This is a genomic window from Halosimplex carlsbadense 2-9-1 (genome assembly GCF_000337455.1).
Taxonomy (GTDB): domain Archaea; phylum Halobacteriota; class Halobacteria; order Halobacteriales; family Haloarculaceae; genus Halosimplex; species Halosimplex carlsbadense.
Genome location: NZ_AOIU01000018.1, coordinates 1 through 226,037 on the forward strand (window position 1 = coordinate 1; position 226,037 = coordinate 226,037).

A 226,037-nucleotide genomic window follows, 5' to 3' on the forward strand; every position below is an offset into this window, starting at 1 on the left:
CCTACACGACGCTCTTCCGATCTGGAGTCTCCAGCAGCGCGACGAACACCCCGTAGACTGTGAATACTGCCCCGGGGATCGCGAAGTCCTCGTTCGCGCCGACGTTCATCCCCTCGTCCAGGGTGACGGCCCCGTCGACCACGGCACCGTCAGCACGCACGAGGTCGCCGTCGTAGGTCAGATCGCCGCCGATCCGGGCGTCGTCACCGAGACGGATCGTGTCGGCGCCGAGGCGCGCGTCGCCCAGCACCGTCCCGTCGACGGCGATGCTCCCGGCGCCGGCTTCGAGTGCGCCGTCGATCTGCGCGCCGTCGCCGATATCGACGGCGCCGCCCGCGGCGGTCACGTCGCCGCCGACCTCGCCCAGGATCTGGACGCTCCCGGCGGTGGCTTCCACGTCGCCGGTCACGGTGCCCTCGACGACGACCGACCCGCCGAACGCCTGCAGGTCGCCGTTCACCGTCCCCCGCACGACGACGGTCCCGCCGAACGCCTGCAGGTCCTCGTCGACGGTCTCGCCCGCCCCGACGACGACGGTCCCACCCGTTCGCGTCGCGGCGGCCGCCACCCCGGGTAGCACCGACAGGACGACGATCAGTACCACGACGGCCGTTGCTATTCGCTTCATCGCCCGATTCTACGCCCGACGAGGCGATAAAGATGTCAGCCAGATAATTGCTAGGCGCTTTCACGCGGTCGCCGGTCGGGGGCCACTCGGTAGGTTTACGGGCGGCGGTCGCTACCCTCCGGGCATGAGCGAGGCCGACACGGACTCGGGGTCGCGGGCGGGACGTGAAGAGGTCTGGATCGAGAAGTACCGCCCCCAGACCCTCGACGAGATCGTCGGACAGGAGGACATCGTCGAGCGCCTCCAGAGCTACGTCGACCGCAACGACCTCAGCCACTTCATGTTCTCGGGCCCGGCCGGTATCGGGAAGACGACCAGCGCGACGGCCATCGCACGCGAACTGTACGGCGACGACTGGCGGGACAACTTCCTCGAACTCAACGCCTCCGACGAGCGCGGCATCGACGTGGTGCGCGACCGCATCAAGAACTTCGCGCGGACTTCCTTCGGCGGCTACGAGTACCGGATCATCTTTCTCGACGAGGCCGACGCGCTCACCTCCGACGCGCAGGGAGCGCTCCGTCGGACGATGGAACAGTTCTCGAACAACGTCCGCTTCATCCTCTCGTGTAACTACTCCAGCCAGATCATCGACCCGATCCAGTCCCGGTGTGCGGTCTTTCGCTTCGCACCGCTGTCGGACGAGGCGGTCGCCGAGGAGATGCGCCACATCGCGGGCGAGGAGGGTATCGAGTTCACCGACGACGGCCTCGACGCGCTGGTCTACGCCGCCGACGGCGACATGCGCAAGGCGATCAACGCACTGCAGGCCGCCTCCGTGACGGGCGACGTGGTCGACGAGGAGGCCGTCTACGCGCTCACTTCGACCGCCAAGCCCGAGGAGATCAAGGAGATGGTCGACCAGGCGCTGGCCGGCGACTTCACCGCCGCGCGGTCGACGCTCGACCGCCTGCTGACCGAGGAGGGCATCGCCGGCGGCGACGTGATCGACCAGCTGCACCGCTCGGTGTGGGAGTTCGACCTCGACGACGAGGCCGCCGTTCGCCTGCTCGACCGCATCGGCGAGACGGAGTACCGGATCACGACCGGCGCCAACGAGCGCATCCAGCTCGAAGCGCTGCTCGCGTCGGTCGCGCTCGACGACTGACCGGTCCCGTCTGCGAAACGTCCGCTCTTCTCAGGCCGACGCCTCGTAGCCGGCGTCTTCGACCGCGGCGAGGAGGTCGTCGGTGTCCGCGTCGCCCTCGACGGTCGCCGTCTCGGTCTCCCGGTTGGCCGTCGCCGACTCGACGCCCCCGATAGCTTCCAGCGCGTCCTCGACCGACTGTTCGCAGCCGCCGCAACTCATGCCAGTGACGGTGATCTGCCGTGCCATATTCGACCGTTGGCCCGCGACGCCCTTGGGTGCCACGGAGGCGGATCGATCCTGTCGAACGCGCTACTTTTTTGCCTCGGACGCCCGAAGCGCCGCCATGCGACGTGCCCTCCGCACCGTGGCCCTCCCGGCCGGCCTGTCGGCGCTCGCGTTCGCCGTGCTGTACGCGCCGTCGGCCGTCCTCGCCGGCGGGGTCCCCGACTGGCTCCCGAGCCTCGGACCGCCCGAGTTCACCGCGACCGTCTACCTGCAGGCCGGGAGCGTCGTCGGTACGACCGCGGTGCTGGCCGGCGCGCTCGCGCTCGGCTACCGGGAGGCCGGTCACCGCGACGTGTTCGAATCGTATCTCCGCTACGTCGGCGCGGTGCTGGCCGGCGGCGCGGGCGCGGTCGTCCTGACCGTCCTGGTGCTGGTCGCCGGCGATGGCGGGAATCCGTTCGATACGGTCCTGACCGCCGCGACGGCGCTGGTCGGTGTCCCGGGCTTCGTCGCGGTGAGCGCGCTCGCCGGGGCGGGGCTGGCGTCGCTCGGCCGGCCCGACCCCGCCAGCGCGCCGTCGGTTCGGCGGTCGCTTTCGCTCGGTCCGGCCGCGGCGGTCGTGACCGGGCTCGGCGTCGCGCTGGACGCGGCGGTCGACGTGTTGGTGGCGACGACCGAGGGCGTCGGACTCCCGGCGTTCCTCCCGCAGAGCTGGTCGATCGGGTCGACACTCGTCACCTACCTCCAGCTCACCCGACTCGCCTCGGACCTCGTCCTCCTCGCGGGCGGCCTGGCACTCGGCTATCTCGCGGTCCGCCGCCTCGGCGTCGAGGCCCCCTCGCGGCGGTTCGCCGCCGTCGTCGTGCTCGGCGGTTTCGCGGGCTTCTGGGTCGCCTGGCTGCCGGCGACGGCGGTCCTCGCGGCGACTCCGTCCGGGTCGAGCCTCGCCGCGCTCGCCGTCGCGGTCCCGGGGCGACTCCTCTCGACGGCCGCGGTCGCGACGGTGGCGGCGGTCGCGGGCGTCGCCGTCGCGCGCTTCGGGACCGACCGTCCGGACGCGGCCGACGGCGAGGGGGTCGATTCGACGGGCGGCGACCCCGCCGCGAGGCCGCGGTGAACGGGAACACAGTTTTGTGGCCGGACGTGGTACCGTACCTCATGAAGTTCGTCATCGTCGGATTCGGTCGCGTCGGGATGCGGACCGCTCGCATCCTCCAGAGCGAGGGCCACGACCTCGTGATCGTCGACAACGACCCGAACAAGGTCGAACGCGCCCGCGAGGAGGGGTTCACCGTCGTCGAGGGGGACGGCGCCGACGAGTCCACGCTGATGGAGGCCGGTATCGCCGACGCCGACGCGGTCGGCGCGCTGACGGGCGATCTCAACACCAACTTCTCGGCGTGCATGCTCGGCAAACACCACGGACTGCGGACGGCCCTGCGCATCGACGAGGACTACCGCCAGGAGATCTACGAGAAGTACGCCGAGGACGTCGACGAGATCATCTACCCCGAGCGACTGGGCGCCGCCGGCGCCAAGACCGCGCTGCTGGGCGGCGACTTCAACGTCCTCGCCGACCTGACGGAGGAACTCTCCGTGGCGACGGTTACCATCCCCGAGGGGTCGCCGCTGATCGGCCGCCGCGTCGTCGAGGTGGACCTGCAGGGCGACGCACACATCTACGCGCACGGCCGGGCGGACGCCCCGATGGAGATCCCGCTGCCCCAGACCGCCATCGAGGCGGGGGACGACGTGGCGCTGATGGCCGCGCCCGCCGACCTTCCCGAGATCCGGGCGTTCCTCCGCGGCGACGAGGCGGCCGCCGCCTGAGAGGACCGTCGCTGGCGGTCATACTATCGATGTCGTCACTGTCCGACAGCGCCGGGGCTCGGCGTCGCGGAAACGATGCGACCGCGTGGCCGCGGTCGCCGGGCGCCTTGGAATGGATAGGTGGGCGCGCCGTGGGGAGGATGGGAAACGAGGCCGTCGCTGCGCGCCCGCCTGACCATCCGCCACCGGTCGACGTAAAGCCCCGTCAGACGAGCGGCTGACGCCGGGTTGTGTGGTCGACCGACGCCAGTCGCGGGGACGACCCACACGTTTTACCCGCCCGAGACCCGTCGACTCGGGCATGACGTGGGACGACCTCTTCGACCGCGCCGCCGGCTACGAAGTGACGAGCGAGGCGGTACGGTCGGCGCTTCGGGACCGTCGAGCGGAGTCGGGTGAGGTGCCGTGACAGAGTCGAGTCCCGCCCGGATCGTCGCCGACGCCGACGTGCTCGCGGCGGACCTGCTCGTCGGCGGCGACGCCCGCGACGCGCTCGACGCCGTCCGAGTCCACTCGTGGGTCACGCTCGTCGCCAGCGACCCGTTACTCGACGACGCCGAGGCGGTGATCGCCGACCTGGCCGACCCCGAAATCGCAGTCGACTGGCGCGAGCGAGTCGAGGCGCTCCGGGAGCCAGTCGACCATCCCGAGGGGGACCATCCGGCGCTGGCCTCGGCGCTGCACGGCGGCGCGATGCACGTCCTCAGCTTCGACGACTCTCTCGGGTCGGCCGCCGCGGGCGCGGCGATCCGCGGTCGCGTCGAGACGAGCGTCAGGTCCCCGCGGGCCTTCGCGACCGTCTTCGACGCCGAATCGTTGTACGAAGCGGTCGAAGGCGGAGAATATCCCGGTCCCGACCGGGACCCGCGGGCGTAGCCGGCGGCGGCGCGGAGCCGGGCGGCCCGGCCGCCGCTCACTCCGTCGTGTCGCGCTCGGCGAGCCAGTCGGCGAACTTCGCCAGCGCCCGGCCGCGGTGGGAGACGGCGTTCTTCTCGTCGGGGTCCATCTCGGCGAAGGTGCGGTCGTCGTACTCGAAGATGGGGTCGTAGCCGAAGCCGCCGTCGCCGCGCGGCGCGACGATCTCGCCCGGGACGACGCCGTAGAAGAGTTTGACGGGGGGCGCCTCGCCGTCCCCCTCGTCCGTCCGGACCTGCTCGTCGGTCGTCGCCGCGGCGCGCTCGTCGGCCGAGAGGTCCTGGCCGCGGCGGTCATCGCGGTCGACCGGTTCGGGCGTCGCTTCGAAGTCCTCGCCGTCGCAGTAGGCAACGACGCCGCGGAAACTGGCGGCGCGGTCGTCCTCCTCGCTGGTGAGTCGCCAGACGCGCTCGACGCCGACGGTGTCGTGGACGTACGAGGAGTAGGGGCCGGGGAACCCGTCGAAGGCGTCGACGAACAGGCCGGCGTCGTCGACGAACACCGGCTCGTCGGTGTGCTCGTATGCCGCCCGCGCTTTGTGGGCGGCGATAGCGCCCAGGTCGGCGTGCTGGATCTCCGGCGTGTCGAAATCGAGCTGTTCGACCGGTTCGGCGAGGTACTCCCGGGCCTCGTTGACCTTCCCCGGATTCGTGGTGACGAACGTGACGGTCATACCCGAAGGCTACGCTCGGGCGGGCAAAGTCGCGTCGATCGGGACGCGGTTGTCCGTCGGTCGCGGACGCGAACGAACCGCAGAAGGGCGTCAGTCCTCGACGACGACTTCGACCGGGTCCTCGTCGGCTTCGTCGTCGAACTCCGCCTCGCCGGCGCTCTGGTTTTGCTGCCACCACAGCGCCCCGGCGACGGCGAGGACGACCCACGAACGCCAGGAGGCGAGGTTGAGCGTGTAGCCGACGCCGAAGGGCTTCTCGACGAGCATTCCCTCGCCGGGCTGCCAGTACGTCGAGAGCATCCGCTTGAGACTGGGCTGCTCGAAGTTGTACGGAATGCCGAACAGCGAACCCGAAGTGGGCTTGTCGACCATGTGCCAGGATACGGGCGGCCCCGTTAAGTCGTTTTCCACCGCAAGCGGCGGGACCGCGCCGGGGTCGCGGCGCAATCGGTCCGGAACGTCGATCGATCCTGCCAGATCGGGATTCCGACCGCGACCGGCCGCCCCGCCGTCAGTCGTCCGCGTCCGGTCCGGCCTCGGGGCTCCCGGCCCGCACCCGACGCCAGGCGCCGAGGCCCAGCCCGGTCAGCGCGCCGACGGCGCCGAAGCCGGGGCCGTCACCGGACGTAGTCCCGTCGGGGCCGTCGGTCCCGGACGGCGATCCGTCGCTCCCGCCGGGCGGGGTCGCGCTCACGGACTCGCCGCCGGACGGGTCGCCGAGGGCGTAGACGAAGCTGTCACTGCTACCGACGAAGACGGCGCCGGCGGTCACCGCGGGCGAGGAGAGCACGTCGCCGTCGGTCTCGACGGCGAACCGCTCCTGCCCGCTCTCGCGGTCGATCGCGTAGAGGCTCGCGTCCTGGCTGCCGACGTAGACGGTGTCGTCGGTCACTGCGGGCGAGCTGTAGATCCGGCCGCCCGTCGCGTAGGACCACTCGATGTCGCCGTTGGCGGCGTCGAGCGCCCAGAAGCTCTCGCCGAAGCTCCCCACGTAGACGGTTCCCTCGACGGCGACCGGCGAGGAGAGCACCGGCCCGCCGAGCTGGCGGCCCCAGACGAGCTCGGCCGTGCCGGTGTCGACGGCGTAGATCACGCCGGTGTAATCGCCGAAGTAGACGACGCCATCGCGGACCGTCGGCGAGCAGGCGACCTCGCCGCGGGCCGCGTAGGTCCGGATTTCCTCCCCGCTGGCGGCGTCGAGCGCGACGACGCTGCCGGTGCGGTCGCCGTTCCAGCGACCGACGTACACCGTCCCGTCGATGACGGCCGCCGTCGAGTCGACGCGGTCGGCGACCGACGCGCTCCAGACCTCCTCGCCGGCCGTGTCGACCGCGTACATCGTCCCCGCCTGGCTGCCCACGTAGAGCGTCCCGTCGCGGTAGGTCGGCGAGGCGAAGACGGCACCGTCGGTCTCGAACGTCCACTCCGCTTCGCCGCTGTCGGCGTCGACGGCGTGAAGCCGGGAATCGTGGCTCCCGACGTAGACGGTGCCGTCGACGACCGCGGGCGAGGACATCACTTCCTCCCTGGAGTCGGGACCCGACCCGGTCCCGTAGGCCCACTCCTCCTCGCCGCTCGCGGCGTCGATGGCGTAGAGGTGGCCGTCGTTGCTGCCGACGTAGACGGTGCCGTCGGCGACCGCGGGCGAGGAGACGACGTTGTCGGTCGGGTCGTCGGAGACGCCGCCGGCGGGCGTCCCCGTCGCCGCCGTCGCCGTGACCGTCGCCCGACCGGTCGAACCGGTGTCGAACGTCCAGGCGGTCGACGCCTCGGCGGGGCCGAGCGCGTCCGTGAACCCGCTGTTGACCGGGTCCGCCTGGAACTGCGGCCACCGCGTCGGCCCGGCCGACCCGGTCGATTGCAGGGCAAGCGCGGCCGAAGGGCCGGAATCAGCGCCGGCGCGGCCGCTCTGGTCGTCCGAGCGGTCGCCGGGCGCGCCGCTCTCGGGGACTGTCGATGCGGCGCCGGTGCCGGCGGCGCCGAGCGTCGCCAGTGCGAGCGCACTCGTCCCGGCGTGCCGGAGGAGGGTCCGCCGCCGCCAGGGCTGCTGGTCGTCCATCGTGTCCGGCCAGCGTGCCGGACGGAGTAAGTCTTCCGTTAGCCGAGCAGGCTCCCGCCTGTCAGGCGAGCAGGCTCGTCACCGGACCGTCGAAGTTGAGAATGATCGACTGGACGCGGTCGCCGAAGACAGCCTTCCCGGTCGGCGAGCGCTTCTGACCCGTGATGAACACGTGGTCGACCCCGTTGTCGTCGGCGACTTCGAGGATGCGGTCGGCCTCGCTCTCGCCGTCGCCGATCCGCGCCCCGATGACGCGGTAGTCGACATCGTCGTCGAACATGTCCTTGGCCGTCTCGCGGGCCTGTTTCTTGGCCGCGTCGATGACGACGCTGTCGTCGTATGCGGTGTGTTCCTCCTGGGCGACCACGTCGAGCGCCTCGCGGGCCTCCCTGAACTCGTCCGCGGTCATCAGCGAGAGGACGATCAGCTTGGCGTCGACGCCCGACGCGATCTCCCCTGCCTCCTCGAGCAGTTCCGTGTTCTCGTCGTCGTAGACCACCAGTGGTCGGTCCATAGTGTTCGTATGTTCGCCGACGACTATTTAAAACTCATTGGTGTCGGACAACAGGAACGCGGTCGGTCGGGGTAAACGCCCGCCCACACGACCCGGCGTGACCCCGTCAGTCACTGGTACCGGCCCCGTCCCTCGATCGCCCGGAGGCGGTCGAGTACAGTCCCGTCGCGCTCGCTGGTCGCGCGGTAGGCCTCCTCGGCGGCCGCCTGCAACCGATCGGCGTCGTCGGCCGTCCCGGCGAGGCTCTGGGCGAAGACGTGCAGGTCCATCGCGTGGTCCTCCTCGTGGCCCGTGTGGTAGCCGAGGCCGAAGTCGATGAGGAAGACGCGGTCCGCGTCTCCGTCGCCCGAGCCGACGCGGACGTTCCGCGTCGTCGGGTCGCCGTGGACGAACCCGGCGTCGTGGATCGTCGCGAGGTATCGCCCGACCGCCCGGGCCCGGTCGACGGTCAGTTCGGCGTCGAGGTCGCGGTCGCCGACGCGCTGGAAGCCGATCGTCGACTCGGCGGTGTCCACGTCGAGCACGAGCGGCGTCGGGACGCCACAGCGGCGCGCCTCGCTGGTGAGCCGCGCCTCGATCCGCGTCCGCTCGCGGCGCAGTCGCTCGTCCAGCGCGGGGTGGCGATAGGAGCGGGGCACTCGCCGTTTGACGACCCGGTCGCCCTCGATCGAGACGGTCGCCTCGGCGCCCCGTTGTTCGGCCGCGTCACCGGCGTCGACGCGCGTCGCAGGCGCGGGCGCCGGCTCGGACTCGTCGGCCCGCCAGCTCACCGCCACCTCGTCGGGCCGGAAGTCCGAGTCGATGGCCGACTCCGCCACCGCGAGCGTGTCGCCCGCGGCGGCCATCTTCGCGCCCAGCACCGCGATCATGCCGGCGTTGTCCCGCAGGAACCGGTCCTCGGGAACGTACAGCTCGGCGCCGCGTTGCTCGCACATCTCCCGGAGCATTCCCTGGAGGCGGTCGTTCTGGCCGACGCCGCCGCCCAGGACGAGTTCCTCGCGGCCGGTCAGCGACAGCGCCCGCTCGCTCACTTCCGTCAGCATCGCGAAGACGGTCTCCTCCAGGCCGCGACACACGTCCTCGACCGGCGTTCCCGAGTCGTACTCGTCTTTCGCCGCGCTCATGATCCCCGAGAAGGAGAAGTCCATCCCCTTGACGACGTACGGTAGGTCGACGTACTCGCCGTCTCTCGCGTGTGATTCGACCTTCGGCCCGCCGGGGTGAGACCAGCCGACGTGGCGCGTGAACTTGTCCAGGGCGTTGCCGACGCCGGTGTCCATCGTCTCGCCCAGCACGCGATAGCGACCGTTCCGATAGGCGAGGACGTGGGCGTTAGCGCCGCTGGCGTTGAGACACACCGGTCGGTCGAAGCCCGAGTAGTGGCGACCGACCTCCAGGTGGGCGACCATGTGGTTGACCCCGACCAGCGGCACGTCGAAGCGCTGGGCGACCGCCCGGGCCGCCGTCCCGACGATCCGCAGGCACGGGCCGAGACCGGGACCGCGGGAGAAGGCCACGGCGTCGATGGGCGCGGCGTCGGCGTTGCGACCCTCCTCGGCCGCCCGCTCGCGGGCCTCGGCGAGTGCCGTCTCGACGACGCTCGGGACGGCCTCGCTCATGTGCTCGGCGGCCTCGCGGGGGTGGATGCCGCCGCTCTCCGGCTGGTAGGGGTTGCTCTCGATGAACACGTCGTCGGTCTCGACCTCGTAGACGGCGGCGCTGGCCGCCCAGGCGGTCCCCTCGATGCCGAGGACGCGCCGGATATCGTCGGACTCCGATGCGGTCGAGACCATCGCTCGTTCCCGGGTCGGCCGGCCAGCGAAAAGACCACTTCGGTCTGGGCCGACCGCACCGGTCCGTCCGGGACGGCCGGCGGCTACTGACTCGTGTATCCGCCGTCGACCGTCATCGCCTCGCCGGTGACGAACGACGCGTCCTCGGAACAGAGCCAGACGGCGGCGTCGCCGATCTCTTCGGGTTCGCCGAGCCGTCCGACCGGCGTCGCGGCGGTGGCCTGCTCGATGGACTCGGGATCGTCCTCGCGCGACTGTGCGACCATCGGCGTGTCGATGACGCCCGGACACACCGCGTTGACGCGGACGCCCTCGCCGCTGTACTCCAGCGCCGCGGTCTTGGTCAGTCCGATCACGCCGAACTTGCTGGCGGCGTAGGGGCTGATCTCCGGGAACCCGACCTGTCCGGCGATCGACGACGTGTTGACGACCGCCCCGCCTCCGTCTTCGAGCATGACCGGGATCTCCGCGCGCATCCCGAGGAACACGCCCTTCAGGTTCACGCCGATCACTCGCTCGAAGTTGTCGACCGGCTGGTCGCTCGTCGCCGCGCGCTCGCCCTCGATACCGGCGTTGTTGAACGCGAAGTCCAGCCCGCCGTACTCGTCGACCGCAGCGTCGACCATCGCGCCGGCGTCGGCGGGGTCGCTCACGTCCGTCTCGACGAACGTCGCCTCCCCGCCCGCGTCCTCGATGTCCGCGACGGTCGCCTCTCCCTCCTCGATCTTCAGGTCCGCGACGACCACCGACGCGCCTTCCTCGGCGAACCGTTTCGCCGCCGCCTCGCCGATGCCGCCGCTCGCCCCCGTCACTATCGCTGTCTTACCGTCGAAGTTTGCCATTGGGTGTCTCCCCGTTCGACCTTGGAGTGCCGGCGTGATGAATGTGTCACTCAAAGGTACGGTGTCGACGCCGCTCCGGTGGTCCCGATCAATGTCCGACGCCCCGAACCGTCGAGCCGCCGCCGGACGCTCGCTCTCGCGTGGATGGACCGGTCATTCGAACGGAACGTCCGGCGTCTCGGCTATCAATTTTCTGTCGAGCGCCGACCGGCAGGAGAGCGGCTCCGAGACGAACGAACGGGGCGCTACGCGGCGGTGAAAACGGCGGAGAAGTCGGGGCCTACTCCCACTCGGTGTAGCCGCACTTTCCACAGTGCTTGCGGTCGCCGTGGTCGGCGAGGAAGGTGTCGCCACAGCGGGGACACTGCTCGCGGTCGGTGGTGCCGTCCTCGTCGTAGAACTCGTGGCGGGGCATCTAGGCCTCCTCGGCCTCTTCGGCCTCGTCGGCGACGATCTTGTTGCGTTCGAGCATGTGGTCCTGCTCGACGTCGCGGGCGTAGTCGGCGTCGTCGTAGACCTTCGCGTAGCCGACGGTCTTGCGCATGCCGAACTTGGTGTCCAGCTCGTGGACGACGACTTCCTCGGCGTCCTTGTTGAGCTTGGCCGCCAGCGAGTCGCGCACGGAGAGCCGCGAGGGCGTCGCCTCGTCGTGGGTCATCTCGAAGCGCACGTCCGTCCGATGCAACATCGGGTTCTCGTCTTCCTCGATGATGTCGATGTCCATGGTTCGTTGCCCAATACTCCCCCCGAAGCGGGTAAAAGGATTTCGAACCCGCCAGTAGCGGCCGCGCCCGCCGCGGACCGAGTACACGGCCCGAACCGTCACCGATCGACGCCCGAACCGACGCCCTGACCCGAACGAGTACGGATACGGGGTCGAGACGACGGCCGAATTGACACTCGTTTATCACGTCCGGCCGAGAGTTCGAGCGTGCCCGACCGACGGCACTCACGACTGATAGCGGGGCTGCTCGCGGCGTTCGCCGCCGCGCTCGGCGCGTACGACACGCTCTTTCTCGGCGGTGTCACCGACGCCGGCGGCTGGGGTCCGGTCGCGCTCTACAGCGCCACGGCGCTCCTGCTGCTGGTCCCGTACGTTTCGGACCGGGCCCGGGAATTCTTCCACCGGATCGCCCGAACCCGGCCAGTACTGGCCGGGTTAGTGCTGTTCAGCGTGGGCGCGCTCGCGCTCGCCGTGTGGCTGGTCGTCGACGTCGCTCGTGCGCCGCCGGGCGAGTTCGAGGCCGTCGTCGCGGTCGCGTTCTGGGTCCTGATACTCGGCGGCTCCGGCGTGAGCGTCCTCCGGAGCGTCCGCCACGGGTTAGAACGGGACCGCTCGTGAGTCGACCGGACCGCCGCGGCGGTCCGGTTACTCGGTATCAGGATCCGAAATGTGCGCGGTAGGTTGATACGGGCACGGTCGAATACGCTTCCAATGACTGCAGACGTTCCTTCACTCGCGCGGGTGACAACCGGGGTGTCCGGCCTCGACGAAGTGCTAGAGGGGGGGCTGATCGAGGGACGGAGCTACCTCGTCCGCGGGCAGCCGGGGTCGGGCAAGACCATCCTCGGTTTCCACTTCGTCTCGGCGGGCGCCGCGGCCGGCGAGCGGAGCCTGTTCATCAACCTCGAAGAGGACGAGGCCGACGTGCGCGCCAACGCCGCGTCGCTGGGCTTCTCGCTCGACGGTGTGGACGTGCTCGACCTGTCGCCCTCCTCGGACTTTTTCGCCGAGGACCAGTCCTACAGCGTCTTCGGGGCGGACGAAGTCGAGGGCGACGACCTCACCGAGCAGATCGCCGAGCGCGTCGCCGAGCGCGACCCCGACCGGGTGTTCGTCGACCCGGTCACGCAGTTTCGCTACCTGACCGGCGACGACTACCAGTTCCGCAAGCAGATCATCTCCTTTACCCGATTCCTCGAAGAGCACGACGCGACGGTCCTCTTCACCTCCCAGACGACTCCCGACGCCCCGGACGACGACCTGCAGTTCATGAGCGACGGCATCGTCGAGCTCGCCTACGAGAACGACCGCCGCCGGCTGACCGTCCCGAAGTTCCGCGCGTCGGACAAGCGGGCCGGTCCCCACGGGATGGCCATCCACGGCGACGGCGTCCACGTCTACCCGCAACTGGTCCCGTCGGCTCACGGCGTCGGCTTCGACACCGAACCCATCCCCTCGGGCATCCCCGCGTTCGACGAGCTGCTCGGCGGCGGCATCGAGCGCGGGACGATCACCGTCGTCAGCGGTCCCACTGGGGTCGGCAAGACGACCACGGGCACCCAGTTCCTCCGCGAGGCGGCCGACCGCGGCGAGCGTTCGGCGGTCTTCCTGCTGGAGGAGTCGGTCGACACCTTCGAACACCGCTCGGAGGCCGTCGGCATGCCGATATCGTCGCTGCGCGAGGAGGGGGCCCTCGTCGTCGAGGCGGTCGAACCGCTGACGACCTCGCCCCAGGAGTTCGCCCAGCGAGTCCGTCGCGAGGTCGAGGAGCACGAGACGCGCGTCGTCATGATCGACGGCGCCCGGGGCTACAAGCTCTCGATGCAGGGCGAGGACGACGACCTGGTCCGCGAACTCCACGCGCTGGGGCGGTACCTGAAGAACATGGGCGTCACGGTGATCCTGGTCGACGAGATCGACACCGTCACCGGCGATTTCCAGGCGACCAACTCCGGTATCAGCTACCTCGCCGACAACGTCGTCTTCCTCTCCTATCTGGAGATGGAGGGGGAACTCCGGAAGGTCGCGGGCGTCCTGAAAAAGCGCGTCGGCGACTTCGAACGCACGCTCCGGGAGTTCCGGATCACCGAGGACGGCATCGCGGTCGGCGACCCGCTGACCGGGTTGCGCGGGGTCCTCCGCGGTGCGCCGGAGTTCGTCGACGCGGAGGAGTGACGGTGTCGAGTACCGACGGCCCGCCCGACCGCGTCCGCGTGCTCGTGGCCCACGACCGAAACCGCGAGCTGCTCGCCGAGTGGCTCGGCGACACCTACGAGGTCCTGAGCGGTCTCGACGACGAGGGAACCGCCGGGGGCGGCGACGGCGAGGGACCGTTCGCCGCCACGGACCTCTGTCTGGTCGACCCGGAGGGGTTCGCCGCCAACCGCGAGCGACTGCGGACGTGGAAGGACCGCGCCGACCCGGTGTTCGCGCCGGTCGTGCTGGTGACCGAGGAGCCGCTGAGCGAGGGGCTCGACCCCGAGAGCTGGGAGAGCATCGACGGGCTGTACGTCGTCGACGACGTGGTCCAGATCCCCGTCGAGAAGGCCGTCCTCTTCCGGCGGCTGGAGAACCTCCTCTCGCGGCGGTCGCTGTCGACGGATCTGGCCCGCTCGTATGAGCGCGCCGAGGAGCGGTTCGCCTCGCTCTTTCACGCGACGCCCGACCCGGCGCTGGTGCTCTCGGAGGGGCACATCATCTACGTCAACGACGCCCTCTGCGAGGAGTTCGGCGTCGACCGCGACGATATCCACTGGCGACACATCGCCGAACTCGACGCGCTCCCCCCGGCGACCAGAGACCAGATCGAGTCACAGATCGAACGGGTACTCGCGGCGGAGAGCGAGACCGACGCCGCCGACTGGACCGGCGGCGACGACCCGCCGGAGGACCTCCGCGAGGCGGCGGTCGACGACGGGACCGACGACGCGGTCGAGACCGGACCGAACGCGACCCTCGACGACGCGGTGACCGACGAAGCGCTGGACGAACGGACGGAGACGGTCGTCGTCGAGCGGCCCGACGGCGAGCGGCGCTACGCCGAGACGAACGTCAAGCCGATGATCCTCGACGAGCGACGCAACGTCGCGGTGGTGATGCGCGACGTGACCGAGCGCCGCCGGCGCAAGCGCGAACTCGAGCGGAAGAACGAACGGCTCGAAGAGTTCGCGAGCATCGTCAGCCACGACCTGCGGAACCCGATCCAGGTGCTCGACGGGCGACTGAGCCATCTCGAAGAGAGCGCCGTCGACGACGGTGCGTTGGCCGACGGGGAGTCGCTGGCCGACCAGGTCGAGCCGATGCGGCGGTCGGTCGACCGCATGTCGGACCTCGTCGACGACATGCTCACGCTCGCGCGCGAGGGCACGGCCGTCGAGGAGACCGAAGTCGTCGACCTCGCCGCCGTCGCCGAGGAGGCGTGGACGACGACCGACGCGCCGGCGGCGACGTTCGCCGTCGACGGCGACCTCGCGCTCGCGGCCGACCCCTCGCGGCTCCGCCAGCTGTTCGAGAACTGCTTCCGGAACGCGGTCGACCACGGCCCGTCAGACGTGACCGTCCGCGTCGGCGACCTGCCCGACGGACGGGGCTTTTTCGTCGAGGACGACGGCCCTGGCATCCCCGAATCCGAGCGCGACGAGATATTCGAGCTGGGCCACACCACGAGCGACGACGGAACCGGGCTCGGGCTCGGCATCGTTTCGGAGATCGTCGACGCCCACGGCTGGACGGTCTCGGTGACCGAGAGCGAAGGCGGCGGCGCCCGCTTCGAGATCGTGGTCGAGTGAGGGCCGCCCGCTTCGAAAACTGGCCCGCTACGTGTGCATCTCGCCGAGTTCGGCAAGCAGATGCGAGACGTGGATGCGGTCGTTCGTGCCCTCGTGCAGGTCGACGTCGATCTCGCCGGCCAGCCGGTGGACTCGCGCCAGGGCGGCACCGGAGTACCGCGAACGGGCGACGGTCAACACGTCCTCCAGCACCTCCTCGCCGCTGTGGCCCTCGTCGACGAGCAGGTCGTCCAGCGTCTTCCGGGCGTCGGTGAACTCGCCGGCTTCGGCGGCGGTGACCATCTCCTGGACCCGCTCGTCGGCGCCCAGCGACCCCAGCACCTCGTAGGCGGTGTTCATCGTGATCTCGCCCTCCTGTTCGTGGGTGGTCTGGGCGGCCAGGATCGCCTCCCGGAGGTCACCGTCGGCGTAGCCCGCGACGTACTCGATGCCCTCGTCGTCGTAGTCGGCGCCCTCCGCGTCGACGATGTCCTCCAGCACGGCGACGGTCTCGTCGTGGGTCGGCTTGCGGACGGCGACGGGGAAACACCGCGAGCGGATCGGCGGGATCAGTGCCGAGGGCTGGCGGGTCGCGATGACGAACTGCGTCGCCTCGTAGTACTGCTCCATCACCCGACGGAGCGCCTGTTGGAAGTCCTCGCGGACGCCCTCGGCGTTGTCCAGCAGGACCGTCTTGTAGTTGCCCGAAACCGGCTGGTAGCTCGCCGACTCCTTGAGGACGTGGTTGATGAGGTCCGCCTTCGAGGACTCCCGGCGGCGCTTGCTGTCGATGAACCGTGAGAACCGGTCGTCCTCGCTGACCTCCTTTTTCGTCATGTCGAAGAAGTCGGCGACGTTGATCTCCACGAGATCGGCCTCGGGGTCGTCGTGGAGTTCGGCGGCCAGCGCGCGGACCGCAGCGGTCTTGCCGGCGCCCTTCGGCCCGTGGACGAGCAGGTTCATCGGCTCGGAGACGACGCTCTGGAGGTGTTCGCGGACGTTCGGCTGTGGCAGGTCGCCGAGCGCCGGGGCGTGCGTCTCGGTCCAGAGCGGGCCCTCGACCGCTGCCGTCCCGTCGTCGCTGTCCTCGTCGGCCATTGCCCGCCGGTAGGTCACCCCCGCGTATCAATCCACCTCTCTCCGGTCGAGGCGCGCGGTCGGTCTCCCCCCGGCGCAGAAGACTTATCGCCGCGCAGTTATGTCGTAGTCGTATGGACGGAACCGGCGGCGAAGATACCGGCGACAGGGGGACCGGATCGAAGGCCACCGGCGCGAGTGCCCCAGACGCGGTGGCCAAGAGCGAAGCGGCCAGCCGGACCGAGGAGGCGGAGGAAGTGTCGGGGTTCACCGGGTCGTCAGTCGTCAGGACGGTCGTCGCGTTCCTCGCTGGCCTCGGCGTGTTCTTCGCGTTGCTGTACGCCCTCTCGATCGTGTTGAACTCGTACTGAGCGGTGTCCGACTGTTCGACGGCCACGGCTACGCCCGAACGCGGGCCTCTCCTCGGCAGCCGCCGCGGGCCCAGGGCGGATCAGTTCACGTTCACGTAGTCCTCGTGCCCGCTGGCGACGAGGTACTCGCGCAACAGCGCCGGGAAGTTCCGGCCCGGGAGGTATCGCAGGCCGAAGTCGTCGGCCCAGCCGACGATGCCCTGGTCCTCGGTGACGACGCCCGCCTCCAGCTCGCGCGCCAAGATGAGGAGGTCGAAGTCCTCGCGGGAGTCGAGCACGCCCTGGCGGAGCGCGCGGCGGTACTCGTCGCGCAGGTCCGAGATGACCCTGTCGACCTCGGTCATGTGGTCGTGGTCGTCGACGGTGTCGGTCGAGGACTGTTCGGCCTCGCGGACGGCCTTCTCGGCGACGCGCAGGCCGCGGTTGACCCGGTCGGACATCTCGTCGACGAACTGGTAGACGATGTGAGCCGGGACCTGCACCTCGTAGCGCGCGGGCGCCTTCGTGATGATCCAGGTGTCCAGTTTGGCGAACACCTCCTCGTCCACGTCCCGGTCGCGAAGCATCTGGGTCAGCTCCTCGTCGATCGTCGGCGGCATGTAACAGGAGATGTTCAGCGCGAGCTTCGCGTCGGCGACGAGTTCCAGCAGTTCGAGACACGCCCCTTCCAGGCCCTGGCCGTCGTCGCGAATCGCCTCGGTGATGAACACGGACGTGTCGAGCACGAACCGCTGTTTGAGCGGCGAGTCCGCCATGATCGGGGCCTACGCGTCGACCCCTCAAGAGTTGCGTGGCCACTCGGACGCAGCGGTCGATCCGCGTGCGAGTGTAGCAGTGGTTTCTGGTTGTGCTGGGGCGAAAGGAAGTTGAGGGACAGCGACCGCAGTCAACAACAAGCGTTGAAAGCCTTCGGTGCGCTCGCGGTCGCTGAGCTACGGACGGCGAAACCGCGGAGAAACGTGTTCAGGCGACGTTACGCTGGGGACCAGCCGCATACCGAGCAGTCTGTGGCGGCCGAGTCGTGGAGTCCTCCACAGTCGGGGCACTGCTTCTTGTTGTAGTTCTCTTCCCAGCCCGCTTCCTCGACGTCGTGTCCACGATCGGTTAGGAACTCGTCGAACATGTCGTCGGTGCTCGGTGCGGACGCCATACATGCTATGCTATACCACACCTGCATATAGGTCTATTGGTATGCGAAACCTTTGCACACAAAATCGGGGCGCCGAGCGGTGCGGTCGGCTCGGCGGGGAGCCGACGGCGGCGGGTCGGGATCGAACGAACCCAAGGACATATGCCGCAGTTTACCGATAGCCCGGCCATGGCACGGAATCGGGCGAGTCGTCGTCAGTTCCTGGCGACCGTGCTGGGCGCGTCGGCCGCCGGGCTGAGCGGCTGTGGCTCGGACGGCGACGCGACGACGACACCGGGGGACGCGGGCACAGAGACGCCGACGGACACGCCGACCGACGCGCCGACCGCGGCGACACCGACCGACACGGCGGAACCGACCGACACACCGACGGCCACGCCGACGGACACGCCGGAGCCGACGGCGACAGCGACGCCGGACGCGTCGTCGCTCGCGTCGTGGCCGACCGTCATGCGCAACGACGAACGCTGGGGTCACCACTCGGCGGCGATCGGTCCACACGAGAGCGTCACCGTCGACTGGCGCACGGAGTTCGACCAGGACGCGGTGAACGCGACGCCGGTCCTGGCCGACGGGACGCTGTACATCGGCGCGGGCGGCTCCGGCGACGACGACGGGTCGTTCCACGCGCTGAACCCCGTCACCGGCGAGACGAAGTGGTCGAAGGACACGACCGCGCCGGTTACCAGCGCGGCGGCGGTCGACCGCGGGTTCGTCTACGTCGGGACGACCAACGGCGTGTTCTACGCGCTGAACACCGACGACGGTTCGGTGTTCTGGGAGTGGGACCCTGGATCGACCGAGGACTACACGGCGCCCGCCGTCGTCGACCGGGGCGTCTACGTCGGGTCGACCAGCAGCCGCTTCTACAAGTTCGACGCCCTCGACGGCGGCCTGGAGTGGGACCAGAACACCTACGGCGCGATCACCGCCCCGCCAGTCTACGCCGACGGCACGGTCTACGCGACGAGCGCCGACCACGAACTGTACGCCGTCTCCGCCTCGGGGGGTCTCGAGTGGACGACCGACCTCGGCGCCAGCGCAAACGGCGTCGCCCACCGGGACCGGCGCCTGTTCGTCACCAGCGAGAACAACAGGATCACGCAGGTCAACGTCCGCGGTAGCACCGGCTGGGAGGTCTCCCGAGGGGATGCGTTCGCGGCGACGCCGGCCGTCACCGAGAACCGCGTGTTCGCCGGCACTCGCGGCGGGACGCTGTTCGCCTTCGATGTCAGCGACGGCCGGGAACTGTGGCGGGTCACCGAACCCAGCGGCGGCGTCACCGCCCCGCCGGTCGTCGCCGACGGCACCGTCTACGTCGGCGCCCGCGACGGCACTGTCTACGCCGTCACCGCCGACACCGGCGACCTGGAGTGGTCGTTCGCCACGAGCAACAACATCGAGGAGGCCGCACCCATCCTCGCCGGCGGTCGCGTCTACATCGGCAGCCAGGACGGCACACTCTACGCGCTCAGCGAGTAGCCCGACCGGTCGACGGCCACGTTCGGTCGCCGTGCCGTCCCGTTTTCGCCGGTCACCACACCGCCGACGCGAGCGTCGACCCCACCCAGACGGCCGCCAGCGCGCCGACCAGGTTGACCGCCGCGTTGCCCAGCGCTCGGCGGCGCTGGCCGGTTTCGAACAGCCGGACCGTCTCGAAGGCGAACGTCGAGAACGTCGTGAACGCGCCGCAGAACCCGGTCCCGAGCGCGAGCACCGCGGCGTCCCCGACCGGCGCCGCCAGGAGCGCCCCGAGCGCGAAGCTCCCCAGAACGTTCACCGCCAGCGTGTCGCCGGTACGGGCGTCGATGCGCTCGCCGAGGAGGTGTCGGGCGAGCGCGCCCGCGACGCCGCCGAGGCCGACGAGGACGACCGGGTTCACGACGCCCACCTCGCGAGCCAGCGGCCACAGAGGACGCCCGCCAGACCCACCGCGTAGTTCGCGGCGACGTTGGCGGCCGCCAGCGTCGGTCCGGCCGATCCCGCCAGAGCCGGTCCCGCCGATCCCGCCAGTTGCGTCGTCTCGACGGCGAACGTGCTGTAGGTCGTGAACGAAGAGAGGAACCCGGTGCCGACGACCAGCCGCGTCTCCGCGCTGAGGGCGTCGGCGAAGTGGCGCTCGTACAGGACGACCCCGAGCGCGAAGCTCCCGAGGCCGTTGGCGGCGAGCGTCCCCCACGGGAACGCGCCGGGGAGCGCGAGCGCCACCGCGTGCCGCAACGCCGCACCCGCGAATCCGCCCACGGCGATGAGGACGAGCGGTTCCAGACGGGTCAACGCGTGGTCGTCGGCCATTCGCCCCGACCGACTGTCGGCCGCTACTCGTGTGTTTCCATTCGACGCTCGCGGACCGCCGTTCGACCGACCGGGGATCGACGGCCGCGAAGTTGGCCGCCCGCTCCGTGGAAAACCTTCGCACGAGCGTTTATGACCGGAAACGGGACCAGAGCCGCCCATGGAGCCAAGAGCGCTCGCGGGAGACGAACGCGCCATCGAGGGACTGCCCATCAGACTCGTCATCGCCCTGGTCGTCGGGGTCGCCAGCCTGAGCGTGATGATGAACACGCTCGGCGGCATCCAGACGCTCGGCGTCACCGAACTCGACGTGAAACCGACGCCAGAGGTGATCGACGAGGCCAGCACCGACGTCACCGTCGAGGTCGTCGGCCCGCAGGGCGACCGCGTCGCCAACGCGACCGTCGTCGCCACCGGCGGAACGGCCACGCTCGGCTCCGTCACCACGGCGCGGACGGATACGAACGGGACCGCGACGCTGGCGCTGTCGCCGTCGCTCGGTCCGAATCAGGACGAGGGGACGATACAGTTCGACGTGAAGCCGCCCGCGGGCGGACAGTACGCCGACGAACGCGGGAACACCGAGGTGCTGGTCGTGGCGGGCGGATAGCCGTCGCGACTGCTCAGCGCCGGACGGCGTCGTCCCAGTCGATCCACTCCTGCTCCCAGCCGGTGCGACCCTCGGCGTTGCGGCGGGCGAACTCGCGGTCCTCGCGGCGGGTGCGGTTGCGCTCGACCGTGTCGGCCTGTTCGCCCTCGACCAGCATGGGCTGGAAGGCGACGCTGCCGAGTCGCTCGGCGACCTCGCCGTCCTCGACGACCGCGATGTGTTGCTCACCGGCGCCGTGGGGCATGACCAGTCGACCGCCCTCGGCGAGTTGGTCGACCAGCGCCGCAGGCGGGCTGACGGCCGCCGCCTCTAACAGGATGCGGTCGAACGGGGCGTACTCGGGGAGTCCGTCGGCGCCGTCGCGGCGGTCGACGAGTACGCCGCCGTAGCCCGCTTCGGCGAGGTTCCCTCTCGCCTCGATGACCAGCCGGCGCGTGATGTCGATCGCGTGGACGTGTTCGTCGTCAGCGAGCTCGGCCACGACGGCGGCGGTGTAGCCGACGCCGGCGCCGACGACGAGGGTAGAGTCACCCTCGCGCACGTCGAGCGCTTCGAGGAGTCTGGCGACGGTGCTCGGCGCGAGGACGCGGGTCCCCAGCCGCTCGAACGGTCGGTCGGCGTAGGCGCCCCGGTCCTCCGCGACGAACGCCTCGCGGGGCACCTCTCGCATCGCGACGGAGAGGGCCTCGCTCCGGAGACAGCCCTTGCTCTCGTGTTCCAGGCTGTCGACCATGTCGTCGCGCAACACCGCTGGGTCCATGCCGATCGGTCGGGTCTCGACAGTTATGAATCACGCGGACCGATTCGCCTCGTCCGGACGCTCGCACCCGGTGACGGCCTCGCGGACGGCTCGTCGTCGACGCGGCCGGCCGCGTCGAGGCGCTCGGTCAGCCGCTCGCGGCCGGTCGCGAAGTCACGCTACCACGCCGACCAGGCCGACGAGGACTCGTCGCGAGCGTACAGCCGTTTGATGTCCTTCGCGAAGGCGCCGTCGCCGTCGAAGTCGAGCTTGTCGTAGTCGTAACCGACGGCGTCGTCGCGGATGTGGATCCCCTCGATCGTGAACTCCTCGCCGCCGAGCTCGTCGGTCTCGCCGACGACAAACTCGTAGTCGCCGGGCACCTGGACGGTCATCGATTCCGTCTCGTCGTGGGTGCCGTCCTTGGGGTGCAGCGTCAGAGCGACGCTGACGTTACCGACCGCACGCGTCCAGATGGTCTCCACGTCCTCGGCGGTCGTCTCCTCGACGCGGCGCTCGCCGTCGAGTTCGAGGCTGGTGATCCGGGCGGTCACGATCGCCTCCTCGGTGTCGAGGAGGAACTCCTCGCCGACGGCGAGCTGTTCGCCCTCGGGCACGTCGGCGGTGGCGGTGAACGATTCGCCGTCCTGGGAGACCACCACGTCGCGCTCGTACTCGGTGGTCGATTCCAGTTGCTGTTTGTGGGTGTGGCCACACTCTGTACAGCGGATCGTGGCGTGGCCGCCGCCGGTCGTGAGCACCTCGTGCACGGTCTCCAGCGAGGGCGAACACGACGGGCAGGCGACGGCGACCCGCTCTGCGGACTCGGTCATACCCCGTCGTTGCCCCCCAGCGCGTAAAAGTCCGCTGAGTCGGCTCGCGAGCGCGCTCCCGGGGCCGGTCGCCTCGTCCGAGCCCGACGAAGGGGACGGATTCGACCTCGGTGAACTCGGTACGGAGCGAATATTCACGATGGTCCGCGTCGAACGAACGCGACATGGGAACAGAGTCGGGGGACTCGAGCGGCGAGTGGGGGACCGAACCCGGTGCGGGCGGACGGCTCCAGCGACGCCGCCTCGGCGTCTTCCTCGGCGTCACGTTCGCGGTGTCGTGGGCGACGGCGGGCGTCATCTACGCGCTGGGGGGTATCGGCGCCGGACCGACGCTGGCGCTGGGGATCCCGCTGTGGCTGGTCCTGCTGGCCGGTCCGTACATGTGGGGCCCCGCTGTCGGCCACGTCGCGACTCGGTGGCTCACCGACGAGGGGTTCGACCGCGGCGAGATGCTCCTGCGCGTTCGGACGCGCCCGCTCCCCTGGGTTCTTGGCTGGACCGGGCCGCTAGTGTTGATCCTCGCCGGTGCGGCCCTGTACTTCCTCGTCTTCCCGGGTCGGTTCGGCGGGATGGCGGCGGTCGCGGACCTGCTCGCGACGGTCGAGGCCCAGACCGGTCAGGAGATCCCCCTCTCGCCGTCGGCGTTCCTCGCGGTGCAGCTCGTCCAGGCGCTCGTGGCCGCACCGCTGTTGAACAGCGCCGCCACCTTCGGCGAGGAGTTCGGCTGGCGCGCCTACCTGTTACCGAAGCTCGAACCGCTGGGCTGGCGGCGGGCGCTGGTCGTCCACGGCGTCGTCTGGGGCGTCTGGCACTGGCCGGTCATCGCGATGGGGCACAACTACGGCCTGGACTACACCGGCGCGCCGTGGCTCGGGCTGCTCGCCATGACGGTCGCGACGGTTGGATTGGGGGTGTTCCTCGGGTGGATCACGCTCCGGAGCGCGAGCGTCTTCCCCGCGGTCGTCGGCCACGCGATGATAAACGGGAGCGCCGGGCTCGCGACGCTGTTCGCCACCGCGGTCCCCAACCTCGTAGTCGGCCCGACGCCCGTGGGCCTGATCGGTATCCTCCCGTGGTTCGCGGTCGCCGCCGTCCTGTTCGTCCGGACGGACTGGCTCTATCCCGGCGAGACGGGACGGGCGGAAACCGGGGCTGAGAGCGCCTGAGTGGCGTTACTCTGACGACGGCAGTTCGATCGCCTCACCGCCTCACGGGTCGCTACGTTCCTCCTTCGACGGACGGGAGGTCGACGACCTCCCCGTCGGCGTACACCGTCGGTCCGGTGAGTATCCCGTCTAAGTGGATCGGTGCGGTGGTGTCGCCGCCGATGCCGTGGTCGTCGCCGATGGCGATGTGGACGGTGCCGGCGGCCTTCTCGTCCAGCAGGACCGACCCGACGAGGTCCTCGACGGCGAGGTTCGAGCCGATACCCAGCTCCGCGAGGTTGTAGGCGTCGTCGCCCACCTCCTCGGCCGCGGCCTCCACGTCCGCGCGGACGGCGTCGTCAGAGATGTCGGTGACGTAGCCGTCTTCGACCTCGAATTCGAGCGTCTGGCCGTCGTCGAGCTTCCCGTGGGGCATCATCGTCCCGTCGACGACGAAGCGGCCGTTCGCGTCCGTGGGGCTGACGAATATCTCTCCGGCCGGGAGGTTCGACATCTGTCCGGGCTCGTGGACGATGCCGGTGTCGAGTTCCCACTCGCGGTCGCCGAGCTCGAAGGTGATGTCCGTGCCGAGTTCGGTCGTCACGCGAACTTGCTCGCAGCCGGCGACCTGGTCGAGCAGGCGCTCGGACTCGGCTGCGATCGACTCGTAGTCGGCGTCCAGCCCCATCAGGAAGACGCCGTCGGTGATCCCTGGGAGCGTCGCGACTCGGGCGCCGGCGTCGTTAGCGTCGGTCCGGGCCTGGGTGTGGCTCAGGCTCTTCGTGGTCGGTGCGAGTACCACGTCGGCGCCGGCCATCGCGGCCGCGACGGGTTCCGGCGGTTCCGCGCCGTGTTGGTCGCCTGGCGGGTAGCGGACGATCGCGGCGTCGTCGGTGATCTCACTCGCGACGCCGTACAGCGCCTCGCCGATCGCCTGGCGCTTCTCGTCGGTGATCACCGCACAGGACTCCTCGCTCCCGAGATCCATACACTGTCTGACCGCGGTCTCGGCCGGCGCTCGCAGGGACGAATCGTTCATGTTCGCCCCGAAGCGCGGCCGGCTGTTAGGTCTTGTCCTCGCGGGAACCGCCGACGGCGCGGCCGATCCGCGTCCGCGACCGATAGGTACAACGGCTGTTTGAGTCTCGCGAAGGGGTTTATATAGGGGGTGCGTAGCAGGGAGTGCCTTCCGAACCCACCCCTGCCCGCTGTCGGCCCTCCACTCGCTTCCGTCCCCGTCTTCGCCCGCGGCCGGCCTCTCCGGCCGCGATCTCGTTCTCTCTCAGTCCATCGTCTCCGTGTCGGCCGCGAGCCCGTTGAGGACGTACTCGGCGGTCGTCCGCGTCGTCGCCAGCGGCGTGTCGTGTACGTCGCAGATCCGCAACAGGGCGCTGATGTCCGGCTCGTGGGGCTGGGCGGTCAGCGGATCCCGGAGGAAGATGATCCCGTCGAGCCGGTCCTCGGCGACCTCGGCGGCGATCTGGGCGTCGCCGCCGATCGGTCCCGACTCCTTGCGTTCGACCGTCAGGCCGGTCGCCTCGGCGACCCGCTTGCCGGTGGTACCGGTCCCGATGAGGTCGAACGTCGAGAGCAGCGACTCGTAGGTCTCCGCGAGGTCGATCATCTCGGGCTTCTCGTCGTCGTGGGCGATCAGCGCCAGGCGCGTCATACCGACGGGTTCACGCCCCGGCGGGTTAGGCCTGTCCCGCCGCTGTTCGCACTGTCGGACGGGGCCGCGCAGTGGGTCGGCTCGCCTCCCGCCGCTCACTCGGCGTCGACAGTGACGTGGCCCCCGCCGTCGATGGTGACGTCGTGGCTCTCGACCGCGAACGTCAGCGAGTCGTCCTCGCCGTCGCCGTCGAGCAGGGCCGCGATCTCGGCGAGGTCGACGTACGACTCGGCGTCGTCTATCTCGTCCGGATCGGTGTCTGTCGCGTCCGCGACGGCCGCGCGCACGGCCTCGTCGACTGGTCGTGGACTGACCCACCCGTCGCTCTCGTCCTCGCCCTCCCCTGGGGCGAGTACGTACAGGTCCTCGCTGGCTGGCATACCCCGTACGACACCGGAGCGGTATATAGTACTACGACTGCGGTTTCACGCTCTGAAAGAACTGCCCCGTCCCGTCTACCGACTCGGAGCGACGACCCGGACGTCGAGGGAGGCGTTTTTCACGGCCCGGTCGGCGGACTCACCACTGTCCGGATCGGGACCGTACGAACTCGTCGGGGACGAACGGGTCACGGGCGGACGAACGACTTTCGAGAGAAATCGGGGAACGCCCCGATACACCGGTGTTGGAGGCGTCGTCCGGAAGTTGAATGTCAGAGGCACGGTCCGGTTGGCTCCCCCCAACACCGTTTGTACCATTCTCCACAGCTTCGATTAACTTTTCGGCCTGGTTGAACAAGGGCCTTTAAACCAGGGGCGGATACAGTCGGCGTGCCTGCGACCCCGGAAAGTGCCGGACTGCGAGCGAGTCCGCGACCGGACCCGGTCCGAACCGTGCCGCCGGGGCCGACCGGGGGTACAGCGGTCGCGAGGCGAAAGCCCACACGTTCACTCGATGCCTTCGCGCTGATAGGTGCCGTCGTAGCTATCGGCGTGGTTCGCCTCCGCGAGGACTAGCTGGGCGATCCGGGCGCCGGCTTCGAGTTCGACGGGGTGGTACACCTCCAGCAACCCCTCCCCACGGCCCTCGTAGCCGGCGTCCCAGACCGCGGTGTCGAGCATACAGGAGTTGCGCAGCAGCGACGACCGCGGGTAGAGGAAGCCGACGTGACCCTCCGGAATTCGGACGGTGTCGGCGTAGCCGACGACGTAGCCGCCGGCGTCCAGTCGGTAGACCTCGGTCCCGTCCTCCTCGTCGGGGTCGAGTTCGCGGCGGTCGCCGACGGTCTTGCCGTCGGTGCCGATCCGCCCGGGTTCGACCTGTTCGTAGACGCCGCCGAGGCGGAGGTCGACGCCGTTGGGCTGTACCTGCTCGTCGTCCACGTCGCCGAGGGCGTCGGCGACGAACCGCCCGCTCCTGAACATACCGGCCGTGGACACCTCGCGCGCATAGCCGTTTCGCTCCCGCCGTCGCCGCCCGCCCAGCCTCCGAGAGACGGACCCCGCGACTGCCGGGCCAGCGGTCCGTTCACCCAAGCCGAACGGCCGACGGCGACGTTAGTCGTGACAGTGAACGACGATGGTCGAAAACGCAAGACGGCGAAGGGGTGTCAACTGGCAACACTCGAAGCGACTCGCGGGTTTTATATCCGCTCGTGTGCCATTGTGGGACGTTATGGGACAGACACTCACCGAAAAGATCCTCGACGACCACCTCGTCGAGGGCGAACTTGAGCCCGGCGAGGAGATCGGGATCGAGATCGATCAGGTTCTCACACAGGACACCACGGGAACGCTCGTCTGGCTGCAGTTCGACGCGCTCGATCTGGACAACGTCCAGACCGAAGTCGCCGCGCAGTACTGCGACCACCAGACCTACCAGTTCGACTTCAAGAACACGGACGACCACCGCTTCCTGCGTTCGGCGGCGGGCAAGTTCGGCGCGCACTTCTCGCGCCCGGGCAACGGTATCTGCCACAACGTCCACAAGGAGAACTTCGCCGCGCCGGGCAAGACGATGCTCGGTTCGGACTCCCACACGCCGACGCCCGGCGGAATGGGCGAACTCGCCATCGGCGCCGGCGGCCTCGACGTCGCCGTCGCGATGGGCGGGGGCGCCTACTACATCGACATGCCCGAGGTCGTCAACGTTCGCCTGGAGGGTGAGCTCCCCGAGTGGGCCACCGCCAAGGACGTCATCCTCGAGCTGCTGCGACGCCTCTCCGTGAAGGGCGGCGTCGGCAAGATCTTCGAGTACACCGGCCCCGGCGTCGAGAGCCTCTCGGTGCCCGAGCGGACGACCATCACCAACATGGGCACCGAACTGGGCGCCACCTCCTCGATCTTCCCGACCGACGAGAAGACCGAGGAGTACCTCGACGCGGTCGGCCGCCCCGAGGACTACGAGGCGGTCGCGCCCGACGAGGACGCCGAGTACCACGACGAGATCGTGGTCGATCTGTCGGACCTCGAACCGCTCATCGCCGAGCCGTCGATGCCCGACAAGGTCGTCCCCGTCCGCGAGGTCGAGGGGACCGACGTCGACCAGGTGATGATCGGCTCCTGTACGAACGGCGCCTACGAGGACATCCTCCCGGCCGCGAAGATGCTGGAGGACCGGGAGATCAACAAGACGACCGAGATGATCGTCGCGCCCGGCTCCAAGCAGGCTTCGGAGATGCTGGCCCGCGAGGGCTGGACCGCGGAGATGATGGCCGCCGGCGTCAACTTCTCCGAGGCGACCTGCGGCGCGTGTATCGGCAACGGCCACGTGCCCGCTTCGGACTCGGTCTCGCTGCGCACCTTCAACCGCAACTTCGAGGGTCGCTCCGGTATCGAGGACGACTCCGTCTTCCTCTGTTCGCCGGAGGTCGCCACCGCCGCGGCGCTCAAAGGCGAGATCGTCGACCCGCGCGACCTGGCCGACGAGATGGGCGACCTGGAGGACCCCGGCTTCGAACTCGGCGACAACTACGTCGGCGTCAGCAGCTCCGACCTCATCACGCCCGACGAGGCCGTCGACGACGAGCTCATCAAGGGCCCGAACATCGGCGACGTGCCGCTGAAGGACCCGCTCCCGGCCGATCTCTCGGGCGACGTGCTGCTGAAGATGCCCGACAACATCACGACCGACCACATCAGCCCGGCCAACGCGGACGTGCTGATGTACCGGTCGAACATCCCGAAGCTCTCGGAGTTCACGCTCACCCGCGTGGACGAGACGTTCCCCGAGCGCGCGCTCGAGAACGACGGCGGGCTCCTGCTCGCCGGTGAGAACTACGGCCAGGGCTCCTCGCGCGAGCACGCGGCCCTGTGCCCGATGTACCTCGGCATCGACGCCGTCCTCGCCCAGAGCTTCGCCCGCATCCACAAGGCGAACCTCTTCAACTTCGGCATCGTCCCGCTGACGATCGACGAGGACACCTACGAGGAGATCGACCAGGGCGACTCCGTCGAGATCGTCGACGACGTCGCCGAAGCCGTCCGCTCCGGTCAGGAAGACATCACCATCCGGATCGACGACGACTGGGAGGCGACTGCCAACCTCGACGCCTCCGAGCGCGAGCGCGAGATCCTCGCCGACGGCGGCAAGCTCACCCACGTCAAACAGCAGTACGAGTCCGACGACGGCGCCGCGACCGCCGACGACTGATCGGCTCGACACACCTCGAATTTTTTCGCGTGCTATCCGATCAGCGGCTGTGCTACCGAGCCGGAGGTTCAAGTACGGTGGCGAGCAAGTGAGCGTATGAGCCAGGTCGCGAGGCGTATCGTCCGCGAACTCCACGACGAGCCCCATCTCGAAGGGCGACGGACGACCGTCCGGTTCATCAAGACGCAGGTCGAGGACCGCGGGCTCGACCCGCGGACGGTCGCGGACCGCCACGACCTCGACGTGGCGGACGTGTACAGGGCGCTCACGTATTATCACGACAACCGGGAGGAGATGCGAACGGTAGAGCGCGAGCGTGAGGCGGCCGTCGAGGACCACCGGAACCTGACGACGGACCCGGACGACGTTCGCGACTGATGGCGTATCGCCTGCTCGCCGACGAGAACGTCGAGAAGGCCGCGATCCGCTACCTCCGGAAGCTCGGCCACGACGTCGAGTGGGTCGGCGACGTACCGGAGCTGGGGCTGGGAGCAGCGGACGGCGATATCGCGGCCTACGCGGACGAGACGGATCGTCTCGTGCTGACTCAGGACGACGATTTCTTCACCACGATCGATCTCGACCGGGTTCCGGGCGTCCTCTTCCAGCGCGATCAGACGCTTTCGAGCAGCGAAGTCGGCGACGCCGTCCACGAGATGGCCAAGTATCTCGACCGATCGGACGTGACGCTGGAGTACGTGAGTCGGAACTGGCTCTGACGGTTCGGGCGTTCGGTCGGATACGGAAACGGAAAGAGAGTGGGTGGGGTGGGGAGGGTGGGGTGGCACCCGTTTCGGGTGCGTTCCGTGCTGGGTGTGTAGCCAATAAGAATTTTCCGGTCGCACCAGGGTCACGTGGTTTTTCGTGATCGATCGGTCGAGTCCCGGGTGGCTGCGTTCGCCCCGCAGTGCGACGTACCGACCGGGGGTTCGCCCGCCGGCAGTAGACATTTGTAGGCCCACCACCTATCCGGCGACAGTGACGACCGTCCCAGCGGACGAGGGATCGGGCTCGGACGTACACGTTCGGGAAGCCGAACGGGCCGACCTGCTCGCCGTCTTCCACATCGAACAGGAGGCGTTCCCACAGCCGTGGCCGTTCTCGGCGTTCGAGCGCTTCCTCGACGAGCCGGGCTTCCTGGTCGCGCAGGTTCGCGACGACGCCGACTCCCGCGAGACGGCGACGGTCGGCGACGACGGCCGCGTCGTCGGCTACGTCGTCGCCGACGTGGTCCCCAACCACGGCGAGTCGCTCGGACATATCAAGGACATCGCCGTCGCCGAGGCGTGTCGCAGCCAGGGGGTCGGCCGCCGGCTGCTCCAGCAGGCGCTGACCGTCCTCGCGACCGAGAACGTCGGCTCGGTGAAACTCGAAGTGCGGGAGTCCAACGAGACGGCCAAGCGGCTGTACCGCGGGTTCGGCTTCGAACACCACGGGACGCTGCCGCGGTACTACTCCAACGGCGAGGACGCCCTCGTCATGGTCCGGGAGTTCTGAGCGGCGGCGGCCGCCGGGCGGCTACTGCTCGTCGTCCCTGAGCGCTTCCGCGATCGCCTGCAGATCCGCTTTCCTGAAGCTGTCGCCGCCGGCTTCGCTCTCGCCGTCGAGCCCGTCGACGGCTTCGCGGATCGCCGCCCGCATCGCCGGCTTCGACGGGCGACCGTCGGTGTCCACGTCGGCGTCGACGGCGTCGCAGACGGCCGAGAGGGCTTCTTTGGTGAACGAACTCGACACCTCGCGCTCGAAGCGGCCGACCGAGACGCGGATCTCGTTGCGCAGCGCGTGGACCGTCGGTGACATGGTACGTCGGTCGTCGGGGTTCGCCCTGTACGTTGCGGTCGACGAGTCGGAACCGATGACGACGGACACGAGCGACCCGACAGCGAGTCGTTAGCGCCCTCGACCGCTCTCGTGACTGAGACCGTGAACGCGTGAAAGCGCTCGCCCACCGGCCGCTCAGTTCGGCCAGCCGGCGTCGAGGCCGAGCCGGGCGCGGACCGCTCGCGGTGCGACGGCGGCGATCGCGACCCCGACCAGAGCCAGCACCAGTCCGAGACCGAGAAAGAGGAGGCGCCAGTCGGGTTCGTCGACGGCCGCGGCAGTGGGCAGAAACGTCCCGCTCACGAGACAGGCGATACACCCGGTGCGCGCGATCGCCTCGTCCACGTCGCCGCGACCGGTCAGTCGCTGGCGGACCACGAGTCCGCTCGCGGCCACTGCGACGGCGTTCGTGGCACCGAGGCCGACGTACGCGGCGCGCCCGAGTCCCGTCGGGTCGACCGCGACGAGCGCCCAGCCCGCGAGCCCGACGAGCAGCGCCGCACAGGCCGTCGTCACGGCGGCTCCCCAGAACTGGATGCGGTCCGCGTTCATACGGGCGGCTTCGGCCGTCCGCCCAATCAAAGTGATGGTTCGATCACAGGAACGGGGGAGAAGGACGGTGAAACGGCGCGGGTAGTCCGCTCAGTCTGACGCTTCCGCAGCGGCGACAGGAGTGATCGCGATCTCGACTTCGATCCCCTCGACCTCCCAGGTCTTGCGGTGGCCGCCGGCGACCTCGCCGACCTCGGTCGCGCGCACCTCGTCGGCGATGAGATCGGCGTGTTCGGCGACGAGGTCGGCGACGCGGTCGTCGCGAACCTCGTACTCCAGCCGAATACTGGCCTCCATGTCCAGATCGAGTTCCTTGCGCATCTCCTGGACGCGGCGGACGACCTCGCGGGCGTACCCCTCGCTCTCGATACCCTCGGTGAGCGTCGTATCGACGTAGACGACGCCCTCGCTGTCGAGGGCGGCGAACTCGGCGCCGGCGACGCCGTCGGGCGTGTGGCGGACGAACTCCACCATCTCTTCGTCCAGATCCACGGACTCGTCGAGTGCGGCGGCGACGGCCGATTCGAGCGCCTCGACGGTCGGCTCGGCGACGCGGGCGTCGTTGAGCGCGCCCATGACGCGGCCGGCGTCGTCGCCGAACTCGGGGCCGAGGAGGCTCATGTCGGCCTCGGCGGAGTAGGTGAGTTCGCCCCACTCGCCGTCGGGACCCACCACTTCGATCCCGCGGGCGTTGAGCCGGTCGGCCAGGATGTCGGCGCGGAGTTCGACGGTGCCGGCCACGTCGGTGGCGTCGGCCTCGTCGCCCGCGTCGTCCACGTCGACGACGACACGTTTGACCGGCCAGCGCAGTTTCCGCTCGGCCTGCTGGCGGGCGTTCGAGCCCGCTTCCTCGACGGCGCGGACGACCTCGATGTCGCCCTCCAGCCCCACGTCGCGCCAGCGGTCTTCGGGCTCTGGCCAGTCGCACATGTGGACCGTCGGATGACCGGCGTCGCCGGTCAGCGAGCCGTACACTTCCTCGGCGACGAAGGGCGTGAACGGCGCGAACAGCGCGGCGACCTCTTCGAGGACGGTGTAGAGGGTGGCGTAGGCCGCCCGCTTGCTCGGCGAGTCCGCCTCGTCCCACATGCGCTCGCGGACGACCTGGATGTAAAAGCGGGACACGTCCTCGACGACGAAGTCGATCAGCGCGTTGACGGCGCGGTCGTTCTCGAAGTCCTCCATCGCGTCGGTCATCTCGGCCTCGACGGTCTGGAGCCGCGAGAGGACCCACTCGTCGACGAGTTCGAGGTCGTCCTCGACGTCCGCGAGGGCGACCGCGTCGGGGTCGAAGTCGTCGGCGCGCATGTACGGCAGCGGGAACCGGGCGACGTTCCAGAGGATGTTGAGCCGCCGTTGCATCTCCTGCGTCTCGTCCCAGGAGAAGTTCATGTCCTCGCCCTGGGCGGTCACGGAGAGGAGGAACAGCCGCATCGGGTCGACGCCGTACTCCTCGATGACCTCGTGGGGGTCGACGAGGATACCCTTCGATTTGGACATGCCGCGGCCGTCCGGCATGTTGGCGTAGCCGTGCATCAGGACCTGTTTGTACGGAATCTCGCCGGTCGCCGCGGTCGACATGCCCAGCTGGGACCAGAACCACCCGCGGGTCTGGTCGTGGGCCTCCATGATGAGGTCGGCGGGCCACAGCTCGTCGAAGCGGCTGTCGTCCTCGGGGTAGTTCAGCGTCCCCCACGTCGCGACCGAGGAGTCGAGCCACACGTCGAACACGTCGGGGACGCGCTCGTAGGTGACGCCGTCCTCGGTGATGGTGAGGTCGTCGACGGTGTCCTTGTGCAGGTCCACGTCATCGGGGTCGATCGCCTGGTCGACGCGGTCGGCCAGTTCCTCGCGGTCGCCGACGACGACGGCGTCGCTCATTTCGCCGCTCCACTCTTCCGGGATCCAGATCGGGATCGGGATGCCCCAGTAGCGCTGGCGGGAGACGTTCCAGTCCGGTGCGTCCTCGACGAAGTCGCGGAAGCGGTTGTCGCGCGCCCACTGGGGGTGCCACTCCGAGTCCTCGATGTTTTCGAGGAGTTCCTCTTTGATGTCGGTGACCGTGATGAACCACTGGTCGGTGACGATCTGGATGATCCCCGTGTCACAGCGCCAGCAGTGGCCGTAGCTGTGGGTGGTCGTCTCCTCGGCAAGCAGCGCACCGTTCGCGTCGAGGTCGTCGATGATCGCCCGGTCCGCGTCCTTGACGAACTCGCCGGCGTAGGCGCCGGCGGACTCGCCGTAGACGCCGTCGGCGCCGACGGGACAGAAGATGTCCAGCCCGAGTTCCGTGCCTCGGTCGAAGTCCTCTTCACCGTGGCCCGGTGCGGAGTGGACGAGACCGGTGCCGTCGCCCTCGGTGTCGACGTAGTCGCCGGTGTACACCTCCAGGGCGCCCTCGCTGTCGGGCGCCTCGGGGACCTCCTCCCGGAGCGGATGTTCGTAGCTCCACCCCACGAGATCCTCGCCGGTCAGCTCCTCGACGACCTCGTAGTCGTCGTAGCGACCGGTCGAGAGGACGGATTCGACTTTGGGTTTCGCGACGTAGAGCCGTTCGGTCTCCCCGTCGCGCTCGGCGTCGACGCCGACGTACTCGCCCTCGCCGTCGACCGCGACGAACGTGTTGGCGGGGATCGTCCACGGCGTCGTCGTCCAGATGACGAGGCTCCCCTCGCGGCCGCCGCTCGCGGGTCCTCCGTCCCCGCTCGCGCGTTCCGAGGCCTCCCCGTGGTCGGCCTCGCGCAGGTCGAACTTCACGTAGACCGACGGATCCTCGACGTCCTCGTACTCGACCTCGTTGTTGGCGATGGCGGTCTCACAGCGGGGACACTGGGAGATGGAACGCTGGCCCTGCTCGACGAGGCCGCGCTGATGGGCCTGCTCGAAGCCCCACCACGCCGCCTCCATGTACTCTGGCTCGACCGTCTTGTAGGGGTCGTCCCAGTCCATCCAGACGCCAAAGGACTGGAAGTCGCTCTGGAGCCCTTCCAGTTGCTCGTCGGCGTAGGCCTTGCACTCCTCGATGAAGGCGTCCTCGCCGAACGCCTCGATGTCTTTCTTGTTCTCGAAGTCCAGCCGTTCCTCGACGCGGGTCTCGATGGGCAGGCCGTGCATGTCGTAGCCCGGCCGGTCGGTCACGTCGTACCCCTGCATGCGGAGATAGCGGAGGTAACAGTCCTTCAGCGTCTTGTTCCAGGTAGTGCCCATGTGGGCCGACCCCGAGGTGTAGGGCGGGCCGTCGACGAAGAAGTAGTCCTCGCCGTCGGCGCGGTGCTCCACGGTCCGCTCGTAGGCGTCGACGGCGTCCCAGTAGTCGAACACCCGCTCTTCCACCGCGTCGGGGTCGTACTGGTCGGGCACGTCCCCGAACCGTTCCCGGTCCGAGTTCGTGCCGTCTCCGTCGGCGTCGTCCGTGCTCATACTGTGACGGACCCGCCCGACGCTCTTGGAAACTTCGATTACGCGACCGAGGACACCGTAGGATCGTCGGACGTCGATCCCGAGCGTATTTCACCGTCCTGGTCCATTCCCGGGACGTGCGTCTCGTCCAGATCACGATCCCGACGGGCAAGCGCGAGACCGTCACGCGGGCGCTCGACGACGAGGAGGTCGACTACATCGTCACGGACGAGACCAGCGGTCGGGAGTACGCCGCCGTCGCGTACGTCCCGCTACCCACCAACGCCGTCGAGCCGGTACTGGATACGCTCCGGGCCGCCGGTATCGACGAGAGCACGTACACGGTCGTCCTCGACGCGGAGACGGTCGTCTCCGACGACTTCGAGGCGCTGAAGGAGCGCTACGCCGAGGAGGAAAACGGCGACCGCATCGCCCGCGAGGAACTCGTCGCCGCCGCCGAGGACCTAGTGCTGTCGACGCCGATCTACCTGATGATGACGGTCGTCAGCGCCGTCATCGCGACGGCGGGACTGCTGCTCGACTCCCCCGCGGTCATCGTCGGGTCGATGGTGATCGCCCCGCTGATCGGCCCGGCGATGGCCGCCAGCGTCGGGACGGTGGTCGTCGACGACGACCTCTTCGCCACGGGGGTGAAACTGCAGGTCGTCGGCGTCCTCGTCTCGGTCGCCAGCGCCGCCGTCTTCGCCTGGATCGTCAAGACCGTCCACCTCATCCCACCGTTTACCGACGTGACGACGATCCCGCAGGTCCGCAGCCGGCTCTACCCCGACTTCCTCTCGCTAGTCGTCGCCCTCGGTGCGGGGATCGCGGGGTCGCTCTCGCTGACGGCGGGCGTCTCATCGGCGCTGGTCGGCGTGATGATCGCCGTCGCGCTGATCCCGCCGGCGGCGACGGTCGGCATCGGCATCGCGTGGATGAAGCCCGTCGTCTCGCTGGGGTCGGGCGTCCTCGTGCTGGTGAACCTCCTCTCGATCAACCTCGCCGCGCTGGTCGTGTTGCGCTACAGCGGCTACCGCCCGACCAACTGGTTCCAGCTGGAGGAGGCCCGCGGCGCGACGCTCCGCCGCGTCGGTATCCTCGCCGTCGCCATCGTAGCGCTATCGCTGTTCCTCGGCGGCGTCACCTACGACTCCTTTCAGGGCGCCACGACCGAGGAACGGATTCAGGAGGCGACCAACGCCGCGCTCAACGAGTCCGAGGTCTCCGCCGAGGTGCTCTCGATGGAGGTCAACCGCAGCGGCGGCCCGCTCTTTCGCCACCCCGTCGGGATCACCGCGACCGTCGGCGTCGAAGGCCCCGACTACCCACCGCTGGCCGAACGGATCGACCGGCACGTCGAACGGGCCATCGGCCGGGAGGTCGAGACGCAAGTCCGGTACGTCGTCACCGACTCCGCCTGACAGGCCGCTGTCACCGTCCGGCCGGTCGCTCTGACTCGTGAGCCACCGTCTGACGCGTGTCATTCGGTCGATTTCGATCCCTCAAAGGCGCGTTTGAGTTAACGTCGTCGCTATTTGATAGGGGGGCCATTGGACGAGTGCATGAACTCACGACTCACACTCGCCGGCGTGGCCGTCGTCGCGGCGCTGTTGGCGACGGCGGGCGTCGGCGCCGCGTTCGCGGCCGGCGGCTCGCCGGTCGCGGCTCAGCAGTCCGCGCAGGCGAACGGGAACGACACGATCACCGTCGGGGCCTCCGGGCAGGTCCAGGCCGAGGCCGACCGCGCGGTGGTCCGCGTCGGCGTCGTCGCGACGGGCGACGACATCGAGACCGTCCGGTCTGACCTGTCGACCAACGCCAGCTCGATGCGCTCGGCGCTTTCGGAGATCGGTATCGACGACGGTCAGATCCGGACGGCTCACTACGACATCTCGACGAACCGCCGCTACGGCGGCGCCGAGAGCGAGGAGCCGACCTACCGCGCGGTCCACGCCTTCGCCATCACCGTCGACGAGCCCGACACCGTCGGCCAGGTCGTCGACACCGCCGTGACCAACGGCGCCAACGAGGTCGACGGCATCGAGTTCACTCTCTCGGCCGACAGGCGCGAGGACCTGCGCCAGGAGGCCCTGGCCGAGGCGATGGAGTCCGCCCGCGGTGAGGCCAGCACCATCGCCGCCGCCGAGGACCTCTCGATCAGCGGCGTCGACCGCGTCTCGACCACCGAGTACGGCGCGCGACCCTACGCCGTCGAGACGGCCGCGATGGCCGCCGGTGGCGACGCGAGCACCTCGATCAACAGCGGTCCGGTCAGCGTCAGCGCCTCCGTCACCGTCGTCTACGAGAGCGACGGCTGACGCGACCGCCCCTCACCGATCCCCTCTGACACCCACCGCCCGACGCCCCTCCTCGGTCCCACGGCGTCGGGCACTCTCCCCACCCGCTGACGCTTCCGTTCTCCACCGTCGGGCACCGCGCCCGACGAGCCCGCGAGTCCGACCGGACTCGCGGACGCCACCGGTCCTCCCGGTGGCGTTCGTTCACCCCGAAGAAGTTGTATGGTCCACATACCCGTTCTTCGCTCCCTCGATTCGCTCAGTACAGACAAGATACATACCATTCTCTGAACACAGTCCCACTATGTATCGACGCCAGTTAGTCGCCAGCTTCGGGGCGTTGTTTCTCGGGACGCTCTCCGGGTGTAGTACTTTTCAGTCTGATGGCCCGACCAGCCATTTCGTTTTAACGCAAGTGTTGTCAATACAACTCCGACCGCTGACCGACCACCTGTGATACAGATCAAGGTGACAAACACCGGCAATAATCCGCATATCCTCACGATCACGAATGATTCATTTCCATTTGCAACGGCACAAGCGACAACATCTGGAAGTACTCTTGTTCTTAATGAAGAACTCCCCGGTACACGAGAAAATGGATGTTGGAACGGAACTCCCCAAGTATTACCAAGGATTGATGGCCAACAGTTCTCGCCCGGTGAATCCTTGACGGCCAAGTACGCGGTGTTGAACGCAGAGGACAACGAGGAGTGTTGGCCAGCAAAGACGTTCGATTTTATTGAATCCTACTATCTTGACCCAAAAGACCCAAACAGTACCGAGCAAGGAACACAATTTGAATGGGGTTTTGCAGTAGCCGTAAATGAAGACGGCTCCATTACAACTCAGGAGCGGGAGATAACAACCGAAAAATAAGCATACGCACTGAACAGGGCGTTCATCCGCGACAGTCCTGAAAACAGCTACTTGGCGAACTGTTCTATGGCACCTTCTCACGCCGATACCCGTGGTTGGCGGTCTGCGAACGCCGAGACCAGCGACGCGGTCCCGGTGTCGGGACCCGCCGTGAGTAGCTCCGCCGTCAGGACCCGTCGTAGGGCAGTTCCGGCTCGTGGTCGACCGCCTCGACCGCGGCGTCGAGGACGCCGTCGACGTTCTCGTCCTCGGTGACGCTCATGTAGAGGTCGGCCTCCACGTCCCGCGAGCGGTCGGCCTTGTTGCAGACGGTGAGGACGGGCACGTCGAAGCGCGCTTCGAGGTCGTCGCGAAGCGCCAACTGCGTGTCCAGGGGGTAGCCACACTCCCCGCTGGCGTCGACGAGTACCAGGACCCCGTCGGCGAGGTGTTCGAGCGCGCTCGCGGCCTGCGATTCCACGTCGTTGCGCTCCTCGGGCGCCCGGTCGAGCAGTCCCGGCGTGTCGACGATCTGGTAGCGGATGTGGCCGTCGTCGAAGTGGCCCACTCGGATCTCCGTCGTGGTGAACGGGTACGACGCGGTCTCGTTGCGGGCGTTCGTGACGGCGTTGACGAAGGTGGACTTGCCGACGTTGGGGTAGCCGGCGACGACGATGGTCGGCACGTCCGGGCGGATGTCGGGCAGGGTCTTCAGGTCGTCTCGGGCGGCGCCGACGGCGGCGAGGTCGTCCTCTACCTCCTCGACCACGTCGGCGATGCGAGCGAACGCCTGCTTGCGGATCTTCGTCGCGGTGTCGATGTCGCTGTTGGCGAGGCGTTCGGCGTACTCGCGGCGGATGTCGGCGGTCTTGCGGCTCGCCCAGCCGACCTCCGAGAGGTGCTGGCGGACGGCGTCGATGCCGCCGATGTCGGGGGCGTCGTCGCCGGTGGTGTTGGAGGCGATGACGGCGTCGGCGAGTTCGCGGTAGAACGGGTCGAGGTCGTCGAAGTCGGGCCAGCCGGTGACGACGTTCTCCAGGTTGTCGGACGCGATATTGGAAGCGGTCTGGAGCATCGACTGCTGGGCGTCGAGGCCGTCCTTGGCCCGCCCCGCGCGTGCGGCCCGCGAGAACGCCTTGTCCACCAGCTCCTCGGCGGTCGGCGTCGTCTGCAGGTCCTCGAACGGTTGGCTCATTGACCCCCGATACACGGCCGGCGCGTAAAAGGCCGTTTACTCGCCGACGCCCGTGTGAGTCCGCCACAGCCCGCGAGCGCGGCCGACGGCGCTCGCCGCTCGCCACTTGCCGCTCCGACCTGCGGACCCCAGCGGATCGCATATCAACGCCGGACCCCTATGTCATCCATGACCGACTGGAGCGCAGTCGTCTGGGGATTCGTCGCCGGTATCGTCGCGGGACTCGTAGCCTTTCTCGTCCCGGTGATCGGCCACATCGGCGCCGGGCTGATCGCCGGGTTCGTCGCCGGCTACCTCGCCGGTGGCGGCCTCGGCAGCGGCCTCTGGCACGGCCTGCTCGCCGGCGCCCTGGGCGGACTGGTGCTCGTCCTCGTCACCGCCCCCATCGCCGGCCTGCTCGGCGGCGTCCTCGGCGGCCCAATCGGCGGCCTGTTCGGCGGGCTCAGCGTGGTCGTCGCGGGTCTCGTCATCGCGTTCGTCTTCGCCCTCGACAGCGCCGTCGGCGGCGCGATCGGCGCGGTCCTCGCCGACTGAGACCGAGTCCCGGAAGTCACGTTTTTGCCGCTGCCGACCCGAGGGCCGACATGGCCGAGATCGACGCCGGCGAGGTCCTGCCGAACGAGCACGTCCAGAGCATGGCCGCCGCCGGCCGCGTCACCCAGATGCACCGCGGGCACAAGTACGCCGACGAGGGCGACACCTTCGAGATCGACGGAACCACTTTCGAGGTGACCGACGTGACTCACCGCACGCTGGGCGATCTGACCGACGAGGACGCCCAGCGCGAGGGATCGGAGGATATCGAGGCGTATCGGGAGCGGCTGAACAGGGTACACGACGAGTTCGAGTGGGACGACGACAGCGAGGTCGTCCGCCACCGGTTCGAGTCGCGGGAGTAAGAGTTAGCGTCGGACCCCTCCCGAGAAGCGGGTACGGAACCGTCGTGAGGACCGCGACGACCGTGGGATCTGCCACCGCGAACCGCGTGAAAGCCCTCGCCCGTTTCTCCCGAGTGGCCAGCCTGTGCGGGCGGGAGTGCAGACGGTCGGGGCTTTCACGCTGTTCGCGGTCCCGATCGAGCCTGCGGTCGCAGTGGAGACAGTAGATGCGGTCGCGGTGGGTGGCGGTCCACTGTGCGGGCGACTGCTCGGTGAACGACGCCGTTCACTCGATCCTACCGCCGCTCGGACAACTCCTCGCGCAGGTCTTCGAGATCCATGTCCTTCATGGCGAGCAGGACGAGCAGGTGGTAGACGATGTCGGCCGATTCGTGAGCGATCTCCTCGCGGTCGTCGTCCTTGGCGGCCAGCAGCAACTCCGTGGTCTCCTCGCCGAGCTTCTCCAGCACGGCGTTCTCGCCTTTCTCGTGGGTGAACAGCGAGGCGGTGTAGGAGTCGTCGGGCAGTTCGGCCTTCCGGTCCTCGATGACGGCGAACACCTCGTCGAGCACGTCGTCGGTCATTACCCGGGCTGTCGATGCGCTCCGGTAAGTCCCCTCGGGTTCGCGCTCGGAGCCGCGACGATGGTCCCGCTCGCTGGCGACCGCTCCGGCAGCTCGCTCACCGCCGGTCGCGCTCGGCGAGCCGGATCCGGCGTTCTTCGAAGGCTTCGTCGTCGATCTCGCCGCGGGCGTAGCGCCGTTCGAGGGTCGTCATCGGGTCGACGCCCTCGGTCGCGTCGGCCGGTGCCGTCCCGACCGCCCCGTCGACTCGCGTCGCGAGCAGGTACAGGGCGACGGCGAACAGCGCGACCGAGAGGGCGACCCACAGCAGCCCCCAGGGGAGCCCGAATCCCATCCAGCCGCCCCCGCCCGCGGCGCCCATCGACCCCCCGCCCGATCCGTGGTGTGGTCCGTGCTGGAGCAGGTGTGTCGTATCGATCATGGTTCGACCCCTCGTGTGAACCAAGCCGCTCCAGCGATAAACCGCCGGCTGGGATTGTCACGACCTGAGAACGGCTCCGCGCTCGCGGCTCACTTCGTTCGCCGCTCGCTCGCCCGAGGTCGCTCCCTGCGTCTGCTCACGGGCGACTTCGCCGCCCGTTCGCATGGTATGAGGGACCGTCGGTCCCTCACTAGTCGACCTCGCCCTCGAAAAACGCCAGGTCGTGAATCCGCGCGTCGTCGGTCAGTTCGGGGTGGAACGAGGTCGCGACGACGGGGCCGTCCCGGACCGCGACGGCGCGGCCGTCCCACTCGGCCAGCACCTCCACGTCCCCCACCGAATCGATGACGGGCGCGCGGATGAACACCGCCGGGAACGGCTCGTCGAGGCCGGTCACGTCCAGTGGCGCTTCGAAGCTGTCGGCCTGGCGGCCGAAGGCGTTGCGCTCGACGGTCACGTCGACCAGTCCCAGCGAGTCGACGCGGTCGTCGTTGGGGTCCGCGGCGGCGACGATGAGGCCGGCACAGGTCGCCAGCACGGGCTTGCCGTCGGCGACGTGGGCCTCGATCTCGGGGGCGATGCCCTCGCGGTGGAGGTGTCGGGAGATGGCCGTCGACTCGCCGCCCGGGAGGAGGAGGATGTCACAGTCGGGGACGACGCCGGACTGGCGGATCTCGACGACGTCGGCCTCGACGCCGTGGCTGGCGGCGGCTCGTCGGATGGCGTCGGCGTGTTCGCTCACGTCGCCCTGAACGGCAACGACGCCCGCCCTGGTGGTCATACTACCCCTATCGAACGTGCGGCGAAAAAGCTCTCGCTCTCCGCAGGCGTTGCCTGGCGGCGATTCGGCCGGGACGAGCGCGCCCGGTTCAGTCGTCGGCCGACTCCTCGGCTGTCGGTTCCTCGTCGGCGTCTTCGCCCGGCGGCGCGGAGTAGAGCATCCCGCGGCTGGTGCTGACTCGTGTCATTGCCGCTCACTCCCGGATTCGAAGCAATAACCCTACCCCTCAATGACGTATGATGTATTAAACCAAATCTAGGTAATATAAGGGCGGTTGCCGACGGAGAGGGGATCCGGACGCGAGCGGGCGGTGGTCGGCGGGTGCCAAACTGTTAGGGGCGACGGGGCCGACAGTCGACCCATGTCAGAGAGCCGGGACCCGGTCGAGGCGCGCTCCGACGGCGAGCGCGACCTCTACGAGGTGGCGACGTGGGAGCCGCGGTCGGTGCTGGACAAACTGTCGGTGTTCGCGTACACGACCGGGGTGTCGGCACTGCGGCTGTTCGTCGTGGTGCTGGCGCTGGTCATCCTCGGGGCGCAGGTGATCCTCGGCGGGCTCGGAACGGTCACGAACCCGTTCGTCGGCACCTTCACCGTGCTGTCGGCGGTGCCGGCGCTGGGGCTGGCGGCGTACGTCTGGTACGCCGACGTGACGAGTTCCGAGCCGCTGGAGTTGCTCGTCGGCACGTTCCTGCTGGGCGTGCTGTTCGCCGGGTTCGCCGGTGTCGTGAACACCCTCGTCAGCGTCTCGCTGGAGAGTCTGGGACTGCTGTTCTGGGGGACCCAGATCCTCTATTTCTTCCTGATCGTCGGGCCGGTCGAGGAGACGGTGAAGCTGCTGGCGGTCAGGCTGTACGCCTACCGGACGTCGGAGTTCGACGCGGTCGTCGACGGCGCGGTCTACGGCGCGATGGCCGGGCTGGGCTTCGCGACCATCGAGAACGCCATCTACATCGTCGGCCAGACGGAGGGCATCGCGGACACGTTCAACCTCGTCGTCACCGGCAGCGGTATCACGGCCGTCCGCGCGCTGGCGGGGCCGGGTCACGTCATCTACTCCGCGTTCGCCGGCTACTACCTCGGCCTGGCGAAGTTCAACCGCGACCGCGCGGGCCCCATCGTCGTCAAGGGACTGCTGATCGCCACGCTCGTCCACGCGACGTACAACACGCTGTCGAGCTTCCTTCCGGGCGTCATCGCCGGCGTCACGGGGATCCCGTGGTTCGTCGCCTTCTTCGGGTTCATCATCGTCTACGACGGGATCTTCGGCCTCCTGCTGATCCGGAAGATCTCCCGGTATCGGCAGGCCTACCACGAAGCCACCGACGAGGCGCCCGACGGCGAACGCGCCGACATGACCGAGTTCGACGGCTGAGCGGTCGCCGTCCCCGCTCCGCACCGGGACTACCGATACTCGCCGAGCGCTTCTCGCACCGCGGCCACGTCCGCGCCGGCCTCGGCGTCGCGGTCGGCCATCCCGAGCATCCGCTCGACGTACTTGGCGAACACGTCCACCTCGACGTGGACGGGATCGCCCGGTTCCTTCGCCGAGAGCGTCGTCTCGTGGTAGGTCGTCGGGATGATCGCCACCGAGAACGTCCCGCCGGCGTCGTCGAGGGCGGCGACGGTCAGGCTGATCCCGTCGAGGGCGACCGACCCCTTCTCGACGACGTACTGTTCGAGTCCGGGCGGGAGATCGAAGGTGTACGCCCAGTCCTCGCCCACTCGTTCGATGTCGACGATCTCCGTCGTGCCGTCGACGTGACCCTGGACGACGTGGCCGTCGAAGCGCTCGTCGGCCGCCAGCGCTCGCTCCAGGTTGACCGCTTGCCCCTCGGTCGCCGAGTCGAAAGTCGTCCGCTCCAGGGTCTCGGCGGCCAGGAAGACCGAGAACCACTCGCCGTCGGCGTGGTCCTCGACAGTGAGGCAGGCGCCGTCGACGCTGATGCTCTGGCCGCCCGTCAGGTCCTCGAAGCCCGTCGCGATCCGGAGCCGACGACCGGCGTCGCTGTCCTCGATATCGACGATCTCGCCCGTCTCCTCGACGATCCCGGTGAACATACCCGACGCTTAGGCCGATCGTCGCAAAAGGGTTATCGTTCCCGGATGTGAAATGGGACCGTCACCGGATCTGCGTCGGGCGCACGGAGCGCGGGGCTTTTGCCGGTCGGGGCGGTACCGGGGTGCATGGCGCGGAGTATTCTCGGGATGGTCGGGCTGGGGACGACGCTGGTGTTCGCGATCCCGGTCGCGTTGCTGGGGCTGGAGTTCCTGCTGGCGCGGGGTCAGCCGACCGTCGGCGCCGGCCTGCTGGTCGCGGCGGGGCTGATGATCGCCATCGAGGAGCACGTCACGACGCCTGACGACCTGGCCGGCAAGGCGCTCGACAAGACGGTCGGCACGGTCGTGAAGTCGCCCGACGACGAGGAGGAGTGACCCGTTGGAGATCCAAGAGTTAAAATCGTGAGGGGGCGACACGGCGGACATGAGTCGTTCCGATTCCGAGTCCGACGCCGCCGGGTCAGGTGACACGGGGGAGTCCCCTGGGCCCGAGACCGGCGCCGACGGCGACTCGGTCGACCCCGCCCGCGAGCCCGCAGCGACCGACCGCGACCCCCCGGACCCCGCCGACTCGACCGGTCGATTCGACGGCATCGACCGGACGACCCGCTGGGTTCTCGCCGTCGTCGCCGGCGGCCTGCTCGCTCGCCTCGCCCTCCTCGGTGCGCGCGTCGCCCACTACGACGAGGGCCGCGTCGCCTGGTGGTCGAACTACTTCCTCGAGACCGGCCAGTTCGAGTACCGCTACATCATCCACGGGCCGCTCGTCCAGCACGTCAACAAGTTCCTCTTCGACGCGCTCGGCGCCAACGACTTCACGATGCGGCTGTTCGTGGCGCTGGTCGGTGCGTTCCTCCCACTGGCGGCGCTGCTCTTCCGTGAGCACCTCGACGGCGACGAGATCGTCGGGACCGCGTTCTTCCTCGCCTTCAGTCCGCTCCTGCTGTACTACTCTCGCTTTTTCCGGAGCACGCTGATCGCCGCGGCGTTCGCGTTCGTCGCCTTCGGCCTGCTCGTGCGCGCCTACGACGAGCGGTCGGTGTGGTACGTCTACGGGTCGGTCGCCTTCATCGCGCTGGCGTTCACCGCCAAGGAGAACGCCGCGGTGTACCTGCTCGTGTGGGTCGGCGCGAGCGCCCTGTTGCTCGACCAGGCGCTGTTCCGGACCGGCGGCGACCGCTCGGGCTTCGACTGGGCGCGCGAGCGCCTCGACGCCCGCACCCGGTCGCTCGGTGACTACGTCGCCGACTTCCTCTGGCACGGCGCGGTCGCGGTCGTCCTCTTCCTGGCGGTCACGCTGTACTTCTACGCCCCGCGGTCGCCCGACGCGGCCGCGGTGGGCTTCTGGCAGGCGGTCACCAACCCGACGCTGTTCCCCGACCTGTTCGACCGGACGCTCGACGACGTGGTCGAGGGGTACAGCTACTGGTTCGGCGGGACGACCGACGCCGGCTGTCGGCAGGACAACATCATCGACGCCTACCTCTGTTTCCTCGGCCAGGAGGTCCACGCGATCGCCCAGTCGGCGCTCGCGCTGACGATGATGGCGGTCGTCGGCTTCCTCGCCGAGCGGTGGGGCCGCGTCCGCTCCCGGGCCGTCGTCCTCTTCTGTGCCTACTGGGGCTTCGTCTCCATCATCGGCTACCCGCTCGGGACCGACATCGCCAACGCGTGGATCGCCGTCAACGCGCTCGTCCCGCTGGCGATCCCCGCCGGCGTCGGCATCGCGCTGGTCGTCGACCGCGCCCGCGACTCGGTCCACACCGGTTCGGTCAGGTTCGGCGTCACCGCGTTCGCCCTCCTGCTGATCGCCGGCTACATGGCCGGTTCGGCGGGCTGGTACGTCTACATGAACGACACCACCGAGGACAACGAACTCGTCCAGTACGCCCAGCCGGCGGACGACTTCCGCCCCTCGATGGCCGTGCTGCAGGACCACGCGGCCGACCACGAGGGAGTCGACGTGTTGTTCGTCGGGAGCAGCTACGTCCGCGACAGCCCGCGGGACGGCGGGATCGAACCGCTCTGTTCCAGCATCAGCGAGACGCTCCCGCTGCAGTGGTACGTCGACGCCTACGGCGCCGAGGGCGACTGCATCCAGGACGAGGAGACCGCAGTCCAGCAACTCCAGAACGGCGAGGTCGACCCGCTGGTCGTCATCGCGCCGAACTCCCTGGAGGGTGACCTGGCGCCCGCGATGGACGGGTACGACTCCGATGTCTACCGCCTGCGCCACTACGGCAGCGAGACCGTCTTCTTCAGCGACCGCACGCCCGACCGACCGAACGGCAACGCCGCCCTCGAACCGCGTGCGCTCGCCGTCGGCGACTGAGCGGTCGCGAACTCACGTTTCGCCGCGCCGTCGCAGTCCGAACCCCCACCGCACTCCTCGCCCCCCTATCGCAACCCGCGCTCGCGTTCCCACCCTCGAATCAGCGCCGCCAGCGTCTCGTTGACGGGCACTGCCGCGTCGGCGCGGTCGACGACTGCGCCGCTGATCGCGTCGATCTCCGTCCGCTCGCCGGCCTCGACGTCCTGTAGCATCGACGACCGATTGGCGCTCGTCGCCGTCGCCACCCGTTCGACCGCGCCGACGGCCGCGTCGTCGGACAGCTCGATCCCCCGCTCGCGGGCGACTCGCGCGACTTCCGCCGCCGCGCGGCGCGCCGGTTCGCCCGCCGCCCCGTCGACCAGCGCGCCGTTCTCGACGCGTGCCAGCGCGGTCACGGCGTTGATCCCCGCGTTGACCGCCAGCTTCTCCCAGCACCGTCGCGGCATATCCGCGGCGACGGTCGTCTCGATATCCGCGGCGCGCAGGGCCGCGCCGACCGACTCGGCGACCGCCGACTCCCCGCCGTCGGGCGGCCCGAGCGCCACGTCGCCGCGACCGGTACAGTCGACGGTCCCCGGTTCGGTCAGCCGCGCGCCGTACGTGGAGGTGCCCGCGAGTACCTCCGCGTCGAGCGCGCTCGCCAGCGTCCGCTCGTTGTCCAGGCCGTTCTGGACCGAGAGGACCGCGTCCGGGTCCGCCGCGTCGAGCGCCGCGGCCGCGGCCGGTGTGTCGAAGGCCTTGACGGCGACGAGTGCGAGGTCGAACCGCTCGGCGGGCACCGCAGTCGTCGCCGCCGGCTCGACGTGCGCCGTGTACTCACCGGTGACTCGGAGCCCCTCGGCGCGGACCCGTTCGACGTGCGGGTCGCGTCCGACCAGCGTCACGTCGTGGGCGCGCGCGAGCAGCCCGCCGAGGAGGCTCCCGAGGCTGCCGGCGCCGAAGACGAGGACGCGCACGCCCGGCTCAGTCCTCGGTCCAGTAGTAGATGCTCTCGCGCTCGGCGCCGCAGGCCGGGCAGGTCTCGGGGATCGCCTCGATGTCGCCCATCTCGCCGCAGTCCCAGCAGCGCCACATCAGCTCTGCCTCGCCGCTGTCGGCGGTCGTCGCGAGGTGCTGGCCCATCCCGGCGATCCCGTCCTCGGTCGTCACGTAGAAGCCGTGTTCGTCGAACCCGCGGACGGTCCCCAGTCGGTTCCCCTCGTCGTCGAAGACCGCCTGGCCGAAACCCAGGTCGGTCTCCTCGTCTACGTCGCTCATACGTGAACCGACGCCCGACCGGCGCATAAATGTGGGTGTCGACAGCGACCCGCTCCTGTCCCGAACGCCGCCCTCACCGTCCGGAGTGTGGGTCGAACAGCTCGTCGAACACCTTCCGCTGGGCGGCGCGGAGGTGCTGGTGGTAGGTGGGGCGAGAGATGTCCATCGAGCCGGCCAGGTCGTCGCCGTCCACGTCGCGGGGCCACTCGAAGAAGCCGCCGAGGTAGGCGGTGCGGATGGCGGTCTCCTGGCGGTCGGTGAACCGGTCGGTGACGGCCTCGCGGAACTCCTGGCGGGTCCGGACGGGGCGCTCGTGCTCGTGGTACCCCACCAGATCGGTGCCGCGGTAGCGGTCGGAGACGAGTTCGAACACCTCCCGCGCTTCGGCCTCGTAGGGGAGTTCGATCGTGTAGCGGACGAGCCCGTCCTCGGCGACGACCGACCGGGTGACCGCGCCGTGGTCGGCCAGCAACTCGACCAGCGAGTCGTCGACGACCGCCTCGAACAGCACGTCGCCGTCGTGGTCGGCGATGACGCTCGACGCCTCGACGCCGTCGGCGCCCGCGAGCGTGGCCTCGATGTCCTCGGCGTCGGCGCCGCTGGCGGTGACGTACAGCCGGATACTCCCGTCGGCCTCGTGGACCGAGCCCGTGAGTTCGTAGGTCGCCTCGGTCTGTGCGGAGAGGCGGTTGAACAGGAGGTCGGCGTCACGGACGGTGAACTCCAGTTCGACGACCCGGTCCGTCGAGAGGATCCGCCCGCTCTCGATGGCGTTGACGGCGTTTGCGACGGCTCGCCCGAGCGCGTCGATGACGACCTGCTCGCGGTCGGCGACGGCGTCGAGTGCGGGCGCGTAGACGCAGAGGACGCCGTAACTGGCGTCCTTGTAGGTGAGCGGGACGGCGATCATCGACCCGAGGCCGGCCTCGTGGGCGGCCGCGTGGACGCTGCCCTCGGGCGCGTCGGCGAGGTCGCCCACGATGTGGATGGTCTCGTCGTCGAGCGCGAGCGCGGCGGGGTCGGCTGCGTCGCGAGCGGCCGAGCGGTCCAGCGACAGGTCCGCGACGGCGTCGGCGAGGTCGGGTACGTCGCCAGCCCAGGCGGTGGCCTCGATACGCTCGGCGGCCAGGTCGGGCTGGCCGATCCAGGCGAACGCGTATGGGTCGGTCACGACGAGCTGCTCGACGACACCGGCTTCGAGCTCCGCCCGGGTCCCGGCCTGGACGAGCACCTCGACGGTGTTCTGGATGAGGCCGTTGATCCGGTCGACGAGCGTGTCGACCCGCTGGCGGGCCTCGCGGACCTCCTGTTCGCGCTTGGCGCGGTTGGCGGCGGCGGCGGCGCTGGTCGCCAGCAGCTGCACGGCCTGCCGGTCCGTGTTCGAGAAGGCGTCGACCGTCTCGGCGCCGATGCTGATGGTGCCGTGGACGCCCATCGGGATGTGCAGCGCCGAGCGGACGATGTCGTGGGGGTAGTCGTCGTCGAGAGTCGCGGTGTCGGAGACGACGACCATCTCGCCGTCGACGAACGCGCGGCCGGGCCCGCCCTCGTCCACGTCGTAGGTCGGGGTCAGGACGCCCCGGTCGGCGACCGCGTCGGTCGTCCCCGCGGGTTCGAGCCGGTCGGTCTCCCGGTCGAACAGGCGGACGGTGTTCAGCTCGAACCCGAGCACGTCCCGGATCGCCTGGGCGGCCATCTCGGCGACCTCCTCCCGGTCGCGGGCCTGCATGAGCGACCGCGAGGAGGTGACCAGCTCCGAGAGCATCTCCCGATGGGCCTTCTGCTCGGTCACGTCGCGGACGACGCCGACGACGCCGCGGGCCGCGCCCTCGTCGCCGGTCAGGGCCGTCAGGCTGTCCTCGCAGGGCACCGGCGGGCCGCGCTCGCGCTGGACGACCGACTCGACGGTCCGCTCGGTCGCCTCGCCCGCGAGCAGTGCGTCGACGGCCGCTCCCGTCGCGTCGTCGTCCTTGACGACCGAGACGTGTTCGCCGACGAGGTCGTCGGCGTCGTAGCCGGTGATCCGACACATCCCGGGGTTGACGAACGTGAACCGGCCCTCGTCGTCGAGCGCGTAGACGCCGTCGTCGACCGAGCGGACGATGGTCTCGTAGCGGCCCAGGTCCCGCTCGCGGTCGCGCCGTTCGAGCTCGTAGCTGACCCACTCGATGAGCAGTTCGATGAACGTCTCCTCGGCGTCGGTAAAGGGCGCGTCGCGGGCGTCGGTGGCGCCGAAACAGAGGGTCCCGTACAGCTCGCCGCCGACCAGCAGTTTCCCGCCGAGGTAACACTCGACGTCGTGGTGCTCGTAGGCCGGGTCGTCGTCCCACCCCTCCGCGGCGGCGTGTTCGAGCGCGAGCAGCCCGTCGGTATCGACGGTCCGCCGGCAGTAGCTCTCCGCGACGGGCTGGGTGGTCCCGGGCTCGACGTCCGCCTGCCCGTGGGCGGCGACGACCGTCTGGGTGTCGCCGTCGATCCTGGTCATGTACCCCAGCGGCAGGTCGAGTCGCTCGCAGCCGACCGCCAGCGCCCGCTCCAGCTTCTCGTCGAACGACCGGTCCCGCGAGGAGGCCAGCCGCTGGAGGTCCCGCAGCGCCCGCTCGTTGCGCTCCAGCTCCGCTTTCGTCCGCTTCTGCTCGGTCACGTCGCTGACGTACACCGACAACCCGTCCGTGGCGGGGAAGACCGACACGTCCAGCCAGCGGTCCTCCGGCTCGTATCGCGCCTCGAACGTCCGGACCTCCTGGGTCGCGAGCGCCTCGCGGTACTTCCGCTCGAAGACGCTCCCCTCGATCTCCGGGAGCGCCTCCCAGACGATCTCGCCCACGGCGGCGTCGGCCGGCTCGCCCAGCGCCTCGGCCGCCGGGCCGTTCAGATAGGTGATCCGCCAGTCGTCGTCGATCCCCATGACCGCGGCGTCGACGCGTTCGAGGACCCGCTCGGCGTTCGCTCCGGGCGGCGTCGCCCGGAGCGAGTCCGCGCCGTCGCCGCTCCGCTCCGTCGCCGCTCGTTCCCCGCTCCCGTCCGCCGCCGTGGGACCGCCCGCGAGCCCGTCCGCTCCGTCCGCCAGTAGCCGCTCGATCCGCCGCGCCAGGACGGTCCCGTCGCCGTCGCCCGCGCGCACGAAGTCGGCGACACCGGCGTCGAAGGCCGCGCCCGGCCCGAGACGCCCGTCGCCGACGAGTACGACCGGGGTCCCGTCCGGACCGCCCGCCCGTTCCACGAGGGTCGCGAGCCCGTCGGCCGTCGCCGGACCGACCCAGACGACGCAGTCGGCGCCGTCCGGGTCGACCGCGGTCGGGTCCGCCGCGGTCGTCGTGTCGACGGTCGGCCCCTCGACCGCCGCGAGGTCGTCGGCGACCGCCCGGGCGGCGCTGTCCGGCCGACCGACTACCAGAACCTCGTCACGTGCAGCCATTGGAGCGGTCTTTCGTTCGAAACGGCTTAAACCCAAGTGTCGGGGAAGTGGACGTGATCCGTTGTCGAGCGCGGGTACGACCGCTGGGACGGATCATCCGGTGAAAAACGTGGTCGCATGCGCCGTCCGGGAATTGAACCACGCCGAGACGGTCCTGCTCGGTCGCTTCGCTCCCTGTGCGGGCTGCGACTCGTCTACTTCAACTCCCGTGACCGCAGACGCCCGGAGCAGTGGGCGGCGCGATGAAACGCGCCGCTCGCCGTTCGCTCCGGGAAAACTGCGCCGTCCGGGAATTGAACCCGGGCTATTAGCTTGGGAAGCTAATGTCCTACCACTGGACCAACGGCGCTCACGTCGTTCGCCCCGCGGCTCGCAGTCCGGGGGACTGCTCACCAACGGCGCTCCCTTCGCCCGAAAGTGGCAGTCCCGATCACTTGAACGTAGCGCTTCGGTCGAGTGGACGGACGGTCACCGATCCGCGCCGACACGAGGGTATTAGTCGCACTCGTACAAACAATTGGTATGGCTACGACAGAGGAACTCGTTCGAGCGACGAACCAGCTCGACATGTCCCTCTCGACCGAAGAGCTCGACGCGCATCGCGAACACATCACCGACTTCATCGCGGCGCAGTACGAGGCTGCCGGCGCCGACCGCGTGGTGATGGGCCTCTCCGGCGGGATCGACAGCACGCTCACCTCGCATCTGGCCGTCGAGGCCGTGGGCGCCGAGAACGTCCACGCGCTGGTGATGCCCAGCGAGGTCAACCGCGAGTCGAACATGAGCGACGCCGAGCGAGTGGCGAGCGAACTGCTCGACGTGGAGTACGACGTGGTGGAGATCACGCCCATCGCCGACGCCTTCCTCGACGCCTTCCCCGACGCCGACGAGGACCGGATGGCGACCGGCAATCTCTACGTCCGTATTCGGGCGGTGCTGAACTACCTCGTGGCTAACACCGAGGGCGGGCTGGTGGTCGGGACGGGCAACCGGACGGAGGCGCTGGTGGGCTACTTCACGAAGTACGGCGACGGCGCCGTGGACTGTCACCCGATCGCGAACCTCTACAAACAGCAGGTCCGACAGCTCGCCCGTCACGTCGGCGTGCCCGACGACCTGGCCGGGAAGGAGGCCAGCGCCGGCATGTGGGTCGACCAGACCGACGAGGGCGAACTCGGGATGGACTACGACACGCTCGATTCGATCCTCGCGCTGCACGTCGACGGCCCGCTGTCGGTCTCGGCGACGGCAGACCACATCGGCGTGGATGCGGAGACGATCGAGCGGGTCCGCGGGCTCTACGAGGGGAGCGAGCACAAGCGTGCGGCGCCGCCGGGGCCCGAACCGCTGTACTAACTCGGGAAGAACGGTCTCTTTTCGGGTCGAGCGCTACCGCACCGGGTTCTCGGGGCCGCGACCGAGGTACTCGGCGGTGAACGCGCGGACCATCGAGTCGTCGTACTCGTCCATCGTCAGCCGCTTGGTCCACGCGGTGAGGACGTACGCCGACTCGGGGTCCTCGTTCGGGTGCGGGACGGCGATGAAGCTCCGCCAGTTGTCGCTCTGGTTGGTCGCCCAGCCGCGGAGGTTCTCCTCGGCTTCGGGGGTCAGCGCTTCGGAGTCGTAGTAGACCACGACGGCGCCGTGTTCGAGAGAGTGGACGAGCGACTCCAGGGGCACCTGGTCGGTGTAGAAGCCGGCGGTCTCCCACGTACCGCCCCAGTGAGCGCCGCTGGTCGGCGGGACGCGCTCGTAGCCGATCTCGGTCCCCTGTTCGCGGTGGTCGAGGCCGTTCGACTCCTCGGTCTGGACCTGCGAGACGACCGACTGATCGCCGCTGTCGGGCAGGCCGCTCGCGGCGGCGGTCCCACCTGACCCGCCCATGAGGAAGGTGACGTAGACGACCAGTCCGCCCGCGACCGCGAGCAGTCCGACGAGGACGGCGGGGCCGACCCGGAAGCCGCCGTCGTCGTCGGGGTCGCGCTCGGCGACTCGCCGTCTGTCGATCGATCCCAGTTCCCCCTCGTGGTCGGCGGCGAGGTGGTCGAGGTAGGCGTCCTCGCCGTCGAACGTCGCCCCGCAGTAGTCGCAGTCCGGCATTAGCCTCCTATGAGTGGTCAGCGCTTTCGAAGGTTTCGGTTGTAACAGTAGCGCGCGCGTTCCTACTCGACTGCCGCCGGGCCGTCGTTCGACCGCCGGTCGCCGCGACTCGCCTACCGCTCGAAGTCGGCGTGCAGGTCGGCGAACGCCTCGGCCTCGCGGCGCTCCCGGTCGGCGCGGTCGCCGTCGTCGCGCAGGCGTTCCTTGATCGCGCGGAGCGCCGCCGGGTCGTTGGCGGCGATCTCCTCGGCGACCGCCCGCGGGTCGTCGACGACGCGGGAGACGAGTCCCATCCGGTTGGCCTCGTCGGCGTCGAGGACCCGACCCGAAAGCGCGACGTCCATCGCGTCGCCGAGGCCGACGACCTCCGGCAGTCGGACGGTCCCGCCCCAGGCGCCAAGGAGACCGATGGCAGCGCCGGATTCGGCGAACGTCCCCGCGGGCGTCGCGACGCGCACGTCGCAGGCCAGCGCGAGTTCGACGCCGCCGCCGCGGGCCGCGCCGTCGACCCCCGCGACGACGACCGACCCGCTCTCGGCGACGGTCCGCGCGACGCGCTGGCCGCGGCGAGCGAACGCTTCGGCGGCCTCGCGGTCGGGGAGGTCGACGACCGCGTCGAGGTCGGCGCCGGCGCAGAAGGCCGAGCCGGCGCCGCGGAGGAGGACGACGGGCGCGTCGGCGCCGTCGACGGCGGATTCGAGGTCGTCGAGGGCGGCCGGCGTGAGCGCGTTGCGGCGGTCGGGTCGGTCGAACGTGAGGAGGCACACGTCGCCGTCGGTGTCGCTTTCGATCACGGGCGGGCCTCCGTCCCGGTGGCGGATCGCTCCGTGGCCGACGGATCCGCCGTCGCAGGCGTCACCATGGGTGTTCGTCCGTAAGTCGTTTCCAAAGGTCTTTGCCCTTCCCACCGCTAGCTGACGCCAATGGAGGAAGCCGCGGCGGTCCGCGGGGCCGCGCTGGAGGCCGTGGGCGACGTCGAGCCCGACCGCCTCCGCGAGCGGATCCGTGAACGCCTCGAAGACGGGTCGATGGCACCGGGCGTACTGACGGTGTTGAGCGCCCGCGCAGTCGCTGGCGGGGCGACGGACGCCCGGTCGACCGACACCGACGCCGTCGCCGACCGCGGGGCCGGCGTGCAACTCATTTACGAGGGACTACGCCTCACCCGCTCGCTCTCCCGGGACCCGCCGTGGGAGCGCGAAGACGAACTGACCGACGGTATCCCCGAGAGCGAAGCGAGCGGGGGCTCGTCGGGGAGCGACCAGCGGGAACGGACCGACGGTGGCGACGTGGCGGTGACCGACGCCGTTGCGTCCGGTCCGACCGCGAGAGCCGACGCCGACGACGCGGACATGGACATCCTCGTCGCCGACGTGATGGTCGCCCGCGGGTTCTACCTGCTCGCCCGAACGGAGGCCGCCGGCGAAGCCGTCGCCGTCGTTCGCTCGTTCGGCGGCGACCAGACCCGCCGTCGGACCACCGGCGACGACCGCCTCGACGCCAATCTCGAGGGCGACGTGTTCGAACTCGCCGCCGTCGCGGGCACCACCGCCGCCGGCGGGTCGGTCACCGAGTCCCTGCGGAGCCACGTCGGGGCGCTCGGCCGCACGGACGGTCGGCTCCCCCTCGCGGAGTCGCTGTTCTCCGACGGGACGCCGGCGGCGCTCGCCGAACGGATCTGAGCGGCCGCCGCGCCGTCCCCGACTGACCGTGTGGCTCGCCCGCACAGCGGGGGTGAGATCGAAACGCCTAAAGACGAATCGCGGCAACTCGGAAACGCGCCTGGGTAGCTTAGAGGTAAAGCGCGTCCTTGGTAAGGACGAGAGCCCGGGTTCAAATCCCGGCCTAGGCTCTCCCTGTTTCTCTCGAACCAACACCGATATCTTCGCGTGCCTCGATCCGCGAGTCCCGGCTACACCTAGCGCTCGCTGTCGGGATCGGCGTCGAACGGGTCGTTCGAGCGGTTTCTCTGTCGACTCTACAGGACCGTGGGGACCGGTTTCGGTGTCGTTCGAACCTGAGAGTGCCGCGGCTGTCGGCCGGTGAGACGGAACGCGGAGAAGGGTGCCAGCGGCTCAGGCTGTCGCTTCGAGACAGCGCTCGTGGACGGTTTCGCCGTCTTCGTTGGGTGAACGGACCTGGCCGGCAACGATGGGTTCGCCGCAGGCCGCACAGCGGAGGTGGTCGCTCTCGCTCTCGTCGGTCTCGGCGTCGTCGCTCTCCGTCGCGTCGATCTCGAACTCCTCGGCGAGCGGTTCGGTCACGCTACTGTCGTCGCTCGTCGCGCTGTAGCCGAGCGCGACGGCGCCGACGCCCGCGAGGGCGCCGCGGAGGCGTTTCCCCTTCCGGAGCGACCAGAGCGCGGCCGCGCCGAGGCCGGCGGCGAGAACCAGGCGTGCGATACGGCCGTTGCCGTCGTCCGACTGCGTCGAGTCCATACGTTCACAACGCACTCCGCCCCCTTGTACCCGCCGCCTCTCACCCGCGGCGAACGGGCGACGGCTCACCGGCGCGGCGCTCGACTGCGGCTCTTCGATCCCACGGCTCACACGCTGGAGCGTCTGACTCACGTGATCGCCGTTCGACAGCTCCGGACGGGCCGTATCACCGACTGGGGGCCATAGATCGCGGCGACGGGTACCCACGTAAGCCGGTCTTACCCGACACGGCGGCTGCGCGGGCTCGATCGGGAGCGCGCGGCGGACTCGAACCGGCCACCGGTAAGCCGTCGGTACCGAACGCGAGCCGCTGGGGCGACGAAACGGTGCCAACCCGTGGGAGTAAGCGGCCAATTGCTATCGGTGTCCCCCGACAAGTCCGGGCGACAATGGCCGCACAGCCGAACGTCGTCGTCGTCGTGGCCGATACCACGCGAGTCGACGACGCGTACGACTCGCAGGTCGCGCCGACCCTCGCAGAGCTCGCAACGTCGGGGACCAGGGCCACGCAGGCCGTCTCGGCGGCCCCGTGGACGCTCCCCTCCCACGCCTCGCTGCTGACCGGCACGCCGCCCTCGGAACACGGGGCCCACGCCGACCACGAGCGTCTCGACGACCGACTGCCCGTCCTGCCCGAACCGTTCCGCGCCGCCGGCTACGAGACCGTCTGCGTCTCCAACAACACCTGGCTCAGCGCCGAGTCGGGCTTCGACCGCGGCTTCGAGGAGTTCCGTCAGATGTGGCAACTCGTCCAGTCCGACAACGCGCTCTCTGAACTCGTCGACGAGACCGAACGGAACCGCGCCCGGCTCGTCGCTCGGAAACTGTTCGACGGGAACCCTCTCGTCAACGCGGCCAACACGCTGTACCGGCAGTTCGTCCGCGACCGCTCGGACGACGGCGCCGAGCGGTCCACCTCGTGGATCGCCGACTGGTTCGCAGACCGCTCGCGCGAGGACCCCTTCTTCCTGCTGATCAACTACCTCGAACCGCACCTGGAGTACCGACCGCCCCGCGAGACGACGGAACGGCACCTCCCCGAGGGCGCCACTTACGAGGAGGCGATGGACGTACCCCAGAAGCCCTGGGAGTTCATGGCCGGCGATCTGGACCTCTCGGAGCGCGACCTCGGACTCCTCCGGGCGCTGTATCGGGGCGAGATCACCTACTTCGACGAGCAGCTGGCCGCGCTCCGGACCGCCCTGCAGGCCGCCGGCGAGTGGGAGGACACGCTCCTGGTCGTCACCGCCGACCACGGGGAGAACGTCGGCGACCACGGCATGATGGACCACCAGTACTGCCTCTACGACACGCTCGTTCGGGTCCCGCTCGTGCTCCACGGCGGCGCGTTCACCGGCGGGTCGGACCTGACGGACCTCGTGAGCCTGCTGGACCTGCCGCCGACGCTGCTGGACGCCGCCGGTATCGACGCCCCCGAGGCTCGCGAGCGGTTCCACGGCACGTCCTTTCACCCCGACGCCGACGTCCCGGCCCGGGAGTTCGTCGTCAGCGAGTACGTGGCGCCCCAGCCGTCGATGGCCGCCCTGGAGCGCAACCTGGGTCGGGTGCCCGACCATCTCCGGACCTACGACCGGTCGCTCCGGGCCATCCGGACCGACGACCACAAGCTCGTCCGCGGCTCCGACGGCACCGAACGGCTGTACGACCTCGACGCCGACCCGGGCGAGACGAGCGACGTGGCCGACGCGCGCCCCGACCGCGTCGCCGACCTGACCGACGCGCTCGACGACTGGCTCGACTCCGTCGACGCCGCGGGCGACCGCGAATCCGTCTCCATCGGCGCCGAGCGCAAGGCGCGGCTCGAACAGCTTGGATACTTGCAGTAGCGGTCCCGGGAAGGCGCTTCTCGGGCCTGCGGTTCAGAGCGTCCCGTAGCGGTCCCACACATCGTAGACGCTGTCGCCGTCGCGGATGTCCGAGCGGACGTTGTTTTCCTGTTCGAGCTCCTCCTCACCGCGTTCGAGCACCTCGTCGACGATGTCGGGGTCGATGACCGCGATCGACTGGTAGTCGGCGAAGATCACGTCGCCCGGCGCGATGGTCACGTCGTGGACCTCGACGGGCACGTCCCATTCACGAAAACTGACGCGACCGAACGACTCGATGGCGCTGTGACCGTCCGACCAGACGGGGAACTCGTGTTGCTCGATCATCGTCGAGTCCCGCGTCGGGCCGTCGATGAGCGCGCCCGTGGCGCCGTTCTCCTGGACGATCGTACTCAGGAGCTCGCCCCACAGCCCGACCTCGGTGTCTTTGGGCGCGGCCATGACGACGAAGTCGCCCTCGTCGGTGGCCTCGAGATACTGGAAGAAGTCGATGTCCTCGGCGTCGCGGTCGTCCTCGACGGCCTCGTCTTCGCCGTCGTCGTCGTCCTCGGGATCCCACTCGCCCTCGGCGTACCCGATATCGACGCGCTGGGCGGTGTGTGCGGTCCCGACCGTCGGTTCTTTCGACCAGACGGGGCGGATGCGGGTGCCGGGGATGACGTTGTCGTCGATACCCATCTCGTCGGTGATGTCGTTGATCAGGGCGCTGTGGAGGTTCTCCAACCGGTCGCGCTTCTCGGGTGTGAGCGTCATGGCGGTTCTATCCCAGGGACTCGATACGCGGGAAAAAGCGTGTCCGTAGCGGCAGACTGGACCGGAGCAGCCGGGATTCCAGCCGGAGGGCTCCTGGGACGGTGGCCCGCTCGCTCAGAGGCCGGCCAGCACCCCGTCGGCGAACTGGTCGAGCACCGCCCGCACGTCCCGGTCGGGATCGGTCTGGCGGACGTTCACCATGACGTGGTCGACGCCCGCGTCGCGCAGGTCCCGGACGTGCTCGACCAGCCAGTCGGTCCCGGCGGCGTACCCCTGGTGGATGCGCTCCGGTCCGGCGGTCGGGTCCTCGGCGAGCGCGACGTGGAGCACCTGCACGTACGGTTTCTCGCCCGCGACCGCTCGCCAGTCGTCGACCTGCTCGGCCACGTCCTCGGCGGTGCGCTGGTAGTACACCCAGCCGTCGCCGCGCTCGCCGATCCACGACAGCGACTGGCCCGCGTGGCCGGTCACCAGCAGCGGGAGCGTCTCGGTCGTCGGCTTCGGCAGGAGATCCATCGACCCGTCGAGGCTCCCGAACGGCGTTTCGATCTCGGGGTACTCCTCGGCCCAGACCGTTCGTAGCGTCCGGACGGACTCGCGGAACAGTTCGTCGGTCCCCTCCTCGTCGACGCCGAAGGCGGCGTACTCGGGCGGGCGGTCGCCGCTGGCGACGCCGAGGACGAGCCGCCCGTCAGAGAGGCGGTCGACCGACGCCGCGGCCTTCGCGACGTGCAACGGGTGGCGCAGCGGCAGGACGATACTCCCCGTCGCCAGCGCCACGTCGTCGGTGTTGGCGGCGACGTGCGAGAGGAACACCCAGGGGTCGTACACCTGCCCGGCGTCGTCGAACCGCGGCCAGAACAGCGGCACGTCGCGAAACCACAGCGCGTCGAAACCCAGGTCTTCGGCGTAGGCGGCGAGGTCGGTCTGCTCTCCCAGCGGCGGGATCGGCCCGTCGGCCGTCGTGATCGGGAAGAACAGGCCGACGGAGAAGTCGTCGCCGAACATCCGGCGATACCCGCGGTTCGCGTGGTCGGTCATCGCTCGCCGGTTGGGTCGACTCCGTGGAGAAGTTCCCGGTCTCGGTCTCGACGCGCGAGCGACTCGCGGCCACCCTGGCGATGCCGGCCGGTAGCTCTTGCACGGCCGCGTCCGAACCCCAGTGTGACCCGCTCCGACCGGGAAACCGCCGCTGACACGTCCACATCGTCGCCGATATCGACCGCCGTCGCGCTCGCGCTCGCCGCGTCGCTCGCCTGGGCGGGGGTCGCCGCCGCCGGCTTCGCGGGCCCCGGTGAGCCGCCCGCCGACGGCGCCGACTCGGACGCGGCCTCTCCCACTCCGCGAGTCCCGAACGAGAGCGAGACGCCGCGGGCGAACGGGACGGACGCGGTCGCCCTCGACGTGCAGGAGATCCGAAACTGCGGCGACCGCTGTCGCCGGGTGACGGCAAACGTCACGAACAACGGGACCGAGACGCTCCGGAACGTCACCGCGCAGACGCGGATCTACGCGAGCGACAGCCGGATCTGGGGCCGAAACTACAGCTTCGGGAACCTCTCGGCGAACGCGTCGGCCGAGCGGACCGCCAGGATCGAGCTCTCGCTGCCCGAACTGCTCCGCGTCGCTCGAAACGACGGCCGCGTCCGCATCAAGACGACCGTCCGGTGGGACGGCGGAAACGCGACGTTCACCGAACGGCGCCGCGTACTCGACTGATCGGGGTTCGTCGCCCGGGACACACGGTCACCGGGTCGCGCCCTACAGGCCCACGAGGTCGTCGAGTTCGACGTCGTCGACGCGACTGCCGCAGGCCGAACACTCGCTGACGTTCGTCGGCGCCGGACCGCCTTCCATATGCACTACGCCACAGTCCGTACACACTTCGAGTTCTGCCTGGAGCATACACCGGAGGGAGTCCGCTCGGGGACACATGGGCTTTGTGCCGGTCGGCAGTCGGGAGTCAGCCGGCTCGGAGTCGGTCAGGCGGAGCGGTCCCTTCGAGCGGCGGTCAGGAGTCGAACGATTCGATCCGGTCGGCCAGCCCGGCGGTGCGGTCGTCGTCGGCGAGCGCCGCGCGGATCGCGTCGGCGGGGGGAACCAGCCGATAGTTCGGCCGCCCCTTGCCGGTGGCGGAGGTGTCGTCGCGCACGCCCTCGACGACGCCGTCGGCTTCGAGTTCGTTCAGCGTCCGGGCCACCTCGGCCTCGGCGACCGTGCCGAGTACGTCGCCGTCGACGGCGTCCATCGCATCGTTGCACGCCCGTCGAATCTCGCCGGCGTGGGCCGGCGTCTCGTCGCGCACGGACAGTTCGACCACGCCGGCCACCACGACGCGCGACGCCAGCGACTCCGAATCGAGCTCGGCTCGTTCGCTCATGGCAGTCCGTTCGAACGGACCTGTCATAACGATTGTGTGAGATCTGGCGGCTCTCGTCCGGTCGCGCGCATGGCTCGCCTGCCCGCGAGCGCGTTCAGTTCGTCGTCGTTGTCGTGTTGCGCTGGGGTATCTTCGGGATGAGCCACGAGAGGAACGCGTCGGGGCTGCGGGTCTGGGTCCAGACGGTCCCCTCGCCGGAGAACTCGCAGACCAGCCCCTCGCCGCTGAACAGGGTCGATTTCAGCCCGCCGACCTTCCGCACGTCGAACGAGAGGCTCTCCTCGAAGGCGACGATGTGGCCCGTGTCGACGACGAACGACTCGTCGCTCGTCACCTCGTGTTCGTCGATGGCGCCGTAGCTCGACAGGAAGGCTGGGCCCGTTCCCTCCAGCCGCAGCAGAAAGAGACCCTCGCCGCCGAAAAACGTCTTCGCGCCGCCGAACTCGGTGTCCACCTCGACCGTCGGGTCCGAGGCCAGGAACGACGACGACTGGACGTACAGCGTCTCCTCGTCGAGGTCGTGGTGTTGCACGTCGCCCGACAGGGCCGGTGCCAGCTGGATCTGTCCGCCGTCGGGCGCCGAGAAGGTGTTCATGAAGAACGATTCGCCGCCGAACAGCGACCGCGAAATGGACTTGAAGATGCCGCCCTCGGCGTTAGTCTCCACGTCGACCGACGGGGACTTGCTCACCATCGCGCCCGCTTCGGACCGGACGGATTCGCCCGGTCCGAGGTCGAGGGTCAACTGTGCGTACGAGGGCCTGTGGGAGATCTCGTGCTCCATACTCCTCCCGTTGACTCGCCGATACGATATCTCTGTTGGCGGCCCCGTAGGTTTCTCGGCGGCTCAGTTCAGCGCCTCGACCACGTCGGTGAGGTCCTCGGCGCCGCCGACGGGGCCGTTGACGAACAGGCCGTGGCCGATGAGCGCGACGGCGACGAGCCCGGCCGCGAACACCGACGTGGTCGCCGCAACCAGCGTGAGCGCCGCCACCGCGGCGCCCGCGCCCATGCTTGCGACTACCCCGAGCAAGAGCAGGTCGTAGTACTGCCAGGTGTAGTCCATACGACAGATTTGCACGGCGGTTGGAAAAGCGATCGGGACGCCATCCCGGGCGCGACGCGTTGTTCCCCCTCACTCCGCTACGAGCGGGGCGTCGGCCCGGTAGGTGATAGCCATCGGGAGCCCGGCGGCGTCGGTCGGCGGGTCCGCGGGAAGCGTCCGCAGCTCTCCGTCGCCCGGGGCGGCGGTGTAGGCCAGCGCGACCGCGTCGAGCACGTCGGCGACGGCGACTTCGTACCCTTCGGTGGCCGCGGCGGCGGCCTGGACGACGGGCGGCGCGTCGCGGTCGTGCTGCGCGAGCGTCCGCATCCGCTCGGCGTAGCCCGCGGCGTAGGCCGTGTCGTGTTCGAGCGGCTCGCCCGCGAACGCGCGAAAGCAGACCTCCGGGTGCGAAGCCGCGAACGCCGCCCGGGCCTCGGGGACGTTCTGGAGGAGCTCGTCGACGGCGACGATCCCGTCACTCATCGCGAACGCCCGCTCGGAGATGCCCCGGCCGGCCTTGCGCTCGTTGACGCGCTGGGCGGCGGGGTAGCGCCGTTTGCGCGTCGCCTCCCTGACCGGCGGGGTGACGACCGCTCCGCTCATCGCACCCAGCACGCGCCGCGCGAGGTCGTCACAGCGGCGGCCCTCCTCGCCTTCCTCGACGAGTCCGACCGGTACGTCCACGAGGACGCGGTCGGCGCGTTCCTCGTAGCGAACCCACAGGTCCCCGACCTCGTCGAAGACCGCGGCGTGGTCGAACCCCGAGCGGTCGAACGCCACCGCGAACCACGACGACTCCGACCGGGTGGCGCCGACGGACAGCGGTTCGGCGACATCGCTCATCACACGAACCTGCGTGCCCCCGGACTAAAACCCCTCGCCCGCGCCCTTCCGACGGCCGATAGCGGCGGGCTGTCAGCCGTCGAGAACCTCTCACGAACGCGACGTGTCGTGGTAACGACTCTCTCGGAAGTCCTATACGTCCCCCGCTCATCTCTATGTTTGCAATGGCATCCGGTAAGGTTGATTTCTTCAACGACACGGGCGGTTACGGTTTCATCGAGACTGAGGACGCTGACGACGACGTTTTCTTCCACATGGAGGACGTGGGCGGTCCGGACCTCGAAGAGGGACAGGAAGTGGAGTTCGACATTGAGCAGGCCGACAAGGGCCCGCGAGCGACCAACCTGGAGCGCCTCTAATGGCCTCCGGTAAAGTCGACTTCTTCAACGACACTGGCGGCTACGGCTTCATCGACGCCGAGGACGAGGACGACGACGTGTTCTTCCACATGGAAGACGTCGGCGGCCCCGACCTCGAAGAGGGTCAGGAAGTCGAGTTCGACATCGAGCAGGCCGACAAGGGTCCGCGAGCGACCAACCTGGAGCGCCTGTAACAATGGCGAAAGGTAAGGTCGACTTCTTCAACGACACTGGCGGCTACGGCTTCATCGACGCCGAGGACGAGGACGAGGACGTGTTCTTCCACATGGAAGACATCGGCGGCCCCGACCTCGAAGAAGGCGAGGAAGTGGAGTTCGACATCGAGCAGGCCGACAAGGGCCCGCGCGCGTCGAACCTCACCCGACTGTAAGTCGCTGACTCCGACTACGGCGTCAGCGACGGGCTGACTCCGAATTCTACCACTCTCACACCGACGAGCGACGGCGCCGTCGCTCGCGGTGTCCGTCGAAAACGGGAAAACCGACCAGCGACGCCGCTACTGCGGGTCGATGCCGTTCAGCGTCGCCATGTCCTCGTCGGTCAACTCGACCTGCGAGGCGGCGACGTTCGATTCGAGGTGGTCGACGCTGGAGGTGCCCGGGATCGGCAGGGTCACGTCCGAGTGGTGGAGCAGCCACGCGAGCGCGACTTGCCGGCGGGACGCATCGTGGGCCTCGCCGACTTCGTCGAGGACGCCGCCGACCCCGTCGTCGTCGACGGTGTACAGCGGTCCCCAGGGGATGAAGCCCACGTCGTACTCCTCGCAGGCGGCGAGTACGTCCTCGTCGCCGCGGTAGGCGACGTTGTACTGGTTCTGGACCGTCGCGATGTCGACGATGTCGCGGGCCAGATCCAGCTGCTCGACGGAGACGTTCGACAGGCCGACGTGGTCGATCTGGCCGGCGTCTTTCATCTCGGCGAAGGCGTGGACGGAGTCCTCGAAGTCCGTGTCGGGGTCCGGGCGGTGGAACTGATACAGATCGATGGAGTCGACGCCCAGCCGATCGAGGCTCGCGAGGACCTGGTTGTGGAGGAACTGCGGGTCGCCGTGCGTCGGCCACTCGCCCTCGCGGTGGCGCAGGAGGCCGGCCTTCGAGGCGACCACCGGGTCGGCGTCGACCTCGGCCAGCGCCTCGTTCAGGATGCGCTCGCTGACCCCCGGGCCGTAGGAGTCGGCCGTGTCGACGAAGTCGACGCCAAGTTCGGTCGCGCGGTGGACGACCTCCCGGGCCGCTTGCTCGTCGTCCGGTCGGCCGATGATATCCTCGCCTGTCAGGCGCATCGCACCGAAACCCAGCCGGTGGACGGTCAACTCCCCGCCGATGTCGAACGTGTCGCTCTCGTTGTGTACGTCGTCAGTCATACCAGTCCGTTCTGAGGCGTCCGTCCACTAAGGGGTGGGGAAGGCGGAAGGACACGTGGGGTTCGAACCGCCCGTGGCCGGTTGTGCTCCCTCGGTGGTCACTGCAGTTTCTCGCGTGCGACGAACACCGTCTTCAGCTTTCGACCGCAACCGGGACAGCACAACCACTGCCGGTTCGTCGGGTCCGGGTCCGCTATCCTCTCGCTGCGAATCGCCTCGGTGCGGGGCACCGACCGCTCGCAGGTCTCGCAGTGGAGCGTGTCGCTCACGATCGGCGGTACGCGAGCGAGCGCAAAATCGCATCGGACCGGGCGACGGCGGAGAAAACTGGAGCGAAAACCCCGCGGCAGTCAGTCCGTTCGGCGCGGCGTCACTCCAGGTCGAAGCGGTCGGCGCGCATGACCGCGCTCCAGGCGTCGACGAAGTCTTCGACGAGCTCCTCCTCGCCGTCCTCGGAGCCGTACACCTCGGAAACCGCGCGCAGCCGGGAGTTCGACCCGAAGACGAGGTCGAAGCGGGTCCCCTCCCACTCCAGCTCGCCCGTGTCGCGGTCGCGGCCCTCGTAGACCTGGTCGAGGCCGTCGGCGGGCTCCCACTTGGTGCCCATGTCGAGCAGGTTCTCGAAGAAGTCGTTGGTCAGCGTGCCGGGCTCGTCGGTGAACACGCCCAGGTTCGAGTCGTCGTAGGTCGCGCCCAGCGCGCGCATGCCGCCGACCAGCGCCGTCATCTCTTCGACGGTCAGGTCCAGCAGGTCGGCCTTGTCGACCAGCAGCTCCTCGGCCGGGCGGTCGACGCCGTCGCCGATGTAGTTGCGGAATCCGTCGGCCTTCGGCTTGAGCGCCTCGAAGGAGTCGACGTCGGTCTGCTGGGCCGTCGCGTCCACTCGGCCGGGTTCGAACGGTACGTCCACGTCGTAGCCGGCGTCGGCGGCGGCCTGCTCGACGGCCGCGTTGCCACCCAGCACGATGAGGTCAGCCAGCGAGACGCGCGTGTCGTCGTCGCGGTCGTTGAACTCGGCCTGGATCGACTCGTAGGTCTCGAGCGCCGTCTCCAGCTGCTCGGGCTCGTTGACCGCCCAGCTCCGCTGGGGTTCGAGGCGGACGCGGGCGCCGTTGGCGCCGCCGCGCTTGTCGCTATCGCGGTAGGTCGACGCCGAGGCCCAGGCGGTCTTGACGAGCTGGGACCGCGACAGGTCGCTGTCGAGGATCTCGGCCTCGAGCTCGGCGACCTGCTCGTCGTCGACCAGTTCGTAGTCCCGATCCGGCAGCGGGTCCTGCCAGATCTTCGTCTCGTCGGGGACCTCCGGCCCGAGGAGCCGCTCGGGCGGGCCCATGTCGCGGTGCGTCAGCTTGTACCACGCTTCCGCGAAGGCCATCCCGAACTCCATCGGGCTCTCCTGGAAGTCCTCCATGATCTCGCGGTAGTCGGGATCGCGCTTGAGCGCGATGTCCGTCGTGAGCATCATGGGAGTGACCTCCTCGTCGGGGTCCGAGGCGTCCGGGGCCGACTCGACGCCCTCGCCCTCCTTGGGCGTCCACTGCCAGGCGCCGCCGGGGCCTTTCTCCGGTTCCCACTCGTAGTCGAGGAGGTTGTCGACGTAGCCCATGTCCCACCAGGTCGGGTCCTGGGTCCACGGGCCCTCGATACCGCTGGTGATCATCTCGCCGCCCTTCGTGCCGTCGGTCTGCCACCCCAGCCCCATGTTCTCGATGGGGGCGGCTTCGGGCTCCGGTTCGTGGTGCTCGTCGGGGTCGTCGGCGCCGTGGACCTTTCCGAAGGTGTGGCCGCCGGCGATCAGCGCGGCCGTCTGCCTGTCGTCCATCGCCATCCGGGAGAACGTCTGGCGGATGTTCTTCGCGGAGGCCATCGGGTCGGGCTGGCCTTTCGGCCCCTCGGGATTCACGTAGATGAGCCCCATGACGGAGGCGCCCAGGCCCTCCTGGATCTCGCCGGCCTCCTCGAAGCGGTCGTCGGCCTCCCACTCCTGTTCGGGGCCCCAGTCGACGGACTCGTCGGGTTCGAAGTCGTCCTCGCGGCCGCCGCCGAAGCCGAACGTCTTGAAGCCCATCGACTCGATGGCGACGTTGCCCGCCAGGACGATCAGGTCGGCCCACGAGAGGTTACGGCCGTACTTCTGCTTGACCGGCTGGAGCAGGCGCCGCGCCTTGTCGAGGTTCGCGTTGTCGGGCCAGCTGTTGAGCGGGGCGAACCGCTGTTGGCCGCCGGCCGCGCCGCCGCGACCGTCGTACGAGCGGTACGTGCCGGCGCTGTGCCACGCCATCCGGATCATGAACGGCCCGTAGTGACCGTAGTCGGCCGGCCACCAGTCCTCGGAGGTCGTGATGACCTCCTCGATGTCCGATTTCACCTCGTCGAGGTCGAGTTCCTGAAACGCCTCCGCGTAGTCGAAGTCGTCCCCGTAGGGCCCGCTGTCGCGGGCGTTCTGGTCGAGGATGCTCAGATCGAGCGTGTTCGGCCACCAGTCACGGTTGCGCTTCCGTGTCTGCGGGTTCGGCTCCTTGTTGCTCATTAGTCATTGTTCTAGTCGTGTTGTTGTTGCATAAGGCTTCCTTTGGATAGGAGCAACCCACTCCTGTCACCAGAATCGGAACCTGACGCGAACGACTCGCTCACCCCATCGAACGGTCGGAATTCGCGACCCGGCTGCAACGCCGTCGAGCCGGTCGCGGCGTGTCGGCGCGGTCGGCAGCGAGGGGATTTAATGGGACGGTTCCGTAGCGAGTCACATGCTCGCATTTCACGTCGCCTTCCTCGCCCTGCTGGTCGGGACGGAGGCGTTTTTCACCTGGCTGGCGGCGCTGAACGTCCGCTACGGCGCCGAGGCGGTCACCCGCGAAGCCGAGTGGTTCGACGACCGGCTCGACGTCGACGACACCGACGAGCTGCTGGGCTACCAGCGCGCGACGACCGGCGCCTCACAGCTGGAGGCGTGGATCGGCCTCGCGCTACTCTTGGTCGTCCTCTACGCCGGGCTGCTGGCCGACGCCGTCGCCGCCGTCGAGTCGCTGGGGCTCGGCACCGTGCCCTCGGGCGTCGTCTTCTTCCTCGGCGTCGTCGTCGCCCTCCAGATCACCTCGATCCCTTTCGATCTGTTCGACACGTTCGTCGTCGAGGAGATCTTCGGATTCAACGAGCAGTCGCCGCGGCTGTGGCTCCGGGACAAACTCGTCGGGCTCGCAGTCGCGCTGGTGTTCACCGCGGCCATCGCCGCGGCGGTGCTGTGGGTCGTCGAGTCGTTCCAGAACCTGTGGTGGCTGGGTGCCTGGGCGCTGTTCGTCGCGTTCTCGCTCTCGATGATGGTGGTCTACCCCCGGGTGATCGCACCGCTGTTCAACGATTTCGAGCCCGTCGAAGAGGGCGAGTTGCACGACGCCGTCACCGATGTGTTCGACCGCGCGGGCTTCGAGTGCTCGCAGATCTACGTGATGGACGCCAGCCGGCGCAGCGGCCACTCCAACGCCTACTTCGTCGGCTTCGGCGCGACCAAGCGCGTCGTGCTGTTCGACACGCTGGTCGAGCAGATGGAGACCGACGAGCTCCAGGGAGTGCTGGCCCACGAACTCGCCCACTGGAAGAAGGCTCACATCTGGAAGCGCGTCGGGAGTTCGGCCCTCCAGATGGGGGTTCTCCTGTTCGTCGCCTACCAGCTCGTGACGGGGCCGTGGCTGTACGACATGTTCGGCCTGGCGACCGGCGCGGGCAAACCCGTCTACGCCGGGCTCCTGCTGGCCGCGCTCGTCTTACAGCCGCTCTCTCGACTCACGAGCCCGATCGAGAACCGGCTTTCGCTGGCCCACGAGCGCGAGGCCGACGCCTTCGCCGTCGAAGTGATGGGCGACGGCGAACCGATGGTCGGCGCGCTCACTCGCCTCGCCAGCGAGAACCTCTCGAACCCCTTCCCCCACCCCCTCTACGAGACGTTCCACTACACCCACCCCCCGATCCCCGAGCGGGTGCGGAACATCCGTCGTCGGGCCGACGCGGCAGCGAGCGACGCCGACGATACCTCCGCCGCAAAGGCCGACTAGAGAACGCCTACCACCCTCCCGGACCCGGAGACGACGGGTCGTCCACCCGCAGGTGCAAGCCGCGGCCATACCCCCCTGGCGGGGGAAGGTCGGATAGCTCGACATGCCGAACACACACCTGCGTGCGGACCGGGTCGAAGCCGACTTCGACCGGCTCCTGTCGGCGGCGGGCGACGGGCTCGTCGTCGCTTCGAACCGACAACCGTACAGACACGACTACGGCGACGACGGCGAGGTGACGGTCGACCGGCCGGCCGGGGGGCTGACCGCCGGCCTCGACGAGGTCATGCGTCGCGTCGACGGCACCTGGATCGCCTGGGGTGACGGCGAGGCCGACGCCGCGGTCGTCGACGGCGACGACACCGTCGCGGTCCCGCCCGACGGCGACGCCGGCGGGACCTACACCCTCCGTCGGCTGTGGCTCGACGGGGACGAGGTTCAGGGGTACTACTACGAGCTGTCCAACCAGGTGCTGTGGCCGCTGTGTCACGCCGCGCTGGCCACCGTCGAGAGCTGCGGCGACGCCTGGGCGGACTACCGCCGGGTCAACGAGCAGTTCGCCGACGCGATGGCCGCCGCCGCGACCGACGCCGACGGTGACCCGCTCGTCTGGCTCCACGACTACCACCTCGCGCTCGCGCCTCGACAGCTCCGCGAGCGGGCCGGCGCCGGCCCCACGCTCGCCCACACCTGGCACATCCCCTGGCCCAGCTGGGACACGTTCCGGGCCTGTCCGAACCGCGACGCGCTCCTCGACGGCCTGCTCGGCAACGACCTGCTCGTCTTCCACGTCCCGCGCTACTGCGAGAACTTCCTGCGAAGCGCCGACCGCGGGCTCGACGGGGCGGCCGTCGACGTCGACGCCGGAACCGTCGAGTACCGCGGCCGGACCACGACCGTCAGGGCCGCGCCGATGGGCGTCCCGGCCGACCGCATCCGCGAGCAGGCCGGAAGCGCGGAGGCGGCCGGCTTCCGCGCGGCCTTCCGGAAAAACCGCGGCATCGACCGCGACACCCGGCTCGCCGTCGGCGTCGACCGCCTCGACTACACCAAGGGCGTCGTCCAGCGACTCGACGCCTTCGAGCGGCTGTTCGCCGACAACCCACGGTACCGCGGCGAACTCACGTTCGTCCAGATCGGCACCGAGAGCCGCTCGGCCATCCCCGCCTACGCCGACTACCAGGAGCGCGTCGAGGCGGCCGTCGACCGGGTCAACGACCGCTTCGCGACCGACGACTGGCGCCCCGTCGTCTACACGACGGACATGATCTCCAACGAGGGCCTGGCGGGGCTGTACCGCGAGGCCGACCTGGGGGTCGTCAGCCCCGTCCGCGACGGGATGAACCTCGTCGCCCAGGAGTACGTCGCCGCGGGGGCCGACGACCCGGGCGTGCTCGTCCTCAGCGACCAGGCCGGCGTCCACGACACCCTCGGCGAGTGGGCCGTCTCCGTCCGCCCTCACGACACGAACGGCTTCGCCGCCGCGCTCGACGACGCGCTGTCGATGCCCGAGCGCGAGCGCCGCCGTCGCGCCAACGCGCTGGCCGACGGGATCGAGGACGACGACCTCGATTCGTGGCTCGCTGACGTGCTCAGCGCGGTCGCCGGCGTCGCCAGCGCCGACGGGGGTGTGCCCACCCGTGCAGACCACTGACGCGCTGCCGCTGTGGCTCGCCCGCGAGACCGTCGCCGACCGCCTGGCCACCGCGCCGGGCGTCGTCTGCTGCCTCGACTTCGACGGGGTGCTCGCACCCATCGTCGACGACCCCGACGCCGCCGCCATGCCCCCGGCGCTCCGCGAGCGCGTCGTCGCCCTCCGCGACCGCGACTCCGTCCGCGTCGCCGTCGTCAGCGGCCGGGAACTGGCCGACCTGCGCGACCGCATCGCCGTCGACGGGATCGCCTACGCCGGCAACCACGGCCTCGAACGCCGGGTCGACGACCGGCGCTCGGTCGCGCCCGACGCCCGCGAGAGCCGCGACGCCGTCTCGCGGGTCTGCGACCGCCTCGGCGACCGCCTCGCGCACGTCCCCGGCGTCGAGATCGAGGACAAGGGGCTGACCGCGACGGTCCACGTCCGCGGGGTGCCCGACGACCGGACCCCCGAAGTCGAGCGCGTCGTCCGGGACACTGTCGAGGAGACGACCGCTGACGGCCCCGCCATGGAGATCCGCGACGGCAAGGCCATCCGCGAGGTCCGCCCCGCCGTCGAGTGGGACAAGGGCCGCGCCGTCGAGCAGTTGGCCGAGGCGGCGCCCGACGGCTGGCTCCCCCTCTACGTCGGCGACGACGTGACCGACGAGGACGCGTTCGAAGCCCTGCGCGAGCGTGGCGACGGGCTCGGCGTCCTCGTCGGCGAACGCGAGACCGCCGCGGACTATCGGATCGAACGCCAGCGCGACGTGCGGGAGTTGCTCGACCTGGTTGTCGACGCGCAGGGGCAGTGACCGCCGTCGCGCTCCCGCGCCAACAGTAATGTGGCCCGGGACCGAACGAACGGTCCGATGCGCGACCTGCTCGCGGACGCCCTGGCGCCGACGCGGTACAACGTGGCCGCCGCGGTCAGCGCCGTCGCGCTCCTCGTCGTCGCCTACGTCCTCGTCCCCCATCCCTACGTCCAGTACGGGGCGTGGCTCGTCATCTTCACCGTCTGGATGGTGTGGTTCGTCTACCTCGGCGTCGACCACGTCTACGGGATCGACTGACGGCGCCTGCACTCGCTGTGAAACCGCGTTGCCGGCGTCGTCAGTCGTCGTCCGCGGGCTGCTCGTCGCCGCTCTCGGGCTCCTCGGCGGCCTCGATCCGCGGCCCGGCGGCGTGGCCCTCGTGTGCGACCGCCGTCGCGAGCAACTCCTGGGAGACGGCGGGCACGTCGCCCGAGGAAACCGGGCCGAGTTCGTCGATGGCCTCCGTCGAGCGCGGGAACGGCCGGGCGTCCATGTGGATGGCGATGCCGGCCTTGGCGCCCTGACCCATTGCGACGGGGATCTGGTTGTGGCCGGGGGTCACGTCGCCGACGGCGTAGACGCCGTCGACGCTGGTACGACCGTGGTCGTCTACCTCGACGGTGCCGTCGTCGGTGAGTTCACAGCCCAGCGACTCGTGGAGGTCGGTGTTGTACTCCGAGCCGAGCATCGGGAAGCCGCCGCGGTACTCCCGGACCGTGCCGTCGTCGAACTCGAACGATTCCAGCCAGCCGCCGTCGTCGCGATTCGAGGCGGTGATCTCCGCCTCGACCACGTCGACGGGGTGGTTGTCCACCATCTCCGCCGTGTCCGCGCTCCACTCGGGCTCGTCGCCGCGAGTGAGCACGTCCACGTCGTCGGTGAAGTTCAGCATGATCATCGCGACGTAGGCGGCCGAATCGCCCGTACCCATCACGTACACCGGTTCGTCGACGAACATGTAGGCGTCGCAGTGTAGGCAGTAGTGGAGGCCGCGGCCCGTCGGCGGCAGCGGCGGGTCCGGTCGCACGTCCGAGAAGCCCGTCGCCAGGACCACCTGGTCGGCGCCGTATTCCGCGTCGCTGCCGTCGATTCTGAACGACCCGTCGTCGACGCGTTCGACTCCTTCGACGAAGTCCCGGTGTACGTCGGCGCCGTAGGATTCGACCTGCTCCTTGGCGGTTTCGAGGAACTCGACGCCGCCGGTCTCCTCGGTGACGCCGATGACGTTGTGGGTGTCCTGCATCATCGCGGCGCGGCCGCCGCCGCGGTCGACCAGCGCGGTGTCGAGGCCCAGCCGCGTCGTGTAGAGCGCGGCGGTCAGCCCCGCCGGCCCGCCGCCGACCACGACTACGTCGTACTCGCTGTCGCTCATGTACCCGCCGCTAGCGAACGAGCCCGCTTAAACCCCGTTATAGCGGTGACCGCGCACACTCGCCGCGACGGGTCGGTGTTCGGCGGTCCGGCCGTCGACGGTCGGGCGACCGGGCGGAGGAGTCACGTCTCGCAGGGACCGGTCCGCCGGAGGACGACGGTGTACTGGTCGACGCCCATGTCCTGGGGGTCGCCGTACTGCATCGTCCGCGGGCGGACGCTCACCCTGAGGAGCCGCTGGTACATCGGCGCGCGCCCCTTCTCGTCGAGGAACCGCGGTGTTCGACCGTACTCGCCGGCTATCTCGTAGGGGTAGGTGTCCTCGTCGAGCAGGGCGCGGACGTGGCCCTCGACCGCGTCGTTCGACAGGGTTTCGGCCCGCTTGCCCCAGCTGTCGGGGGCGAGATAGAGGATCGAGTTGTGGTAGTTGAGGACGACGTACTCCGGACAGCGAAACTCGAAGGTGTCGGCACTGACGCCGAAGCGGGGGTCGACGCGGTCGGTGTGGGGGACGGCGGCGTCCTGGGGGTCGAAGGTGTAGGTCTCGATAGTGTCGTTCGCGCCCGCCTCGCTCCGCAGGTAGTCGACCGCCTGGTCGCGGGGCTGGGAGGCGTAGGCGAGCGTCCCGGCGCCGGCGTACACCGCGCTGGTGACGAGCAGGACGGCGACGACCGCCCGGCCGACCGCGGGCCGGCGGTCGCGCAGGCGGGCGAGCACCACCGCGAGGACGACGACCAGCAGCGCGACGACCGGGAGGAGGTGGTGGGTGCGGACGTAGCGCCACGAGGAGAACACCGCGAGGTAGACGCCGACGCCGACCAGCGCCAGCCGCAGCCCGTCTGCGGGCAGCGAGTCCTCGCGGACCCGCCGCAGGGCCGCGAGCGCGCCGCCGGCGAGGGCCACGGCCAGCGGGAGGCCGACGCCGTGGAGGTAGCTCCGGAGGATCCACCACCAGCTCGGCTGGACGAGCCAGCCGTGCGGTTGGGACTTCGACCCGAACGCGCGGGCGAGCCGGGCCCCGAACTCCGCCGGGGCGCCGAAGACGAGCGTCGGGTAGCCCGCGACGATGGTCCCCGCCCCGATCAGGGCGCCCGTCGCGAGGAATCGCGGGCGGACGGCTCCGCTCACGAACCCGTCCTCCGAACGGCGGGCGCGCTGGAGGTGGGCGACGCCGAGCATCACCGCGCTCACGCCACCGGAGAGCTTGAACGCGATGGAGACGCCACCGAACAGGGCGCCCCAGTAGAACAGCCGGTCGGCGCCCGTCTCGACGTAGCGGATCGCGAAGTACAGCGACAGCAGGAGGAAAAACAGCGACGGGACGTCCTCGCCGCCCTCGTGGGCGAGGATGAGGACCGCCCAGGTGACAGTCAGCAGGGCCGCGGCCAGCCGGCCGGTCGCGCGGTCGCGGAGCGTCGTTCCGATGCGGTAGACGACGTAGACACAGCCGACAGCCATCGCGACGTTGGCCAGTCGGACGAGCAGGACGCTCCAGGTCCAGATCCACCCGGGCGTCCGAAGCCAGTGGGTCCAGAAGCCCACGTTGAGGTGGCGACCCATGTCCGTGAACGCGGGCAGCGCGTCCGTCGCGAGGGCGACGACCAGCACCGGGATCAGGGCGAGGGCGGCGAGGTACATCGCCGAGCCGTAGGTCCGCCAGTAGCCGACGCCCTCGGAGACCGAGCCGAGCCGTGGGTCGTCGAGGACGGTCGCAAGCACCTCGACCGGGTCGACGACGCGCCACCGCTCGTCCCGCGTCGCGAAGTTGGGCAGCCGGTGCCAGACCCAAAAGGACGACAGCAGGAGGGCGGCCAGCAGGATGTAAGGGAGGTACGGGTCGGCGCGCAGGTCCGCTGTGACCTGGCGCTTCGCCCGCCGGACCGGATCGAGGAGGGCCATCTGTTCGTCCCGATTCGACCGGCGGAAGAGGTAAAAACGGCCCGCCTTCGGTCCGGTAGGTGGCGGCTACCCGTCGGAGGACGGCTCGCTCGACGGAGGCTGGAACGGCGACCCGGTCGGGGAACGGTTCGCCCGCTTGCGTGGTTTTTTGCCCGGTGATCGCGAACCCGCGGGACATGAGCGAGCGCATCGCGATCGCCGGGATCGGCGCGGTCGCGGCGATGCACGCCGAGTCGATCGCCGACATCGACGGCGCGGAACTCGTGGCCGGGTCCTGCCGGACCGAAGACCGCGGCCGCGAGTTCGCCGCGGAGTACGACTGCGCCTGGTACGCCGACACCGAGGCGATGCTCGACGCCGAGACCGTCGACGTGCTCTCGGTCTGCACGCCCAGCGGCGCCCACCTCGAACCCGCGCTGGCCGCCGCCGACCGCGGTGTCGACGTACTCTGCGAGAAGCCCCTCGAAATCACCACCGACCGGATCGACGAGATGGTCGCCGCCGCCGACGAGGCGGGGACCCGGCTGGGCGGGATCTTCAACCAGCGGTACAATCCCGTCGTCCGCCAGTTGCGCGAGGCCGCCAGTGAAGGCCGCTTCGGCGGGCTCTCGGTCGCCAACGCCTACGTCCCGTGGTGGCGCGACGACGACTACTACGACGGCGCCTGGCAGGGCACCGAGGAACTCGACGGCGGCGGCGCGCTGATGAACCAGTCCATCCACGGGGTCGACGCCGTCCAGTGGATCGCGAGCGCGGCGGGCGCCGGCGGTGAGTCGGACGGAAACCCCGTCGAGGAGGTGTTCGCCTACACCGCCCGCCGGGCCCACGACGACGACATCGTCGAGGTCGAGGACTCGGCGGTGGCCGTCCTCCGCTACCGCGACGGCACGCTCGGGCAGATCCTCGGCGCCACCTCGATGTATCCGGGGTCGCTGAAGCGACTCCAGGTCGCCGGTCGGGACGGCACCGCCGAGGTCGTGGAGGACGAACTCGTCACCTGGCGGTTCCGCGAGGAGCGCGACGGCGACGAGGCGGTCCGCGAGGAGTTCGGCGAGACGGAGTCGGGCGGCGGCGCGGCCGACCCGATGAGCATCGACTACGCTAACCACCGGCGCAACATCGCGGACTTCCTCGACGCTCGCGCCAGCGGCGAGCCGTACATGCTCGACGCGAACGAGGCCCGGAAGGCCGTCGCGATCATCGAGGCCATCTACGACTCGGCCGAGCGGGGCGAGCCGGTGCGGATCGAGTAGGGCACTACTGGCACCCCTCTCCGCGGACGCAAGACAGACGGTCCCGCGTACCGATCGGCGAGCCATGTCCGCTCCCCTGCCGATCAGCGGGTTCGCCGACGAGATCGCCGACGACCTCGACGACCAGCTGTCGACGCTCGAATCCCTCGACATCTCCCACCTCGATCTCCGTGGCGTCTGGTCGGAGAACGCGCTGGACCTCTCGGAAAACCGGCTGGACGACCTCGAAGCGACGCTGGACGACCGCGGGTTCTCGGTTACCTCCATCGGGTCGCCGATCGGCAAGATCGGGATCGAAGACGAGTTCGAACCGCATATGGATCGACTGGAGCGGGCGCTCGAACTCGCGAACCGCTTCGACACTGACGGCGTGCGCGTGTTCTCCTACTACGTGCCCGACGGCGACGACCCCGCCGACTACCGCGAGGAGGTCCTGCGCCGGACACGCATCGCCGTCGAGAAGGCCGAGGACGCCGGCGTGACGCTCCTTCTGGAGAACGAGAAGGACATCTACGGCGACACGCCTGGGCGGATGCGTGATCTCCTGACGACCGTCGACTCGCCCTACTTCCGGGCGGTCTTCGACCCGGCGAACTACCTGGAGATCGGCGTGCGACCGTACCCCGACGCGCTGCTGCAGGTCGTCGAGTACGTCGAACAGGTCCATGTCAAGGACGCCGAGTTCGGCGAGCGCGGGGCGATCCGACCGGCCGGCGAGGGCGACGGCCGCATCGGCGAGACCGTGGCGGCGCTGCACGAGCGCGGGTTCGACGGCGCGCTCTCGCTGGAGCCCCATCTGGCGTTCGCCGGGTCGGACTACGGCTACAGCGGCCCGGAGGGCTTCGAGGCCGCGGCGGAGGCGCTGAAAGGGGAACTGGACGGGGCGGGCGTGGCGTACGAGTAGGGCCGGCGGGAACGCCACCGGACTCGTTCACTTCCGCTCCGGACCCGTAGCCTTTTACCCGGGTTCGGACACACCTCCCTGTATGACAGAGGCGACGGGTATCGTCGGGGAGTTCCTCTCGCTCAAGGAGGAGACCGACGCCGACATTCTCGCGATGCAGTGCGGCGACTTCTACGAGTTCTTCGCGGAGGACGCCGAGCTCGTCGCCGACGAGCTGGACCTCAAGGTGTCCCAGAAAGGGTCGCACGGTTCTTCCTATCCGATGGCCGGCGTGCCGCTGGACGACCTGACGCCGTATCTCTCCGCGCTGGTCGAACGCGGCTACCGCGTGGCCGTCGCCGACCAGTACGAGACCGACGACGGCCACGCCCGCGAGATCACCCGGATCGTGACGCCGGGCACCCACCTCGAAACGAGCGACGACGACGCGCAGTACCTCGCGGCGGTGGTCCGCGAAGGCGGCGGCGACGGCGGGTCGGGCGGGAGCGACGACGCGACCTACGGCATCGCCGTCGCGGACGTGACGACGGGACAGTTCCTCGTCACCGAGCAGTCGGGCGCCGACGCGACGAGCGCGGCGCTGACGGAGCTGTACAAGTTCGACCCCGCCGAGGTGCTGCCCGGCCCGGAGATCCGTTCGGACGACGACTTCCTCGACGAGGTGCGCGAGCGCACGGACGCCTCGCTGTCGCTGCACACGACGGAAGCGTTCGCGCCGGGTCGGGCGCGCCACCGCGTGCGCGAGCAGTTCGGCGGCGAAACGCTGGAGAGCGTCGGGATCGCCGACGCGGAAGCGGCGGTCCGGGCGGCGGGCGCCGTGATCTCCTACGTCGACGAGACGGGCGCGGGCGTGCTGGCGTCGATGACCCGGCTCCAGTCGTTCGACGAGTCGGCGTACGTCGACCTCGACGCGACGACCCAGCGCAACCTCGAACTCACGGAGACGATGCAGGGCGAGCGGTCGGGGTCGCTGTTCGATACGGTCGACCACACCGTCACCAGCGCCGGCGGGCGCCTGCTCCGGGAGTGGCTCCAGCGCCCGCGCCGCTCGCGCGAGGAACTGACTCGCCGCCAGTCAGCGGTTGCGGCGTTAGCGAAGGCCGCGATGGCCCGCGACCAGCTGCGCGAGACGCTGGGCGACGCCTACGACCTGGAACGGCTGGCCTCGAAGGCCGCCTCGGGGAGCGCCGACGCTCGCGACCTGCGGGCGGTTCAGGAGACGCTCGCGCTGTTGCCCGCGGTCGCCGAACTGGTCGCCGAGGCCGAGCGCCTCGCCGACTCGCCGCTGGCCGAGGTGCTGGAGCGGCCGGACAGGGACGCGGCGGCCGAACTCGCGGCCGACCTGGACGAGGCGCTCGTCGAAGACCCGCCCGGGACCGTGACCCAGGGCGGACTGATCCGGACGGGGTTCGACCCCGAACTGGACGAGATCGTCGACGACCACGAGGCCGCGCTGGACTGGATCGAGACGTTGCCAGAGCGGGAGAAGCGGCGGACGGGCATCACGCACCTCTCGGTCGACCGCAACAAGACCGACGGCTACTACATCCAGGTCGGCAAGAGCGAGACCGACCAGGTGCCCGCGGAGTACGAGCAGATAAAGACGCTCAAGAACTCCGAGCGGTACGTCATCGACGAACTGGTGGAGCGCGAGCGGGAGATCCTCCGGCTGGAGGAACGTCGCCACGAGATGGAGCGGGCGATCTTCGAGCGGCTGCGCGACCGGGTGGCGGCCCGCGCCCAACTCCTCCAGGAGACGGGACGGGCGCTCGCCGAGTGCGACGCGCTGGCGAGCCTGGCGGCCCACGCCGTCCGCAACGACTGGACGCGGCCGGAACTGTCCGACGGGCGCGAGCTGTCCGTCGACCAGGGCCGGCATCCGGTCGTCGAGCAGACGACGCAGTTCGTCCCGAACGACCTCTCCATGGACGACGAGCGGCAGTTCCTGATCGTCACCGGCCCGAACATGAGCGGGAAGTCGACGTACATGCGCCAGGCGGCGCTGATCACGCTGCTCGCGCAGGTCGGGAGCTTCGTCCCCGCCCGGTCGGCGCGAGTCGGACTGGTCGACGGCATCTACACGCGCGTCGGTGCGCTCGACGAGCTGGCCCAGGGCCGTTCGACGTTCATGGTCGAGATGCAGGAGCTGTCGAACATTCTCCACTCGGCGACCGAGGAGTCGCTGGTGATCCTCGACGAGGTGGGCCGCGGGACCGCCACCTACGACGGCATCTCCATCGCGTGGGCCGCGACTGAGTATCTCGCCAACCGGATCCAGGCCAAGACCCTCTTTGCGACCCACTATCACGAGCTCACCGCGCTCGGCGAAGAGCTCCCGACGGTGGAGAACGTCCACGTCGCGGCCGACGAGCGCGACGGTGACGTGACCTTCCTGCGGACCGTAGAGGACGGCCCGACCAATCGGTCCTACGGGGTCCACGTTGCGGACCTGGCTGGTGTCCCCGAGCCGGTCGTCGACCGCTCGCGGGACGTGCTCGACAGACTCCGCGAGGAGAAAGCGATCGAAGTCCGGGGGAGCGACGTGGCCGACGGCGGCGGGACCGAACAGGTCGTCTTCGACCTCGGGTCGGGTGAGCTCGTCTCCGAGGAGTCCAACAGCTCCCAGCAGGTCGCGACCGACGGGAGCCAGATGGAGGTGCCGGCGACCGATTCGGACGGGCAGTCGCTCGATCCGGAGACCGAAGCCATTCTCGACGAACTCGGTGATATCGACGTCAACGAGACGCCACCCGTCGAACTGATGGCCAAAGTCCAGAACTGGCAGGAGCAACTCGAAGACAGCGACGCTGATGTCAGCTGAACTGCGACACCGAGACGTCTTTCGCCAGCAACACGGGTACGGCGACCTCGAAGTCGCGGACACGAGCTGGCAGAGCAAGCGGTTCGACCACCTGTTCGCCTCGACAGAGTTACCGGCGACACAGTGTTACTACGACCATTCGGGATTCGAGCGGAGCGACCACGCACCGATCATCGCGGACTTCGAACTCGATTCCAACTGAATGGGTTACCTGACTGTGAGAGCGCTCGATAGAGCCCGCACCCGCTCAGGGGCGGAACCAGACGACCGGTGGGACGTTCGTCCGTGTGTTAGCGGCCGATCGTGCCCTGGCGCGTGACCGGGGCGTCCGGGTTGACGGTGAATGCAACGACGGTCGAATCCTCGGTCGCGGTGACAGGGACATCGCCGTCGCCAATCACGAGTGCGCTCTCAGTGTACCCGAGAGAGTCCTCGCCGACATCGACGGCGCCCTCGAAGACGTACAGATAGGTGTGCCAGCCAGACCGAGACGGAAGCGTGGTCGTCGCACCGGCCTCCAGGCGACAGTCATAGAAATCGACATCATTGCGGACGTACAGCGGCGCATCGGTGCCCTCGGGCCCGAATAAGTGGCGCCACTCGTTGGCGACGGGGTCGGGAACCGGCTCGTGCTGGATGCCCGGTTCGAGGTCGAGGCTGTGGGGCCGGACGAAGATCTGAAGCATCCTGAGCGGCGGGTCGTCTGCCAGCGTCTCTTCGGAGTGCCAGAAGCCGCTGCCGGCGTTCATCACCATCAGGTGCTCGGGGCCGGTCACGAGGGTGTTGTCCTGTCGGTCGTCGTGGCGCATTACCCCGTCTGGAACCCAGGAGATGATCTCCTCGTTGCGGTGCTGGTGCATCCGGATCAGCGTGTCGGGGTCCATGAACGACTCGACGACCGTCGCGAGCGGCCCGTAACCGTGGTCGTCGTGGTCGGGAACTGCCCGGCCGGGGAAGTTGAGGTGGATCCGGAACTTGCCCTGATCTTGCGACACGTCCGTTCGCGGCGCTGTGTGGATACGGGGCTGTGTCTGTGCCCCAGGTGAATCGTCCATTACCAACTGCTAGTCTCTCAGCCGTATATGGGTTCTGCGCGAGCCTTCGGCGGTGTTCAGATAAGGACGAAGGGTGAGGCGGTTCGTTTTCTGAGTGTATATGCCCGAAAACGACCGCCTCGGTGGATGCTTGAGCGAGATCGGCTTAGCGTTTGTTGAACGTGAAGCGACACCGCAGCTGCTGATGAAGCTCAGTATTCAACTGGATCTTGCAGAACTTTCGATTTCGGATACTGTTTCGCTTCTTGAGGTATTCGGTGTCGAGAGAGCTCGATCAACCGTTCACAATTAGATTCACAAGGCCGATCTACAGCCAGAATCTGGTCGTTCTCCGCATCACACCGCGGTCGACGAAACCGTGATCCGAATCGACGGCCAACAGTATGGCTGTACGCCGCTGTCGATCCAGAATCAAACCAATTACTCCATACAAAGCTTGAAACGGCGAGAACAAACGCTCTCGCGGAGATATTTTTCGGCGAACTCCGCGAGGAACAGGATGCCGACGACGCCATGTTTCTCGTCGACGATGCTACCCCGCTGAAAGAAGCGTGTCGTCGACACGGTCTCGATTTCACATACGAACACCAGGGAAATCGTAACAGTGCCGAACGTGTCTTTTGCGAGGTAAAACGACAAACAGACTCGTTCTCAAATAGTTACAGTCACGTCGGTCCAGCAACCGCTGACGACTGGCTCAGATCGTTCGCCTTCGCATGGAATCGTCTCATCTGAACACTACCGCTACGACGCCCCCTACTACGAGACCCGACCCGTCCGCGCCGTCGAGAGCATCCTCTCGCCGCTGGAGTGGGGCCGTGACGATATCCACCAGTGGCTTGCCGACACTGCCGACGCGACGCTTGGAGCGCACGCTGAATGAGCGGTACTCTATCGCTGCCATTAGAACTATTCACCCACTTTTGCAGCGAAAACCGGTCGAGAGCAGTCTCGATCGCGGTGGTCAGTTGCTCAAGCGAGTCAAAGAACCGCTGCTGAGAGCGCGTTAACGCTGTTTTTTCGGCATTCTTTGACAGGATCGAGTTCCGCAGATGTGCCGGTAACACGGCGAGGGCGAGGTCGGCATGAGCCGTCTAGCCCGTAACAGCCGACATCTGGAAGTACGGGGCATCATCCAGCACGGTGATCGGAACCTATTTGAATTCTTTTCATAATGTAACGTCTATATTTTGTACAGAATCGGCAGTGACGTACTTAGTGAACCGTGAGAAAAAGCGTTCTCCGTCTTCGATAATCACGCCGAGTAGACACGCCCGTCGCGTTGGCCGGAGAGTTCGGCCCTCGGCCGCGTATCACGCAGAGACCACGCGGCACGCGACTCGAACTGCACGGATTTCCTCGTCCGATCGATACAGACTATTGTGGTGTCTATTTCCACCCGATTTCTACTTTAGTCTCGTCGTGGAACTCTTTCTGGTCAGATTCTTCGGATTTAATGACCGTACGACGGGAGCTTTTGATAACTCCGTTCCACTTCTTTCAATAACCGCCAGCAACTCGGGTAGGAGTACTCGACGCCGTAGGTTTCTTCCAGAAACCCCCCTGGACGAGCGCCGGCGTCCACGCTCACGCGTCGATCCCGACCTCTTTGGGTGGTCCGTGAACCGTGCGCTCGAAATATTTGTATTCCGGTATATTCTAACTCTTTAAGAAATTATGACATTAGGATTGGCTTGCTCAAACGGCTCGTCAGTATCAAGTCACATGAGTCAACTGGAGATCGTTTTTCACCGGTGTCGTGCCACTCTGCGAGTTCGGTTTGCGTTCCGGCGTTCCTGTGCACAAACGATGCTAACAACCGCTGTATCGGCTTTTTCCCTCGGCGCTACGAGGGCGTCTTGGAGTCTTTCGACAGAAATTTCGCTGAGGTGGTCCACTGCATACAGCACCAATTTTCGGGCGGAGAGTTATACCGTTACTATAGAGCGGTTACGACCGATAGAACAGCTCGGAGTTATTCGAGTGCTATAACAACTTCTCCACCGGAGACTGTGATCGAACATCCGTCTATCGTGAGCACAACGGTTACATCAGGATTCTGAGTGACTATCGTATTCAGTGCCTTCTTGTCCACATAATCGTATAATTGGAGGTCGAGCTTTGGTGGTGTAGTGTTCTTGATCTCGGCTAATCCCTCGAGAATGACCCTACTCGGATCCTTGTTCTCCGGATCGAACGATCGGTTTACTGTGACCCCATCTCGGTGAGTCCCCATTTTCCACGACCTTTAATAACATACGTCATGGATTCGGAAAAGCATTATTCAGGCGAGTGTGATTCACTCCTAATTTAGAACAAAGATAAATATCAAAATGTTGTACTAAATACTAGGAAGATCACACACGACCGGTAGTTCCCCTAGAGACTGTTTATACCGGCCGAAACGTCCAGTCGTGAAACTATAGTGCGGACCGAAGAATCCGGTTTCGGTCCCGAAACGGCCTGTCAGTTGGTCAGGGAAACTGTGTACCTGTCGAGTTGGAACAGGGGTGTGGGCCAAGACCCTCTTTGCGACTCACTATCACGAGCTCACCGCGCTCGGCGAGGACGATGCCCAGGACGATTGGCGGTCGGTAGTACTTCTCGCGGCGCGTCCGCGACGTGATCGAGCAGTCGGCGAGACGGTCGGCCGCGAGTCCGATCCCCCTACCGTCCCCGGCGAAATTAGTACAGAGTTTGACCAGAGTTACAATTATTTCGGATCCGAATTTGTTTTAACACTGAAAAATTTTCATCCGACGCTCCACCCCACCGGAGGATGTGGTCCGACCACAGTGATTTCGATGACAGGCACAGACGGAACTTCGAACGAGCGGCAGAGTACGGAAACCGACGGCGTTTCGCGACGGTCGTTCGTCGCGGTGACGGGGGCTACGATGGTCGGCGCGCTCGGGTTCGGAACGACGGCCGCGGCGGACGTTGGGGGGCAGTCCGACCACTACTTCACCGTCCACATGGAGAACCACTCGAACGGAAACACGCTCTCGACCAGCCTCGAGGGGGGCGACGACAGCAAGCCCGTCCCGCTCTCGCCCGTCGTCTACGCGGTCCACCGCGAGGACGAGCCGATCTACTCCCGCGGCGAGCTCGCACGCGACAACGGGCTCGAATCGCTCGCCGAAGACGGCAGTCCCGGGCGACTGGTGTCGAGCCTGCGGGACCGCGACAGCGTCGTCGAAGCGGGGAAACGCGCCGTACCGATCGGTGCCGACGGGCCCGGCCCGCTCCTGCCCGGGGGGACCTACGAGTTCGAGACCGAGTCCTACGACAGCGACCGCTCGCTCTCGCTGTCGCTGGTGACGATGTTCGTCCAGTCGAACGACCTGTTCTACTCGCTCGGGGGGCCGTCGGGGCTGGCGCTGTTCGCCGACGGGCAGCCGACGAACGGCAACGTGAATGACCGTGTCGCCCTGTGGGACGCCGGCACCGAGATCAACCAGGAACCCGGCGTGGGCGACCACCAGGCCCCGCGCCAGCGGGCCAAGGGCGTCGGCGACGTCGAACGCAACACCGTCGTCCCCGTCGCCGACATCAACGGCTACGACTATCCCGACCTCCGCGACGTCCTCATCCTCCGGGTGACCGCCCACTGAGGCCGGGATCGGACGCGGATCCGGCGACCCCGTGACCGGGGCCTCCTGCTCGACCGGACGACCCCTCCGACGGCCGCCACCGACCGGTGGCCGTCACCCGACGCCGCCGAACACGCCGAGGCGGCCGTCTCCGAAGCCGGCGTAGACGCTTTTGTCGAATCCCAACACCGTCATCACCGAGGCGCTCGGCCGGTAGACCGCTCGGGGCTCGCCGGTCGCGGCGTCGACGGCGAACAGGCTGGTGAAGTCGGCCTTTTTGGGGGTGATCGCCTCGGCGACGAGCGTCTCGCTCGTGGCGGCGACCGGCCAGCCGTTGTCGGAGGGGGTGACGAACCGGTACGGGCGGTCGCCACCGGGGAGGGCGTAGGCGTCGACGGCGTTCATCCGGACGTTCGTCCGCGTGTACAGCCGGCTCCCGTCGGGGGCCAGCAGTGGGTCGTGGGCGGGGGCAGGGACGCGCCAGGCGACGGTCCCGTCGGCGGTCACCGCCGCCACGGAGTCGTTTCCGACGTACACTCGGTCGCCGACCGGGAGGGCCCATCGCGTCGACAGCGGGACCGTCCACCGGTTCGCACCGTCGGCCGAGACGCCGACGAGCGAGGAGTCGTCGGCACGCTCGCCGACCGAGCAGACGACGGTGTCGCCGAGGACCGTCGCCAGCCGAACGGTAGCGGGGAGGTCACGCTCCCACCGCAGTTCGCCCCCGGAGCCGTACGCCGACAGCGTTCGGCCGGTGGCGACGTAGACCGCGTCGGACCCGACCGCGAGGGCGTCCATCCCCGCGACCGACGCCGACCACTGCGAGTCGCCGCCACCGGGGTCGACGGCGTACACCGTCGTCTCCAGCGGCTCCTCGGGGGTGTCGTGACTGTGCTCGGGCTCGAAGAACTCCGTGGCCCGGACGACGACAGCGCCGTCGAGGAACCCGGCGACCCCGAGGTACCGCTCGCGCTCGAACGACCAGCGCTGCGTCCCGGTCCCCGGGTCGAGCGCGTGGAGCGCGGTCCACTCGTAGGACTCCGCGCGGCCGTGGACGCTGTAGACCGCTCCGTCGTCGACGGTGACGCCCCAGATGTCGGCGGTGCCGGTCGGGTCGTGGTGTGAGCCCGCCGTGGGCTCACCCGCGAACGACTGCACCCAGTCGAACTCCGGGCCGCCGGGGGACAGCGCGGCGACGGCGGACGGTCCGTCCTCGTCGCCCATCGTGACGTAGAGCCGGCCGTCGCCCGCGTCGATGCCGAGGACCTGCGCGTAGTCGGTGTCGATCCAGCGGTCGGCGGTCCAGTCGGGGAGGTCCTCGGAGACGCGAGTGACGGTCGCCGGCGGGACCGCGGTGACGCGGTCGGCGGTTCGGTTCGGTTCCGCGGTGCCGGCGACGGTCGGCGTCCCCTCGGGCCCCGGCGTGGGCGTCGCGGAGGGTGCGGGTGTCGGCGCCGCGCCGTCCGTCCCGGTCCGCGGGGCGTCACCCGCTGGTGGGTCGGTCCCGTTCGAGCCATCGCCGTCGCCGAGACAGCCCGTCAGCGAGGTGACCAGTCCCGCGGCGAGCGCGAGCGTTCGGCGTCGAGTGGGCATGGTCGGACCCACAGGCGGTATCGGAAAGGGCCTTCTGGAGGGTCAAACGACCGCCGAACGACGGCCGGCCGAGTCAGTCGGCCGGCGCCTGCACCGGTATCTGCCGGGCGGTTTTTTCACAACCGCCCGTCTGGTGACGGCCATGCGGAGACGCCGCGCGCTGTTGCGCTCGCTGGGGGTGGGTGCGGTCGGGTTCGCGGCGGGCTGTGCCCGACTGCGACGGCTCGGCGGCCCGGACGAACTGGCGCGAAACGAGGTCAGTTCCGAGGCCGGCGGCGACGGATCCGTCCCGATGCACCAGCGGGACGCGCGCCACAGCGGGTACGTCTCGGGGACGGTGACCGACGAGTCCGGCACGGACCGGTGGGTGAGCACCGTCGACCCACCGGACATCAGTTCCGCCGTCGTGCTCTCGACGGATTCGGTGTTCGTCCCGAGCGCCGACGGCGTCCACGCGCTGGACCGGGCCGACGGGAGCTACCGGTGGGACCGTCGTCCGGACGCGACGTTCCCGACGGTACCGGTCGTGACCGACGGCGTCGTCGTCGTCGGCGAACTGTTCGACGAGCCCGTCGAAGACGAGGTCGGCGCGGTCGCTTACGACGCGGCGGACGGGACGGAACTGTGGGAGACGACCGACGTGCCGGGGGGATGGGCGCGACCGACGGTTCGCGACGGGGTCGTCTACCTCTCGGGCGGTCCCGTCGACCCGGGCGTCACGGCCGTGGGACTCGCCGACGGAGCCGTCGAGTGGCAGACGCGCCTCGACGCCGAGACGGGTCGAGTCGCCGTCAACGAAACCGGCGTTTACGTCGCCCAACCGACCGGGATCCGAAAGCTCGGTCCCGGAGGAGCGGACCTGTGGCACCGGTCGACCACGGGTGAGCCGCGCGGTCCGCCGACCGTCGCCGACGGGACGGTGTACGCCCAGACGGCCCCGGGGTCCTTCGCCGCGCTGGACGCTGCGACGGGCGAACGACGGTGGGAGACTATCGCACCGCCCGAGACGGAGTTTTCGGCGGCGGTCACCGGCGGGACGGTCTACCTCTCTGGGGGCGACCTCGTCGCGCGCCGAGCGGCCGACGGGACCGAACTGTGGCGTCGCTCTCCGGCGCAAGCGGGCGCGAGCGTCGAAACCGCCACCGACCACTACGGCGAGCGCGGTTTCGGCGACCTCGCAGTGACCGACGACACGGTGTACGTCGGCCACGGCGACGGACTGCTCGCCGTCGCCCGCGCGGACGGCACCCCGCGGTGGCGCCGCCCGTTTCGGAACCGGGTGATGGGCGGCGACATGGTCTTCGGCGGTTCCCCCGGCGCGCCCGCCGTCGCCGGCGACACCGTCTTCACGTTCACGAGCGGCGGCGACTGCTACGCGGTGGCCCGATAGAGGGTCCCGGACGGCAGCGGTCCGAACCGGACCCGTTCCCAGCGACTGAGAGCGCGGTCCCCATTTTACCCCGATGTGGGTGCGACGTTCGTCTATGACCGACGCCGACGGGACGTGTACGTACTGGGCGCCCGAGGAGTGCGAGGGGTCGGCGCACTGCCCGCCGCGCTGTCCGCGCTTCGTCGACCGAACCGGCGAGGCCTGGGTGGTCCGGCCGGCGACGGACGACGACCGCGAGGCGCTGATCGAGATGTACGACGACTTCGCACCGGGCGAGCAGGCCCAGGGACTGCCGCCGCGCCACCGCCCGCGGCTGGAAGACTGGATCGACGACTGCCTCGAAGACGGCTGTAACTTCGTCGTGACGGGCGAGGACGGACCGGTCGGCCACGCGCTGTACACGCCGACCGACGCGGCCGAACCGGAGTTCGCCGTCTTCGTCCACCAGGACTACCAGGACCGCGGGCTCGGGTCCGAGCTGAGCAAACACGTCCTCGCGGCGGCGGCCGTCGCCGACCGCGACGCGCTCTCGCTCGTCGTCCAACCGTCCAACCGCGCCGCCCGGCACGTCTACGACGAACTGGGCTTCGAGACCGAGTCCGACTCCTCCTTCGAGAGCGGCCGACGCATGGGTGCGATCCGGATGCGCCGACCGCTCGACGCGGCGTCGACGGCGGCGTTCCGGCACCCGCCCGTCGTGCGGAACGGCGCGGTCGAACTCAGTGACGGCGGCGGTCCGGAGCCGGCGGCGTCGGACTGACCCACCCCGCGCTGGCGCCGGCCGCGAGGATTTACGACCGGCGCTCCAACGGCGTGATATGAGCCGGGAAGACACGAGCTACGGCACGGCCGAGCGGGAGCGCGACGAGCAATCGAGCCGGTCCGACGGCGAGGGCGAGCGAGCGTCGGGGGTCGCCTCGCGCGTCCGGGAGTACGCGAAGTCGGGGACGCTGGCGGGCGTCCTCGGCGGCGCAGCCGTTCTCCGGGGACTCCGATCGCTTCGCGCCGGCGAACGCGCCCGGGGCGTCGGTCGGGTGGTCGTCGGCGGCGCGCTGCTGGCGGTGGCAGCCGTCCAGCGTCGGGCCGGCCGCGAGCCGACCGGCGAGCGCATCGACATCGACCAGTCAGACGTGGTCGACACCGGCCCCGACATCGACGCCGTGGGAGAGTCGGGAAACGGGACCGACCACGTCGGCGGCGAGGCGGCCTCGGACGTGGTCGACACCGCCCCCGACATCGACGACGCGGTCGATGGGACCGACGAGAGCGAGACGGGGACCGACGCGACACTCGACGCGAGCGAAACCGGTGGCGCGGTCGACGACGTCGAGTCCGACGAGAGCCGAACTGACGACGCCGAGCCCACCGAATCGGTCGCCTCCGACCGGCTTGGCGAGGCCGCGTTCGACGAGCACAGCAGCGAGGTACCGGTCCCGCAGGAGGCGTTCAATCGGGAGTACCTCCCGCTCGGCGGGGAGGTCCACTGGGGCGTTCGCGACGACGGACGGGTGGTCGTCTCGGGACGGTTCGATCCGATCGAGGGCGGCCACGGCGTCACCTACGTCGCCAGCACGGCGGTCGACGACGATCGATTCCTGGCCGTCCCCGACGAAGTCACCGACCACTGGGACGACGTCTCGGGCGGTCCGATGGCGGTCGAGGGCGGCGACGGGATCGTCTTCGCGACGAACGACGACCTGACGGCGGACGACCAGTTGCTCGCCGTCCCGGCAGCGTGGGCCGAGGACGCGCTCGGCGAGGAGTAGCGTCTGCCGCGCCCCGGTCACGTCGCGAGCCGTTCAGTTCCGCCGGAACTCTGCGCCGGTTGCGTCCTCGGGCGGTGAGGCCTCGACCCAGTTACTCTCGTCGAGGGCGATGCGCGCGGCGACGGCCGCGACTCGTCGGGCCGTCCGCTTGCGCTCGAACAGCGAGATATTCCCCAGCGAGTCGCCGACGCTCTTGCTCACCTCGCTCGTCGGGATCGACTCGTCGCCGACGACCGCCTCGAGTTCGCGTGTGAGCCGTTCGTCGAGTTCCTTCCGCGCGGGCTTCGAGAGCTCCCACCCTGCGGGCAGCAGGTCGTAGGTCACGGCGTACCCCTCGTCGTAGCGCTCGACGGCGAAGAAGGGCGTCCCTTCGCGCTCGGCGCGCTCGTAGGCGGCGTCGCGTTCGTCGGCGTCCTCGTAACACGGAATCTCGGAGGGCTCGAATCCCACTGGCACGTACCCACCTACGCTCCCGACGGGTAAAAACGTCGGGCGCCTGGGCGCCGGTGGGCGGGTCGCAGTCGTCCGCCGAGACGAGCGCTCCGCCGTCGCTCGCCCGGGCACCCGGTGCGGGCGTGCGAAGCGGTGACTAAAGGCGCTATTTGAGCAAGCGGTACCTACTCGGTACGTGGGTGAGTCTGTCCGGGCACATGCCTCGCGAACGAACAGCGACAGCCTGCTTGCTGGCCGCACTGGTCGTCGTCGGTACCCTCGTCGCCGTGGTGCCGGCCGGTGTGGCCGCCGCAGGGCCCTCCAGTTCGTCGGCAGCGGCGGACGCGTCCACCGATTCGGATGCGCTCGCGGCCGACACTCAGTCGAACAGCCCGTACGGGGACGTCGTCCCGACGGCGATCGAGAAGACCGACGACGCGACGATCGCGGGCGGCGTGGTGCTGCCCGAGAACTACAGCGTCCGCGCCGTCCCCGAGACGGTCAACGGCTCCATCGTGCGCGTCGAGGACGACCGCACAGTCTGGCAGCGGACGTTCTCGACCGCGAACGCGACGACCCAGATCGCCGAGATCGAAGTCGGCTCCGACGGCGACGTGTACGCGGTCGTCTCGACGCGACCGACGCAGGCCGACTCGTACCCGCCGGAGACGACCACCGAGGTCGTCCACCTCACCGACGACGGTGACCTGACCTGGCGCTACGACCTCGACACGAGCGGCTACGCGAGCGTCGGGTCGACCGGCGAGACGCTCCGCGCGACCGACCAGGGCGTCGCGATCGCCCACGCGCTGCCCGACGGAGAGGGCGTCCGCCTGGCCGAACTGACCGGCGGTGACGCCATCTGGACCGATACCTACGACATCGACGCCGAGCCGACGACGCTCCGCGCGACCGACGACGGGTTCCTCGTCGCCGGGACGACCGGCTACTCGAACCCGTGGGTACTGCGGACCAGCGCCTCGGGCGCGGTCGAACTCAACACGACGGTCCGCGGGAACGTCGACCAGCGCGTCGCCGGCGCGGTCACGACCGACGACGGCGGCGTCCTCCTCGCGGGCACTCAGAGCTCCTTCGGCGGCGAGTTCAGCTCGAACGCCTGGGTCAGCCGCCTCGACGACGACGGGGTCACCCGCTGGAGCCGCGTCTACGGCGTCGACGCCCGCGCGAACGTTCAGGGTGTCGCCGCCCGCGACGGCGGCGTCCTTCTGGTCGAACGAGGCGGGTACTCGCTCGACGACGAGACGGAGGTCCGGCTCCGTGGCGTCGGCGCCGACGGCGCCCAGCGCTTCGTCGAATCCGCCGCGTTCACCGGCTCGGTGACCGCGACCCACTTCGGCGAGGACACCGTCACGCTGGCCGGCATCGGCGACGCGCTCGCCGGGAACTACACGGTGAATACGACGACCGTCGACGTGCCCCGCCGCGACGACGGCGAGTACACCTTCGAGGCCGACGCGGGACCGACCGCCAACGAGACGGTCTACCGCGGGCAGAACCTCCGCTTTGCCGACCCGAGCGCCGGCGACGAGCCCTACGAACTCCTCGCCCTGCCCGGCGAGCGCGACGAGTTCGACCCCCACGTCGTCCGCCGGGTCGACCTCGCGGACGGCGAGGCGGTCCTCGAATCGGCGACGCTCCCCGCCGGGGAGTACGTCCTCCGGAACGCCGACGGCGATCCGGTCGTCCTCGACGACGGGGAGGCCGTCGACACCGGTGACCGGTCGGCCGCCGCGTTCGACCTTCGCAGTCAGGACTTCTTCCGCCTCGAAACCAACCGGACGTTCGTCGACGCGGCCGCCGGCGAGAACGGCGTCTCGATGTCGCTGCACTCCCAGCGCACGAACTACGTCCTCCACGCCTCGGCGACTGACTCGAACGGCGAGTCCGTTTCGACCGGCGAACTCCGCGACGCCTTCGAGACCGTCGACGGCTTCGACGGCGTCGAGACGGTCGACGGCCGCCAGGTCGCCCGCATCGAAGTCGGCGACGTCGACGAACTCCGTCTGAACGTCTCCGCGGCCGCGTTCGATGCCGGTCTCTACGAGGTCACCGTCGCGAGCGTCGACACTCGCGAGGCCGGTGGAGCCGTCTCCGGGCGACTCGTCGTCGCCCAGGACACGGACCGCGAGATCGGTCTCTCGCTCAACCGGAGTTCGCTGACGGTTCCCACCGACGGGACGACGGCGGCGAACGTCACGCTGACCGACGTCGAAAACGGCATCTCCGCGCTCTCGCTGTCGGCCAACCGGACGGGCGATCCGGCTATCCGGCCGCGGCTTGACCTCCGCATCAACGCCTCCAGCATCTCGATAGGTGCCGGTGTCGGCCGCGACGAGGCGAGCACCTCCGCGACCGCCTTCGACGGGTCGACCGCCAACGGGTCGGTCGAGGTCGGGACCCTGCGGATCGAGACCGACCGCTTCGGCGAGGAGACCGTCTCGACGGGCAACAACACCGTCACCTTCCGCGTCGAGTGGGTCGTCGACGAGGACGGCACCCCCTACTCCGTCCCCGACCCGATCACCGTCCCCGTCGAGGTCGTCGAGTCGACGAACGCGACCGACGGCTCCGGTGAACCCGACGAGGGCGGCGTCGTCGGCGGTGGCTCCGACTCCGGCGGGAGCTCCGCGGGCGGCTCGGCCGGTGGCTCCGGTGGCGATTCGAGCGCATCCGGCAGCGAGACCGGAACCGCCGCGGCCGCCGCCGACCGGTAGCGCACGGTAGTCTTCGACCTCCGCGGCTCGATTTCCGCGGCTCGATTTCTCCGACCTCGTTCTCCCAGCGGCCGCTCCGGGCCGCTCGCACGGGCTCGTGACGGCGACTCAGTAGTCCCGCCAGCTGTGCTCGGGTTCCCAGCCGAGCAGCTCCCGGGCCTTGTCCGTCGAGATCAGCGACTCGTGACCGTCGAGCGAGCCGCGGACTTCGGCGTCGGGGTAGCACTCGGCAGCGAGCCGCTCCGAGGGGGCGTCGGCGCAGGTGTCGGCCGCGACGGCCCAGAACGCCTCGTGGCCGTCGAGGTCGGCCTCGACGGCGCGGCGGGCGATCGTCGCCGCGTCGGCGACGTGGAGGTACGAGAAGAGCGTCGAGCGCTCGCTCCTGCGGATCGCCTCCAGCGAGCGGTCGGTCCCGGCGATCCGCTCGCGGAGTCGATCGTCGGTCGCGACCCAGGGGTACCGAAGCGAAGCGACCTGCGGCGCGTCCGGGCGGCGGCCGAAGCCGTCGCCGAGGACCTCGGTGGTGTGCTTGCCGAGCGCGTAGGGGTCCCGCGGCGTGAGCGGGTGGTCCTCGTCGACGGGGAGATAGCGCACGTCCGTTGGGGCGTCCTGGTAGTCGGCGCCCATGACGTTGATGCTGGAGGGGAGGACGACGGCCTCCAGGCCGAGTTCCGTGGCGGCTTCGAGGACGTGGTAGGTCGACATCGCGTTGCTCTCGAAGGTGACGTGTTCGGGGTGGCTGACAGGCGTGGGGAGCGTGCCCATGTGGACGACCGCGTCGGCACCGCTCGCTGCGAGCGAGCCGTAGGTCTCGCCGGCGTCGAGCAGGTCGGTGGTGCGGTAGCTGTCGGCCACGTCCTCGCGACGGTCGCCGCGGGAGAGGTCGGCGGTCTCGTAGCCGGCGTCGGCGAACTCTCGGAGGATGGCCTCGCCGATCGTCCCGTTGCCGCCGGTCACGGCCACGCGGTCGATGCTCATGGCCGGTGGTGGGCGGACCGGCGAAAATAGCTACCGGCCGGGGAAATTCGGTCCGCGAGTCAGTACTCCCGAAGGAGTTCCAGCATCTCCCGATCCAGGTCGTGGCCGTGCCAGTCCTCGTAGTCGACGTCCGACCGCTCGCTGTCGAGGACGCCGAAGGGACCGCGGAAGTTCCACAGCGCCCAGCCCCAGCCGGCTTCCTCCCACAGCGAGAGGGCGTCTTCCATCCACGAGAGGGTCACGTCGTGGGGCGTGTGGTTGTAGACGCCCCACTCGCCGACGTGGACCCCGACGCCCATCGACTCCAGCCGCTCCCACTGGGCGATCCGGGTCGCACGCAGCCACTCGCGGTCGTGGACCTTCCCCGCGCCGTCGAGGTAGGGCCAGGTCGGCGGTTCGTCGAGATTCACGTCGGTCCACTCGGCCTCGTGGTGCGTGAGCGGGAACGGGTCGTACCCGCGGGTCGACTGGGCGCACTCGGTGTCGGCGAGTTCGAACACCGGCTCCCGGCCGTAGCGCATCCCGTCGGCGACGACGAGCCGGTCGGGGTCGACCTCGTGGATCGCTTCGACGGTGTCGCGGACCACGTCGGCGTAGGCGCCGTGGCTCGTCTCGGCGGGCTCGTTGATCAGGTCGAAACTCACCTCCTCGCTGGAGATCCCCTCGTAGCGCTCGGCGAACCGACGCCAGTGCTCGGCGAACACGTCCCGGGTCTCGGAATCGGTCCACAGGTCCGTCTCCTCGGGCGGGTCGGCGACCGTGAATCCCGGCCCGCGATGGAAGTTGAGGTTGACGTGGACGCCGTGTTCGCGCCCGTACTCCACCGCTTCGTCGATCTCTTCGAGGGCGTCCTCGTCGAAGTCGAGCCAGCCGTCGCCCGTCCAGCAGCGGTAGTCCATCGGCAGTCGCGCGAAGTCGAAGCCCCACTCGGCCATCCACTCGAAGTCTTCCTCGCGGAAGCGCTCCTCGTCGTCGGCCATGAACTTCGCCTGGAGATTGAACCCGCGCCACCGCGGCAGCGAACTTCCGTCGGCGTTCATGGCTACCCGCCCGGCCGCCCCCGAGGTAAGTCCGCGGCTCCCGGAAGTTCGCGCCCCGTTCGAGAACGTATAATATTTTTATAATAGGTAAGATCTTGAATATTATAGCTTCGTTCGGTAGATTCAGCGAATGGACGTAGCAATCCACCGTGGCGCGCGCTGTCGCGAGTCTCGTCTTCCTCGTGAGTAGCGAGGGAGCGAAGGTCCCTCGGACGGTTCGCGCGGCGTTGCCGCGCGAAGACGAAGCGAGCGAGGGTCAGCGAGAGCTTCGCTCTCGCCAGACGCGACGGCATCGGGCGAGGGATGAGCATCGAAGCGAACGCCGTGAGCGAGAAGCGCAATCGGCTGGGGAGGTGTGTGGCTGGTTGCGGTTGCTGGCGCGGTGCAGTTCCTGGTGGACTGAAAGGGCGAGGCGCGCTCGCGTTCGCGTGGTCGCCTGAGCGGGCACTATCCGCGCGGGCGGTGCCGAGAGCGCGGATATCCCGTCTCAGCGACCGCGAGCGCGTCGAGGGCTTTCAACGCTCACTGCCGAATGCGGTCAGAACAACTCCAAGCGAGCGCGCCGAGGGCTTTCATCGCTTGCTGTCCCCGGTGAGTGCGGTCGCTGTCGTTCGATTCATTCCATGACTCGTACAATCATAAACTACCGATACGTGAGCAGGTAAACGGATCGGCATTCAAGAGACAACTTCACGATGCGTACATCATTACCTAAAAAATCTTATAGTATTGAATACGATTCGCCGTCGACCGCCGAGTATTAGTTCGCCCGGGTTTTACCAAGCGGTAAATGAGTGTGGACGACGACACGGACGGCGACGTCGAGGTACAGGCTACGACGGACATCACACATCAGGGCGGGATGCGCGGGAATCGGGTGATGCCGACGCCGGTGCGGGACCACCTCGATCCGTTCGTCGTCTTCGAGCGCTTCTTCATCGCGGCCGACCAGGGCTTCGACACCCATCCCCACCGCGGGTTCGAGATCGTCTCGTACATGGTCGAGGGCGGGATGGTCCACGAGGACTCGCTGGGCGAATCCCACACCGCCTATCCGGGCGACGCGATGCGTATCACGACCGGGAGCGGCATCGAGCACTCCGAACTCCCGGCCGACGGCGCGGCCTGCAACGGCCTCCAGCTGTGGGTGAACCTCCCCCGCGACCGGAAAGAGGACGACCCCGGATTCGCGAACGTGAGCGCCGAGGAGTTGCCGACCGAAGACGCCGGGGACGCGACGGTGACGACCGTCGTCGGCGAGGGGTCGCCGATCGAACTCGCGACCGACGTGACCTACCTCGACGTGACGGTCGAGGGGTCGTGGACCTGGGACCCGCCCGCGGGTTGGTCCGGTTTCCTGTACGGGATCGAGGGCTCGGGAACCGTCGACGGCGAGCCGTTCGGCGTCGAGGAGTTCGCGGCGCTGGAGCGGATCGGCGACGGGACGCGCGTCACCGTCGAGAGCGACGATGGCGTTCGCCTGGCTGCCATCGCCGGCGAACCCCACGGCGAGCCGATCGTCCAGCGCGGCCCCTTCGTGGAGTAGTCGACGGACACCGCTGAAAGCCCTCGACCCGCTCGCTAGCTGATGGTACGACCGCACTCACTGTGGACAGCGAGCGATGAAAGCCCTCGACGCGCTCGCGGTCGCTGCGCGGGATATCCTCGGTCGCTTCGCGACCTCGGATAGTGGCCCACTCAGACGACTAAACTGGACGCGAGCGCGTCTCGCCCTTTCAGTCCGCCAGGAACTGCACCGCGACCACCCCGCACGGCACCGCAAACAGCCACGAACCTCCCCAGCCGATTCGCTCGCCTTCGGCTCGCTCATCCCTCGCACGGTGCCGTCGCGCGCACGAGAGCGCGCCAACGTCAGAGCAAGCTCTGACGGCCCTCGGAATCGCAGGCGATTCCGAGACGACAGCGCGCGCCACTACCTCTGATCACCAAGCGTCGTCGAGAACGCCCTCGATGTCCTCTGTCGTAGGATTCAGGCCCTCCGGCGCGGCGTCCATCAGACTGTCCTCGCGGATCTCGGCGGCGATGGCGGGGAAGTCCTCGCGCGAGAGACCGTCGAGTTCGCGGAGCCGGTCGGGCAGTTCCAGGTCGTCGCTGACGGCTGCCACGGCTTCGATCACGCGCTCGGCGAGTTCCTCGCCGGTCGCGCCCTGGCCGTCCACGTCGAAGGCCTCGGCGAGCAGTCCGCGGCGGCCGTCGACCTCGTCGAAGACGTACCGGAGGACGTGCGGTGCGAGGATGCCGTGGACGGTGCCCTGGTGGGCGTCGTAGTCGTGCGAGAAGCCGTGGCCGAAGGCGTGGATCACCGAGGCGCGATAGGCGTCGGGCGTCGAGATGCCGTACTGCGCGAGGACGACGCCCGCGACCGCCTCGTAGAGCTTCTCCTCGTCCATGTCGTCGTCGGGCAGCGTCTCGAAGCCCGAGCTCATGAGCGACAGGGCGCGCATCGCGGTCCCGTCGGTGACGGGCGTGCGATACGGCGAGTAGAGACACTCGACGGCCTTGTCGAAGCCGTTCATCGCGGAAGCGCAGAGGACGCCCTTCGGCGTCGTCTCGAACAGCGCCAGGTCGTAGACCAGTGCGGTCGGCATCAGCCGGCGGTCGCCGACCGAGCCGTTGGGGATTTCGTCGTCGGGAACGCCTCCGGGGTCCAGCGAGAGGCTCACGCCGGCGATGACCGAGAGGTCGGCGCCGGCCAGCGTCGTCGGGACGGCGACGATCGGCACCGGGTCGCGGTCCTCGCCGACTTCGACCCCACCCTCGTCGATCGACTGCTCGGCGACCGTCCGGAGGTCGTCGTGCGACGAGAGCGCGCTGGCGACCTTCGCCACGTCGAGACTGCTGCCGCTCCCGACCGCGACGACGGCGTCGATCCCCGCTTCGCGGACGCGCTCTGCCGCGTCGAGTCCTGTCTTCAGGTACTTCTCGGGCGTCGTCTCGTCGAAGACGCCGGCGAGACGGTCGCCCAGGCCGGCCTCGACGGGGTCCATCACGTCGCGGTTGGCGCCGACGTTCGCACCGGTGACCACGAGCGCGTCGTCGCAGTCGCGGGCACCGAGCAACTCGCTCAGATCCCCGGCCGCACCCCGACGGCACCGGAGTTCACCGGGGGCGTAGTCGAACGCGAACTGCCGGTCTCCCCGCTCGCTTTCGGCCGTCATACCCGCACGTTGTGCGGATCGGCGCTTAAGTCCCCCGTCTCGGCGAGTTCCCCGGTGGCACTCTCGTCACGACAGCGAATTTATGTCTATCGATCGTACAGTCTATCGGTGTGACAACCGATGACGAACGACACCGACGGGACACGCGAATGGACCAGACGCGGGATTCTCCGGCGGACGGGCGCGGTCGGGACGGCCGCGCTGGCGGCCGGCTGTGCCGGCGGAACGGCGTCGAGCGACACGGAGACGGCGACCGAGGCGGCGACACGGACAGTATCGAGCGGGAGTGAGACACCGGCGGAGACGGCCGAGCGCGCGTTCCCGCCGGAGCAGCGGACCGAGTGGGGGAGGGAAGTGGATCTCGGCGAGGGGACGGTGACGACGTTCACGACGGCCGACCCGTCGGGGGGAACGGATTCGCACGGTGTCCTGCTGGAGCGGGACGCGCTCCGTGGGCTTCCGTCGGCAGGGACGCTCGAATCGGCCGGCGAGGGGGAGTTCGACGACAAGTACGGCTCGAAGGGGGGTGCGGCGGCGATCCACACGAAGTGGTCGCTGCAGTTTTTCGTGCCGTTCCCGTCGGCTCCGGACACGCCGATCACCTTCCTCGGGTTCAACTGGAACCCCGGGGGTCACCCACCGGCGGGCGTCTGGACCGTCCCGCACTTCGACGTGCACTTCCACATGCGCCCGCCCGAGGCGGTCGACGAGATCGACGGGCCGCGAGCGCCCGAGTACTCGCTCCCCGAACGGTACGTCCCGGAGGGGTACGTGCGACCGCCCGACGAGTCCGCGCGAGTCATCACTGACATGGGCGAGCACCTGTTCGACCCGAGTGCGCCCGAGCACGACGGCGGGGCGTTCACGAACACGCTCATCTGGGGGGTCGCCGACGGCGGTGACGGCTTTGGCGAACTCTCGTTCGTCGAACCGATGGTCACGCGTGAGTTCCTTCGGAACCACACCGGGACGGTCCGCCGGACGATCGCACAGCCCGACACCTACCGGAGCGCCGGTGCCTACCCGACCGAATACTCGGTCCGCGACGTGCCCGAGCGCGAGGCCGTCGCCGTCGTCGTCGGCGCGTTCGAGCGCTTCGAGGGGGACGACCGATAGCAGACGCGCCCGGTCGGTCGTCCGGTCGCCCGGCGTTCCGAAGGTATTTGCCGGTTCACCCGTACCCTCGCACGTCGTGACCGACACCTCAGAGCCGCCCGTGGACGCCGAGCGATCCGACAGCGTCGTCGGCGTTCAGGGCACCGATCACATCACCATCGAGGGAACGAGCGTCGAAGACACCGTCGAGTTCTACCGCGACATCCTCGGCATGCCCCTCGTGCTCCGACAACCCAATCTCGACCGCAGCGAGTTGACCCACCTCTACTTCGACACCGGGGACGGCCGACTGCTCACGGCGTTCGTCTCCGAGGAGCGCGAGTCGACCGACGACCTCGAGGCCGACCGGGGCGACGTCCACCACGTCGCCTACCGGATCGACCACCGGCGCGTCGCCGACATCCGGGAGGGACTCCGCGACGCCGGCTACCCAGCCGACGAGTACGACCGCGGCGCGTTCCACGCGCTGTACACCGCGGACAACAACGGCCTGACCGTCGAACTGGTCGCCGACAAGTTCGCGATCCCCGACGACCGCCGGGGCGAGGTGCTCGCTCGCGCCCACGCCCACCGCGTCGACGACGGCGCCGAGTTCGTCGCCTCGAAACACATGCGCGCCGCCCTCGACGAAATCGGCATCGACGCCGAGGAACGCGACCTCGACACCGCCGCCGCCGGCCGCGACTACGGCGGCTGATCCACACTGACGCTAGCCGATTTCCTACCGGATTAAAATACATGTCGAATTCATTACTACGAGATCTAGCGAGAGATCCGTGAGCATCCAAAGTTCCCGAATTATACGCTCAAAAGCGTTTTTGGCCTCATAATTCCTATGTGGGCACCAAATGGTCGTAGTGGACGTGGCATCTACTCTTTACTCTTTGAGGCCGTTCAGAAGGTCTAAAGAGGCCGATACGCGTTTTCGTGGCGAAAATACGCCGAAGTGAGTCTAATCTGGATATTTCGAACACTTAACGAACTTATGATAAAAACAGTCGCTGTTCGGAGATAGTAACAAGGAGCGGTTCGGGACCCGGTTCCGCCGTGATCGAGACCGCAGTCGACCGGGTCCGAGTGACGATCCGGCGGTCGCGTGCGACCGGGGATCGGGCGGGTTCGTCGGCGGTGCGCTGTCGGGCCGACCGGAATCCGGTGTCGGGTCGGCGGGGTTCGACGGGGCCGCGAGTTCACTCCGGCGGCTGGAACCCGGTGTCGTAGCTGGCCTCGACGAGGCCGCCGAGGATCATGGCGGTGCTGATGCCGAAGCCGCGCTCGAAGTCGAAGCCGCGGTGGCCGGGGTCGGGCCACTCGAAGTCCCGGACGTTGCCCCAGGCGCCCCAGTTGTACTGGTGGAACACGAAGTGCGGGAGGTAGTAGTTGTAGTACCGGGCGCACTTGCGGTACAGCTCCTGGATCTCCGCTTCGGATTTGCCGGGCTCGCGGATCTCGCGGACGATGCCGGCGAGGTTGATCTCCTCGCCGTCCGAGAGGTCGGGGTCGATCCCCGCCTCGTCGGGCGCCTCGATGGCGCCGACTTCCGAGGGAATCTCGACTTGCAGGGGCTTGCCCTGGGCGTCCACCTCCGTATCGGGGTCGACCCGCTGGGCCGGGGCGCCGGCCTTGCCCATCACGAGGGACCCGGAGACCCAGCCGGCGCTGGAGTTGTAGTAGCCGAACGGCTCGCCGTAGCCGTGCCAGAAGATGGAGCTGTCGTAGTTGAGGCCGTTGTCGGCCCTGAGGTTGTTCGACCAGGTCGACCACCCCTGACTGGAGAAGTTGATGCCGAACCCGATCTCGGCCAGGTTCGCCCGGATCGTCTGGGCGGCGCCGGCGTAGTCGGCGATAGCGGAGGGGAAGATGACGTCGATCGCCGCGGGGTTCCCGTTGGGATCGACCCACTGGTCGCCCTGCTTGCTGTAGCCGCCCCGTCGGAGGTACTCGGCGGCCGCCTCGGTGTCGGACTCCATCGGCCACGAGTGGAGGCTATCGAGGAACTCGCCGGAGAACACCGACTGCGACTGGGCGTCGAGCATGTACGTGTGGTTCTCGATGGGGACCGACCGCGCGTCGCCCCAGCCGTTCGCGCCGGCCGCCGTCCAGTCGACGGCGGCGACCAGCGCCCGACGCACCCAGAGGTTCTGGAGGTGCGGGTTGTTCCAGTTGAGCCGCCACTTGTCGCCGCCCTCCGAGCGGAGCCACCGGGTCAACTCCTGCATGTGGTCGGGCAGCGTCTCCCGCGAGTAGAGGCCGTTCGGCGCGACGATGTTGCCGTTGAGGTCGATCGCGCCGTTGCTCGCCAGCGTCTGGCGGCGTTCGCCGTCCCCCCACTGGATCGCCAGTTTCGGGACGTTCGTGTTCGCGGCGTTGGGATGGGCGACGACCGTGTCGCCCGCCTCGGCGGCGGCCTCGTCGCGCAGATGCAACGTGAGCTCCGCCGACCCGATGCCGTCCTCGGAGCGGATCTCGTAGGGACCGCTGCCCCAGCCGTTCTCCAGCAGCCGCTGCAGCGAGATGCGGTCGCTCACCAGGTCGTCGGTCACCGCCGAGACGGCGTCCGCGGTCCCGGCGTCCCGATACTGTTCGAGGTACGGCTGCGTGAAGTCGGGGTGGATCGGCATGTCGCCGTCGTTGGGCGCGGCCTGCGACGCCAGGATGTGCTGGGCCTGGGCGTCGTCCGGGAGCCCGTCGCTCCCGTCGGTGTTCCACCAGTGGTACTCCCACTGGCTGGCCGCCTCCTGCGTGAAGGCGGTGTCCTCGGTGAACTTGTTGCCCGCCTGGAAGTAGTCGACGTGGAAGTGCGTCTCCCGAGCGTCGGCGTCGAGCGGGTCGCCGTTCCAGTAGGTCGCCCGGTCGTCATGGGACTCGTAGACGTCGTAGGGCGCGTCGACTTCGTACCCGCTGTACCAGGTCATGACCGAGACGCTGTCGGTCCGGGGCTTCCAGGGCGTCTCGAACTCGACGCCGCTGTAGGCCATCTGGCGGGTGTGGACGTTCCGCACCGCCTGGAGGTCCGTCATGAACGCGACCCCGGTCGTGTTGTCCTGGGGCGCCCAGACGTTCGCGTCGAATACGTCGGGGGAGTTGGCCTGAAATACCCGGACCACGTCGGTTGCGGGCTCGCCCAGCGGCGTCGGGCTGTCGGTGTCGGCGTCGGTGTCGGGCGGGGCCTCCGTCTCACCGGTCGGCGTCGCGGTCGGTGTCACCGCGGCGTCGTCCGTCTCCCCCGGCTCGTCCGTCGAATCCGTTCCGCCTCCCGACGGACACCCGGCCAGGCCCACCGTCCCAATTCCGGCCAGCAACTGTGCGTACTGACGACGTGACAGCTGATCGCGCAGGTTGGTACTATCCCGCATACGTCTCACCGTTCCACGGATAGTACATAAATTTTTGCACACAACAGTGTGCGGGTCGGTCGCTCTCACCCGTCCGGCCCGCCGGACGACACGGTCCGTTTCACACTGTGAAATAAGCGCGGGAAACCACCCGTCCCGATCCAGTCCAGACGGACCGCGTGCGCGCCCCGAAACCAGCACAGCGGCGATCCCTTCCGATTCTATCGCTGTAATTTCTCGACATCCGACCCTCACGATCTCGCGCTCGCGACGCAAATCGTTTCAGGGTATGAAACGGACGGGGTAGTCGTCGCTGTTCGGAGCGCTATTCGACCCCGGACCACACTTGACCGATATAATCGGAAGGACGTTTCGAAGGCTCGATACGCGACGGTTCGAGCCGCTCGGGCGTACGCTGGTCCCTGCACGTACCGTCGCCGGACGTGTTGGCCGCCGATGGATCGGCCGGACGACGCCGGAAGAGCGCCACCCGGGAGCTATGAATGGGGGTTCACGCCCGTGTTCGTCCGTACCGGTCCGAGACGGTACCGAAATTACGGTTCTATCTGTGTAATCTCGGAACCAGCCTCACGGGCGCTGGAACAGAGCAGTCCGATATAACCGGACGGGGCGGGACGGACGACCGGAGGAGCGAGGAGAGACACAGTTATGTCCACTCGCGGCGGAGGCTCGTACGTCATGTCGAGTTCGCTCTTCGACTACGAGCCGAGAGACTGGCGAACGGATACGGACGACCGGCTGCGATTCGCGCTCGTCGGCGTCGGGTGGTGGACGACGGAGTTCGTCCTGCCCGCGATCGAGACGACAGAGCACTGCGTGACGACGACCGTCGTCAGTGGTTCGACCGAGAAGACCGACCGCGTTCGCCGCGAGTACGAAACCGTCGAACACGGGCTGACGTACGACGAGTTCGCCGACGGCGAGGCTTCCGACGGCTACGACGCCGTCTACGTCTGCACGCCCAACGCGACCCACCTCGAACACGTCGAGGCGGCCGCCGAACACGGGAAAGCCGTGCTCTGCGAGAAACCGATGGAGGCGACGGTCGAGCGCGCCGAGCGCCTCGTCGCCGCCTGCGAGGAGGCGGACGTACCGCTGATGGTCGCCTACCGGATGCACACCGAGCCCGCGGTCCGGCGGGCGCGCGAGTTGATCCGCGACGGTGCCATCGGCGAGCCCGTCCTCGTCAACGGGGAGAACTCCCAGCCGCTCCTGGAGATGATCGACGACCCCGACCAGTGGCGGCTGAACCCCGATCTGACGGGCTACGGCACCTCCGTGATGGACCTGGGGATCTACCCGCTCAACACCGCGCGATTCCTCCTCGACGCCGACCCCGTCCGCGTTCAATCGACGATGGATTCCCCCCACGAGGCGTTCAGCGAGGTGCCCGACCAGGTGGCGACGTTCTCGGTCGTCTTCGACGACGGCACCCACGCCGCCTGTTCCTCCTCTCAGCGCGGCGCCGACCACACGCGCCTGGAGGTCGTCGGCACCGATGGCCGGGTCGTCCTCGAACCCGCCTTCCACATGGAGACGCAGCTGACGGTCGAGCGAGACGGGGAGACGGTCGAATTCGACACGGAGGGCGTCGACCAGATGGCCGAGGAGTTCGAGTACTTCGCCCAGCGAGTGCTCGCTGCGGAACCTCTCCACGCCGACGGCGAGCACGGGCTCGTGGACATGGAGACGATCGCCGCGATCCACGAGGCTGCCGAATCGGGCGAGACGGTGAACGTCGAGTAAAAGCGAGTGTCGCAGTTTGCTACGGAATCGGGACGGACGGCCGATGTATCCGAGAGCGAGCCGGAGAACCGCGAGTTACCGCAGTTCGTCGGCGCGCTTCTCCCAGTCGTCCTCCCAGAGGTCGATGGTGTGGACCGCGTCCTCGGTGTACTCGTGCTCCTCGACGACGTCCATGTCGAGTTCGATACCGAAGCCGGGTCCTTCGGGGACCTGGACGTAGCCGTCCTCGACCTTCAGCGGGTCCTCCAGCAGTTCGTCGACCCAGTCCTCGTCGTAGGTCTGGAACATCTCCTGGATGCGGAAGTTCGGGATGGAGGTGCAGAAATGGGAGTAGATGGCGCCGGCGACCGGTCCCTGCGGGTTGTGCGGCGCGATGTCGACGTGGTCGGCCTCGGCGAGGCCCGCGATCTTTTTGCCCTCGGTGATGCCGCCGGTGTTCATCAGGTCGGGCTGGAACACGTCGATGTCGGTGCGGGTGACCAGCTCGTAGAAGTCGTACTTGGTCATGTGGCGCTCGCCGGTGACGACCGGGATGGGGGATTTCCGGGCGACCTCGGCGAGGCTGTTGATCGAGTCCGGCGGGCACGGCTCCTCGTACCAGGCCGGGTCGAACTGGTCGAGCTTCTTCGCGATGTCGACCGCCTGCGCCGCCGAAAAGCGACCGTGACACTCGATGAGCAGCTCGACGTCCGGACCGACGGCCTCGCGGACGGCGCCGACGATGTCGACGGCGTGATTTTTCTCCTCGGTGGTCATCGACTGCCAGGCGGTCCCGAACGGGTCGAACTTCATCGCGTCGTAGCCGTCGTCGACGACGCGCTCGGCGGCCCGGGCGAAGCCCTCCGGCTCGCCGTCGGCGTCGGTGTACCAGCCGTTGGCGTAGGCGCGCAGCTCTTTGCCGTGGACCGGCCCGCCCAGCAGGTCGTAGACCGGCGTGTCCAGCACTTTGCCCTTGATGTCCCAGCAGGCCATGTCGACCGCCGAGACGACGGTGGTGTTGATGACGTTCTTCGAGAACCACTCGTCGCGGTACATCTCCAGCCAGAGCGACTCCGTGTCGAAGGGGTCCCGGCCGACGAAGAAATCGGACATCTCCTCGATGGCCGCCGCGACCGTGCGGGGCTTGTCGTGTGTCGTCGCCTCGGCCAGCCCCGTCACGCCCGCGTCGGTGTGCAGGCGGACGAAGACCCAGGGCTTCCACGGGTTGGCTACCAGGTGCGTCTCGACGTCGGTGATTTCTACGTCCGACATAGTTGGGTAGCCCCCGAGCAATATATTAAATCCACCGGTCCGTGATGCGTCACCACGACGCGCGGACTATCCGACGATGCCGGATAATTAATGAGGTCTCGGTTCCGTAGGATCGGTATGCACGCCGAACGCGACCCGCCCATCAAATCGACCGCGACGAGTCTCGATATCGTCGAAGCGGTCCACGGCATGGGCGGCGCGACGCTCTCGGAGGTCGTCGAGCAGTTCGAGAAGCCCCAGAGCACGGTCCACGACCACCTGAAGACGCTCGCGGACGCGGGCTATCTCGTCAAGGACGGACGGGAGTTCCGCGTGAGCGTCCGCTTTCTCAACCTCGGGGGTCGGGCACGCGCGCGCTCGCAGCTGTTTCAGGTGGCCGAAGCCGAAGTCAGGGAGCTGGCGAGCGACACCGGCGAGCACGCGAACCTGATGGTCGAGGAGAACGGACGGGGCATCTTCCTCTACAAGGTCAAGGGCTCCCAATCGGTGTATCTGGACACCTACGAGGGGATGGAGGTCGACCTGCACACGACGGCGATGGGTAAAGCGATCCTCGCAGAGCTATCGCCGGAGAAGCGCGACGCCATCGTCGAGGAGCACGGCCTCGAACCGGTGACCGCCGAGACGATCACCGACCGCGACACGCTGGAGGCGGAACTTGAGGGTATCCGCGAGCGCGGTTACGCGATCGACGACGAGGAGCGCGTCGACGGTGTCCGCTGCGTCGCCGCGCCCATCACGACCGACGATAGCGTCGTCGGCGGTGTCAGCGTCTCCGCGCCGAAAAGTCGGATGAACGGCCAGCGCTTCGAGGAGGCGATCCCCTCCGAGGTGCTCAGCACCGCGAACATCATCGAAGTCAACCTCCAGCACACCTGAGCGACTCGCCTCGCCGTCCCGTATCACTTCGTCCGATATCGTCGGACGGCGCGGCCGGATCGACCGACCACCCAGCGGGCCGACGTATCGTGCCCGGCCGCCGATCCGCCGAAAGTGAAACCGATTCGATAACAAGGTTTATAATCTAGAACTCACGATGGGGGAGTATGCGTTACTATCGTAGCGATGGGGGCGGCTCCGTCTCACTGATCGCAGCGGACGACTCGGCTGCGTACGATCTCTCGGAGACCGAAGCCGAGCCGACGTCGTTTCTCGAACTCGCGTCGGCCGCGTCGCTGACCGACAGGACGGTCGACGACGTGGCCCGCGGGCTGATAGGGGAAGCGCCGACGATCGAACTCGAGTCGGTCGAGGACGACCTCGTTCGCCCGATCGACCCCGACGAAGTCTGGGCGGCCGGCGTCACATACTCCATCAGCCAGGAGGCCCGCCAGGAGGAGGGCGGGCTCGCCGAGTCCTACCTGGAGGCTTACGAGGGCGACCGGCCGGAGGTGTACTTCAAGGCGACTCCGAGCCGGACCGTCGGCCCGAACGACCGCGTCGGGATCCGCGGCGACTCCGAGTGGGACGCCCCCGAGCCGGAGATGACGATCGTCCTCTACGACGAGGAGATCGTCGGGTTCACCGTCGGCAACGACATGTGTAGCCGCTCGATCGAGCGGGAGAACCTCCTGTACCTGCCCCAGAGCAAGATCTACGCCAAGAACTGCGCCATCGGCCCCTGCATCGCCACCGGCGAGACGGTCGGCGACCCGCTCGACCTGGAGATGCACATGTCGATCGAGCGCGACGGCGAGACGGTCTTCGAGGAGGAAACCTCGACCGCCGAGCTGGTCCGGAGCTGCGAGGAACTGGTCGACTACTACACTCGCTACAACGAGGTCCCCGAGGCGAGCGTCCTGCTGACGGGCACGTCGATCATGGTTCCCGACGACGTGTCCCTCGAGGAAGACGACGTGATCAGCATCGAGATCGAGGACATCGGCGTCCTCACCAACACCGTCGAGCAGCTGTAAGCGGCCGGCCCGATTCCACCTGCGACCCGGGAGACACGCAACGTCGGGGCAGGAGCCACCGACCCGGACGGAGACGCCCCGGCCCGAACGGTGACGCTTCGGCCCGGACGGAGACCCATCTCCGACCGCCGCGGGCGCCCTCTCGGCTCCATCGACCGATCGTTTTATGCTACCGCTATCGAATATCATACGCCTGTATGGCAAACGCCCACGTGACAGTCCACACAGAGGCTGGTATCGACCGTATCGAACCCGAACTGCACGGGCACTTCGCCGAACACCTCGGTCGGTGTATCTACGACGGCATCTACACGGACGACTCCGTCGAGGCCGAGGGGTTCCGCGAGGACGTAGTGGACCTGCTCGAGGACCTGGAGATGCCCGTCCTCCGCTGGCCCGGCGGCTGTTTCGCCGACGACTACCAGTGGGAAGACGGCGTCGGCCCCGTCGAGGAGCGCCCCCGGCGGCGCAACCTCTTCTGGGGGCAGGGCCGCGAGATGGTCCCCGAGGAGTCCAATCGCTTCGGCACCGACGAGTTCCTGGGGCTCTGCGAGCGCCTCGGCACCGACCCGTATCTGGCCGTGAACGTCGGGTCCGGTGATCCGCAGGAAGCCACCGACTGGGTCGAGTACTGCAACTACGACGGCGACACCGAACTCGCCGACCGCCGCCGCGAGAACGGCCACGAAGACCCCTACGGCGTGCGTTACTGGGGCATCGGCAACGAGAACTGGGGCTGTGGCGGCAACATGGGGCCCGAACAGTACGCCGGCGAGTACCGTCAGTTCGCCACCTACATCGGCTCGATGGACGGGCAGTTGCTCGACGACGGCCTCGAACTCATCGGCTGTGGCTTCTCGAATCATGAGTGGAACCGCCGGTTCATGGAGGACATGGTCGACGGTATCTGGCTGTCCGACCTGCAGATGGACCATCTCACCCTGCATCACTACTACGGACGGACGATGTCGATCCTCGACGGTGACGACGACGACTACGACCAGTTCCTCGCCGGCGCGCTCGCGCTGGACGACCACGTCGAGCGCATCGCCGGGACCATCGAGGCGACCGCCTCGACCGAAAACGTGGGCGTCATCGTCGACGAGTGGGGCGCCTGGCACACCGAGGCCGACCCCGCAACCGGCCTCGAACAGCCCGGCACGGTGCTGGACGCGCTGTCGGCCGCCGCGGTACTCGACATCTTCAACGACCACGCCGACGTGATGACGATGTCCAACATCGCCCAGACGGTCAACGTCCTCCAGTGTCTCGTCGAGACGCAGGGCGACGACGCCTTCGCGCGCCCGACCTACCGCGTCTACGACCTGTACGCCCCCCACAAGGGCAACGAGGCCGTCACCACCTCCATCGACACCCCGACCCGCGAAGTCGACGACGGGGAGCTTCCCCTCGTCGGAGCGTCGGCCTCCGTCGACGACGACGGCGAGGTGTACGTCACCGCGACGAACCTCGACACCCGCGCCGCCCACACCGTCGAGTTCACCGTCGAGGACACCACCGCCGACGACGTCGAGGCGTCGGTGCTCTTCGAGGGCCAGGACGCCGACCTGGTCGTCGACGCGGACAACGCCGAGGAGTTCACCGCCGACGACCTCGACGTGAGCGTCGACGGCGACGGCACCGTCACCGCCGAGCTCGAACCCGGGACCGTCGCCGGAATCGCCGTCGAGTGAGGGCACTGGCGGTTCGGACGTCTCTGTGCCCGGTCGTCGCCGTCGACCACGTCGATCTCGATCCCGTCGACGCCACACTCGGCCCAGATCGACCAGTAGAATTATTCCGCCCGGTGACGCATCCTCCGGTACCTGTATGCCGAGCCAGTACACCGTCGGCGTCGACGAGGTCGCCATCGACGACGACTTCTGGTCGCCGTGGATCGACCGCAACCGCGACGTGACCGTCGAGTACCAGTACGAGCAGCTAAAGGAGTCGGGGACCCTGGAGAACTTCCGCCGAGCCATCGACGGGGAGTCGGGCGGCTTCCAGGGGATGTGGTTCCAGGACACGGACGCCTACAAGTGGATCGAGGCGGCCAGCTACGAACTCGCGAAGGCCGACGACCCCGATTTGCGCGAGCGGGTCGACGAGGTGATCGACCTGGTCGCCGGCGCTCAGGAGGTGTCGGGCTACCTCGACACCTACTTTCAGCTCGTCGAGCCCGAACACAAGTGGACGAACCTCAACATCATGCACGAGCTGTACTGCGCCGGCCACCTGATCGAGGCCGCGGTCGCCCACCACGAGGCCACCGGCGAGGAGTCCCTGCTCGACGTGGCCGTCGACTTCGCCGACCACGTCGACGAGGTCTTCGGCGACGAGATCGACGGCGTGCCGGGTCACGAGGGGATCGAACTCGCCCTCGTACGACTGTACCGCGTCACGGGCGAGGAGCGATATCTCGACCTCGCTCGGTATTTCGTCGACCTCCGAGGTCACGACGACCGGCTGGCGTGGGAACTCGACCATTCCGAGGAGATCGGCGGCGCGTCGTGGGACGACGGGGCGCTCGTCCCCGCCGAGGGCGGCGGGAGCCTCCTTCTCGACGAGGACGGCGAGTACGTCGGCACGTACGCCCAGGCCCAGGCGCCCGTGCGCGAGCAGGAGGCCGTCGAGGGCCACTCGGTGCGCGCGATGTATCTCTACGCCGGCGTCGCCGACCTGGTCGCCGAGCGCGGCGACGCGGAGCTGCGCGCCGCGCTCGACCGACTGTGGGCGAACATGACCGACAAGCGCACGTACGTCACCGGCGGGATCGGTTCCGCGCACAGACACGAGGGGTTCACCGAGGACTACGACCTCCCGAACGAGTCGGCCTACGCCGAGACCTGTGCGGCCGTCGGGAGCGTCTTCTGGAACCAGCGCCTGTTCGAGCTGGAGCCCGACCCCGCCTACGCCGACCTGATCGAGCGAACCCTCTACAACGGCTTTCTCGCCGGCGTCGGGATGGACGGCGAGGAGTTCTTCTACGTCAATCCCCTCGCCAGCGACGGCGACCACCACCGCAGCGGCTGGTTCACCTGCGCGTGCTGTCCGCCCAACGCCGCCCGGCTGTTCGCCTCGCTCGGCCAGTACGTCTACTCGACGACCGGCGGCGAGCTGTACGTCACCCAGTACGTCGGCAGCGACCTCTCGACGACGGTCGAAGGGACCGCTGTCGAACTCGACCAGGAGAGCGCCCTCCCGTGGGACGGCGAAGTGGCCATCGAGGTCGACGCCGACGGGGCCGTCCCGGTCAACCTCCGGATCCCCGAATGGGCGGACGAGGCGACGGTCACCGTCGACGGCGACGAGGTGTCCCACGACGGGAGCGGCTTCGTCCGCGTCGAGCGCGAGTGGAACGGCCAGTGGGTCGAACTGACGTTCGAGATGCAATCCGAGTTGGTGGCGGCTCACCCCGCGGTCGAGGCCGACGCGGGTCGGGTGGCCGTCCGGCGCGGCCCGCTCGTCTACTGCGCCGAGGCGGTCGACAACGAGCGGCCGCTGCACGACTACGCGCTGGACGACGACGCGACGCTCCGCACGGCCGGCGAGGCGGACGCGCTGGACGGTGCGACGGTCCTCGAAGCCGACGCGACGGTGTCGGACCGCGACGGCTGGGACGGGGAGCTGTATCGCCCGGTCGAGGACACCGAGCGGGAAGAAACCGACCTCGAACTGGTCCCGTACTACGCCTGGGACAACCGCGACCCGGGCGCGATGGCGGTCTGGCACCGCCGGGCCTGACTCGCGCCCCGGGACCGCGAACTGACGACGCGACGTCGCCCATTCGGTCGCGATAGTGACGTATTTGAATTATATACCCAAATATGACATATCTGCCCTCAGCATGCCCGTCGATCCGTGCCCGCGCGGGTCGCCCTCAGCACCTCGACCAGGGTGACAGGCGACCGCATCGAGGGCGTCGGCTGGGGCTACGCGGGGCTGGGGGTGTCGTGTCGGGGATGGGGCAGCCGAGTCTGGGGGGGTAGATGAGGGGGCAAGCGGGGCGCCGGGCAGGGCAGTCGAGCGGGGGCGGACGGAGCTACAGCGCGTCGGACCACTCGGAGTAGGTGGTGTTGAACTCGACGACGCCGACGACGTTGCGGAGTCGGGACGGGATCTCCGAGCGGAACCGGTCGTCGGGCATCCGGTCGAGGGGGGCGGAGACGCTGATGGCGCCGAGCAGTTCGCCCGAGCGGTCCGAGACGGCCGAGGCGACGCACCGGACGCCCTCGTCGCGTTCCTCGTCGTCGAAGGCGACGCCGCGGTCGCGGACGGCCGAGAGGGCGGCGCGAAGCTCGTCCGGGTCGGTGACGGTGTTCGCGGTCCGCCGGGGCAGCGGGTGGTCCGCGAGGAACTCGTCGAGGCGCTCGTCGGGCAGTTCGGCGAGGTACGCCTTCCCCGCCGCCGTGCAGTGGAGGTCTTCGACGGTGCCGGCGTAGGTCGGCGGGTCGTCGACCGCGTCGCCGGTCGCCTGATAGAGGGTGATCGCGCGGCCGTCGCGGACGACGACGAGGCGCGCCTGCTCGCCCGTCGCTTCGGCCAGTCGGTCGACGTTCGGCTTGGCCACGTGGAACAGCCGCTCGCCCGTCCGCGCGGTCGCGCCGAGCGTGAACAGTCCGAGTCCGAGCCGATAGCGGCCGTCTTCGGCGGCGAGATAGCCGCCGTCGGCCAGCGTCGCGAGGTAGTGGTGGACGGTGCTCTTCGGGAGGTCCAGCGCCTCCGCGAGTTCGGTCACGCCGACGCTGTCGCGCTCGCGCACCGCTTCGAGGACCCGGAACGCCGTCCCGACCGAGGCGATCCGGTCGCCGCCCCTTCCGGTGTCACCGTCGCTCATGTGTGTCGCTGTCGCGGCCGGCACTTAACCGTGTCCCGCCGACTCAGACCCGCCCGCGGCCGGCGGCCTCGTAGATCCGGTCGACGACGCGCTGGACGGCCAGCGCCTCCTCGGCGGTGCAGCGGTCGGGCGACTCGCCGGTCTCGACGGCCGCGAGGAACGTCGCGAGTTCGTCGCGGAACGGGTCGTTGGCGGGCGGGACGAGTTCGCTGTCGACGTAGTGGTCGACCACGTCGCTGCGGGCCTCGTACAGCCGGAACTCGCGGTGGTTGCGCCCCAGCGGGTCGACCGACTCCAGCGGCGTCGTCACGTCCAGCGAGACCCCGGCCTCGGTGCCGCGGATGTTGTACTCGTGGCGGCGACGGGCGTTGGCCGCCCACGCGACTTCGAGGTGGGCGGTCCTGCCGCCCTCGAACTCGCAGAAGGCCGTCACCGAGTCCTCCACGTCGTACATCTTCGCCTCGTCGTCCTCGCCCCACATCTCGAGGTAGGCGTAGTCCTCGCGGTCGCCGAAGTCCGAGCGGGTGGTCGCGATCACCTGTTCCAGCTCCGGCCAGTCGTAGAAGTCGAGCACGAGGTCGACGACGAACGACCCCACGTCGATGAGCGCGCCGCCGCCGGCGATCTCCCGGGAGGTGTACCACGTCCCGCGCCCCGGAACCCCGCGTCTGCGCATGTAGCGGGCGTCGACGTGCGTGACCTCGCCGAGGCGCCCGCTCTCGACGTAGGCCTTCGCCAGCCGACAGCGATTGCGAAAGCGGTGGAAGTAGCCGCACATGCAGATGTTCTCGGTCTCCTCGGCCCGCTCGACGATGCGCTCGGCGCTGGCGAGGTCGTGGGCCAGCGGCTTCTCGATCAGCACGTCCAGCCCGGCGTCGAAGGCCTTCAGCGCCGCGGTCTCGTGGAACTTGTTGGGCGTCGAGATGATCGCCGCGTCCATCCCGGCGCCGAACAGCTCGTCCAGGCCCTCGTACATCGTCGCGTCGTAGCGGTCCCGAAAGCGCTCTTTCGCCCGCGGGTCCAGGTCCACCGCGTGGACGGTGTGGCCCAGCTCCTCCAGAAACTCCGCGTGGGTCTCCCCGTGCTCGCCCAGCCCGACGAGTCCGATGTCCATGCGGGCGGCGTCGTCGTCCATAGCCGACCCTCCGAGCGAACCGACGTATGGGTTTTGGTCATACCTCTTCCACCGGAGCGACGTCCGCCCGAGATAGTACAGAATCCGTACCTTTTGAGTGAATGGTCGTTATTATTATGAGACCTCGGAAGGCGACGTTCGACACCGGTGGCGGCCGCGACCGAGCGGCGGTCCGCCTCGGCGATGGTCCGGAGGGAAACGTTGACGGTGGTACGACGAAATCCCCATACCATGGGCGAATCGTACTTCAGAGGACACGTGACCCAGCGGGGGATCGTCTTCGGCCCGGGCGGTGACGTGTTGCTCGTGACGAGCGGGCTGCGTCCGTGGACGTTTCCGGGGGGACGGATCGAGGCGGAGGCGGACCCGGAAGCGGCGCTCCGGCGGACGCTCTACGAGCGGGTGGGTCTCCACGCGACCGTCGAGGAGCCGATCAAGACGGTGACCGACATCTGGGGAAGCGGCGACGAGCCGGTGTACGCGGTCCTCTACCGCGTCCAGGCTCGCAGCCGCGACGTGGAACTGGGCGAGAAACACGACGACTTCTGCTGGTACACTCCCGACGGCGCCGTCGAGGAGATGCACTTCAGGTCGCTGGAATCGGCCGTCGAGCGCGCGGTCGCGAACCACGAGGCCGCCGAGTGGACCGGCGAGACCGAAGACGGCGACGGCGAGTGATCGGTCGAGCGGTCGGGTCCGTACCCGACTGCGGTCCGGCCCGCGCTCCGGGACTGTTTTGAGGGGTCCGCACGGACGGGGTGGTGATGGTCGATATACGCCGGCTCGACGAGGCGACCGTCGAGCGCATCGCCGCCGGCGAGGTGGTCGAGCGCCCCTCGTCGGTCGTGAAGGAACTCGTCGAGAACAGCCTCGACGCCGACGCCACCCGCGTCGAGGTGACCGTCGAGCGCGGCGGCAAGGACGGCGTCACCGTCGCCGACGACGGCATCGGCATGACCGAGACCGAAGTCCGTCGCGCCGTCGAGGAACACACTACATCCAAGATCCGCGACATCGACGACCTCGAATCGGGCGTCGGGACGCTGGGCTTCCGCGGCGAGGCGCTGCACGCGGTCGGCGCCGTCTCGCGGCTGACGATCACGACCCGCCCACGGAGCGACCGCGACGTCGACAGCCGTCGCGGGACGGAACTTACCGTCGAAGGTGGCGAGGTGACGAGCGTCGAGCCCGCGGGCTGCCCGGAGGGCACGACGATCGAGGTCGACGACCTCTTTTTCAACGTTCCCGCCCGCCGGAAGTACCTCAAGCAGGACGGCACCGAGTTCGCCCACGTCAACACCGTCGTCACGAGTTACGCGCTCGCCAACCCGGATATCGCCGTCTCGCTGACCCACGACGGCCGCGAGACGTTCGCGACCACGGGACAGAACGACCGCCGCGAGGCCGTCATGTCCGTCTACGGCCGCGAGGTCGCCGAGTCGATGGTCGAGGTCTCGGCCGGCGGTGAGGGCGGTGGCGAGAGCGGCGACGACGGAGACGCCGCCCTGCCCGACGGCCCGCTCGGCGGGGTGTCCGGGCTGGTGAGCCACCCCGAAACCACCCGGAGCACCCGGGAGTACCTGTCGACGTACGTCAACGGCCGGTACGTCACCGCCGGCGCGGTCCGCGACGCCGTCATCGAGGCCTACGGCCACCAGCTCGCGCCCGACCGCTACCCCTTCGCCGTCCTCTTCCTCGACGTACCCGCCGGCGACGTGGACGTGAACGTCCACCCGCGGAAGCTGGAGGTCCGCTTCGCCGACGAGGAAGGCGTTCGCGAACAGATCGAGGCCGCCGTCGAGTCCGCGCTGCTCGAGGATGGCTTGCTCCGTAGCGGCGCCCCTCGCGGCAAGTCCGCCCCCGAGCAGGCCGAGATCGCCCCCGAAAGCAGTGAACCCGACGACGGAGCGGGCGGCGGTCCCACCGACGAGCCGGCCAGCCCGGAGGGGTCGTCGGGTACGACGGAACCGGCCGACGCGACTACGTCGGCGGGCGACGGCGAAGCGACCGCCGAAGCGCACGAACCGGACGCCGACGGGACGGTCGACTCGGCCGCCCCCTCCACGACGGGACCGACGTTCTCCTCGGACCCGTCCGCGCCCTCGCCCCGCTCGACGCCCCCCGCAGAGACCGATCCCTCGACGGAATCCAGTCCCGAAGGCGGCGAAGTCGGAAGCGATGCGGACGCGGCTTCGAGCCCAGAGGCCGTGACGGACGAACGCCGGGCGACCACCGACGTGATCGACGACGAAGCGGCTTCGGAGCCCGTCGCCGACGCGGGACCGACACCGGCCTCGTCCGACGACGGGGGTTCGGCGGATCCGACGCCGCCGACCGACGGTGAGGACCGCGCCCGCAAGTTCGCCGGTGGGCACGACCAGGCGCGACTCGGCGACGGGGAGCCGGTCGAGGCCGCCGCGGACGAGGCGTCGGCGTTCGACTCGTTGCCGTCGATGCGGGTGCTCGGTCAGCTCCACGGGACGTACGTCCTCGCCGAGACCGAGGAGGGGCTGGTCATGGTCGACCAGCACGCCGCCGACGAGCGGATCAACTACGAGCGGCTGCGCGAGCGCTTCGCCGGCGAGACGACGACGCAGGCGCTCGCCCAGCCCGTCGAACTCTCGCTGACGGCGCGGGAGGCGGAGCTGTTCGAGACTTACGGCGAGGCGCTCTCGACGCTCGGATTCCGCGCCGAGCGCGTCGGCGACCGGACGGTGGAAGTGCGGACCGTCCCCTCGCTGGTTGCCGACACGGCCGATCCCGACCTGCTGCGGGACGCGCTGGCCGCGTTCGTCGAGGGCGAGGGGTCGGCCGCTGAAACCGTCGAGGCCGCCGCCGACGAGTTGCTGTCGGATCTCGCCTGTTACCCCTCGATCACCGGCAACACCTCGCTGACGGAGGGGTCGGTGACGGATCTCCTCGAACGGCTCGACGACTGCGAGAACCCGTGGGCTTGCCCCCACGGCCGCCCCGTCGTCGTCGAGTTCGACCGCGACGAGATCGAGGCCCGCTTCGAGCGGGACTACCCCGGTCACGGCGGTCGACGGGACTGAGCGTCTGTTTTTGCGGCGATCTGCGGCGATGCGACACTCGCTCTGGCGACCGCTCTCCGCGACCGCAACCACTCATTCGTTCGCGGTCACGGTCGAGTCGGCGGTCACGGTCGCTCTCGCACACGATAGAGGGGCCGACGACCCGCTTCGATCACACGGACACGATCGCCAGCGAACGCCAAATGAACTAAACCGGATGCTACCGATCGGAGGGGTATGACAGAGCTGGTAACGTTCGGGGAGACCTCGCTGCGGCTGTCGCCGGCCGGCGAGGAGCGGCTGGAGACGGCGGAGGACGTGCGGATGCGGGTATCGGGCACGGAGAGCAACGTCGCCGTCGCGGCGAGCGCCATGGGGGCCGACGCGACCTGGCTGTCGAAGCTGCCGGACTCGCCGCTGGGCCGGCGGGTCGAACGGTCGCTGCACGCCCACGGCGTCGACACCGAGATCGCGTGGGCCGAGAAGGGTCGGCAGGGACTCCAGTTCGACGAGCAGGCGCCGGCGCCGCGGACCGACCGACTGGTCCAGGACCGCGACCGGGCCGCCGCGGCGTCGGTGACGCCCGGCGAGTTGCCGATGGACCGGATCCAGCGGGCCGACGCCACCTTCGTCGCCGGCAGCACGCTCTCGCTGTCGGGCGACATCGTCGAGACCGCCGAGGCGGTCCTCCGGGCGGCGGGCAACGGCCTGGTCGCGATGGATCTGGACTTCCAGCCCGGGCTCTGGTCTGTCGAGGCGGCCCGCGAGACGCTCGACGGCGTGTTCGACGCCGTCGACGTGCTGATCGCCAACGAGGACCAGGCCCGGACGATCTTCGACCGGACCGACGAACCGCGGACGTTCGCCCACGCGCTCGCCTCGAAGCGGTCGTTCGACACGGTCGTGATCACGCGCAGCGACCGCGGGGCGCTGGTCTGTAGCGACGGCGTGATCCACGAGCAAGACGGGATCGAGGTCGACGCGGTCGACCCGGCCGGCCAGCACGAGGCGTTTGCGGGCGCCTTCCTCGAACGGGTCCTCTCCGGCGCGGGCGCGAGCGAGGCGCTGACCCACGGCGTGGCGAGCGCGACGCTGGCCCGGACGATCCCGGGGTCGATGACGACCGCGAGTCGCGAGGAGGTCGAGGCGCTGGTCGACCAGCTCGGGGACGGCCGCTGACCGCTGTTTCGCCGCCGAACGGGGTACCCGGTGGGAACGCCGGGGAGCTGCGGGCCCGCGGATGCGCGGGACGGGACGACGGTGAGATGCCGACAGAGATATGAGGTGGCCAGCCGAGGGTCCAGCCATGCCACGGGCACACACGAGGGCGGCCACGATCGCGTTCGCGGTGTTCGTCGCCAGCGCGTCGTTCGTCGGGGGCGTCGGCGCGCAGTCGTCTGACAGCGTCACACTCACCGTCACCGTCGTCGACGAGGGCGGAAACCCACTGAGTGACGCGCAGCTGTCGGCCACGTGGGACGGCGGCGGCCCGGTCAACCGCACTACCGCCGGCAACGGTAAGGCGTTCGTCGACGTGGACGAAGGAGCCGACGTGGCTATCCGGGTGGACCACCCGAACTACGTCCGCAACCAGCCGTACGTCGTCGAAAACGCCAGCGAAGGCGACGTGACGATCGAAGTCGCTCGGGACGGTCGAGCGACGGTCACCGTCGAAGGGGCCGAGGGGCCGCTCGACAACGCTATCGTGCGCATGTTCCACGACGGCCAGCCGGTGATCAACGAGCGGACGGCCGCCGACGGGACGTTCACGACGCCCGAGATCGAGCAGGGCAACTACACGCTCATCACGTTCAAGGAGGGGTATCTGCGCAACCGGACGACGCTGACCGTCGACGGGCAGGTCGAGCAGACGATGGGGATCCGCCAGGAGTCGGTGCTGGTCACCTTCGACGTCAGCGACGACCACTTCGACCCGCCGCGGGCGGTGACGAACGCGAACGTCACGGTCCCGGGCGTCGCCGACGTGACCACCCAGGGGACCGGCACCGTCAGCGTGAGCATGCCCGTCAACGACGCCTACGAGGTCACGGTCACCAAGCCCGGCTACGAGTCGGTCACCGAGCGGCTCAGCGTCCGCGAGTCCGAGACCGCGCTCAACGCGACCATCCAGCGGACTCCCGCCGTCAGCCTCCGCGCCGACAACGACCGCGTCGTCGTCGGCGAGACGGTCCGTGTGACCGTCACCGACGAGTACGGCAACCCCGTCCCCGGTGCGGCCGTCAGCCGGGCCGGCACGTCCGTCGGCGAGACCGACGCCGACGGCGTCCGTAGCGTCCCCGTCGAGAGCGCCGGGAACGTCACTATTTCCGCCGAGGCCGACGGACGAACGGCCGAGATAACCGTCGAGGGCGTCGGGTCGGGCGGCGCGTCGACCGCGACGGCCACTGCGACCGCCTCCGCCACGGCCACCGGGACGCCGACCGAAACCTCCGGCGGCTTGGGTCCGGGCTTCGGCGTCGCGGGCGCGCTCGTCGCGCTCCTCGTCGGCGCACTGGCCGCCCGGCGCCGCGGCGAGTGATCGCCGAAGTTCGCCCGACCGCGACCGGCGTCGGACCGCCGCCGACTCACCTCGACGAACTATATAGCCGATCGGTCGAGAACGTCACGCAGGGGAGCGTATACCGGAAATCGTCGCCGCGTCGCCGGGGTTTAGGTCCGGTGGAGTGAACCTCGGACCATGGCAACGGAGTCGCCGAGCGTCCGGTCGACGGTGCGGCAGTTCTTCTCGCTGGAGCGGGACGTACTGGTCCTCTCGCTGGCGATGTTCGCCTTCAGCCTCGGCTTTCAGATGACCGGCCGCTACCTCTCGGAGTACCTGGTCGTCCTCGGCGCCTCCCCGTTCGTCGTCGGCCTCTACGGCTCCTTTGGCAATATCATCAGCGCGGTCTACCCCTACGCGGGCGGCGTCTTCTCCGACCGCGTCGGGTCCCGCTACGCCCTGACGCTGTTCGGCCTCCTCTCGACGCTGGGGTTCCTGTTCTGGCTGGTCGCGCCGCTCGTCGGACCGCTCGACCTCGGAGCCCTCGTCCTCGAACCGTGGCTGTGGATCTTCGTCGGCCTCGTCCTCGCCCAGGCGTGGAAGTCGTTCGGGCTGGGGGCGACCTTCGCCATCGTCAAGCAGAGCGTCCCCGACGACCGGCTGGCCCGCGGGTTCGCCAGCACGGAGACGTTCCGCCGGAGCGCCTTCCTGATCGGCCCGCTGCTGGCGGCCGGCCTCCTCTTTCTCGTCGGCGGGGGGAGCGAGTCGGACATCCTCCCGGGCTTCCTGTACGTCCTCGGCGTCGCGGTCGTCTTCGGCGTCGTCGCCACGGCGATCCAGCACGTCAGTTACGAGTCCGACGCCGACTCGTTCGGAACGGAGTTCGAAGGCGTCTCCCAGATCCGGAGCGACCTGGCCGATCTGCCCGCGGTGCTCCGGCCGCTGCTCGTCGCCGACACGCTCGTCCGCTTCGCCAACGGCATGGTGTACGGCTTCTTCATCCTCGTGATCACCCGCATCTGGGAACTCGACGTGACCCTGTTCGGGGTCTACCTCAACCCGGCCGTGTTCTTCGGCGTCTTGCTGGGCGTCGAGATGGTCGTCGCGCTGGTCTCGATGGCGCCCACGGCCATCGCCGCCGAGCGCGTCGGCCTCAAGCCCGTCGTCGCGCTCGGGTTCACCGTCTACGCGGTCTTCCCGGTGCTGTTGATATTCGCCCCGGCCGACCCGCTGGTCGTCACCGCCCTGTTCGCGTTCTCCGGGCTGCGCTTCGCGGGGCTCCCCTCCCACAAGGCGCTCATCGTCGGTCCCGCCGAGCGCGACGCCGGCGGCCGCGTCACCGGCGCCTACTACCTCCTCCGGAACGCGATCGTCATCCCCAGTGCCGCCCTGGGGGGCTACCTCTACGACAGCGACTGGACGGTCGACCTGCCCGCCGGCCCGCTGGAGGTGCTGACCGCCGGACCGGAACTCGCCTTCTCCGTCGCCACCGTCGTCGGCGTCGTCGGGGTCGCGTACTTCGTCGTCTTCGGCGAGGAGTTCGCCGCCTACGCCTGACGACTGCCGGCAACAGGCCTTTCTCCGCGCGATCGGTATGGTACAACATGGCAACCGACGGCGACCGGCCGGGCGACGACCTGACCGAGCGGGAAGTCGACGCACTGCACGAGATCGAACTCGGGGTGGAGTGGCTCCGCCGGGCCCACGGCAAGCTCGTCGCGTTCCACCACAACACCGGCCACGCGATGGAGCACCTCGCCGAGGCCGAACAGCTGCTCCGCGAGAGCGGCCACGATGAGTTCGCGGACGAGATCCGCGACGACCACCTCCCCCGTGGCGTCGTCGACGAGGACCGCTGGTCCTACGACGTGCTGTCGTCGTTCGAGCGCGATTTCATGGCCGACGTGAGCGGCCTGGCCGACCGCGCGCGCACCGACCTCGCCGACGGCCGCCACCACGTCGCCGAGCGCCGGCAGGAACAGGAGTGGAAGCGCGACGCCGACGGGGAGTGACCGCTCGCGATCACGACGGCTCCGTCGCTCCGCGGTGTCCTCTGGCGCGCCCCGCCCGACGCGACGACCCCGAACCCCGCATCCGTGCGGGGAGACCGGGCGTCAGTTACCCTGGATCGCGTCGATGACCATCGCCGCAGCGATGATCGGTTCTTTCGGGACGTTGCTGGCGTCGTCGATGGTGATCTCGTAGCGGTCCTTCAGCGAGAACTGCCCCTCGATGGAGCCGACGTGGTCGCCGTCGAGGTCGGTGATCTCGTACTTGTGCGGGATGATCTCGCCGAACGGCAGGAGGTTCCGAGCGAGCGTGACCAGCGCGCCCCGGGAGTTGATCTCGGCGATCTTCGACTCGTCGCGCGCGTCGCGGATCTTCCAGGTGTCCTGCAGGAGCGAGTAGTCGTTGTCGAGGACGACCAGATCCTCGCCCGTCTGGGCGTCCGAGAGGACGTAGTTGCCGGCCACGTCGATGATGCCGCCGGCCTTGACGGTGAACACATCGTTGTCGTTCCCGTCCGTGAACGGGAACTCCTCTTTCATCTTCAGCATCTTCTGCTTGCCGCGCAGGACGACGTTGCCCGCCGCGTCCGTCGCCTTGTACTTGTTCCGGATCAGCGACTGTTCGACCGTGTAGCTGTCGTCTCTCAGTTCGATCCCCGCGATATCGTAGCTCCCAGCCATGTGTGCCCTAACTGTTCTACCCCTGGTATTTAAACATCGGTGTCAGTAGGTCGCCGCCGGCCCGTCCGGCCGCCGTGCTCGCCGGGTCAGAAGAAAAACAGCCGTTCGCGGCGCTCGTCGGTCAACGGGGCGCCGTACTCGGAGACTTCGACGGCCTCGGCGTGGTCGACCGCCGTGCCCCGCTCGTCGCCGTATCGCTCCTTTAGTTCCGCCCGGAAGCGGTCGGCGACGTTCACCTCGGTGTTCGCCGAGAAGTGGTCGAGTCCCGCCTCGGCGAGCCACTCGCGTCGGGCGGCGTCGCCGTCGGGCACCTCCTCGAGGACGCCGAAGGTGTAGGGGAGCCACTCGTACATCTGCGACTCGTGGCAGTCGAGCGCGTCGAGCTTCCGGTCGGCCACGTCGGACACGTCCAGCACTACGTCCGGTTCGAACGGCGCGGGCTTGCGGAAGCCGTCGGCGACGTAGCCGAACACGGGGTTGTCGTCCATCGGCGGCGTGTCGGGACAGACGTTCGGGACGATCAGCATGTAGGCCGTGTCGCGGAGCAACTCGGCGGCGTAGCGGTGGTCCGGGTGGTAGTCGTTCGGACGGGGACCGAGTACGAGGTCGGGGTCGACCTCGCGGACGAAGCGGGTCAGCCGGTTGCGGTGTTCGAGCGCGGGTTCGAGTTCCCCGTCGGGGACGTCGAACACCTCGTAGTCGATCCCGAGCGTCTCGGCGACGGCTTCGGTCTCGCGCTTGCGGCGGGCGGCGACGGTCTCGCGGTCGTCCTCGTGATGGCCCGCGCTCCCGTCGGTCACGGAGAGGAAAGTCACGTCGCGGTCGGCCTCGACGTACGTCGCGGCGATGCCGCCGGCTTTGATCGCGCAGTCGTCGGGGTGGGCGCCGACGACGAGGAGACTGGGGTCGGTCACGTCCGCAGGTCGCTCCGTGAGCGGGAAACGGTTGCGAACCTCCACGTTCGTTCCGCGACCGGACTGCGAACCGCTGTCCGCGACTTTAACCGGGACAGCCGCGAACCCGATACCATGACAGACGGCTCCGTCTACGAGGAACTGGGCGTCTCGACGGTCGTCAACGCCGCGGGGACCAAGACGCGGATCGGCGGCAGTCGCATCCGCCCCGAAGCCCGCGAGGCGATGGACCGGGCCGCCGAGGCGTTCGTCCGCCTCTCGGATCTGCAGGCGGCCGCGAGCGACCGCATCGCCGAGGTGACCGGCGCCGAAGCCGGGTACGTCACCAACGGCGCGGCGGGCGCGCTCCTGCTGGCCGCCGCCGCGAGCATCGCCGGCACGGACCCGGGGACGATGGCTCGCCTGCCCGACACCGAGGGCGTCGCCGACGAGATCGTGATGCCCCGCACCCACCGCACCGGCTACGACCACGCGCTCCGTACGGCAGGGGCGACCATCGTCGACGTCGGGACCAACGACGCGACCCTCGGCACCGGCGCCCGCAACGTCGAGCCCTGGGAGTACACCGACGCCATCGGCGAGGACACCGCCGCCGTCGCCCACGTCTACAAGGCCTACGAGGGACCGCCGCTGGCCGAAATCTGTGAGATCGCCCACGACCACGGCGTGCCCGTGATCGTCGACGCCGCGGCGGAACTCCCGCCGAAGTCGAACCTCTCGTGGTTCACCGACCAGGGCGCGGATCTGGTCGCGTTCAGCGGCGGCAAGGGGATCCGCGGGCCCCAGACCACCGGTATCCTTGCCGGCCGCGCCGACCTGATCGAGTCGGTCGCCGCACAGCACCTCGACACCCACGCCACCGCGTCGGTCTGGGACCCGCCCGAGCGCCTGCTCGACGCCGACCGGTTCGACGGGGTGCCCAGACAGGGCGTCGGCCGCCCGCTCAAGGTCGGCAAAGAGGAACTCGTCGGCCTGCTGGCCGCCCTGGACGCCTTCCTGGCGGAGGACCACGAGGCGCTCGGCCGGGAGTGGCGCGAGCGCGCCGAGCGAGTCGCCGCGGATCTCGACGGCCTCGACGGCCTCTCGACGACGATCGAGGACGGCGCGAAGTCGGTCGCACCGACGGTGAGCGTGACCGTCGACGCGGAGACGGCCGGTCGCTCGGCCGCCGCCCTCGTCCTCGCGCTCAGACGGGAGGACCCGCGCGTGTTCGTCGGCGCCGACGGAGTCGACGGCGGGGTCTTCACCGTGAGTCCGATCTGTCTGACCGACGGCGAGGCCGACCACGTCGTCGCACGCATCCGGTCGAACCTGGGAAGCGAGTCCGGGAACTGAGCGGGCGGTTCGACCGCCCGGGAAACCGGCGACTCGGCGGACCGCGAAACCGACAGCGTTTCACACCACCGAGCCTTGGCGAAGGATAGATGAGCAAAGACGTCATCGAGGTCCGCGGGGCAGAGGAACACAACCTCAAGGACGTCGACGTAACGATCCCACGGGAGGAACTGACGGTCGTCACGGGGCTGTCGGGGTCGGGGAAGTCCTCGCTCGCGTTCGACACCGTCTACGCGGAAGGGCAACGGCGCTACATCGAGTCGCTGTCGGCCTACGCCCGGAACTTCCTCGGCCAGATGGACAAGCCGAAAGTCGAGAACGTCGAGGGGCTGTCGCCGGCAATCTCTATCGACCAGAAGAACGCCGCCAACAACCCCCGCTCGACCGTCGGCACCGTCACCGAACTCCACGACTACCTGCGCCTGCTGTACGCCCGCGTCGGCGTCCCCCACTGCCCGGAGTGTGGGCGCGAAGTGGGCGAGCAGTCCGCCCAGCACATGGTCGACCGCGTGCTCGAACTCCCGGAGGGCACCCGCGCGAAGGTCCTCGCACCGGTCGTCCGCGACCAGAAGGGCGCCTTCGAGGACCTCTTCGACGACCTCGTCGCCGAGGGGTACGCTCGCGTCGAGGTCGACGGCGAACAGCACGACCTCTCGCTCGACCGGCCGGACCTGGACGAGAACTACGACCACACCATCGACGTGGTCGTCGACCGCGTGAAGGTGAGTCCGGAGGCCCGCTCCCGGATCACCGACTCCGTCGAGACGGCGCTGGAAGAGAGCGACGGCATCATCAAGGTCGCCGTCCCCGACCCGCCCGAGGACGTGGAACTGGGCGGCGCCGAGTCGCGGTCGGTCGGTGACCTGGGCGACGCCGGCGAGGACGCCAGCGGTGACGGGGACGACGGCGACGCCGACCGCCTCGTCGTCGAGTTCTCCGAGGATCTGGCGTGTACGCACTGCAACGTCGACATCAGCGAGATCGAGACCCGGTCGTTCTCGTTCAACAGCCCCTACGGCGCCTGTCCGGAGTGCGAGGGCCTCGGCGAAACCAAGGAAGTCAGCGAGGACCTGGTGATCCAGGACCCCTCGAAACCCCTGAAGCACGTCTTCGAGCCCTGGAGCTACGACCGGACCTACTACTCGCGACAGCTCGACAACGTCGCCGAGCACTTCGGCGTCTCGCTGTCGACGCCCTTCGAGGAGCTGGACGAGTCGATCCGCCGGCAGTTCCTCTACGGCACCGACTCGCGCGTCCACTTCGAGTGGCGGACCAAGAACGGGACTCGCGAGAAGACCGAGCGCTTCGAGGGCGTCATCCCCAACCTCGAACGGCGCCACGTCGAGACCGACTCGGACCGGGCCCGCGAGCACATCGAGGAGTACATGGCGACCACGAGGTGCCCCGCCTGTGACGGGACTCGCCTGAAAGCCGAGTCGAGGGCCGTCCTCGTCGACGGCACCGCCGTCACCGAGGTGAATCGACTCTCCATCGGCGACGCCCTGGAGCACTTCGAGAACCTCGAACGCACGCTCGGCCCCCGCGACACGAAGATCGCCGAGGAGATCTTGAAGGAGATCCGCGCCCGGCTCGGGTTCATGTGCGAGGTCGGCCTCGACTACCTCACGCTCGACCGGGAGGCCGCCACGCTCTCGGGCGGCGAGAGCCAGCGCATCCGCCTGGCGACCCAGATCGGCAGCGGGCTCGTGGGCGTGCTGTACGTCCTCGACGAGCCCTCTATCGGGCTGCACCAGCGCGACAACGACCGCCTGCTGAACACGCTCGCCGAACTGCGCGACCTCGGGAACACCCTGCTCGTCGTCGAACACGACACCGAGACGATGCGGCGGGCGGACACCATCGTCGACATGGGGCCCGGCCCCGGCAAGCGCGGCGGCGAGGTCGTCGTCAACGGCGACTTCGACGAGGTGATCGACACCGACGAGTCCACGACCGGCGACTACCTCTCCGGCGAGAAGGCCATCCCGGTCCCCGCGGAACGGCGCGACCCAGACGGCCACCTCACCATCGAGGGCGCCCGCCAGCACAACCTGAAGGACCTGGACGTGGACCTCCCGATCGGCTGTTTCACCGCCATCACGGGCGTCTCGGGCTCCGGCAAGTCCACGCTGATGCACGACGTGCTGTACAAGGCGCTGGCCCGCGAGATGCACGGCAACTCCGACGTGAACCCCGGCGAGCACGACGGCCTCTCCGGCCTCGACGCCATCGAGACGGTGCGGCTGATCGACCAGTCGCCCATCGGCCGCACCCCGCGGTCGAACCCCGCGACCTACACGAACGTTTTCGACCACATCCGCGAGCTGTTCGCCGAGACGAACCTCGCCAAGCAGCGGGGCTACGAGAAGGGCCGGTTCTCGTTCAACGTCAAGGGCGGCCGCTGCGAGGAGTGTGGTGGCCAGGGCACCGTCACCATCGAGATGAACTTCCTGTCGGACGTGCAGGTGCCATGCGAGGAGTGTGGCGGCGCCCGCTACAACCGCGAGACGCTGGACGTGACCTACAAGGACGCCACCATCGCGGACGTGCTCGACATGAGCATCGACGAGGCCTACGACTTCTTCGAGGGCCACAGCCAGATCCGGCGCCGGCTGAAACTCCTGAAGGACGTCGGCCTGGACTACATGCAACTGGGCCAGCCCTCGACGACGCTGTCGGGCGGGGAGGCGCAACGGGTGAAGCTCGCCGAGGAGCTGGGGAAGAAAGACTCCGGCGAGACGCTGTATCTCCTCGACGAGCCGACCACGGGGCTGCACCCCCACGACGAGCGCAAGCTCATCGACGTGCTCCACCGCCTGACCGACGACGGCAACACCGTCGTCGTCATCGAGCACGAACTCGACCTCGTGAAGAACGCCGACCACATCGTCGACCTCGGTCCCGAAGGCGGCGAAGCGGGCGGCCAGCTCGTCGGCGAAGGGACGCCGGAGGACGTGGCCCGCACCGACGAATCCTACACCGGGAAGTACCTCCGTGACCTGCTGCCCGACGTGGACCTAGAGGGGCCCCGGGGCGACCGCGTCGTCACTGCCGACGCCGACGGCGAGGTCGAGCAGGCGCCGCGAGCCGACGACGACTGAAACTCGCTGCGGCCCGCGTTTTACGCGATAGCGCTCTCGCTCGGCTCGGAACGGTTCGATCGCCGCTCCGTTCCCGCCACATCGACGTTCCTGAACTCGATTTCAGCGATCGTTCAAGAGCCTCCCGGCCCTCCGTTCGAACATGCCCGACACCACCGCCTACGCCGCGCTCGACGACCGCCTGCTCGTCGTCCGCGGTGACGGCGACGACTGGACCGCCCGCGAGGCGCTCGCGGGACGCGATCTCCAATCGGTCGCCGCGAACCCGGAGCGACCGGACCGCGCGTTCGTCGGCACCGTCGGGTCCGGGATCCGCCGGACGACCGACGCGGGAGCGACCTGGGAACGCGTCGCACCCGATATCGACGACCGCGTGACCGCGGTGGCTGTCAGCCCCCATGATCCCGACACCGTGTGGGCCGGCACCGAACCGTCGGCCGTCTACCGATCCACCGACGGCGGTGACGCCTGGACGGCCCTGCCGCCGCTGACCGACCTCCCCTCGGAGTCCGAGTGGTCGTTCCCGCCGCGGCCCCACACCCACCACGTCCGCTGGCTGGAACCGGACCCGCACGACCCCGAGCGTCTGTACGTCGCCATCGAGGCCGGTGCGCTCGTGGTGACAGCGGACGCGCTGGCGAGTCTCGACGGCGAAACCGACGGCGCCGACTTCTGGCGGGACCGCCCCGAGGGCGCCCGCTACGACAACCACACGCTCGCCACTCACCCCGACGCCGAGGGTCGGGTCTACACCGCCGCCGGCGACGGCTACGCACAGTCCGAGGACGGCGGCGACACCTGGGCGTACCCGCAGGAGGGGCTCGACCACGGCTACGTCTGGGGACTGGCCGTCCCGCGCGCCGACCCCGACACCGTCGTGGTCTCCGCCGCCAGCGGCGCCCGGAGCGCACACAGCGTCTCGGCCGCCGAGGCGTCCGTCTACCGTACCACGAACGCGGGCGGAGACGAACCGACTGAGTGGCACCTCGCGATGAACGGCCTCCCCGAGCCCGAGGGCACCGTCCGGTCGCTCCTCGCCGCGAGCGGGGGGTCGGTCCTGTTCGCACTGAACAACCGCGGGCTGTACCGCTCGGTCGACGCCGGCGCCTCGTGGGGGCGCGTCCCTCTGGAGTGGCCCGACGCCTACGAGGCCCAGACGCCCCACGGGCTGGCCGTGGTGTGAGCGGGCGCGGACGGGCGCGACCGCTCGTTCGCGCCGCTTACAGCGCCGCGCCCACGCCGTAGACGACCATCGTCGTCACGACGGCCGCGGCCGCCGCGACGGCGATCACCTGGAACGCCTTGATCCGGTCCTGTTTGACGGCTTCGGCCTCGGCGACCGACCCGGCGCTACCGCCCGACCCCGAGAGGTCGTAGCGGGCCAGCGCGCCGAAGCCCGCGCAGAAGCCCATCCGGTCCTGGACGACGCCCATGAACCCGCCGAACAGCAGCGGGAACGACCCCAGCAGGAGCCCGGCGGGCCGGCCCGTCCCGAGGACGACACCGGCGTACGCCGCCGCCGCGAGAAAGGAGGCCGCACCCAGCGTCCGCCGCTTGCGCCGCTCGTCGCGCCCGATGTTGCAGACGCCCGGTTGATACTCGCTCATGACCGTGTCTGTGGACCGGTCCGATATAAGCCCACCAGCAAACAGCGTCGGTACCGCCGGCAAACAGGGTCGACGCCGGCCCCGCGGACGGGCACTCGCACCCGCTCACGCGTGCGAGCCGGGAGGTGGTCACTCGGTCTCGACGCTGAATCCCTCGAAGGTGGTCCGGAACCCGTCGCCTTTCGGTGCGGCCGCCATCGGTCCGACCCGGAGCCGCTCGGCCTCGCTCAGGGACGCCTGACGGATCATCACGTAGTCGTCGCCGTCGCGGGAGAACGACACCTCGACGGTCGAACCGGTGCGCTCGACCCGGACCCACACCGACTCGGGGTCGTCGTTCAGGGGCGACTTCGACCAGTCGGAGACGCCTCTGGTCACGACGGCGCCGACCTGCTGGACGCCGTCGACGTACTCGACGCCGCATTTCAGCCAGGTCTCGGCGTCCTCACGGACCATCAGTCCCGCCTGGTCGTACAGCGTCCCGTACTCGCCGGCGACTTCGACCGTCGCGGTGAAGTCCCCGGCCACGTCGCGGTGGAAGAAGTGCCCGTCGTCCGCGACGAAGCCGTGTTTCGTGACCCGCCAGAAGTCGGTCTCTCCGTCCGCCTCGACGGTGAGCCGGTCCGCCGAGTGGTCCCAGGACGCCGGTTCGTTGAGCCACTCCATGACGGCGATAGGCGGACCGCGGCGATAAACCCACGCGTGGGGGAGAACGAGACCGGTGGCGGACCCCCGTGGGCGGGACGGCGCCGGTCGGACTGAAAGATACTTTATCACGACGCGCCACAGGGGTCGTATGCACGATTTCGTCGTCGTGGGCTGTGGTCCCGCGGGCTCGCGGTTCGCCCGCCGCGCCGCCGAGGCGGGGTACGACGTGCTCGCCTTCGAACAGGGCGAGGTCGGCGAGCCTCTGGCCTGCTCGGGCCACGTCTCCACCGACGTCTGGGAGTTCACACCGGACGGCGCCCGCGAGCGGCTCCTGCAGAACGTCGTCCACGGCGCCCGCTTCCACCTCGGCGGCCCACGCGGCGACCCGCCGGGAGACCCCCGTTCGAACGGTCACGCCCCCCGCCACCGCCTCGCGGACCGCGACGAGTCGAACGGTGCCGACCGCGCCGGCGAGTTCCCGGCCACGTCCTACCCCTTCTACAAGGACGAACAGGTGTCGAACGTCATCGACCGCGTCGGTCTCGACCGGGAACTCGCCGACGCCGCGCGGGAAGCGGGCGTCGACCTCCGGGAGCACCACACCGTCGTCGGCGTCTCCGAGTTCCGCGACCGCGTCGAAGTCGAGGTGCGTGGCCCGGACGGCGTCGAGACCCACGAGGCGCGGATGGTCGCCGGCTGTGACGGGCCGAAATCCCGGGTCCGGCGCGAACTCGACATGGCCGAACCCGACGAGTTGCTCCACGGCGTCCTCGGGTTCAGCGACGAGGACGACGACACCGACTTCGTCGACGTCCACCTCACCGTTCCGGAGTTTTTCGCCTGGCGGATCCCGCGGGGAGAGGCGGGCGTCGAGTACGGGCTCGCGACCCCGCCGAGCGCGGACGTACGCGAGCGGTTCGACCGGTTCACTGCCGACTACGGCGTCGAAACCGACCGCCGGTGTTCGGGGCTCATCCCCGTCGGCCCGCCCGATTCGGTGACGAGCCGCCGGGCGTTCCTGATCGGTGACGCCGCCGCCCAGACCAAGCCGTTCACCGGCGGCGGCATCCGCTACGGGATGACCGCCGCCGACCACGCCGCCCGGCAGATCGACCCGCGCGACCCGGCCACGCTGTCCGGCTACGAGCGCGCCTGGCGCGACGACCTCGAACGCGAGATCGAACTCGGCCACTGGATCCGGCGGGCGTACTCGCTGCCCGAACCCGTCCAGCGAGTCGGCCTCCGGGCGTTCTCCGGCGAGATCGGCGTCCACATGGACCGCCCGACCAGCGTCTTCTCGGTCGAACAGCTCAAGTCGATGCTGCGCGGGTGAGGTCGGTCGACCGGCGTTCGGGTCCCGCGTGACCGGTGAGAATCCCCGTAACGCTGATTGAGAGCGGTTCCTAACCCCCTGCCATGGAACTCGACCTGCCGAAGACGGCCGCGGTGTTCGTCGTCCTGATCGCCGTCGGCATCGGCGGACTGATCGGCGCGCCGATCCCGATGGGTACCGACACGATCCTGATGATGGTCGCCCCCTCGATGATCGTCTTCGGGCTGATCTGTCTGGCGATCGGCGTCGCCCACGGGCAGTACCGCGCCGGCGCGACGCGGTGATCTAAGCGGCGCCGTCCTCGACGGCGTCGACACCGTTCCCCGCTCCGCAAGACGTAACCCGACACCGCTCCCAAATCGGGGCAATGACGGTCATCGAGTCGGTCCACGCGGACCACGGCGCGACGTTCGAGGAACGCGGCGACCGCCGGGTAGTGGCCCACTACGGCCGGCCCGCCCGGACCCACGCCGCCGTTCGCAACGTCGTCGGCGTCACCGAACGGGGCCACGGCGTTCTCACGGTCGAGGGCGACGACCGCGTCGCGTTCGTCGACAACGCCGTCTCGAACCGCGTCCCGCGCGAGGACGGCGAGGGCTGCTACGCTCTCCTGCTGGACCCTCAGGGGGGAATCGAGACGGACATGTACGTCTACAACGCGGCCGCCGGCGACCGCTTGCTCGTCTTCCTCCCGCCTTCCGAGCACGAACGGGTCGCCGAGGACTGGCGCTCGAAGACGTTCATCCAGGACGTCGAAATCACCGACGCCTCCGACGACTTCGGCGTCTTCGGCGTCTACGGCCCGCAGGCTACCGAGAAGATCGCGAGCGTCCTCAACAAGGCCCCCTCGCCCGACCGCCCCCTTTCGTTCGTCCGCGGAACGATGGCCGACGCCGGCGTCACCGTGATCCGCGACGACGGCCTGGCCGGCGAGGAGGGCTACGAGGTAGTCTGTGCCGCGAGCGAGGCCGCAGACGTGTTCGACACCCTCGAAAACCGCGGGCAAGCCGCCGCGCCCTTCGGATACCACACCTGGGAGACGCTGACGCTCGAAGCCGGCACGCCGCTGTTCGAGACCGAGTTGTCGGGCCGGATCCCCAACGTCTGCGGCGTCCGCAACGCCTTGGACTTCGAAAAGGGGTGTTACGTCGGCCAGGAGGTCGTCTCCCGCGTCGAGAACCGCGGGCGGCCGAGCAAGCGACTCGTCGGACTGGTCGTCGACGCGGGCGGCGACGCAGAGGACGCCGACGGCGAGAGCGACGTGCAACGCGTTCCGGCGGCCGGCGCGGCGGTGTTCGACGGCGACGCCGCCGTCGGCGAGGTGACCCGCGCCGCCGACAGTCCGACCCGGACCGAACCGGTCGCACTCGCCGCCGTCGACAGCGACGCGACGGCGGGCGACGCGGCCAGCGACCTGACGGTCCGCGTCGACGGCGCGGAACGGCCGGCCGCCCGCGTCGCGCTCCCGTTCGTCGGGGGGAGCGACGAGTCGGCCCGCCGGCCGCAGTACCCCGACGCCGACTGACTCCCGCCGACGCTGGTTCCCCGCCGCTCCGACACCGCACACCTCCCATGCCGTTCACACCCTTCCACCTCGGCCCGGCGCTGCTCCTGAGCGGGCTCGCACCCCGCCGGCTGGACCTCCCGACGCTGTTGGTCGCCAGCGTCGTGATCGACGTGCGGGCGGCGCTGGTCGTCTTCGGCCCGCTCGGCGGACCGGTCCATGGCCCCCTCACGACGTTCCTCGGCGCGACCGTCGTCGCGACGCTGGTGGCCGGCGCCGCGCTGTCGCTACCGGCTCGCCTCGGTGGACTGGCCGACCGCGTACGTCCGGACGCGACGGTCGGGACGGCCGCCGTCGCCGCGGGGGCGCTCGCCGGCGCGTGGTCGCACGTCCTCCTCGACGCCGCGCTGTACCACGACGTTGCTCCGTTCTTCCCGCTTGCGGGCAACCCGTTCCTGGTGGACGCGTTCGGGCTCGTCTACGGCGCCTGCGTCGCGGCCGGACTGGCCGGGGCCGTACTGCTCGCAGCCCGGTACGCCCGCTCGGCCCGCACCGACACCTCGTGAGGTAGTATCCGACCTGTCGAACGACTGGACTCGACCGTTCTCGCCGTTGATACTGGCACGAAACGCTCAATATTCGTGGGGCGAAAGTGACTGCTAACGCCGCCTATGTCGGAATCAGTCATTGCGGATTTCGTCGCTACTTTCAACTCGGAGGCCTCGGCCCGTGCCGAGCCGGTGAAAGGCCGGATCCTCCTCAGCGAGAAGCGGCTCGTCCTCGCCGCCGACGAGGGGAAGGTGACCATCCCGCTGTCCTCGATCTTCGATGTCGCCGTCGGGCAGGTGCCCGACGACCTGGGCGACTTCTTCGACTCGACGGTGACGGTCGCCTTCGAGAAGGGGGGAAACCGCATGGTCGCCGCCGTCGAGGCCGACGACGACAAGATCGAGAAGTTCACCACCGTCCTGTTCAAGGCCGTCTGCAACGGCACCGACGTGACCGTCAAACACCCCGCCCGAGTCGGCGGCCGCGTCACCGGCGAGGAGTTCGTCCCCGCGAAACTGTTCCTCAAGCCGGGGACCGTCCGGTTCCGACGCGCCGACGACACCGTCGACGTCGACCTCTCGACGGTCAGTGACTTCGAGCGAACGTCCCGCGAGATCAACGGCAGCGACCAGGCCGTCCTGGCGGTACGCCACCTCAAGGACGGCCAGGCCGCGCTGTCGCTGGCCGCGATGGACTCCCCGCGGAAGATGTCGATTCTCGGCCGCTATCTCCGCCTGGAGTACAGCGACCTGATGGCCGACCTCGAAGACGTGACCCTCTCGGAGGAACAGGTCGAGCTGCTCGTGGCCGTCTACTCGACCGGGCCGGGCGTCTCGCTGGCGAACGTCCTCGACATGGAGAGCAGCCAGCTGACGATGGTCCTCAACGACCTCCGGTCGGACGAACTCGTCGTTGACGGCGAAGACGGCCCCAAGCTCACTCCCAAGGGGCGCGTCGTGGTCTCGGACCACCTCGAAGACGTGAACTCGTAGCGAGAGACCGCGCTTTCCAGACGACTGGCGCGAGCGGGGGATCGAGTCGGGACTCGACGGCGGCCGCGCCGAGCACCGTTTTAAGTGACTGGCTCTTGATCGGCAGGTACGACCATGCTCTCGCTCTTCGCGGTGGCGGGCGTCCTCGTCGCTGTGTTCGTCGGATTCAACATCGGTGGTTCCTCGACCGGAGTCGCCTTCGGCCCCGCGGTCGGGAGTCGCCTCGTGCGCAAGGCGACGGCGGCGACGCTGTTCACGTCCTTCGCACTCGTCGGCGCGTGGACCGTCGGCCGGAACGTCATCGACACGATGAGCAGCAGCATCGTGCCCGCCTCGCAGTTCTCACCCGTCGCCAGCGTCGGCGTCCTCTTTTTCACCGGCACGGCGCTGCTCGTCTCGAACCTCTACGGCGTGCCCGCGTCGACCTCGATGACGGCCGTCGGCGCCATCGTGGGCCTCGGTCTCGCGACCGGGACGCTCAACGAGGCGCTGATGTTCACCATCCTCTCGGCGTGGATCGTCGCTCCGCTGGTCGGGTTCGGCTGCGGAGCGCTCATCGGTCGCTACCTCTACCCGTACCTCGACCGTCGCATCGCGTTCACGCGGTTCGAGTCGCACCTGGTCCGGCTGGACCGCTCCGGGACCGTCCCGCGACCGCGCTTCAACGAGAACGCGTCGGGCCGCGACATCGTCGGCTCCGCCGCGGTCGTCGTGATCGCCTGTTACATGGGGTTCTCCGCGGGGGCGTCCAACGCCGCCAACGCCGTCGCGCCGCTCGTGGGCGCGCAGGGACCGCTCACCGTCGACCAGGGCGTGCTCCTCGCCGTGTTCGCGTTCGGGCTGGGCGGGTTCACCATCGCGCGGCGGACGCTCGACACCGTCGGCGACGACATCACCGAGCTCCCGATCCTGGCGGCGCTCATCGTCTCCGTCGTCGGCGGGACGCTCATCACGGTGCTGTCGTACCTGGGCATCCCGGCGAGTCTCGCCGTCAGCACGACCTGCTGTATCATCGGCCTCGGCTGGGGTCGCGCGAGCCGCGCCGCGACCGTCGTCGAACTCGCGACGCCCGAACCCCGAGAGGACTCCGACCTCGAAGTCTCGACCGGCGCGCTCGTCGCCTCCCGGGCCGAAGAGGCCCCCACGGGTCCGACGGTCGGCGACATCGCCCGCGGCGAGGGCCCGTCCGACTCGCCCACCGACGAGGTCCCCGACGTCCCGGACATCGGCGAGAAAGAGCCGCCGGAACTGGACCGCAGGAGCCTGTTCGACCCCGCCGCAGTCAAGCGCATCGCGACCATGTGGGTCCTCACGCCGTCGCTCGCGGTGGCGGGGTCGTACCCACTGTTCCTCCTCGTGCTCTGAGGGTCCCGCGAGCGGCCCGCTCGCCGGCCGAACGTCGCGGCCGGGCCACTCCACCGTCACGAACCCCCGGCGAACCCGCCGACCGATCAGGCGTCCCAGGCCTCGCCGCTCGCCAGGTCCACGTCCGAGTCGCCCTTCGCCGACGGGCAGATATCCGCCAAGACGCACTCGCTACAGTCGGGGTTGCGCGCCGTACACACCGCCCGCCCGTGGCTGATCAGCAGGTGCGTGTACCACTTCCACTCGTCTTCCGGGACGACCGGCAGCAGGTCCTCCTCGATGGCTTCGGGGCGCTCCTCCTCGGTGATCCCCAGCCGGCGGGAGAGCCGCTGGACGTGCGTGTCGACGACGATGCCCTCGACCAGGTCGTAGCCGTGCTGGAGGATGACGTTCGCCGTCTTCCGGCCGACGCCCTTCAGCTCGGTCAGTTCTTCCATCGTGTCCGGCACCTCGCCGTCGTGTTCGTCGACGATGATCTGCCCGGAGGTCTTGAGGTAGTCCGCCTTGCTGTTGTGATAGGTGATCGAGCCGATGTCCTCGGAGAGTTCCTCGACGTCCGCCTCGGCGTAGTCTTCGGCGGACTGGTACTTCTCGAAGAGGTCCTCGGTCTCCTTGTTCACCCGCTCGTCGGTACACTGCGCCGACAGCATCACCGCGACCAGCAGTTCGAGTCTGTTGGAGAAGTTCAGCGAGATGGTGGCGTCGGGGTACTCCTCCCAGAGCCGTTCGACGACCTCCTCGGTCTGCTCGGCGCGCGAGGGAAGCGGCGTGCCCATTGTGGGCGAATCGTCGGCCGAATCGCGCTTGAGTGGTTCGGTCTCGATCCGGCGGGCGGGCTCACCGTCGACGTGGCTATCACCGCGCGGAACCGGCGGGGAGTCTTTATCAGCGTCGCCGCCGTGGCCCGTCGTATGACCGACGCTCCGGCGGAGGAACTCGACGACATCGAGGACGACCTCGACGACGCCAGCGACGAGGGCAGGGAGATCGTCGACGGGATCCGGGAGAGCGACGAGGGCGCGCTCCGCGCGGCGGTCCGCTACGGCGGCGACGACCACGAGGTCGTCTACCTCCGCGACGACATCGCGGCGCAGTTCAGCGCGGCCGAACTCGACGAGCGCGTCGAGACCCTCGTGATGAAGGGGCTGGGCGACCCCACCGAGGAGGGCGCGCTGTTCGACTTCGGCAGCCTCGACGCCACCGTCCGCTGGTACGACGCCGTCGTCGTCGCCCACTTCCCCGTCCGCGAGTGGTCCGGCCTCGTCTTCACCTTCGACCGCGAGAGCGACTCGCTGGACGCGATCGTGGACGAATACTTCTAGAGACCATCTTTTTCCCGCCCGGGTTTCCTCGGCGCGCGGAGCGCGCCTGCGGGAACCCGGACGGCAAAAACATGGGTGAAAAAGGCCGAACTCGCGCAGAGCGCGAGTTCGGTGAACCGGCGCCTTCGGCGCCGGATGCTCAGTGCAGAACAGCGACTGACCAACCGCAGTGGCGCGCGCTGTCGCGAGTCTCGTCTTCCTCGTGAGTAGCGAGGGACCTCCGGTCCCTCGCTGTCTTCGTGCACGTGTGAACGAAGGTTTGTCAGAGCGTGCTCTGACAGTGGATGACTGAGCGAGCGTAGCGAGTGAAAGAAGCGGCTGGGGAGGTGTGTGGCAGTCTGCGGTGTCGTGCTGTCCTGGTGTCCTCGTGAGCGAGCGCGCCGAGCGCTTCCATCGCGTGCTGTCCCCGGTGAGTGCGGCCGCTGTCGTCCAACTCCATTCCGCGACTCGTGACCCGGACCCACCGATAAGCGAGCAGTGACGACACAACGAACACCAGAGGACACACCATCCACCAACCGAGAACCGATCTAAAACTCAGTCCACGAGCGCGGACCGAAGTCGCCGCCGCGCACGCGGAACTCCGAGCCGTCGTCGCCGGGGCGGACCTCGACCAGGGCGTCGAATAGCTGTTTGAGCGCGTCGTGGGTCGACCCGCCGGGGCTCACGTCGAGGGTGAAGACTCCGACGCCGTCGACGCTGGCGACGCGCGTGGTCACGACGTGGAGGAACTGGTAGACGCGCTTCACGTCCGTGTACATCAGCAGCGTCGACAGCGAGTGCAAGCCGACCCGCGGGTCCGCCACCGCGTCGTGGTGCCACTCGCGGAGGATTCCGGTCAGTTCGATGCCGACGCCGGTGAGGTCGCCGGGGCTGGAGACGACGCGCAGGTCCTCGATCTCCCGCGTCCGGGTCCGACGCTCGCGGCCCGCGCTCCCGGTACAGTCGACGAACGACAGTCGCCACTCGTCGGGGTCGGGCCGCGTCGCGGCGAACCAGGTAGCCATCTTCCGCGCCGGTTTCTTCGTCGTGACGAACGCGCCCGTCCGGCTCTCCGAGCCGCCGACGAGGTCGAACAACACCCGCCGCTTGCCGGTCATCGGCGGCCCGGCGACCAGAACGCTGGTCCCCGGGTCGACGGCCTCTGCGTCGAGGGGATCGACGTCGACCGAATCCGGGTCCAGGTCCGTCTCCGCGGGGTCCACCTCCGGGTCGGTCGGGTCGACCGCGTCGTCCCCCGGGCCGGTGGGCTCGTCGCGGTCCGGAAACAGCCAGTTACTCACGGCTATCCGTTTCGGCCTGACCACTATCAAACTGCGGGGAACCGGGGTCGTCGAGCGCGGCCGACCCCGCCGCCTCTGTCGTTACTCGACGTAGGTGTACTTGCGCTCGCCCATCCGGCCCCAGCCGTCGAAGACGAACTCGGCTTCGGGGGCGGTGAACTGGTCCACGTCGGCGACGCCGGCGTCCTCGTCGTGGTTGTGTACGTCGTGCACGTCCTCGTACTCCTCGAAGGTCAGCTCGTAGCGGGCCGCCAGCTGCTCGTCGACGTCGATGGCTTCGATCTCGTCGGCCCAGCCCGACTGGACGGTCTCGGCGTGGATCTCCGCCTGGGCGCCCGAGCCGTAGGAACCGACGAGCAGTGTCTCGCCGGTCATGTCGATGTCGTCCTCGTAGGCGGCTTTCAGCCCGGAGAGGCGGGCCACGTGGACCGAGCCGGTGTACCAGTTGCCGACCTCGCGGGAGATGGTCAGGGTGGGATCGACGGTCTCGGCGTACCACTCGCGGTAGGTGTCGGTGTCGGTCAGATCGTCGGTGTAGTCGGCGGCGGCCTCGCGGAACGCCTCCTCGCTGTCGAACGCCTCGCGGCGGGGCTGGCGGCCGATCTCGGCGGCGAGTTCCTCCTCGATCTCCGTGTCGCGGCTGACGTGCCGGAACGCGAGCGCGGCGGCCTTGCGGACCATTCCGGGGTACGGCGTGTGGAAGGGGAGCAGCGCCGCGTCGTCGGGGTGGATCTTCCCCGCGACCGACTCGAAGTCGGTGACGGCCTCGCGCATCCGCGCGAGGTACACCTGCACGGATCGCTTGCCGTCGACGCTCGGGAACTGCTGCTGGGGTTTGAGGAAGTCGGTCTCGTCGGCGCTGCCGTAGCCCTGCTCGGTCGAGAGTTCGACCACGTCGGGGTCCTCGCTGACCAGCAGCGCGACCGCGCCCGCACCTTGCGTGGCCTCGCCGGGGTCGTTCCGGGCGTACAGCGCCGTGTCGGTCGTGATCACGAGCGCCGAGCGGCCGCGGTTGCGACCCGCGCGGATCCAGTTGTACGCGTCGTCGAGGCTCTGTGTCCCCGAGATACAGGCGAACTTGCGTTCGCCCTTGTTAGCGTGGTGGAAGTCACCGTCGTAGACCTGTTCGAGACAGCCCGCGATGTAGGTAGAGACGGGCTTGGAGTTGTCGAACGCCGACTCGGTGGCCACGTCGATGCGGCCGATATCCTCGGGTTCGAGGTCTTTGCGCTCCATCAGCGCGTGGGCGGCGTTGGCCCCCATCGTGACGATGTCCTCGTAGACGTCCGGGAACGAACTCGCCGTGAGGCCGAGCCCCTTCGTATAGTAGCCCGGGTCCTTGTCCTGCGCCGGCGCGAACGTCTCCGGCAGGTCCAGCCTGAGCTTCCCCGTCCGGATCTCCACCGCGTCGATACCGACCGATGTCATATCTCGAACTCCGTGAGACTCCTACAAGTGCCTGTCGACTAGGGTATCGACACTCGTCGATACAGGTATCGGGGAGTGTTCGCTCGAACGCGAACGAGGACGACCGACTACGACTCTCGGAAGTAGAAGGTGACATCCTGTCGCCCCTGGAGCTCGAGTACGACCCGAACGTCCCAGCTGTCGGAAGACGTGACTCTCGTCAGACCGGTGAAGTCGTACTGGGTGTGCGAGTTCCCGGAGGTCGTCCCGAACTGTCCGATGAATACCGACGAGCCGGTCGACGGTCCGATCACGGCGGTCTGGTCGAGCGCGATCCGGCTCCCGTCGGCGGTGAGCGAGTTGGCCGTCGGGTTCCCGTCCACGTCTTCGTATCCGTCCGGGGAACCGGGGATGTTGATCTCGTCCGGCTCGTCGTTGTAGACGCGCTGGCCCACACCGTTGCCTGCGGTGACCGAAACGGCCAGGACTCGTGCGTCCGAACTGTCGACGTTCGTAACGTCGAACTGCACGGCGCTGTCACTGGTGGTCGTCGTGAGACCGCCGTCGTACCGGATCCCGCTCTGCACGAGCGGGGGTGAGTTCCCGCCGCCCCCGCCGACGGTGATCGTGTACGACTCCGTCTGGCTCGCTCCCCCGCCGACCGAATACGTTACCTCGACCGTGATCGTCTCGCCATCCATGTCCAGCCTGTTGCCCCCACCGTCGACGAACTCGTACAGATAGACCGAGAACGACGACCCGCCGGAGGTCACAGGGTTGCCGTTGTTGCTGAACCCGTCGGCGTCCATGTCGAACGCGGCCGGCAGATCCACGCCTCCGTCGACGTCGACCCAGCCGTCGCTGGTAGCTCCGGCCACGTATACCTCGGTCCGCTGCGGCTCGTCGTTCGGCGTCACGTCGTCGTTGAGTCGCGCGTTCGCACCCGGGTAGTCGACGGTGACCGACTGGACCTCGACGTCGTCTCCGTACTGGTTGGCGAGCGAGAACTCCACCCCACCGGCGGTCGCGTCGCCGTCCGGTCCGTCGACCGCCTCCGCGTCGTCGTTGTAGGCGAGCGACCCGGAGGCCGACCCGCCGAACGGGCAGTCCCCGCTCGCGGCCACGACGCAGACGTCGTCGACGAACCAGGAGTCCTCAAACCCGTTCGTCGATTCCTGGACGACCCTGACGGCGAAGTTCGAGTGGAGGGCGCCGGCGTCGTCGATCGTGAACGCGTATCGCTGGTAGTCTTCGAGACTGTTCGTGGCCGTCACAGTCTCGCTCGTCACCCAGTTTCCGTTCGCGTCCCGGTACTGGAAGAGCAGGTCCTCGCCCGCGTTCGGCGTGTCGCCGTCCGGGTCGCCCTGCCGCACCGCCGCGCTCACCGTCACGTCCGACAGCGCGGTCGTGTCCAGCGTCTTCGAGACGATCCCGCCGTTCGAGACGATGTCCGCGATGTGGACCGCTCGCGTCCCCGAGTTCGCGGTCCCGGCGTCGTCGTCGACGAAGACCGTGCTCGCATCGGCGTTCACCCGCGACCAGTTGGCGGTGCCCGATAGATCCGCGCTGTCCTCGAAGTCGTCCACGATCCCCTGGAACGCCGAGATCGTGACTGAGTCGCTCTGCCCGGTCGCACCGTCGTTGCCGGCGGCGTCCTCGGCGGTCGTGAGCGTCGCCGTATACGAACCGCCGTCGCTCGCGGTGTACGACGCACTGTAGGTGCCAGCCCCGCTCCCGGCGAAGTCGCTCTCGGTGAGCGTCGCCACCACCGTCCCGTCGCTGTCGGTGATCTCGACGGCGATGGTGTCGAGGTCCTCGTCGGAGTCGAAGGAGACGTCGATCACGTTCCCACCGGTGTTCGCGGCGTCGAAGCCAGTGATCGACGGGACCGTCGTTTCCTTCTCGGTGGCATCGTTGGACACCGAGCCGCCGGTGTTGCCCACGTCGTCTCTGACGTACGCCGTCGGGGTGACCGTGCCGTCGGCCAGCGACGACGCGTCGACGGTGACCGTCGTTTCCGCGCCGGCGCCCGTCGTGATGGGCGCGCTCGCGGTCACCGTCGCGCCGTCCTCGTCTTCGAGCGTGACCACGGCCGTCTCGTCGCCGCGGACCGTGTCCGGATTCACGACAACCACGTCGACGCTGCCATCGTTGCCGGTGTTGATCGTGTCGGGTTCGATCCGCACGCCGTTGGGGTCGCCCGGCGCCTGCGTGTCGATGACGAACGACAGTGCCGTCTCCGCCGCCATCTCGTTGCCCGCGGTGTCCCGAGCGTTCGACACTCCCACGTCGACCGTCTCGTCGACGTCGTTGTCGGAGAACGTCAGCGGGACCTCGTAGGTCGTCGAGTCGACCCACGTCCCGCTCCCGGCGGTCACCGACGAGGCGCCGACGTTCGTGAACGAGACCGCGGGGGCGACGCTCTGGTCCATCGCCTCGTCGAAGGTGAGCGTGAGCGTCCGCTGGACGTTGTTGTTCGCCTCGGTGTCGTCTATCGGTGTCCCCGGGAGCGTCGCCGAGGCGATCGACGGCGCCGTGGTGTCGCCTGGTCCGACCGTGATGTCACGCTCCAGTACGCTCGTCGCGCCGCTGTCGTCGGTGAGCGTCAGCGTCGCCGTGTACGTCCCGGTGCTACCGTAGCTGTGGGTCACGGATTCGCCCGACGCAGTGGACCCGTCTCCGAAGTCCCACTCGTAGCTCGCGATCGACCCGTCGGGGTCGCTGGACCCGCTCGCGTCGAACGTAACCTGTTCGCCGTCCGCGGGGCTGGTCGGAGAGACCGTGAACGCGGCGCTCGGAGGCCGGTTCGGGATCGTGACGTTGAGCGTGTCGCTCGCGCCGCCGGAGACGGCGTAGACGCGGACAGTCCCCGAATCGCCCGCCGTCAGGGTCGTCTCGACCGACCCGGACCCGTCCGAGGTGTCGGACTCGGTCGCCGCCGAGGTGAGCGTCGCGACGCTGCTATCGTTGACCGCGAAGTCCACGTCCGCACCCTCGACGGCAGTGCCGTCGATTGCGTCCGCGACGACCGCCGAGAGATCGAGCGTGTCGTCGCCGTCGCTCCCCACGTCCCACGTGCAGTCGGCGTCGTCGCACGAGGAGAGGTACGTGCCGCCCTCCGAAGCGGTCGGCGAGTCCCACGTCACCGAATACGGTGCCGAGCCGCCGCCCGACGGCCCGGAGCCCTGCGTGTTCTGCACCGAGACGACGGCCTCGATGTCCTCCGGGTCGTCGGGGTCGAACGGCGTAGTCGGGCCGGCCCTGAAGCTGAACTCGACGGGCACGTCCATCGTCGAGCCGACGTTCCCGGGCGCCTCGTAGACGAACGACACCCGCCCGTCGCCGCCGGTCGTCAGTTCGGTCTCTGCGAGGGTGCCGTCCGACGGTGAGCCGGTCACGTCGACGCCCGCGACGGGGTTGTTGTACTCGTCCCGTACTTCGACGGTCAGCCGGACCGAACCATCCTCCGGGACCGTCGACCCGTCCGCGGCCACGTCGGTCATGTACGCGGGGTCCGTTCCGGTCACTCGCGTCCCGACCCCAACCTTCGCCATCCGCAGATCGTAGGTGCCGGGTTTCAGGTCAATCGCCAGCGTCTCGAACTCACCGGGACCTGTTCCCACCGACCGCACGCGGATGAAGTTCGACTCGTCTTCGAGCAGTCCCTCCCACGTCGACCGAGACAGCCGGGTCGAGAACTGGATCGTGAGCGGGCCGTTGGTCTTGTTTTTCACCGACACCGTCGTACTGGACGCGTTCACTGACCGCACGTCGACGGCCGTCGCACCGGACGCCGACCGCTGAAGCGACCCGTTCAGCGCTACCAGCGAGATGGTCGACCCGGAGACGAGCGCCTGTTCGCTCCGCGTGATCGTCGCCTCCTCAAAGGTGAAGTCGTCGTACAGCACCGTCGAATCGTACACCGTCCGCGGCGGCTGACCGTACTCGTTGTAGCTGGGCCGGTAGACGACTGCGCCCGTCGAATACTCGCGGATCGGACCGGTTCCGTTCCAGAAGTCGTCGGTCTCGCTGTCTAGTGCTACGGCGTTGGCTAGCCCGAAGTACACGCTCCCGTCGGCGGTCCCGACCGTCCGAAGCAACCCCGACACCGGCGGTGGGTTCACCGCCAGCACCCGCGAGGGATAGGTCGTCCCCAGCTGGATCGACACCGACCGACTCGCCGACTCGCCGAACATCGACGTGACGGCGTTGCGCAGATCCAGCAGGTCGCCCCGGACCTGCTGGTTGTGGTCGAACTCGACCTGTTCGTTCTGCTGTGGGACGATCGTCGCCTGGTAAAGCGACAACAGGAGGATCAGCGCCGCGAAGATCAGGACGGCCCCGATCTGGATGGACTGTCCTCTGTCGTCCCACGGCTCCATGTCGCCGGACTACCCTCCCACCGTGCAAAAACCTGTGTCCCCGATTTTCCACCCTGATAACGACCGCACGCTCGCGCCGGGGGCTGCCGACGGCGGCCGCGCGGGCCGCGACGGCGGGGACGACACCGCCTGGGGAACGACTACGCGTCTTCCTCTTCGACGACTTCGGGGTCTTTCATCGCGGTCTGGAGGCTATCGAGGCCGTTGACCCACTGGACGACGAGGCCGGGTTCGATCTCCTCGGCCATCGACGGGTCGAACTCGGCGCCGTCGATGACGAGCGTCCCCGCCTGGACGCAGTACGACAGCGCGGTGTCCAGGTCCTCCTCGGCCTCGGCGTCGGCCGCGGCGCCGACGTACTCGCCGATGGGCGCGTCCTCGGCGGTGCCGCCGACGACGAACTCCTCGGCGGCGTAAAAGACGCAGACGAGGGAGGTCTGGACGCTGTCGACGAGCATCAGCGCCTGTTCGTCGTCGAACTCGGGCTCGGCGAGGACGACCTCGCGCATGTCCTCGATCTCCGAGAGGGCCTCCTCCTCGTCGAGGACGCCCTCCTCGAAGTCGGAGACGACCTTGACGACGGCGATGGCCGTGTCGTCCTGCATGTTCCAGAGCAGTTGCGCCGTGTCGTCGTCCTCCGGTTCGAGGTCCTCCTCGTCGATCCTGTCCAGCCAGTTCTGCCAGCGTTCGGGCGTGTAGTACTCCCCCGGCTGATTGCTCATACAACGTCGTTCGTCGCTCCGGTCATATGGCTTTCGACCCACCTTTTTTCGCCGGGGGCGTCCTCGCGCGCCAAAGGCGCGCTGCGGGCACCCCCGGCCAAAAAACGTGGGCGAAAAAAGCCGAACGACTCGCTCACTCCGTTCGCTCGCGTTCGGTGAACCGGCGCCGCTGGCGCCGGATAGAGGCGAATCCACCGCTTCGGCGAGCCTGCCCTTCCCCGGCTCGCGCGGCCCGCGCCGTCGCGCGGGCACGCGCTCCCGGCCGCCGCAACCACACCGCGGTCACACGGCCACGAAACCGTGATCACACCGCCGCGACACCGCGATCACACCGCCACTGCTCCGGAGTCCTCTCAGTAGCTCTCCGTCTCGTCCTCGATGTCGGCGTAGAACCGCAACAGGCCGCACTCGGGACACAGCAGTGTCGTCACGTCCTCGGTCTCGCCCATGCCGAGCTTCCCGAGCAACCCCTTGCGCTTCTCGCCGGTCCTGATGTGGGGGTTCCAGGCGTCGCTCATACCGAACTCGACTTCCTCCATCGACACGCCGCAGTCGGGACAGCGCTGGTCCATACCGGCTGTTTCGCCCCGGGAACCGTAAATGTCGACTCCAACCGGTCCCTCGCGAACCCGATGCAGTTATCGTGTCAGCGGCGGAGCGTAACGTATGCGACAGCGAATCTGTCGGTCCACGGGTGAGCGTCCGCGGACTCGGGAGTCGACCGGACGGCGAAACGAACCGGTGCCCGGATGACTGTCGCCGCGGCGGCCAGCGCCACGCTGGTCGGTGCCGTACTCTTCGCGGTCGGCCTGTTCGGCGTACTCCAGCCGTACACGGTCGCGCTGTGGCGCGAGCGCCTCGACGCCGTCGGGAGCACCCGGTCGTGGAACGACGTCGAACCGACCGACTGGCGGGTGACCATTGCCCGATACACGTTCGCGATATTCCTCGCGGGCGGCGCTCTCTTCCTGTGGATGGCGGGCCAGCAGTGGCTGAACCTGCTGTGAGACGGTCCGCCTACTCCAGCGTCGCTTCGGTGTCGATGCCGTAGACCGCCGCGGGCGTGTCGACGTGCGCGCGCTCGATCGCCTCGTCGTACCCCTGTTCGCGCAGCCAGCGCACCCGCGAGGGGACCGTCCCGACGCCCAGCACCGCGCCCGGCCGCTCGGGGTCGTCGATGAAGTCCGTCTCCATCATGAACGGTTCGTCCTCGTCGACCGCGAGCTCCAGCTCGTCCTTGTGCGAGATGACGCTCTTGGTGATACCCTCCAGCCGACCGCCCGAGTAGTGCTTGACGACGCGCTCCGGGTCGAGCCCCCGAGTTTCGGCCCACTCGGCGACCTCTGTGAAGTCCTCGCTACTTTCGGCGTGCAACTGGATGGCACAGCCCGTCTCGGCGGCCAGCTCGAACCCGCGTTTCATCACGTCGTTGGAGGCCGCCCAGACGGCGTCGGACACGTCGTAGTGGGGACGGCCGGACTTCAGCGCCAGCGCCGGCCCGTCGGCGACGTACTCCGCGGCGGTGTCGAGCCCCGTCTGCATCAGGTCCCGGGCGGAGTCGGGGTCCATCCCGTCGTCGACCAGTTGCGAGACCAGGCCGGGGTGGACGCCCAGCACCGGCCAGGCCCGCCCCGGGAGTTCGTCGCTCGCTCGCTCGACGACGTCGACGGTGAGGTCGAACATCTCGCGGAAGTCGTCGGCGTCCTCGGGCAGCGAATCGAGGAGGTGCCAGGACGGTTTGTTGACGACGAGCAGGTGCGTGCCGCCGCTGTCGGCGAACTCCCGGGCGGCCTCGACGCCGCGGCCGTGGACGGGGTCTAGGTGCATGTGGTCGTCGAGGACGGGGCCGTCGATCTCGGCGTTCATATCCGTGTCTCCGGCGCGCGCTCGAAAAAACCGATCGCTGTCGTCGCGTCGGCGGTCCGCGGTCGCCGCCGCGTCAGTCCGCGGGCGCCGCGCCGTCAGTCCGACCCGTAGACCCCGCAGACGTTGCCGGTCACGTACACCTCGTTGTCCTCGGTAGTCTCGATACCGATGCCGATCCGGGTGGCGTTGGCGTAGGCGAGGCGCTCGCGGAACACCGAGTTGGTCCGCCAGTTCTCGAAGACGGCGCGGGCGACCGCCGACTCGTCTTCGTTGTAGCGGGTGCCGTTCGGCCCGCGGTAGGTCGTCCCGGCGTAGGTCTTGCCCAGGACCTCCAGGCGGTTGCGGGTCGGCGTCACGATGTACTGGGCGCCGCGCTTCTTGAACTGGCAGGTCTCGAAGAGCTCGGCGGCGCGATAGCGCTGCGCGCTGGAGCGGTCGTCGATCCGGTGGATCGTCTCGCCGACGTCGGCCATGTCGACGCTGTGGGCCGCGGCCATCCGGTCGAGTTTCCGCACGACTGTCCCGTCGGGATTGGCGAACGGGTCGAGCCCCCGGTCGTCGCGCCAGTCGTTGATCAGTCGCCGGAGTTCGTTCTCGATCGCCTCTGTGTCGAATCGGCGGATCAGCATCGGCGTCCGCGTCTGGACGGGCGTCGGCTCGGGCGGTGGGGTCGGAGCGGCGGTCGCCGTCGGCCTCGGAACCGCCGCCGTCCGAGTAGCTGTCTGCGTGGGCGTCAGCGTCCCGAACTCGGTCCCCGCGGGCGCCGGCGTGCCGGTCGCGGTGAGCGTCGCCGTCGGAACGGGCGAGGGCGTGGGGGTCGGAGTCGGCGCGGCACCCGGGCGGGCGTCGGTAGGCGTCGCCGGGCCACCTGGCGTGCCGCTCCCGCCGCCGACGACGAACCCGAGGAGGGCGCCGACGAGGAACACGCCGAGCACGGACGCGGCGATCACCCGCCCGTCGATCCGGAGCATGTCCGACGATTCCCGTTCGCCCGGTTAAAGACTCGCCCCCGATTATCACGGGCTGAACGCGCGGCGGCCGCCCGCCTCAGAGCACTACCGCGAGGCCGTATCCCAGGAGGAGTCCGACCAGTAGCGCCACGACCAACCCGACCGCGAGCTTCCGACCGTCGATCCTGCGCATACCGACCGATCCGTGCCGGCGGAGTTAACTCTTGACCGTGCCACCGGCGGCCGCGGAGCGGGGACAGTCGGGCGGGACCAGGTCGGGTCGCACCGGGCGAGGCCCTACTCCAGCGTGATCGACTCGTGGGCGGTGTTGCGGAGCGCGTCCGAGCGACCGTGCTCGCCGGGCGCGACGGCGATGGTCGCCAGCCCGCGCTCGGCAGCCGCCTCCAGCACCGGCTTGAAGTCCGTGTCGCGGGAGGCGACGACGAGCACGTCGATGGCCTCCTCGACGGTCGCCGCCGTCGCGTCGACGCCGAGTTTCACGTCCACGTCACCGCTGGTCGAGACGACCTCGAACCCCCGCGCCTCGGCGGCCTGGATCAGCCCCGCCGGCGCGTTCTCGTTGAGATAGAGTCTGCCGAATGCGAGGTGGCCGTAGCGCTCGGCGGCGGCCCGCACGTCGTCGAGGTCGACGTCGAACTCGTCGCGCAGGACGTTCGGCCCGTCGACGAACAGCCCCACCCGCGGCTGGTCGTGCCCGCGAGCGTCGCGGGCGGTCCCGGTCGGGCCCGCGCCGTTCCCGTCGCTCGGATCGTCCCCGCTGGCCGACTCGTCGCCGCCGAACAGCCGCCCCAGCCTGCACATACCCGCGATTCCCCACCGTCGAGTATAGGCGTGACGCTTCGAGGAACTGCCGGAAGCCATAGATGGCAGAGACCCGAACGTCGCGCCACGATGGCCACCCCGCCAGTCGACGCGCCCCGCGACGACCCGGACGACTCGGTCCTCACCGTCGAACGCCTCTCGGTCGCGTACGGGAGCGACGAGGTACTCGACCGACTCGACCTCTCGGTCGCACGGGGCGAGCGACTGGCGGTCCTCGGCGAGGGCGCGAGCGGGAAGACGACGCTGGCGCGGTCGCTGGTCGCCGGGCTCTCGGCCCCCGCGCAGGTCTCCGGGTCGGTCAGCTACCGCCCCGTCGACGGCGACCCCGTCTCGGTCTTCGACCTCGCCGACGACGAGCGCGAGCGGTTCCGCCGCGAAACGGTCGCGGTCGCCACCGGCGACGCCGGCGGGTTCGACTCCACGTCGACGGACCGCGGGCAGTTCCAGCCGGCCCTCCGGGCGACCGGAACGGACGAAGCCCGGGCGGAGCGACTGCTCTCGGCGCTCGGGCTGGACGCCGACCGCGTGCTCGACGCGCGCCCCCGGCAGCTCAACGCCGCCGCGACTCAACTCGCGGCCCTCGCCCGCGCGGCGCTGGCCGGCCCCGCAGTGCTGGTCGTCGACGACTGTCGGGCCGCGGTCGGCCACCTCGTTCGCGGCGACCGCCTCGACAGGTTCGAATCGGCGGTCGGACTCGGCACCGACACGGGCGGTGCCGACGGGGACGGACCCGAGTCTCCGACGGTCGTCGCGCTCGGGGCCGAACTGCCGGCGCTGGCGGCGCTCGCGGACCGGCTGGCGGTGCTGCACGACGGCCACGTCGTCGAAGCCGGACCGACCGAGCGGCTGCTCGACGAGCCGAGTCATCCGCACACGCGACGGCTGGTCGAGTTCTACGGTGGGTCGCGGTAACGGTATCGAGGCCGCCGCAGCGGTGGCGCGGACCGCCGTAGCGGTACCGCGGGTCACCGTCGGTGGCGGTCCGCCAGGAGTCGTAACCGAGTTAACGGCCTCGGTCGATACTCGTGGCAGATGCGCAGAACCGTCCTCTCTATCCTGTTGGTCGCGCTCCTGTTGGCGGTCCCGGTCGCCGGCGCCACGGGCGGCGTCGCGGGCACCGGCGACCGTTTCGGCGCGGGCGCCGCGCCCGGCGTCGCCGTCGGGGCGACCGACCTCCAGCAGGCGTCGAACCCCTGTGTCGGCACGATGGAACGAACGCCCGACCGCACGACCCTGTTCTCGATCCAGGGCGCCCGCGGCGGCGACAAGACCTCGGCGATGGTCGTCGGCGCCCGACCGAACGGGTCGATCGTCGGCGTCCACAACGACAGCGACGCCGGCCGCTGGTGGAGCTACGACATCGACGTGCTCGACAACGGCAACGTCCTCCAGTCGACGACCGACAACCGCGACACGCTGATCGAAGAGATCGACCCCGCGACGGGCGAACACCGCTCCGAGCGCCGCTTCGAGAACGCCTTCGACACCCACGACGTCGACCTGATCAACGGCGACGAACTGCTCATGAACGACATGAGCCAGGACGGCGAGGACCGCGTCCTGATCTACAACCTCACCCAGGAGGCGGTCACCTGGGAGTACTACTTCGCCAACGACAGCGAGCACTACCCGCAGTCGGGCGGCGGCGAGTTCGGCGGCGACTGGACTCACAACAACGACGTCGAGCAGATCCGCGACGGCGTGATCATGGTCTCGGTCCGCAACTTCGACAAGGTGGTCGCCATCGACCGCGAGACGAAGGACGTCGTCTGGGAACTCGGCGAGGACGACAACACGACGATCCTCCACGAGCAACACAACCCCGACTACCTCGAAAGCGAGGACGGGTCGGCGACTGTCCTCGTCGCCGACAGCCTCAACGACCGCGTCGTCGAGTACGAGCGCGAGGGCGACTCGTGGAACCGGACGTGGGTCCTGCGGGGCGGGCGGCTGAACGAGCCCCGCGACGCCGACCGACTGCCCAACGGCAACACGCTGATCGCCGACCGGCGGGCCCACCGTATCGTCGAGGTGACGCCCGACGGCGAGGTGGTCTGGGAAGTGTACTCGCCGTACCAGCCCTACGACGTGGAGCGGGTCGGCACGGGCGACGAGTCGAGCGGGCCGACGATGGCCGACGCCGGCGCGGGCGGGGCCGTCCAATCGACCGGCGGTGCCGACTTCGACACCGCCGACATCGAGGCCTGCTACGACTACCTCACCGGGTTCGAGAGCACGCGGCTGATCCCCGAGGAGGACATGGACGCCGTCGCCGCGTCGCCGACCGCGACCGAGGCCGACGGCGCTGACGGCGCGTCGCCCGGCGGCGATGGGGCCGACGGCACCGACGGTGACGATACCGACGGCAGCGACGGCGCCGACACCGAATCGGGCTCGAACGGCGACAGCGTACTCGGGACGCCCACCTCGGGCTCCGGGCCGTCGCCGCTCAGAACCGTCCTCGCAGCCGGCGCAGTGGCCGCGCTGGTCGCCGGTGCGGTCGCGCGCCTGCGCCGGGACTGAACGGGAGCGAACGGCCCGATAGTCCGGGAAGGCGCCCGGTCAGTCCTGCGCCATCGCCCCCCCCGTGTGCGGCCGACTCGCTGCGGACGGCGTCGACGCTGCCGTAGTCGGCCCACACCAGCAGCAGGCTGGGCAGAACGAACACGGCGACGACGAACGACAGCGAGAGGGCGACGACGACGAGCGCCCCGAAGCTCGTGATCTGCGGGTGCGGGTGGAGCAGGAGCGCGCTGAAGGCCCCGACGGAGGTGAGCGTGCTACCCAACAGCGCGCCGCCGGTGCCGGTGACCGCCGTCCGCAGCGCGCCCGTCACGGTCTGGCCGCGTTCCAGTTCCTGGGCGAACCGGTCGCTGACGTGGATGTTGTAGTCGATGCCGAGCCCGATGACGAGGCTGAGCAACAGCGAAGTCAGCAGCGTCAGCGGGATCGCGAGCAGGTACATCGCGCCGACGACCAGCGCGGTCACGAGGACGATGGGGACAGCCGTGACCGCGCCGAGGGTCGCGCTCCCGGTGGCGACCCGGTAGACGAGCGTCAGCAGGACGCCGACGGCCGCGAGCGCGACGAGCAGCGTCGTCAGGATGCTGTCGGTGGTCTGGGACAGCTCGGCCTCGTTGAGCGTCCCGGTGCCGACCGCGATGGCGTCGACACCGTCGGCGCTCACGTCGCCGGCGACGGCCCCCATGGCGTCGGCCTGCTCGGCGATGGTCGCGCTCCCGGCGATCGGGACCACGACGCGCAGCGAGCGGTACTCACCATCAGTCCGTTCGACCACTCGACTCGCCTGCTCCGGCGCGGCGGCGTACAGCGCGTCGTAGACGCCGGCGACGTTCCGGTCCGGGACGCCGTCGCCGTCGGTGTCGGCCTCGGCGAGCGTCGCCCCGAACTCGTCGTCCCCGGCAGCGACCGACTCCATGACCGACAGCGGCGACCGCAGCGGGACCGAACCCGACCGCTGGAAGACGGCGCGCTCCTCGCCCGCGCGGTCGTGGACTGTCTCCACCGCGGCGAGTGCGGCCGGCGAGGTCACGTCTCCCTCCAGCAGCACCTGTGAGCGGCTCCGCGCGTCCTCGTCGGCGGCGCGGTAGTTGTCGTCGACGTAGTCGGCGAGGCTATCGAACTCGCTCGTCTCCCAGCCCAGCGGGCCGGGCAGATCCTGCTTCCAGTCGGCGATGTCGTCCTGGTTCTGCTGGACCGATTGGCGGTCCAGGTCCGTCCAGGCGACGGCGCCGGCGGACCCGGCGACCAGCGCGAGGACGATCACGACGGGCGCGGCCCGTTTGGCGATGCGGACGCCGCTCCCGAGGAACGGTTCGAGCAGGCGCGTCTCGCCGAGGGGCTGCTTGCGGCGGTCGAGACCGACGCGCTCGAGCAGGCGGTCGGCAGTCACCTTCAGCGCCGGGACGAGCGTCAGCGAGACGACGAACGTCGAGACGACGCCCAGCGTGATCCCGACCGAGAGGTCCCTGATGAGCGCGAACTCGTTGGTGACGTTCGACATGAACCCGACCGCGGCGGTCAGCGTCACCAGCCCGAGCGCGACCGCGACCGAGGAGAGCCCGCGGGCCATCGGCTCGCGGATATCGTCGGCCTCGCCGCGCTCCTCACGGTAGCGCATGAACACGTGCAGCCCGTAGTCGACGCTGAGGCCGACGATGAGGACGGGACCGATAATGAGCGTGAACCCGGCGGGGATCCCCATCCAGCCGAGGATGCCGAACATCCACAGCACAGACAGGACGACGCCGGTGAACCCGACTATCACGTCCACCAGGTCACGGTAGGAGAAGGCGAGCACGCCGAGGATGGCCAACAGTGCGACCGGGAGGATCAGCTCGATCATCTGCTGGCTGTAGTTGGCGTTGGACTCGGCGACCGCGTGCTCGCCGAGCGTGAAGTACTCCGGACCCGAGCGGTCCTGGGTCGCCTCGTACAGCGCCGCGGTCGCGGCGGTGCGCCGCTCGGCCGCGGTGTCGCCGGCGTCGGCGCTCTCGAATCTGAACAGCATCCGCCGGCTCTCGGCGGTCGCCGTCCCCGGCCCGTAGTCCCTGGGGAGCAACGCGACCGCCGAGGCGCCCTCGGTGAGCGTCGCCTCGACGGCCCGTTCGACCTCGCTCGCGCTCGCCGATTCGAGCGCGGCGACCTGGTCGGCGAGGCTCGCGTCGGAACTCCCCGCCAGTCGCGCGGCGACCAGGTTCGAGACGCCGAACGGCTCGCGGTCGCCGAGGGCCGCGGCGACCGATTCGTTGTCGAGCGCGCGCTGCTGGAACGACAGCGAGTCCAGCAGTGCGGCCTTCGAGAGGGCGTTGTCGTCGCTGCGGACGTAGACGGGCGCGGGACTGACTGTCGTGGCGTTCGACTCGCTGTCGTTCGTCCCGTAGTTCGCCCGGATGTAGTCGAGTTTCTGTGCGACCTCCGTGTCGCCCACCGCGCTGGAGCCGTTCATCTGGCTCTGGGTCTCCAACTGACTGATTCCGGCGACGACGCCGCCGGTCACCAGCAGCATGAGCAGGAGCACGACCAGGTTGTGTTCGGTGACGAACCGGAAGGGGCGGTCGAAGCGGCTCACGGCGTCACCCCCGGGACCGCGCGCGGTGCGCCGCCCGGTGGTTCACCGGGCGGGAGGGCGTTCTCTCGTGGAAGCGGTTCGAGGACCATCGCGTTCGACACGACAGCCGGAACGGTCATATAAAAGGGATCACAGTTTCCGGGTCGGAAACTGTGCGAAACCGACCGGCAACCGACCGTTCGCCGCGAGTCGCCCCCGACGACAACCGTCGCGAGCGTCCGAACGCGCGGCTCGGTATTCATTCTATATAGCGCTATTCGGTTGAAGGCGTCAGACGCCGCGGACACCGCCGTCGAGGTCGTGGCTCGCGAGCGCGCACGCGGGCGACGACAACGTTACGTCGCTGGCGGGCGGAAATCGGGATATGACGCTCAGACAGCCGCCGCTCGCGGACGCTCACGAGGCGAGTGGCGCGACGCTGACCGAGTTCGGTGGGTGGGAGATGCCCGTCGAGTTCGACTCCATCCGGGCGGAACACGAGGCGGTCCGCGAATCGGTGGGGCGCTTCGACGTGTCTCACATGGGCCAACTGACCGTTACCGGCCCGGACGCCCGCCGGCTCACCAACCGGCTGGTGACCAACGATATCGCCGATCTGGACCCCGGCGAGTCGAACTACGCCGCGATCACCGACGACCGCGGCGCGATGCTCGACGACACCGTCGTCTACCGCCCGCCCGAGGCGTGGTCGGTCGACGCCGACTACCTCGTCGTCCCCAACGCCGGCCACGACGACGAGATGACCGAGCGCTGGATCGACCACCGCGACGCCTGGGAACTCGACGCGACGGTCCGGAACCGCACGGAGTCGTTCGCGATGGTCGCGCTCCAGGGTCGAGACGCCCGAAACCTGCTCGCCGGTGAGACGGACGCCGACCTCGGTGAGCTGGGCCGGTTCGAGTCGACGGTCGGGGCGGTCGCGGGCGTCGAGACGCTGGTCTCCCGGACCGGTTACACCGGCGAGTCCGGCTACGAGTTGATCTACCCCTGGGACGAGGCCGAAACGGTCTGGTCGGCCCTGGAGTGTCAGCCCTGCGGCCTGGGCGCCCGAGACACCCTTCGCCTGGAGATGGGGTTTCTGCTCTCGGGACAGGACTTCGACCCCGAGGAGAACCCCCGCAACCCCTACGAAGCAGGTATCGGCTTCGCCGTCGACCTGGACAGCGAGTTCGTCGGCCGGGACGCGCTGGAAGGGGCCGACGTGGAGGGCGTCGACGAGAAGCTCCGGGGGATCGAACTGGTCGACCGCGGCGTTCCCCGGTCGGGCTACGCCGTCGAGTCGACCGACGGCGACTCCCTGGGCGAGATTACGAGCGGAACGATGAGCCCGACGCTCGGCCGGGGGATCGGGCTGGCCTATCTCCCCGTCGAGGTCGGACTCGACGAATCGATCCGCGTCTCGGTGCGGGGCGAACCGAAGAAAGCACGTACCACCGCGACCCCATTCCTCGATAGATGAGCTTCGACGTTCCCGACGACCTGCGCTATCTCGACTCCCACGAGTGGGCGCGGGTCGACGACGCTACGGCACGGATCGGCATCTCCGATTTCGCCCAGGACGAACTCGGCGACGTTGTCTTCGTCGACCCCCCGAGCGAGGGCGAGGAACTCACCGCGGGCGAGGACTTCGGCGTCGTCGAGTCGATCAAGGCCGTCTCCGACATCTACGCCCCCGTCTCCGGCACCGTCACCGCCGTCAACGACGACCTGGTCGACCGGCCGGAACTGATCAACGAAGACCCCTACGGCGACGGCTGGCTGGTCGAGGTCGAACTGAGCGACGAGTCCGACCTCGACGACCTGCTGTCGGCCGACGAGTACCGCGACCAGATCGCCTGAAGCTTCCCCGACACGCTTTCTGCCATGTTCGCCGCTGAGAGCCACAGACACACGCCCACAGCGACGGCCCTCTCTACCGGGCCGCCCCATCCATACACCGCGTGACGCTATACGAAACGTCGGCGGCTCCGCGAACCACCGACCGGCTCTGATGCGACCGAGCGATTCCGGTCGCCCGCCCTCCATCTATCCGAATGTGTTTAGGCCTGCCTAAATTTCGACGCCCTTATCACACTTTAGGTAGGCCTAAATAACGATGCAACAGCGAAGACGCGACGTACTGGCAACAGGAGCGGCGCTCGCGACGCTCGGGCTCGCGGGATGCGACGGGCTCTCGGGCGGCGACGAGACGGACGCGCCGGCGGAGACGGAATCGGACGGAGAGAACGAGTTCGACGAGGCGGCCGGCGAGGGCGATTCACCGACCGACGACAGTGACGGATCGGGGGGGTCGGTGGACGTGGCCGTCGCCGCCGAGTGGAACGCTATGCGCGCTCGGGTCTGGGACGCCCAGGCGCTGGGCCTCGCCGGCGCACACGACGCGGGCGCCTCGGTCGCGCAGTCGACGTTCGGTCGCTTCGAAGGGGCCAGCGGCGAGTACGGCGCCCACGAGACCCTCGAATCGACCAGCGAGTCGAGCTACGAGGGCTTCGAAGAGGCGCTGGGCGAGCTACGGAGCGCCGGGCTGGAGGCCGGCGACGTCGAACGGACTCGCGAGGAGGCGGGACTCGCCAGCGAACACCTCGCCACCGCACAGCGCGAACTGGTCGGCGAGTCGGCTGCCCGCGCCTTCGATCTGCAGCTGCTCGGGGCCGCGACGCTCGACGCCGCGGCGCTCGCGGGGGCCGGTCACTTCGGTGGCGCGCAGGCCGCCGCCGAGTCCGTTCTCGGGCGCTTCGAGGAAACCGCGGTCCACGACGCGCTCGAATCCGTCGACGCCGACTCGTACGAGGCGTTCGAGGGGAGCCTCGAGGCCGTCGCGAGTTCGGCCGGCAGCGAGGACGCCGAGTCGGTCCGCGCGGAGGCCGAAGCCGCCTACCAGGCCACGGTCGACGGCAGCTACGCGCTCGCGGACAGCGAGGCGGTCGCCGGCACCGGCCACGTCGCCGCCATCCAGGCCCGCGGCTGGGACGGCGCCGCCCTGGCCGCGGCGGGCGGCCCCTCGACAGACTACGCCCACGCCGCGGCGCTGACGCTCTATCGCGCTCGGGCCGCCGACGCCCACCGGCTGGCCGCCCGCGGCGAGACCGACCGCGCCGCGACGATGGCCGGCGACATCTTCGCCCACTTCGAAGGCGCCCGCGCCCACGAGGCGCTGGAGGAAGCCGACGACGAGGCTTACGAGGGCTTCGAGTCCGGGCTCGCCGCGCTCCGGTCGGCCATCGAGAACGGGAACTCCTCGGAAATCGACGACGCCGCCGCGACTGTCGACGAGAACCTCGTCACTGGGGTCGACGCGCTCGCCGGCTCGAACGCACCCCTGCTGGCGGCCGCGTTCTCCCGCGCCCGCTTCGCGGACGCCCGAGAGCTGTACCGCCTGGGGCAGAACGACGTCGCCGCGACCCTCGCTCAGGGCCTGTTCGAGCGCTTCGAGGCCGACGAACTCGGCCTCCACGAGGCCCTGGAGTCGACCAGCGAGGAGCTGTACCACAGCTTCGAGGAGGAGCATCTCTCGGGGCTGATCACCGCCTTCGAGAACACCGACGACGACGCCGTCTCGACCCACTACGAGGGCGTCCAGTCCGCGCTACTGGCGTTCGAGATACAGGCCGGCTCGACCGCCACCGCCAGCGGCGCCGAGGCCGCGTACGTGGGCGCCCGCGGGTTCGACGCCGCCGTCCTCGACGCCCTCGGGAACGACGGCCGTGCGGAGGCCATCGCACAGGGCGCCTTCGAACACTTCGAGGCCGGCGCCGGCGGCTATCACGAGGCGCTGGAGGACGCCGACGAATCGGTGTACGAGTCCTTCGAGGAGCGCCTCGGCGTGGTGTCCTCGGCCGCGGGCGACGGCGAGGACGTGTACCCGGCGAGCAAGTCCTTCGGCGCCGAGGCGCTGAAATCAGCCTACGCCATCGTCGAGCACGCCGGCGGCTCGACCGGCGGCGCCGGCGCGACGGTCCTGCAGGACGCCTTCGCGCACTTCGAGAACGCGCGCGTCCACGAGTTACTGGAGGAGGCCAGCACCTCCGCCTACGAGACCTTCGAGGCGGAACTCGACGCCTACATCGCCGCGTTCGAAGAGGGCGGCGACGTGGCGGCCGCAGCCGACGCGTTCGCCGACGCCGCACTCTACGCCCAGTTCGCGCTCGTCGACAGCGTCGAGGAACTCCCGCTGGACCTGCGGCTCGCGGGGTCAACTAGCGGCGGTCACGGCGGCGGGAGCGAGAGCGGCGGCGAGTCGAGTCTCCAGGGCGGGCCGAACGTCGTCGAGGGCGTCCCCGACGACGCCGACTACGTCGTCGACATGACCGCCGTCGCCTTCGAACCGGCGGCGCTGACCGTCTCCCAGGGCGACACCGTGGCCTGGACCCACACCGGCGGCGAGGCCCACAGCGTCACTGCCGCCGAAGGGTCGCTCCCCGATGGGGCGGAGTACTGGGCCTCCGGCGGCTTCGACTCCGAGCCGGCCGCGCGTGAGGGCTGGGGAGCCGGCGACGGCGCCGTCCAGTCCGGCCAGTCGTACGTCCACACCTTCGAGACGACCGGGACTCACGAGTACGCCTGTATCCCCCACGAAGCAGCGGGCATGGTCGGGTCGGTCACCGTCGAGTAACCGGATCGGTCGCAGAGATACCGTTAGTACCGCCTGACGCCCATCTACCGCAGGATTGGATCGCAAGGGGACGATCGGGTGTCACGGGATCGCGGCGACGGGCTCGACCATCCGCTCGCTCGGCTGGTCGTCCGCACGCTCCTCGAACGGTCGGATGGGGAGCGAGGCATGGTGTTGCTGGTCAACGAAGCCGCCCGCTTCGAAGCCGCCAGCGACGGCGAGACCCCCGACGCGATCACCCTCGACACGGTCCGGGCCGAGCTCGCAAAGGAACACGTCCCCCCGCTGGAATCCGCGGGGGTCGTCACCTACGACGAGGACGACGACACCCTGTCGCTCGCCGACTCCGAACGCGGGGCCCGGATCCGGCTGGCGGAAGCCGCCGCGGAGGCGCCCGGGGAGTCATACAAGTGATCTCGGCCGGATGCGGCGGTCGAAAGAGATCGGAGGCGGCCGCGTTCTCTCGAAGCTGAGGAGGCCCGCCCGGATTGTGAACCACACCCTGACGTGCTCGCTCCGCTGCGCACGTCAGGTCTCGTTCAAATCCGTGCGCGGACACGATTCGCTCGTCGCGTCCGCTCCTCGCAGAATCGATGGGCCCGCCCGGATTTGAACCAGGGACGAAGCGGTTATGAGCCGCTCTCTCTAACCAGACTGAGATACAGGCCCTCGCGTCTAGCGGTTCCGGATGACAGCCCTTTAGCCTACCGGGTTCGCACGCCCCACGGCTCGGGAACGCCTTTTAGCCGCTCGCGCTCGGACCGTCGCGTATGGAGTTCGACACCGTTCGGGGCGATATCGCCGCCCAGTCGGCCGACGCGCTGGTCAACGCGGCGGGGACGAGCCTGCGGATGGGCAGCGGCGTCGCGGGCGCGCTCCGCCGGGCCGCGGGCGGGCCGATCAACGAGGAAGCGATCTCGAAGGGGCCGGTCGACCTGGGCGAGGCGGCCGTGACGGACGCCTACGAACTCGACGCCGACCACGTGATCCACGCCGCCGCGATGCCCCACTCCGGCGACGGCCGCGCGACCGAGACGTCGATCACCGACGCGACCCGGAACGCGCTCGCCGCCGCCGACGAGATCGACTGTGAGTCGGTCGTGATACCGGTCCTCGGTACCGGGGTCGCCGACTTCGGGTTCGCCGAGGGGGCGCGGATCGTCTGCGAGACCGTCGCCGACTACGACCCCGAGACGCTCTCGGACGTGCGCGTCATCGCCTACTCCGACGAGGAGTTCGCCGAGCTGGAGCGGGTCGCCGATGAGCTCCGGAGCGAACGCTGATTAGGCGTCGGCCGTCCTGCGGACCAGGTCGGCCAGGTCGTCCCAGAACCCGTCGGCGTACTTGTCGGCGTCGTCGATAGTGGGACGGGCGTTGGTCTCGTTGACGACCGCCCGCTCGTCGGTCACGAGCAGGTCGACGCCGAGGAAGGGGATGTCCAGTACGTCGGCGGTCCGCTCGGCCAACTCCCGGAGTTCGGGGTCCAGGTCGACGCGGCTGGCCTCGGCGCCGCGGTGGACGTTGTGCTTCCACTGGCCGGCGGCGAGCGCGTCGTCGGGGAGCCGGCGCTCGACCGCGCCGACGTACTCGCCGTCCAGCACCATCACGCGGTAGTCGGTCGCGCCGTCGAGGTACTCCTGAACGAGAAAGGACTTGTCGCCGGTCGCCCGGAAGTCGTGAACCAGGTCGAGGTAGTCGACGACGCCGAGCAGCGAGTCCAGGTCGCCCGCTTTCGCGACGCCCACGCCGCGGGTCGTGGAGTTGGGCTTGACGACGACCGGGGGATCGAGGCGCTCGACGGCGTCGACCAGCTCCGATTCGTCGACGGGGTTCGACACCATGACCGTCTCGGGGACCGGCACGTCGGCGGCGGCGAGACGGGCGATGGCGCCCGCTTTGTTGCGCGAGCGGAGGATCGCCTCGCGGTCGTTGACCCACGGGACGCCCAGGGCGGCGTCGGCGACGCCGCCCTCCATCAGTCGCGGCGGGAAGACGAAGCCGGCGTCGAACTCACCCCAGGGCGGGTCGGTGAGCGCGACCGTCCGCTCGCGCGAGCGGACGTGCTCGACCCCGATACCGCGGTCGGCGAGGGGCGCCCGCATCCGCTCGTACGTCTCCGCGTTCGTCGCGACCGCCAGCCTGCGCATACCTGCCAGTCGGGATGTCCCGACAAAAACCCGCCGACCGCTGACTGCCGGCCTGCCGAACGATGGCGACAGAACCGCTTCCGCGATGGCAGACGTTCGATCAGATGTCGGTCCTGTGTCGGAAGATTGTCGAAAATAATTCGGCATAAGCGTTTATTCGGCCCCATATGAGCGGGAAAGTGGGCAACCGGGAGGACCCTCCGGGACGAACCTGCTCGTGTGTACGACGAGATACTCTACCCGACGGACGGGAGCGACGGGGCGGACGCGGCGCTGGAGCACGCGCTGACGCTGGCGACGGCGATGGACGCGACGCTGCGCGTCCTGTACGTCGTCGACACGACGTACCTCGGCAGCGGGGCGGCGGAGGGGACGACGGTCGAGTCGCTGCGGGCCGCGAGCGAGGAGGTCGTCGCGGAGACGGTCGAGACGGTCGTCGACCGCGGCGTCGAGGCGACCGGCGAGGTGCGCGAAGGGGAACCGTACAGGGAGATACTGGCGGACGCCGAGGAGGCGGGCGTCGACGCGGTCGTGATGGGCACGCACGGACGGCGCGGACTGGACCGGTACCTGCTGGGGAGCGTCACCGAGAAAGTCGTCCGTACCGCCGACGTACCGGTGTTGACCGTCAGACTCGCCGAGGAGGGGTGACGGGACGACGGAGAGACCCGCCGGTCGCTGACGGGGAAAACCGAGAGGAAACCGCGTTACCGGATCAGCAGCTCGTCGCCGCGTTCGACCTTGATGCGGCACGGCGGGGTGATCTTGTTGTACGCGCGGCGGTAGGCTTCCTTGACTTCCTCGGCCTGGTCGACGTCGCAGTAGGCGGTGAACAGGCGCTCGCCGGCCTGGATGCGCGCGGCGGTGCCGACGATCTTGCCGAACGCCTGGCGCATGCCGTCGGAGACGCGGTCCGCACCCGCGCCGGTCGCCTGCTTGTTCTCCCGGATGACCTGGTGGGGGAACTTCCGGAGGACCATCTTGTAGTTGCCCTCGCCGAGCTCCTTGATCAGGTGGCGGTTGGCCGAGAGGCGAGAGGCCTCCATCGAGCCGTGGCGCAACTGGACCGACTCCTCGACGATGAGGCTGATCTGGACCGGGTAGTCGTCGCCTTGGGTGTTCTTGTCGCCCATCTGGTGCTGTGCGATCTTCGAACCGGGAATACCCGTGATGTACTCTCGTCGGGTGTACGCGGGCTTGTCGATGTCCCGGTACATCGAGGCAGGTTTGTCCGACATAGTCTTGCCGTAAACGAGTCCGAGCGGGTGGATAAAGCCTTCGAACCCACCCGACCTCGTGCGAACGCCTGGCACTCTGCGCCCCGCTCGTCGGGGGACCTCACCGCTCGGCCCCGTCGTCGGGGACCGAGACGTCGTGTCCGTCGAGTTCGTCGACCAGCGCGTCGGGGCTGACCACCGTCACGCCGGCTTCGTCGGCACGCTCGCGCGATTCCGTGGGGAGTGCCGCGCCGGCGACAACCACCGCCGCGTCGAGGTCCGCGTCGCGTTCGACCGCGGCGGCGAACCGCTCGACCACCGACCCGTCGACCGTCACCGCGGCGTCCGCGTGAACGGTCAGTACGCCCGCGCGCACGTCCGCAGGCCCCGGGGCCGTCGCGCGCAGGTCCACCGCGCCGCCGTCGGCGGCGTCCGCCGTCCACCCGGTCGCGCCGAAGCAGTCCGCGACGAGCCGCCTGAACCCGTCGGCGTCGAGCGCTCCCAGCGTCGCGGGCGTCCACTCGTCGGCCGCGTCGCCCTCGCCATCGTCGAACGCGCCGCCCGTATCGCGGTCGGCCGCGCCGCCCCTGGCGTCGCCACCGTCTACGTCATCGACTCTCTCGGCGTCGGTCGGCGTCGCGGCTCGCTCGGCGGTCAGCCATTCGTCGTCCGTCTCGTCGCCGGCGAGCGTCCACCCGCCGTCCGCAGGGTCGGTCCCGCCGCCGACCTCGGTATCGTCGGCCGCCGACTCGCCGTCGGGTTCGGCGCTCGCGTCGGCCTCGCCGCCCTCGCCCGATCCGCCGTCGGTCTCCTCGGGCGGGACGACCACGGTCTCGGCGTCGGTATCGGCGGTGCCGTCGCGCTCGGTCGCGGACGATTCGGCCCGACGGTCGGCGAGCCGTCCGTCGAGTTCCTCGACGGTATCGAGCGCGTCGGGGACCCGTTCGCGGGCGACCGCGCGGGCGTCGTCGAGCGACGACTCGGCGCGGTCGCAGGCGGCCGCGGCCGCGGCGGGCGGCGCCCCGTCGGCGGCGTCGAGCGCCCGCCGAGCCCGCTCACAGCGCGCCTCGATCAGCCGCTCGGCGACGGTCGCGAGCCGCTCGCGGACCGCCTCGCGGTCGCCGTCGAAACGGGGGTCGTCGCGCCCCCAGTCGAGCGCGCGGAGCCGTTCGTACCGCTCCAGCGCTCGCTCCCACCACGTGACGACGGTCTCGATGTCGTCGGTCGACCGAGCGACTTCGACCGCCTGCTCGGCGCGTTCGAGCGGCGAGGCGGCCAGTCGCTCGCGCTCGGCGTCGAGGTTCGCCCGCCGCTGCTCGATCAGCTCGTCGCTCGGCCGGTCAGCGTCGACCGACAGCGCCGCCGCGTAGCTGTCGGCCGCTCGCCCGAAGTGGTCGGCCGCCGTCTCGTAGGCCTCGTCGTCCCAGCGGGTGTGACCCCGCTCGCGAGCCTGCTCGGCCTGCTCGACGTAGGCGCGGCGCTCGAACAGCCGCAACCGGCCGCCATACCCTTCGATGCGGTCGTCGACCGACGCCGCGGCACCGTCGAGCGACGCGGCCGCCTCGCGGGCGTCGTCGAGCGTCCCACGAACGTCGCCGACCGCCGCCAGCACCACGTCGGCGTCGCCGGACTCGAAGGCCCGTTCGACCCGTTCGAGCGTCTCCTCGGCGGCTTCGAGGTGGCGCTCGGCGCGCGACCAGACGCCCGCGGCGGCGTCGACGAACTCCCGGACCGCCTCCAGGTCACCCCGCGTCGGGAACCGGTACTGCGCCCCGCCGACGGTGTCGAGCACGAGCGCTCCGTTTCGCAGGCCCGCCTCCGTGCGGGCGTCGACTACGTCGCCCAGCGCCACCGACCGCGTGCGGTCCCCCTCGGCGCGGCCGACGGCGAACAGCACCCGAACGTCCGTCACCAGCGCCGCCGCGGTGTGGTCGCGGTCGGGCGCGACCTGCCCCGCCTCGACCCCGGCGTCGCTCGCCGTGCTGTCGGTCTCTTTGACGGTGAACCCCCGTTTCTTGTTCCGGACGACGAACCTCGGGGTCTCGGTCGGCTCGACGTACTCGGCGAGCGGGCGGTCGTGCAAGAGCCCCCGACCGATCAGGCCGCCGCTCCCCGTCTCCGTGAGCACCTGTGCGTCCCCGTTCTCGACTTCGATTACGTGTTTCATTCCCCCGCCCCGCGCGTGACTGGCGTAACCATCGATTGGGTGATACTAAACGCTTGCGTCGGTCCGCCGCGCGTCCGGGGTCCGTACGGATCCGACGACCGTTTCCGGACGAACCGGTGACGGACCACCGCGCCGTCGGGGTCGGTCGCGGGACTCGCATCCGGCCGGTCCCGTGGGCCGGACGACCGTCCGGTTACCCGGGTGTCACTGGGACCCTTTTCCCGCTCGCGACCCAAGGGATCGGTAGCCATGAACAAACTCGTCGACGGCGAGTGGCGGACGGACATCGACGAATACACGAACGAGGACGGGGAGTTCGAGCGCGGCGAGACGACCTTCCGCGACCGCGTCGCGGACGACCCCGACGCGCGGTTCCAGCCCGAGGCCGGCCGGTACCACCTCTACGTCTCTTACGCCTGCCCCTGGGCCCACCGGACCCTGTTGATCCGGTCGCTGAAGGGGCTCGAAGACGCCATCTCGGTCGACATCGTCGACCCCTACCGCGACGACGGCGGCTGGCAGTTCACCCCGGACAAAGAGGGCTGCACCCCCGACACCCTCAACGGCAGCGACTACCTCCGGGAAGTCTACCAGGAGGCCGACCCGGACGCGACCTGCCGCGTGACGGTGCCCGTCCTCTGGGACAAACGGGAGGAGACCATCGTCAACAACGAGTCCGAGGAGATCCTGCGCATGCTCGACACCGAGTTCGACGAGGTGGCCGAGCGCGACGTGGATCTGTACCCCGAAGGGTACCGGGAAGAAGTGGACGAGATCATCGAGGGCATCTACGAGCCGATCAACAACGGCGTCTATCGGGCGGGCTTCGCCGGGTCGCAGGCGGCCTACGACGAGGCCGTCGACGAGCTGTTCGCGGCGTTAGACCACTGGGACGAGGTGCTGGCCGACCAGCGCTACCTCGCCGGCGACCGGCTGACGGAGGCGGACATCTGCATGTTCACGACGCTGGTCCGCTTCGACGAGGTGTACCACACTCACTTCAAGTGCAACGTCAAGGCGATCCACGAGTACGACAACCTCTGGCCGTACCTTCGGGACCTCTACCAGACGCCGGGAGTCGCCGAGACGGTGAACATGGACCACATCAAGGAGCACTACTACACGACCCACCCGGACGTCAACCCCAAGCGGCTGATCGCCCGCGGGCCGGACCTGCACTTCGACGGCGAACACGACCGCGACGACCTGCCCGGCAGTCTCCCCACGGAACTGCTGCCGCTCGCCTGAGCCGGTCGAGGGTCGCTCTCTTACCGGCCGAACGGCTCGTTCAGTCGTCCCCGGCAGTCGTCGAAGGCTTCGACAGGTCGCCGACGCGGGCCGCGAGTTCGCGGTCCAGCGGCGAGTCGGGGCGGGTGCGGAGGGCGAGGACGGTGCCGTCGTCGAACGTCGCGGTGACCGTCCGCCGGCGACGTCGGACCGCCTCCATCCCGTCGAACTCGTCGCCGTTGCGGACGGCGTAGACGACCAGCGCGAAGCTCGCGACGGTCGCCAGCGCGAACAGCGGCGGGAGAACGGTGCCTTCGAGCGCGACCAGCGCCGCGAACGGTCCGAGGGCGAGCGCGGCCACCCCCCAGCGACTGAGCGGGTCGTCGCTCGCGCGACCGCGAGCCCGTCGTTCGAGTCCCGCGAGCGCGTCGGCGAGGGAGGCGAGCGGGCCGAACCGACGGAGTCGGTCGGTCAGCGTCTCCCCGTCCGGGGCGATGCCCTCCCGGCGGACGTGGTCGGCGGCGAGCGCGCCCCCGACGGCGGCCAGGGTGAACGACGGCGTCAGCGGGTCGGCGGCCGTCCCGAGGACGCCGAGGAACGCCACCACCGAGCAGAGATAGCCGGCGCCACCGAGCAGTCGGGCGTCGCGGCCGCGCAGACCTACCGTCGCGTCGACGGAGCTGCGGACCGCCGACAGCCGGTCGAGACCGACGCTCAGCAGGCCGTCGTCGGTGACGGCCAGGAGCCGATCGTCGCTGAGACCGACCGCCGCTCGGCCGCCGCGGTCGCCGAGCAGTCTGGCGGCGTCGACGGCCTGCAGCGACTCGTCGCGCCGGAGGTGCCGGCGGACGGTCGCGGTCTCCTGACCTCTCGGCGACGAGGGCGCCCACGGTTCGACGGTCGTCGCGCCTTCGAGGGCGGCCGCCAGCCGGCCGGCGTCGCGCTCGTCGCCCTCGTCGCTGGCTGCGTTCTCGCGGTCACCGCTGTCGGTTCCGGACGGCGAACTCCGGGGGGTCAGCGGCGACTCGCGGCCGGCGGTCGTCGCCTCGGTCACGGACAGATCGGTGTCGTCACCGCCCCCGGCCGTCGGCGACGCCGACTCCCCGCGGTTGTCGCGAACGGACTCGTCCCGGCCGTCGCCGGGCGGTCGCTGCTCACTCATGCCCACGTCTACGACGGCCGTACCGGATTGTAAATGGCGGCTTATCGACCGGATACCGCCGTTCGCGGCGGCTCGGCGACACCGGTTCGCCCCGGGAGTCCCGAGGATGTCGGTGCCACCGACACCGGTGGCGCCGTCGGCGTCAGCGACACCAGCGGGGCCGTCACGGGCTCCGGCGACGACGGCCGCTGTCGAAAGGCCGTAGGAGCGGGGCGACTTCAGTGAGGGTATGACCCGGGTCACGGTCGGCGGGCGCATCCACGTCGGCTTTCAGAACCTCTCGCTGGCACACGAACGCCTCTACGGCGGCGTCGGCCTCGCGCTCGCCGAACCGCGACTCGACCTGCGCGCCGAACGGGCCGAGGCCGTCGACTGCGACGACGACGCGGCGCGGCCGTACGTCGAGCGGGTCGTCGACCACCTCGACGTGCCCGGGGCGGCCGTCAGCGTCGACGAGCGCCTGCCCCGCCACGCCGGCCTGGGCAGCGGGACCCAGTTCGCGCTCGCCGCGCTCGTCGCCGTCGCCGGGGCCTACGACCGCGACGTCGACCCGCGCGAGCGCGCCCCGGCGCTGGGCCGCGGCGGCCGCAGCGGCATCGGCGTCGCGACCTTCGAATCCGGCGGGTTCGTCGTCGACGGCGGTCACCCGACAGAGCGGTTCACCACGGCGCCGCCGGCGGAGGGCGAGTGGGCCGTCCCGCCGGTCGTCGCGCGCCACGACCTGCCCGAGTCCTGGCGGTTCGTCCTCGCGATCCCGGACGCGGGACCCGGCCGGAGCGGCGACGAGGAGGACGAGAGCATGCGTTCGGTCGTCGAGCGGGCAGACCCCGGCATCGCCGAGGACATCGCGCTGGTGGTCACCCAGCAGTTGCTCCCGGCGGCCGCGACGGGCGACCGGGCGGCGTTCGGCGACGCCGTCGCCCGGCTCGGCCGGCTCAACGGCGCGTGGTACGCCGACGAACAGGGCGGCGTCTACCGGCCGCCCGCGGGGGCGATCATCGACGCCCTCTCGACCCACCCGGCGGTCGCCGGCGCGGGCCAGTCCTCGTGGGGACCGACCGTCTACGCGCTGACCGACGCCGACTACGCCGAGGACGTGGCCGACGCGGCCCGAGCGGCGCTGTCCGACGCGGCGGGCGGGGGCCGCGTCGTCGTCGCCCGCCCGCGGGCCGACGGTGCGACGGTCGCGGACGCCTGACGGCTGTCGGAGGCGCCGAGCCGCCGTTTCAGCGAGCGAGAATGGCGGGGCAACTGGTAAACGGGCGGGGCCGAGTAGTGGTCGCATGGACCGGATACCGTTCGGGGTCCGCCAGCTCGACACGACCCTCGGCGGCGGGGCGCCGACGGGCAGCGTCGTCCTCGTGGCGGGCGAGGGCGGCGCGGGGTCGCGGGAGTTCCTCCAGACGAGCACGCTGTTGAACGCTCTCGCCGAGACCGACCCGGAGTTACACGACCTCTACTACGGCGACCTGGCCGCCGAGGCGAACCCGCCCGAAGAGGTCCACTTCATCTCCTTCACCGCCGGCGAACGGCGGTTCGCCCGGGAGGTCGGGGCCACGATGGAGCCGGAGATCGTCGACGCCGGCATGGAGGCGGTCCGCTATCACGACCTCTCCGAGCAGTACTTTCACCAGAGCCCGGTCCCCCGGGACTGGTACGCCGACGCGACCGCCGACATCCGCGACATGCGGGCCCGTCAGGAGCGAGACGACATCCTCGGCGAACTGGGGAGCCGGCTGAGCGAACACGCGCCCGGAAACCTGGTCGTCATCGACTCGATCAGCGACCTCGTCAGCACCGCCGGCCGCGACCAGAACCTCGACTGGACGGACGTGGCCTTCCTCGTCAAGGGGCTCCAGAAGGGCGCCGACCAGTGGAACGGCGTCATCCTCGTCCACGTCAACCAGGAGACCGTCTCGCAGACCGAGTACGGCCAGCTCGTCGACGGCGTCGACGGCACCCTGGAGTTCCAGTGGGCCAGCGGCGGCTCCACCCGCGCGCGAACGCTCGTAGTCAAGCAGTTCCGGGGCGTCCTCTCGGCGCTCGACAGCGAGAACATCGTCCAATTCGAGACGGAGGTCGGCGACGGCGGCTTCGACATCAGCGACGTACGCAAGATCCGATAACCGGAACCCGTCCGCGTTTTTCGCGATATCAGCCACGAACGACGGTCTCGACCGCTCATCTCAGTTCGATTTTCGAGAATCGGTGGCAAACCCTTAACTTCCTACTCGCGCCAGAGGAACGTAATGGCGAGCGAGTCGTCGGACGACGCCGGCGTGTCCGTGGCCCTGCCCGCGGACGTAGAGGCCTGGCTGGACCGCAAGGCCGCCGACCTGGGCGTCGACCGGGAGGCCGTCGTCGTCCAGTTACTCGCATCTTACCGCGCCGCCGAGGAGTTCGGCGACGAGGACGTGGCCGCCGCGGTGGGCGCCGACGTCGAGGACGACGTACGGGACGTGATCGCCGAGCGACTGCCCGACATCGCCGACGCCGTCGCCGACCGCGTCGACGACGGGAGCGAGGACCTCGACGCCGTCGAGGAGGGGCTGTCGGCGGAGATCGACCGCGTCGAGGCGGAGTTCACCGACAAGATACAGGACGTGCGCGACCGGGTCGTTCAGGTGAAACGGGAGGCCGACGACAAGGCCGACGGCGACCACACCCACCCGGAGTTCGGCGAACTCGCGACGCTCTCGACGGCCGTCGACGACCTGGAATCGTCGCTCTCGGCCCTCGAATCGCGGGTCGACGAGGCCACCGACGCGGCCGACGACGCCGAACGGCGCGTCGACGCGCTCGACGACCGCGTGAGCGAGATCGAGCGGGCGACCGACCGGCTCGACGAGGTCGAGGAGCGCCTGCAGACGGTGGCCTGGGTCGTCAGCGACCTCCGGGAGGCCGAGCAGGCCCGCTCGACCGGCACCGACGCCATCGACCGGTTGAAAGCCACCGCCGCGGAACTCGACGTGGACCGGGCGGTCTGCGAGAACTGCTCGCAGGCCGTCGACATCGCGCTGTTGCACGAGCCCAGATGCCCCCACTGCGACGCGACCGTCAGCGACGTGGCGCTGCCGGGCGGCCTGTTCGGCAAGCCGAAGCTGACCGTCGCGCGCAAGCTCGAGGCCGGCGACGACACCGACCGTACGAACGTCCCCGACGCGGCCGACGGGAGCTGATAGCGTGAGCGACGACCCCGATACCGGCGAGCCGGACGGCGACGACGCCCGCGGCGACCCGTTCGATTCGTTCGACGAGTACCGCGACCGCGAGGGCGACCCGTTCGGATCGCTGGGCGACGACCCGGCCGGGGACGTTGCGACGGGAAGCGACGACGGCGGGACCGGGGACGCCGACGCGTCCCCGACACCGGCGTCGGCCGACGACTCCGCGGCGTCGGAGTCGACCGACGCGGCCGACCCCGACCCCTTCGAGTACATGGGCGACCGCGGCGGCGGAAGCGAGCGGGAAGACCGGGGCGACGAGCGCGGCGATGGCCCGCTCGCGGACGTGACCGTGTCCGACGAGGACCCCTTCGAGTCGTCGGCGAGCGCCTTCGAGCGCTCCGGCGCCGAGGGGATCGACCCCGACGAGGTGTGGGACCGACTCACCGCCGAGCCCGACGCAAGCGAGGGCGCCGACGCCGTCGGCGACCGCTCGGACAGCGACGAGGACGACGATATCGTCACGGTGTCGAAACACGGCTACTGCGAGGGCTGTGAGCACTTCTCGGCGCCGCCCGACGTGGCCTGCGGCCACGAGGGAACCGACATCCTCGAGTTCGTCGGCGTCGACAGCGTCCGGGTGAGCAACTGTCCCGTCGTCGACGAGCGGCGGGAGCTCGAAGACGACGCCTGACGGGTGGCGACGAGGCGGGCGGTGACGGGCGGAGCGGTCCGAACGATCCGGCCGGTGAGAGCGAGGTATACTTACGCCCGGACCGTCAACGGGTGTGGTACCATGCAGTTCTGCGACGACTGCGGTTCGATGATGCACGCCGACGGCGACGAGATGGTCTGCAAGAGCTGCGGCGCCACCGTCGGGAAGGACGACGACCTGGCCGACCAGTTCGTCAGCACCGCCGAGCAGTCGGGCGAAGAGGTCGTCGAGACCGAGGAGGGCGCGAACTTCGAGGGCAAGCCAAAGGACAAGAGCGTCAACTGCGACGACTGCGGCAACGGCGTCGCCTGGTACACCATCAAACAGACCGGCTCCGCCGACGAGCCGCCGACGCGCTTCTTCAAATGCACGGAGTGTGGCCACCGCTGGCGGGAGTACAACTAAGGCCGCCGAAGACCGACACTTTCGACGGGCATTGGTCTCGAGACGGTCGACAGACCGTCCCGATCGAGGCCACGGAAGGAGGGCCCTGGATCACATAGCTTCGTCTCGATCGGATCGGTAAAGGTCGAGTTTCAGAAACCGATACCGCTACAGGCGGTGCGAGATCGAACGGAATTGCCCGCATAACCAGCCAAACGGCCAACAGCTACGGGATCACTGGGAACTATATTATCATAGACTATTTATCTAGTAATGAATAAATGGGCAGTGGGCCGACGTGAGTTCATTTCGACTACCTCGTTAGCCGCACTGGGCGGGTTAGCGGGCTGTGGCTCGAACGATTCGACGGGTTCGGATTCGACCCGCACGCCGACCAGCACCCCGGAGCCGACCACGGGGGGCGTGATAGAGTCGTTCGACGATATCTATACCGTGGGTACCTATGAACAACCCGATGAATCCGGGTCGATAGAAGACATCCAATACGCCGGGCGGGGTTCGTTCCCCCTCCTCGTGACACACACTGCGCAAGTCGACTACACGATAGATCTGAGCGTGCAAGAGGGGTACGAGACTGTCCCCCTCAACGTGTATCTCGTCGACGCGGACAACTATATCAAATTACAGCAGGAGGAGGAGTTCGAATCGATCGACGAGGGCAGTAAAGAGCCGGTCACCGACACGGAGACGTTCTCTTTCACCGTCCCCGCCGGACTCTACTACCTGGTGTTCGGGAGCAGTGAGGTCGGCCGAGAGTCGACGTTCGACATCGACTACACCGCTCGTCAGTATCTAAACTCCAACACGGACTGCAGTAGCTCTCAAATAAATGTCGGTCATCTGAGTATAGAGTACACGGACTCCCTGTTTAACGTCGAGCGCTGGAATCTTCGCTCCCACATCCAGTACGACGGTGAGGCGGAAACGGAGTACGAGCTACACCTGAGACTGCTGAGTTCCGACAGTGAAACAGTAGTCAGCCAGACCCAAAGTCAAATCGAAGATTGCGAGACCAACTTCGTCTATTCCGACGAGAAGTCGCTCAACATCGTCGAAAACGGGGAGAAGATCATGGCCGAAATCGAGATACGCGACGAAAGCAGCGGCGAGGTTCTCGCCGAACGGACCCAAGAAGTCGAGAGCGTACTCTGGTAGACCGGATCCGAGCGTCACGTAGCTTCGAACCGAGGGAAATCTTCCCGTTTGGTCGCGGATCTTCGGGGTTCGAAGGGCGTGGCCACCGCTGGCGCGAGTACAACTGAGTCGAGCGGTCCAGCGGAGCCTGGGGGCGCCGGGCCGACGTGCGTGGGGCCGCCCGGGTCGCGCAACCGTACGAGGGTATATGTCAGACCAGCCCAAAACTGGCGTGGGATGAGTTCGAACGATACCACAGCGGCGGAGTCGACGGTCGACGAGACGACGACGTGGCCCGAGCTGGCGATCGGCCTCTACGAACGACTGACAGGGAGAGGGGCGGCGATCACCTACGAGTTCGAGGACATGGAGGTCGACGTGCCGAGCAAGGCGGGCGAGGGCGCCGACCACGCCCACTGGCGCGTCGACGGCACGCTGCGTATCACGACCGAAGAGGAGTGACGGGGACAGCGCTGGCCGTCGACGCCGAGCTGGTCGTCGAGAACGGCGGGCGGAGCTACCGCGTCTGGAGCGAGGGCGACAGGCTCGTCCTCGACGCGCCCTCGCTGACCGCGTTGCGGGCGCTCGGGACCGTCCGGGACGCGCTCCCGCCCGGCGTCGCACCCGACGACCGGCTGACCGAAGCGGGACTGACGGTCGAACTACAGGTGCGCCGAGCGCCCGTCGCGTCGCTGGGCGAGGGCGTCGTGGGTGACCCGCTCGGCAGGGAACTCACCGGCGCGGACGCGGCCGTGAACCCGCTCGGCGTCCTCACGGCGGCCGTTCGCGCGCTCGGGTGACGCAGGCGGCGGCCGACTGCGTTCGACTGGCGACCGGGCGCCGACGGCGTCCCGTTATCGCGCGGTCGCGTCCGGACCGACCGTCCAGTAGGCGCCGCGGTGGCGGACCAGGTCTCGGTCTTCGAGGCGCGCGAGAACGACGCCGACGCTGCCGCGGGGGACGCCGGTGCCCTCGCAGATCTCGGCGGGCGTGAACGCCTCCTCGCGGCGCTCGGTGAGGTGGGCGAGCACGCGGTCGGCGTTCTCGGTGCCCGCCGCCGGGGGGCGGAGTTTGGGCTCGGGCGTCTCCTCGAACTGGTCGATACTGATGGGCATGGGCGTCTCTACGGCGGCTGCGAGCATAGCGCTATCGCCCTTCAGGGGGCGGGAGACGCGCCTCGATTCGGCGGCGGGACGCGCCGCTGGGGTCGTCGACCGGCCGCGGTCGTCCCCGAAAATTATACTGCCCCAGCCGGTAGCCTCGGACATGAGCGACGAGCCGAGCGAGGAGGTGGACGACCCCATGGAGGCGCTGGTCGGGATCGTCGCGGTCGCGACGCTCCCGCTGGCGGCGCTGGCAGCCATCTTCGTCGGCGGGGATGCGCCCGCAGTCGTCGCCATCGTCGGGTGGTTCTTTCTCGTGCCGGTGCTGGCAATCCTCTCCCAGTACGTCGACCTGCGCGAGTGGCTCGGCGAACGGCGCGGACGGACTCGACCGACCGACGCGACCCGGGAAGACGAACGGGACGGCGAGGACGACGCCCTCCACCGACTCCGGGAGCGCTACGCGGCCGGCGAGATCGGCGACGCCGAGTTCGAGCGTCGACTCGAACGGCTGCTGGAGACGGAGGGCGTCGAGGTGCCCGACGGCGTCGATCCGGCCGGCTCCGCCGGGGCGGGCATCGACCTGTCGGCCGACCGCCAGCGCGAACGCGAGCGGGAGTGAGTCGGTCGACTCGGCGCCGGGTCCGGTCTCGCGCATCCGAGCGAGACCGTTCTCTCGGTTGATACTCTCCCAAAACCGTTATAACCAGTCTGTCCATTGAATCGTTGATGAGTCGGTCGTCACCGAACCCGATCCGGGTCCTCCACGTCGACGACGACCCAGAGTCCGTCGAACGGGTCGCCGCCGTCGAGACGGCGAACGAGCGATTCACCGTCGAGGCGGTGTCCGGGCCCGACGAGGGACTGGACCGTCTCGTCGACGGCGAATTCGACTGCGTCGTCTCCGAGTACGACTTGGAGGGACGCGACGGCGTCGCGCTCCTCGAAGCCGTCAGAGCGGACCACCCGGAGCTCCCCTTCGTCCTGTTTACTGACGAGGGAAACGAGGCAGTGGCCAGCGAGGCGATCTCCGCGGATATCACCGACTACCTCCGGAAAGGGACCGTCGCCGACGGCTCGACCGAGCTGACCGAGCGGATCGAGGCCGCCGTCGAGTCCGCCCGCGAGGGGCGGGCCCGTCGCCGTCGCCTCCGGGCGATCGACGACGCCGAGGAAGGCATCGGAATCATCGAAGCGGACGGGACCTACAGCTACGTCAACGAAGCGTACGCCGACCTCTACGGCTACGAGCCCGAGGAGATGGTCGGTGAGTCGTTCACTGTCACGTACCCCGACGGGGCGCTGGAGACGGTCAGGGCGGACGTGATGCCGGCCGTCGAGGGGACGGGGTTCTGGCGCGGCGAGACGACCGGGGTCCGAGCCGACGGTACGACCTTCGTCGAGGACCACACGCTCGCCAAGGCCGACGGGGAGCGGCTCGTCTGCAGCGTCTTCGACAAGACCGACCGCGGGGGCAACGAGGACGCCATCGAGGGGATCCACACCACCGTCCGCGAGCTCATGGAGGCGACGACCTTCGAGGCAGTGGCCGAGACGGCCGTCAGGGCCGTCCGGGACGTCGTAGGTCTGCCGAACAACGCGGTCCACCGCTACGACGAGGAGAGCGAGGCGCTCGTCCCGGTCGCCTGGACGGACGAGGCGGAGCGACTGCTCGGCGAGGTCCCGCCGATCCCGCGCGGCGGCGGGCTCGCGTGGGACGCCTTCGAAGACGGTGAACGCCGGGTCTACGACGACGTCTCGACGGTGTCCGGGCGGCTCACCGAGGAGACGCCGATCCGGAGCGAAGTGATCTTTCCGCTGGGCGACCACGGCGTCCTCCTCGTCGGGACCACCGAACCCGACGCCTTCGAACGGACGGACGTCACGCTGGCCGGGACGTTCGCGGTTCACGCGACCACGGCGCTCGACGGCATCCGTTCGGAGCGCGAACTCCGCGCGGAGCGGGAGGTGCTCGAACAGCAGAACGAGCGCCTCGAACGGTTCGCGGGCATCGTCAGTCACGACCTGCGGAATCCGCTGACCGTCGCACAGGGCCGGCTCGAACTGCTCGCCGAGGACTACGACGAGGAACACGTCGCCGCCATCCGGCGGTCCCACGACCGGATGGAGGCGCTGATCGAGGACATCCTGACGCTCGCGAGGGAGGGCGAGGGGGCGACCGAGGCGGAACCGGTCGACCTCGCCGACGCGGCCGCGGAGTGCTGGACGCACGTCGAGACGGCCGAGGCGACGCTCGCAGTCGAGGCGACGGCGACGGTCCGGGCCGACCCCGGTCGGCTCCAGCAGTTACTGGAGAACTGCGTCCGCAACGCGGTGGAACACGGCGCGACGAGCGCCGACGGGGCCAGCGACCTGACGGTCACGATCGGCGACTTCGAGGGCGGGTTCTACGTCGCCGACGACGGGCCCGGGATCCCCGAGAACGAACGCGATCGGGTGTTCGAGGCCGGGTTCTCCAGTGCCGACGACGGCACCGGCCTGGGGCTGAACATCGTCGCCGGCATCGCCGAGTCCCACGGCTGGGACATCGACGTGCGCGAGAGCGAGGCCGGCGGCGCGCGGTTCGAAGTGACCGGCGTCGAGACCGTCTGAGACACGGTGTCGACGCGAACGCTCGTGCAGACCGGTGTCTCTGAGCGCGACGCCCGCGAGCGACGGCGTCGCCGGTCACTCCGCGGCGTCGGCCGCGAGGCCGGACGGTCCGGGGGCTTCGTCGGTGAGGCTCCAGACCAGTGCGGCGGCCGCGGCCAGGACCATCGCCGCGACGCCGACGAGCACGAACGCGGTGATCACCTCGTCGGCGAGGAAGACGGGGCTGCCGTCGGGCGGCTGCGGCGGAAGGGACTCCGGCGGCGGGACCATATCGGTCACGCCGATCGACTCCGGTCGGACGTAGCTCCACGGCGGGACCGCGAGCAGGGCCGCCGCGAGGAACCAGACGGCGTGGGCCCGGAGCCAGCCCAGCGGGGCGCGAACGAGCAGTAGGTACGCGCCGAGGGCGACGGCGAAGAAGGGGAGCGCGGCGAGCGACCAGTACCCGAGCAGGGCCGTGGCCGCGAAGCCCGCGAACACCGAGACGCCGCCGACGGTCGCCAGGCGACTCGGGAGTCCCTCGCGGTCGTGCGAGCGCCGTTCGAACAGCCCGCAGGTCCCGCTCGCGACGAGGAAACCGCCGGGGACGAGGGCGATCCAGGCCCACGGACTGGCCGGGACGACGAACGCCCAGCCGACGAGCGCGGCCATCGCGCACGACTGCGCGCCGACGAGCGCGTGCGAGCGTGCCCTGCCCGACCACCAGCAGACGGTCACGCCGAGCGTGACGGGGATCGAGAGGAGGTACGCGCTCCACTGGGCGAGCGTCGGGCAGTCCGCGGCCGCGCAGTAGAGCGACGGCGCCCAGAGGACGGACGGGCCGGCGGCTCGGGCATAGAGCAGCGGCGCCAACAGTCCGAGCGTGACGAGGGCGAGCCCCCAGCCGACCCGACGGCCGTAGTCCGGGTCGCTCGGCCGATGGACTGGGGGCGAGACCATGTCGCGGGTTTGTGTCGACGGCGAAAAAAGCGTAGTGGCGGTCGAAGGGCCGAGCGTGCGGGACCGTCCGCCGGTCAGGGCGAGACGGCGACCCAGGCGACGACGACGACCGCGGCGCCGACGACGGTGCTGCCGACGGCGTGGACCCGCAGTCGGTCCAGCAGCTCGTGGGACTCCTCGTGGAGCGAACACACCTGGTCGATCTCCGAGCCGGCGTCGCAGACGGGGAGGAAGTCCATGGCCACGTGGAGGAAGATGCCGGCGGCGAAGCCGAAGACGACGGCGTTGAGCGCCGCGATCTCGGGGACCGGGAGCGCGGCCGTCGGGATGGCGGTGATGCCGACGCCGGCGGCCGGGAGGAGGAGCGCGGAGACGGGCTTGCCGTTGCGACGCAGGCGACGGGCGGCGGCGTAGCCCGCGGGGCCCTTGTGCGAGACGATGGCGAGCCCGAGCAGCAGGCCGAGCGTCGGCATCGAGCCGTAGACGAGACCGATTATCAGGCCGGCCGAGAGGGCGTGGGCGGTGATCTGGGCGGTCGTCACGTCCATCGGGAGGTCGCGGTGCGTGAGTCGATGGCCGATAACGTGGCCGCTGTACCCGACGACGATCCCCGCGGCGATGCCGATGCCGCCGACCTGGGGCGCGATACCGCCGTTGCCGGCGATCCCGATAGCCTGCGGGACGAGGAACATCGCCGCACTGGTCACCATCGCGCCGCTGGCGAGCCCGTAGCCCCAGACGAGCCGCTTGGGGTCCGTCTCCGTCGCCCGCGCGCCGAGGTACGTCCCGGCGGCCATCGCCGCGAACGCCACCCACCCGACGATCAGCACTTTCCACGTCTCGGCCAAGACCGCCGCGACCGACAGCCCCACCAGGACCGCGACGCCCGCACCGCCGACCAGCGAGAGCCGCCCGCCTCCGTTATTAACATCCATAGACTCGTTAATACTCATTGTTTAGCAACACGGGGGTTGTTGTTAATAAGACTGTCGCTCGGGACCGAAAGCGGCCGGAGAGCAGGGCGAGAGCGGGTGGGCGCGGGTAGCTGTCGGGCGTCAGGCTTCGCGCATCGCGCGGCGGTCGAGGACCGAACCGTCGAGTCGGTCGGGGTCGGCGTCGCGAGTTGCCCACAGGACGAGATCGGCGGCCCGCTCGGGGTCGGTGCCGCGGCCGCCCGTGAGATCCGTCGCGACGGCGCCGGGGTCGACGACGGCCGCGGGCCACTCGGTGTCGGCGGCGAACTGACGGACGAGGGCCTCGGCGGCGGCCTTCGAGACGGCGTAGGCGCCGAACCCCTCGCGGGCATCGCGGGCGATCCCCCCGGAGAGCGCCAGCAACCGCGCATCGTCGGCGAGGTGCGGGCGGGCCTCGCGGAAGGTCGCGAAGACGCCGCGAGCGTTGGTCCGCACCGCGTCGTCGAACGCCCCGTACGATTCGCGGTCGACCGGCGTCTCGCCGGCGTCGCCGTGGTAGACGCCGGCGTTCGCGACGACGACGTCGACGGTCCCGCCCTCGCGAGCGGCGGTTTCGACCAGCCGCTCGACGTCGAACTCGTCGCGCACGTCGGCTCGCTGGGTCGTGATCGCTCCGCCGGACTCGCGGACCGCTTCGGCCAGGTCGTCGAGCGCGTCGGCGTCGCGGGCGCACGTGACCACGTGCGCGCCGGCGTCGGCGAACGCCTCGACCGTTGCCCTGCCGATCCCGCGCGTGCCGCCCGTGACGACGACCGTCTGTCCGTCCATACCGCGCCGTTGGGACGGGTCCGTCATGAGCGTCCCGGCGGACCGACGGTGCGGGCGGCGAGGGGAAACACCGCGAGATCCACAGACCGCACCGGTTGGGCACCCCCTTTTTCACGGGTCGGGCCCGATATCCGTGTAATGGCAGGTCTATCGGGACGGGCGGACGGCGAGTCGGTGACAGTCGTCGGCGGCGGCGTCGGCGGCCTCTCGACGGCGGCGTACCTCGCCGACGCCGGCGCGGACGTGACGCTCGTGGAGAAAAACGACCAGCTGGGCGGCCGAGCCAGCCGCCTCGAAGCCGAGGGCTTCCGCTTCGACATGGGTCCCTCGTGGTACCTCATGCCCGACGTGTTCGAGCGCTTTTTCGGCCACTTCGGGAAGGCCCCGAGCGACTACTACGAACTGGAGCGGCTCGACCCCCACTACCGGATCTTCTTCAAGAACGAAGGGCCCGCAGCGGGCGACGGCGAACAGATCGACATCGCGGCCGACCGGTCGAAAAACCGGGAGCTGTTCGAGTCCATCGAACCCGGCGCGGGCGAGGCGTTCGACGAGTACCTCGCGACCAGCGAACGCCACTACGAGACGGCGATGGAGAAGTTCGTCTACGAGGACCGCTCGAAGCTCCGGGACTGGGTGGACCTCGACGTGATGCGCGCGGCGCCCATCGGGATCAAGCTCATGCGCTCGATGCAGGGCCACGTGGACAACTACTTCGAGAACCCCAAGCTCCAGCAGATCATGCAGTACACGCTGGTGTTTCTGGGCGGCTCGCCCCGCAACACGCCGGCGCTGTACAACATGATGAGCCACGTCGACTTCAACATGGGCGTGTACTACCCCGTCGCGAACGAGGCCGACGACGAGGGGAACCACCCGGGCGGCATCGGCATCGTCGTCGACGCGTTCGTCGACCTCTGCCGTGAACTCGGCGTCGACTTCGAGACGGGCGTCGAGGTCGACGAGATCACCCGGCGCAAGCGCGGGTTCCTCGTCGTCGACGAAGCGGGCGAGGAGCGCCGACCCGACCGCGTGGTCGTCAACGCCGACTACGCCCACGCCGAGCAGGAGTTGCTGCCCGAACACGAGCGGCAGTACGACGCCGGCTACTGGGACGACCGCACGTACGCCCCCTCGGCGTACCTCCTCTATCTCGGCGTCGAGGGCGACGTGCCCGAACTGGCCCACCACACGCTGGTGCTCCCGGACGACTGGGACCCGCACTTCGCGGAGATCTTCGACGACCCCGCCTGGCCGGACGAGCCGGCCTACTACCTGTGTGTCCCCTCGAAGACCGACGACACGGTCGCGCCGGAGGGCCACAGCAACCTGTTCGCCCTCGTGCCCATCGCGCCCGGGCTGGAGGACTCGCCCGCACAGCGCGAGCGCTTCCGGGAGCAGATCCTCGACGACGTGGCCGAGCACGCAGGGACCGACCTCCGGGACCGCATCGTCTTCGAGGAGGAGTTCTGCGTCTCGGACTTCGTCGACCGCTACAACGCGACGCAAGGGACGGCGCTGGGGCTCGCCCACACTCTCCGCCAGACCGCGCTGCTGCGGCCGCCGAACCGCTCGGACGCCGTCGACGGTCTCTACTTCACCGGGTCGTTCACGACGCCGGGGATCGGCGTCCCGATGTGCCTGATCAGCGGTCAGCACACCGCACAGGCGCTCGTCGATGACGTGAACTAAAGCCGCTCGACCGAGTATGTCCGACGACGCGATGGCCTCGCTGACCGCCCGCCTCGGCTCGCTCGCGCCCCCCGACACCACCGTCGGGTATCTCCTGCGCCTCTCCCGGCCGCGCTTCTGGCTGTATCTGGCCGGCCCGGCGATGGTCGGGACCGTCTTCGCCGCGACGACGACCGCCGACCTGTTCACGCCGCTGACGGTCGGCCTCGCCCTCTACTTCCTGCTCCCCGCGAACGTCTTCCTCTACGGCGTCAACGACGTGTTCGACGCCGATATCGACGAGGAGAACCCGAAGAAGGAGGGCAAGGAAGTGCGTTACCGGGGGGACCGCGCCGTCGTCGCCGCGGTGCTGGCGGGCGGCGTCCTCGGGATCGCGATACTGCCGCTCCTGCCGACGGAGGCCGTCTTCGCGATGCTGGCCTTCCTCGCGCTGTCGGTCCAGTACAGCGCGCCGCCGTTCCGGTTCAAGACGACACCGTTCCTCGACTCGCTGTCGAACGGGCTGTACGTCCTCCCGGGCGTCGTCGCCTACGCGACCGTCGCCGGCGCGTTCCCGCCGACGCTGGCCGTCGTCGGCGCGTGGCTGTGGACGATGGCGATGCACACGTTCTCGGCCGTCCCGGACATCCGACCGGACCGCGCGGCCGGCATCCGGACGACCGCGACCGTCCTCGGCGAGGGGGCCACCTACGCCTACTGCGCGGTCGTCTGGGCGAGCGCCGCCGCGGTGTTCTGGACGGTCCACCCCTACTGGGGCGGCCTGCTCGCCGTCTACCCGGTCTTCACCGCCGCCGTCGCGCTGACAGACGTGTCGGTCGACCGCGCCTACTGGTGGTTCCCCGTCCTGAACACCGCCGTCGGGACGCTACTGACGATGGGTGGCCTCTGGGTGATCGTCTATGGCGCCTGACTGGGTCGAGTCGTCCGGCTGGCCCGCGCCCGGCGCGCTCGACCGCGACAGCGTCGAGGCCCGCCTCGACCGGCTCGTCCGGACCAACCGCTTCACCATCGCCGTCGTCTTCCCCGTCACCGGCGCCGTCCTCCTGCTCGCCAGCGCGCTCGGGTGGTTCGCCCCCGCGGTCGAGGCGCTCCCGCCGGCGCTCGCGGATCCGCTCGCGTGGGTGCCCGACGCGCTGGCGTTCAACCCCTGGCTCGTCCTCGTGGGCGTCGCCGTGATGCGCCTGCCGCTCGTGGCGGGGGTCGCGCCGCTGGTCGACCGGAAGGCGACCGCGGCGTTGCTCGCGCTCGCGGCCTACGCGTACGGGATCGAGTTCGTCGGCGTCACGACGGGGTGGCCCTACGGCGCCTTCGAGTACGGCGTCGCCCTCGGCCCGATGGCCGGCGGCGTCCCGCTCGCGCTGCCCGTGTTTTTCTTCCCGCTCGTACTCAACAGCTACCTGCTCTGCCTGCTGTTGCTGGGCGATCTGGCGCGCTCGCCGTGGGTTCGCCTCCCGGTCGTCGTCGCGACGGTGGTCGGGATCGACCTGGTGTTGGACCCGGGCGCCGTCGCGCTGGGGTTCTGGGCGTACGACGGCGGCGGCGCCTTCTACGGCGTCCCCTGGAGCAACTACGCCGGCTGGGTCCTCTCGGCGACCCTCGCCGTCGGCGCTTTCGACTGGGGGCTGGACCGGGCGGCGCTGCTCGCGCGGCTGGACGACTGTCCGTTCATGCTCGACGACATGGTGAGCTTCGTGATCCTCTGGGGCGGCGTCAACGCCGCCTTCGGCAACTGGGCGCCGGTGGCGCTCGCGAGCGTGTTCGCCGCCGGGCTCGTCGTCACCGACCGTTTCGACGTGCCGACGCGGCCGCGGTGGGTGACGTAGTCACTCCGAGCGGGGCGTCGACCGCAAGACGGCGGCGTTGGCCCGCCGCGGGTTAGCCGCAGATATCGTGGAGACGGTCGAGCGAGTCGATGTCCCACGTCGGCCAGACGTTCAGGTCCCAGTCGCTGCGGTGGGGGCGGCGGATGAACGCCGAGTCGATGCCGGCGTTCTCGGCGGCCCGGATGTCGGACTCGTTGTCGCCGACGTACAGCGCCGACTCGGCATCCAGGTCTGAGAGCGCCCGCTCGATGTAGTGGGGGTGGGGCTTCCGGAGGGTGAGGCTCTCGACGGTCGCCTCGCGGCCGTAGGCGGTGTCGAAGTGGGCCCCGAGGTCGAAGTGGTCGAGCAGGAAATCCACCGTCTCCTGCTGGTTCGAGCTGACGATCCCCGTCGCTACGTCGAGGTCCGCCACCGTGTCGATGTCCCCGTAGGGGGTCTTCCGTCCCGCGCGCGCTTCGTCCTGCTGTGCGCCCGAGACCGTGCTGTCGCGGGCGCGCCAGAACTGCGCCGGCTCGAAGCCGTAGGTATCGCAGACGCTGTTCACTTGTTCGGGCGTCGCTCCGATCGTCATGTCCTCGACGTGGTCGGGGTCCGGGTCGGACACACCGAACTGCGCGAACGTCTCCTCGGTCGCCTCCTGGAGGACGTCGAACTGCGTTCGGCCCACGAGGACACCGTCGTTGTCGAATACGACGGTATCGTACGTCATACCCTCCATCTGTGGCCCGCGGCTAAATGGTTTCCGGCCGCGGTATCTCCCGCGAGAGCACGCCCCGCGATGCGTTGCCGGCGAAATACCGCGACGGCGGTAGAACTTTGTGATGGAGTCTCATGGGTGGGTATGTATCGCAATGCAACCGTGCCAAAACTGTCAGGCGGTCATCGACGAGTACACCCTGGACAAACAACTCGAACCCCTACGCGAGCTGACAGTCGACGACTTCAACGTGTGTGGCGACTGCGTGACGATCGCCGACGACGCGTGCGTGGAGTGCGGCGGCGCGGTCTACGTCCCCCGGAGCGCGGACGCCAGACCGGACTTCTGCCCGGCGTGTCGGTCCGACCGCATCGAGCGGACCGGCCGGGACCCCGGTTGGCACCTCGAATCCCCCTCGACGACCTGACGGCGGACGAGGGCCGTTCGAACGGGCGATTTTTTGCCCATCGCTTCCGACAGCCGAGTCATGCCCGGACCGGTCTTCGTCGAGGGCGAGACGGTCGACCTGCGAACCATCGAACGCGAGGACGCCGAGTTCCTCCGGGAACTGTCACACCACCCGCGCGTCCGGGGGTACGCCGGCCCGGACGCGCCGGCCAGCGGCGAGGCCTACGAGTCGGACCTGCTGGATCGGATCGCACGCGACGACGCCGTGGAGTTGCTGATCTGCGACGGCGACCAGCGGGTCGGCGACGTGTCCCTGGCCCCCATCGACGACCGTCGCGGCTGGGCCAACCTCGGTTACGCCGTCCACCCGGACTGCCAGGGCAACGGCTACGCGACCGAAGCGGCGCGGCTGGTCGTCGATCACGGCTTCGACGAGCGTCGGCTCCACCGGATCTCGGCGACCGTCCACGCCGGCAACGAGGCCTCCAAGCGAGTCGTCGAGAAACTGGGGTTCGTCCGCGAGGGCACCAAGCGCGACGACGACTTCGTCGACGGCGAGTACGTCGACCGCGAGGTGTACGCCGTCCTCCGCGAGGAGTGGGACGGGTAGCGCCGACAGTCGATCTCTCGGGCGCCGACCGACGGGCGGCCGACCGCGGCCGGGGTTCGGAGACCCACCAGTTTTGTCCGTACAGAACAAGTCCGAACCGATGAGCGCCATCCGCCCGTCGGAGCTCGCCGCGCGACTCGAATCGGGATCGACCGAGCGTCCGCACGTCCTGGACATCCGCCCGACCGCGGCCTATCGGTCGGACGCGATCGACGGCAGCCGGAACCTCCCGGTGTACGACGAGCTACGGCGGGGTGACGACGAGGCGCTGCTGGACCGACTGGACGAGGTGCCGGACGACCGAGACGTGGTCGTCGTGTGCAAGATGGGCATCGTCGCGAAGAAGGCCACCGCGCTGCTCGCCGACGAGGGATACGATGCGGCGACGCTGCTCGGCGGCATGAGCGGCTGGAACGGTTACCACGAGGGATCGCTGACCTACCGGCTCCGGTCGCTGCTCTGGCGGGTGCGGTAGGTCCCGATCCGAGAAACCGGCGGACGTTGCGCTCGGCGGACGGTATTTCAGCGACCAGCGGCTAGCGAGGGCGATGACGGATCTGTTCGACCCGCTGGAACTCCGGGACACGACCGTCCCGAACCGGCTGATGGTCTCGCCGATGTGCCAGTACTCCTGTGAAGCCCGCGACGGGCGCGCGACCGAGTGGCACCACGTCCACCTCGGCTCGCGGGCGGTGGGCGGCGCCGGCCTCGTGATGGCCGAGGCCACCGCCGTCGAGAAGCGCGGCCGGATCACCCCCGAAGACCTGGGCATCTGGAACGACGACCAGGCCGACGCGCTCGCGCGGACGACGCGCTTCGTGAAAGAACAGGGCGCCGTGCCGGGCATCCAGCTTGCTCACGCCGGTCGCAAGGCCTCGAAGAGTCGGCCGTGGGAGGGGAGCGGTCCCCTGTACCCCGACGACGGCGGCTGGGAGGTCATCGGCCCGAGCGGCGAGCCGTGGCCCTACGAGGACGACGGCGAGCGCGTCGACGGGCCGCCGACACGCGAGATGGACCAGGGCGACATCGAGCAGGTCATCGACTCGTTCCGCAGCGCCGCCGAGCGCGCCCGCGACGCCGGCTTCGAGGTCGCGGAGGTCCACGCCGCCCACGGGTACCTCCTCCACGAGTTCCTCTCGCCGGTGACCAACCACCGCGAGGGCGACTACGGCGGCGACTTCGAGGGCCGCACCCGCCTCACGCGGGAGGTCACCGAGGCGGTGCGGGAGGTGTGGCCCGACGGCAAGCCCGTGTTCGTCCGGATCTCCGGCACCGACTGGTTCGACGACCGCGAGTCGTGGACCGCCGAGCAGTCCGCGCGCCTCGCCGACCGACTCGCCGGGATCGGCGCCGACCTCGTCGACGTGTCCAGCGGCGGGATCGCGCCGGGATCGTGGCCCGAACAGGTCGGCCCGAACTACCAGCTTCCGCTGGCCGAGACGGTCCGGGAGGGGAGCGAGAGCGACATCGCGATCGGCACCGTCGGCGGGATCACGACGCCCGAACAGGCCCAGGCGGTCGTTGCCAACGGCCGCGCCGACCTCGCCATCGTCGGCCGGCAGTTCCTCCGCGACCCGTACTTCGGGCTGCGCGCCGCCGACGCGCTGGAGGCCACCGACGAGGTCACCGGTCCGCCCCAGTACCGGCGCGCGTTCGGGTTCTGAGCGGGCGGGCGGCGAGCCGGAGCGGACGCACCCGGTTCATACGGAGTATTGCAAGCGTTTACCGGGTCGACCGCACGCAGTCGTGCGGTCGATCCCGGAATGTCTTGCGATACTCCGTATCAGTCGTCGACCCCGAACGCCCGTCGCAGGTCCGTCGCGATGTCGTCGACGGCCTCGTGAGCGCGCTCGACGCCCTCGCTTTCCGAGAGCATGCCGACGAACCCGTGGACCATGTCCGGGTAGTTGCGAAAGCGGACCGAGACGCCGTCGCCGACCAGCTGACGGGCGTAGGCGATCCCGCCGTCGCGGAGCGGGTCGAACCCGGCCGTCACGACCGTCGCCGGCGGGACGCCCGAGCGGTCGTCCGCTCGCGAGGGGTCGGCGTAGGGGTTGCGCCGGTGTATCTCGCTGCCGTAGTAGCAGCGGTCGAACCAGCGGATATCGTCCTCGCTGATGACGTACCCGGCGTGTTCTCGCATCGACCGGTGGTCGTCGCGGATCCCCACGGCGGGGTAGATCAGGCTCTGGTAGTCGATCTCGGGACCGTCGCGCTCGGCGGCCATCAGCGAGACCACCGCGGCGAGGGCGCCGCCGGCGCTGTCACCCGCCACGGCCAGCCGTCCGTCGCTGTCGAGGGCATCGGGGCCGGTGGCCGCCCACTCGACGGCTGCGTAGGCGTCCTCGACCGCCGCCGGGAACGGGTGTTCCGGCGCCAACCGGTAGTCGACGGAGACGACTTCACAGCCGCTCTCGGCGGTGAGGTGTCGACAGAGCAGGTCGTGGCTGTCGAGCGAGCCCAGCACGAACCCGCCGCCGTGGTAGAAGACGACCGTCGGGTACGGGCCGGTGTTCGTCGGTCGGTAGCGGCGAATCGGGACCCCGCCGTCCGGGCCGGGGGCCGTCAGGTCGACCGCCGATCCCACCGCCGGCGGGTCGGCGTCCTGCAGCCACAGGCCGAGTCGCTCCAGGAGACGGGCGCCGCGAGCGCCGAGCGTCGACAGCGCGACCGGCTGAAACCGACGGCGCGTTCGCAGCACCGACTGCACGTCCGGGTGGGGTTCGTCGGCGGCCAGTCGCGGCCCGTCGGGGCCGGTCGTCCCGTCGACGTCGACGGTTCGGAGGAACGCTTCGGCGTCCATGACCGGCGGTGACGGACCGACCTGTCAATAGCGTACCGCTCCCGGTCGGGATAGGCAGGTCGAAGTGGGGCCAGCCGTAGAGTTCGCCGTGCGAGTCCGCCGACGGCGCGGGTCGCGACTCGGTCGACGCCCGGACGGGCGGCGCACCATCGATCCACCATGACAGCGATCTCTCACACCATCGGACAGGTCGTGACGGTCGCCGCCCGCGGCGGTCGCTCGGGCGCAGCGGACGGACTGCTGATACCGATCGGACAGCAACTGGCGGCCGACGCCGTCGACGCAGTCCTGGCGGTCGACCGGGCGACCGTCGACCTCGTACTGGCGGTCCGACAGCCGCTGGTGACGAAGTTCATGACTTCCGTCACGGGGATCGGATCGGCGGCCAGCGTCGCGGTCCTGCTCGGACTGTTCTACCTGGCGGGCTGGAAGCGGGAGCTGGCCCTGGCCGGGGTCGCGCTCGTGCCGACCGGGCTCGTCGTCGTGGCGCTGATGGGCGCGGTCCAGCGGCCGTTCCCGCCGAGCCCGGTCTGTCTGACGGGCGACACCGGGATGGCGCCCCACTCGTTCCCGTCGGGCCACGCCGCCGCCGCGACGGTGTACGCGCTGGTCGCGCGCCGGTCGGAGCGCCTGCCGTTCGCGGCCGTCACCGGGCTGGCCGCGCTCGTCGCCGTCTCGCGGATCTACCTCGGTACCCACTACCTCAGCGACACCGTCGCCGGCGTCGCCATCGGCGTCGGGGGGTTCGCGCTCGCGCTCGTCCTGCTCGAACGGTTCGGGGACCGGCTGCCGGTGGCGTTCCCCGGCAACCATTAGGAGCGGGTAGTCCCAAGGGTGAGCGTGTACTTCCTGACGCACCTGGCCGCGGCGGCGCTGGTGGGGCGGTACGCGCGGCTGGCGCCGGCGTGGCTGGTCGCCGGGGCGGCCCTGCCCGACCTCGTGGACAAGCCGCTGGGGACGCTGGGCGTCGTCGACCTCTATCACACTGTCGGGCACACGGCGCTGCTGGCGCCGCTGGCGGTCGCCGTCGCGCTGACCGGTCGCGCCGGCCTCGCGCTCGCGGTCGGCTGGGCCTCGCATCTCTTCCTCGACGCTTTCCACATCGTGATAAACGGCCGCCCCACCGACGCGCTCTTTCTCGTCTGGCCGCTCGCGGTGCCGCCGGACCCCCTCGCACTCCCGCCGGGCGCCTTCTTCCGGTACTACCTCTGGTCGCCGTCCTTCTTCCTGGAGGTCGTCTTCTGGCTCGCGCTGGGCGCGCTCGCCGTCCGGGAACGGCGCGCCGGACGACCGCTGCTGGCCCGGCCGTGAACGCCGTCGTCCGTCCGGGGCGTCCACCGCCGGTGGGACCGCTCGCTGTCGGCGGTAGTTTTACCACTCGGTAAACCCAACGGCGGGTATGGTAGCCGATGGCAAGATACTGGACGGGATCACGGTCGTCGACCTCTCGACGTTCGTGACGGGCGGGTTCTCCTCGTCGATGCTGGCGAACCTGGGTGCCGACGTGGTGAAGGTCGAACAGCCCGGGTACGGCGACGCGATCCGCCACACGGGGCCGCCGTTCATCGAGGGCGAGTCGCCCTACTACTGGACGGTCAACTACGGCAAGCGCAGCGTCGAACTCGACCTCAAGAACGACGAGGCGCTGGACGCCCTGTACGACCTGATCGAGGAGACCGATATCTTCGTCCAGAACTTCCGGCCGGGGACGGCCGAGCGCCTCGGGGTCGACTACGACACCCTCAGCGAGCACAACGACGAGCTGATCTACCTCGCCATCTCGGCGTTCGGCCAGACCGGCCCCTGGCGCGAGCGGTCGGGCTACGATCTCCTGATTCAGGGGATGGGCGGGATCATGGACGTGACCGGCGAGGAGGGTCGCCAGCCGGTCAAGGTCGGGCTTCCGATGACGGATCTGATCACCGCGATGTGGGCCGCCTTCGGCGCGACGAGCGCGCTCTACCGCCGGGAGTTGACCGGCGAGGGCGAGTACATCGATCTCGGGATGTTAGAGTCGGTGTTGCCGTGGCTCACGAAACAGGCCGGGCAGGTGTTCGCCGACGAGACGCCCAAGCGGATGGGGACGAAAGACCCCGTACTCGCGCCGTACCAGACCTTCGAGACCGAAGACGGCTACATCAACGTCTGTATCCTCAACGAGAAGCTCTGGGGCGAGCTCTGCGAGGCGATCGACCGCCCCGAGTTGGCCGACGACCCCCGTTTCGACCAGAACAGCGACCGGGTCGAACACCAGGACGAGCTGGAGGCCGAGATCGAGGCCACGCTCGCGGAGCAGACGACCGACGAGTGGATCGAGATCATCGCCGAGGACAACGGGGTCCCCGCGGGCCCGGTCTACAGCGTCGAGGAGGCGCTGACCAACCCGCAGGTCGAAGCGAGGGGGGCGATCGGCGAGATCGAACACCCCGAGATCGGGGCGGTTCCGGTGGTCGAACACCCGCTGAAGTTCGAGAACGTCGACAGCGGCTTCGAGCTACCGCCGCCGCTGCTCGGCGAACACAACCGGGAGGTGTTCCGCGACCTGGGATACAGCGAGGAGAGACTGGACGAACTGGAAGCGATGGGCGTGTTCGGCGCGGACGAGGGCGGAGACGGAGACGACGGGTAGGAGCGGACGGGGTCAGTCGTCGGTGGTCTCGCGGTCGGCCAGCAGCGACTCGACGATGTACTCGTCGACGGCCCGGCGAGCCTGTTCGGGGGCGTCGTCGTGGCCCAGGGAGATGCGACGGCCGCGGGCGGCGTGGATGGCGTCGGTGATCAGCTGGCCCACGAGTTCCGGGTCGACCTCGCGGAAGACCCCCTCGTCGATGCCGTCCTCGACGACCTCGACGATGCTGCCTCGGATGCGCTCGTAGTGCTCGTTGAACAGCTCGCGGTGGCGCTCGTCGTTCTGGGCGTGGGCGTACAGCTCGTGGTACACCTTCATGCGGTCCCAGTGGGAGAACTCCTCGAACTCCGGACCGAACAGGCACTGCTCGACCCGGGCGTCGAGTTCGGTCCGCAGGTCGGCGCCGGCGTCGACCGCGACGCTGCCCTCGTACTGGTCGATGACGTACTCCAGAAACGAGGACATCAAGTCGTACTTCCCGTCGAAGTGGTAGTGGATGACCTGCCGGGTCAGCTCCATCTCGTCGCCGATGTCGCGCATCCGGAGGTCGCTGTAGCCGTGCTCGCTCAGCGCGCGGAAGGTCGCCTCCATGATGACCTCCCGCGTGTCCTTCGACCCGACTGTCTCCTCTGTACTGCCCATACCTCCACTCTATCCACTCCCGTATTTATATTGATGGTTCGCCGCAACGCCGACGGACCGCCGGGAACGACGTAGGAACTTACCGCACGGTCTTACTGCCCGGTAAACTTATGACCGCTCGGTCGAACGGTACGGGTGAACATGACACGAACGATCATTCGGAATGGGACAGTCGTGTCCCTCGACCCGGACGTGGGGCAACTGGACGGGGCGGACGTGCTCGTCGAGGACGGCGAGATCGTCGAGATCGGGCACGGGCTCTCGGCGTCGAACGCCGAGGAGATCGACGCCAGCGACCACATCGTCCTGCCGGGGTTCGTCGACTCCCACATCCACCTCGCCCAGACTCAGGTACGGGGCATCGCCGGGGACTGGTCGCTCATGGGCGAGTACTTCGACCACATGCTCGGCAACATCACCGGGCTCTATCAGCCCGAAGATATGTACCTCGGCGGTCTGTTCGGCGCCTTCGAGAAGCTCCACACGGGGACGACGACGGCGCTGGACTGGTCGTACCCCAACACGCTCGAACACGCCGAGCGGGCGGTCGACGCGCTGCAGGACGCCGGACTGCGCACGGTGTACACCTACGGCCCGCCGGGCGACGACTCGGCGAAGTGGTGGTACGAGAGCGACGTGGGTCTCCCCGAAGAGAACATCCGCGCGATCCACGACGAGCGGATCAGCGACGACGACCTGCTCGGCCTGGGACTCGGGCTCCGGGGACCGGACTTCTGCGTCGACGAGACCGCCCGCAGTGACCTGGAACTGGCGCGGGATCTGGACGCCATCGCGACGGTCCACATGGGCGCCGCGCTGTGGCCCTCCTCGGACTACGGCGACGACTACCAGGGCTTTGGCTGTCTGGAGGGCATGCTCGGTCCCGACGTGAACGTCGCCCACGGGAACCACTTCTCCCAGGAAGACGTCCAGCACGCGGTCGACGCCGGGGTCTCCTTTTCCTCGACGCCCGAGGTCGAGATGCAGATGGGCCACGGTATCCCGGTCACCGGGAAGGTCCTCGACGCCGGCGGCCGGCCGGCGTGGGGCGTCGACGTCTGCTCGGCCGTCAGCGGCGATATGGGGAGTCAGATGCGCATCGGGCTCCAGCTCCAGCGCATGTTCGACAACCAGGAGATCATCGAGGGCCACGAGGAGGTCGGCGAGGTGAGCATCTCCTGCCGGGACACCCTGGAGATGGCGACCATCGAGGGCGCGAAGGCGCTGGGGATGGACGAGGAGATCGGGACGCTCACGCCCGGCAAGCGCGCGGACATCCAGCTGCTCCGCACGAACGATTTCACGACCGCGCCGAACCACGACCCGGTCCAGACCGTCGTCTTCCAGGCCGACCCCTCCCACATCGACACGGTGCTGGTCGACGGCGAGGTGGTCAAGCGCGACGGCGAACTGACCAATCCCCTCGTCGACGAGGAGTTCGACCGGTTCGTCGCCTCGGGCGAACGCCTGCTCGACGAGGCGGGCATCGACGCATGACCGGGACCGCCCTCGCGACCACAGCGGCGTTCCCGAGCGAGAACCGACCGGACTTTGCGACGCGAGCACGGATCGCGACACGACAATGAGAGTAGGACAATACAGCGCGGACGGCGAACAGCCGTGGTGTGGCATCGAAACCGACGAGGGCGTCGTCGCCCTCCCCGAGGCCGGCGCGGCCGCGGGCGTGGACATTCCGCGGACGACCGGCGAGCTGCTGGCGACCTGGGAGTGGGAGCGCAAGGCCGAGCTGGCCGTCGAGCACGCGACAGAGACGGGCGAGGGGCTGTACGACCCCGACGGCCTGGACCGCCACGCGCCGGTGGGCGACCCCGAAAAGGTCGTCTGCGTCGGGCTGAACTACCGCGACCACGCCGAGGAGGGGGGCAACCCGATCCCCGACACGCCCGTCCTCTTCTCGAAGTTCCCGACGACGGTCAACGGGCCCGGCAACACCGTGCGCTGGGACCCCGATCTGACCGAAAAAGTCGACTACGAGGCCGAGCTGGTCGTCGTGATCGGCGAGGAGACCCGCCGGGTCGACCCCGAGGAGGCGATGGACCACGTCGCCGGCTTCACGATCGGCAACGACGTGTCGGCCCGGGACCTCCAGCACGGCGACGGCCAGTGGATCCGCGGCAAGAGCCTCGACGGCTTCGCGCCGACGGGCCCGGATCTGGTCACGACCGACGAGGTCGACGACCCCCACGACCTGGACATCTGGACGGAGGTCAATGGCGAGCGCCTGCAGGACTCCTCGACCGAGGAGTTCATCTTCGGCGTCGACGAACTGGTCTCCTTTTGCAGCCAGGCGTTCACGCTCAAACCCGGCGACCTGCTCTTCACCGGGACCCCGCCGGGTGTCGGCGTCTACCGCGAACCGCCCGTCCTGCTGGAGGACGGCGACGAGGTGACCGTCGGCGTCGAGGGGCTGGGCGAACTCACCAACGACTTCGCGTACGAGTGAGCGCCCGTGGCGCCCCGAGCGTCGACGGCGGTCGTAGCTGACAGCGTCTCGCGTCGCGACGAGTAGCACCGGCCGGTCGGACCGACCGCCCTGCAGGGGCGCTCCAGACTGCCACCGTCTGCCGGTGTCGTGTATTTTATACGCCCCGAACGACAGTTTCGGGACAATGAACGAACGTCCCGAGATCCCGGACGGCTGGGAGCGCGGATCCGTCGAGGCCAACGGGATCGAGTTACACTACTGTCGCACCGGCGGGCGAGGGCCGCCGTTCGTCGTCTCCCACGGCTTCTCGGACGACGGGTACTGTCGGCTCGACCTCGCCCGCGAACTGGCGGACGACTTCGACGTGGTGCTGTACGACGCTCGCGGCCACGGCCGTTCCGACGCCCCGGACGAGTCGTACGGCGCTCCCGAGCGGGCGGCCGACCTGCTCGGGTTGCTCGACGCGCTCGCGATCGAGAACCCGATCCTGTTCGGCCACTCGATGGGCGCCGACACGGTCGCGGCGGCCGCCGTCCGCAGTCCGGACCGGCCGCGCGCCGTCGTCCTCGAAGACCCCGTCTGGATGGTCGAGGGCAGGGACGCCCCCGGCGGCGGGTCTGAGGACGAGGGGCGCGGTGAGGGTCTGGCGGAGCAGATCGCACGGTGGCAGGACGCCAGCGTCGAACAGGTCTTCGAGGACGAGGCGTGGCTCGGCGAACTCGCCGAGTCGAGCGAGTCCGACCTGGCCCACCGCATCGCCGACGCCAGGCGCCGTCTCCGACCCGAGGTCACGCGGGTCTTCGAGGCCGGACTGCTCGACCACCGCGAGGTCTGTGGCGACATCGAGGCGCCGACGCTGGTCCTCAAGGCCGACGCCGAGGAGGCGGTGCGCGAGCGCGAGCGAGCGATAGCCGATAACCTCTCTGACGGCCGACTCGTCCACGTCGAGGACGCGGGCCACACCGTCTTCTGGGACGAGCGCGAGCGTGCGACCGAGGAACTCCGGACGTTCCTCGCGACGGTCTGATCGCAGTCGCGAGCGGCGTCGGGCGTCCGCCGCGTCGCACACCGTCGCGGCCGACGAACTGCCGATACCGACAGCGTGATTGTTGCCCGACAAGAGGTCGACTCCATGCAGTACGAGAACCCCGTCCTCCCGGGTTTCCACCCCGATCCGACCGTCTGCCGAGTCGACGAGACGTTCTACCTGGCGACCAGTTCCTTCGGGTACGCCCCCGGCGTCCCGCTGTACCGGAGCCGGACCCTCGCCGACTGGGAACCGATCGGTCACGCGCTGACCCGCGAATCTCAGCTTCCGCTGGACAACGCCGGCGCCTCGGGAGGCATCTTCGCGCCGACGCTGCGCCACCACGACGGGACCTTCTACCTCGTCACCACGAACGTCAGCGACGGCGGACACTTCGTCGTGACCGCCGAGGACCCCGCTATGGAGTGGTCCGAGCCGACCTGGGTCGACGCGCCGGGGTTCGACCCCGACCTGTTCTTCGAGGATGGGACCTGCTATTTCACCTACCACGCCGACGACCCGGACGCCCCCATCCAGCAGGCCGAGATCGACCCGGAGACTGGCGAAATCGGCGATCCCCACACAATCTGGACAGGGTATCGCGACCCCTACGCCGAGGCGCCACACGTCTACGAGCGCGACGGGACCTACTACCTGGTCGTCGCGGAGGGCGGCACCCACGCCGGCCACATGGTCGTCGCGGCGCGGGCCGACGACCCGACCGGACCGTACGAACCGCACCCGGACAACCCGATTCTCACCCACTGGGGGCGTCCGCGCGACGAGATACGGGCCGTCGGCCACGCCGACCTCGTGCGGGACGGGAACGGACAGTGGTGGCTCGTCTGCCTCGGCATCCGCCAGCACAGCATGTGGCCGCGGTACCACCACCTCGGCCGCGAGACGTTCCTCGCGCCCGTCGCGTGGGAGGACGGGTGGCCGGTGGTCAACGGCGGAGACCCCATCGAGACGGAGATGACGGCACCGCTCCCCGGCGAGCGGCGGGGGGAGTCGACGGCGGTCGAACGCACGGAGACGACGTTCGACGGCGACCTCGGCGTCGAGTGGCAGTTTCTCGGCCACCCGGACCGCGAGCGCTTCGAGACGGACGGGGACGGCCTCGCCCTCCACGGCGGGCCGGAGACGCTGGACGAACCGGGCGCCACGTTCGTTGGCCGACGACAGACGGCACTCGACTGTCGCGCCGAAGCGACGCTCGCGTTCGACCCCGCCGAGGGCGAGGAAGCCGGCCTGTCCGTCTTCGCCAACGACCGCCACCACTACCAGCTAGGCGTCACGCGACGCGACGGCCGCCGCGAGGCCGTCGTCCGGCTCCGGATCGGCGACGCCACGGACGTGGCCGCGCGCACGCCGGTCGACGCGCGGGTCGACCTCGCGGTGGCGGCCGAGGCCGAACAGTACCGATTCCTCGTCGACGGGAAGGAACTCGCGACGGCGTCGACGCGGTACGTCTCGACGGAAGTGGCCGACGGGTTCCTGGGCGTCACCGTCGGCCCCTACGCCACCGGTCGCGGACGGACCTGCGAGGATCCCGCAGTGGTCGAGCGGTTCGTCTACGAGTCCCGTTGAGGGGAGTCGCCGCTTCGGACCAACCGACGGTCGCTCGCGTCGAGAGTCGGCCGAGTCGGGCGCGAGACTACGCCCCGAGGTCGAACACGTCGCGCGGGTTCTCCCAGACCACCTGCCGGATGTCGTCGGGGTCGATGCCGTAGCGGTACAGCTCGAATATCGCCCGCTTGAGCGCGAACGGGTCGGTCTTGAGGACGTTCGCGCAGTCGGTGTCGACCATGATCCGGTCGGGGCCCCAGCGGTCGATGGCGTTCGCCACGTCGGCGGCGTCGACGCCGACCAGCCAGGAGTGGCCGATAGTGAAACTCGCGTAGCAGTCGGTCTCGTCCATGACGTACTCGATGTTGTTCGGATCGGCGTGGGAGGCGACGACGCGCTCCTCGGGGAGGCCGGCGTCGTTGGCGGCCGCCACGTCGATCTTCACGGCCTCCAGATGGGGGTTGTCGCCCTCGATGACCGGCGCCTGGCCGAGGCCGGTGTTCTTCTCGTAGCCCGGCGTGCCGCCGGGCGGCCGGACGTACTCCCGTTTCGAGTCGGTGCCGGTGTTGGGCGTGTGGAGGATGACTGGCAGGTCGTGGTCGGCCGCCAGCGCCATCTGGGCCTCGACGACGGCGCGTTGCTCGTCCAGGTTCCAGGCTTCGGCGTGCTGGGCGGGCGTGACGCCGGTCTCGCCGACGGTGACGACCTCGTCGAGTTCGCAGTAGTCGGCCATCGCGTCGAGCAGTTCGTCGGGGTTCTCGATACGGACGCCGGTGTGGACGCCCAGCCCGAGTTTCGCTTCGAAGAAGTGGTCGCGCTCGATGGCCGCCCGGCGGTTGACGGCGTCGTCCCAGAGGTAGCGCACGTCCTCGGCGCGGACGGGCTTGTAGGGGGTCCAGTGATAGCCCGAGGAGACCATGATCATCCCCTCGCAGCCCGACAGCGCGTAGCGCTCGCGGTCGGCCCACGACAGCGTGTGTGCGTGGTTGTGCGCGTCGATCCAGGGCATGTTCAGCAGTTCGGTCGGCGGGTCGATCCGGTCGGCGTCGTCGAGATACGCCGCGTCGGTCGGCCGCCTCGTGGCCTGTGGTCGTGTCATGGTGGTCTTTCGGTGTCCTCCGGCACCGCTCGTCGCGTCGGGACCGCTCTGACACCCCTTCGCTCGCCTCACACTTAGCGTTTTACAGCCTGGTAAACCTTTATGAGCGGCCGATCCTTTTGTGCTACTGTATGCCATTGTTGATCGGGACAGACGCGGGACTGCACCGGGTGGACGACGTCCCGTTCGGGGACGGCGCGACCGAGCGGGTACTGGACTGCGGCGTCGTGACGGCGGTGAAGACCTTCGACGCGTTCGGGGGCGTGTTCGTCGCCTCGTCGGAGGGGGCTTTCCGGTCGACGGACGGCGGCGACACCTGGGAGGATCTAGGGGTGCCCATCGGCGACCGCTTCTGGCACGCCGGGACCAGCGAGGTGTGGTCGATCCTCGGGACCGACGACGCGCTCTACGCCGGGACGAACGACCCCTACCTCTTCCGCTCGACGGATGGAGGCGAGACGTGGTCCGAGCTGAAGGGGTTTCGCGACCTCCCCTCCCGAGGTCACTGGGAGTCGCCGATCGACCCCCACTACGCCCGGCTCCGGGCGCTGGAACAGGTGCCCGGCCGCCCCGAGCGACTGATCGCTGGGGTCGAAGCGGGCGGCATCCACCTCAGCGACGACGGGGGCCAGACCTGGACGGATCGGCGCGACACTATCGTCGACGACGTACACCAGGTCCTCCCCCTCTCCGAGGACGTGTGGCTGGCGACGACTGGCTATCTCGACCACGATCTCGAAAATCTGGGGCTGGGCCACGCCGTCGGCGAGGGCGGCCTCTGGCGGACCGTCGACGCCGGCGAGTCGTGGGACCGACTCGACCGCGCCAACGACTTCTCGTACATCCGGCGGGTGTTCGTCCACGACGGCCGGGTGTTCTTCTGCGGCGGCGAGGAGGCCCCGCCGGCGTGGGTGAACGACGAACACGGCGTCGCGCTGTTCGAGTCGACCAACTTCGGCCGGGACTTCGAACGCGTCGAGTACCCCGGCGAACCCCATCAGGTGATCGAGGACTGGGCGGTGTACGAGGGGAGCGTCGTCTGCGGGTCGGGCCTGTTCGACGTGCCCGACGCCCGCGACGACGTGCGCGGTCGTATCATGCGACGGACCGACGGCGGCGAGTACGAGACCGTCGGCCGCGTCGACGCCAACGTCAGTCGGATCGAGGCGATCTGAATGGGGGACGAAAGCACGTCGCCACCGTCGGCGCTCGGCCGCCTGCTGTACAGCGGCGTCCTCGCGTACATGGCGCTGGATGGCTTCCGCAACAACGAGAAACGCGTCGAGGTCGCCGAGGAGAGCGGCGTCCCGATGGCCGACGTGATGGTCCCGTTCGTCACGGGCATGCTGTTCGTCGCCAACCTCGGCATCGCCCTGTGGAAGTACCCCCGTGCGTCGGCCGGCGCGCTGATCGTCTTCTTCCTCGGGACGACGCCGGCCATCCACAACTTCTGGACGATGGAGGGCAAAGAGCGCCAGGGCAACAAGATCAACTTCCTGAAGAACCTCGCGCTGCTCGGCGGCGCCGTCGTCCTCCTCGAAGCGGCCGACCGCCAGCACCCCGAGGACTGAACACCGTCACGAGCGTCGCTTCCGTCCGCTCGCACGCGACCCCCCGTTCGGTGACCTGGTCGGCCGCCCGAGAACCGGCCGGTGTTGCCCGCTTTTACCGAAGAGTAAAACCTATCCCCCGGCGGCCGCCATTGAGGTGTATGGTAGACGTAGCAGTCGTCGGCGGCGGTCCCGCCGGCCTGAGCGCAGGACTGTACGCGGCGAAAAACGACCTGGACACCGTGGTCTTCGACACCGACGAGTCGTGGATGCACAAGGCCCATCTGTTCAACTACCCGGCGATCCGGAGCATCAGCGGCGACGAGTTCCTCGAAGTCACGCGCGGGCAGGTCGAGGACCGCGGCGCCGACCTCGAAGACGCCGAGGTGACGGCCGTCGAGGAAGACGGCGACGGGTTCGCGGTCCACACCGACGACGAGGCGTACGCGGCCGACTACGTCGTGCTCGCGACCGGCGGCGACCGCGACCTCGCCGAGGACCTCGGCTGTGCGTTCACCGACGAGGACGTCGTCGACGTGACCGTCGACATGGAGACCTCCGTCGAGGGCGTCTACGCCACCGGCGCGATGGGTCGCGCCGAGAAGTGGCAGGCCGTCATCGCCGCCGGCGACGGCGCCGCCGCCGTGCTCGACATCCTCTCGAAAGAGAAGGGCGAGTACTACCACGACTTCGACATGCCGTCGGACGTGCCCGACCTGTAACCGGGTTCTCCCGTCCCTTCTCCCGCTTTCCGACCAATCAGTAGCGGTCCGCTCGATGTCTGGACCCCTGTCGTCGGTCGCGAACGTCGGGCCGGTTACACTCGCGTCCCCCGATTACTCTCGGGTCCGGGAGCGCCTATGAGGGTGGCGCCCATCGATATGAGTGACGCGTGACGCGAGTCACGAAGACACCACCAATGAACGTACTCCTACTCGGTGCGAGCGGCATGATCGGACAGCGTATCGCAGACGAACTCCTCGACCGCGACCACGCGGTCACGGGTACCTCCCGCAGCGGTGCGGTCGACGGCGTGACGGGCGACGACTTCGACACACTCGCGCTCGACGCGACCGACGCCGACGAGATCGCCGACGCGGCCGCGGACCACGACGCCGTCATCTCCGCGCTCGGCCCCGCCGAGGACGCGGACCTGGACATCCTCGTCGAGATGGCCGACGCGACCCTCGACGGGCTCCGCGCCAGCGAGACCGACCGCCTGCTGTGGGTCGGCGGCGCCGGCAGCCTCTACGTCGCCGAGGACACCCAGTTCATCGAGACCGAGGACTTCCCGGACGAACTCGTCCCGCTCGCCCAGGCCCACATCGACGCCTTCGAGGTCGTTCGCGAGGCCGACGATATCGAGTGGTCGTACCTCGCCCCGCCGGGGATCATCGAGCCCGGCGAGCGAACCGGCGACTACCGCACCGCCGAAGGCGACCTCGTCGTCGACGACGAGGGCGACTCCTACATCACCTGCGAGGACTTCGCTATCGCCGTGGCCGACGAACTCGAAGCGAGCGAGGAAGTCCACTCGCACCTCGGCGTCGGCTACTGATCGCCGACGACGCGTCCCGTCTCCTCCGCTGAACACGCGCCCGAATAGACTCGCGCGACCGACGGCAACGACAACCGAAGCGAGTCGTCGGCGTCCAGCGCGAGAACTTCTACAGCGCGGTCGCGGGCGAGCTCTACACCGGGACGATCATCGACTCCGTGGTCGCCGAGAAGTTCGGCACGGTCTCCGGGTTCTCGTCGAGCCTGGGCGTGTTCTTCAAGGACGTCTCCTCGCTCATCGACGAGCCCGAGCAGCTCTACTAGGGACTCACCCAGCTGTACGACCTGGTCAGCGAGCAGGGACTGGGCGCCGCCGAGACGCTCGTCACCGCGATGGTCGCCGACGTCCAGCAGAAGCAGGCCCGGAACAACCCCTACGGGTCCCAGGACTCGAAGGAACACCCCGATCTCTACGAGACCTTCAGGACCAACTGGTACAAGGGGTACGCGGCCGGGTTCCTGAGCAAGGCCGTCATCGGCGGCGGCGCCGCCAGCAGGGCCAAGTCGACGCTGAAAAGCGCCGACCGCGTACAGGACCTGAGCGACCGCCTCGCCAGTACGGGCGCGCTCCGTGCGCTCTCGCGAGTCAGCGACGCGACCGACGCCGCGAAGGCACGCGCGACCGCCCGCATCCTGCTGGCGGCCGACGACGCCGCCGGACCCGTCGTCCGGCGGGCCGACACCGCCGGGCAGGCCGTCCGGCTGTGGCGGTTGGGTCGCGCGGCGGACGCCGACCTCGACGCCTTGCCCGATGCGAACCAGCGCCGTCTGGGCGACGTGCTCGCGCGCGCCGACGGTGAGGCCGCCGAGACCATCCAGCGCATGGACCGCGCGGTGCTCGAAGATTTCACCGCGCCTGACGTCTCTCCGGCCGTCCGCGTCCGCCTCCCCGGGACGTACGCCGACCTCGACGCGGCAAGACGGGCGGACCTCACGCAGACCATCGACGGCGACGGCCGCGCCGCGCGCAACGCCGCCACCCTCGACTCCGACGGTGTCCGTGACGCGCTGGACTTCTACTGTGGCGGCGTCAGCGCCAGTGTCAGCAGTCTCGGTGCGCCCGGTCTGAGCGCCGACCGCTTCTACAGCGGCGGGCTCCAGGATCGCTGTTCGATTCAGACCGACTTCGAGTCCAACCTCTGGCAGATCGACAGCGACCTCCGGGAACGACTGGACCGTAGCACGCTTCAGACCGTACAGGACAACGATCTCGGTAGCGAAGCCGCACAGTACCTCCAGCGTAGCGGCGACGTTGGCGGACAGCGGCTACTCAACGACCTCGCCGACGCGGACGACGACCGTCTCGACTCGTTCCTCACCTACCGCGTCGAGACCGACGGCGACGTGCCCGATGATCTCGCCGACGGTGTCCGGCGCAGTCTCACCAGGGTCTACGACGACGGACGGATCTCCTCGGGAGCCATCGGCGAGATTACCCGCGATATCGACGCATTGACCGGAAACGACCAGGTGGACGGGCTCTCGAGTGTGTTAGCCGACGATGTCTACGGTACCGGCAACTGGGACAATATCAAGGGAGCGCTCTACGAAGTCAGGATCGCTAACCAGCGTATCGTCGACGACTTCGAACCCGGTGACGAACTCGTGATGGGGTACAAACCGAACGCCGAACTCGACGACTTCGATTACGATTCCCTGAGTCAGACCGATATCGAGGCGATTGCCCAAGACACAGGCCTCTCTGAGAGTACAGTCGAAACGTATCTCAAATACGGTCAGAGCGGAGATCCAGACCCGGAATTCGACTCACTTGTAGTGATGGATGGAGAAAATGCAGTCTACTACGAGGCGAAGTCAGGAAGAGTCTCTACGGCCGACATAAAAAAGAAGGCGACGTTCCTCAAGGGTCTCGAACGTCAAGCCGATATTACGCAGACGGAGATGCGCCTCATCTCTCGGCTTCCCCGCTCTGATAGCGATGTCCGAGGGGTTGCATGGGACTTCGTCGATAAGAAACAGTGGGGCGACTCATCGCAGCTCGAGTGGGATTGGGGCCAATAACATGACTGATTCAATCGAAATATCTTTCCTACTTTCCGCCGGTGACGTAGCAGATCCGTACGCCGAGCTGGTCGAAACCCTGTCGAAGTCGGACGGATATCAGATCCCAAATGACAATGAACGCAAGGACCATCACTCCAGCGTCATCCGTAGCGCAGACGTGGCGAATTTCATTTGTGATTTGATAGGTCACGATGCGGGGTCTGATTGGTCCTCACTACCGTCGGCACCAGCGATCGAACTCGAAGTCGGGTCTGAGACTTTCACAGTCGGAGACGCGCCAGAGCAACAACTCGAAACAGTGCTCGAGGTCGTCGAAACCATTTATTCAGCTCTCGATGACTGCATCTTTGGGTACGGGCTCGACATAGAACATATCGGGAGTCTCGTCGAAGGCCGAGAGCTGGGCAAACCGATGACCGATGAAAGTCTCGCGGAGAACCGGATCAACGAAGTAAGTTGGCTGATGCTGTTCGGACCGGAGTTGGTCGCCGAATACGGTCGGGAGTGGCTGTTGAGCGCCCCCGCCTGGAAGCGCGAGGAACTCGACGACGGTGCGATCCTACTCGTCGCTAGTCCCGACCCAACCGACTACGAGCAGTTCTCAGAAGACCGCGACATTCTCCGGACGTACTTCGACCGCCGAGGGAACGACAGCGAGTAACAAGTCAGCGTCCGCACCGAGGACCGCCCCGGCTGGGATGTCATCTACGGCCGCCAGAAAGGTGGGCGCGACTCCGGGATCGACCTCATCGCCAAAGACCCCGACGGTAACTACGTCGTCACCGAAGTCAAATTCACCGGCAAAGCCAAGGAGATCAAGGCCAGTCGGTTCAGTTCCACGCGCGAGACTGATTTCGATTCCGGGAAAGCCAGACAGATGGAAACCGAATGGATCCAAGATGCGTTCAGCGACGAGATCGAGAGCGCCGATCTGGATGTCTCGGGAGAATATAAGGACCTCCGACTCTCAATCGAAAACAAAAATTACCGCAGAGAAGCTCTCGTCGTGCAAGACGCGGGGACGGTGGAGACGATCGGTGGCGATCTCGGAAGCCGGGTCGATGAGATCACCCTCATCCGAACGAATCGAGTAACAAAGTAAACACCCGCTCCCAGATCAAGGAAACTGTTCCATTCCACCAACCATACTATTCACAACACCGATGAACACGAACAAATTAGCGCATGAGGGGTATCTTGAGGACGCACTGGATGCGCTCGAACGGCGGGACTACTCTTGGAACGAGGATTTGATCGACGTCGAGAGCGTCCCAACCCCGTTGTACAACACGGCTAGAAGTTTCGAGAAGTTAGCCAAAGTTGCTGCACTGTTCGATGCGACACGCCAATCACGAGAGTGGTTCCGGGAGGCCGCTCGGTTCCATCTCGAACAGGCCCACGCGAATCGACTGCGCCGAGACATGCTCTCCCGCGGTGATTGGTGCGGCGAGCCACAGCGGTTCACCCGCGCGCTCCGCGACGCACTGGTGAGTCGCGACGACCACCTCACCGCCGAGATCGCGACCGAAGCGCTCGGTATGGACGAGTGCTATCTCGACGAGTTCGCCGACGACTACACCGACTTTCCCGCGTACTACTACGGGGCGAAAGCCCTCGCCGCGTTCGCGCTCGACCACGAACGAGCGCCGGAACTGCTGGCACACCTCGAAGAGGGCATCCAACGACTCGACGATCCCGGGCAGTTCTGGACGACGATATCGGACTACTACCACGCGCTTCTCGACAGGTCACAGGCCGACGCACAGGCAGCCCTCGACGGATTATTCGACTACTACGCCGGGAACCGTCCAGAGCCGGACGACCCCAAACACTTCGTACTCCACGAGATCTGTGCGTATATCCTGCTCGCACGAAGGTACGGGCTCGACATCACCATCGATTCCGAGCGTGTTCCCGCAGCGCTGACGCGAGAAGATGTCCCCGCGGACGACGTGGAACTCGACATCGACCTGAGCGACCTGACGTTCAAGAGCGATGTCGGGCTGTTCGAGTTGGAACGTGACGACGACGGAACCCCGGTGATCGCCGGTCGGATCTACCATCCGGGCGGTGCGGAAGTTACAGCAGCGGATGTCCCCGAACGTGAGGCCGGGCGCGTGCTCTCCGACGACTGGATCGAGGCGGCCCTCGACGAAGCGTCGTGGCGCGACCACTACGGCGACGACCTGGTCAACGAGGCGAGGGCGGCGTTCGAAGACGGTTCGCTCGTCCGGAAACTGGTCGTCGTGCAGGACCGTACCGACGGGTCCCTCTTCGACGAGTCGCTCACCGAGCTACCCGTCGACGACATCGAACTGATGAAAGGCGCCGGTAAGCGGGGGAACTAGCGGTCGTCTACGCCCATCCAGACCGGGATAGCGACCAAGCGGGGGAAACATGAACAAGCCATCAATCGTCGCTACCGTCCACACGTCGAAAAATCGGTCGACCACTGTGCCAGAGATATCAGCCGCGATATCTGCTGCGGGGATCGAGGATATGGCTGAAATTGCGGGCGAAGGTAGCCAACCATCGACGAGGCTCTCGAACGAGACTGGAACTAGAAAAATGACAGACTCCATCTTCGTGGAATTTGTGTTCGCAACCGAAGATCTGGAGGGAGCGTACGTCGATCTGATCGACTCGCTTTCCGGATTAGACAATTACAGATCCTCGCGACGCGATGACCGCCACGAGTACTATGGACGGGTTATTCGCGACGCTGAACCGGCGAGTTTCAGCTGTGCACTGATTGGCTATGAAGCGAATGCGGACTGGTATACCCTACCGTCAGAGCCTGCAATCGAGATGGAGATCGGTACGGGTTCGTTCTCCATCGGTGACAAAACAGAAAATCGGGTTGATCTCCTGATAGAGATGATCGAATCAATATCGGGAGTTCTCGATGAGTACATCTACGCGTTCGGACTGGACACGGAACACGTCGGGAGTATTGGTAAGGGCTGGGGACCGGACAAACCGGTCACGGACGAGAGTCTCGGGGAGAACCGGATCAACGAGGTAAGCTGGCTCATGCTGTTCGGGTCGGAGTTGGTCGCCGAATACGGTCGGGAGTGGCTGTTGCGCGCCCCTGCCTGGAAACGTCAGGAACTCGACGACGGTGCGATCTTGCTCGTCGCCAGTCCCGACCCAACCGACTACGAACAGTTCTCTGAAGACCGCGACATCCTCCGGACGTACTTCGACCGTAGAGGAAATGACAGCGAGTAACGGGGGAGCGTCCGTACCGAGGACCGCCCCGGCTGGGAGGCCGTCTAAGGCCGCCAGAAGGGTGGGCACGACCCCGGGATCGATAGCGCAAGCGTCACCGGCTATCTCCGACAGCAGAGGTTCTCGGTAGGCGCCAGCAGGTGAAGACGAGGTAGTCGTCGCCATCGACCGAGCGTATCTCGACGCCGACAGAGACAGCGCCGACGCGGACGACATTGAGCGGACAGTGATCGATCAACTCGACGTGGACACGGATGCATCAATAGATACCGATATCAACGTGGAAATCGTCGCGCACGACGATGTATAGCTGCGTCGAGGACAGGGCAGTCCGAACACCCGGCAGATATTTAGACTGAAAACTGTATCATGACAAAATGAACAACACTGCCCTCATGTCCGCCATCATCGGCGGACAGGACATCTCAGACCCCGAGCGCGCGACGAGAGCCGCCGCCGAGGCCGCTGGACTGGAACTTTCGCGGGTCGACGGTGACGGGGACGACCCGAAATTACGGGCCAACAGTCGGAACGTGCTGGTAGTGCTACTGACCGGGAACGACGACTACCGACCCACCCAGACGGTCAACTTCGACACCGCCCTACACGCGTCGAACTGGAACGACCCCGACAGCCACCACGAGCGGCTCGACGGGGGTCTCGAACTGCTCCGACAGCTTGCGGTCCGCTTCGACGCCGATTACGTCCCGTTGTTTGATGAGATGCGTTGGGCCGAAGTGATCCCATCCGGGACGCCCCTCGCTGAACACGTCGACTCCCACCCGGAGTTAGCGATCTACTCGGAGTCGCTGCTCGCGGATCTGGGTGGGGTGGATTCATACTTCGACGACGATCCCTGGCGAGTGGTCGACGCCGGAGCGGACAAGACACTCGTCGTCGCGACTGACGAGCCGTGGGGCGAAGCGTGCTGGACAGACAACTCGTTCGACGATCTCCGGATCATCGGAAATGGGGGACAGAGAACTGATGGTTGATACACTTCCTGTCGATTTCATCGTCAGCGAAGGCGATGAGCGAACAGTCTTAGAATCGATCATCAAGGCCACTTCCGACGTAGATGGGTATCGAGCCGAGTGGCGTGATGAAGCGTCTTCAGTATCGCTGGTCAGGCAGACGAAGAACTCGACGTTTCCCTCAGTCGTTACCGGCCACGAGTCCGGTAGTCCGAACCGAAGTTACATGCTCCCGTCGACCACTGGAGTTGAGCTGCGTGTGTTCGTCGACGAGTTTGAGATTGACGACAATGTCAGCGAGAGGACTGAATTGCTCCTCGATCTCGTCTTGCAGATATACACGGCTACGGAAGCAGTCGCGTATGCGTACGGCCTCGACACGGAGCATGTCGGTAGTCTCGTCGAAGGCCGAGAGCTGGGCAAACCGATGACCGATGAAAGTCTCGCGGAGAACCGGATCAACGAGGTGAGCTGGCTGATGCTGTTCGGGCCGGAGTTGGTCGCCGAATACGGTCTTGAGTGGCTGTTGCGCGCACCTGCCTGGAAGCGTGAAGAACTCGACGACGGCGCAATCCTGCTTGTCACCAGTCCCGACCCAACCGATTACGAGCAGTTCTCCGAAGACCGCGACATCCTCCGGACCTACTTCGACGGCCGAGGGAACGACAGCCAATACACAGACAGGTCGTGAGCGAAAACGGGTTGATCATCGACACGTATCCGGATTCGGCCGTTGACCCCTTCGAGTAACATGCCAATCCAAGTCACAATCGAGCGCGTGGAGTCGACGAGGGAATACGACGGCATCGTGTATTCCCAGCGAGTAGTAGCGACGCTGTTTGATAGGACGACTATCGGCCTCTTCGACCCGAACACGGCGGTAACACGTGAGATGATCGGGACCGAACAGCGGCTGCAGATCGGTGTGTTAGTCGACGAAATCACTCGGGTAGATGAACTGAGAGAAAGTGTCAAACCATCGTCCGACGATCCGACCAGCTGGCACGGACACACCTACTCGGGCACACTCACCCAAACGGAGACCATCGAAGACGCCACGGAGCTACACCTCGACTTCGGGGTGGGTGACCTCACCGTCAGTCTCAGACGTTCACCCAGTGACCTCACTGTGGGTGACACCGTCGAACTGAGGGCACAGCGAAGCGACATCAAACAGGTATTGTGACGAGATGAGATCCCGGCGGTACCGACCGGATCCATACCATAATTATAAACAATAGTCAAATCATCTTCAGGTACCGAGGGAAACGGAGCCCTCAATTGGATACGAACAGACAATGTGTCGAAACGAGGGCTTCCAGATCACCGCCCGGTACGACGGTGAGCTTCGCAAACAGATCGAACGTGGCACCGACGATCCGCTCGGGTGGATAGATACAGTGCGCGGCGAAGACACGGAACTAGTCGGAGGTGACGGGCGGGAAGGCATGAAAGAGTACCTGACGAGTTTCTTCGGTGGCCTCCTCCAGTCGCTGGTCGAGTGCGCCGACGGAGACCGAGGCTGGTTCACCGCTGGGAACGGCCCGCTCTATATCGTTCTCGAACCCGCCAGCGGGGACGAAATCAGCGTAACGTTCTGCTATTCGAAAGAGAACATCCAATCTCCGGACACACGAGACCCGTTCGAACCGAGTGTTACCGTCCGCGCCCAAGCGCTCTCCGAGGCGGTCGTGGTGTCTGCCGAAGAGTACCTCGAATTCGTCGCGGCCGTCAATCCGGAGTTGGCGGCATCGTCGAACGCGTACCTGGGACTCGGTGAGGACATCGAACACGTGACCGAATTATACCCGATCTAACTCGACTACGACCTCGAACCCGGTGACGAACTCGTGACGGGGTACAAGCCGAACGCCGAACTCGACGACTTCGATTACGATGCCCTGAGTCAGACCGATATCGAGGCGATCGCCGAGGAAACTGGTCTCTCGGAAGGCGAAGTGAGAAGCGAACTGAGCTACGGGGTCGCCTCTGATCCCGAGTTCGACGGGTTCGTGATCAAGACCGGTGGGAGAGCCGCCTATTACGAGGCCAAATCGGGCGAAGTCAGGACTCCGGATCTCCAGAAAAACCCCTCTTCCTGAAAGGCTTACAGAGACAGACCGACGGTGTTAGCAGCACCGAGATTCGCCTGCTGTCCCGAGTACCCAAATCCGATGAGAAGGTTACGAGTAAAGCGTGGGAATACCTAGAGGAAAACGACTTCGGGAGCGCGATACAGGTGCCGTGGGAGTTCAAATAACAATGGCCGACAGTATCGAGGTGAGTTTCGTCCTCACCGGAGACAGAGGCGAGCCGCAACTTGAAGCGATCCGAGAGAGGGTCGACAACAAGCAGGAGTACCGTGCCGATTGGGGCAGAGACGATGAATACGTGTACGCGGCCCGAGAGATCGAGGAAGACGTATTCGGCGTCCACCTGTTCGAGCATAGTCCGGACAGTGATTGGTACACGCTTCCAACCCGCCAGGCGATCGAACTCGAAATCAGCACACACGACTTGACACTCGGAGAAGACGTTGAAACCCGGGTCTCAACGGTTCTAAAGTTTGTACAGACAGTGTATGCTGCAACAGTTGAATGTCGATACGCGTTCGGACTGGACACGGAACACGTCGGGGGCATCGGTGAGGACTGGGGACCGGACAAACCCGTCACGGACGAAAGCCTCGCGGAGAACCGGATCAACGAGGTGAGCTGGCTGACGCTGTTCGGGCCGGAGTTGGTCGTCGAATACGGTCGCGAGTGGCTGTTAAGCGCCCCCGCCTGGAAGCGTGAAGAACTCGACGACGGCGCGATCTTGCTCGTCGCCAGTCCGGACCCAACCGACTACGAGCAGTTCTCCGAAGACCGCGACATCCTCCGGACGTACTTCAGCCGCCGGGGGAACTAGCGAGCGTCTTCGACGGGCGAGCTACGGCAGCGGCTCACTGACCGCCTCGTCGTCGCCGACCGCGAAACCACCTCCGTGAACGACTTGGCGACCCACAAGACTGATTCCGTCGTTCTCCGAAGCGACGGCTACGCTGACAGATGCCCTCCATCCCCCGCTGGCTGCCGACCGACTGGGAGTTCTGGCAGGCCGGGACGCTGCTCGCGCTCGCGATCTGGCTGCTGGCCAGGGCCAGCCGGTTCTGGCTGATGAGCGCCCTCCAGTCGCTGGCCTGGTCGCTCCACGGGACCGTCCCCGGCGTCCCGCAGGCGAGCCTGGACCAGATCCGGCCAGTCGTGAATAGCTTCGCAACCATGTGGCTCCCCGTCGCACTCTGTATGTTCTTCCTCGGGTTCTTCACCTTCCACGCCGAGGCCGAACGGCACCGCGAGGCCGACGGGGAGTCCTGAATGCGACCGAAGACGTTCTCCGCAAGGATTAGGAGGGGGAGCCGAGAAGCGTCGAGCATGACACGCGAGAACCTCGCGGACGCGAGCGACACCCTCGAATCGGCGGCCGACGAGACGAGCGACGACGACGCGGCCGAGCGCCTGACCAGTCTCGCCGACCAGCTCGACAGCCTCGCCACGCGCGACCGCGACCCCGACCACGGTCGACTCGCCCGCATCGAGAACGCGCTCAACGACCTCGAAGACTCGGACGTGACCGAGCAGGTTCAGTCGGCCCACGAGTCCGTCGTCGCCTTCCGCGAGACCGTCGAGGGCGTCTAGAGACCATCTTTTTCGCTCGGGGGGTCGCCGACGGCGACCCCCCGAGTCAAAAACATGGGTGAAAAAGGCGCGGACTCGGCCTTCGGCCTCGTCCGCGTGAACCGGCGCTTCGCGCCGGATGCTCAGTGCAGGAGATGTAGTTCATGTCAGTTCTCGTTATTTGGGTCAAGCACGTAGTAGAGGACAGCCATTCCGATGCCGACCGGGACTGCCCATATCAACAGTTCCTCAAACAGTAGGAGTCCAACAGCAAGTATGCATACAGCGGAGATGAGGCCCATGAAAAAAGCGTATGACACACGAGAGAGCCCTCGAACTCGGGTGTCTAACTGATGATATAACCGTTGTGGATTATCCATACGCACTAATCTCAGTTGCAGCGAGAAAAAGTTCTTTCCGCTCAATCCGCAATACGAACTGAACACTGTCGGATCAGACCGCCGAAGCCAACAGAGAGCGAACGGGCCGAAAACAGTCGCTCAGGCCTCCCGGCGGTACAGGATCACCAGCAGCGCGACGAGGCCGAGCTGTGCGGTCTTGTCGACGAACCCGAGCGCCGAGAAGTTTGGGGCGTTGATCACGTACCACGCGACGACCTGGCCGAGCGTGAAGGGGATGCCGAGGAGGTAGACGAGCGGGCGGCGGTAGTTCGCGATGACGGCGGCCGAGCCGGCGAGGAAGCCGACGCCGGCGAAGAGGAACGACCACCCGAGCGGGTCGCCGACGAACAGGACGCCGAGGTAGAGATGGAGCAGTCCCGAGACGACGGCCAGGGCGATCCCGGCGAAGTGAAGCGCCGAGAGCGATTCCCCCTCGACCGCGGTCCCGGATGCGGTATCAGTTGCCATGGCGGCACATAGGAAAGAGCCATTATCAATCTACGGTCGGGGCGACCGCCTCGCGAACGCCGTCGGCGAACCGTTCGCGAGCGAATCGGTCGCGGGCGAGCGTCGGCCGCGCGTCGGCCTCGATCGCGTCGCTCACCAGGTCGACCGCCGTCTCGACCGAGTCGAACAGGCGGTCCTCGCGGTCGTCGAGCACGTCGCGCTGGCCGCCGCTGTCGGGCGCGAACGCGACCATCCCGGCGGCGACGTACTCGGCGACGGACATCCCGAAGTGCTCCTCGGGCTTGGTGTTCAGGCCGTAGCGATGGGTACAAAGCAGGTGTTCGAGGCGGTCTCGCGAAACGTCCCGCTCCAGCCCGACGTAGGGGCGTTCGGCCGCGGCAGCGGCGACGCGGTCGGCGTAGTCGCGATAGGCCCGCGGGGCCGACCCGACGATGTGGAGGTGGCAGTCGTGGCCGCGCTCGCGGACGCCGTCGACGATACGGACCGCGTCGAGGGCCCGCTTGTCGGGGGCGAGTCGTCCGACCGCGACGATACCCGCCTCGCGGTCGGCCCACGAGCGGTCGCAGTCGATGGGGTCGACGGGCGGGTGGAGGACGCTCGGGCGGACGCCGTACGCCTCGGCGACCACGTCGGCGGTCCACGAGGAGTTGGCGAGCAGCGTCACGCCCCCGCCCGCGAGGGCCTCGCGCGTCGGTGCGGCGAGTCGACTCCACAGCCCGTTCAGCCGGCCGGGGTCGCCGTCGGGGAGCCGGTCGAGGTGAAACTGGGGGTAGTGAACGTACTGTACGGAGGGAACCGACAGCGCGAGTTCGTTCGCCGTACTCACCGCGCAGTCGAAGCGGTCGGCGACCCGCTCGAAGGCTTCCCGGAGGAGTGCGCTCCGGGCGGCGAGTTGCGGGCCGATGCGTGGCGCCGCCGCCGAGAGCGCGGCCGCGACCGACCGGCCGGCGGGCGGTATCCGGACGGTCACGCCCCCGAGGTCGAACCCGAAGCGGTCGGCGAGGGCGGCGGGGTCCGTCTCCGAGACGGTGAGTAGCGTCACGTCGTGGACGGGCGCGAGCGCCTCGCAGACGGCGAGACAGACGGCGTCGGCGCCGCCCTGGAAGTCGAGCGTGTTGTGGAGGACAGCGACCCGTGCCATGGCGCGGCGTTGGGACTCGGCCGGGATAACCGCTCCCATGCGTTTATGAGGGTTCGGCCGAACGACCGCCAATGGACTGTGCGTTCGTCGGTGCCGGCGCGGTCGCCCGGAAGTACGCCGACGGCCTCGCGTCGTCGCCGCTCTCGCTGACCGCCGTCTGCGACCTCGACGCCGAACGGGCCGAGTCGCTGGCGGCCGACCACGACGCGAGCGCCTACACCGACCTCTCGGCGCTGCTGTCCGCCGAGGACGCGCCCCTGGTCGTCAATCTGACCAGCCACGGCGCCCACGCCGCGGTCACGGGGCAGTGCCTCGAAGCCGACCGTCACGTCTTCAGTGAGAAGCCGCTGGCGCTCGACGCCGAGGCGGCGGCCGAACTGGTCGCGACAGCCGAACGGCGCGACCTCGCCCTGGGCTGTGCGCCGATCAACCATCGGTGTGACGCCCAGCGACACGCCGCCGGACTGGTGGGCGACGGCCGTCTCGGGACCGTCCGTCTCGGCTACGCCCACGCCCACGTCGGTCGCGTGACCGAGTGGCACGACGCGCCCGACTCCTTTCTCTCGGTCGGACCGCTGTACGACGGCGGCGTCTACCCGCTGAACCTGCTCGTCTCGTGGTTCGGTCCGGTCGAGCGCGTTCGCGTGGCCGACGGGCTCGACGCCTGGCCCGACCGCGAGCGCCGCGAGCCCGACCGCGAGAGCCACGTCGAAGCGACGCTGTCGTTCGCGAGCGGGCCGACCGTCCGGCTGACCGCCAGCCTCTACGCGCCCCACCGGAGCCGCGAGTTCAACAGCCTCGAACTCCACGGCGACGACGGGTCGCTCTACCTCGCCGACAGCGGCGCGCTCGCGGCCGAGCGCGACACCGTCCGCGTCGGTGGGTCGGGCCGCCCCTACGTCGACGCACCCCACCCGGCCCCACGGCGCGAACGGCGCTACATCGAGGGGCCGGCCCGACTCGCGGGAGCTGTCGAACGCGGTCGGCGGCCGCGGGGGAGCGCCCGGCGGGCGACCCACGTCGTGGCCGTCTGCAACGCCGTCGAGCGAGCCGTCGGCGACGGCGGTCCGGTCGCGGTCGACGCCGCCGGACTGGAACCGCAGCGCCCCTCGTCGCCGCCGGTTCGGCCGCCGGCCGAAAGGGTGTCGTCTCGCCCGTCCGACGAGAGTCTCGGCGACCGTACCGACGGCATCGGCCGGGACGCGGCGCTGGGACTCCCGCCGGTCGGGTTCGGCTGTTCGCGCTACCGCGACGGCGAGTACGTCGACCGGATCGACTCGATAGCGACCGCGCTCGACGCCGGCTACCGCCTGCTCGACTCGGCGGAGCTGTACGGCAACGAGTCGCGGATCGGCGAGCTACTCGCCGAGCCCGGAACGCCGGACCGAGATGGCCTGTTCCTGGTGAGCAAGGTCTGGAACACCAACCACGAACACGTCGCCGAGGCCTGCGAGGGGACGCTGGCGGCGCTCGGGGTCGACTCGCTCGACTGCTACATGCTCCACTGGCCGACGGCCTGGACCTATCAGGGGCCACTGCGCGACCTGGCCGAGCAGTCCCCCGCCGAACAGGAGCGGCTGACGTTCCCGACCGACGCCGACGGCGAGCCCGAGACGGTCGAGGTGTCGCTGACGGAGACCTGGGAGCGGATGGAACGACTGCACGAGCGCGGGCTAGCGCGGACGCTGGGGATCTGTAACGTCACCGTCGAGCAACTGGAGCGGCTCGCGGCCGCGGCCGACGTGCCTCCGGCGGTCGTCCAGGTCGAATCGCACCCCTTCCGGCCGCGGGCGGACCTCGTCCGGTGGTGTCACGAGCACGGGATCCGGGTGATGGCCCACTCGCCGCTGTCGGCGCCGGGGCTGCTCGACGAGCCGGCGCTGGCGGCGGTGGCCGACGAGCGTGAGGCGACGCCGGCGCAGGTGGCGCTGGCGTGGCAGGTCGACCGCGGCGTCGTCCCGATTCCATCGAGCAACCGGCCCGACCACGTCGTCGCGAACCTCGCGGCCGCCCGCGTCGAGCTGACCGACGCGGACCGCGAGCGGCTGGCGGCGCTCGAAGACCCGGAGTTCGAGCGATGAGCGGGGCGACCGCGGTCGGGCTCCGCCGGGAATGGGTCGGTGCGGTCGCCGCGTTCGCGGTCGGATTGGCCGGCGCGGTCGTCGGGGTTGACGCGCTCGGAGTCCCGTCCGGACGGGTCGGTGTCGCCCTGCCGGTCGCCGTCCAGTGGGCGCTTCCGACGGCGGGCGCCGCCGCGTTCGTCCTCTGGTTCTGCCGTCGCCACCTCGACGCCAACCGGCCGGACGGCGCGCTTCCCGACGGGGAGGGGCCGGGCGGAGAGACGCCCGACGACCCCGCTCGCCGCTACGGGACGCTCGGACTCGCGAACCGCGTCACGCTCGCTCGCGGCGGGCTCGTCGCCGCCGTCGCCGGGTTCGTCGCCGTCGAGCCGACCGACGCCGTCCGCTGGGCGCCCGCGGTCTGCTACGGGGCGAACTGCCTGCTGGACCTCGTCGACGGCGCGCTCGCCCGCCACCGAGACCGGACGACCGTCCTCGGCGCCAGACTCGACATGGCGTTCGACACGCTCGGGTTCCTCGTCGCCCCGGTCGTCGCGGTCGCGTGGGGTCGGCTCCCGGTCTGGTACCTCTCGCTGTCGGCCGCCCGCTATCTCTACAAGGCCGGCTGTGCCGTTCGTCGACGCCGCGGGCTGCCGGTCGGCGACCTCCCGCCGAGCCGACTCCGCCGGCCGCTGGCCGGGATGCAGATGGCCTTCATCACGGTCGCGCTCGCGCCGGTCGTCCCCGCGGCGACGGTGGCCGCGGTCGCCGTCGTGGTTCTGGCGCCGTCACTGGCCGTGTTCGCCCGCGATTATCTGGTCGTCGCGGGGCACCTCGGATCGCGTCCCGCGCCTCAGCAGTAGCGCTCGGGACGGCGGAGCGAGGGGACACCTCGGCCGAAGACCTATCTGGTACCGAGCAGGAGCGGCGTCGAGAGAGCGGGGATGCAGTCGGCGCTGTGGTCACAGAGCCAGCCGATCTCAGCGGGTATCAACAGCCGTCTTCCGACTCAGTCCATGTCCCGAAGGATGACTTCCCCTGTGGCCCCTCGGGCATCGACCGAAACGACGTACGTTCCCGTGGTCGGGACTTCGAACGTTTCATCGGTATCGTCGGCGGTTGTGGTCGCAATCTCCTCTTCGGTCTCGGCGTGCCGAACGTACCCACGGATACGGCCGCCGCTCTCATCTGTCTTCTCCACTTCGAGCCGCATCTGATCGCCCGCTTCTAGCTCTACTTCCCACTCCGTGGTCGGCGAGGTGGCGGAGATCTGCGTCTTGTGCAACACCGCATCCCCCTGAAGACATCCCGTAAGCGCCGTGGTCGCACTCACCCCCGCCACCGCACCGAGATACGCCCGTCTATTCATATCCACCGTTATGTATTTCATATCAAATAAAACTTATTATGGTTTGTGTAGTACCCGAAACTGACGAAACACGCCAGCCGGAGATCTCCTGCGAGACTTGCGCTGAGTCTCTCGCAGGACTCAGAGAGCATCTGCCGTCTCAATCGGGACTTCTAGCGGGATCTACACACATCGAACCTATCGCGACGGACCGCCCGGAAAGATAATTACCCGTCAGTCCTGAGGGTCTCTATTTCAGTGACCGACACCATTCAGATGGCGCTCGTCCAGATCGACGAGTACGGCCCGTGGACGGTAACCCCGGCGCCCAGGCGCGAGACCGACCTCCAGTCGCTACAGGCGGAGCTGTTCGCCGAGCTGTCGTCGTTCGTCGGCGAGCGCGACGGCTACGCCTTTTACGGTCGCTTCGACAACATGGTCGCGGTGACTAACGGCCGGGACCCGGAGAGCCACCGGGCGTTCCAGCGCCGGGTCCGGAACCGCTATCCGGTGACCGTCAGCGTCGGGGTGGGACGGGCGACGACGCCGGTCGACGCGCTGGGGGCGGCGACCGAGGAGCTACAGGCCGCGGGCAGCGCGCAGGCCGACGACCGCCGCGAGGTGTTCGGGGTCGCCGAGCGTGACCTGCCCGCCGAGGCCCGCGAACGCGTGACGGTCGCGCACTTCGACGTGGTCGACGCGACGGGGTCGCTCACCGACCGCGTCAACGCGGCCGACGCCACGCTGGCGGTGCGCCGCGCGACGCTGGAGCTGGCGACGCACCTGCGCGAGGCCCACGACAGCGTCGCCCACTTCGTCGGCGGCGACAACGTGATCGCGGTCTGCCCGGACCTGGACGCCGCGGCCTTCGACGAGGCGATCACGCACGTCCGCGAGGCGAGCGATATCGAACTTCAGGTCGGCGTCGGCCGCGGCCCGACCGCACACGCGGCGGGCGACGACGCCAAGGAGGCCCTGGAGGTCTGTCGAGAGACCGGGACCCGGATCCGGGGCGTCGACAGGGTCGCGGCCGACGACTGATGGAGCGCACCTCGCTGTACTTCACGGCCCCGCGCACGGTCGAGCGGCGGCCGACGAGCGTCGACCCCGACCCCGACGAGGCGGTCGTCGAGACGCGGGCCTCCGGGATCAGCGCCGGGACGGAGCTGCTCATCTACCGCGGCGAGGCGCCGACCGACGCGCCCGCCGACGAGACGCTGGAGGCGCTCGACGGCGACCTGACCTACCCGGTCCGGTACGGCTACGCGGCCGTCGGCGACGTGGTCGCGACCGGCGGGGCCGTCGCCGACGACTGGCTCGACCGCACGGTCTTCGGGTTCAACCCCCACGAGACCCGGTTCGCCGCCGCTCCCGACGCGCTCGTTCCGGTTCCCGACGACGTGAGCCCCGAAGCGATGACGATGGCGCCCTCGGTCGAGACGGCCACGTCGCTCGTCCTCGACGGCCGGCCTCGCGTCGGCGAGCGCGTCGTCGTCTTCGGCACCGGCGTCGTCGGGCTCTGTACCGTCGCCCGCCTCGCCGAGTTCCCGCTGGACCGGCTGGTCGCGGTCGACCCCATCGCCGCCCGGCGCGAGCGAGCCCGCGACCTCGGCGCCGACGTGGCCGTCGACCCGGCGGAGGTGCCGTCGGTCCTCGACGGCTGGGGCGAGCCCGGCGGTGCGGACCTGGTGTACGAGCTGTCGGGTCAGCCCGAGGCGCTCGACCAAGCGGTCGACGCTGCGGGCTACGATAGCCGCGTCGTCGTCGGCTCGTGGTACGGCGACAAGCCGGCGACGCTCGACCTGGGTACCGACTTCCACCGCGACCGGGTGTCGGTCGAGTCGAGCCAGGTCAGCACGCTCGACCCGGAGACGCGGGGTCGATGGAGCAAGCCCAGGCGGATGGATGTCGCCCTCCAGTGCCTCCGAGGGCTCGACGCCGAATCGCTGATCTCCCACCGCGTCCCGTTCGGCGAGGCCGCCGAGGCGTATCGCCTGCTCGACGAGCGCGACGACGACCCGCTGCAGGTGCTGTTGACGTACGACTGAGACCGAGACTCCCACGCCACGACCGAGACCCATGACAGGCCATCCCCACGACTACGAGTTGACCGTCACACGCGAGTTCGTCGCACAGCACTTCCTGACCGTGCCCGACCCCGGCCCGGAAGGGGAGGTCCACAGCCACGTCTTCACCGTCGAACTCCGCTTTGGCGGCCCCGGTCTGGGGGAGTACGGCTATCTCGTCGACATCGACGCCGTCGAAGCGGTCCTCGACGACCTCGAAGCCCGGTATCGGGACGCGCTGCTCAACGACCTGCCGGAGTTCGAGGGGCTGAACCCGAGCGTCGAGCACTTCGCGCGGCTGTTCGGCGACCGCGTCGCCGCGGCGCTGGACGACCCCAATCCCGACGAACTGGTCGTCCGCATCTGGGAGGACGACTTCGCCTGGGCGAGTCACCGCCGCGACCTGGGCGGCGACGGGGCCAGCGACGGCGCCGACAGATGACCCACGCGGCGACGCGGTATCTGGAATCGAAGCGCTCGGTCGACGACCGCGCGCGCTCCCGGCGCGTCCGCGACCGCCTGCTCGGGGAACTCCCCGACGCGCCGCGCGTGCTCGAAGCCGGCTGCGGGACCGGCGTCACCGTCGCGAACCTCGTCGAGTGGGGCGTCGACCGCGGCGAGTACCGAGGGATCGACCGCGACCCGGGCGTCGTCGCGTTCGCCCGCGCCGTCCGACCGCGGGAACTGCGCCGTCGCGGTCACGCGGTCGCGGCGACGCCAGAGGGGCTCACCGTCGACCGTCTCACCGCCCGATTCGAGACGGGCGACGCGCTGTCGACGTTCGCCGACGAGCGCGGCGCGGACCTGTTCGTCGCGCAGGCGTTCGCCGACCTCGTCCCGCTCCCCGCGCTGGTCGAGACCGTCGAAACCGCGCTTGCACCCGGCGGCCTGGCGTACCTTCCGATCACCTTCGACGGCGGGACCGTCTTCCAGCCCGACCACCCCGCCGACGACCGGGTCGAGCGGGCCTACCACGACGCCATCGACGCCCGCGAGGGCCGCGACGCCCGCGCCGGTCGGCACCTGATCGACCTGCTCGGCCGACGCGAGGGCGACCTTCTGGCCGTCGACGGCTCCGACTGGGTCGTCCGCCCCCGTGACGGGCGCTACCCCGCCGACGAGCGCCACTTCCTCGACCGGATCCTCGGCTTCGTCGCCGAAGCGCTCGCGGGCGAGGGGATCGAGGGCGTCGACGACTGGCTGGCGACACGCCGCGAACAGCTTGCGGCGGGCGAGCTGACCTACGTCGCCCACCAGTACGACCTGCTGTACCGGACGCCCGAGCGGTAACGGCGCCGGCAGTCGCGGTCGCTGCGGGTCGATCCGCGTCGAAGGGAAACGTGAGTGACGGGGAACCATCACCCGAGAGAGAAGAGTGGACGGGCAGCGTGGAAGTCTGACAGCACGTCGAGCGGATCGGCCCGGGTTACTCGACCACCTCGCCGTCTGCGAGCGCGATCGTGTCGCCGTCGTGACGGACGGTGACCTCGAACGTCGAGCCGGCCGCTACCTCGGTCACGTTCACCGCGGTGCTGAACCGGCCGTTCTCGGTCACGGTGGCGGTGGCGCTCTTGAGGAACGGGCTCGCGTCGCCGCTGGATTCGAGCCGCAGCGTCACGTCGGTCCCGGCCGAGAGGTCCGTCTCGCCGGCGACCGTCTGCCCGCCGGCGGATTCGAGCGTCAGCGCGTCACCGTCGTAGTCGAGGGTCGTGCTGTGGTTCTCCGCGGCGACCGGGCTCGTGTCGGTGACGGGGGCCCTCGTCCAGTTCTCGTCGCTCGTGTCGGTCGACGGCTCCTCGTTGTGCCCGCCGATCACGACGCCGTCGGCGGACGCGACCGCCGTACCGTCGTGGCGGACGGACGCCTCGAAGGCGGTCCCGTTGGCGACGCCGACCAGGTCGACCTCGGCGGCGAACGTGCCGTCGTCGGCGACGGTCGCAGTCCGCTGGAGGAGGAACGGCGACCCGCCCGAGGTGGACGACAGGCGGACCGTCACGTCGGTCCCCGGTGACAGGTCGGTCTCGCCGCGCACCGTCTCGTTTTCGAGCGCGGCGAGCGTGAGGCGGTCGCCGTCGTAGTCGAAGGCGGTGCCGGACTCCAAGTCGGACCCGGCGTCGGTCGGCGTGACGCCCTCGACGGCGGCGACGCGGGTGCTCACGTTCGCCAGCTCGGCGCCGTCCCGGACGACGGTCGCCCACGCCGCGGCGTCATCGGAGACGCCCGAGAGGTCGACGGTCGCCGCGAACGAGCCGTCCTCGCCGACGGTCGCCGTCCGCGAGACGATGAACGCGTTCGCGGCGTCATCGGAGACGATCCGCACCGCGAGTTCTGTGCCGGGCGCCAGGCCCGTCTCGCCGGCGACGGTCTGGTTCGGCGCGCCCTCCAGTGAGAGGTGCGCGCCCTCGTGGTCGACGGTCGTCGAGTTGATGCCGGGCGCGTCGGTCCCCGACGGAGCGCCGTCGCCGCCGAGCGGGACGCCGCCGGCCGACACCGCGGCGACGGCGGCCACGAGGACCACCGCGACGGCACCGACCGTGCCGTAGGTGCGATTCATCCGGTCACCTCCGTTGTGACGCGGGAGGGCTGTCTGCGGACGGACTCGGGTAGGCCGTCCGCCTCGATCCGGTCGCGGGATGGGCGGTCTGCACACATTCCACCACCACCTACAGCCGGCCGGTAAGTATCCCCGGCGGATGCTTAAATCGAGATTTGAGCGGCGTCAGACGCTGTTCTCCGGGCCGCCGCCCTCGGCGCTCACTCCGTCGTGACGTACTGGCAGTCGGCCTCGATCCGGATTCCCGGGGACCCGCTCTCGTCGTTCTCGACCCAGACCTCGATCCCGGAGCGATTGTCGCCGTCGCAGGGGAGTTCCGGTTGCTCGAACCCCGGCCAGTCGCGCTCGAAACGGGTCCCGTCGACGGTCACGACGACGGTCTCGGGCTCGGTCGAATCGGGGAACGGGGCGTCCTCGTCGGCCTCGTTGTCGTCCGAGAGGCTGTACTCCTTCTCGAAGAGCGTCTCGCCGGCCTCGTCGGTGACCGTGACCGATACCTCGTGGGTCTCCTCGCGCTCGCCGAGATACACCGTCACCCAGTGGGCGAGCTGCGGGGACGATTCGGCCGCGCTACAGCCGGCAGCGGCGACGAACGCGGCGCTCGCGCTCGCGAGAAGCGACCTGCGATTCAGGGAGGGCATTCCGGGGAACTGGGGTCGCTCGCGTCTTAAGATCCGCTATGATCGCTATATAGACGACCGAGTCGATTCCGTGTCCGACTCTCGGCTCACTCCTCGTCGAGGAGATGGTCCGCCAGGATCGGCACGAAGGTACCGATGTCGGTGACCATGCCGACGGCCTGGTCGCTGCCGCGGTCGAGCAGCTGGGTGACGGTGGCGGGGTTGATGTCGACGCAGACGGTGCGGGTGGTCGACGGGAGGCAGTTGCCGACCGCCACGGAGTGCAGCAGCGTCGAGAGCATGAGGACCAGGTCGGCCTCGTGAGCCTGCTCGCGGATGGCGTTCTGTGCCTCCATCGAGTCGGTGATGGTGTCGGGAAGCGGCCCGTCGTCGCGGATCGAGCCGGCGATGACGAACGGCACGTCGTTTTCGACGCACTCGTACATGACGCCGGACTCGACGGTGCCGCTCTCGACGGCCTCGCGGATGCCGCCCTCGCGGATGATCTCCGAGATGGTGTAGATGTGGTGTTTGTGGCCCTTGCGCGGGTGGTCGAGGCTTTCGGTGTCCATGCCCAGCGAGGTGCCGTACAGGTCGCGCTCCAGATCGTGGACGGCGAAGCCGTTGCCGATGGAGAGCATGTCGATAAAGCCCTCGCGGACGAGACGAGCGAGGTCCTCGCGGGCGCCCGAGTGGATGAGCGCGGGCCCACACACCGCGAGTACGTCGCCGCCCTCGCGTTTGGTCTCGTCGATGGCGTCCCCGACCTGGCGGATGGTCGACTCCGAGGGGCGTTCGGAGGAGACGCCGCCCTGCATGAACCCGAAGGCGCCCTCGCGGTCGCGCGGGCGCTCGGGCGGGCTGACGCGGATGCCCGTCTCGCCGGTGACGACAGCGTCGCCCTCCTCGACGCCGCTGAGGACCTTCGTGTGGGCGCGCGGGCCGCCGTTCGCGCCCTCGCGGTCCTCGACGATCACGGCGCAGTCCATCTCGATGTCCTCCACGTCGACCCACTCGCCGTCGATGCGGACCTCGGTGGGGTGGTTCGTGGTGGAGTAGAAGCCGTACGGGACGACCTTGTCTTTGGGGGCGCGCTGGAGCGTGGCGTCTTTCGGGTCCGAGGGGTTGGCGCCGTTCTGGTGGAGTTCGTGGACGATGGACTGCAGCGTCTCCTCGTCGGGCGCTTCGACGAGCAGGCGGGCGTAGGACTCCTCGGTCTTCTCGCGCCCGATGGCGAACTCCTCGACCTCGAAGGAGCCGCCCATGTCCATGATGATACCGAAACTGGCCTGCATCATCCCCGAATCGATGATGTGGCCCTCCAGTTCGACCTCGCGCGCGGCAGTCATGCCCGGAGCCACGGCGGGGGCGAGTAAGTCGTTTTGGATAGGGTCCCGAGCGCTCGACGCCCGCCGCGTCGGACGGTGCGAACCCAACCTGGCGGGACCGATCCGCTTACCTTCGGAGCGGTCTTACCAACGGGTAATGGACCGCGAAGATATCGCGCTCGCGCTCGCGCTGTTCGTCGGGATCGCCCTGACCGGCCAGGTCGCGGGGCTCGTCCGGTCCGCGGGGTTCGAGGGCCTCGGGACCCTCGTCTGGCCGGTCGGGTACGGAAGCATCGTTCTCGCCGCGTGGCTCGTCTGGATCCGACCGATGGACCTGGACGCCCGCGACCCCGACGACCCCGACATCTGGGGCCCCGACGAGGAACAGACCGAGCCCGACCGATAGTCAGTCACCGCTCGAACGCGCTCGTCGTCGCCGACCGAAGCGATCCCCCGGCCGACCGCGGCGGCGTCGATACGTCTACCGACCCAACCTCGAGTCCCGACCGAGGAGAGCCCGGAACGACCCGACTGCGCCGCGCTCGGTTCGGGGTCGCGGCGGCGACACCGGCGACCGCGACTGTGACAGTCCCACCGCACGCGACACCGCGACCGAACTCGATACTTATTATATCAATTCACACACTATACGGGAACAAGCAGTCAGATTTCATTATGGTGGCCGTCGAGACTGTGTGCGCGAAACGGCCGAAAGAGGCCGTATCTGGGGAACAGGGCGGTGATATCGTCGTGAACGTAGGATTACCGTGTTGAACCGTCGACGACGAGTGATTCACGACGAACGTCGACCTGACGGCGACAACAGGCGGAGACACGGATCGGACTCGAAAACTGGTAAAACAGAAATAATAAAAAATACTTGGACACTGTGAAAATTACATTTATGTGGTTCGGGGCCCGGGATTTGGGGTTCGGGTCCGTGCGGTGGCGGAACCGCGCCCGGGGGTCCGGTGCGAGCGGTCGCGAGTCGGGAGAGGACCGGCAGGGGCTGCCGTGGCGCGGAACGGGACCGGTAAGCGGTTCGAAAACCGGAGCCGGGTCCGGGAGAGGGGCGGTCGTGCGAGGAAACGAACGGAAGACCTATCAGCGAGTCCGTGGTAGCGGGTGTGCATGACGAATCGACAGGACGAGCGCCCGGACAACAAGGTAGAGCGTGTCGTCCGCGAGTACGACCTGGGGGATCTGGGCCGGGAGCTGGAGCGACGGTGGACGGGGGACGGCCGAGAACGACAGAGCCTGCGCGACCTCGCGGACTTCTTCAACCGGCGAGTGTTGGAGAGCGCTATGGACGAGGCGGGCGTCGTAACGTTGCAGGGGGAACTGGAGAACATCTACGACCTGCTCACCGGCGACGACGTGACCGAGGGGGCGCGCACCCAGGCCCGAAACCGCCTCGAACGCGAGGGGATCGATGTCGACGACCTGCAGAGCGACTTCGTGAGCCACTACGCCGTCCACACCTACCTGCGGGACTACCGGAACGCGGAGTACGAGGGCGGTAACGACGTTGACCAGCGCGAGAAGTCCGTCGAGACGATCCAGCGACTCACCAGTCGATTGAACGCGGTCACTCGGCGCAACGTCGAGAACCTCCGCTCGACCGAGCGGTTGGACATCGGGCCCGTCGACGTGATCGCGGACGTGCAGGTCGTCTGCCAGGAGTGCGGCCGCCAGGAGGACCCGATCGACCTCATCGAGCGGGGCGGCTGCCGCTGCCGTGTCGGCGAGTAGGCATTACACTCGTATGTGTGTAATTCCGCCGCGACGGCGCTGGGACCGCGTGGTCTGGGCGGATGAGAGAGTGAAACGGTAGGGACGATGCAATACTTTTATGCGCCGCTGACGGCCACCGGTACACATGGGAGCGACCGATAGTAAGACGAAGCAAGTAGACGTCGCCGTCGAGAACGTCGGGGGGATCGACACGACTGACGTGTCGTTCTCGGCGGGTGTGACGATCCTCACGGGTCGTAACGCGACGAACCGTACGTCGCTGTTGCAGGCCATCATGGCGGGTCTCGGTAGCGACAACGTCTCGCTCAAGGGCGACGCCGACGAGGGTCGAGTCGAGCTGACAGTCGGCGACGAGACGTACACGCGGACGCTCACACGCCAGAGCGGGACCGTCGTCACGAACGGTGACCCCTATCTGGACGAGGCCGAGATCGCCGACCTGTTCGTCTTTCTGCTGGAGTCCAACGAGGCCCGCCGAGCCGTCGAACGCACCGAGAACCTTCGGGAACTCATCATGCGGCCGGTGGACACGGCCGCTATCGAGTCCGAGATCGACCAGCTGCAGGGCGAGCGCGACGATATCGAGCAGCGCCTCGACGACCTCAAGTCCCTGCGCACCACGCTGCCGGAACTGGAGGAGCGCCGCCAGTCGCTCGAACGGGAGATCGAGGACAAACGCGAGGAACTCGCCGAAAAGAAAGAGCAGATCGACGACGCCGACCAGGACGTGGGGACGACCCGCGACCAGAAGGCGGAGCTGGAGGACGCGCTGGAGTCGTTCCGCGAGGCGCGCTCGGACCTGGAGGACGTGCGCTACAACCTCGACAGCGAGCGCGAGAGCATCGACGCGCTGGAGTCGGAGATCGAGGAGGTCGAGACGGAGCTCGACGAACTCCCAGCGGAGGTGTCGGGCGACGTGAACGAGGTCGAGGACCGCATCGACCGACTTCGCGAGCAGCGCCAGACGCTGGACTCGACGGTCAACGAGCTGCAGAAGGTGATCCAGTTCAACGAGGAGATGCTGGAGGGGACCAGCTCGGACGTGGTCGCCGCGCTCCGCGGCGAGGACGACGCCGAGGAGCTGACCGAACGCCTCGTCGACGACCAGGTAGTCTGCTGGACCTGCGGGAGCGAGGTCGACCAGTCGGACGTGGAGACGACGCTCGACCGCATCCGCGACCTGCGCCAGTCGAAGCTCTCCGAGCGCCAGGACCTCCAGTCGGAGATAGACGACCTGAAGACCGAGAAGGCGACCTACCAGGAGCAACAGCGCCAGCGCTCGCAGCTCGACGACCGTCGCCGGCGCGCCGAGTCCGAACTCACCCAGCGCCGCGAGCGCGTCGATGCTCTCGAGGCCGAGCGCGACCGCCTGGAGGAGCGCATCGACGACCTCGAAGGCGAGGTCAACGACCTTCAGGACGAGACCCAGAGCGACCTGCTGGACCTGCATCGGGAGGCCAACGAGCTGGAGTTCGAGATCAGCCGTCGCCAGGACGACCTGGAGGACGTCTCCGAAGAGATCGAGCGTATCGAGTCGGAGCTGGACCGTCGCGACGACCTCAAGGCCGAGCGCGAGGAGCTTCAGGACCGGATCGAGGACCTGCGCACCCGGATCGACCGCATCGAAACGGAGGCAGTCGAACAGTTCAACGAACACATGGAGTCGGTGCTGGAGATGCTCGGCTACGAGAACCTCGAACGGATCTGGATCGAGCGCAAGCAGGAGCGCGTCAAGGAGGGCCGCCGCCGCGTCGAGAAGTCCGTCTTCGACCTCCACGTCGTCCGCTCGACCGAGGACGGCACGACCTACGAGGACTCGATCGACCACCTCAGCGAGTCCGAACGCGAAGTGACCGGACTCATCTTCGCCCTGGCGGGGTATCTCACCCACGACGTCTACGAGACCTGCCCGTTCCTTCTGCTGGACTCCATCGAGGCGATCGACTCCGACCGCATCGCCCGCCTCGTCGACTACGTCTCCGAGTACGCCGAGTACGTCGTCGTCGCCCTCCTCGAAGAGGACGCACAGGCGCTCGACGACAGCTACCAGCGCGTCACCGAAGTCTAACCCCGCCCCTCGATTCCGTCGCCCCGCGGCTCTCTTCTTCCGCCACCGTCCGCCCTCACCACGTCACCCCCCGCTCCAGTCCCGCTACGGCCGACGACTGGATCCGCCGGTTTACGGCACGCCCTGCAGATGTTTACTCGAACCGTAGTCAATATTTAGAATTATAGGCTTTGGAAGTCGTGTAAGGATTCTGGTATCGAACCGATCCCGCGGGGAGGGGCACGGTAACACGGGTGAAATCCGGAGATATCACACGAGAGGGATACACAGGGTCGAGATATCGGCGTCTCGACTATCCAAGATGGACGACCTTTCGACACCCGTGCGGGAAGTTCTGATTTTCGAAAATCACCGTACAGCGCAGCGATCGCACTCTGAAGCCGCGTTCCGAAGAACTGAACAACAATTTCGAAAAGTGCGAAGAACGCGTACTTCATCTGAACGTACTGATTTCGTAGTATTCTGTGAATCGGATACGACCGGCGGGGACGGGCGAGACGGACGGCTGGTCGGCGGGTGCGCGCGGGTGAGAAGGGGGCGGGTCGTCAGGAGTCGCGGGAGCGGCGCAGTCGTTCCCGGAGAAACGCGAGGGGGGTGTACCGGGACCAGTACAGCTCGGTTCCGCCCCAGGCGACGGCGGTCAGAACGGCGAGGCCGACGAACGCCAGGTCGGTGAATCGGACCCAGGAGGGCGCGGCGTACAGCGCGCCGTTGACGACGAGGCTGGGGGTCAGCCCCTTGAGCGTCACCCAGACCGTCTCGACGGGGCTGCGGCTGGGGTGGGTTATCCGACCGGTCGGCGGTACGGTGTCGGAACCGGTGTCCGGACTGGCGGGCTGGAACAGGGGGACGCCGACGCCCGAGCGCGACCCCGGCCCGCCGGCGGTCGTGCCGCGCTCGTCGCGGATCGACCGCATGCTGTCCCCGTCCGCGCTCTCGTCGCCGGTGCCCAGTCGCTCGACGTCGTAGGGCATGCCGACGGTGTGGCTCCAGTTCACGCTCCCGTCGGGAGCGATCTCGGCGACGCGGTCGCCGTGGGTGTCGACGACCAACGTGTTCCCGTTCGGGAGGCGGTCGGCGTCTCTGGGCCACTGGAGGCGGCTGTCGCGCCAGCCCCACGACCGGCGCCACTCGCCGTCGGCCGCCGTCGTCGCCTCGCCCGTCTCGGGGTCGACGCGCTGGTACTCCAGCACGCGGCTGTTCTCCGAGTCCGCGACGGTGACGGCCGGGCCGCCCCGCTCGGCCGGGATGTAGTCGGGGTTGTGCTGCTCGTAGAGGACGTCGTAGTTGTCCTCCTCGCCGAGCGTCCAGTTCGCGTCGACGCCCTGACCGGGCTCGACGAACACGACCCGGTCCATGTTGCGGACGCTGACCATGAACCGACCGTCCGCCAGCACCTCCACGTCGTTGATGTGCGTCCAGTCGCCGGCGGCGCCGCCCACGTCGTCCGGGAAGTACGCGGAGGCGTTCCACTCGTAGACCGTCTCGTCGGTGGTCACGTTCACCACGCGGACGCTGTCGCGCAGGATGTCCGCGACGGCGACGTGGCTCTCGTTGATGCGGTCCACGTCGTGCCAGCGGCCGGAGTAGATCTTCGGGGTGAGTTCGCCGTAGACGGTCTCGGTCTCGCCAGTTGTCAGGTTCGCGCGCTCGAAGACGTTGTACGTACACCGGTCGGTGCTGACGTTCGCACAGGCCTCGCCGTCGCGGTGTTCCGAGGCCAGGTACTCGACGGTGTAGGGTCGGCTTTCCACGGGGTCCACGTCGAAGTACACGCGGTAGTCGTCCGCGTAGTAGGCCACGTCGCCCGAGCGGTCGAACGCGACGAGTTCGGCCTGCTCGTCGGAGGCGTAGAACCCCTGCGTGCCGACGACGGTCAGGTCGGTGGGGTCGTGTTCCGCGGGGTCGACGAGCAGGGGACCGTCGGCTTCGCTGGCCGCGCCGTCGGGCGAGCCGCCGGGGTCGGTGAGCTCGGTTTCGCCGGGGCCCGCGGAGACGCCGGTCGGCGACGCCTCGGGATCCGCAACGCCAGTCGCGCCGTGTGCGGACCCGCCCGCGTCGGCGAGCGACCCGTGGGTACGCGCGACGTTCGGCTCCGCAGTGGCGTAGCTGCTCGCTACCGCTCCCGCCGCGAGGACCAACACGGCGGCGAACAGCGTGCGAGCGACTCGTTTGGAGGGGCCGTCCATGTCCTATCCGTGTGTAAGGGACCGTTAAGTTTCTTTAGATCCCGCTTGCGATCCGGTCACATCTCCCCCCGCTCGTGCCGGCGAACTGCGCTCTCGGACCCGGAGCCCCGTAGACTTGGAGCGCCGTGGACCCGGAGCCCCGTCGATCACTCGCGCGCGACGAACACGTCGCTGTCGAGGCGGTCGGTGACGCGGTCGGCGAGGGCGCGGAGGTTCTCCGTGTCGTCGCGGTTGTACGACATTAGCGTCTCCAGCGACGAGTCGTCGCCGCGTTCGTACTCGCGCCAGAGGCGAACGGCGTCCTCGCCCGACAGGTCCGGGCGGTCGCGCTCGATCCCCGTCTCCCGCTCGATACGTTTCAGCCCGCCGGTCAGTCCCAGCCGCCGGCAGGGGTACATCAGGTCGACGTGCGGGACCTCGACGTCCACGTCGAACGCGGTTTCGAGGAACGGCACGTCGAAGCGCTTGCCGTTGAAGGTGACGAGCAGTTTCGCGTCGTCGAGGCGGCGCTGGAGGCGCTCTCCGGTCAGGTCGCGGTCGGCGACCAGCACCTCGGTCTCGCCGGGGGTGTGGAGGCCGACGACCGTCACGTCGTGTCGGTGCTGGTCGAGACCGGTGGTCTCGATGTCGAGGAAGCAGGTCTCCTCGCGGAAGTTCTCGTAACAGCGCCAGTGGCTGCCGGAGGGGAACCGCTCGCGGAAGAAGGCGGCGTCGCCGTCGTCCAGGCGCTCGGCGGCCGTGGCGACGAACGACTCGATGTTCTCGGCCTGCCGGGCGCCGACGGCCGACGGGTCGAAGGCGTCCCAGTGGGTGACGCCGGCCTCCCACAGCGACCGCTCGGTCTTCTCGCCCACGCCGTCGACCGGAATGAAGCTGTTCTCGATGCGCACAGTGGCCGATTCGTCCCCGCCGGCTTGTCCCTTTCGGGACCGTCCGCCGACCCGGACGGAGCGCCGCTCGCGACGCGACCGCCGGGCGGGCGCGCACCTCGCCACGCCGTTTATCTGTCCTTCGTCCTAACGGCCGCCAATGGCCCGATGGCTCGCGTTGGTCGCACTGTTCGTGGTGGCGCTCGCCGGCTGCAGCGCCCTCGCACCCGACGACGCGGGACCGACCCCGGCCGAGACAGTGACGCCGGTGGCGGTCCCGGCGGACACGCCCACCGAGACGCTGTCGCCGCCACCGGGGGTCGCGGCCAACGGGAGCGTTTCGCCCGGGGCGCTGATCCGGGCGCACTTCGCGGCGCTCGACGACCGGTCGTTCACCTGGCGACTGGACTACCGGCGCAGCGTCGACCGGTCGGCTCCGGTGGGCGGCGAGACTGCGTCGAACGTCAGCGTCGACGTCGCGGAACGGCGGCTGCGAGTCGCCGACGACGGGTCCTACCGCCTCACTCGCCGGATGACCGGCATGGTGGGCGGGACCGTCTACGCCGACGACACCGGGCGATACGTGCGCGGTGCCCGGTCGAACGGGACCGGCTACCGCGTCGGCACCGGAGAGCCGAGCTACCGGCACTATCTGCGGACGGGCCAGACGCTCGGTCGCTACTTCCCGGTCGAGGGCTCCGCCGTCTCGACGGTCGCGCGGGACGGGCGGACCTACTACCGCGTCCACGTCACCGCGCCGCCGCGGACCCTGGCCGAGGGGCACGCGAAACAGACGATCACGGACTACGCCGCGACCGCCTACGTGACCCCCGAGGGGCTCGTGCGGGCGGTCGTCGTCGAGTACGAGTACACTCTCACGGACGACCGCGTCGCGGTGTCGTTTCGGTCGGAGTACCGCGGCGTCGACGAGACCGACCTGGCCCGCCCCGACTGGGTCGCCGACCTGATCGACGACGGCGGGACGGCGACGCCGGGGGCAACGACCACGACCACCCAGTCCCCGACCGCGACCGCGGACGCGGCGACAGACACGTCGCCGCGGACTGCGACCCCGACCGACGGGGGGACACGATAGATGGGCCGGACTCGCGGGTCGGGACCGGCCGGCTCCGGTCGGCTGCTCGCCGCTGTCGCGCTGCTGACCGTCCTCGCCGGCTGTAGCGTCTTCGCCGGCGGAGGCCAGCCGACGCCGGCCGAGACGGTCACCCCCGCGCCGGTGCCGGACCTGGGCCCGACGGACGCGCCGCCGCCGGCGACGCCCCGGGAGCGACTGGGGGCGTTCCCGTCTATCTCCGCCGAGGGCGATATCAACGTCAGCGGACTGTACGCCGGGCACGTCGCGTATCTCTCGGACCACTCGTACACGCTGGAGTGGCAGCGGCGGACGGCCGGCGGCTCGGGCGCGATCGCCCGGGAGTACGACCGGCGGATCGCCGTCGGGGCCGACGAGAGCTTCCTGGTCCGCAACGCGGACGAGGGCACGAACACGACGGTCACCTACGGCGACCGTACCGGCGCC

The 226,037-nt window shown here is 68.9% G+C and carries 221 protein-coding genes, 3 tRNA genes and 3 pseudogenes; 131 read left to right on the forward strand and 96 right to left on the reverse strand.

The features are described from left to right. Positions 1-752: 752 nt before the first annotated feature. Complete coding sequence (locus C475_RS07530; protein WP_006883211.1) at positions 753-1,736, forward strand: replication factor C small subunit; 984 nt, start codon at positions 753-755, stop codon at positions 1,734-1,736. A gap of 30 nt (positions 1,737-1,766) precedes the next feature. Here the strand turns inward: C475_RS07530 and C475_RS07535 are convergent, their stop codons facing one another. Further along, the gene (locus tag C475_RS07535; RefSeq protein WP_006883212.1) at positions 1,767-1,964 is read right to left on the reverse strand and encodes a heavy-metal-associated domain-containing protein; all 198 of its coding nucleotides are present in this window, start codon (positions 1,962-1,964) and stop codon (positions 1,767-1,769) included. 97 nt (positions 1,965-2,061) lie between these two features. Between C475_RS07535 and C475_RS07540 the strand changes: the two genes are divergently transcribed. The 3 genes from C475_RS07540 (at position 2,062) to C475_RS07550 (ending at position 4,649) form a co-directional block, all read left to right on the forward strand. Further along, on the forward strand, positions 2,062-3,060 hold the full coding sequence (locus C475_RS07540; RefSeq protein ID WP_006883213.1) for a hypothetical protein: 999 nt from the start codon (positions 2,062-2,064) through the stop codon (positions 3,058-3,060). Positions 3,061-3,101: 41 nt separating this feature from the next. Further along, positions 3,102-3,773, forward strand: coding sequence for a potassium channel family protein (locus C475_RS07545; protein ID WP_006883214.1), 672 nt, complete (start codon positions 3,102-3,104; stop codon positions 3,771-3,773). 405 nt (positions 3,774-4,178) lie between these two features. Further along, complete coding sequence (locus C475_RS07550) at positions 4,179-4,649, forward strand: DUF7384 family protein (protein WP_006883215.1); 471 nt, start codon at positions 4,179-4,181, stop codon at positions 4,647-4,649. Positions 4,650-4,686: 37 nt separating this feature from the next. Here C475_RS07550 and C475_RS07555 read toward each other — a convergent pair whose 3' ends face one another. The 8 genes from C475_RS07555 to C475_RS07590 form a co-directional block, all read right to left on the reverse strand. Next, the gene (locus tag C475_RS07555) at positions 4,687-5,361 is read right to left on the reverse strand and encodes a non-canonical purine NTP pyrophosphatase (RefSeq protein WP_006883216.1); all 675 of its coding nucleotides are present in this window, start codon (positions 5,359-5,361) and stop codon (positions 4,687-4,689) included. A gap of 90 nt (positions 5,362-5,451) precedes the next feature. After that, on the reverse strand, positions 5,452-5,733 hold the full coding sequence (locus C475_RS07560; RefSeq protein ID WP_006883217.1) for a DUF5808 domain-containing protein: 282 nt from the start codon (positions 5,731-5,733) through the stop codon (positions 5,452-5,454). Between the two features lie 139 nt (positions 5,734-5,872). Beyond that, positions 5,873-7,420 (reverse strand): beta-alanine-activating enzyme beta-propeller domain-containing protein, encoded by a 1,548-nt coding sequence (locus tag C475_RS07565; protein WP_006883218.1) that lies wholly within the window; start codon positions 7,418-7,420, stop codon positions 5,873-5,875. A 61-nt stretch (positions 7,421-7,481) separates the two neighbouring features. Continuing rightward, complete coding sequence (locus C475_RS07570) at positions 7,482-7,934, reverse strand: universal stress protein (protein ID WP_006883219.1); 453 nt, start codon at positions 7,932-7,934, stop codon at positions 7,482-7,484. Between the two features lie 110 nt (positions 7,935-8,044). Next, positions 8,045-9,727 (reverse strand): bifunctional N(6)-L-threonylcarbamoyladenine synthase/serine/threonine protein kinase, encoded by a 1,683-nt coding sequence (locus C475_RS07575; protein WP_006883220.1) that lies wholly within the window; start codon positions 9,725-9,727, stop codon positions 8,045-8,047. Positions 9,728-9,810: 83 nt separating this feature from the next. Continuing rightward, positions 9,811-10,569 carry a glucose 1-dehydrogenase gene (locus C475_RS07580; RefSeq protein ID WP_006883221.1) on the reverse strand — a complete coding sequence of 253 codons (759 nt, stop codon included), beginning with the start codon at positions 10,567-10,569 and terminating at the stop codon, positions 9,811-9,813. 280 nt (positions 10,570-10,849) lie between these two features. After that, complete coding sequence (locus tag C475_RS07585) at positions 10,850-10,984, reverse strand: 30S ribosomal protein S27ae (protein WP_006883222.1); 135 nt, start codon at positions 10,982-10,984, stop codon at positions 10,850-10,852. Further along, positions 10,985-11,293 (reverse strand): 30S ribosomal protein S24e, encoded by a 309-nt coding sequence (locus C475_RS07590; RefSeq protein ID WP_006883223.1) that lies wholly within the window; start codon positions 11,291-11,293, stop codon positions 10,985-10,987. Between the two features lie 207 nt (positions 11,294-11,500). Between C475_RS07590 and C475_RS07595 the strand changes: the two genes are divergently transcribed. The 3 genes from C475_RS07595 to C475_RS07605 all read left to right on the forward strand — a co-directional run bounded on the left by C475_RS07595 (position 11,501) and on the right by C475_RS07605 (position 15,081). Then, positions 11,501-11,911 (forward strand): hypothetical protein, encoded by a 411-nt coding sequence (locus C475_RS07595; protein ID WP_006883224.1) that lies wholly within the window; start codon positions 11,501-11,503, stop codon positions 11,909-11,911. 93 nt (positions 11,912-12,004) lie between these two features. Further along, complete coding sequence (locus C475_RS07600; RefSeq protein ID WP_049930275.1) at positions 12,005-13,468, forward strand: ATPase domain-containing protein; 1,464 nt, start codon at positions 12,005-12,007, stop codon at positions 13,466-13,468. 2 nt (positions 13,469-13,470) lie between these two features. Then, positions 13,471-15,081: a sensor histidine kinase gene (locus tag C475_RS07605; RefSeq protein ID WP_152436349.1), complete on the forward strand. Its 1,611-nt coding sequence runs from the start codon at positions 13,471-13,473 to the stop codon at positions 15,079-15,081. A 27-nt stretch (positions 15,082-15,108) separates the two neighbouring features. Here the strand turns inward: C475_RS07605 and C475_RS07610 are convergent, their stop codons facing one another. After that, entirely contained in the window at positions 15,109-16,158 is a 1,050-nt protein-coding gene (locus C475_RS07610; protein ID WP_006883228.1) for an AAA family ATPase, read from the reverse strand. Positions 16,159-16,271: 113 nt separating this feature from the next. Here C475_RS07610 and C475_RS07615 point away from each other — a divergent pair, with 113 nt between their 5' ends. Further along, positions 16,272-16,508 carry a hypothetical protein gene (locus tag C475_RS07615; protein WP_006883229.1) on the forward strand — a complete coding sequence of 79 codons (237 nt, stop codon included), beginning with the start codon at positions 16,272-16,274 and terminating at the stop codon, positions 16,506-16,508. Between the two features lie 80 nt (positions 16,509-16,588). Here the strand turns inward: C475_RS07615 and C475_RS07620 are convergent, their stop codons facing one another. Together C475_RS07620 and C475_RS24290 are read right to left on the reverse strand one after the other, a co-directional pair. Beyond that, positions 16,589-17,263 carry an RNA ligase partner protein gene (locus tag C475_RS07620; protein ID WP_006883230.1) on the reverse strand — a complete coding sequence of 225 codons (675 nt, stop codon included), beginning with the start codon at positions 17,261-17,263 and terminating at the stop codon, positions 16,589-16,591. A 218-nt stretch (positions 17,264-17,481) separates the two neighbouring features. Then, the gene (locus C475_RS24290) at positions 17,482-17,658 is read right to left on the reverse strand and encodes an HVO_0416 family zinc finger protein (RefSeq protein ID WP_006883231.1); all 177 of its coding nucleotides are present in this window, start codon (positions 17,656-17,658) and stop codon (positions 17,482-17,484) included. Positions 17,659-17,826: 168 nt separating this feature from the next. Between C475_RS24290 and C475_RS07625 the strand changes: the two genes are divergently transcribed. After that, positions 17,827-19,140, forward strand: a complete 1,314-nt coding sequence (locus C475_RS07625; RefSeq protein WP_006883232.1) for an outer membrane protein assembly factor BamB family protein — start codon at positions 17,827-17,829, stop codon at positions 19,138-19,140. A 52-nt stretch (positions 19,141-19,192) separates the two neighbouring features. Here the strand turns inward: C475_RS07625 and crcB are convergent, their stop codons facing one another. Together crcB and C475_RS07635 are read right to left on the reverse strand one after the other, a co-directional pair. Then, positions 19,193-19,549 carry a fluoride efflux transporter CrcB gene (gene crcB, locus C475_RS07630; protein WP_006883233.1) on the reverse strand — a complete coding sequence of 119 codons (357 nt, stop codon included), beginning with the start codon at positions 19,547-19,549 and terminating at the stop codon, positions 19,193-19,195. Continuing rightward, on the reverse strand, positions 19,537-19,953 hold the full coding sequence (locus C475_RS07635) for a fluoride efflux transporter FluC (protein WP_006883234.1): 417 nt from the start codon (positions 19,951-19,953) through the stop codon (positions 19,537-19,539). Before C475_RS07635 ends, crcB begins: the two co-directional genes overlap by 13 nt. A 160-nt stretch (positions 19,954-20,113) precedes the next feature. On the opposite strand from C475_RS07635, the gene C475_RS07640 reads away from it, so the two are divergent. Then, positions 20,114-20,563, forward strand: a complete 450-nt coding sequence (locus C475_RS07640; RefSeq protein WP_006883235.1) for a DUF7382 domain-containing protein — start codon at positions 20,114-20,116, stop codon at positions 20,561-20,563. A 13-nt stretch (positions 20,564-20,576) separates the two neighbouring features. Here the strand turns inward: C475_RS07640 and C475_RS07645 are convergent, their stop codons facing one another. Both C475_RS07645 and C475_RS07650 read right to left on the reverse strand, forming a co-directional pair. Then, positions 20,577-21,323, reverse strand: coding sequence for a protein-L-isoaspartate O-methyltransferase family protein (locus tag C475_RS07645; protein WP_006883236.1), 747 nt, complete (start codon positions 21,321-21,323; stop codon positions 20,577-20,579). A gap of 158 nt (positions 21,324-21,481) precedes the next feature. Beyond that, entirely contained in the window at positions 21,482-22,135 is a 654-nt protein-coding gene (locus tag C475_RS07650; protein ID WP_006883237.1) for an HVO_0476 family zinc finger protein, read from the reverse strand. Positions 22,136-22,299: 164 nt separating this feature from the next. On the opposite strand from C475_RS07650, the gene C475_RS07655 reads away from it, so the two are divergent. Continuing rightward, positions 22,300-23,301 (forward strand): CPBP family intramembrane glutamic endopeptidase, encoded by a 1,002-nt coding sequence (locus tag C475_RS07655; RefSeq protein WP_006883238.1) that lies wholly within the window; start codon positions 22,300-22,302, stop codon positions 23,299-23,301. Positions 23,302-23,353: 52 nt separating this feature from the next. Here C475_RS07655 and C475_RS07660 read toward each other — a convergent pair whose 3' ends face one another. From C475_RS07660 to C475_RS07675, 4 genes are all read right to left on the reverse strand, one after another. Beyond that, positions 23,354-24,319, reverse strand: a complete 966-nt coding sequence (locus C475_RS07660) for an aminopeptidase (protein WP_006883239.1) — start codon at positions 24,317-24,319, stop codon at positions 23,354-23,356. Between the two features lie 243 nt (positions 24,320-24,562). Continuing rightward, positions 24,563-24,949, reverse strand: a complete 387-nt coding sequence (locus C475_RS07665; RefSeq protein WP_006883240.1) for a methylglyoxal synthase — start codon at positions 24,947-24,949, stop codon at positions 24,563-24,565. Positions 24,950-25,044: 95 nt separating this feature from the next. Continuing rightward, on the reverse strand, positions 25,045-25,329 hold the full coding sequence (locus tag C475_RS07670; protein WP_006883241.1) for a HalOD1 output domain-containing protein: 285 nt from the start codon (positions 25,327-25,329) through the stop codon (positions 25,045-25,047). A gap of 507 nt (positions 25,330-25,836) precedes the next feature. Beyond that, complete coding sequence (locus tag C475_RS07675) at positions 25,837-26,313, reverse strand: deoxyuridine 5'-triphosphate nucleotidohydrolase (protein ID WP_006883242.1); 477 nt, start codon at positions 26,311-26,313, stop codon at positions 25,837-25,839. Positions 26,314-26,563: 250 nt separating this feature from the next. On the opposite strand from C475_RS07675, the gene C475_RS07680 reads away from it, so the two are divergent. The 4 genes from C475_RS07680 (at position 26,564) to rimI (ending at position 30,037) form a co-directional block, all read left to right on the forward strand. Next, positions 26,564-28,540: an aconitate hydratase gene (locus tag C475_RS07680; RefSeq protein WP_006883243.1), complete on the forward strand. Its 1,977-nt coding sequence runs from the start codon at positions 26,564-26,566 to the stop codon at positions 28,538-28,540. A 96-nt stretch (positions 28,541-28,636) separates the two neighbouring features. Then, positions 28,637-28,918 carry a DUF433 domain-containing protein gene (locus C475_RS07685; RefSeq protein ID WP_006883244.1) on the forward strand — a complete coding sequence of 94 codons (282 nt, stop codon included), beginning with the start codon at positions 28,637-28,639 and terminating at the stop codon, positions 28,916-28,918. Then, positions 28,918-29,259, forward strand: a complete 342-nt coding sequence (locus C475_RS07690; protein ID WP_006883245.1) for a DUF5615 family PIN-like protein — start codon at positions 28,918-28,920, stop codon at positions 29,257-29,259. The genes C475_RS07685 and C475_RS07690 overlap by 1 nt, the downstream gene beginning before the upstream one ends. A gap of 259 nt (positions 29,260-29,518) precedes the next feature. Further along, complete coding sequence (rimI, locus tag C475_RS07695) at positions 29,519-30,037, forward strand: ribosomal protein S18-alanine N-acetyltransferase (RefSeq protein WP_006883246.1); 519 nt, start codon at positions 29,519-29,521, stop codon at positions 30,035-30,037. Between the two features lie 21 nt (positions 30,038-30,058). Here the strand turns inward: rimI and C475_RS07700 are convergent, their stop codons facing one another. The 3 genes from C475_RS07700 to ileS all read right to left on the reverse strand — a co-directional run bounded on the left by C475_RS07700 (position 30,059) and on the right by ileS (position 34,333). Continuing rightward, a complete protein-coding gene (locus C475_RS07700) occupies positions 30,059-30,340 on the reverse strand; it encodes a hypothetical protein (RefSeq protein ID WP_049930278.1) in 282 nt (93 codons plus the stop codon). Between the two features lie 156 nt (positions 30,341-30,496). Beyond that, positions 30,497-30,913: a hypothetical protein gene (locus C475_RS07705; protein WP_006883248.1), complete on the reverse strand. Its 417-nt coding sequence runs from the start codon at positions 30,911-30,913 to the stop codon at positions 30,497-30,499. Between the two features lie 90 nt (positions 30,914-31,003). After that, complete coding sequence (gene ileS / locus C475_RS07710; protein ID WP_006883249.1) at positions 31,004-34,333, reverse strand: isoleucine--tRNA ligase; 3,330 nt, start codon at positions 34,331-34,333, stop codon at positions 31,004-31,006. A 116-nt stretch (positions 34,334-34,449) separates the two neighbouring features. Between ileS and C475_RS07715 the strand changes: the two genes are divergently transcribed. From C475_RS07715 to C475_RS23040, 3 genes are all read left to right on the forward strand, one after another. After that, positions 34,450-35,733, forward strand: a complete 1,284-nt coding sequence (locus tag C475_RS07715) for a TIGR00341 family protein (RefSeq protein WP_006883250.1) — start codon at positions 34,450-34,452, stop codon at positions 35,731-35,733. 141 nt (positions 35,734-35,874) lie between these two features. Continuing rightward, on the forward strand, positions 35,875-36,630 hold the full coding sequence (locus C475_RS07720) for an SIMPL domain-containing protein (protein WP_006883251.1): 756 nt from the start codon (positions 35,875-35,877) through the stop codon (positions 36,628-36,630). Positions 36,631-37,062: 432 nt separating this feature from the next. Further along, positions 37,063-37,488, forward strand: coding sequence for a hypothetical protein (locus C475_RS23040; protein ID WP_152436350.1), 426 nt, complete (start codon positions 37,063-37,065; stop codon positions 37,486-37,488). Positions 37,489-37,654: 166 nt separating this feature from the next. Here the strand turns inward: C475_RS23040 and C475_RS07725 are convergent, their stop codons facing one another. Continuing rightward, entirely contained in the window at positions 37,655-38,662 is a 1,008-nt protein-coding gene (locus C475_RS07725) for an NOG1 family protein (RefSeq protein ID WP_006883252.1), read from the reverse strand. 168 nt (positions 38,663-38,830) lie between these two features. Between C475_RS07725 and C475_RS07730 the strand changes: the two genes are divergently transcribed. Beyond that, the gene (locus C475_RS07730) at positions 38,831-39,196 is read left to right on the forward strand and encodes a DUF5518 domain-containing protein (protein ID WP_006883253.1); all 366 of its coding nucleotides are present in this window, start codon (positions 38,831-38,833) and stop codon (positions 39,194-39,196) included. A 50-nt stretch (positions 39,197-39,246) separates the two neighbouring features. Continuing rightward, a complete protein-coding gene (locus tag C475_RS07735) occupies positions 39,247-39,561 on the forward strand; it encodes an ASCH domain-containing protein (RefSeq protein ID WP_006883254.1) in 315 nt (104 codons plus the stop codon). Positions 39,562-39,836: 275 nt separating this feature from the next. Here the strand turns inward: C475_RS07735 and hisE are convergent, their stop codons facing one another. The 3 genes from hisE to pdxT all read right to left on the reverse strand — a co-directional run bounded on the left by hisE (position 39,837) and on the right by pdxT (position 41,326). Then, the gene (gene hisE, locus C475_RS07740; RefSeq protein ID WP_006883255.1) at positions 39,837-40,124 is read right to left on the reverse strand and encodes a phosphoribosyl-ATP diphosphatase; all 288 of its coding nucleotides are present in this window, start codon (positions 40,122-40,124) and stop codon (positions 39,837-39,839) included. Positions 40,125-40,221: 97 nt separating this feature from the next. Then, complete coding sequence (locus tag C475_RS07745; RefSeq protein ID WP_006883256.1) at positions 40,222-40,545, reverse strand: SHOCT domain-containing protein; 324 nt, start codon at positions 40,543-40,545, stop codon at positions 40,222-40,224. Between the two features lie 190 nt (positions 40,546-40,735). Continuing rightward, positions 40,736-41,326 (reverse strand): pyridoxal 5'-phosphate synthase glutaminase subunit PdxT, encoded by a 591-nt coding sequence (gene pdxT, locus C475_RS07750; protein WP_006883257.1) that lies wholly within the window; start codon positions 41,324-41,326, stop codon positions 40,736-40,738. A gap of 361 nt (positions 41,327-41,687) precedes the next feature. On the opposite strand from pdxT, the gene C475_RS07755 reads away from it, so the two are divergent. Then, positions 41,688-42,701: a PrsW family intramembrane metalloprotease gene (locus C475_RS07755; RefSeq protein WP_006883258.1), complete on the forward strand. Its 1,014-nt coding sequence runs from the start codon at positions 41,688-41,690 to the stop codon at positions 42,699-42,701. A 29-nt stretch (positions 42,702-42,730) separates the two neighbouring features. On the opposite strand, the gene C475_RS07760 is transcribed toward C475_RS07755, so the two are convergent. Further along, complete coding sequence (locus C475_RS07760) at positions 42,731-43,387, reverse strand: riboflavin synthase (protein WP_006883259.1); 657 nt, start codon at positions 43,385-43,387, stop codon at positions 42,731-42,733. 126 nt (positions 43,388-43,513) lie between these two features. Here C475_RS07760 and C475_RS07765 point away from each other — a divergent pair, with 126 nt between their 5' ends. Both C475_RS07765 and C475_RS07770 read left to right on the forward strand, forming a co-directional pair. Further along, positions 43,514-43,762, forward strand: a complete 249-nt coding sequence (locus C475_RS07765; RefSeq protein ID WP_006883260.1) for a DUF7533 family protein — start codon at positions 43,514-43,516, stop codon at positions 43,760-43,762. A gap of 49 nt (positions 43,763-43,811) precedes the next feature. Further along, positions 43,812-45,719, forward strand: a complete 1,908-nt coding sequence (locus C475_RS07770; protein WP_006883261.1) for a flippase activity-associated protein Agl23 — start codon at positions 43,812-43,814, stop codon at positions 45,717-45,719. A gap of 65 nt (positions 45,720-45,784) precedes the next feature. Here C475_RS07770 and C475_RS07775 read toward each other — a convergent pair whose 3' ends face one another. From C475_RS07775 to C475_RS07790, 4 genes are all read right to left on the reverse strand, one after another. Then, the gene (locus C475_RS07775; RefSeq protein ID WP_006883262.1) at positions 45,785-46,675 is read right to left on the reverse strand and encodes a ketopantoate reductase family protein; all 891 of its coding nucleotides are present in this window, start codon (positions 46,673-46,675) and stop codon (positions 45,785-45,787) included. Positions 46,676-46,682: 7 nt separating this feature from the next. Next, on the reverse strand, positions 46,683-46,976 hold the full coding sequence (locus C475_RS07780; RefSeq protein ID WP_049930283.1) for a DUF7130 family rubredoxin-like protein: 294 nt from the start codon (positions 46,974-46,976) through the stop codon (positions 46,683-46,685). 73 nt (positions 46,977-47,049) lie between these two features. Further along, positions 47,050-50,394, reverse strand: coding sequence for a bacterio-opsin activator domain-containing protein (locus tag C475_RS07785; RefSeq protein ID WP_006883264.1), 3,345 nt, complete (start codon positions 50,392-50,394; stop codon positions 47,050-47,052). Between the two features lie 278 nt (positions 50,395-50,672). After that, positions 50,673-50,743, reverse strand: a tRNA-Gly gene (locus C475_RS07790). A gap of 173 nt (positions 50,744-50,916) precedes the next feature. On the opposite strand from C475_RS07790, the gene C475_RS07795 reads away from it, so the two are divergent. Further along, a complete protein-coding gene (locus C475_RS07795; RefSeq protein ID WP_006883265.1) occupies positions 50,917-51,750 on the forward strand; it encodes an NAD+ synthase in 834 nt (277 codons plus the stop codon). Between the two features lie 33 nt (positions 51,751-51,783). On the opposite strand, the gene C475_RS07800 is transcribed toward C475_RS07795, so the two are convergent. Together C475_RS07800 and C475_RS07805 are read right to left on the reverse strand one after the other, a co-directional pair. Continuing rightward, entirely contained in the window at positions 51,784-52,494 is a 711-nt protein-coding gene (locus C475_RS07800; RefSeq protein WP_006883266.1) for a DUF3105 domain-containing protein, read from the reverse strand. A gap of 113 nt (positions 52,495-52,607) precedes the next feature. Then, positions 52,608-53,288, reverse strand: coding sequence for an enoyl-CoA hydratase/isomerase family protein (locus C475_RS07805; protein WP_006883267.1), 681 nt, complete (start codon positions 53,286-53,288; stop codon positions 52,608-52,610). A 129-nt stretch (positions 53,289-53,417) separates the two neighbouring features. Here C475_RS07805 and C475_RS07810 point away from each other — a divergent pair, with 129 nt between their 5' ends. Next, complete coding sequence (locus tag C475_RS07810; RefSeq protein WP_006883268.1) at positions 53,418-54,176, forward strand: DUF7114 family protein; 759 nt, start codon at positions 53,418-53,420, stop codon at positions 54,174-54,176. Positions 54,177-54,274: 98 nt separating this feature from the next. Further along, positions 54,275-54,346 (forward strand) — tRNA-Thr (locus tag C475_RS07815). A 223-nt stretch (positions 54,347-54,569) separates the two neighbouring features. Here C475_RS07815 and C475_RS07820 read toward each other — a convergent pair. Next, a complete protein-coding gene (locus tag C475_RS07820) occupies positions 54,570-54,932 on the reverse strand; it encodes a hypothetical protein (protein ID WP_006883269.1) in 363 nt (120 codons plus the stop codon). 389 nt (positions 54,933-55,321) lie between these two features. On the opposite strand from C475_RS07820, the gene C475_RS07825 reads away from it, so the two are divergent. Beyond that, on the forward strand, positions 55,322-56,779 hold the full coding sequence (locus tag C475_RS07825) for a sulfatase (RefSeq protein WP_006883270.1): 1,458 nt from the start codon (positions 55,322-55,324) through the stop codon (positions 56,777-56,779). 33 nt (positions 56,780-56,812) lie between these two features. Here the strand turns inward: C475_RS07825 and C475_RS07830 are convergent, their stop codons facing one another. Next, positions 56,813-57,532, reverse strand: coding sequence for an RraA family protein (locus tag C475_RS07830; RefSeq protein ID WP_006883271.1), 720 nt, complete (start codon positions 57,530-57,532; stop codon positions 56,813-56,815). Between the two features lie 114 nt (positions 57,533-57,646). After that, positions 57,647-58,573 carry an LLM class oxidoreductase gene (locus tag C475_RS07835; RefSeq protein WP_006883272.1) on the reverse strand — a complete coding sequence of 309 codons (927 nt, stop codon included), beginning with the start codon at positions 58,571-58,573 and terminating at the stop codon, positions 57,647-57,649. 123 nt (positions 58,574-58,696) lie between these two features. On the opposite strand from C475_RS07835, the gene C475_RS07840 reads away from it, so the two are divergent. Continuing rightward, a complete protein-coding gene (locus C475_RS07840) occupies positions 58,697-59,251 on the forward strand; it encodes a hypothetical protein (protein ID WP_006883273.1) in 555 nt (184 codons plus the stop codon). A 42-nt stretch (positions 59,252-59,293) separates the two neighbouring features. Here the strand turns inward: C475_RS07840 and C475_RS24295 are convergent, their stop codons facing one another. The 5 genes from C475_RS24295 to C475_RS07860 form a co-directional block, all read right to left on the reverse strand. Further along, positions 59,294-59,437: a hypothetical protein gene (locus C475_RS24295; protein WP_193366304.1), complete on the reverse strand. Its 144-nt coding sequence runs from the start codon at positions 59,435-59,437 to the stop codon at positions 59,294-59,296. A gap of 106 nt (positions 59,438-59,543) precedes the next feature. Continuing rightward, positions 59,544-59,912: a Cdc6/Cdc18 family protein gene (locus tag C475_RS07845; protein WP_006883274.1), complete on the reverse strand. Its 369-nt coding sequence runs from the start codon at positions 59,910-59,912 to the stop codon at positions 59,544-59,546. A 94-nt stretch (positions 59,913-60,006) separates the two neighbouring features. Then, positions 60,007-60,696 (reverse strand): TIGR00266 family protein, encoded by a 690-nt coding sequence (locus C475_RS07850; protein ID WP_006883275.1) that lies wholly within the window; start codon positions 60,694-60,696, stop codon positions 60,007-60,009. A gap of 63 nt (positions 60,697-60,759) precedes the next feature. Continuing rightward, positions 60,760-60,978 carry a hypothetical protein gene (locus C475_RS07855; RefSeq protein ID WP_006883276.1) on the reverse strand — a complete coding sequence of 73 codons (219 nt, stop codon included), beginning with the start codon at positions 60,976-60,978 and terminating at the stop codon, positions 60,760-60,762. A gap of 69 nt (positions 60,979-61,047) precedes the next feature. Further along, positions 61,048-61,800 carry a DUF429 domain-containing protein gene (locus C475_RS07860; protein ID WP_006883277.1) on the reverse strand — a complete coding sequence of 251 codons (753 nt, stop codon included), beginning with the start codon at positions 61,798-61,800 and terminating at the stop codon, positions 61,048-61,050. Between the two features lie 164 nt (positions 61,801-61,964). On the opposite strand from C475_RS07860, the gene C475_RS07865 reads away from it, so the two are divergent. From C475_RS07865 to C475_RS07875, 3 genes are read left to right on the forward strand one after another with little or no spacing between them, the layout of a single operon-like run. After that, positions 61,965-62,159 (forward strand): cold-shock protein, encoded by a 195-nt coding sequence (locus C475_RS07865; RefSeq protein ID WP_006883278.1) that lies wholly within the window; start codon positions 61,965-61,967, stop codon positions 62,157-62,159. Continuing rightward, positions 62,159-62,353, forward strand: a complete 195-nt coding sequence (locus C475_RS07870; protein WP_006883279.1) for a cold-shock protein — start codon at positions 62,159-62,161, stop codon at positions 62,351-62,353. Before C475_RS07865 ends, C475_RS07870 begins: the two co-directional genes overlap by 1 nt. Before the next feature lie 2 nt (positions 62,354-62,355). Then, the gene (locus C475_RS07875; RefSeq protein WP_006883280.1) at positions 62,356-62,550 is read left to right on the forward strand and encodes a cold-shock protein; all 195 of its coding nucleotides are present in this window, start codon (positions 62,356-62,358) and stop codon (positions 62,548-62,550) included. Between the two features lie 126 nt (positions 62,551-62,676). Here C475_RS07875 and C475_RS07880 read toward each other — a convergent pair whose 3' ends face one another. The 3 genes from C475_RS07880 to katG form a co-directional block, all read right to left on the reverse strand. Then, positions 62,677-63,543, reverse strand: coding sequence for an aldo/keto reductase (locus C475_RS07880; RefSeq protein WP_006883281.1), 867 nt, complete (start codon positions 63,541-63,543; stop codon positions 62,677-62,679). Between the two features lie 98 nt (positions 63,544-63,641). Next, on the reverse strand, positions 63,642-63,812 hold the full coding sequence (locus C475_RS24300; RefSeq protein WP_193366305.1) for a hypothetical protein: 171 nt from the start codon (positions 63,810-63,812) through the stop codon (positions 63,642-63,644). Between the two features lie 101 nt (positions 63,813-63,913). After that, the gene (gene katG, locus C475_RS07885) at positions 63,914-66,073 is read right to left on the reverse strand and encodes a catalase/peroxidase HPI (protein WP_006883282.1); all 2,160 of its coding nucleotides are present in this window, start codon (positions 66,071-66,073) and stop codon (positions 63,914-63,916) included. Positions 66,074-66,290: 217 nt separating this feature from the next. Here katG and C475_RS07890 point away from each other — a divergent pair, with 217 nt between their 5' ends. From C475_RS07890 to C475_RS07905, 4 genes are all read left to right on the forward strand, one after another. Then, on the forward strand, positions 66,291-67,592 hold the full coding sequence (locus C475_RS07890; RefSeq protein WP_006883283.1) for a M48 family metallopeptidase: 1,302 nt from the start codon (positions 66,291-66,293) through the stop codon (positions 67,590-67,592). A gap of 103 nt (positions 67,593-67,695) precedes the next feature. Next, positions 67,696-69,246: an alpha,alpha-trehalose-phosphate synthase (UDP-forming) gene (locus C475_RS07895; protein ID WP_006883284.1), complete on the forward strand. Its 1,551-nt coding sequence runs from the start codon at positions 67,696-67,698 to the stop codon at positions 69,244-69,246. Next, positions 69,233-70,039 carry a trehalose-phosphatase gene (gene otsB, locus C475_RS07900; protein WP_006883285.1) on the forward strand — a complete coding sequence of 269 codons (807 nt, stop codon included), beginning with the start codon at positions 69,233-69,235 and terminating at the stop codon, positions 70,037-70,039. The genes C475_RS07895 and otsB overlap by 14 nt, the downstream gene beginning before the upstream one ends. Positions 70,040-70,096: 57 nt before the next feature. Further along, entirely contained in the window at positions 70,097-70,297 is a 201-nt protein-coding gene (locus C475_RS07905) for a hypothetical protein (RefSeq protein ID WP_006883286.1), read from the forward strand. Between the two features lie 40 nt (positions 70,298-70,337). Here the strand turns inward: C475_RS07905 and C475_RS07910 are convergent, their stop codons facing one another. Together C475_RS07910 and C475_RS07915 are read right to left on the reverse strand one after the other, a co-directional pair. Continuing rightward, on the reverse strand, positions 70,338-71,411 hold the full coding sequence (locus tag C475_RS07910; protein WP_006883287.1) for an NAD(P)/FAD-dependent oxidoreductase: 1,074 nt from the start codon (positions 71,409-71,411) through the stop codon (positions 70,338-70,340). A gap of 122 nt (positions 71,412-71,533) precedes the next feature. Beyond that, positions 71,534-73,309: an ArnT family glycosyltransferase gene (locus tag C475_RS07915; RefSeq protein WP_006883288.1), complete on the reverse strand. Its 1,776-nt coding sequence runs from the start codon at positions 73,307-73,309 to the stop codon at positions 71,534-71,536. Between the two features lie 176 nt (positions 73,310-73,485). Here C475_RS07915 and C475_RS07920 point away from each other — a divergent pair, with 176 nt between their 5' ends. The 4 genes from C475_RS07920 (at position 73,486) to C475_RS07935 (ending at position 78,489) form a co-directional block, all read left to right on the forward strand. After that, positions 73,486-74,562, forward strand: a complete 1,077-nt coding sequence (locus C475_RS07920; protein WP_006883289.1) for a Gfo/Idh/MocA family protein — start codon at positions 73,486-73,488, stop codon at positions 74,560-74,562. Positions 74,563-74,626: 64 nt separating this feature from the next. Next, positions 74,627-75,466, forward strand: a complete 840-nt coding sequence (locus C475_RS07925) for a sugar phosphate isomerase/epimerase family protein (RefSeq protein ID WP_006883290.1) — start codon at positions 74,627-74,629, stop codon at positions 75,464-75,466. Positions 75,467-75,548: 82 nt separating this feature from the next. Beyond that, on the forward strand, positions 75,549-78,287 hold the full coding sequence (mutS, locus tag C475_RS07930; protein ID WP_006883291.1) for a DNA mismatch repair protein MutS: 2,739 nt from the start codon (positions 75,549-75,551) through the stop codon (positions 78,285-78,287). Continuing rightward, the gene (locus C475_RS07935; RefSeq protein WP_006883292.1) at positions 78,277-78,489 is read left to right on the forward strand and encodes a hypothetical protein; all 213 of its coding nucleotides are present in this window, start codon (positions 78,277-78,279) and stop codon (positions 78,487-78,489) included. Before mutS ends, C475_RS07935 begins: the two co-directional genes overlap by 11 nt. Before the next feature lie 88 nt (positions 78,490-78,577). Here the strand turns inward: C475_RS07935 and C475_RS07940 are convergent, their stop codons facing one another. Continuing rightward, positions 78,578-79,342, reverse strand: a complete 765-nt coding sequence (locus C475_RS07940; protein ID WP_049930287.1) for a pirin family protein — start codon at positions 79,340-79,342, stop codon at positions 78,578-78,580. 100 nt (positions 79,343-79,442) lie between these two features. On the opposite strand from C475_RS07940, the pseudogene C475_RS22305 reads away from it, so the two are divergent. After that, positions 79,443-80,077: pseudogene (locus tag C475_RS22305) on the forward strand (IS6 family transposase). Here C475_RS22305 and C475_RS24305 read toward each other — a convergent pair. From C475_RS24305 to C475_RS25315, 3 genes and pseudogenes are all read right to left on the reverse strand, one after another. Continuing rightward, on the reverse strand, positions 80,070-80,246 hold the full coding sequence (locus C475_RS24305) for a hypothetical protein (RefSeq protein ID WP_193366306.1): 177 nt from the start codon (positions 80,244-80,246) through the stop codon (positions 80,070-80,072). The pseudogene C475_RS22305 and the gene C475_RS24305 overlap by 8 nt on opposite strands. A gap of 16 nt (positions 80,247-80,262) precedes the next feature. Beyond that, positions 80,263-81,240: pseudogene (locus C475_RS22310) on the reverse strand (IS630 family transposase); the annotation flags it as partial. Between the two features lie 77 nt (positions 81,241-81,317). Then, entirely contained in the window at positions 81,318-81,578 is a 261-nt protein-coding gene (locus C475_RS25315; RefSeq protein ID WP_161625181.1) for a HalOD1 output domain-containing protein, read from the reverse strand. A gap of 568 nt (positions 81,579-82,146) precedes the next feature. On the opposite strand from C475_RS25315, the gene C475_RS07950 reads away from it, so the two are divergent. Then, the gene (locus C475_RS07950) at positions 82,147-82,956 is read left to right on the forward strand and encodes a spondin domain-containing protein (protein ID WP_006883295.1); all 810 of its coding nucleotides are present in this window, start codon (positions 82,147-82,149) and stop codon (positions 82,954-82,956) included. A 93-nt stretch (positions 82,957-83,049) separates the two neighbouring features. On the opposite strand, the gene C475_RS07955 is transcribed toward C475_RS07950, so the two are convergent. Then, positions 83,050-84,528: a PQQ-binding-like beta-propeller repeat protein gene (locus tag C475_RS07955; protein WP_006883296.1), complete on the reverse strand. Its 1,479-nt coding sequence runs from the start codon at positions 84,526-84,528 to the stop codon at positions 83,050-83,052. A 142-nt stretch (positions 84,529-84,670) separates the two neighbouring features. On the opposite strand from C475_RS07955, the gene C475_RS07960 reads away from it, so the two are divergent. The 3 genes from C475_RS07960 to C475_RS07970 all read left to right on the forward strand — a co-directional run bounded on the left by C475_RS07960 (position 84,671) and on the right by C475_RS07970 (position 87,684). Further along, on the forward strand, positions 84,671-85,918 hold the full coding sequence (locus tag C475_RS07960) for a PQQ-binding-like beta-propeller repeat protein (RefSeq protein WP_006883297.1): 1,248 nt from the start codon (positions 84,671-84,673) through the stop codon (positions 85,916-85,918). Positions 85,919-86,012: 94 nt separating this feature from the next. Further along, the gene (locus C475_RS07965) at positions 86,013-86,678 is read left to right on the forward strand and encodes a GNAT family N-acetyltransferase (RefSeq protein WP_006883298.1); all 666 of its coding nucleotides are present in this window, start codon (positions 86,013-86,015) and stop codon (positions 86,676-86,678) included. Between the two features lie 58 nt (positions 86,679-86,736). Continuing rightward, positions 86,737-87,684, forward strand: a complete 948-nt coding sequence (locus C475_RS07970; protein WP_006883299.1) for a hypothetical protein — start codon at positions 86,737-86,739, stop codon at positions 87,682-87,684. Between the two features lie 33 nt (positions 87,685-87,717). Here C475_RS07970 and C475_RS07975 read toward each other — a convergent pair whose 3' ends face one another. Then, positions 87,718-88,140: a hypothetical protein gene (locus tag C475_RS07975; protein WP_235728441.1), complete on the reverse strand. Its 423-nt coding sequence runs from the start codon at positions 88,138-88,140 to the stop codon at positions 87,718-87,720. Between the two features lie 194 nt (positions 88,141-88,334). Here C475_RS07975 and C475_RS07980 point away from each other — a divergent pair, with 194 nt between their 5' ends. Next, on the forward strand, positions 88,335-90,851 hold the full coding sequence (locus C475_RS07980) for a hypothetical protein (protein ID WP_049930289.1): 2,517 nt from the start codon (positions 88,335-88,337) through the stop codon (positions 90,849-90,851). Between the two features lie 108 nt (positions 90,852-90,959). Here C475_RS07980 and C475_RS07985 read toward each other — a convergent pair whose 3' ends face one another. Continuing rightward, positions 90,960-91,829, reverse strand: a complete 870-nt coding sequence (locus C475_RS07985) for an NAD-dependent epimerase/dehydratase family protein (RefSeq protein ID WP_006883302.1) — start codon at positions 91,827-91,829, stop codon at positions 90,960-90,962. 59 nt (positions 91,830-91,888) lie between these two features. Then, positions 91,889-92,869 carry a glycoside hydrolase family 5 protein gene (locus tag C475_RS07990; protein ID WP_006883303.1) on the reverse strand — a complete coding sequence of 327 codons (981 nt, stop codon included), beginning with the start codon at positions 92,867-92,869 and terminating at the stop codon, positions 91,889-91,891. 790 nt (positions 92,870-93,659) lie between these two features. Here C475_RS07990 and C475_RS07995 point away from each other — a divergent pair. Then, positions 93,660-94,415 carry a pirin family protein gene (locus tag C475_RS07995; RefSeq protein WP_006883304.1) on the forward strand — a complete coding sequence of 252 codons (756 nt, stop codon included), beginning with the start codon at positions 93,660-93,662 and terminating at the stop codon, positions 94,413-94,415. A 397-nt stretch (positions 94,416-94,812) separates the two neighbouring features. Here C475_RS07995 and C475_RS08000 read toward each other — a convergent pair whose 3' ends face one another. Beyond that, positions 94,813-96,048 (reverse strand): iron-containing alcohol dehydrogenase family protein, encoded by a 1,236-nt coding sequence (locus C475_RS08000; RefSeq protein ID WP_006883305.1) that lies wholly within the window; start codon positions 96,046-96,048, stop codon positions 94,813-94,815. A 120-nt stretch (positions 96,049-96,168) separates the two neighbouring features. Here C475_RS08000 and C475_RS08005 point away from each other — a divergent pair, with 120 nt between their 5' ends. Both C475_RS08005 and C475_RS08010 read left to right on the forward strand, forming a co-directional pair. Next, a complete protein-coding gene (locus C475_RS08005) occupies positions 96,169-97,164 on the forward strand; it encodes a hypothetical protein (protein WP_006883306.1) in 996 nt (331 codons plus the stop codon). A 76-nt stretch (positions 97,165-97,240) separates the two neighbouring features. Beyond that, a complete protein-coding gene (locus tag C475_RS08010) occupies positions 97,241-97,861 on the forward strand; it encodes a VOC family protein (protein WP_049930291.1) in 621 nt (206 codons plus the stop codon). A 493-nt stretch (positions 97,862-98,354) separates the two neighbouring features. On the opposite strand, the gene C475_RS08015 is transcribed toward C475_RS08010, so the two are convergent. After that, on the reverse strand, positions 98,355-100,520 hold the full coding sequence (locus tag C475_RS08015; protein ID WP_049930292.1) for an ABC transporter substrate-binding protein: 2,166 nt from the start codon (positions 100,518-100,520) through the stop codon (positions 98,355-98,357). Between the two features lie 678 nt (positions 100,521-101,198). Here C475_RS08015 and gfo6 point away from each other — a divergent pair. Continuing rightward, a complete protein-coding gene (gene gfo6 / locus C475_RS08020; RefSeq protein ID WP_049930295.1) occupies positions 101,199-102,266 on the forward strand; it encodes a D-xylose 1-dehydrogenase Gfo6 in 1,068 nt (355 codons plus the stop codon). Between the two features lie 75 nt (positions 102,267-102,341). On the opposite strand, the gene C475_RS08025 is transcribed toward gfo6, so the two are convergent. Continuing rightward, positions 102,342-103,517, reverse strand: a complete 1,176-nt coding sequence (locus C475_RS08025) for a mandelate racemase/muconate lactonizing enzyme family protein (protein ID WP_006883310.1) — start codon at positions 103,515-103,517, stop codon at positions 102,342-102,344. A gap of 117 nt (positions 103,518-103,634) precedes the next feature. Between C475_RS08025 and C475_RS08030 the strand changes: the two genes are divergently transcribed. The 4 genes from C475_RS08030 to C475_RS08045 all read left to right on the forward strand — a co-directional run bounded on the left by C475_RS08030 (position 103,635) and on the right by C475_RS08045 (position 109,177). Beyond that, entirely contained in the window at positions 103,635-104,396 is a 762-nt protein-coding gene (locus tag C475_RS08030) for an IclR family transcriptional regulator (RefSeq protein ID WP_006883311.1), read from the forward strand. Positions 104,397-104,563: 167 nt separating this feature from the next. After that, positions 104,564-105,433, forward strand: a complete 870-nt coding sequence (locus C475_RS08035) for a fumarylacetoacetate hydrolase family protein (RefSeq protein WP_006883312.1) — start codon at positions 104,564-104,566, stop codon at positions 105,431-105,433. A 197-nt stretch (positions 105,434-105,630) separates the two neighbouring features. Further along, positions 105,631-107,127 (forward strand): alpha-N-arabinofuranosidase, encoded by a 1,497-nt coding sequence (locus tag C475_RS08040; RefSeq protein ID WP_006883313.1) that lies wholly within the window; start codon positions 105,631-105,633, stop codon positions 107,125-107,127. A 136-nt stretch (positions 107,128-107,263) separates the two neighbouring features. Further along, positions 107,264-109,177 (forward strand): glycoside hydrolase family 127 protein, encoded by a 1,914-nt coding sequence (locus C475_RS08045; protein WP_006883314.1) that lies wholly within the window; start codon positions 107,264-107,266, stop codon positions 109,175-109,177. Between the two features lie 298 nt (positions 109,178-109,475). Here the strand turns inward: C475_RS08045 and C475_RS08050 are convergent, their stop codons facing one another. Then, complete coding sequence (locus C475_RS08050; protein WP_006883315.1) at positions 109,476-110,270, reverse strand: IclR family transcriptional regulator; 795 nt, start codon at positions 110,268-110,270, stop codon at positions 109,476-109,478. 43 nt (positions 110,271-110,313) lie between these two features. Then, the gene (locus C475_RS08055) at positions 110,314-111,405 is read right to left on the reverse strand and encodes a Gfo/Idh/MocA family protein (protein WP_006883316.1); all 1,092 of its coding nucleotides are present in this window, start codon (positions 111,403-111,405) and stop codon (positions 110,314-110,316) included. A gap of 231 nt (positions 111,406-111,636) precedes the next feature. Here C475_RS08055 and C475_RS08060 point away from each other — a divergent pair, with 231 nt between their 5' ends. The 6 genes from C475_RS08060 to C475_RS08085 all read left to right on the forward strand — a co-directional run bounded on the left by C475_RS08060 (position 111,637) and on the right by C475_RS08085 (position 118,949). Continuing rightward, the gene (locus C475_RS08060; RefSeq protein WP_006883317.1) at positions 111,637-112,083 is read left to right on the forward strand and encodes an NUDIX hydrolase; all 447 of its coding nucleotides are present in this window, start codon (positions 111,637-111,639) and stop codon (positions 112,081-112,083) included. An 86-nt stretch (positions 112,084-112,169) separates the two neighbouring features. Then, entirely contained in the window at positions 112,170-114,458 is a 2,289-nt protein-coding gene (mutL, locus tag C475_RS08065) for a DNA mismatch repair endonuclease MutL (RefSeq protein ID WP_006883318.1), read from the forward strand. 216 nt (positions 114,459-114,674) lie between these two features. Beyond that, positions 114,675-115,616, forward strand: a complete 942-nt coding sequence (locus C475_RS08070) for a sugar kinase (RefSeq protein WP_006883319.1) — start codon at positions 114,675-114,677, stop codon at positions 115,614-115,616. 127 nt (positions 115,617-115,743) lie between these two features. Continuing rightward, positions 115,744-116,976, forward strand: a complete 1,233-nt coding sequence (locus C475_RS08075) for a hypothetical protein (RefSeq protein ID WP_006883320.1) — start codon at positions 115,744-115,746, stop codon at positions 116,974-116,976. A 159-nt stretch (positions 116,977-117,135) separates the two neighbouring features. Beyond that, on the forward strand, positions 117,136-118,494 hold the full coding sequence (locus tag C475_RS08080) for an MFS transporter (RefSeq protein ID WP_006883321.1): 1,359 nt from the start codon (positions 117,136-117,138) through the stop codon (positions 118,492-118,494). Positions 118,495-118,541: 47 nt separating this feature from the next. Next, a complete protein-coding gene (locus C475_RS08085) occupies positions 118,542-118,949 on the forward strand; it encodes a hypothetical protein (RefSeq protein ID WP_006883322.1) in 408 nt (135 codons plus the stop codon). A 102-nt stretch (positions 118,950-119,051) separates the two neighbouring features. On the opposite strand, the gene C475_RS08090 is transcribed toward C475_RS08085, so the two are convergent. Both C475_RS08090 and C475_RS08095 read right to left on the reverse strand, forming a co-directional pair. Continuing rightward, positions 119,052-119,627: an LURP-one-related/scramblase family protein gene (locus C475_RS08090; RefSeq protein ID WP_006883323.1), complete on the reverse strand. Its 576-nt coding sequence runs from the start codon at positions 119,625-119,627 to the stop codon at positions 119,052-119,054. A gap of 86 nt (positions 119,628-119,713) precedes the next feature. After that, entirely contained in the window at positions 119,714-120,541 is an 828-nt protein-coding gene (locus C475_RS08095; RefSeq protein WP_006883324.1) for a PIG-L deacetylase family protein, read from the reverse strand. A 114-nt stretch (positions 120,542-120,655) separates the two neighbouring features. Here C475_RS08095 and C475_RS08100 point away from each other — a divergent pair, with 114 nt between their 5' ends. The 3 genes from C475_RS08100 (at position 120,656) to C475_RS08110 (ending at position 126,160) form a co-directional block, all read left to right on the forward strand. After that, entirely contained in the window at positions 120,656-121,876 is a 1,221-nt protein-coding gene (locus tag C475_RS08100) for an aminotransferase class V-fold PLP-dependent enzyme (RefSeq protein ID WP_049930322.1), read from the forward strand. An 89-nt stretch (positions 121,877-121,965) separates the two neighbouring features. Further along, entirely contained in the window at positions 121,966-124,977 is a 3,012-nt protein-coding gene (uvrA, locus tag C475_RS08105; RefSeq protein ID WP_006883326.1) for an excinuclease ABC subunit UvrA, read from the forward strand. Positions 124,978-125,119: 142 nt separating this feature from the next. Beyond that, positions 125,120-126,160: a WD40/YVTN/BNR-like repeat-containing protein gene (locus C475_RS08110; protein ID WP_006883327.1), complete on the forward strand. Its 1,041-nt coding sequence runs from the start codon at positions 125,120-125,122 to the stop codon at positions 126,158-126,160. Positions 126,161-126,197: 37 nt separating this feature from the next. Here C475_RS08110 and C475_RS08115 read toward each other — a convergent pair whose 3' ends face one another. After that, a complete protein-coding gene (locus C475_RS08115) occupies positions 126,198-126,584 on the reverse strand; it encodes a hypothetical protein (RefSeq protein ID WP_006883328.1) in 387 nt (128 codons plus the stop codon). A 129-nt stretch (positions 126,585-126,713) separates the two neighbouring features. Further along, a complete protein-coding gene (locus C475_RS08120) occupies positions 126,714-127,250 on the reverse strand; it encodes a DUF1349 domain-containing protein (protein ID WP_006883329.1) in 537 nt (178 codons plus the stop codon). Between the two features lie 130 nt (positions 127,251-127,380). On the opposite strand from C475_RS08120, the gene C475_RS08125 reads away from it, so the two are divergent. The 6 genes from C475_RS08125 (at position 127,381) to C475_RS08150 (ending at position 132,975) form a co-directional block, all read left to right on the forward strand. Next, positions 127,381-128,565 (forward strand): geranylgeranyl reductase family protein, encoded by a 1,185-nt coding sequence (locus tag C475_RS08125; protein ID WP_006883330.1) that lies wholly within the window; start codon positions 127,381-127,383, stop codon positions 128,563-128,565. Positions 128,566-128,648: 83 nt separating this feature from the next. Beyond that, positions 128,649-128,849, forward strand: coding sequence for a DUF7333 family protein (locus C475_RS08130; RefSeq protein WP_006883331.1), 201 nt, complete (start codon positions 128,649-128,651; stop codon positions 128,847-128,849). Positions 128,850-128,932: 83 nt separating this feature from the next. Further along, positions 128,933-130,090 (forward strand): CAF17-like 4Fe-4S cluster assembly/insertion protein YgfZ, encoded by a 1,158-nt coding sequence (gene ygfZ / locus C475_RS08135; protein ID WP_006883332.1) that lies wholly within the window; start codon positions 128,933-128,935, stop codon positions 130,088-130,090. Between the two features lie 47 nt (positions 130,091-130,137). Next, positions 130,138-130,635 (forward strand): hypothetical protein, encoded by a 498-nt coding sequence (locus C475_RS08140; RefSeq protein ID WP_006883333.1) that lies wholly within the window; start codon positions 130,138-130,140, stop codon positions 130,633-130,635. Positions 130,636-130,740: 105 nt separating this feature from the next. Beyond that, positions 130,741-131,610 carry a CheF family chemotaxis protein gene (locus tag C475_RS08145; protein WP_006883334.1) on the forward strand — a complete coding sequence of 290 codons (870 nt, stop codon included), beginning with the start codon at positions 130,741-130,743 and terminating at the stop codon, positions 131,608-131,610. 114 nt (positions 131,611-131,724) lie between these two features. Continuing rightward, positions 131,725-132,975, forward strand: coding sequence for an inorganic phosphate transporter (locus tag C475_RS08150; protein WP_006883335.1), 1,251 nt, complete (start codon positions 131,725-131,727; stop codon positions 132,973-132,975). Positions 132,976-133,061: 86 nt separating this feature from the next. Here the strand turns inward: C475_RS08150 and nth are convergent, their stop codons facing one another. Then, positions 133,062-133,751: an endonuclease III gene (gene nth / locus C475_RS08155; protein ID WP_006883336.1), complete on the reverse strand. Its 690-nt coding sequence runs from the start codon at positions 133,749-133,751 to the stop codon at positions 133,062-133,064. Positions 133,752-133,886: 135 nt separating this feature from the next. Here nth and C475_RS08160 point away from each other — a divergent pair, with 135 nt between their 5' ends. Next, entirely contained in the window at positions 133,887-134,297 is a 411-nt protein-coding gene (locus tag C475_RS08160; protein WP_006883337.1) for a hypothetical protein, read from the forward strand. Positions 134,298-134,827: 530 nt separating this feature from the next. Here the strand turns inward: C475_RS08160 and C475_RS08165 are convergent. From C475_RS08165 to C475_RS08185, 5 genes are all read right to left on the reverse strand, one after another. After that, positions 134,828-135,580: a DUF7504 family protein gene (locus tag C475_RS08165; protein WP_006883338.1), complete on the reverse strand. Its 753-nt coding sequence runs from the start codon at positions 135,578-135,580 to the stop codon at positions 134,828-134,830. Positions 135,581-135,661: 81 nt separating this feature from the next. Continuing rightward, the gene (hmgB, locus tag C475_RS08170) at positions 135,662-137,008 is read right to left on the reverse strand and encodes a hydroxymethylglutaryl-CoA synthase (RefSeq protein ID WP_006883339.1); all 1,347 of its coding nucleotides are present in this window, start codon (positions 137,006-137,008) and stop codon (positions 135,662-135,664) included. 107 nt (positions 137,009-137,115) lie between these two features. Then, positions 137,116-141,369 carry a PKD domain-containing protein gene (locus tag C475_RS08175; RefSeq protein WP_006883340.1) on the reverse strand — a complete coding sequence of 1,418 codons (4,254 nt, stop codon included), beginning with the start codon at positions 141,367-141,369 and terminating at the stop codon, positions 137,116-137,118. 140 nt (positions 141,370-141,509) lie between these two features. Next, positions 141,510-142,091: a DUF2150 family protein gene (locus tag C475_RS08180; protein ID WP_006883341.1), complete on the reverse strand. Its 582-nt coding sequence runs from the start codon at positions 142,089-142,091 to the stop codon at positions 141,510-141,512. 353 nt (positions 142,092-142,444) lie between these two features. After that, positions 142,445-142,663, reverse strand: coding sequence for a hypothetical protein (locus C475_RS08185; protein ID WP_006883342.1), 219 nt, complete (start codon positions 142,661-142,663; stop codon positions 142,445-142,447). 177 nt (positions 142,664-142,840) lie between these two features. On the opposite strand from C475_RS08185, the gene C475_RS24310 reads away from it, so the two are divergent. Then, positions 142,841-143,098, forward strand: a complete 258-nt coding sequence (locus C475_RS24310; RefSeq protein WP_006883343.1) for a hypothetical protein — start codon at positions 142,841-142,843, stop codon at positions 143,096-143,098. A gap of 10 nt (positions 143,099-143,108) precedes the next feature. Here the strand turns inward: C475_RS24310 and C475_RS08195 are convergent, their stop codons facing one another. From C475_RS08195 to C475_RS08205, 3 genes are all read right to left on the reverse strand, one after another. Then, positions 143,109-143,957, reverse strand: coding sequence for a TatD family hydrolase (locus C475_RS08195; protein ID WP_006883344.1), 849 nt, complete (start codon positions 143,955-143,957; stop codon positions 143,109-143,111). Between the two features lie 95 nt (positions 143,958-144,052). Then, positions 144,053-144,928, reverse strand: a complete 876-nt coding sequence (locus tag C475_RS23045) for a CAP domain-containing protein (RefSeq protein ID WP_006883345.1) — start codon at positions 144,926-144,928, stop codon at positions 144,053-144,055. A gap of 276 nt (positions 144,929-145,204) precedes the next feature. Next, on the reverse strand, positions 145,205-145,729 hold the full coding sequence (locus tag C475_RS08205) for an NYN domain-containing protein (protein ID WP_006883346.1): 525 nt from the start codon (positions 145,727-145,729) through the stop codon (positions 145,205-145,207). 90 nt (positions 145,730-145,819) lie between these two features. On the opposite strand from C475_RS08205, the gene C475_RS08210 reads away from it, so the two are divergent. Then, entirely contained in the window at positions 145,820-146,662 is an 843-nt protein-coding gene (locus C475_RS08210; protein WP_006883347.1) for an ATP-binding cassette domain-containing protein, read from the forward strand. 120 nt (positions 146,663-146,782) lie between these two features. After that, complete coding sequence (locus C475_RS08215) at positions 146,783-148,273, forward strand: aryl-sulfate sulfotransferase (RefSeq protein WP_006883348.1); 1,491 nt, start codon at positions 146,783-146,785, stop codon at positions 148,271-148,273. On the opposite strand, the gene C475_RS08220 is transcribed toward C475_RS08215, so the two are convergent. Next, positions 148,200-150,842: an efflux RND transporter permease subunit gene (locus tag C475_RS08220; protein ID WP_006883349.1), complete on the reverse strand. Its 2,643-nt coding sequence runs from the start codon at positions 150,840-150,842 to the stop codon at positions 148,200-148,202. The genes C475_RS08215 and C475_RS08220 overlap by 74 nt on opposite strands. Before the next feature lie 364 nt (positions 150,843-151,206). Here C475_RS08220 and gcvT point away from each other — a divergent pair, with 364 nt between their 5' ends. The 4 genes from gcvT (at position 151,207) to C475_RS08240 (ending at position 155,868) form a co-directional block, all read left to right on the forward strand. Continuing rightward, a complete protein-coding gene (gene gcvT, locus C475_RS08225) occupies positions 151,207-152,301 on the forward strand; it encodes a glycine cleavage system aminomethyltransferase GcvT (protein WP_006883350.1) in 1,095 nt (364 codons plus the stop codon). Continuing rightward, on the forward strand, positions 152,298-152,681 hold the full coding sequence (gcvH, locus tag C475_RS08230; protein ID WP_006883351.1) for a glycine cleavage system protein GcvH: 384 nt from the start codon (positions 152,298-152,300) through the stop codon (positions 152,679-152,681). Before gcvT ends, gcvH begins: the two co-directional genes overlap by 4 nt. A gap of 256 nt (positions 152,682-152,937) precedes the next feature. Beyond that, entirely contained in the window at positions 152,938-155,454 is a 2,517-nt protein-coding gene (locus C475_RS08235) for a DUF5059 domain-containing protein (protein WP_006883352.1), read from the forward strand. A 78-nt stretch (positions 155,455-155,532) separates the two neighbouring features. After that, positions 155,533-155,868, forward strand: a complete 336-nt coding sequence (locus tag C475_RS08240) for a DUF7344 domain-containing protein (protein WP_006883353.1) — start codon at positions 155,533-155,535, stop codon at positions 155,866-155,868. Positions 155,869-156,048: 180 nt separating this feature from the next. On the opposite strand, the gene C475_RS08245 is transcribed toward C475_RS08240, so the two are convergent. Next, positions 156,049-156,123: transfer RNA gene (locus tag C475_RS08245), tRNA-Ile, on the reverse strand. 101 nt (positions 156,124-156,224) lie between these two features. Between C475_RS08245 and C475_RS08250 the strand changes: the two genes are divergently transcribed. Continuing rightward, positions 156,225-156,737: a macro domain-containing protein gene (locus C475_RS08250; RefSeq protein WP_006883354.1), complete on the forward strand. Its 513-nt coding sequence runs from the start codon at positions 156,225-156,227 to the stop codon at positions 156,735-156,737. On the opposite strand, the gene C475_RS08255 is transcribed toward C475_RS08250, so the two are convergent. Beyond that, positions 156,738-157,601, reverse strand: coding sequence for an ATP-grasp domain-containing protein (locus C475_RS08255; protein ID WP_006883355.1), 864 nt, complete (start codon positions 157,599-157,601; stop codon positions 156,738-156,740). It abuts the gene before it with no gap. Positions 157,602-157,820: 219 nt separating this feature from the next. Between C475_RS08255 and C475_RS08260 the strand changes: the two genes are divergently transcribed. Beyond that, entirely contained in the window at positions 157,821-158,252 is a 432-nt protein-coding gene (locus C475_RS08260) for a universal stress protein (protein ID WP_006883356.1), read from the forward strand. A 56-nt stretch (positions 158,253-158,308) separates the two neighbouring features. Here C475_RS08260 and C475_RS08265 read toward each other — a convergent pair whose 3' ends face one another. Then, positions 158,309-158,839 carry a 50S ribosomal protein L16 gene (locus tag C475_RS08265; RefSeq protein WP_006883357.1) on the reverse strand — a complete coding sequence of 177 codons (531 nt, stop codon included), beginning with the start codon at positions 158,837-158,839 and terminating at the stop codon, positions 158,309-158,311. Between the two features lie 100 nt (positions 158,840-158,939). Then, positions 158,940-160,985 carry a restriction endonuclease gene (locus tag C475_RS08270; RefSeq protein ID WP_006883358.1) on the reverse strand — a complete coding sequence of 682 codons (2,046 nt, stop codon included), beginning with the start codon at positions 160,983-160,985 and terminating at the stop codon, positions 158,940-158,942. 249 nt (positions 160,986-161,234) lie between these two features. Here C475_RS08270 and C475_RS08275 point away from each other — a divergent pair, with 249 nt between their 5' ends. Further along, positions 161,235-162,233, forward strand: coding sequence for a glutathione S-transferase family protein (locus C475_RS08275; protein ID WP_006883359.1), 999 nt, complete (start codon positions 161,235-161,237; stop codon positions 162,231-162,233). 40 nt (positions 162,234-162,273) lie between these two features. Here the strand turns inward: C475_RS08275 and C475_RS08280 are convergent, their stop codons facing one another. Then, positions 162,274-163,374 carry a hypothetical protein gene (locus tag C475_RS08280; RefSeq protein WP_006883360.1) on the reverse strand — a complete coding sequence of 367 codons (1,101 nt, stop codon included), beginning with the start codon at positions 163,372-163,374 and terminating at the stop codon, positions 162,274-162,276. 229 nt (positions 163,375-163,603) lie between these two features. Here C475_RS08280 and C475_RS08285 point away from each other — a divergent pair, with 229 nt between their 5' ends. From C475_RS08285 to C475_RS08320, 8 genes are all read left to right on the forward strand, one after another. Then, a complete protein-coding gene (locus C475_RS08285) occupies positions 163,604-164,572 on the forward strand; it encodes a beta-ribofuranosylaminobenzene 5'-phosphate synthase family protein (protein WP_006883361.1) in 969 nt (322 codons plus the stop codon). A gap of 85 nt (positions 164,573-164,657) precedes the next feature. After that, positions 164,658-165,500, forward strand: coding sequence for an RAD55 family ATPase (locus tag C475_RS08290; RefSeq protein ID WP_006883362.1), 843 nt, complete (start codon positions 164,658-164,660; stop codon positions 165,498-165,500). Positions 165,501-165,623: 123 nt separating this feature from the next. Further along, complete coding sequence (locus C475_RS08295; protein ID WP_006883363.1) at positions 165,624-166,553, forward strand: hypothetical protein; 930 nt, start codon at positions 165,624-165,626, stop codon at positions 166,551-166,553. A gap of 4 nt (positions 166,554-166,557) precedes the next feature. Then, complete coding sequence (locus C475_RS08300) at positions 166,558-167,232, forward strand: hypothetical protein (RefSeq protein ID WP_006883364.1); 675 nt, start codon at positions 166,558-166,560, stop codon at positions 167,230-167,232. Between the two features lie 102 nt (positions 167,233-167,334). After that, entirely contained in the window at positions 167,335-167,658 is a 324-nt protein-coding gene (locus C475_RS08305) for a transcription factor S (RefSeq protein ID WP_006883365.1), read from the forward strand. Between the two features lie 252 nt (positions 167,659-167,910). Beyond that, on the forward strand, positions 167,911-168,813 hold the full coding sequence (locus C475_RS08310) for a hypothetical protein (protein WP_049930301.1): 903 nt from the start codon (positions 167,911-167,913) through the stop codon (positions 168,811-168,813). A gap of 216 nt (positions 168,814-169,029) precedes the next feature. Then, positions 169,030-169,254 (forward strand): hypothetical protein, encoded by a 225-nt coding sequence (locus C475_RS08315; RefSeq protein WP_006883367.1) that lies wholly within the window; start codon positions 169,030-169,032, stop codon positions 169,252-169,254. Next, positions 169,251-169,592, forward strand: a complete 342-nt coding sequence (locus C475_RS08320) for a hypothetical protein (RefSeq protein WP_006883368.1) — start codon at positions 169,251-169,253, stop codon at positions 169,590-169,592. The genes C475_RS08315 and C475_RS08320 overlap by 4 nt, the downstream gene beginning before the upstream one ends. Before the next feature lie 54 nt (positions 169,593-169,646). Here C475_RS08320 and C475_RS08325 read toward each other — a convergent pair whose 3' ends face one another. Next, complete coding sequence (locus tag C475_RS08325) at positions 169,647-169,907, reverse strand: MarR family transcriptional regulator (protein WP_006883369.1); 261 nt, start codon at positions 169,905-169,907, stop codon at positions 169,647-169,649. A 151-nt stretch (positions 169,908-170,058) separates the two neighbouring features. On the opposite strand from C475_RS08325, the gene C475_RS08330 reads away from it, so the two are divergent. After that, the gene (locus tag C475_RS08330; RefSeq protein WP_006883370.1) at positions 170,059-170,517 is read left to right on the forward strand and encodes an SHOCT domain-containing protein; all 459 of its coding nucleotides are present in this window, start codon (positions 170,059-170,061) and stop codon (positions 170,515-170,517) included. A gap of 107 nt (positions 170,518-170,624) precedes the next feature. Then, on the forward strand, positions 170,625-172,508 hold the full coding sequence (locus C475_RS08335; protein WP_006883371.1) for a receiver/sensor box histidine kinase: 1,884 nt from the start codon (positions 170,625-170,627) through the stop codon (positions 172,506-172,508). A gap of 75 nt (positions 172,509-172,583) precedes the next feature. On the opposite strand, the gene C475_RS08340 is transcribed toward C475_RS08335, so the two are convergent. From C475_RS08340 to C475_RS08350, 3 genes are all read right to left on the reverse strand, one after another. After that, positions 172,584-173,447: a hypothetical protein gene (locus C475_RS08340; protein ID WP_006883372.1), complete on the reverse strand. Its 864-nt coding sequence runs from the start codon at positions 173,445-173,447 to the stop codon at positions 172,584-172,586. Positions 173,448-173,521: 74 nt separating this feature from the next. Next, positions 173,522-174,400 carry a ZIP family metal transporter gene (locus tag C475_RS08345; protein WP_049930304.1) on the reverse strand — a complete coding sequence of 293 codons (879 nt, stop codon included), beginning with the start codon at positions 174,398-174,400 and terminating at the stop codon, positions 173,522-173,524. A 102-nt stretch (positions 174,401-174,502) separates the two neighbouring features. After that, positions 174,503-175,189, reverse strand: coding sequence for an SDR family NAD(P)-dependent oxidoreductase (locus C475_RS08350; RefSeq protein WP_006883374.1), 687 nt, complete (start codon positions 175,187-175,189; stop codon positions 174,503-174,505). A 138-nt stretch (positions 175,190-175,327) separates the two neighbouring features. Between C475_RS08350 and C475_RS08355 the strand changes: the two genes are divergently transcribed. From C475_RS08355 to cruF, 3 genes are read left to right on the forward strand one after another with little or no spacing between them, the layout of a single operon-like run. Continuing rightward, positions 175,328-176,881, forward strand: a complete 1,554-nt coding sequence (locus C475_RS08355) for a phytoene desaturase family protein (protein ID WP_006883375.1) — start codon at positions 175,328-175,330, stop codon at positions 176,879-176,881. Between the two features lie 16 nt (positions 176,882-176,897). Beyond that, positions 176,898-177,791, forward strand: a complete 894-nt coding sequence (locus C475_RS08360) for a prenyltransferase (RefSeq protein ID WP_006883376.1) — start codon at positions 176,898-176,900, stop codon at positions 177,789-177,791. Beyond that, positions 177,781-178,704, forward strand: coding sequence for a bisanhydrobacterioruberin hydratase (cruF, locus tag C475_RS08365; RefSeq protein ID WP_006883377.1), 924 nt, complete (start codon positions 177,781-177,783; stop codon positions 178,702-178,704). Before C475_RS08360 ends, cruF begins: the two co-directional genes overlap by 11 nt. 52 nt (positions 178,705-178,756) lie before the next feature. Here the strand turns inward: cruF and C475_RS08370 are convergent, their stop codons facing one another. Next, on the reverse strand, positions 178,757-179,413 hold the full coding sequence (locus C475_RS08370; protein WP_049930329.1) for an HAD family hydrolase: 657 nt from the start codon (positions 179,411-179,413) through the stop codon (positions 178,757-178,759). 142 nt (positions 179,414-179,555) lie between these two features. Here C475_RS08370 and C475_RS08375 point away from each other — a divergent pair, with 142 nt between their 5' ends. The 4 genes from C475_RS08375 to C475_RS08390 all read left to right on the forward strand — a co-directional run bounded on the left by C475_RS08375 (position 179,556) and on the right by C475_RS08390 (position 182,083). Next, a complete protein-coding gene (locus C475_RS08375; protein ID WP_006883379.1) occupies positions 179,556-179,828 on the forward strand; it encodes a DUF7571 family protein in 273 nt (90 codons plus the stop codon). A 60-nt stretch (positions 179,829-179,888) separates the two neighbouring features. Then, a complete protein-coding gene (locus tag C475_RS08380) occupies positions 179,889-180,419 on the forward strand; it encodes a GNAT family N-acetyltransferase (RefSeq protein ID WP_006883380.1) in 531 nt (176 codons plus the stop codon). Positions 180,420-180,519: 100 nt separating this feature from the next. Then, positions 180,520-180,894 (forward strand): rhodanese-like domain-containing protein, encoded by a 375-nt coding sequence (locus C475_RS08385; protein WP_006883381.1) that lies wholly within the window; start codon positions 180,520-180,522, stop codon positions 180,892-180,894. 73 nt (positions 180,895-180,967) lie between these two features. Continuing rightward, the gene (locus C475_RS08390; RefSeq protein WP_006883382.1) at positions 180,968-182,083 is read left to right on the forward strand and encodes an NADH:flavin oxidoreductase/NADH oxidase; all 1,116 of its coding nucleotides are present in this window, start codon (positions 180,968-180,970) and stop codon (positions 182,081-182,083) included. Between the two features lie 119 nt (positions 182,084-182,202). On the opposite strand, the gene C475_RS08395 is transcribed toward C475_RS08390, so the two are convergent. Further along, positions 182,203-183,156, reverse strand: a complete 954-nt coding sequence (locus C475_RS08395) for an alpha/beta hydrolase (protein ID WP_049930331.1) — start codon at positions 183,154-183,156, stop codon at positions 182,203-182,205. A gap of 225 nt (positions 183,157-183,381) precedes the next feature. On the opposite strand from C475_RS08395, the gene C475_RS08400 reads away from it, so the two are divergent. The 3 genes from C475_RS08400 to C475_RS08410 all read left to right on the forward strand — a co-directional run bounded on the left by C475_RS08400 (position 183,382) and on the right by C475_RS08410 (position 185,851). After that, the gene (locus tag C475_RS08400) at positions 183,382-184,038 is read left to right on the forward strand and encodes a phosphatase PAP2 family protein (RefSeq protein WP_006883384.1); all 657 of its coding nucleotides are present in this window, start codon (positions 183,382-183,384) and stop codon (positions 184,036-184,038) included. A 24-nt stretch (positions 184,039-184,062) separates the two neighbouring features. After that, positions 184,063-184,533 carry a metal-dependent hydrolase gene (locus tag C475_RS08405; protein WP_152436352.1) on the forward strand — a complete coding sequence of 157 codons (471 nt, stop codon included), beginning with the start codon at positions 184,063-184,065 and terminating at the stop codon, positions 184,531-184,533. Between the two features lie 88 nt (positions 184,534-184,621). Beyond that, complete coding sequence (locus tag C475_RS08410) at positions 184,622-185,851, forward strand: CaiB/BaiF CoA transferase family protein (RefSeq protein ID WP_006883386.1); 1,230 nt, start codon at positions 184,622-184,624, stop codon at positions 185,849-185,851. A 12-nt stretch (positions 185,852-185,863) separates the two neighbouring features. Here C475_RS08410 and C475_RS08415 read toward each other — a convergent pair whose 3' ends face one another. Next, a complete protein-coding gene (locus C475_RS08415; RefSeq protein ID WP_049930307.1) occupies positions 185,864-186,493 on the reverse strand; it encodes a TetR/AcrR family transcriptional regulator in 630 nt (209 codons plus the stop codon). A gap of 141 nt (positions 186,494-186,634) precedes the next feature. On the opposite strand from C475_RS08415, the gene C475_RS08420 reads away from it, so the two are divergent. The 4 genes from C475_RS08420 to C475_RS08435 all read left to right on the forward strand — a co-directional run bounded on the left by C475_RS08420 (position 186,635) and on the right by C475_RS08435 (position 191,556). Next, entirely contained in the window at positions 186,635-187,990 is a 1,356-nt protein-coding gene (locus tag C475_RS08420; protein WP_049930309.1) for an amidohydrolase family protein, read from the forward strand. Between the two features lie 85 nt (positions 187,991-188,075). Continuing rightward, positions 188,076-188,957: a fumarylacetoacetate hydrolase family protein gene (locus C475_RS08425; RefSeq protein ID WP_006883389.1), complete on the forward strand. Its 882-nt coding sequence runs from the start codon at positions 188,076-188,078 to the stop codon at positions 188,955-188,957. A gap of 166 nt (positions 188,958-189,123) precedes the next feature. After that, positions 189,124-189,966, forward strand: coding sequence for an alpha/beta fold hydrolase (locus C475_RS08430; RefSeq protein ID WP_006883390.1), 843 nt, complete (start codon positions 189,124-189,126; stop codon positions 189,964-189,966). A 105-nt stretch (positions 189,967-190,071) separates the two neighbouring features. After that, positions 190,072-191,556: a glycoside hydrolase family 43 protein gene (locus C475_RS08435; protein ID WP_006883391.1), complete on the forward strand. Its 1,485-nt coding sequence runs from the start codon at positions 190,072-190,074 to the stop codon at positions 191,554-191,556. Positions 191,557-191,623: 67 nt separating this feature from the next. Here the strand turns inward: C475_RS08435 and C475_RS08440 are convergent, their stop codons facing one another. Next, a complete protein-coding gene (locus C475_RS08440; RefSeq protein ID WP_006883392.1) occupies positions 191,624-192,634 on the reverse strand; it encodes a TatD family hydrolase in 1,011 nt (336 codons plus the stop codon). A 131-nt stretch (positions 192,635-192,765) separates the two neighbouring features. Between C475_RS08440 and C475_RS08445 the strand changes: the two genes are divergently transcribed. The 17 genes from C475_RS08445 to C475_RS08525 all read left to right on the forward strand — a co-directional run bounded on the left by C475_RS08445 (position 192,766) and on the right by C475_RS08525 (position 205,651). Beyond that, positions 192,766-193,809 carry a WD40/YVTN/BNR-like repeat-containing protein gene (locus tag C475_RS08445; RefSeq protein WP_049930311.1) on the forward strand — a complete coding sequence of 348 codons (1,044 nt, stop codon included), beginning with the start codon at positions 192,766-192,768 and terminating at the stop codon, positions 193,807-193,809. Next, positions 193,810-194,205 (forward strand): DoxX family protein, encoded by a 396-nt coding sequence (locus C475_RS08450; protein WP_006883394.1) that lies wholly within the window; start codon positions 193,810-193,812, stop codon positions 194,203-194,205. 140 nt (positions 194,206-194,345) lie between these two features. Beyond that, positions 194,346-194,906: an NAD(P)/FAD-dependent oxidoreductase gene (locus C475_RS08455; protein WP_006883395.1), complete on the forward strand. Its 561-nt coding sequence runs from the start codon at positions 194,346-194,348 to the stop codon at positions 194,904-194,906. Between the two features lie 197 nt (positions 194,907-195,103). Beyond that, on the forward strand, positions 195,104-195,742 hold the full coding sequence (locus tag C475_RS08460; protein ID WP_006883396.1) for an NAD(P)-dependent oxidoreductase: 639 nt from the start codon (positions 195,104-195,106) through the stop codon (positions 195,740-195,742). 332 nt (positions 195,743-196,074) lie between these two features. Further along, positions 196,075-197,763, forward strand: a complete 1,689-nt coding sequence (locus tag C475_RS08465; RefSeq protein WP_006883397.1) for a hypothetical protein — start codon at positions 196,075-196,077, stop codon at positions 197,761-197,763. 1 nt (position 197,764) lies between these two features. Continuing rightward, a complete protein-coding gene (locus tag C475_RS23050; protein WP_152436353.1) occupies positions 197,765-198,427 on the forward strand; it encodes a hypothetical protein in 663 nt (220 codons plus the stop codon). A 216-nt stretch (positions 198,428-198,643) separates the two neighbouring features. Then, a complete protein-coding gene (locus C475_RS08475; RefSeq protein WP_006883399.1) occupies positions 198,644-198,868 on the forward strand; it encodes a hypothetical protein in 225 nt (74 codons plus the stop codon). Between the two features lie 319 nt (positions 198,869-199,187). Then, the gene (locus tag C475_RS08480) at positions 199,188-200,114 is read left to right on the forward strand and encodes a hypothetical protein (RefSeq protein ID WP_006883400.1); all 927 of its coding nucleotides are present in this window, start codon (positions 199,188-199,190) and stop codon (positions 200,112-200,114) included. Positions 200,115-200,163: 49 nt separating this feature from the next. Beyond that, a complete protein-coding gene (locus tag C475_RS24880) occupies positions 200,164-200,997 on the forward strand; it encodes a hypothetical protein (protein ID WP_235728442.1) in 834 nt (277 codons plus the stop codon). 377 nt (positions 200,998-201,374) lie between these two features. Continuing rightward, complete coding sequence (locus tag C475_RS08490) at positions 201,375-201,992, forward strand: hypothetical protein (protein ID WP_006883402.1); 618 nt, start codon at positions 201,375-201,377, stop codon at positions 201,990-201,992. Beyond that, a complete protein-coding gene (locus C475_RS24885) occupies positions 201,967-202,662 on the forward strand; it encodes a DUF3396 domain-containing protein (RefSeq protein WP_235728443.1) in 696 nt (231 codons plus the stop codon). Before C475_RS08490 ends, C475_RS24885 begins: the two co-directional genes overlap by 26 nt. Before the next feature lie 60 nt (positions 202,663-202,722). Beyond that, positions 202,723-203,157 (forward strand): hypothetical protein, encoded by a 435-nt coding sequence (locus C475_RS08500; protein ID WP_006883404.1) that lies wholly within the window; start codon positions 202,723-202,725, stop codon positions 203,155-203,157. Positions 203,158-203,269: 112 nt separating this feature from the next. Then, positions 203,270-203,788: a hypothetical protein gene (locus tag C475_RS08505; RefSeq protein ID WP_006883405.1), complete on the forward strand. Its 519-nt coding sequence runs from the start codon at positions 203,270-203,272 to the stop codon at positions 203,786-203,788. 33 nt (positions 203,789-203,821) lie between these two features. Then, a complete protein-coding gene (locus tag C475_RS08510) occupies positions 203,822-204,073 on the forward strand; it encodes a hypothetical protein (protein ID WP_006883406.1) in 252 nt (83 codons plus the stop codon). A 160-nt stretch (positions 204,074-204,233) separates the two neighbouring features. Next, a complete protein-coding gene (locus C475_RS24890; RefSeq protein ID WP_006883407.1) occupies positions 204,234-204,881 on the forward strand; it encodes a hypothetical protein in 648 nt (215 codons plus the stop codon). A 140-nt stretch (positions 204,882-205,021) separates the two neighbouring features. After that, positions 205,022-205,330 carry a hypothetical protein gene (locus tag C475_RS08520; protein ID WP_006883408.1) on the forward strand — a complete coding sequence of 103 codons (309 nt, stop codon included), beginning with the start codon at positions 205,022-205,024 and terminating at the stop codon, positions 205,328-205,330. Between the two features lie 57 nt (positions 205,331-205,387). Further along, positions 205,388-205,651: a DUF7553 family protein gene (locus tag C475_RS08525; protein ID WP_006883409.1), complete on the forward strand. Its 264-nt coding sequence runs from the start codon at positions 205,388-205,390 to the stop codon at positions 205,649-205,651. A 146-nt stretch (positions 205,652-205,797) separates the two neighbouring features. Here the strand turns inward: C475_RS08525 and C475_RS25110 are convergent, their stop codons facing one another. From C475_RS25110 to C475_RS08535, 3 genes are all read right to left on the reverse strand, one after another. Next, a complete protein-coding gene (locus C475_RS25110) occupies positions 205,798-205,932 on the reverse strand; it encodes a hypothetical protein (RefSeq protein ID WP_268869904.1) in 135 nt (44 codons plus the stop codon). A 198-nt stretch (positions 205,933-206,130) separates the two neighbouring features. Then, positions 206,131-206,499: a DUF7475 family protein gene (locus C475_RS08530; protein WP_006883410.1), complete on the reverse strand. Its 369-nt coding sequence runs from the start codon at positions 206,497-206,499 to the stop codon at positions 206,131-206,133. A gap of 25 nt (positions 206,500-206,524) precedes the next feature. Continuing rightward, a complete protein-coding gene (locus C475_RS08535) occupies positions 206,525-207,640 on the reverse strand; it encodes a glycosyltransferase (protein ID WP_006883411.1) in 1,116 nt (371 codons plus the stop codon). Positions 207,641-207,711: 71 nt separating this feature from the next. Here C475_RS08535 and C475_RS08540 point away from each other — a divergent pair, with 71 nt between their 5' ends. Further along, on the forward strand, positions 207,712-209,721 hold the full coding sequence (locus tag C475_RS08540) for an aldo/keto reductase (RefSeq protein WP_006883412.1): 2,010 nt from the start codon (positions 207,712-207,714) through the stop codon (positions 209,719-209,721). After that, positions 209,718-210,563 (forward strand): CDP-alcohol phosphatidyltransferase family protein, encoded by an 846-nt coding sequence (locus C475_RS08545; protein ID WP_006883413.1) that lies wholly within the window; start codon positions 209,718-209,720, stop codon positions 210,561-210,563. The genes C475_RS08540 and C475_RS08545 overlap by 4 nt, the downstream gene beginning before the upstream one ends. A gap of 146 nt (positions 210,564-210,709) precedes the next feature. Here the strand turns inward: C475_RS08545 and C475_RS08550 are convergent, their stop codons facing one another. Then, a complete protein-coding gene (locus tag C475_RS08550) occupies positions 210,710-211,090 on the reverse strand; it encodes a hypothetical protein (protein ID WP_006883414.1) in 381 nt (126 codons plus the stop codon). Between the two features lie 216 nt (positions 211,091-211,306). Between C475_RS08550 and C475_RS08555 the strand changes: the two genes are divergently transcribed. Genes C475_RS08555 through C475_RS08570 form a run of 4 tightly spaced genes read left to right on the forward strand, consistent with a single transcriptional unit; the run spans position 211,307 to position 214,404 of the window. Continuing rightward, complete coding sequence (locus tag C475_RS08555) at positions 211,307-212,089, forward strand: GTP cyclohydrolase IIa (protein WP_049930317.1); 783 nt, start codon at positions 211,307-211,309, stop codon at positions 212,087-212,089. After that, positions 212,089-213,096, forward strand: coding sequence for a zinc-dependent alcohol dehydrogenase (locus C475_RS08560; protein WP_006883416.1), 1,008 nt, complete (start codon positions 212,089-212,091; stop codon positions 213,094-213,096). The genes C475_RS08555 and C475_RS08560 overlap by 1 nt, the downstream gene beginning before the upstream one ends. A gap of 31 nt (positions 213,097-213,127) precedes the next feature. Further along, the gene (locus C475_RS08565; protein WP_006883417.1) at positions 213,128-213,556 is read left to right on the forward strand and encodes a 6-pyruvoyl trahydropterin synthase family protein; all 429 of its coding nucleotides are present in this window, start codon (positions 213,128-213,130) and stop codon (positions 213,554-213,556) included. After that, positions 213,553-214,404, forward strand: coding sequence for a methyltransferase domain-containing protein (locus C475_RS08570; RefSeq protein WP_006883418.1), 852 nt, complete (start codon positions 213,553-213,555; stop codon positions 214,402-214,404). Before C475_RS08565 ends, C475_RS08570 begins: the two co-directional genes overlap by 4 nt. 136 nt (positions 214,405-214,540) lie before the next feature. Here the strand turns inward: C475_RS08570 and C475_RS08575 are convergent, their stop codons facing one another. The 3 genes from C475_RS08575 to C475_RS08585 form a co-directional block, all read right to left on the reverse strand. Further along, the gene (locus tag C475_RS08575; protein ID WP_006883419.1) at positions 214,541-215,668 is read right to left on the reverse strand and encodes a BGTF surface domain-containing protein; all 1,128 of its coding nucleotides are present in this window, start codon (positions 215,666-215,668) and stop codon (positions 214,541-214,543) included. 200 nt (positions 215,669-215,868) lie between these two features. Then, positions 215,869-216,309: a hypothetical protein gene (locus C475_RS08580; protein WP_006883420.1), complete on the reverse strand. Its 441-nt coding sequence runs from the start codon at positions 216,307-216,309 to the stop codon at positions 215,869-215,871. Positions 216,310-216,395: 86 nt separating this feature from the next. Then, the gene (locus C475_RS08585; protein WP_006883421.1) at positions 216,396-217,637 is read right to left on the reverse strand and encodes an ornithine cyclodeaminase; all 1,242 of its coding nucleotides are present in this window, start codon (positions 217,635-217,637) and stop codon (positions 216,396-216,398) included. A gap of 136 nt (positions 217,638-217,773) precedes the next feature. Between C475_RS08585 and C475_RS08590 the strand changes: the two genes are divergently transcribed. The 3 genes from C475_RS08590 (at position 217,774) to C475_RS08600 (ending at position 221,439) form a co-directional block, all read left to right on the forward strand. Further along, entirely contained in the window at positions 217,774-218,022 is a 249-nt protein-coding gene (locus tag C475_RS08590) for a hypothetical protein (protein ID WP_006883422.1), read from the forward strand. A 725-nt stretch (positions 218,023-218,747) separates the two neighbouring features. Next, positions 218,748-219,368 carry a rod-determining factor RdfA gene (gene rdfA, locus C475_RS08595; RefSeq protein ID WP_006883423.1) on the forward strand — a complete coding sequence of 207 codons (621 nt, stop codon included), beginning with the start codon at positions 218,748-218,750 and terminating at the stop codon, positions 219,366-219,368. Positions 219,369-219,495: 127 nt separating this feature from the next. After that, positions 219,496-221,439 (forward strand): archaea-specific SMC-related protein, encoded by a 1,944-nt coding sequence (locus tag C475_RS08600; RefSeq protein WP_006883424.1) that lies wholly within the window; start codon positions 219,496-219,498, stop codon positions 221,437-221,439. 545 nt (positions 221,440-221,984) lie between these two features. On the opposite strand, the gene C475_RS08605 is transcribed toward C475_RS08600, so the two are convergent. Both C475_RS08605 and C475_RS08610 read right to left on the reverse strand, forming a co-directional pair. Beyond that, positions 221,985-223,628, reverse strand: coding sequence for an aryl-sulfate sulfotransferase (locus C475_RS08605; RefSeq protein WP_006883425.1), 1,644 nt, complete (start codon positions 223,626-223,628; stop codon positions 221,985-221,987). Between the two features lie 146 nt (positions 223,629-223,774). After that, positions 223,775-224,518 carry a ribonuclease H-like domain-containing protein gene (locus C475_RS08610; RefSeq protein ID WP_006883426.1) on the reverse strand — a complete coding sequence of 248 codons (744 nt, stop codon included), beginning with the start codon at positions 224,516-224,518 and terminating at the stop codon, positions 223,775-223,777. A 139-nt stretch (positions 224,519-224,657) separates the two neighbouring features. Between C475_RS08610 and C475_RS08615 the strand changes: the two genes are divergently transcribed. Beyond that, positions 224,658-225,593 (forward strand): DUF7537 family lipoprotein, encoded by a 936-nt coding sequence (locus tag C475_RS08615; RefSeq protein WP_006883427.1) that lies wholly within the window; start codon positions 224,658-224,660, stop codon positions 225,591-225,593. Beyond that, positions 225,594-226,037 (forward strand): annotated as a pseudogene (locus C475_RS08620) (hypothetical protein); the annotation flags it as partial. It lies immediately after the preceding gene.

Coding starts and splice junctions, on each gene's coding strand:
- C475_RS07530 (WP_006883211.1), top strand. CDS start 753: ATGAGCGAGGCCGACACGGACTCGGGGTCGCGGGCGGGACGTGAAGAG.
- C475_RS07535 (WP_006883212.1), bottom strand. CDS start 1,964: ATGGCACGGCAGATCACCGTCACTGGCATGAGTTGCGGCGGCTGCGAA.
- C475_RS07540 (WP_006883213.1), top strand. CDS start 2,062: ATGCGACGTGCCCTCCGCACCGTGGCCCTCCCGGCCGGCCTGTCGGCG.
- C475_RS07545 (WP_006883214.1), top strand. CDS start 3,102: ATGAAGTTCGTCATCGTCGGATTCGGTCGCGTCGGGATGCGGACCGCT.
- C475_RS07555 (WP_006883216.1), bottom strand. CDS start 5,361: ATGACCGTCACGTTCGTCACCACGAATCCGGGGAAGGTCAACGAGGCC.
- C475_RS07560 (WP_006883217.1), bottom strand. CDS start 5,733: ATGGTCGACAAGCCCACTTCGGGTTCGCTGTTCGGCATTCCGTACAAC.
- C475_RS07565 (WP_006883218.1), bottom strand. CDS start 7,420: ATGGACGACCAGCAGCCCTGGCGGCGGCGGACCCTCCTCCGGCACGCC.
- C475_RS07570 (WP_006883219.1), bottom strand. CDS start 7,934: ATGGACCGACCACTGGTGGTCTACGACGACGAGAACACGGAACTGCTC.
- C475_RS07575 (WP_006883220.1), bottom strand. CDS start 9,727: ATGGTCTCGACCGCATCGGAGTCCGACGATATCCGGCGCGTCCTCGGC.
- C475_RS07580 (WP_006883221.1), bottom strand. CDS start 10,569: ATGGCAAACTTCGACGGTAAGACAGCGATAGTGACGGGGGCGAGCGGC.
- C475_RS07585 (WP_006883222.1), bottom strand. CDS start 10,984: ATGCCCCGCCACGAGTTCTACGACGAGGACGGCACCACCGACCGCGAG.
- C475_RS07590 (WP_006883223.1), bottom strand. CDS start 11,293: ATGGACATCGACATCATCGAGGAAGACGAGAACCCGATGTTGCATCGG.
- C475_RS07600 (WP_049930275.1), top strand. CDS start 12,005: ATGACTGCAGACGTTCCTTCACTCGCGCGGGTGACAACCGGGGTGTCC.
- C475_RS07610 (WP_006883228.1), bottom strand. CDS start 16,158: ATGGCCGACGAGGACAGCGACGACGGGACGGCAGCGGTCGAGGGCCCG.
- C475_RS07615 (WP_006883229.1), top strand. CDS start 16,272: ATGGACGGAACCGGCGGCGAAGATACCGGCGACAGGGGGACCGGATCG.
- C475_RS07620 (WP_006883230.1), bottom strand. CDS start 17,263: ATGGCGGACTCGCCGCTCAAACAGCGGTTCGTGCTCGACACGTCCGTG.
- C475_RS24290 (WP_006883231.1), bottom strand. CDS start 17,658: ATGGCGTCCGCACCGAGCACCGACGACATGTTCGACGAGTTCCTAACC.
- C475_RS07625 (WP_006883232.1), top strand. CDS start 17,827: ATGGCACGGAATCGGGCGAGTCGTCGTCAGTTCCTGGCGACCGTGCTG.
- C475_RS07635 (WP_006883234.1), bottom strand. CDS start 19,953: ATGGCCGACGACCACGCGTTGACCCGTCTGGAACCGCTCGTCCTCATC.
- C475_RS07640 (WP_006883235.1), top strand. CDS start 20,114: ATGGAGCCAAGAGCGCTCGCGGGAGACGAACGCGCCATCGAGGGACTG.
- C475_RS07645 (WP_006883236.1), bottom strand. CDS start 21,323: ATGGACCCAGCGGTGTTGCGCGACGACATGGTCGACAGCCTGGAACAC.
- C475_RS07650 (WP_006883237.1), bottom strand. CDS start 22,135: ATGACCGAGTCCGCAGAGCGGGTCGCCGTCGCCTGCCCGTCGTGTTCG.
- C475_RS07655 (WP_006883238.1), top strand. CDS start 22,300: ATGGGAACAGAGTCGGGGGACTCGAGCGGCGAGTGGGGGACCGAACCC.
- C475_RS07660 (WP_006883239.1), bottom strand. CDS start 24,319: ATGAACGATTCGTCCCTGCGAGCGCCGGCCGAGACCGCGGTCAGACAG.
- C475_RS07665 (WP_006883240.1), bottom strand. CDS start 24,949: ATGACGCGCCTGGCGCTGATCGCCCACGACGACGAGAAGCCCGAGATG.
- C475_RS07670 (WP_006883241.1), bottom strand. CDS start 25,329: ATGCCAGCCAGCGAGGACCTGTACGTACTCGCCCCAGGGGAGGGCGAG.
- C475_RS07675 (WP_006883242.1), bottom strand. CDS start 26,313: ATGTTCAGGAGCGGGCGGTTCGTCGCCGACGCCCTCGGCGACGTGGAC.
- C475_RS07680 (WP_006883243.1), top strand. CDS start 26,564: ATGGGACAGACACTCACCGAAAAGATCCTCGACGACCACCTCGTCGAG.
- C475_RS07685 (WP_006883244.1), top strand. CDS start 28,637: ATGAGCCAGGTCGCGAGGCGTATCGTCCGCGAACTCCACGACGAGCCC.
- C475_RS07690 (WP_006883245.1), top strand. CDS start 28,918: ATGGCGTATCGCCTGCTCGCCGACGAGAACGTCGAGAAGGCCGCGATC.
- C475_RS07700 (WP_049930278.1), bottom strand. CDS start 30,340: ATGTCACCGACGGTCCACGCGCTGCGCAACGAGATCCGCGTCTCGGTC.
- C475_RS07705 (WP_006883248.1), bottom strand. CDS start 30,913: ATGAACGCGGACCGCATCCAGTTCTGGGGAGCCGCCGTGACGACGGCC.
- ileS (WP_006883249.1), bottom strand. CDS start 34,333: ATGAGCACGGACGACGCCGACGGAGACGGCACGAACTCGGACCGGGAA.
- C475_RS07720 (WP_006883251.1), top strand. CDS start 35,875: ATGAACTCACGACTCACACTCGCCGGCGTGGCCGTCGTCGCGGCGCTG.
- C475_RS07725 (WP_006883252.1), bottom strand. CDS start 38,662: ATGAGCCAACCGTTCGAGGACCTGCAGACGACGCCGACCGCCGAGGAG.
- C475_RS07730 (WP_006883253.1), top strand. CDS start 38,831: ATGACCGACTGGAGCGCAGTCGTCTGGGGATTCGTCGCCGGTATCGTC.
- C475_RS07735 (WP_006883254.1), top strand. CDS start 39,247: ATGGCCGAGATCGACGCCGGCGAGGTCCTGCCGAACGAGCACGTCCAG.
- hisE (WP_006883255.1), bottom strand. CDS start 40,124: ATGACCGACGACGTGCTCGACGAGGTGTTCGCCGTCATCGAGGACCGG.
- C475_RS07745 (WP_006883256.1), bottom strand. CDS start 40,545: ATGATCGATACGACACACCTGCTCCAGCACGGACCACACCACGGATCG.
- pdxT (WP_006883257.1), bottom strand. CDS start 41,326: ATGACCACCAGGGCGGGCGTCGTTGCCGTTCAGGGCGACGTGAGCGAA.
- C475_RS07755 (WP_006883258.1), top strand. CDS start 41,688: ATGTCAGAGAGCCGGGACCCGGTCGAGGCGCGCTCCGACGGCGAGCGC.
- C475_RS07760 (WP_006883259.1), bottom strand. CDS start 43,387: ATGTTCACCGGGATCGTCGAGGAGACGGGCGAGATCGTCGATATCGAG.
- C475_RS07765 (WP_006883260.1), top strand. CDS start 43,514: ATGGCGCGGAGTATTCTCGGGATGGTCGGGCTGGGGACGACGCTGGTG.
- C475_RS07770 (WP_006883261.1), top strand. CDS start 43,812: ATGAGTCGTTCCGATTCCGAGTCCGACGCCGCCGGGTCAGGTGACACG.
- C475_RS07780 (WP_049930283.1), bottom strand. CDS start 46,976: ATGAGCGACGTAGACGAGGAGACCGACCTGGGTTTCGGCCAGGCGGTC.
- C475_RS07785 (WP_006883264.1), bottom strand. CDS start 50,394: ATGGCTGCACGTGACGAGGTTCTGGTAGTCGGTCGGCCGGACAGCGCC.
- C475_RS07795 (WP_006883265.1), top strand. CDS start 50,917: ATGGCTACGACAGAGGAACTCGTTCGAGCGACGAACCAGCTCGACATG.
- C475_RS07800 (WP_006883266.1), bottom strand. CDS start 52,494: ATGCCGGACTGCGACTACTGCGGGGCGACGTTCGACGGCGAGGACGCC.
- C475_RS07810 (WP_006883268.1), top strand. CDS start 53,418: ATGGAGGAAGCCGCGGCGGTCCGCGGGGCCGCGCTGGAGGCCGTGGGC.
- C475_RS07820 (WP_006883269.1), bottom strand. CDS start 54,932: ATGGACTCGACGCAGTCGGACGACGGCAACGGCCGTATCGCACGCCTG.
- C475_RS07825 (WP_006883270.1), top strand. CDS start 55,322: ATGGCCGCACAGCCGAACGTCGTCGTCGTCGTGGCCGATACCACGCGA.
- C475_RS07830 (WP_006883271.1), bottom strand. CDS start 57,532: ATGACGCTCACACCCGAGAAGCGCGACCGGTTGGAGAACCTCCACAGC.
- C475_RS07835 (WP_006883272.1), bottom strand. CDS start 58,573: ATGACCGACCACGCGAACCGCGGGTATCGCCGGATGTTCGGCGACGAC.
- C475_RS24295 (WP_193366304.1), bottom strand. CDS start 59,437: ATGCTCCAGGCAGAACTCGAAGTGTGTACGGACTGTGGCGTAGTGCAT.
- C475_RS07845 (WP_006883274.1), bottom strand. CDS start 59,912: ATGAGCGAACGAGCCGAGCTCGATTCGGAGTCGCTGGCGTCGCGCGTC.
- C475_RS07850 (WP_006883275.1), bottom strand. CDS start 60,696: ATGGAGCACGAGATCTCCCACAGGCCCTCGTACGCACAGTTGACCCTC.
- C475_RS07855 (WP_006883276.1), bottom strand. CDS start 60,978: ATGGACTACACCTGGCAGTACTACGACCTGCTCTTGCTCGGGGTAGTC.
- C475_RS07860 (WP_006883277.1), bottom strand. CDS start 61,800: ATGAGCGATGTCGCCGAACCGCTGTCCGTCGGCGCCACCCGGTCGGAG.
- C475_RS07865 (WP_006883278.1), top strand. CDS start 61,965: ATGGCATCCGGTAAGGTTGATTTCTTCAACGACACGGGCGGTTACGGT.
- C475_RS07870 (WP_006883279.1), top strand. CDS start 62,159: ATGGCCTCCGGTAAAGTCGACTTCTTCAACGACACTGGCGGCTACGGC.
- C475_RS07875 (WP_006883280.1), top strand. CDS start 62,356: ATGGCGAAAGGTAAGGTCGACTTCTTCAACGACACTGGCGGCTACGGC.
- C475_RS07880 (WP_006883281.1), bottom strand. CDS start 63,543: ATGACTGACGACGTACACAACGAGAGCGACACGTTCGACATCGGCGGG.
- katG (WP_006883282.1), bottom strand. CDS start 66,073: ATGAGCAACAAGGAGCCGAACCCGCAGACACGGAAGCGCAACCGTGAC.
- C475_RS07890 (WP_006883283.1), top strand. CDS start 66,291: ATGCTCGCATTTCACGTCGCCTTCCTCGCCCTGCTGGTCGGGACGGAG.
- C475_RS07895 (WP_006883284.1), top strand. CDS start 67,696: ATGCCGAACACACACCTGCGTGCGGACCGGGTCGAAGCCGACTTCGAC.
- C475_RS07905 (WP_006883286.1), top strand. CDS start 70,097: ATGCGCGACCTGCTCGCGGACGCCCTGGCGCCGACGCGGTACAACGTG.
- C475_RS07910 (WP_006883287.1), bottom strand. CDS start 71,411: ATGAGCGACAGCGAGTACGACGTAGTCGTGGTCGGCGGCGGGCCGGCG.
- C475_RS07915 (WP_006883288.1), bottom strand. CDS start 73,309: ATGGCCCTCCTCGATCCGGTCCGGCGGGCGAAGCGCCAGGTCACAGCG.
- C475_RS07920 (WP_006883289.1), top strand. CDS start 73,486: ATGAGCGAGCGCATCGCGATCGCCGGGATCGGCGCGGTCGCGGCGATG.
- C475_RS07925 (WP_006883290.1), top strand. CDS start 74,627: ATGTCCGCTCCCCTGCCGATCAGCGGGTTCGCCGACGAGATCGCCGAC.
- mutS (WP_006883291.1), top strand. CDS start 75,549: ATGACAGAGGCGACGGGTATCGTCGGGGAGTTCCTCTCGCTCAAGGAG.
- C475_RS07935 (WP_006883292.1), top strand. CDS start 78,277: ATGTCAGCTGAACTGCGACACCGAGACGTCTTTCGCCAGCAACACGGG.
- C475_RS07940 (WP_049930287.1), bottom strand. CDS start 79,342: ATGGACGATTCACCTGGGGCACAGACACAGCCCCGTATCCACACAGCG.
- C475_RS24305 (WP_193366306.1), bottom strand. CDS start 80,246: ATGGCAGCGATAGAGTACCGCTCATTCAGCGTGCGCTCCAAGCGTCGC.
- C475_RS25315 (WP_161625181.1), bottom strand. CDS start 81,578: ATGGGGACTCACCGAGATGGGGTCACAGTAAACCGATCGTTCGATCCG.
- C475_RS07950 (WP_006883295.1), top strand. CDS start 82,147: ATGACAGGCACAGACGGAACTTCGAACGAGCGGCAGAGTACGGAAACC.
- C475_RS07955 (WP_006883296.1), bottom strand. CDS start 84,528: ATGCCCACTCGACGCCGAACGCTCGCGCTCGCCGCGGGACTGGTCACC.
- C475_RS07960 (WP_006883297.1), top strand. CDS start 84,671: ATGCGGAGACGCCGCGCGCTGTTGCGCTCGCTGGGGGTGGGTGCGGTC.
- C475_RS07965 (WP_006883298.1), top strand. CDS start 86,013: ATGACCGACGCCGACGGGACGTGTACGTACTGGGCGCCCGAGGAGTGC.
- C475_RS07970 (WP_006883299.1), top strand. CDS start 86,737: ATGAGCCGGGAAGACACGAGCTACGGCACGGCCGAGCGGGAGCGCGAC.
- C475_RS07980 (WP_049930289.1), top strand. CDS start 88,335: ATGCCTCGCGAACGAACAGCGACAGCCTGCTTGCTGGCCGCACTGGTC.
- C475_RS07985 (WP_006883302.1), bottom strand. CDS start 91,829: ATGAGCATCGACCGCGTGGCCGTGACCGGCGGCAACGGGACGATCGGC.
- C475_RS07990 (WP_006883303.1), bottom strand. CDS start 92,869: ATGAACGCCGACGGAAGTTCGCTGCCGCGGTGGCGCGGGTTCAATCTC.
- C475_RS07995 (WP_006883304.1), top strand. CDS start 93,660: ATGAGTGTGGACGACGACACGGACGGCGACGTCGAGGTACAGGCTACG.
- C475_RS08000 (WP_006883305.1), bottom strand. CDS start 96,048: ATGACGGCCGAAAGCGAGCGGGGAGACCGGCAGTTCGCGTTCGACTAC.
- C475_RS08005 (WP_006883306.1), top strand. CDS start 96,169: ATGACGAACGACACCGACGGGACACGCGAATGGACCAGACGCGGGATT.
- C475_RS08015 (WP_049930292.1), bottom strand. CDS start 100,520: ATGCGGGATAGTACCAACCTGCGCGATCAGCTGTCACGTCGTCAGTAC.
- gfo6 (WP_049930295.1), top strand. CDS start 101,199: ATGTCGAGTTCGCTCTTCGACTACGAGCCGAGAGACTGGCGAACGGAT.
- C475_RS08025 (WP_006883310.1), bottom strand. CDS start 103,517: ATGTCGGACGTAGAAATCACCGACGTCGAGACGCACCTGGTAGCCAAC.
- C475_RS08030 (WP_006883311.1), top strand. CDS start 103,635: ATGCACGCCGAACGCGACCCGCCCATCAAATCGACCGCGACGAGTCTC.
- C475_RS08035 (WP_006883312.1), top strand. CDS start 104,564: ATGCGTTACTATCGTAGCGATGGGGGCGGCTCCGTCTCACTGATCGCA.
- C475_RS08040 (WP_006883313.1), top strand. CDS start 105,631: ATGGCAAACGCCCACGTGACAGTCCACACAGAGGCTGGTATCGACCGT.
- C475_RS08045 (WP_006883314.1), top strand. CDS start 107,264: ATGCCGAGCCAGTACACCGTCGGCGTCGACGAGGTCGCCATCGACGAC.
- C475_RS08050 (WP_006883315.1), bottom strand. CDS start 110,270: ATGAGCGACGGTGACACCGGAAGGGGCGGCGACCGGATCGCCTCGGTC.
- C475_RS08055 (WP_006883316.1), bottom strand. CDS start 111,405: ATGGACGACGACGCCGCCCGCATGGACATCGGACTCGTCGGGCTGGGC.
- C475_RS08060 (WP_006883317.1), top strand. CDS start 111,637: ATGGGCGAATCGTACTTCAGAGGACACGTGACCCAGCGGGGGATCGTC.
- mutL (WP_006883318.1), top strand. CDS start 112,170: ATGGTCGATATACGCCGGCTCGACGAGGCGACCGTCGAGCGCATCGCC.
- C475_RS08070 (WP_006883319.1), top strand. CDS start 114,675: ATGACAGAGCTGGTAACGTTCGGGGAGACCTCGCTGCGGCTGTCGCCG.
- C475_RS08075 (WP_006883320.1), top strand. CDS start 115,744: ATGCCACGGGCACACACGAGGGCGGCCACGATCGCGTTCGCGGTGTTC.
- C475_RS08080 (WP_006883321.1), top strand. CDS start 117,136: ATGGCAACGGAGTCGCCGAGCGTCCGGTCGACGGTGCGGCAGTTCTTC.
- C475_RS08085 (WP_006883322.1), top strand. CDS start 118,542: ATGGCAACCGACGGCGACCGGCCGGGCGACGACCTGACCGAGCGGGAA.
- C475_RS08090 (WP_006883323.1), bottom strand. CDS start 119,627: ATGGCTGGGAGCTACGATATCGCGGGGATCGAACTGAGAGACGACAGC.
- C475_RS08100 (WP_049930322.1), top strand. CDS start 120,656: ATGACAGACGGCTCCGTCTACGAGGAACTGGGCGTCTCGACGGTCGTC.
- uvrA (WP_006883326.1), top strand. CDS start 121,966: ATGAGCAAAGACGTCATCGAGGTCCGCGGGGCAGAGGAACACAACCTC.
- C475_RS08110 (WP_006883327.1), top strand. CDS start 125,120: ATGCCCGACACCACCGCCTACGCCGCGCTCGACGACCGCCTGCTCGTC.
- C475_RS08115 (WP_006883328.1), bottom strand. CDS start 126,584: ATGAGCGAGTATCAACCGGGCGTCTGCAACATCGGGCGCGACGAGCGG.
- C475_RS08120 (WP_006883329.1), bottom strand. CDS start 127,250: ATGGAGTGGCTCAACGAACCGGCGTCCTGGGACCACTCGGCGGACCGG.
- C475_RS08125 (WP_006883330.1), top strand. CDS start 127,381: ATGCACGATTTCGTCGTCGTGGGCTGTGGTCCCGCGGGCTCGCGGTTC.
- C475_RS08130 (WP_006883331.1), top strand. CDS start 128,649: ATGGAACTCGACCTGCCGAAGACGGCCGCGGTGTTCGTCGTCCTGATC.
- ygfZ (WP_006883332.1), top strand. CDS start 128,933: ATGACGGTCATCGAGTCGGTCCACGCGGACCACGGCGCGACGTTCGAG.
- C475_RS08140 (WP_006883333.1), top strand. CDS start 130,138: ATGCCGTTCACACCCTTCCACCTCGGCCCGGCGCTGCTCCTGAGCGGG.
- C475_RS08145 (WP_006883334.1), top strand. CDS start 130,741: ATGTCGGAATCAGTCATTGCGGATTTCGTCGCTACTTTCAACTCGGAG.
- C475_RS08150 (WP_006883335.1), top strand. CDS start 131,725: ATGCTCTCGCTCTTCGCGGTGGCGGGCGTCCTCGTCGCTGTGTTCGTC.
- nth (WP_006883336.1), bottom strand. CDS start 133,751: ATGGGCACGCCGCTTCCCTCGCGCGCCGAGCAGACCGAGGAGGTCGTC.
- C475_RS08160 (WP_006883337.1), top strand. CDS start 133,887: ATGACCGACGCTCCGGCGGAGGAACTCGACGACATCGAGGACGACCTC.
- hmgB (WP_006883339.1), bottom strand. CDS start 137,008: ATGACATCGGTCGGTATCGACGCGGTGGAGATCCGGACGGGGAAGCTC.
- C475_RS08175 (WP_006883340.1), bottom strand. CDS start 141,369: ATGGAGCCGTGGGACGACAGAGGACAGTCCATCCAGATCGGGGCCGTC.
- C475_RS08180 (WP_006883341.1), bottom strand. CDS start 142,091: ATGAGCAATCAGCCGGGGGAGTACTACACGCCCGAACGCTGGCAGAAC.
- C475_RS08185 (WP_006883342.1), bottom strand. CDS start 142,663: ATGGACCAGCGCTGTCCCGACTGCGGCGTGTCGATGGAGGAAGTCGAG.
- C475_RS24310 (WP_006883343.1), top strand. CDS start 142,841: ATGACTGTCGCCGCGGCGGCCAGCGCCACGCTGGTCGGTGCCGTACTC.
- C475_RS08195 (WP_006883344.1), bottom strand. CDS start 143,957: ATGAACGCCGAGATCGACGGCCCCGTCCTCGACGACCACATGCACCTA.
- C475_RS23045 (WP_006883345.1), bottom strand. CDS start 144,928: ATGCTCCGGATCGACGGGCGGGTGATCGCCGCGTCCGTGCTCGGCGTG.
- C475_RS08205 (WP_006883346.1), bottom strand. CDS start 145,729: ATGTGCAGGCTGGGGCGGCTGTTCGGCGGCGACGAGTCGGCCAGCGGG.
- C475_RS08210 (WP_006883347.1), top strand. CDS start 145,820: ATGGCCACCCCGCCAGTCGACGCGCCCCGCGACGACCCGGACGACTCG.
- C475_RS08215 (WP_006883348.1), top strand. CDS start 146,783: ATGCGCAGAACCGTCCTCTCTATCCTGTTGGTCGCGCTCCTGTTGGCG.
- gcvT (WP_006883350.1), top strand. CDS start 151,207: ATGACGCTCAGACAGCCGCCGCTCGCGGACGCTCACGAGGCGAGTGGC.
- gcvH (WP_006883351.1), top strand. CDS start 152,298: ATGAGCTTCGACGTTCCCGACGACCTGCGCTATCTCGACTCCCACGAG.
- C475_RS08235 (WP_006883352.1), top strand. CDS start 152,938: ATGCAACAGCGAAGACGCGACGTACTGGCAACAGGAGCGGCGCTCGCG.
- C475_RS08250 (WP_006883354.1), top strand. CDS start 156,225: ATGGAGTTCGACACCGTTCGGGGCGATATCGCCGCCCAGTCGGCCGAC.
- C475_RS08255 (WP_006883355.1), bottom strand. CDS start 157,601: ATGCGCAGGCTGGCGGTCGCGACGAACGCGGAGACGTACGAGCGGATG.
- C475_RS08265 (WP_006883357.1), bottom strand. CDS start 158,839: ATGTCGGACAAACCTGCCTCGATGTACCGGGACATCGACAAGCCCGCG.
- C475_RS08270 (WP_006883358.1), bottom strand. CDS start 160,985: ATGAAACACGTAATCGAAGTCGAGAACGGGGACGCACAGGTGCTCACG.
- C475_RS08275 (WP_006883359.1), top strand. CDS start 161,235: ATGAACAAACTCGTCGACGGCGAGTGGCGGACGGACATCGACGAATAC.
- C475_RS08280 (WP_006883360.1), bottom strand. CDS start 163,374: ATGAGTGAGCAGCGACCGCCCGGCGACGGCCGGGACGAGTCCGTTCGC.
- C475_RS08285 (WP_006883361.1), top strand. CDS start 163,604: ATGACCCGGGTCACGGTCGGCGGGCGCATCCACGTCGGCTTTCAGAAC.
- C475_RS08290 (WP_006883362.1), top strand. CDS start 164,658: ATGGACCGGATACCGTTCGGGGTCCGCCAGCTCGACACGACCCTCGGC.
- C475_RS08295 (WP_006883363.1), top strand. CDS start 165,624: ATGGCGAGCGAGTCGTCGGACGACGCCGGCGTGTCCGTGGCCCTGCCC.
- C475_RS08305 (WP_006883365.1), top strand. CDS start 167,335: ATGCAGTTCTGCGACGACTGCGGTTCGATGATGCACGCCGACGGCGAC.
- C475_RS08310 (WP_049930301.1), top strand. CDS start 167,911: ATGAATAAATGGGCAGTGGGCCGACGTGAGTTCATTTCGACTACCTCG.
- C475_RS08315 (WP_006883367.1), top strand. CDS start 169,030: ATGAGTTCGAACGATACCACAGCGGCGGAGTCGACGGTCGACGAGACG.
- C475_RS08325 (WP_006883369.1), bottom strand. CDS start 169,907: ATGCCCATCAGTATCGACCAGTTCGAGGAGACGCCCGAGCCCAAACTC.
- C475_RS08330 (WP_006883370.1), top strand. CDS start 170,059: ATGAGCGACGAGCCGAGCGAGGAGGTGGACGACCCCATGGAGGCGCTG.
- C475_RS08335 (WP_006883371.1), top strand. CDS start 170,625: ATGAGTCGGTCGTCACCGAACCCGATCCGGGTCCTCCACGTCGACGAC.
- C475_RS08340 (WP_006883372.1), bottom strand. CDS start 173,447: ATGGTCTCGCCCCCAGTCCATCGGCCGAGCGACCCGGACTACGGCCGT.
- C475_RS08345 (WP_049930304.1), bottom strand. CDS start 174,400: ATGAGTATTAACGAGTCTATGGATGTTAATAACGGAGGCGGGCGGCTC.
- C475_RS08350 (WP_006883374.1), bottom strand. CDS start 175,189: ATGGACGGACAGACGGTCGTCGTCACGGGCGGCACGCGCGGGATCGGC.
- C475_RS08355 (WP_006883375.1), top strand. CDS start 175,328: ATGGCAGGTCTATCGGGACGGGCGGACGGCGAGTCGGTGACAGTCGTC.
- C475_RS08360 (WP_006883376.1), top strand. CDS start 176,898: ATGTCCGACGACGCGATGGCCTCGCTGACCGCCCGCCTCGGCTCGCTC.
- cruF (WP_006883377.1), top strand. CDS start 177,781: ATGGCGCCTGACTGGGTCGAGTCGTCCGGCTGGCCCGCGCCCGGCGCG.
- C475_RS08370 (WP_049930329.1), bottom strand. CDS start 179,413: ATGACGTACGATACCGTCGTATTCGACAACGACGGTGTCCTCGTGGGC.
- C475_RS08375 (WP_006883379.1), top strand. CDS start 179,556: ATGCAACCGTGCCAAAACTGTCAGGCGGTCATCGACGAGTACACCCTG.
- C475_RS08380 (WP_006883380.1), top strand. CDS start 179,889: ATGCCCGGACCGGTCTTCGTCGAGGGCGAGACGGTCGACCTGCGAACC.
- C475_RS08385 (WP_006883381.1), top strand. CDS start 180,520: ATGAGCGCCATCCGCCCGTCGGAGCTCGCCGCGCGACTCGAATCGGGA.
- C475_RS08390 (WP_006883382.1), top strand. CDS start 180,968: ATGACGGATCTGTTCGACCCGCTGGAACTCCGGGACACGACCGTCCCG.
- C475_RS08400 (WP_006883384.1), top strand. CDS start 183,382: ATGACAGCGATCTCTCACACCATCGGACAGGTCGTGACGGTCGCCGCC.
- C475_RS08410 (WP_006883386.1), top strand. CDS start 184,622: ATGGTAGCCGATGGCAAGATACTGGACGGGATCACGGTCGTCGACCTC.
- C475_RS08415 (WP_049930307.1), bottom strand. CDS start 186,493: ATGGGCAGTACAGAGGAGACAGTCGGGTCGAAGGACACGCGGGAGGTC.
- C475_RS08420 (WP_049930309.1), top strand. CDS start 186,635: ATGACACGAACGATCATTCGGAATGGGACAGTCGTGTCCCTCGACCCG.
- C475_RS08425 (WP_006883389.1), top strand. CDS start 188,076: ATGAGAGTAGGACAATACAGCGCGGACGGCGAACAGCCGTGGTGTGGC.
- C475_RS08430 (WP_006883390.1), top strand. CDS start 189,124: ATGAACGAACGTCCCGAGATCCCGGACGGCTGGGAGCGCGGATCCGTC.
- C475_RS08435 (WP_006883391.1), top strand. CDS start 190,072: ATGCAGTACGAGAACCCCGTCCTCCCGGGTTTCCACCCCGATCCGACC.
- C475_RS08440 (WP_006883392.1), bottom strand. CDS start 192,634: ATGACACGACCACAGGCCACGAGGCGGCCGACCGACGCGGCGTATCTC.
- C475_RS08445 (WP_049930311.1), top strand. CDS start 192,766: ATGCCATTGTTGATCGGGACAGACGCGGGACTGCACCGGGTGGACGAC.
- C475_RS08450 (WP_006883394.1), top strand. CDS start 193,810: ATGGGGGACGAAAGCACGTCGCCACCGTCGGCGCTCGGCCGCCTGCTG.
- C475_RS08455 (WP_006883395.1), top strand. CDS start 194,346: ATGGTAGACGTAGCAGTCGTCGGCGGCGGTCCCGCCGGCCTGAGCGCA.
- C475_RS08460 (WP_006883396.1), top strand. CDS start 195,104: ATGAACGTACTCCTACTCGGTGCGAGCGGCATGATCGGACAGCGTATC.
- C475_RS08465 (WP_006883397.1), top strand. CDS start 196,075: ATGGTCGCCGACGTCCAGCAGAAGCAGGCCCGGAACAACCCCTACGGG.
- C475_RS23050 (WP_152436353.1), top strand. CDS start 197,765: ATGACTGATTCAATCGAAATATCTTTCCTACTTTCCGCCGGTGACGTA.
- C475_RS08475 (WP_006883399.1), top strand. CDS start 198,644: ATGGAAACCGAATGGATCCAAGATGCGTTCAGCGACGAGATCGAGAGC.
- C475_RS08480 (WP_006883400.1), top strand. CDS start 199,188: ATGCTCTCCCGCGGTGATTGGTGCGGCGAGCCACAGCGGTTCACCCGC.
- C475_RS24880 (WP_235728442.1), top strand. CDS start 200,164: ATGAACAAGCCATCAATCGTCGCTACCGTCCACACGTCGAAAAATCGG.
- C475_RS08490 (WP_006883402.1), top strand. CDS start 201,375: ATGAACAACACTGCCCTCATGTCCGCCATCATCGGCGGACAGGACATC.
- C475_RS24885 (WP_235728443.1), top strand. CDS start 201,967: ATGGGGGACAGAGAACTGATGGTTGATACACTTCCTGTCGATTTCATC.
- C475_RS08500 (WP_006883404.1), top strand. CDS start 202,723: ATGCCAATCCAAGTCACAATCGAGCGCGTGGAGTCGACGAGGGAATAC.
- C475_RS08505 (WP_006883405.1), top strand. CDS start 203,270: ATGTGTCGAAACGAGGGCTTCCAGATCACCGCCCGGTACGACGGTGAG.
- C475_RS24890 (WP_006883407.1), top strand. CDS start 204,234: ATGGCCGACAGTATCGAGGTGAGTTTCGTCCTCACCGGAGACAGAGGC.
- C475_RS08520 (WP_006883408.1), top strand. CDS start 205,022: ATGCCCTCCATCCCCCGCTGGCTGCCGACCGACTGGGAGTTCTGGCAG.
- C475_RS08525 (WP_006883409.1), top strand. CDS start 205,388: ATGACACGCGAGAACCTCGCGGACGCGAGCGACACCCTCGAATCGGCG.
- C475_RS25110 (WP_268869904.1), bottom strand. CDS start 205,932: ATGGGCCTCATCTCCGCTGTATGCATACTTGCTGTTGGACTCCTACTG.
- C475_RS08530 (WP_006883410.1), bottom strand. CDS start 206,499: ATGGCAACTGATACCGCATCCGGGACCGCGGTCGAGGGGGAATCGCTC.
- C475_RS08535 (WP_006883411.1), bottom strand. CDS start 207,640: ATGGCACGGGTCGCTGTCCTCCACAACACGCTCGACTTCCAGGGCGGC.
- C475_RS08540 (WP_006883412.1), top strand. CDS start 207,712: ATGGACTGTGCGTTCGTCGGTGCCGGCGCGGTCGCCCGGAAGTACGCC.
- C475_RS08545 (WP_006883413.1), top strand. CDS start 209,718: ATGAGCGGGGCGACCGCGGTCGGGCTCCGCCGGGAATGGGTCGGTGCG.
- C475_RS08550 (WP_006883414.1), bottom strand. CDS start 211,090: ATGAAATACATAACGGTGGATATGAATAGACGGGCGTATCTCGGTGCG.
- C475_RS08560 (WP_006883416.1), top strand. CDS start 212,089: ATGGAGCGCACCTCGCTGTACTTCACGGCCCCGCGCACGGTCGAGCGG.
- C475_RS08565 (WP_006883417.1), top strand. CDS start 213,128: ATGACAGGCCATCCCCACGACTACGAGTTGACCGTCACACGCGAGTTC.
- C475_RS08570 (WP_006883418.1), top strand. CDS start 213,553: ATGACCCACGCGGCGACGCGGTATCTGGAATCGAAGCGCTCGGTCGAC.
- C475_RS08575 (WP_006883419.1), bottom strand. CDS start 215,668: ATGAATCGCACCTACGGCACGGTCGGTGCCGTCGCGGTGGTCCTCGTG.
- C475_RS08580 (WP_006883420.1), bottom strand. CDS start 216,309: ATGCCCTCCCTGAATCGCAGGTCGCTTCTCGCGAGCGCGAGCGCCGCG.
- C475_RS08585 (WP_006883421.1), bottom strand. CDS start 217,637: ATGACTGCCGCGCGCGAGGTCGAACTGGAGGGCCACATCATCGATTCG.
- C475_RS08590 (WP_006883422.1), top strand. CDS start 217,774: ATGGACCGCGAAGATATCGCGCTCGCGCTCGCGCTGTTCGTCGGGATC.
- rdfA (WP_006883423.1), top strand. CDS start 218,748: ATGACGAATCGACAGGACGAGCGCCCGGACAACAAGGTAGAGCGTGTC.
- C475_RS08600 (WP_006883424.1), top strand. CDS start 219,496: ATGGGAGCGACCGATAGTAAGACGAAGCAAGTAGACGTCGCCGTCGAG.
- C475_RS08605 (WP_006883425.1), bottom strand. CDS start 223,628: ATGGACGGCCCCTCCAAACGAGTCGCTCGCACGCTGTTCGCCGCCGTG.
- C475_RS08615 (WP_006883427.1), top strand. CDS start 224,658: ATGGCCCGATGGCTCGCGTTGGTCGCACTGTTCGTGGTGGCGCTCGCC.